Source organism: Reyranella sp., assembly GCF_052439685.1.
GTDB lineage: Bacteria > Pseudomonadota > Alphaproteobacteria > Reyranellales > Reyranellaceae > Reyranella.
The window spans coordinates 110,099-287,061 of sequence record NZ_JBQVQG010000003.1; the positions used below are offsets into that span (position 1 = coordinate 110,099).

Consider the following 176,963-nt stretch of genomic DNA (forward strand, 5'->3'; position numbering starts at 1 on the left):
GCCGTCCTTGTGGTTGACCGGATAAGAGCCGACCTTGTCGGCGATGCCGGTGGCCTTGGGCTTGTAGGGGCTGAGCAGCTTCTTGCCCTTCAGCACCTCGAACGCGTCGGGCGCGGAGGCCCAGAAGAGATCGACCTGGTTGTTGCCCTTGGTCTCCTCGATGAACTTAACGCCGGCATTGGTGTTGCGGTTCTGCACTTCCAGCGTGGCGCCCGGCACGGCCTTCTCGAAGGCCTTCTTGATCGGGTCGGTGACATCCTTGGAGAACGAGGTGACGATCGTTACCTTGCCGGTCTGCGCGAAGCCGGCGCCGGAGGCGAGCACGACGGAAAGGGCGGAGCCGAGGGCAAGGGCGGAGCGGCGGAACATGGTGTTTCTCTCCTGTAGCTTCTGATCAGGCGGCTTCGATGAAACTGTCGAGCACCTTCTTGGGGCCGGCCTTCTCGAATTCGATGTCGAGCTTGTTGCCGTCGACGGCGACGATGAGACCGTAGCCGAACTTCTGGTGGAAGACGCGCTGGCCGATGCTGAGATCGACCCGGTCGCCCTCGGTCGCGCGCCGGTCGTCGATTGTCTCGTCGCGATAGCGGCCGCGGCGGCCGGGAACGCCCAGGCTCTCGTATTCGAAACCGCTGGCCTGATCGCGCAGCCCGCCATGATGGCCGGCGGAGTAGGTGGCGTAGAGGCCGGCATCGCTGCTTTGTGCCAGTTGGGCGGGTGGCAGTTCGCGCAGGAAACGCGACGGGATGGCCGCCTGCCACTGGTTGAACACGCGACGGTTGGCGGCGAAGGAAACATAGCCCCGCTTGCGCGCCCGCGTCAGCCCGACATAGGCCAGCCGCCGTTCTTCCTCGAGACCGGACTGGCCCTTGTCGTCGAGGGCGCGCTGGTTGGGGAACAGGCCTTCCTCCCAGCCCGGCAGGAACACCGTGTCGAACTCAAGCCCCTTGGCAGCGTGCAGGGTCATCACGCTCACCATGTCGGTGTCGTCGCGCGATGCCATGTCGGTGAGCAGGGCCACGTGCTCCATGAATGCCGGCAGCGAATCGAATTCCTGCAGGGCGTTGACGAGCTCTTTCAGGTTCTCGAGCCGGCCTTCCGCCTCGGGCGACCGGTCCAGCCGCAGCATGTCGGTATAGCCGGACTCGTCGAGCATGGTTTCGACCACTTCGACATGACTCATGCCGTCGAGCATGGTGCGCCAGCGCTCGAAGTTCCGGATCAGGTCGCCCAGCGACTTGCGCGGGCGGGCCTTCAGCTCGTCGGTCTCGAGCGCCCGCCGCGTCGCCTCGAACAGCGAGATCTTTTGCGTGCGCTGGATCAGCCGCAGCGTGCGCAGGGCCGATTCGCCCAGGCCGCGGCGCGGCGTGTTGTAGATGCGCTCGAAGGCGAGGTCGTCGTCGTGCTGGATGGTGACTCGGCAATAGGCCAGCGCGTCGCGGATCTCCTGGCGTTCGTAGAAGCGCGGCCCGCCGATCACGCGGTAGGGCAGGCCCATCGTGATGAACCGTTCCTCGAACTCGCGGGTCTGGAAGCCGGCGCGCACCAGGATCGCGATCTGCGCGAGTTTGTGCTTGTCGCGCTGCAGCGCCTCGATCTCCTCACCGATGGTCCGCGCTTCCTCGTCGCCGTCCCAGACGCCGCGCAGCGAGATGCGCTCGCCCTCCTTGGTGTCGGTCCACAGCGTCTTCCCGAGCCGTCCCTCGTTGTGGGAGATCAGGTGCGAGGCGGCGGCCAGGATGTGCGGCGTCGAACGGTAGTTGCGTTCCAGCCGGACGATGGTGGCGCCGGGGAAATCCTTCTCGAAGCGCAGGATGTTGCCCACCTCGGCGCCGCGCCAGCCATAGATCGACTGATCGTCGTCGCCGACGCAGCAGACGTTCTCCGTGCCCTGCGCCAGCAGTCGCAGCCAGAGATACTGGGCGACGTTGGTGTCCTGGTATTCGTCGACGAGGATGTGCCGGAAGCGGTTGTGATAGATCGCCAGGATGTCGGGATGCTTCTGCCAAAGCGTGACGCAATGCATCACCAGGTCGCCGAAATCGACGGCGTTCACCTCGGCGAGACGCTCCTGGTACTGGCGGTAGATGTCGGCGGCCTTGCCGTTGGCGAAGTCGCCGGCTTCGGCACCCGATACCTTGTCGGGCGTCAGCGCGCGATCCTTCCAGCGCTGGATGATCCCTGACAGGATCCGCGCCGGCCATTTCTTGTCGTCGATGCCCTCGGCCTGCAGCAGCTGCTTGATCAGTCGCGTCTGGTCGTCGGTGTCGAGGATGGTGAAATTGCTCTTGAGCCCGATCAGCTCGGCGTGACGGCGCAGCACCCGCACGCCGATCGCGTGGAAGGTCCCCAGCCACATTCCATCCGCCGCGCCGCCGATCAGCTTCGCCACGCGATCCAGCATTTCGCGCGCGGCCTTGTTGGTGAAGGTGACCGCCAGAATCTGCGATGTCCGGGTCTGGCCGGTAAGCAGCAGATGGGCGATCCGGGTGGTGAGCACGCGGGTCTTGCCGGTGCCGGCGCCGGCCAGGACCAGCAAAGGGCCGCCGGCATGGGTGACGGCCTGGCGCTGCTCGTCGTTCAGCCCTTCGAGATGGGCCGTGGGCGCGAGGGCACGCCTCGCCGGGACCGGATCGGCCGGAGCGGGGTCATCGGTGATTTCGAACGGATCGGCGGGGGGCGCCATGCACCGTCATATAGCAATCGCGACGGCGGACGCCTATCTTTGAGACTGTGGACGCGCATGGTGCGCGGCGGAGGTGTGCGGATGGCCCGAGGGTTGAACGGTTCCGCAAACGGGTCGGGCCATTGGCCTCCTCCCGGCGACGAGGGCGTGGTCGCCCGCACCCCCGGCGGCGGCTCTAGCCTGCCGCCTCCGGTCGCGGCGGCGCTGCCCGCTGTGGTCGGCGTCAAGACCACCATTCCGGAGAGCCGTCGCTCGGCCCAGACTTTGGGCACGGAGCGTGAAGGTCACGGCATCCTGGTCGACGACGACGGCTTGGTTCTCACCATCGGCTATCTCATCATGGAAGCCGACACGGTCACGATCACCGACATCGAGGGCAACGAGACGGCCGCCCGCATCGTCGGCTACGATTATGAGAGCGGTTTCGGACTCGTGCGGACGGAGTCTCCGCTCCCGCTGAAGCCGATGCCGTTCGGCGATTCCGATTCCCTCACCCTGCGCGGCGAGGCCTTTGTCGCGGGCCTGGGCGGCGAGAAGGCCGCCCTCAAGGTCAAGGTCGCGGGTCGGCGGGAGTTCGCCGGCTACTGGGAGTACCTGCTCGACAGCGCCATCTTCACGGTTCCGGCCTATCCGCTATGGGGTGGCTCGGCGCTGATCGGCCAGGACGGTGCGCTGCTCGGTGTCGGCTCGCTGCTGGTGCAGGAGGCGCTGGGCCCGGGATCGCCGGCCTTCCCGGGCAACATGTATGTGCCGATCAACCGGTTGAAGCCGATCTTCGAGGAGCTGGTCGCCACCGGACGCCTGTCGACGCCGTCGCGCCCCTGGCTCGGCATCTATACGGTCGAGCATCTGGGCCAGCTCGTGGTCGGCGGCATCTCGGATGGCGGGCCTGCCGACCGCGCCGGCCTGCAACGGGGCGACATCCTGCATGCGCTGAATGGCGAGGTGCTGGACGATGTCGGCGACTTCTATCGCAAGCTCTGGGCGGTCGGACCAGCCGGCTCCGTCGTCAAGCTGCGGATGGAGCGCGACGGCGACGCGTTCGATGTCAGCGTCCGCACCGGCGATCGCTCGACCTATCACAGGTACGGCAGCGAGTGACCCGCCTGTGAATAGCCACGCTTTGACTCCGGCCCCGCGCGCTGCATAGGTTCCCGTTCAAGCGATAACGGGGGAGACATCGATGGCCAAGGCGTTCGCCTCTCAGGCGGATATGACGGACAAGAAGATCACCTTCAGCCGCCTGTCCGAACACGCCTACGCCTTCACCGCGGAGGGTGATCCCAATACCGGCATCGTGATCGGCGACGACGCGGTCATGGTGATCGATGCCCAGGCGACGCCGAAAATGGCGGAGCAGGTGATCGAACGCATCCGCACCGTCACCGACAAGCCGATCAAGTACGTGGTGCTGTCGCACTACCATGCCGTGCGCGTCCTGGGCGCCAGCGGCTATGCGCCAGAGCACATCATCTGCAGCGAAGCCACGCGCGATATGATCGTCGAGCGCGGCGCGCAGGACTACAAGTCCGAGCTGCAGCGCTTCCCGCGCCTGTTCCAGGCGGCCGAGACGATTCCGGGGCTCACCTGGCCCACCATCACCTTCAAGGATCGCATGACCCTGTGGCTGGGCAAGCTGCAGGTCGACATCATCCATGCCGGCCGTGGGCATACCAAGGGCGACACGATCGTCTGGCTGCCCGAGGAACGCACCCTGTTCAGCGGCGATCTCGTCGAATACGGCGCCACGCCCTATTGCGGCGACGCGCACTACAAGGATTGGCCGGAGACCCTGCAGAAGCTGCGCGACCTCAGGGCCGAGGCGCTGGTGCCGGGCCGCGGCGACGCGCTGATCGGCGAGGGGCCGGTCGAGGAAGGCATCGCCGGAACGCAGGCCTTCCTGAGCGATCTCTACAAGGTCGTGGAGAAGAGCGCCGAGGCTGGCGACTCGCTGAAGGCGGCCTACGACAAGGCGATGGCGGCGCTGCAGCCGCGCTACGGCAACTGGGTCATCTTCGAGCATTGCATGCCGTTCGACGTCAGCCGCGCCTACGACGAGGCCAAGGGGCTCGACCATCCGCGCATCTGGACCGCCGAGCGCGACATCGAGATGTGGGCGGCGCTCGAAAAGGCCGAGTGACGATGCCGGCTTTGGAGCGCGCCACTCCAGTGGTGCATCATGAGCGCCACTGGAGTGGCGCGCTCCGATGAGTTCCTACACCTATCGCCGCTACGAGTACCGGAAGCCGGCAGAGCTGGACGGCAAAGGCGGGCGCCGGCCGGTCGTGATCGTGGGGGCCGGCCTGGCCGGTCCGACCCTGGCGCTGGCGCTCGCCCGGCGCGGTGTGCCGTCGGTCGTGCTCGACGAGGACGATACGGTGAGCCTCGGCAGCCGCTCGATCTGCCAGGCCAAGCACAGTCTCGAAACCTGGGACCGGTTCGGCGTCGCCGGCCGCATGGTGGAGAAGGGAATCACCTGGGAGCAGGGCGAGCTCTATCTCCACGACAAGCCGGTCTTCCGCTTCAACCTGCAGCCCGAGCCCGGCCACAAGTTCCCGGCTTTCGTGAACCTGCAGCAATATTACGTCGAGGAGTATCTCTTCGAGCGCTGCCTCGCCGAGCCGCTGATCGAGATGCGGTTCCGCAACAAGGTCGTGGGAGTCACGCCAGGCCCTGACGGCGTCACGGTCGAGATCGAGACGCCGGACGGGCGCTACACGCTCGACGCCGACTGGCTGGTCGCCTGCGACGGCGTGCGCAGCACCGTGCGGCACCTCCTGGACCTGCCCTATCCCGGCGAGGTCTTCCACGACCGGTTCCTGATCTCCGACATCCGCCTCCTGAGCGAGTTGCCCAAGGAACGGCGCTTCTGGTTCTACCCACCGTTCCATCCGACCAACTCCGTCCTGCTGCACCGCCAGGCCGACAACGTGCTGCGGGTCGATTTCCAGCTCGGTCCCGATGCCGATCCGGAGGAGGAGAAGAAGCCGGAGAACATCGACCGGCGCCTGCGCCAGATGTTCGGCCCGGAGGCGCGCTGGGAGCATGAGTGGACCAGCGTCTACACCTTCACTTGCCGCATGATGGAGCGCTTCGTCCACGACCGTGTGGTCTTCGCCGGCGATGCCGCGCATGTCGTTTCGCCCTTCGGCGCGCGCGGCGGCAACGCAGCCATCGCCGATGTCGACAACCTCGCCTGGAAGCTGGCGATGGTCCTGGCGAGGACCGCGCCGGTGTCGCTGCTCGACAGCTATTGCAGCGAGCGGCGTGCCGCGGCGCAGGAAAACATCCTGAACTCGACGCGCAGCACCGACTTCATCACGCCGAAGTTCGCCGCGTCGCGCGTCTTTCGCGATGCCACGCTGTCGCTGGCACGCGACTTTCCCTTCGCCCGGGCGCTGATCAACAGCGGCCGGTTGTCGGTGCCGACGGCGCAGCCGGGCTCGCCGCTCGATACGCCGGACGGCGACGCCGACTGGCTGCGTGGGCCGGGCCCCGGCCGGGCGATGCTCGATGCACCGGTCGGACGGGACGGCAGCGGATGGCTGATCGACCGGCTGGGGCCGGGCTTCACCCTGCTGACCTTCGGCGACACGGATGTGCCGATCGGCGACCTGCCGTCCGGGGTGATCTGCGTCCGCATTGCGGGCGACGGGCTTGCCCGCCAGCGCTACGATGGGCGGCCGGGCACGACTTACCTGGTCCGGCCGGACCGATACGTCGCCGCCCGCTGGCGTCGCTTTGATGCAGCCGCGATTGCTGCGGCGATCAGACGGGCGACTGGAAACGGCTGAGGAGACCGCGATGGCCGACATCACGACCGGCGCGCTGCGCCGCACGTTGAATCTTGCGCGCCCCGACGATGTCTACAACGCGATCGTCGACGCGCATCGGGATCTGAGCGACGAGCAGTGTCGCGCCTTCGACGCGCGGCTGATCCTCCTGCTGGCCAATCATGTGGGCGACGAGGCGGTGCTGCGCGAGGCGCTGAGGGCCGCGCGCGAGACGATGGAGGAAGCATGAAGGACACGCTCAAGGGCCGGCTGGCGCTGGTCACCGGTGCGGGCCGCGGCAACGGCGCCGCCATCGCGCGCGGTCTTGCGGCGGCGGGTGCGCGCGTCATCGTCACCGACATCGACCTCGAGGCGGCACGCGCGATCGCCGACAGCATCGTCAAGGCGGGCGGCGAGGCGCGCGGCCATGCGCTCGACGTCACCGACGAGGAGAGCTGTACCAAGCTGGCACAGGACGTCTCGCTGCTGGTCGGCCCGATCAGCATCCTGGTCAACAATGCCGGCATCTTCCTGCGCGGCGGCCTGACGGAGCCGGACGGCCGGGCGCGCTGGGAGCGCACAATGGAGGTGAACGTCCAGGGACCGTTCAACGTCACCATGGCCTTCATCGAGCAGCTCAAGCACACCAAGGGCAGCATCGTGAACATCGCCTCGATCAACTCCTTCGTCGCGCCCGCCGGCAGCGGTGTTTATCCCGTCTCGAAGGGCGCCCTGGCCCAGTTCACGCGGGCGCTCGCGACCGAGTTGGCGCCCGACGGCGTGCGGGTGAACGCGCTGGCGCCGGGCATCATCGCCACCGCGATGACCGAGGTAACGCGCGCCGACTCGAAGAAGCTGGACGGCTTCCTCGCCCACGTGCCGATGAAGCGCGTCGGGCAGCCGGAGGAACTGGCCGGGCCTGTGGTGTTCCTGTGCTCGGAGGCGGCGAGCTACATCACCGGCGCCATCCTCCCGGTCGATGGAGGCTATCTTGCCGTCTGATCTCGAAAAGCTCGTCGTGCGGGCGGCCACGGTCGCGGACGTCGACACGCTGCATCGTTTCTCGGTCGATCTCGCGACTTTCGAGGACGAGCCCGACGCCGTCCGCTCGACGCCCGAGACCCTGGCGCGCGACGGGTTCGGCGACAACCCGCAATTCGCCGCCCTGATCGGCGAGCGCGGCGCGACGCCGGTGGGCTTCGTCCTCTACACGTTCAATTATTCGGTCTGGACCGCGGCCCGCGGCATCTTCATCGAGGACATCTGGGTCGTGCCCGATGAGCGCCGCGGCGGCGTGGCCCGCGCGCTGATGCAGGGCCTCGCCCGCGAATGCGCCGACAAGGGCTACAAGCGCATCGACCTCAACGTGCTCGACTGGAACCCGGCGCGCGGCTTCTACGAGCGCCTGGGCTATCGCTGGATCCGCAACTGGCTGCCCTATCGCCTGAGCGGCGAGGCGCTGGCGAAGCTTGCGGGCGACTAGCGGGTTGCTGAAATAGGCCTTTGTGAAGCGCCGGTGCGCAACATTGTTGCGGCGACGGTCTGCCCCGACACGTGTACAGGGGTGCGACACTGGTTTCGTTTGTTTCGGATATTTCGTCTATTTCGTTTGTGAACCCGCTTCGGAGGGCCAGGCGAGGCGTGGTCAGGATCGCCTCGCCAACCATCATCGCTTGGCGAGACCCATGACCCGGCCGGCCTTGGCCGGCTTGGGCAGAGGCTTGTGGGTCTCCCAGATCGCGTCGAGGCGCTCTGTCACCGGCACCGGCCACGGTGCGGAGCGGCGCGAGGTGTAGTCGATGTTCATCAGGATCGTCTCGTTGGTCGCCGCCAGATAATCCTGCTCGGCATGATACATCTCGTGGAAAAGATGGACCTTCTTGGCGTCGCGCGCGAGGAGCTGGGTGGTGAAGCGCAGCGGCGCACCTTCCCGGAGCTCGCGATCGTAGGTGACATGGGTTTCCAGCACGAAGGTCATGCCGAGCTTGCCGTCGACGTAGCGGCGGCCCAGCCCCATGTTGCGCATGAACGCGCCTGACGCCTGGTCGAAGGCGGTGACGTAGAAGGCCACGTTCATGTGGCCGTTCCAGTCGACCCATTCGGGAACGACCGTGGAACGGTGGGTGTCGAGCGGGGCGCGGGTGATCAGTTCGGGAAGTTCGTACGGCAGGGACTGAAGCATGGACGCTGTTACTTCTTCTTGATTCCGATGAGGCGGCCGGCCTGGGCCGGGCGGGGGAGGACGGCATGCGCCGCGGCGAGCTTCTCGATACGCTCCATGGCGAAGTCGGGCCACGGCGCCGAGCGGCGGGTCTTGTAGTCGATGTTCATCAGCATGAGTTCGTTGGTGGCGGCGAGATAGCCTTCCGTCGCATGATACATCATGTGGATGTAGTGGATGCGTTTGGCGTCGTGGTCGAGGATCTGCGTGGTGATGCGAAGGGGATCGCCTTCCTTGACCTCGCGGTCGTAAGTCACGTGCGCCTCGAGCACGAAGGTCATACCGATTTCATCGCGCGTATATTCGAAGCCGCAGGCGAATTGCTGGCACAGCGTGTCGGTCGCCTTGTCGAAGGCCACGACGTAGTAGCCCACGTTCATGTGGCCGTTCCAGTCGATCCAGTCGGGCAGCACGGTGGCAGGATGGCGATCGAGCGGCGCCGCGAGGTCGAGATCGATCATGGGGTACGGAGCTAATTTCATGCGATCGACCGTAGCGAAGGGGCCTGAGGCACCGCAAGTTCTGCGCAACAGCGTTGCGAGGAGCGAACATGGCGAAGAAGACGAAGGCGGTGGTGCTGGGCGTGGGCGCCGAGCGCGGCCTGGGCGCGGCGGCGAGCGGCCGCTTTGCGAAAGAAGGCTATCACGTGCTGGTCGCCGGTCGCACCGAACGGAAGATCGACAAGGTGGTGCAGGGAATCCGCGAGGCCGGCGGCTCGGCGACGGCGGTCGTGGTCGACGGCACGAAGGAGGACGAGGTCGTCGCGCTGTTCGACAAGGCGATGGAAGATGATGCGGACGGCGCGCCGGCCGACCTGCTGGTGTTCAACATGGGCAACAACGCCGCCGTCGATTTCCGCGAGATGACGGCGCAGCATTTCGAGGAGTCGTGGCGGGTCGGCTGCTTTGCCGGCTTCCTGTTCGGCCGGGAAGCCATGCGCCGGCTGGCGCCGCTCGGGCGCGGCACCGTGATCTTCACCGGCGCCTCGGGCTCGCTGCGCGGCCGGCCGCGCTTCGCCGCCTTCAACGCGACCAAGGGCGGACTTAGGCTGCTGGTGCAGTCGATGGCGCGCGAGTTCGGTCCTCAGGGCATCCATGTCGCGCATGCCATCATCGACGGCGGCATCGAGGGCGAACGTCTGCTCTCGCGCATGCCCGACCGCGTCGAGAAGGCCGGGCCGGACGGGCTGCTGAACATCGACGCGATTGCCGACAGCTACTGGCATCTCCACCGCCAGCACCGCAGCGCCTGGACCCACGAGATCGACCTGCGCCCGTACAAGGAGCCGTTTTAGCGGCCCCTGCTAACGCGGAATCGCCAGCAACTCGGCGGCCACCAGGTCCGGGGCCGAGAGGATGCAGTTGTGGCCGGCCTCGATGGACCGATAGCGGACATGCGGCATCGCCTGGACCTTCTCGTGCATGCCGGCCGACACGGGATAGCGCGGCTTGGTGCAGGCGACGTAGGTCATCGGGCGGCCGTTGCCGGCGGGATGATGCAGCGTGATCGGCTTGGTGTAGCAGGCGAGCGGATGCGGCGTGAGATGGCTGTGGGTCCAGGCCGCCAGTTCCGGATCGTCGATGATCAGGCTGCCGACCGGCGCGAAGGGCAGCACCTCGGTGCCGTTCACGATCTTTATCAGCTTCTTCCGCTTGGCCACGATCTCGGGCGGGATGCGTCCGAAGATCGACTGGCCGTCGGTCGCGATGCCGCCGTCGATGATGACGAGATGGCCGATCCGGTCGGGAATACGATCGGTGACCATCGTGGCGATCAGGCTGCCGAAACTGTGGCCGACCAGCACGATGTCGCGCAGGTCTTCCTGCTCCAGGGTGGCGATCGTGTCGGCGAGGAACACGTCGTTGTCGAGTTCGGGCGACAGTTCCGCCGCGCGCTCGCCGACGCCGCGAAAGGGCAGCGCGCGGGCGTCATGGCCCGCCGCAGTCAGGCGTTCGATCACGAACTTCCAGGTCCAGGCGCCCATCCAGGCGCCGGGGAGGCAGACATAGGTACGCATCGCTAGGGCCTTGTTGGTTGGGCAATGTTCGCGGACGAAGGAAGATAAACCTCGGCTTTCATGAAGGTCGTCACCTTGCCGGTGATGAGCACCCGGTCGTCCTTCAACTCGCAAAGCAGGCGCCCGCCACGAGCGGATGCCTGGAACGCCGACATCTTGTTCTTGCCGAGCTTGTTTGCCCAGAACGGAACGAGAGTGGCATGGATCGAACCTGTCACCGGATCCTCGGAAATCCCCGCACCGGGAGCGAAGTAGCGCGACACGAAGTCATCGGTGTTGCCTCGCGCCGTGACGACTAGTCCGACGGGTCCCAGCTTTGCGATCCGATGAAGGTCCGGAACAAAGGAGCGGACCGCGGCTTCGTCCGCGAGCTCCACATACAGGTTTTCGAAGTTCCGGAACCGTTGCCCGCGCACATCCGAAAAAAGCGCTTCCACTGCCTCTGGCAGTTCGGCGAGAAATTCGGGGGCAAGGCACGGAATGTCGAGACGATAGCCGTCGGCCAGGGGCAGAACGCGCAGCTCGCCGACGCGCGTGAAAAACACCATCTCGCCGCGCACATCATGCTCGGATGCGAGGATATGGGCCGTCGCAAGAGTCGCGTGACCGCAGAAATCGACCTCGACGGTGGGGGTGAACCACCTCAAGTCCCATCCGGCGCAATGCGGCTGGGCGAACGCCGTTTCCGCCAGATTATTTTCCGCGGCGATGGCCTGCATGAGATCGTCGGATAGAAAACGATCGAGGAGAAGAACGGCCGCCGGATTTCCGCCAAACACTCGATCGGAAAACGCATCCGCCTGATACATCGTCAGAGTGTTCCTGTCGGTCATTCAGCGCCCGCCGGCGGCCTCCAGGATCGAGGCGATCTCGCGCTGGCCGCGCTGTCTTGCGTGACCGAGCGGTGTGACGCCCTGGTTGTCGGGAAGATTGACGTCGGCGCCGTGCGCGAGCAGCAGGCGCGTGATTTCGACATAGGCCGGTCCGCCGTCGCCCAGGATCACCACCTCGAGCAGGGCAGTCCAGCCGAGCCGGTTCACGTGGTTCACGTCGATCGCGGTCTTCAGCAATTCCCGCACCGTCTCGACATGGCCGTGATGGCAGGCCGGGATCAGCGCCGTGCCGCCATAGCGGTTGGTGCTCGCGAGGTCGGCGCCGGCCTGCAGGGTGAGCTTCAGGATTTCGAGGCGTCCCTCGGCGCCGGCCAGCAGGAAGGCGCTGTCGCGCTTCTCGTCCTGGGCGTTGACGCTGGTGCCGGCGGCGATCAATCGGCGCGCCCTCTCGACGTCGTTGCGCTCGGTCGCCTCGATCAGGGCGCGTTCGTCTTCGGTGAGGGTGTGGGCTGTCACGGCGCCACTCCATAGCAGAAGGAGCACGGCCAGGACGAGGCGCAGCGTTTCGCGGGCTTTCATCGGCATGATAGCGTGCCGCAAACCAACGGAGGATTCCATGGCCACCAATCGTCGCGTGCTGCTGAAGTCGCGTCCGCAGGGCGAACCGACGCCCGCCAATTTCGACGTCGTCGACCAGCCGATCCCCGAGCCGAAGGACGGCGAGTATCTGTCGCGCACGATCTGGCTGTCGCTCGATCCTTACATGCGCGGCCGCATGGCGGAGACGAAAGGCTACGCGTCGAACGTCAATCTCGGCGACGCGATGGTCGGTGGCACGGTGGGCCAGGTCGTGAAGTCGAAGAACCCGCGCTTCAAGGAAGGCGACTATGTCGTCGAGTATGCCGGCTGGCAGAGCTACGCCGTGTCGACGGGCGACATGTCGATGAAGCTCGATCCCGATGCCGCGCCGCTCTCGACCGCGCTGTCGGTGCTGGGCATGCCCGGCATGACGGCCTGGTGGGGGCTGATGGAGATCGGCAAGCCCAAGGCGGGCGAGACCGTCGTGGTGTCGGCAGCGTCCGGCGCCGTCGGCTCGGTGGTCGGCCAGCTTGCCAAGCTTCGGGGCTGTCGCGCGGTCGGCATCGCCGGCGGCAAGGAGAAGTGCGACTACGTCGTGAACGAGCTGGGCTTCGATGCCTGCGTCGACTATCGCGCGGCCGGGGGCAACCTGTTCAAGGAGCTGCGGGCCGCGGCGCCCAAGGGCATCGACGTCTATTTCGAGAATGTCGGCGGGGCAGTGCAGGCGGCCGTGGTGCCACAACTCAACGACTTCGCGCGGGTGCCGCTCTGTGGCCTGATCTCGCAATACAACGAGATGCAGATGAACCCCGGTCCCGACTGGCGCCTGCTGCTGATCAAGCGCGCCACCGTGACTGGGTTCATCGTCTCCGATCACTTCGGCCAGATGGCCGACTTCTGGAAGGAAGTGCCGGCCGCAGTGAAGGCCGGCACGATCAAGTATCGCGAGGATATCGTGAAGGGCATCGAGAACGCGCCCGAGGCCTTCATCGGCCTCCTGAAGGGCCGGAACTTCGGCAAGCTGCTGGTGCAGGTGGCCGAGGATCCGACCCGGAAGTAGGCCTCAGGCGGCGGGGCGGTTCTTCAGCGCCAGGCCCATCGTCACCCAGCCCGACCCGATGAAGATCAGGTCGATGCCGAGGAAGATGCCGAGCACGAAGAAGCTGGAGGCCGGCCACTGGGCGATGATCATAGCGCCCAGCAGGAGGGTCACGAGACCGGACACGACGACCCAGCCCCACGGCTTGCCGGCAGACTTCATGCTGAAGGCGAGGAAGATGCGCAGCACGCCGCCGGCCACGAGAGCCGCGCCCAGCATGAGCGTCAGGATGGTGGCCGCGGCGAAGGGGTTGCCGATGGCGATGATGCCGGCGCCGACATAGAGCGCGCCCAGCAGCATCCAGACGATGAACTTGCCCCAGCCCTTGACGCTGAAGGCGGCGAAGATTTCCGCGACGCCGCCCATGATCATCATGATGCCGACGATCATCACGGCCGAGGCGGTTGCGGCGACGGCACTGCCCAGCGCGATGAAGCCGGCGATCAGGAATACGACGCCCAGGGCCACGATCCATCCCCACTTGGCGCGCAGGACCTTGAGGCCCTCTGCGAGATTGGGAGGAAGCTGAGTGTTGGTGGACATTGTCATGGCGATGCTCCTTCAGAGCGGAATGGACAATGTCAGGATACACCCGCGCAATGGCACTGTCGCCGGTTGTATGGGACATTGAAGTGTCACAGGAATGCAGGAAGAGATGACCGAACCCAAGAAAGAGGGCGCCGCGCCGCGGCCCGCCACCACCGTGTTGCTGCTGCGGCCGTCCCAGCCGGGCGACGCCGGATCGCCGCTCGAAGTGTTCATGGTGGTCCGTCATCACCAGATCGATTCGTTCTCCGGTGCACTCGTTTTTCCCGGCGGCAAGCTGGAGGAGGCCGACGGCGCCCCGTCTCTTCGGGCGCGCTGCGGCGGGGCCGACAAGATCGACGATGGCGAGCTCAAGTTCCGGGTCGCCGGCGTGCGCGAGGCCTTCGAGGAATGCGGCGTCCTGCTGGCCCGCAAGCGCGGCCAGCGCGCGCTGATCGGGGCCGCTGACCTCAAGGGCATCGAGGAGCGCTGGCGCGCCAAGCTCGCCAAGGACGAGGCGAGCATTGTCGACATGGTCGAGGCCGAGGATCTCGAGATCGCGACCGAGCTGATGACGCCCTACGCGCACTGGATCACGCCGACCTTCGTGCCGAAGCGCTTCGACACCTGGTTCTTCCTTGCCGAGGCGCCGGAGGATCAGATCGCCCTGCACGACGGGTCGGAATCGACGGACTCTGTCTGGATCGGCCCTCAGGAAGCGATCGAGGAGGCGAAGGCCGGCAAGCGGACGCTGGTCCACGCCACGACGAAGAATCTCGAGCTGCTGGCCGAGGGCAAGACGGTCGCTGGCGCGATCGCGGCGGCTGGGGCGCGCAAGATCGTCACCGTCCAGCCCTGGGTCGAAGAGAAGGACGGCAAGAAGTTCCTGCATATCCCGGAGGGCGCCGGGTACCGTAATCTCATCCGCGAAATGCCGGCTGGCGGCGGAGTTCCGCAGACCGGAAGATAATTCCGCAGAATACGCCACGATTTGGAAAAGCGGCTCGCCCGGCCGGGGCGAGCGCGCTAAGAGCGACGGCATAAACGCTCGTTCATGAACCGACTTCGGTCGGACCAGGTGGAGGAAGAAGAACGATGGTCGGAATCGTGGCCTATGGCGCCTATGTGCCGCGCCTTCGTCTCAACCGTCAGGCCGTCTATGACGCCAACAAGTGGTTCGCCGCCGGCCTGCGCGGCCTCGCCAAGGGCGAGCGCTCGATGGCCAACTGGGACGAGGATTCGATCACCATGGCGGTCGAGGCGTCGCGCGACTGCCTGACCAGCCACAAGGCCGAAGACGTCCGCAACATCTACTTCGCCTCGACCACGCATCCCTTCAAGGATCGCCAGAATGCCGGCGTGATCAGCACGGCGCTGAACGTCGAGCAGAACCTCTCGGCCACCGACATCGGCGGCTCGCTGAAGGCCGGCACCTCGGCCCTCATCGCCGGCCTCAACGCCTCCAAGGACGGTGCGCCGTCTCTGGTGGCCGCCGCCGACAAGCGGATGGCCCGCGTCGCTTCGGCCAACGAACTCAACTACGGCGATGGCGCGGCGGCGCTGCTCTGCGGCACCGAGAACGTGATCGCCAAGCTGGTCGGCCACCATTCCGTGTCGATGGACTTCGTCGATCACTTCCGCGGTGAGGACGCCGAGTTCGATTACGGTTGGGAAGAGCGCTGGATCCGCGACGAGGGCTACTCGAAGATCGTGCCGCCCGCGATCAAGGCGGCACTTGTGGCCTGCAAGCTCACCGGCGGCGACATCACCCACTTCATCATGCCCAGCCTGATGCCGGCGGTGCCCAAGCTGATGGCCAAGATGGCGGGTATCGGCGAGAGCACGGTGCGTGACCTGATGGGCGCTTCGCTGGGCGATACCGGCGCGGCGCATGCGCTCGTCATGCTGGTCGATGCGCTGGAAAGCGCCAAGGCGGGCGACAAGATCATGGTCGTGGCCTTCGGCCAGGGCGTCGATACGCTGGTCTTCGAGGTCACGGCCGAGAACGACAAGCTGCCCAAGCGCAAGGGCCTGTCCGGCTGGATGGCGCGCCGGAAGGAAGAGAAGAACTACATGAAGTTCCTCGCCTTCAACGACATGCTGCCGATCGACAAGGGCATGCGCGCGGAGTTCGACAAGAAAACCGCGCTGTCGGTCCTGTGGCGCAAGCGCGACATGATCTACGGTCTGGTCGGCGGCAAATGCAGGGTGTGCGGCACCGTGCAGTTCCCGCGCAGTCAGGTCTGCGTCAATCCGAACTGCCATGCGATGGACAGCCAGGATCCCTATGGGATGGCCGGACTGGAATGTTCGGTGATGTCGTTCACTGCCGACTCGCTCACCTATTCGCCGGACCCGCCGGCGTACTACGGCATGATCACCTTCCCCGAGGGCGGGCGGTTCATGGCCGACTTTACGGACAGCGACAAGGATCAGGTGAAGGTCGGCGCCAAGATGCGCATGACCTTCCGCATCCGCGACAACGACCAGATGCGCGGTGGCTTCAAGCGTTACTTCTGGAAGGCGACTCCGGTTTGAGCCTGTCGGCTCGGATCGCTTTCCCGGTTCAAGAGTTTCGTTAGTTTCAAGAGTTCAACTTCACCACCAAGGAGACCTGCAATGGCTCGTGGTATCAAGGACAAGGTCGCAATTCTCGGCATGGGCTGCTCGAAGTTCGGCGAACGCTGGGACAGCGGCGCCGAAGAGCTGATGCTCGAAGCCTACAAGGAATGCCTGAAGGACGCCGGCATCGACCAGAACCAGCTGCAGGCGGCGTGGTTCTCGACCGCCATCGACGAGGTCCATGTCGGCAAGTCGGGCATCCCGCTCAGCATGACGCTGCGCCTGCCCAACATCCCGGTGACGCATGTCGAAAACATGTGCGCCTCCGGCACCGAGGCCTTCCGCGGTGCCTGTTATGCGGTGGCCTCCGGCGCCGCCGACTTCGCCCTGGCGCTCGGCGTCGAGAAGCTGAAGGACACCGGCTACGGCGGCCTCCCCGGCGGTCGCGGCGGTCCGCTGCAGGCCCTGTGGAACGCCAACGGCACCGCGCCCGGCAACTTCGCCCAGCTCGCCACCGCCTACATGACGGCGCATGGCGTGAGCGGCGAGGACCTCAAGAAGGCGATCGGCCACGTCTCGTGGAAGAGCCACCAGAACGGCGCGAAGAATGCGAAGGCCCATCTCCAGAAGGCCGTCGAGATGGACACCATCCTCAACGCGCCGATGATCGCCTCGCCGCTCGGCCTGTTCGACTGCTGCGGCGTGTCGGACGGCGCGGCCGCGGCCATCGTGACCACGCCGGAGATCGCCAAGGCGCTCGGCAAGCACGACATCGTCAGCGTCAAGGCGCTGCAGCTCTCGGTCTCGAACGGCTCCGAGTCGGGCCACAATTCGTGGGACGGCAGCTACTTCCACACGACCCGCATCGCTTCCAAGAAGGCCTACGAAGAGGCCGGCATCAAGAACCCGCGCGACGAAGTGTCGATGTTCGAGGTCCATGACTGCTTCTCGGTCACGGAGCTGGTGACCATGGAAGACCTGCACATTTCCGAAACGGGCAAGGGCTGGAAGGACGTGCTCGACGGCTTCTACGACGCCGACGGCAAGATCCCCTGCCAGATCGACGGCGGTCTCAAGTGCTTCGGCCATCCGATCGGCGCCTCGGGCCTGCGCATGCTCTACGAGATGTACCTGCAGATTCAGGGCAAGGCTGGCCCCCGCCAGCTCAAGGACCCGCGCATCGGCATGACGCACAATCTTGGCGGTGCACCGCGCGAGAACATCGCGAGCGTGGCCATCGTCGGCCGCTACGAGTAGTCGCGAATCGCGAAGCCCTCTCTCTGACTCGCATTAGCAGTCGGGGAGAGGGCTTTTCTTTGCATCGGATCAGGAGGAGACATCCATGGAGCTCGACAAGAAGCTCATCGGCCACGAGTTCGAGCCGTTCACCGCCACCGTCGAGGCGGGCAAGATCAAGCTGTTCTGCAAGGCCATCGGCGAGGAAGACCCGATCTATTCCGACGAGGCCGCGGCCAAGGCGGCGGGCTATCGCGGCATCACCGCGCCGCTCACCTTCCTGCGCGCCCTGCAAGCCGACGATCCCAACAAGGGCGGGCTCCTGCGCCTGCTCAACGTCGATATCGGCCTGATCCTCCACGGCGAGCAGCACTTCGAATACTACGCACCGGTCGTGGTGGGCGACGTCGTCACCTGCCAGGAGAAGGTCGTCGACATCTACGACAAGAAGGGCGGCGCCTTGTGGTTCGTCGTCCAGGAGATGGAGATGAAGGACCAGGCGGGCAAGCAGCTGGCCAAGGGCCGCGGCGTCACCGTCGTTCGCAACCCCGACGCGGCGAAGAAGTAAGGGAGGCACTCATGGCAACTGCGACCGCTCCGAAATTTGCCGACGTCAAGGTCGGCGACGCACTCAAGCCGCTGGTGCTGCCGCCGATCAGCCGCCACCAGCTCGCCCTCTACTGCGGTGGCTCCGGCGACCACAATCCGATCCATGTCGATCTCGACTTCGCCAAGAAGTTCGGTTTCAAGGACGTGTTCGCCCACGGCATGCTGTCGATGGCCTTCCTCGGCCGCCTCGTCACCTCCTGGGTCCCGCAGAAGCAGGTCCGAGGCCTCGGCACCCGTTTCACCTCGATCACCTGGGTGGGCGACGTCATCACCGTTTCCGGCAAGGTCACGGGCAAGCGCGAGAAGGACGGCGAGACGCTGGTCGATCTCGAGATCAAGTGCACCAACCAGAACGGCCAGGACACGCTTCAGGGCAACGCAACGGTCGCGCTGAATTAGCGTAGGGCAGCGGGAGAACGACATGGGTCAGATGGATGGCAAGGTGGCGATCGTCACCGGTTCGGGGCGCGGCATCGGCAAGGAGATCGCGCTGCGCCTGGTGCGCGACGGCGCGAGCGTGGTGATCAACGACATCGACGACGCGCCGGCGGAGGAGACCGTCGCCGAGATCATCAAGATGGGCGGCAAGGCGGTCGCGTGCAACGGCGACGTTGCCAAGCCGGACTTCGGCGACCGCATCGTCAAGACCGCCGTCGATGCTTTCGGCGATTGTCACGTCGTCGTGAACAATGCCGGCTACACTTGGGACTCGGTCATCCAGAAGATGAGCGACGAGCAGTGGTATGCCATCCTCGACGTCCACCTGACCGCGCCGTTCCGCATCCTGCGGGCCTTCCAGCTGCACTTCAAGGATGCGGTCGAGAAGGAGCGGGCCGAGGGCAAGCGCATCGTGCGCAAGGTCGTGAACATCTCCTCGACCTCGGGCGTCAACGGCAATGCCGGCCAGTCGAACTACTCGGCGGGCAAGGCGGGCATCGTCGGCCTGACCAAGACCCTGGCCAAGGAGTTCGGCCGCTACGACGTCACGGTGAACGCCGTGGCCTTCGGCTACATCCAGACCCGTCTCACCAAGCCGCTGGCCCAGGGCGAGTCCGGCGAGATCGAGGTCCAGGGCCGCACGGTCAAGATCGGCGTCCAGGGCGGCCGTCTCGCCGCGCTGAACCAGATGATCCCGCTCGGTCGCGGCGGCCTGCCGGAGGAAGCGGCTGGTTCGGTTTATCTTTTCTGCAGCCCCGATAGCGATTATGTCAGCGGACAGTGCCTCGTGGTGAACGGCGGCCTCTGAGCGCCGCTCGACGACAAACGGATCGAAGGGTGGCCCACCCTTTTTCGTTGTATGGGGTACCCGGACTATGAGGGTGGATGGCGTTGGGGTCTCTTGAGATCGGTATCGTGGGCTGCGGCATCGCCGGGCAGGCCGCGGCAGGCTTTCTTGCCGATGCCGGACATGTCGTCACTCTGCTGGAACGCTTCGAGCAGCCGCAAGCGGTCGGCGCCGGGCTTTTGCTGCAGCCCACCGGCCTTTCGGTCCTGCGCGCGCTGGGGCTCGAGCAGGAGGCGGTCGCCGCCGGCGCGCGGATCGACGGAATCCTGGGTGAGAACCAGTGGGGTGTCCGGGTCATCGACCTCGCCTATGGCGACCTGCACCCGGCGGCCTTCGCGCTGGGCATCGGACGGTCGCCGCTGTTCGACCTGCTTCACCGCCGGGCGCTCGCCGCGGGGGCGCGGCTGGTCACCGGCGTCGAGATCGTGGACGTCGAGCGCGACGGTGCCCGGGCGGTCGCCCTTGACCGCAAGGCCCGCCGGCATGGTCCCTTCGACCTCCTGGTGGTCGCGGATGGGACGAACTCCGCGCTGAGGCCACGCGTTTTCCCGCGTGCCAAGGCGCCCGTTTATCCGTGGGGCTGCATCTGGGCGACCGTGCCCGACGCCCATGCTTTCGGCGCCACCGGCCTGCTGCGCCAGCGCTTCTTCGGCACGTCGGCGATGCTGGGCCTTCTTCCAATCGCGTCCGACCGGCTCACCCTGTTCTGGAGCCTGCCCACGTCCGATCTGGAGGCCGACCGGCCGCTCGATCTCGCGGCGCTGCGGCGCGACGCCCTGGCGCTCTGGCCGGACGCAGCCCCCATCGTCGAGCGTGCGGTGGATGCTGGCGCCTTCGCGCGCGCGACCTACCGGCATGTCTCGCTGCCGCGCTGCAACGAGGGGCCGGTCCTGTTCATCGGCGATGCCGCGCACGGGACCAGCCCGCAGCTCGGCCAGGGCGCCAATCTCGGCCTGCTCGACGCCCATGCGCTGGGCCGCAGCCTCGCCGAGGCGGGCGACGTGCCCCAGGCGCTGGAGCGTTTCGCCGCGCGGCGGGAACCGTCCAATCGGTTCTATGGAAGCGCCAGCCACCTGCTAACGCCGTTCTTCCAGTCGCATCACGATCTGCTCGCGATCCCGCGCGACCTTATTCTGCATCGTGCCTGCTTAATTCCGCCGGTCCGGCGTATGTTGGCGGGCGCGTTGGCGGGCCTGCGCCGCGGCTGGTGGTCGTCCGACAGTCTCGACGCCGACGGCCGGTATCCTCTCTAACGTCGTCGCGACAGCGCGGCCCAACGGCCCGGCGTGACGCCGAAGCGGGCGGAGAAATGTCGCGTGAGATGGCTCTGATCGGCGAAGCCCGCGGCGGCCGCGGCGTCGGACAGGGGACTGCCCTCGGCGATCAGGGCCTGGGCGCGCATCAGGCGCCGGCCGACCTGGTAACGATGCGGCGAAGTGCCGAGCACGGATCGGAAATGGCGGGCGAGGGTGAAGCGGTCGAGCCCGCTCACCCTCTCCAACTCGTCGGAGCCCACGACCCGATGGGACTCGGCCACCAGGAAGTCGCGCGCCAGCCGAACGGCGCGAAGCGCAAGGCTGCTGCGTCCGCGGCGCGGGCCGCCATCGCCGCGCCGTGCGAGCAGGTCGGCGAGGCGGCCGATCGTGGCATCGATCGCCAGCGGCTCGAGCGGCTGCGGGAAATCGACGAAGGCTTCCTCGATGACCCTCGCCGTCGCCGGATCGTGCGCGACGGCTTCCGCGACATGGGGCGGGCTGGCGCCGTCCAGTGCCTGAGAGACGGAGGCGGGGTCGAGGTACAGCATGCGATAGGCGAAGGCGCCGCCCTCGCCGGCATGGCCGTCATGGGCCTCGTCGGGATGGAGCACCAGCACCTGCCGCGCCCGGCTGGCCCGCAGGCTGCCACGATAATGGAACTGCTGCACGCCGTAGAGCGTGAGGCCGACCCCGTAGGTCTCGTGCCGGTGCAGGTCATAGGCATGGCCGCCGAAGCGCCCTTCGAGGCGCTGCAGGCCGGCGGCCGGTCGGTCGAGGCGGATCTGGTCGAGGGTCATGCACGAACGTTCAAGACGGTGGCGGCACCATGCCCCATATCGGAGGCATGATCTACGAAACCAAGACGGCTCTCGTGCTGCGCAAGGATCTCGCTGCCTGGCAGGTGGCCAATGTCGCGGCCTTTCTGGCGGGCGGCCTCGCCGGCACCCACGCCCATATGATGGGCGAGGCCTATCGCGACGGCAGCGGGCAGGCCTACACGGCCCTGATTCGCGAGCCGGTCTTCGTCTATGGCGCGACCCTGGAGGAGCTGCGGCGGACGCACCAGCGGGCGCTGTCGCGCGAGCTGGTGCCCGCCATCTACATCGAGCCGATGTTCACCACGACCAACGACGCCGACAATCGCGCCGCCGTGGCCGCGGCGCCGGTCGATGCGCTGGACTTCGTCGGCATCGGCGTGCATGGGCCGCGCAAGGCCATCGACAAGGTGGTGAACGGGCTGAAGTTCCTGGCCTAGGCCGGGCGCCGCGCGCGCATCAGGATCAGGGCGGAGGCCGCGAGGTTGAGGCCCATGCAGACCGCCAGTGGTATGCCGTACCCGCCCGAGGCGTCGCGCAGGAGGCCCAGCAGGCCGGGCCCGAAGGCGTAGAGGGTCTGCATGACCGCCGTGGAAAGGGCGACGATCGCGGGGAACCGATCGGCTGTGAATTCACGCTGCACGATCATCGGCGACAGGGTGATGATATTGCCCACCGCGAGCCCATAGGCGGCGCAGGCGCCGTAGACCGCAAGCGGTGTTTCGACGAATTCCAGTACCGCGATGGCGCCGGCCTGCACCAGGAAGCAGATCGCCGAGGCGCGGCGTGGTTCGAGGCGGTCGATGACCAGACCCAGCACGATCCGACCAACCAGCGCCGTCACGGCGTTGATGCCGACGGCGAGGGCCGGATCGATCACGGCGCCGCTGGCGGCCGAGCGGGACGTCACGAGCGGCACGAGATGGGTGAGGAAGCCGACCTGGGACGTCAGCACGATGGCGAACGGCGCGGCGATGCTCCAGAAATGCCACTCCCGCAGGGGCGCCAGCCGATTAAGCCGCACCGTCGTCGGCCTGGCGGACAGAGGTCCCCTGCGAACGAACAAGGCGACGGTACCCGCGGCTAGGATAATGCCGGCGGCTACCAGCAGTCGTTCGGCCGTCGCGAAACCCAGCGCCGGAATCGCCGCCAACAGAACAGGCGTGACCACCAGGCCCGCCAGGGTGGCGCCGCTCAGCGCAAGATTGAGCGCGAGGCCGCGCTTGCGGTCGAACCATTGCCCGACGGTGGCGGCGATCGGCGCCACGCTGGTCGCGTTCCAGCCGGGTGCCATCACGATGTAGAGTACGATCAGCTGCCAAGGTTCGGTCACAGACGGGAGCAGCATCAAGGCCGCGGCACTGGTCGACAGGCCCACCAGGAATACAGTGCGCGGCCCGAATCGGCCGATCGCTTCGGCAATGCGCGGGAGCAGCAGGGCGCCCAGCAGATAGTGCGCGGTCACGACCGATGAGATGAAACCCGTCGACCAGCCGCGGGCGCGCTGCAGTTCGACGAGATAGATGCCGTGGGCATAGAAGCCGAAGCCCCAGGCGAATACGGCCGTCACGAAGCAGGCGAAGACGACGCGCCAGGCGGCCGGCGATGTGTCCGCAGCCGTGTTCAACGACATGACGGCCGCACGTTCAGGAACGGCTGACGTGGGCCGAAACGCAGCGCCAGCCCTCCGGCCGCAGCTGCCAGTCGTCGGTGTACCAGCCGGCGCCCGGGCTGCCGTCGGGCTTCGTGTAACTGGTCCGCGCATGGATGATGGCGAAGCCGCCCAGCAGGCGGATCTTCGCGTCGTGCTGGCGCAGGTCCTTCACCGCCGAGCCGCGGCCGATCTGCGCCAGGAAGGCGGCGCGCTCGATCAGGGTGCCGTCGGGATTGGTGTTGTGGAAATCGTCCGACAGGTGCCGGTCGAACCATTCGACATCGGCTTCGGCGACGGAGCGCACGTAGTCATGGTTGAGTTGCTTCAGGGTCTTGAGATGCCGTGCCGTCGCCTCGTCCGCCATGACGTGTCCTTCCCCTGTCCGTTGGGTCCTCACGATACGAAGAGACGCACGCCGACCGGCAGCGTGCGCGCCTTCTCGAGCCCCTCCATCGTGGTGCGGTAGCCGAGTTCGATCGCCGCGTCGAAACTGGTCCAGTCGAGCAGGTCGATATGGGTCATCGGCGGCACGATCAGCAGCTCGGCGGCCGCGCGATCCTCGGCCGCGCGCGACGTACTGGCGACCAGCGCGGAGCGCAGCAGGATGCGCACGATCGACGGGATGGGCAGCGTTTCGTTGCGCTTCCAGACGAGGCGCCGGAAGAACTGCCAGGCCGACCAGGGTTCCATGACGCCCTCGCCGGCGGACAGCGCGCCGCCGGTGTCGATGTCGACGCCGATGGTCACGCCGCGCCCCAACCTCTGCATGGCGCGCACGGGAAAATTGTCGATGACGCCGCCATCGACATGAACTTCGCCCGCCTCGTTGAAGGGCGGCATGACGCCGGGAATCGACACCGACGCGCGCAACCACCGCCACAGACGCCCGACCGTATGGATGTCGGCCTTGGACGCCGTGAGGTTCGCGGTCATGCAGTAGTAGGGGAGGATCAGGTCCTCGATGTCCTTCTCGCCGAAAGCCATGCGCAGGAGGCGCGTGACCCGGCGTCCGGCAAACAGCGAGATCAGCGGGACCGTGTAGTCACTGAGCGGATTGTTGTCGACGAAGGCGCGGCGGAAACGCGCGTCGAGCTCCTGGTCGCTCCAGCGCGAGGCGACGCCCGCCGCGACGATGGCGCCCATGCTGGTGCCGCCCACCAGGTCGATCGGCACGCCGCACTCGCGCAACGCCTTGACCACGCCGATATGGGTGAAGGCGCGCGCGCCGCCGCCGGCCATGACGACGCCCACCGCATGACCGGTCAGGGTGCGCGCCAGGCGGTCGATGTCGGCATGGATGTCGAGGCGCACGTGATGGTGGTTGCCGTAGAGACCGCCCGCCAGCAGCGGCGCGGTGGAACCGGCCTTGGGGTCGTGACCCTCGTGCAGCAGCACCAGCTCGCGGCGCCGATGGAACACCGCGCCGCTCTGCGCCGTCTCGATCTCGAAGGGTACCTTGGTGGGTGCGTCGTTGTCGGCATTGCGGATCACGACCAGGCAATCGGCCTGGCGCAGGCAGAGCTCGGTCCACGGCGTCAGGGTCGGATCGGCGCGGTAGAGGACGAACGACGATTCCATCTCGCAGCGCGCGAACCATTCCGGTTCCTGGTCGAGCGATTCCGATCCCAACATCTGCACCTGGGTGCCGATGCGGCCGAGCGCGTTGGCCAGCATCACGGCGAAGCGCGCCGAGGGAACGTCGGGGCCGCTCGGCAGCAGCGCGAAGGTGCGCGGCTGGCGGCGCGCGCCTGCCGCGTCCTGCGCATTGCGCGCCACGACGCTGCGCATCAGCGCCGGCAGGACCTCGGGATGGTTCGAGGTGAGGGCGTGGAAGCTGGTCTGGGGCAGCCGCCAGACCTCGCTGTCGCGGAGCGCCGCGACGCTGCGCGTGCGCTTGCCCTGCGACAGCAGCGACATCTCGCCGACGAGATTGCCCGGCGGGATTTCGGCGATCAGCACGGGCTCGCGGGAATCGCCGGCCTCGTAATGACGAAAGACGCCGAGCGAGCCGCTCGTCACGACATAGACGGCGTCGGCCGGCTCGCCCTGGCGGAACAGCGGCGCGCCGCCGGGCAGCACCAGCAAGGTCAACTGATGCTCGACGGCTGCCAGGGCTTCGGGGGCGAGGTCGGCGAACAGAGGGGTCTGCTGCAACACCTTCTGCAGCCGCAGCCGGGCGGTATCCTCGCTCGGCACGGCGAGACTCATCCCCCGGTCATCCCCTTGAGGGCCCAGCCGATCGTCTGGTCGGCGCGCGCCCAGACCATCTCCCGCCATTTGTCGCCGGCCGGGAAGAAACGCTCCTTCATGTCGGCCTTGAGGGCGCGGCCCTGCGGCGAGCCGAGGTCGCCGCGATGATGTAGCCAGTTGTCGGCGCGTACCGCGTTCAGCACTTCCGGGACCGTATAGGTGCCGTATTCCAGCGCGACCGGCGTCACCTCGGCATCGGGCAGCTCCTGCGGGAAGGCGTCGGTCATGACACCCACGACGACTGCCGAGGTCGAGGTGCCGCTTTCCGGCGAAGTCATCTCGTCGCCATACCAGGCCTTGGCGCGGGTGAACGACTTGGCGGCAGGTGACACCGCGCAGATCAGTTCGCCATGGCCGAACGGGCCGAGGCCGGTATGGAAATCGATGATGCCGACGCGCTTCGCCTGCGACAGCTCCTCGCGCGCGACGGCGCGGATCGTGCGGTTGCTCCAGCCGGGCATGGTGCCGCCGAAGAAGATCCCGTCAGGGTGCGTGTACTGGCCGCCGCTGATCGCGCTCTGCAGCCCGAAGGCGCCGTGCTTCTGGGCAAAGGCTTCGAACACGCGTCCGGTTTCGGCCGCACTCGCGTCGTTCCACTCGAGCGGCAGGACCGCGTCGGCGATCTCGAGATAGCCGTCGTTCTTCGGATAGCCCTTGTCGTGATCGACGAAGTTGCGGTTGAGATCGACATTGTCCTCGGTGACGCGGCGCGTCCACGCGAATCCGTAGGGATTGAGCGCATGGATCAGCAGCGCTCCCGTGTCGGGCGGCAATTTCGAAGGCCCGCCCGAACGCAGCCACGCGATCTCGGCGCCCGAACCGCAATGGCCCTCGACACCGTGCGTGCCGGCAATCAGCACCAGCATGTTCTTGGCATCGGCCGCCCCGAAGCGCGCCGTATCGAGGAACAGCCTTTCGCCGTTCGGCCCGCGCGCCTTCGGATTCAGCCAGGAGCGGAGGGAACCGCCGGCTTCGGCGGCGGCGCCACAGAACTTCGCGCGCGCCTCGGCATAGGTTTCAGAGAAGCACTCGGACACTGAGAACATGCATTTCCTCCGACCGTCATCGTAGCCGGTTTGGCGACGAGGCGGAAAGCATGTCGGACAACAATGCCTCACCCTGAGGAGCGGTCCGCAGGACCGCGTCTCGAAGGATGAGGACTCTAGCTGTCGTACTGCAGCAGCGTTTCGACCGGCGGTGTCAGCCTCTTGCGGCCTTCGAGGAAGGTGAGTTCGATGATGACCGCCGTTGCCGGCACCACGGCGCCGACGGTTTCGAGCAGGTTCACGGCGGCGGCCATGGTGCCGCCGGTCGCCAGCAGGTCGTCGACCAGCACGACGCGCGCGCCCTTGTGCACGGCGTCCTGCTGGATCTCGATCGTGTCGGTTCCATATTCCAGCGCGTAGGTGTGACGCACCGTCGTGCCGGGCAGCTTGCCCTGCTTGCGCATCATCACGAAGCCGGTGCCGAGCGCCAGCGCGAGCGGCGCGGCCAGCAGGAAGCCGCGCGATTCGATGCCCGCCAGCATGTCGGGCTTGTGCGGTCGGATCAGGTCGGCCAGCCGCTCGATGGCCGTATGCCAAGCCTTGGCATGCGCCAGCAGCGTCGAGATGTCGTAGAAGAGGATACCCGGCTTGGGAAAGTCGGGGATCGAGCGAATGTGCTTCTTGAGGTCTATATCCTTGGACATTCTGGCTCCTGAGCTCAGCTGTAGGCCGGCGGCGGCACGAAGCCGCGATATTCCTTCTCGAGCAGCTTGGCGAACTGGATGCACTCGTAGTCGCCATACTGCCGGCCGATGATCTGCACGCCGATCGGCAGGCCTTCCTTGCTCTGGCCGATCGGGGCTGCCGTCGAGGGCAGCCAGGTGACACCCGAGTAGCCGGCCCAGAAGATCTGGTCGACCACCGGCACCTGCTTGTTGTTCACGACGATCGTGCGCTTGTGGCGCAGGCCCGCCTGGTCGTGCGGGAAGGCCGCCGTCACCGCGACCGGGCACAGCATCAGGTCATAGTCCTGGAAGAAGGCGTCCCAGGCGAGCCGCATCCTGTGGCGCTTCTCGTTCAGCCCCAGCCAGGCACGATGCGACAGCGAGTTGCCCCGCTGCATCTGCGCGAAGTAGCTCATGTCGTCGGCCGGCAGGCTGGCCGCGTCCTTGACGGCCTGCTCGTGCACCGCGTCGCTCATGCGGCCCGAGGTCGCCGCGCGCAGCAGGCGGATGTAGACGTCGTTCAGCTCGACCGTGTCGATTTCCGGTCGCGCCTTGTCGCTCACCTTGACCTTGTTCTTGGCGAGGAACGAGGCGAGCTTGGAAATCTGCTCCTGCACAGAATCGTCGACTTCGGCGTTCGGGTCGGTCAGCAGCACCGCCACCTTGAAGTCGCGCAGCGTGGTCTTCTTCGAGCGCGGCAAAGTGAGCGTCCAGCCGCGGCCGTCGATCGCATCGGGACCCGCCATCGCCGTCAGCGCAATCTCCAGATCCTCCGCACCGCGGGCCAGCGGACCCACGACGCCGATATCGCCGTAGGCAACCGCCCCCGCCAGGGCATGGCCCTTCGGCGAGACGACGCCCCAGCTCGGCTTGTGGCCCCACACGCCGCAATAGTGGGCGGGATTGCGGATCGAGGCGCCGATGTCGCTGCCGGCCTCGATACCGGTGAGACCGGCGGCCAGCGCCGCGCCCGACCCGCCCGAGGAGCCGCCCGGCGTCCGGCCGAGATCCCACGGATTGTTGGTCGAGCCGTAGACCTCATTGTAGCTCTGCCAGTCGGCGAGGTTCAGCGGCACGTTGGTCTTGCCGAACAGGGTGACGCCGGCGTCCATCATGCGCTGGGTGACCAGCGAATTCTGCGTCGCGACCGTGTCCTTGAAGGCGGGATCGCCCCAGGTCGTGGGCAAGCCCGCGACGTCGAAGGACTCCTTGATGGTCATCGGCACGCCGTGCAGCGGCCCGAGCTTCTTGCCGGCCTTGATCGCGCGGTCGGCCGCCTTGGCGCGCTTGCGGGCGCCTTCGATATCGGTCGCGATGATGGCGTTGAGCTCGGGGTTATAGGCCTCGACCCGCTTCAGGTAGAGGTCGAGCAGTTCGAGGCAGCCGATCTTCTTCTTCCGGACCGCAGCGGCGAGCTGCTTGGCGGTCTGGAACGGGAGGGCGAGGGACATGGGGGAGGGTTCCGCAACGGGGATGGACGAGGCCCAAGCCCGTACCATATTGTCCGGCCCGCCGTGAAGAAACTCCCCGCCCGAACGATGCATCTCGCCATGCCGCTGGCGCTGACCTTCGTCATGACCTTCATCGTCTCCGGCATCGCCACCTTCCGGGCGATCGGCCTGGAACCGGGCATGACCGCGCGCTGGATGGAATCGTGGATGGCGTCCTGGATGGTCGCCTTCCCGACCATGCTGTTCCTGATGCCGCTGATGCGGCGTCTGCTGTCGTCCCTGATCGAGACCCGCTAACGCTCAGCGCGGTCTGGGACGCGCCCTTGCCGTCGGTTCGGCGATGAGCGGATCGTCGGGCCAGTAGTGGCGCGGGTAGCGGCCCTTCAGTTCGGATTTCACGGCCTTGTAACCATTGGCCCAGAAGCTCGCGAGATCGCGCGTCACCTGGACCGGCCGGCGCGCGGGCGAGAGCAGGTGAATGGTGAGCGGCACCTTGCCGCCGGCGATGCGCGGCGTCTCGGTGAGGCCGAACATCTCCTGCAGGCGCACCGACAGCGTCGGCTCGTCGGGATTGGCATAGTCGATCGCCACCCGCGATCCGCTCGGCACCTCGACATGGGTCGGCACCAGCCGTTCGACCTCGCGCTGCTTCTCCCAGGGCACCAGGGCCTTCAGTGCCGCCGTTAGGTCGATGCGCGCGAGATGGTCCCGGCGCGAGACGCCTTCGAGATAGGGGCCGAGCCAGTCGGCGAGCGAGGCGAGCAAGGCTGCATCCGAAAGATCGGGCCAGTCCTCGCCGGCATGGCGGCGCAGGAAGCCGATGCGCTCGCGCCAGCGCACGAGATCGTCGGTCCAGGGCAGGGCGCCGAGCCCGAGTTGCCGCACGCCGTCGAGCATTGCGGCCAGCACCTTGTCGGGATCGGGTCGGCCGAGCGGCTTGTCCTCCAGCGCGAGCGCGCCCAGCCGGCGGCGACGTCGCGCCAGCACCGCGCCGTCGCGCGCGCTCCACTGCACGAGCTGCTCGTCGACGATGCGATCGGCGTAAAGCTCCTCGATCTCCGCGACCGTGATCGGGGCGGCGAGGAAGATGCGCGATTCCTGTGCCGAGCCGTCGAGATCGGCGACCACCAGGAATTCCTCGTTGGCCATCGGATCGCCTTCGGGCAGCGCGGCACCGCGGCCGCCCGACAGGAGGTAGCGCCCGGCCGTGCCGGGGCGGCGTCGGCCGATCCGGTCGGGATAGGCCAGCGCCAGCAGGGGACCCGTCATGGCGATATCGGCGCGTTCCTCGTCGCCGCCGCGTGGCATCAGGCGCCGCGCCGCTTCCTGGATCAGCCGCAAGGTGCCGTCGCGTCGACCGCTCAGCGCGATATCGACCCGGTGTCGCAGATCGGCGTCGCGCTGGCCCGGCGGCAGGCGCAGGAAATCGCGTTCGCCAAGGATCGCGGCGAGCAGCGCGGCGATCTTGCCCTGTCCCAACGCTCGGCCCTTGAGCACGAGATGGGCGATGCGGGGATGCTGGCCGAGGCGCGCCATCGCGCGGCCATGGGCCGTGATCGCGCCCTGGGCATCGATGGCGCCGAGATCGGCCAGCAGCACGCGCGCCGTGGCGAGCGAAGCGGCGGGCGGCGGCGTCAGCCAGGGCAGGCTCGCGGCATCGCTGGTGCCCCAGGCGGCGAGTTCGAGCGCCAGCGGCGCCAGGTCGGCATCGAGGATCTCGGGCGGCGTGAAGGGCAGCAGCCCGCGCTGTGCCTGTTCCGGCCACAGGCGATAGCAGATGCCGGGTTCGAGGCGTCCGGCGCGGCCGCGCCGCTGGTCTGCGGAGGCCTGGCTGACACGCACGGTTTCGAGCCGCGTCATGCCCGAGCGGGGCGAGAACTTCGGCACGCGCATCTGGCCGCTGTCGATCACGATGCGCACGCCTTCGATGGTGAGGCTGGTCTCGGCGATCGAGGTCGCCAGCACGATTTTACGCCGGCCCGGCGGCGACGGCGCGATGGCGCGGTCCTGGTCGGCAGGCGACAGGTCGCCATAGAGCGGCGCCACGTCGACGTTGGCGCCGATGCCGTGCAGCCGTTCCTCGACGCGGCGGATCTCGCCGACGCCCGGCAGGAACACGAGCGCACTGCCGCTTTCCTCGGTGAGTGCGCGGCGGACGGCAGCGGCGACATTGTCTTCGACGCGGCCCGCGGCTTCCCGGTCGAGATAGCGCGTGTCGACGGGGAACATGCGGCCGGCGCTCTCGATCACGGACGCCCCGCCCAGCCGCGCCGATACCGGGCCGGGATCGAGCGTCGCCGACATGGCCACCACCCGCAGATCCTCGCGCAGCGCGGCCTGCGCCTCGCATACAAGGGCAAAGGACAGGTCGGTTTCGAGGCCGCGTTCGTGCAACTCGTCGAAGATCACGCAGCCAATCGACTCGAGCGATGGATCGTCCTGCAGCAGGCGCAGGAACAATCCATCGGTGACGACCTCGATGCGGGTGCGAGGCCCGACCTTGGTGTCGAAGCGCACGCGATATCCCACGGTCTCGCCGACCGCTTCGCCCAGGCTCGCGGCCATGCGGCGCGCGGCGGCGCGCGCGGCCAGTCGTCGCGGCTCCTGCATGACGATCTTGCGCGCGCCGAGCCAGGATGCGTCGAGCAGCGCCAGCGGCACGCGCGTCGTCTTGCCGGCGCCCGGTGGTGCCACAAGCACCGCAGCGTTGCGCTCTTCCAGGGTGGCGCGCAACCGCGGCAATGCCTCGTCGACGGGAAGCGGCTCCATTGATCTGGTCACGGCGCGGGTGGATGGACGGAGGGAAGAGGCGGGTTCACTCTGGGTTCTTACGCTTGAGGTCGTGCCATGTCTGTCGTCGTCGAAGCCTTGGATCATATCGTCATCAACGTGCGCGACGTAGAGGTCGCGGCCGCCTGGTATGAGCGCCTGCTGGGCATGACGCGCAGGGACACCGAGCCCCGGCCCGGCCATCGCGTCACGTCGATGCATTTCGGCCGCCAGAAGATCAATCTTCGGCCCGAGGCCGCCACACAGAAGCAATGGTTCACGGGCAGGACGGTGGCGCCGGGCAGTGACGATCTGTGTTTCCTGACGCAGTCGACGCCGCAGGCGGTGGCCGACCATTTCAGGAGCTGCGGCGTGGAGATCGAACAGGGACCGGGTGAGAAGAGCGGGGCGATGGGCACGATCGTCTCGGTCTATTGCCGAGATCCCGACGGCAACCTGATCGAGGTGTCTTCCTACAAATAGGCGGAAAATGACCGCGCCGTTCGAAACCTTCGCCCGCTCGCTGCGATCGCCGCCGCCGTTGCGCGCCGCGATCACCGCAGCCTATCGCCGGCCCGAGCCCGCCTGCGTGCCGCCGCTGCTCGATCTCGCAACCCTGAGCCCGGCCGCGACCGCGAAGGCGCGCGCGCTGGCGCGGCGTCTGGTCGAGGCGCTGCGGGCCAAAGTGCCCTCTGGCGGCGTCGAGGGGCTGATCCACGAATATGCACTCTCCAGCCAGGAGGGCGTGGCACTGATGTGTCTCGCGGAGGCGCTGCTGCGCATTCCCGACGACGAGACGCGCGACGCGCTGATCCGCGACAAGATCGGCGGCGGCGACTGGCGCGCCCATCTCGGACGCAGCCCGTCGCTGTTCGTGAACGCCGCGACCTGGGGCCTGATGCTGACTGGCCGATTGACAGCGACCAGCAGCGAGACCGGCCTGTCGGCCGCGCTGACGCGGCTGATCGCGAAGGGCGGCGAGCCGCTGATCCGCGGCGGCGTGAACATTGCCATGCGCCTGATGGGCGAGCAGTTCGTCGCCGGCCAGACGATCGGCGAGGCGCTGGCCAATGGCCGCCGCTTCGAGGCAGAGGGCTTCCGCTATTCCTATGACATGCTGGGCGAGGCGGCGATCACCGCGGCCCAGGCCGAGCATTACCGCCTGGCCTACGAGCGGGCGATCCACGCCATCGGCCGCGCCTCGGCAGGGCGGGGCATCTACGAGGGCCCCGGCATCTCGCTGAAACTCTCGGCGCTGCATCCGCGCTACAGCCGCTCGCAGGTCGAGCGCGTCCACGCCGAACTCTATCCGCGCCTGCGCGACCTCGCCGTGCTCGCGCGCCGCTACGACATCGGCGTGAACATCGATGCGGAGGAGGCGGACCGGCTGGAAATCTCGCTCGACCTGCTGGAGCGGCTCTGCTTCGAGCCCGCGCTCGAAGGCTGGAACGGCATCGGCTTCGTCGTGCAGGCCTACAAGAAGCGCGCCGCCTTCGTGATCGACCATCTCATCGACCTCGGTCGCCGCAGCCGCCATCGGCTGATGATCCGGCTGGTCAAGGGCGCCTACTGGGACAGCGAGATCAAGCGCGCGCAGGTCGACGGGCTGGAGGATTTCCCGGTCTTCACGCGCAAGATCCACACCGACGTTTCCTATCTCGCCTGCGCCCGCAAGCTGCTGGCGGCGCCCGATGCGGCCTTCCCACAATTCGCCACGCACAATGCGCTGACCCTGGCCTCCATTCACGCCATGGCCGGCGAGAATTTCTACGCCGGCCAGTACGAATTCCAGTGTCTGCATGGCATGGGAGAACCGCTCTATGAGGAGGTGGTCGGACGGGAGAAGCTCAACCGCCCGTGCCGCATCTACGCCCCGGTCGGCACGCACGAGACGTTGCTGGCGTATCTCGTCCGCCGCCTGCTGGAGAACGGCGCCAACACCTCCTTCGTGAACCAGGTCGCTGATCCCGAGGTGGCGATCGACAGCCTGCTCGCCGATCCGGTCGAACGCGCCCGCAGGCTCTCGCCGATCGGCGCGCCGCATCCGCTCATCAAGTTGCCGCGCGACCTGTTCGGGCCGACCCGGGCCAATTCCCGCGGCCTAGATCTGGTCAACGAAAGTGTGCTCGCTGCGCTGGCGCGCGAGCTGGTGGCCGGCGCGCCGACTCCTTTGTCGACGACGCCGGTGCTGGTCGATGGTCCGTGCGACGGCATCGAACGAGAGGTGTGCAATCCCGCGGACAAGAACGATCTGGTCGGCACCGTCATCGAAGCGACGCCGGACCTCGTCGACGAAGCCTGTGCCAAGGCCGAGCCGTGGTCGGCGGCGCCCGCCGGTCGCGCCGCGACCCTGCGCCGGGCGGCCGATCTGATGGAAGCCCGTACGGAGAAGCTGCTGGGCCCCATCGTGCGTGAGGCCGGCAAGACGCTGGGCAATGCCGTCGGCGAGGTGAGGGAAGCCGTCGATTTCCTGCGCTACTACGCGGTTTGCATCGAGGGCTTCGACAACGAGGCCCACCGGCCACTGGGCGTCGTCGCCTGTATCAGCCCGTGGAACTTCCCACTCTCGATCTTCACCGGACAGGTTGCGGGCGCGCTGGCGGCGGGCAATGGGGTGATCGCCAAGCCCGCGGAAGAGACGCCGCTGATCGCTGCCCTCGCGGTCGAGCTGCTGCACGAGGCGGGTGTCCCGCGTGCCGTGCTGCAGTTCCTGCCGGGCGATGGCGAGATCGGCAAGCGGCTGGTCGCCAACGCCGCCGTGGCAGGCGTGGTCTTCACCGGCTCGACCGAGGCGGCGCAATCGATCAATCGCAGCCTAGCGCGACGTCTCGGCGCCGATGGCCGGCCCGTGCCGCTGATCGCCGAGACCGGCGGCCAGAACGCGCTGGTGGCGGATTCCTCGGCGCTGCCCGAGCAACTCGTGATCGACGCGCTCACGTCGGCTTTCGACTCGGCCGGCCAGCGCTGCTCGGCGCTGCGCGTGCTGTGCCTGCAGGACGACATCGCGGACAAGGTCGTGCCGATGCTCGAGGGGGCGATGGCGGAGCTGGGGATCGGCAATCCGGACCGGCTTTCGGTCGATGTCGGTCCCGTCATCTCGACCGAGGCGCAGAAGCGCCTGCTCGACCATGTAGAGCGCATGCGCGCGGCCGGCCATCGCGTCCACCAGGTGGCGCTTCCCGACGAAGCGGCGCGCGGGACGTTCGTGCCGCCAACCCTGATCGAGATCGGCTCGATCGTGGACCTGCCGGGCGAAGTCTTCGGGCCGGTGCTCCACGTCCTGCGCTATCCCCGCGAGGCAGTGGAGGAGGTGATCCGCGCGGTGAACGCGACCGGCTTTGGCCTGACTTTCGGCGTGCACAGCCGCATCGACGAGACGATCGAGCGGGCGACGGCGGCCAGCGCTGCCGGCAACCAGTACGTCAACCGCAACATGATCGGCGCCGTCGTCGGCGTGCAGCCCTTCGGCGGGCATGGCCTGTCGGGCACGGGACCGAAGGCGGGCGGGCCGCTCTATGTCGGTCGCCTGCTGGCGAGCGGACCGGCAGCCGAGGTGGCGACGGGCGAACTTGTCGGCCCGGTCGGCGAGCGCAACGGTTACGCCCTTCGGTCCAAGGGCGCGATCCTGTGCGTTGCGTCGGATCCGGCCGAACTCACGGCACAGCGCGAGCTGGTGCGGGCGACCGGCAACCGCGTTGCGTCGGGCGAGGCGGATGACATCGCCGCCGTCCTGTTCTCCGGCAGCGAAAGTGACCTGATCGATCTCGCCCATCGCCTGGCCGACCGGCCGGGCCGCATCGTCCCGGTCCATGTCGCGCCCTATTCGCGCGCGCTCCTGTTCGATGAGGTGTCGCTCAGCGTCAACACCGCCGCGGCGGGCGGCAACGCCAGCCTGATGGCGATCGGTTAGCGGTGCGCTGCAGCTCAGTACAGGCCGTATTTCTTCGGCGGGCCGGGATGGTTCACGCAGAGCATCTCGGGCGAGGTGATCGGCCCCATCTTGATGCGCTCTTCCTCGCACTTCTCGTAGGTGAAGGGCCCGCCGAACACCCTGGGGCCACCGCCGACGATGATGTAGGACTTTTCGATGTACCAGCCGGGGCCGGTATAGGCCTGACTCGCGCCGGGCCCGGTGCAGGCACCGAGGGAGGCAGCCAGCGCGGGAGCCGCGAGCAGGGTCGTCCAGCGACCGATCGAACGTTCCGACATCAGCTCAGTCTCTCCCCCGGGCAATGAACGCTGCCCACGTACGGCGGGCAAATTAGGCCATGGGCGCGATGTCTTCAATGCATGGAGAACGACGGCTAGGATGCGGCACATGCGCCTCTTCCCGTCCTTGCCAATCTTCATGGCCATCGCTTCGTGGCCGGGAAGCCTGTTCGCACTCGATTGCGCGGCCCTCACCGACACCGACATTCCCTTCGCCCTTGCCTCCGAGGTCACTACTCGGCGGACGGGTGAGGCGCCCACGACGCGACTCCAGCAGATGCAGGTGTTCCGAAAGGGCGGGGAGGTCACCACCTTCACTGTTGAGTCGCCGGCGATCTATCTCAGGACCCGCGGCGCCAACTCTCTGTTCCCGGTGGATGCGTTCTATTCGACCGAGCCCACCGACCCGCGCAAATGGAGCTATTCGATCGGTCCCACGGTCTATCTCGCGCGCGGCAGGCCCGTGAGCTACAGCGCCGACATGAAGCGCGCCGATGGAAAGCTCCAGCTGGCGGCCAGGATGACCCTGGAATTACTCGAAGCCGGGACCCTCGAGCTGAGTGGGTGCCGCTTCAAGGTCTTGAAGTACCGGCGAACGCTCGACGGCCTGGCGGACCGCCATCCGGTTTCCAACAGCGAGGAACTCACGTTCGCGCCCGCCCTGCGCACCACGCTCGCCTCCATCCTGCGGACCGGCGACATCGAGGTTGTCAGCAATCCGACGGAAATATCGTTGAATTTCAAACGCATGCAGTAACTTCCTCGCGTCTGCATTTGTGGCGTAACGAGGGCTTTCGTTTGCAGGGGCGACCGGGCTAATAATGCCCGGATTAAGCAAACGCATCCGGGGGGATGCTGGGCCAGCTCGCGCGCCAGCAGGATTGATCATGGGATTGCCTGAGAAGCAGGGACTGTACGACCCACGCAACGAACACGATTCGTGCGGCGTGGGCTTCGTGGCCGACATCAAGGGCCGGAGAACGCACGCCATCGTGCGCCAGGGTCTGCAGATTCTGGTCAACCTCGACCATCGCGGCGCCGTCGGGGCCGATCCGCTGATGGGCGACGGCGCGGGCGCGATGATCCAGATCCCGGACGCGTTGCTGCGCGACTGGGCGCGTAAGGAGGGCGTCGACCTGCCGGAGCCCGGCCACTACGCCGTGGCGATGTGCTTCCTGCCACGGGACGAAAAGGCAAGAGCGTTTTCAATCAAGCGCTTCGAGCATTTTATTAAGGTGGAAAATCAGAAGCTGGTAGGCTGGCGCGACGTGCCGACCGACCTGACGGGACTCGGCAAGGCCGTCATCGAATCGATGCCGGTCATCCGCATGGCGATCGTCGGCCGGGGCGCCAAAGTCGCCGACCAGGACGCGTTCGAGCGCAAGGTCCTGGCGATCCGCAAGCAGACGCAGAACCCGCTGTCGGACCTCGAGAAGAAGCACAAGCTGCCGGGCCTGTCGCAGCTCTACATGCCGTCCTTCTCGTCACGCACCGTGGTCTACAAAGGCCTGTTGCTCGCGCACCAGGTTGAGAGCTTCTATGAGGATCTGAGAAATCCTCTTTGCGAATCAGCGCTTTGCCTCGTTCATCAGAGATTCTCCACGAACACGTTCCCGTCGTGGAAGCTGGCGCACCCTTACCGCTTCATCGCCCATAACGGCGAGATCAACACGGTCCGCGGCAACGTCAACTGGATGTACGCCCGCCGGCGCACGATGGAATCCGACCTGATCGGCGCCGACCTCGACAAGATGTGGCCGATCATCCCGCACGGCCAGTCGGACACGGCTTGCCTCGACAATGCGCTCGAACTGCTGGTCGCCGGCGGCTATTCGCTGAGTCACGCCATGATGATGCTGATTCCGGAGGCCTGGGCCGGCAATCCGCTGATGGATGGCAGCCGCAAGGCGTTCTACGAATATCACGCGGCGCTGATGGAGCCGTGGGACGGCCCGGCCTCGATCGCCTTCACCGACGGCCGCCAGATCGGCGCCACGCTCGACCGCAACGGCCTGCGGCCGGCGCGCTTCCTCATCACCGAGGACGATCTCGTGGTGATGTCGTCGGAGTCGGGCGTGCTGCCGATCCCCGACGAGAAGATCGTGCGCAAGTGGCGCCTGCAGCCCGGCAAGATGCTGCTGATCGACCTCGAACAGGGCCGCATCGTCGAGGACGAGGAGCTGAAGCGCACCCTGGCCGAGGCCGAGCCCTACGAGGAGTGGCTGCGCGAGACGCAGCACAAGCTCGAAGAGCTGTCGGAGATCCCCGATGCGCCGTCGCCGGTCGCGTCGAACGATCCCTCGACCCTGCTCGATCGCCAGCAGGCCTTCGGCTACACGCAGGAGGACATCCAGTTCTTCCTCGAGCCGATGGCCAGCGTGGCCGACGACCCGATCGGTTCGATGGGCACCGACACGCCCATCGCCGTGCTCTCGAAGAAGCCGAAGCTGCTCTACAACTACTTCAAGCAGAACTTCGCGCAGGTCACCAACCCGCCGATCGATCCGATCCGCGAAGAGCTGGTGATGTCGCTGGTCTCGATGATCGGCCCGCGTCCGAACCTGCTCGGCCGCCATGCCGGCATGCACAAGCGACTCGAAGTGGCCCAGCCGGTGCTGACCAATGCCGAACTGGAGAAGATCCGCTCGATCGAGGACCTGCTCGACGGCTCGTTCCGCACCGCCACCATCGACACGACCTGGCTCGCCTCCGAAGGTGCGGCCGGACTCGAGAAGGCGCTGGACCGGGTCTGTGCCGAGGCGACCGACCTTGTGCTGGCCGACCGCAACATCCTGATCCTGTCGGATCGCGCGATGTCGGCCGAGCGCGTGCCGATCCCGGCGCTGCTGGCCACCGCCGCCGTGCACCACAGCCTGATCCGTCGCGGCCTGCGCACCCAGACCGGCCTCGTGGTCGAGACCGGCGAGGCGCGCGAGGTTCATCACTTCTGCTGCTTGGCCGGCTACGGCGCCGAGGCGGTGAATCCCTATCTCGCCTTCGAGACGCTGGAGACGCTGCGCGTCCAGAACGGCCTGCCGTTGAAGCCCTATGAGGTTCAGAAGAACTTCATCAAGGCGATCGGCAAGGGCCTGCTCAAGGTCATGTCCAAGATGGGCATCTCGACCTACCAGTCCTATTGCGGCGCGCAGATATTCGACGCGGTTGGTCTCCACTCGGGCTTCGTCGAGAAGTACTTCACCGGCACCGCCACCACGATCGAGGGCGCGGGCTGGCAGGAGATCGCCGAGGAGACGGTGCGCCGTCATCGCAACGCCTATGGCGACAATCCGGTCTATCGCACCATGCTCGATGTCGGCGGCGACTATGCCTTCCGGCTGCGTGGCGAGGACCATGCCTGGACGCCCGAGAGCGTGTCACGCCTGCAGCATGCAGTGCGGGGCAACTCGTCGGACGACTACAAGGCCTTTGCGACCTCGATCAACGAGCAGAACGAGCGGCTGCTGACGATCCGCGGCCTGATGCAGTTCAAGTGGGCGGACAAGCCCATTCCGGTCGATGAGGTCGAGCCGGCCGCCAACATCGTGAAGCGCTTTGCCACCGGCGCGATGAGCTTCGGCTCGATCAGCCGCGAGGCGCACACCACGCTCGCCATCGCCATGAACCGGATCGGCGGCAAGTCGAACACCGGCGAGGGCGGCGAGGAGGCCGATCGCTTCAAGCGGATGGCCAATGGCGATTCGATGCGCTCGGCCATCAAGCAGGTCGCGTCCGGACGCTTCGGGGTCACGGCCGAGTATCTGGTCAATGCCGACGACATCCAGATCAAGATGGCGCAGGGCGCCAAGCCCGGCGAGGGCGGCCAGCTGCCCGGCCACAAGGTCGACGAGAACATCGCCCGCGTGCGCCGCTCGACGGCCGGCGTCGGCCTGATCTCGCCGCCGCCGCATCACGACATCTATTCAATCGAGGATCTGGCGCAGCTCATCCACGACCTCAAGAACGTGAACACCGCGGCCCGAGTCTCGGTGAAGCTCGTCTCCGAGGTCGGCGTCGGCACGGTCGCCGCGGGCGTCAGCAAGGCGCGCGCCGACCATGTGACGATCTCCGGCTACGAGGGCGGTACCGGCGCGTCGCCGCTCACCTCGCTCACCCATGCCGGCTCGCCGTGGGAAATCGGCCTCGCCGAGACGCAGCAGACGCTGGTGCTGAACGGATTGCGCGGCCGCATCGCCGTGCAGGTCGACGGCGGCTTGCGCACCGGCCGCGACGTCGCCATCGGCGCGCTGCTGGGCGCCGACGAGTTCGGCTTCGCCACCGCACCGCTGATCGCGGCCGGCTGCATCATGATGCGCAAATGCCACCTCAACACCTGTCCGGTGGGCGTGGCGACGCAGGATCCGGTGCTGCGCAAGCGCTTCACCGGCCAGCCCGAGCACGTCATCAATTACTTCTTCTTCGTGGCCGAGGAATTGCGCGAGATCATGGCGCGGCTGGGCTTCCGCACGCTGAACGAGATGATCGGCCACGTCGACCGGCTCGACATGCGCAAGGCCATCGACCACTGGAAGGCGGGCGGCGTCGACCTGTCGAAGCTGCTCTACCAGGCGCCGGCGCGCCTCGGTGTCGCGATCTGGAACGCCGAGCGGCAGGACCATGGTCTCGACAAGGCGCTGGACCACAAGCTCATGGAGGCGGCGCGGCCGGCGCTCGAGAGGGGCGAGCCGGTACAGATCGAGCTTCCGGTCACCAACGTGAACCGCACCGTCGGGGCCATGCTGTCGGGCGAGGTCGCCAAGCGTACCGGCCATGCCGGACTGCCCGAGGACACGATCTCCGTGCGGCTCACCGGCACGGCCGGCCAGAGCTTCGGCGCCTTCCTGGCTCGCGGCGTGTCGCTCGAACTGTCGGGCGACGGCAACGACTATGTCGGCAAGGGCCTGTCGGGTGGCAGGGTCGTCGTGCGCCAGCCGAAGGATTGCGCGCGTGATCCCCTGAAGAACATCATCGTCGGCAACACCGTTCTCTACGGCGCCATTGGCGGCGAGGCTTACTTCGAAGGCGTGGCGGGCGAGCGCTTCGCCGTCCGCAACTCGGGCGCGGTCTGCGTCGTCGAGGGCACGGGCGACCATGGTTGCGAGTACATGACCGGCGGCGTGGTGGTCGTGCTGGGCGATACGGGCCGCAACTTTGCGGCCGGCATGTCCGGCGGCATCGCCTACGTCTACGATCCGAGGGCCCGCTTCAAGGATCTGTGCAATCCCGCGATGGTCGACCTGGAGAAGGTCGGGCCGGCGTCGGACGAGGGTGACGAGGCCGGGCGGCCGCGCCAGCGCGCGACCGACGTCGAGGACAACGGCATGGGCGACGTGCTGCGCTTCGACGCCGAACGGCTGCGCATCCTCGTCGAACGCCATCATCTCCATACCGGCAGCGCGCAGGCGCGTGCGCTTCTGGAGGATTGGGACAATGCGCTGCAGAGCTTCGTGAAGGTGACGCCGCGCGACTACAAGCAGGTCCTCCTGCGCGCGCGCGAGCGGGCGGCGGCGAAAGCGGTCGCGGCGGAGTGACGGCCATCGGCCGTCATCCCTGGCCCTCGCGGGCATCTGCAAAGATTTGAGCGGGAGTTACTGATATGGGCCTAGCCACGGGCTTCCTCGAGATCGAGCGCAAGGACCGCTCTTACGAACCGGTCGAGCAGCGCCTGAAGAACTACAAGGAATTCGTCCTGCCGATGCCGCCGGCCGAGGTTTCTCGGCAGGGAGCGCGCTGCATGGATTGCGGCATCCCGTATTGTCACAACGGATGCCCGGTCAATAACATCATCCCGCAGTTCAACGAGCTGGTGCGGCGCGACCGATGGAAGGATGCGCTCGAGGTCCTGCACTCGACCAACAACTTCCCGGAATTCACCGGCCGCATCTGCCCCGCCCCCTGCGAGGCCTCGTGCACGCTGAACATCGACGACAACCCGGTGACCATCAAGTCGATCGAATGCTCGATCGTCGATCGTGGCTGGCAGGAGGGCTGGATCCAGCCGCTCGTGCCCGTCCAGAAGACCGGCAAGCGCGTCGCCGTCATCGGTTCCGGACCAGCGGGTCTTTCGTGCGCCCAGCAGCTCGCGCGCGCCGGTCATTCGGTGACCCTGTTCGAGAAGGCCGACCGGGTCGGCGGCCTGCTGCGCTACGGGATTCCCGACTTCAAGATGGAGAAGCACCATATCGACCGGCGCATGCGGCAGATGGAGGCCGAGGGCGTCGAGTTCCGGACCGGCGTCGAGGTCGGTGCCACCCTGTCGATCAAGTCGCTGCTCGAAGGCTATGACGCCGTCGCCCTGACCGGCGGCGCCGAGCTGCCGCGCGATCTCGAAGTGCCGGGGCGCGAGCTGAACGGCATCCATTTCGCGATGGATTTCCTGACGCAACAGAACAAGCGCAATGCCGGCGACGACGAGGCGCGTGCCGCGCCGCGCGGCACGCTCACCGCCAAGGGCAAGCATGTCATCGTGATCGGCGGCGGCGACACCGGGTCCGATTGCGTGGGCACGTCGAACCGCCATGGTGCGGCTTCGGTGACGCAGCTTGAAGTCATGCCGCAGCCGCCGGTGCGTGAGAACAAGGCGCTGACCTGGCCCGACTGGCCGCTCAAGCTGCGCAGCTCGTCGAGCCACGAGGAAGGCGCCGCCCGCGATTTCGCGGTGCTGACCAAGCGGGCGGTGGGCAGCAACGGCAAGGTCGAGGCGCTGGAGTGCGTGCGCGTCGAATGGATGAAGGGCGCCGACGGCCGCATGGGCATGCAGGAGGTCGCGGGCAGCAACTTCGAACTCCGGGCCGATCTGGTGTTGCTGGCCATGGGGTTCCTCGGTCCGCGCCGGCCGGGCCTCGTGGAGCAGGCGGGCGTCGCGCTCGATCCGCGCGGCAATGTCGCGGCCAACGTGAAGGACTACCAGACGTCGGTGGCGAGACTGTTCGCCGCCGGCGACATGCGTCGCGGCCAGTCGCTGGTCGTCTGGGCGATCCGCGAGGGTCGTCAGTGCGCGCGCGCCATCGACGAAAGCTTGATGGGGACCTCGACGCTGCCGCGTTGACTTGCGGAACGGGTTTCGTTCGCTCATGGACGAAATTGCAGTAAGGTTCGCCTGATGAACCTGCTGCTGATTCAGGGCGCGAACATGGAGTATCTGGGCCGCCGACAGCCCGAGCTCTATGGGACGACCACCGCCAAGGAACTCGACGCCGCGATCAGGCGCCGGGCCAAGGATCTCGGCGTCTCGGTCGAGATCGTCTACACCAACGCCGAGGGCGAGGCGGTGTCGGCCATCTACAAGGCCGATCGCGCCAAGTTCGACGGGTTGCTGTTCAATCCCGCCGGCTTTCTCCATGGCGGCCACGCGCTGCGCGACTGCCTGCGCTCGATTTCGATGCCGGCGATCGAGATCCATATGACCAACATCGAGAAGCGCGGCTTCGGGTCGATCACCTCGGAGGCGGCGGTCGGCATGATCGCAGGCTTTGGGGTTGATTCCTATCTGCTGGCGCTCGAGGCCATGGTGGCGCGGCTGCGGTCCGCCGCAGCCTGAGACGAGCTCCCTACCAGACGCCGGTGTGCAATGTGCTCGGCGCGTAGCTGCCGAACGTCGAGCGATAGGGAAAGGCGGAGGGCGTGCGCCCCGCGCGCTCGACCTCGACGCGCCACAGCCGCTCGGCGCCGTCCGGACGCGCCTCGCCGGGGTGCCAGTCGACGGTGACCTTGCCCTGGAGCTGCAGCAACTCGCCGGTGTCAAAGTTCACGAACAGCAGCCCGGCCCGTGGGTCGCCCAGCAGGTTACCCAGCGTGTTGAAGAATCGGTTGCCACGGAAGTCGGGGATGACGAGCGTGTCGCGCCGCGCGCCGACGAAGCCCGGGCGGCCGCCGCGATGGGACATGTCGAATCCACCCTCCTCGCCGAGTTCGGCGCGCGCCCGGCTGGCGACGAAGAACGTGTCGGCCGATTCGATGAGATCGCGCGCCGCCTCGTCGAGCGCTGACAGGGTCTCGACCGGCCCTGCCTCTTTCGCGGTGGGAGCAACACTGCGCGTCTGGATGTACTGCGGACAATTGCCGAAGCTCTGGGCGACATGGACCGTGAGCCCGCGGTCGCGCTCGACGATGCGGCCGTTGGCGCGGTTGCGCCGTCGCGTCGCCAGATCGATTCCCAGCAGCCCGATCCCGGCCCCGGCCACAAAGCCCGGGCCCGCGGGATCGCCGTCGCGCGGCAGGGCATCGATCGCCAGGGTGAAGGGATCGGGTGACCCGACGAAGCCCGGCGGACCGGTCAGCACCGACGCCATCGGCCAGCCCGTGGCGTCGGGCGTCGCCGTGAACAGGTAGGGCAGCTGCGAGAAGAAGGCGCGATGCTGCTCCGGCAGGAAGGGGCGGATCGGCGCGAGACCGGTTCGCTGCCCAGCGAGCCTCTGCGCCGCCTGCTCGTCGGCGTGGAACGGCAGGAAGTCCATCGTGTCGGGGGGCATCAAAAACCCTCCTGCTTCTCGGGCAAGCCGATCTTGGGGTCGTACCAGGCGGCCGCATCGGATCGCCAGATATGGAGCTGCGGCACGTTCTGAACCTCTGTGTCGAGGCAGCCCAAACGCAACAGAACGACCGGCTGCGCCACGCGTTCGGCCATCACGTGCGAACCGCACTTGCTGCAGAAGCGGCGGAACTTGCCGGGAGACGATTCGATGGCACCGAGCATTTCCGTGCCGCGCAGCCAACGGAATTTGTCGCGCGGGACCGCGGTGACCGACGAGAAGGCGGTGCCATGTGTCTTGCGGCAGGTGTGGCAATGGCAGTGTACGATCCGCTCCACGGGAGCATCGGCTTCGTAGGCGACGGCGCCGCAGAGACAACTTCCGTTCAACATTCGCGCGTCCTCCTTGGTCGACCCCAACATAAGACTTGCCGTTTTCTGCGATAACGGCACGAATGATAAAATCATAATTCCAAATTCTGGAAGAATGCATGGACCGGCTGGACGAGTTCGCGATCTTCGTGCGCATCGTGGAGGAGGGGAGCCTGGTGCGTGCAGCCCAGCGGCTGCGCCGTTCGGCGCCGGCGGTGACGCGGGCCCTGGCGGCGCTCGAGGACCGGATCGGCGTGCGCCTGATCGATCGCACGACGCGGCGCCTCGCGCCGACCGAGGCCGGCCGCGCGCTCTATGAGCGGGCGCGAAGTGTGATCGAGGCGTACGAAGCCGCCACGACGGGCGCCCTCGACGCGCCGGTACGCGGGTTGTTGCGCATCGCCGCGCCGGTGCAGTTCGGCCGGCGGCATGTCGCCCCGCTGGCGGCGCGCTTCCTCGACAGCCATGACGGTGTCGAGATCGAACTGCTGCTGAACGATCGCAACGTCGATCTCATCGAGGAAGGGATCGACGTGGCGGTGCGCATCGGCGCCCTCACCGATTCGGGCCTCGTGGCGCGACCGGCTGGGCATGTGCGGCGGCAGTGGGTGGCGAGCCCTACCTATCTCGCCCGGCACGGCACTCCGAAAGCACCGGCCGACTTTGCAATGCACGAGGCGCTGCTGGGCACGTCCCGCGGGGCGATGGAATGGACTTTCGGCCGCCGCCGCCGCGGTGCACCCGCCCATCTCGCGGGGCGCCTGCGTGTCGACGACATCGAAACCCGCCTACGCCTGGCACGCGAGGGCCGCGGAATCGCTCAGTTTCTCTCTTATCAGGTCGCCGAGGATCTCGCGGCCGGACGTCTGGTGCGCCTGTTGCGGGCCTTCGAACCTCCGCCGCTGCCCGTGCAACTGGTTACCAAGGGCCGCGCCCATCGTGCGCCGAAGATCGATGCCTTCCTCGACTTCGCGGCCAGGAAATTGTCGGCCTTGCCCATACTCCGGCTCGATTGACACACGTTGTGCAATTCCCGTAGCCCATGTGCACAAGCAAATAGAGGAGCGCTCGATGTCATATGTCGATGGATTCGTCCTCGTCGTGCCCAAGAAGAAGATGGCCGCCTACGCAAAGATCGCCCGTCTGGCCGGCAAGGTCTGGCGAGAACACGGAGCGCTCGACTATCGCGAGTGCGTCGGTGACGACCTCAAAGTGAAGTTCGGCATGCCGTTCACGACGCTCGTCAAGACCAAGCCCGGCGAGACCATCGTCTTCTCCTACATTCTCTACAGATCCAGGGCTCATCGCGACAGGGTCAATGCGAAGGTGATGGCCGATCCGCGCATGCAGAAGCAACCGCCCGGCATGCCGTTCGATCCCAAGCGCATGGCCTGGGGCGGCTTCAAGACCATCGTCGCGGCATAGGGGCTGCAGGCAGCGCAGCCTCTGCACAATTTGCGAATCGTTCGCAATTGGGATAAAGTAGCCGGGATGGCCGAGGTTTGTCGTTACGTCCTCCTGCAGAGCTTCGCCGAGCACCGTCAGGCGCTGATGCGCTTCCTGACGCGTCGTCTCGGAAATCCGTCGTTGGCGGCGGATCTTGCGCAGGAGACCTGGCTTCGCATAGCCCACAAGCGAGGCTGTGCGGTGCGGGGTAGTCCCCGCAGCCATCTGTTCGACATTGCTGCCAGCGTCGCGATCGATCATCAGCGCCAGACCGAGTCGGACGATCCTTCCCGAGCCACACCGCAACCCGCTTCCGGGAACGTCGTGTTTTACCGGAGCGAGTTCGCACGAATGGCCCGCGCCATCGATGGGCTGCCGTCGCGTTGCCGGGAGATCTTTCTGCTTTGCCGCTTCAAAGGCGTGTCGCACGCCGACATCGCGTTACGGCTGGGCATCAGCCGTAACGCCGTCGTAAGCCACATGGTGAATGCTCTGGCCGCGATAGAGCGCGAGATGGCCGCCCCCCCGCTAGAGCGGGCGTGGAAGACATCGCCGCACGGAGCGTCATGCGGGAAGAAATCCAGGATCCATTGCTCGAGGAGGCGTTGCACTGGCTCGTGGTCCTGAAGGACCGAGATGCGAGCGCGGCCGATCGCGAAGCTTTTCATGACTGGCTGAATCTCGATCCCAGCCATGGCGCCGCCTGGCGTCGTGCGCAGCAGGTTTGGATGCGCTTGCGGAGAGTGGCGCCAGCCTTCGGAGACCGGCCACCGCAGCGACCCCGATCCTTCGGGCCGCCACGTCTCGTCGAGGATCTGCCGGTCCGTCCCGCGCGTTCAACGCCGGCACCGATGCGCGCGGGTCGCCGACGGTTCTTCCACGCAGCGGGCGCCGTTGCCGTCCTTGCGATACCGACGGCCCTGCTGCCCATGCGGGCGAGTCTGTTCGCCACACACGCCACCGCCGTCGGTGAACGCCGTAGGATCGTTCTGGAGGACGGATCGGGAATCGAGCTGGCCGGCGCGTCGTCTCTATCGGTCGATTTTGCCGGTGACCTGCGTCGGATCGTGCTGCACGAGGGCGAAGCCGCTTTCGACGTCGTGCAGGATCTAGCTCGTCCCCTGGTGGTGCATGCCGCTTCGGGTCAGACCCGGGCGCTGGGCATGGGATTCGACATAAAGATGAGCGATGGGCTCGTGGCGGTCGCGGTGACGGAGCATTCCGTTCTGGTGTCGGCCAACGGCGTCGAGCCGGTGACCGTGAACGAAGGCCAGCTGGTGCGTTATGGTCCCAACAGGACGGGCACGGTGCGGGATGCCGATCTTGATCAGGTGGAGGCGTGGCGGCGCGACCGGTTGGTTTTCCGAAACACGCCGCTCGGAGAAGTCATCGACGATCTGGAGCGCTATCGCGGTGGCCGTATTGTCCTGACCGATGCGCGCCTCCGCACATTTCCGGTGACGGGTTCTTTCGATGCGCGCGGGGCCGATGCGGCGCTCGACGCTATTGCGAAAGCGCTTCCGCTTCGTGTGACCCGCCTCGGCAGCCTGCTGGTCGTGCTTTCGTCGCGGGGCTGACGCGCCCGACAGAGAATGTTGCTCGTGGTGCGATGAAACATCGTCGGCCGCTCGATGGGGATGGGGACGGCCGCACCCGCGTAGCCAGTCCATGCAGATCAAGCGCGGCGCGCTCCTCGTGGGTGCAACAATCCTGGCTTTGCCGCTGGTGGCGGGTGCGTCCCGTTCGGCGATCGCCCAAAGGATCGGGATCACGTCGGCGGTCACGGGTGATCCGACCGGGAAGCCTCCGGACGAGATCGAGCGCATTCTCCATGTCGGGATCGACGTGCAGGCCGGCGAGGTCGTGACCACGGGCGATGCGGATCGCGCCCATCTCCTGTTCCTCGACGGAACCGCCCTGACGATCAGCAACCAGGCGCAGGTCACCCTCGACAGGTTCGTCTACGATGCCGACCAGAAGCTGGGCGAACTCGCGCTCACCGCGACGAAAGGCGTGTTTCGCCTCGTCGGCGGCAGGATCAGCAAGAAAACGCCGGTCGTCGTCGTGACGCCCTCGGCCACACTCACCATTCGCGGCGGCATCGCGATGTTCAGCGTCGAGCCGACGAAGACCACCGCTACCTTCATGTTCGGATACGAAATGACGATGACAGGGCAGGGACGGACGCAGAGTGTGACGGTGCCCGGCTTTCAGGTCAGCACGCTCCTTGGCCAGGCGCCAGGGCCGGCAATGCGGCCTCCGTCGGGGAGCCTCGCCAACAACATGAGCAGGCTCGAAGCGGCCGGCGGCAGGCCCGATGCGGGTCCCGACAGAGCGGCGAAGGCAACCGGCTTCTCCGACGCCAATTCCGGCAAGGGCCCGAACGCCTCCGGACCGATCCAGGGCGGACCGGCGCCGCGCGGTCCAGGGGGAGCGACGGGCCCGGGCGGACCGCCGCGGATGGGCGGACCGAGAATCGGCGGCGGTGGCTTCGATCCCGGCCTCGGCCCGGCGCAGCTCAATCCTCTTGGCGGAGGAAGCGCCCCGCACCCCGGGCCCTAGTCCGGTTTCAGCGCGATCAGCCGGATGCCGCCGAGGTCGCGCCGCAGGATCAGTTCGACGAAGCGGATGTAGGAGTCGTGGAAGGCGTCGTGGCCCATCGGCGTTCCGGCCAGGCGCGCTTCCTCGCGCAGCTGCTGGTACATCGCAAGCCGCTGCTGGAGAATCGGCCCCCATTCGTCAGTGAGGTCTGTGGCCGACTGCACGTGAAAGCCGGCTTCCCTTGCGATGTCGCCGTACGACGACATCGTCTCCAGGGGCTGGATGGCCATGCCGTCCCACATCAGCTTCGCGTCCTGTGGCGAAAGCGGCGCGTTGGCGATCCAGTCGGTCATTGCGAGCCGTCCGCCCGGCCGCAGCACCCGGAAGGCTTCCGCCAGAGTCTTCCGCCGGTCCGGCACGTGGCAGAGCGCCTCCTGGCTCACGATGACGTCCACGGCGCCGTTCGACAGCGGCGCCTCCATCACGTTGCCCTGCCGGACCCGCGCGCTACCCTTGAGGCCGACCAGCGCGATGAGTTCCTGAGCGGCGGCGACCCGTGACGGTGTCAGTTCGATGCCGGTGACGTCCGCGCCGTAGCGATGGGCGAGGTAGCGCACGGTGCCACCCAGGCCGGCGCAGAAATCGGCGACCACCGTGCCGGGGCCGATCGACGCCGCCTGCGCGATCGCATCGGTGGCGGCGAGGCCGCCATAGTGATCCTGGTCGTGTGGCCAGAGTTCCTCCGGCGTCACGCCATCCAGATGGCCGCGCGCGGCCCGCAGCTTCGCCTTGATGATGTCGCCCGACATCGGATGGCGGTCGTAGAAATAGACCGCCTGGGCGGTAGCGTCGGTCACGGGCTCCCCTCGGTCGGAATGCCCCGACCCTTGTTGCTTCGTTGGGGACATCATCCGGATCGAGCCCGAATCGGTCAAACCGCCTCAGTCGGGCGTGACGCCGAACCGCCGTTGCCAAAAATCGCGCGAGCGGCGCTCGCCGACGTCGCAGCCCAGCTCGTACTCCGGCCGGACGAACCGCGTGTAGTCGTCGTCGGCCTTGACCGGACGGCGTGCGCCGCTGCCCGATTGCGCGAGCTGCAGGCCGTCACGCGCCGCGCCGAGCTCACCGATGTCGAAGTCGTTCAGAGGGCCGATGTCGGCCACCTCCTGCAGCAGCTTCTTGCGGATGGCGCGGGGGAAATCCTCGAAGCTGCGCGCCACTTCGACGAAGGAACGCGGCCCGCCGGTGACGCAGTGCAGGTAGTACTTGTCGAGGTCGTCCTCGGCCGGGAAGCCGAACGGGTTGGGGCGGCCGTTCATGATCGGCAGGCCGTTGATGATGATGCGCTCCTTCAGCGCGTCGTGGCGGATCTCGGTGACCAGGCCGCCATCGTTGTTCGATCCGTCGCCCGAAATGTCGAGCACCTTGCGGTCGGCGTCGTAGGGGCTGCGACCGTACATGGGAATGGCGTAGCGGATGGCGCCGCTGATCGAGGTGCGGCGCGAGATCGAGATCGGGGCGTCGGACAGGCGCTGGCGGAAGTCCGCGATGGCGGCTTCCGAATCAAGCAGGGTCCAGTCGATCAGCAGTTTCTGGATCCACGAGTCGGACCATTCGAAGTAGGCGACGGCGATACGGCCGTGATTGCCGCCGAGGATTGCCCTGACGATGACCGGGTCGCCGAAGGCCTCGACATAGCCCTCGCGCTGCAACCTGGCCTCGTCCGGATCGATGCTGCCCGAGATGTCGATCGCCAGCACCAGGGCGAGGTCGACTTCCTTGCGCTCCTGGGCCGTCGCCGGCAGCGCGAGGAAGAGAAGGGCGATCAGACCAACCAGTCGGGCCACGGCGACCTCCGCGTTCGATACGCTCCTGAGGCAAGAACCATACCGCCCGTCCTGCGCCCGTGTCAGCCCGCCACTGGACGAACGGTGCCAGGGGTCGCTAGCCTTCACGGAAAGATGAACCGGAGGAAAGCATGGATCTGGCGCTCAGCAGGGAAGACGAGAACTTCCGCACCGAAGTCCGGCATTTTCTCGACGAGAATCTGACCGAAGACCTGCGCGAGGCCGGGCGCAAGACGGCCGGTGTGTTCGCGGATTATGCGGCCGGGATGCGGTGGCACAGGATCCTGGCCCGCCGCGGCTGGTCGGCGCCGAGCTGGCCGAAGGAATATGGCGGCACCGGCTGGAGCGCGACCCAACGCTACATCTTCAGCCGCGAATGCATTGCGGCCGACGCACCGCGCATCTTCTCCATGGGGCTGCGCATGGTCGGGCCGGTGATCATGAAGTTCGGCACGCCGGAGCAGAAGGAGAAGTACCTGCCGCGCATCGTGTCGGGCGACATAACCTTCTGCCAGGGCTATTCCGAGCCGGGCTCCGGCTCCGACCTTGCGAGCCTCAAGACGCGGGCCGAGCGGGACGGCGACGACTATGTCATCAACGGCACCAAGATCTGGACGACCGGCGCGCACGTCGCCGATCACATGTTCTGCCTGGTTCGGACCTCCGCCGAGGGCAAGCCGCAGGACGGCATCTCCTTCGTTCTGATCGATTCGATGACGGCGCCGGGCCTCAGCGTTGCCCCGATCCTGACCCTGGCCGGCGATCACGAGGTCAACCAGGTATTCTTAGACAATGTCCGCACACCCATAGCCAACCGCATCGGGCCCGAGAATGCCGGCTGGACGGTCGCCAAGTATCTGCTCGAATTCGAGCGCGGTGGCGATGCCTACACGCCCAATCTCTACGCTCGTCTCGACGACGTGAAGCGCATCGCGAGGGAGGAGGCGGCCGACGGGACGGGCCGTCTGATCGCCGAGCGTGGCTTCATCGAGCGGCTGGCGGAGGCCGAGATGGACATCCAGGCGCTGGAGATGATCGAGATGCAGGTCCTGTCGGACCTCAGCCGCGGCCGCAATCCCGGTGCCGTCTCCTCGTCGATGAAGATCAGGGGCAGCGAGACGCTGCAGAAGCTCGACCATCTCGGTGTCGAGGCGCTGGCCTGGTATGCCGCGCCGTTCGAGCCGGAGGCGCGCGAGCTCGGCCACAACGAGCCGACCGTGACGCCCGAGTGGGGCGTGAGCGCGATGCCGCTCTACCTCAACAACCGGGCCTCGACGATCTATGCCGGCTCCAACGAGATCCAGCGCAACATCATCGCCAAGGCGGTGCTGGGACTGTGAGCGCCTGTCACAAAGCTCTTGTAAGCTCGCAATACACGTCACATCTGTAGGGCTATGACAGATCCTTATTCCGTCTTGGGTGTGCCGAGGACCGCCTCCGAGGACGACATCCGCAAGGCGTTCCGCAAGCTCGCCAAGAAGCACCATCCCGACCTGAATCCTGGCGACAAGGCGGCAGAAGCCAAGTTCAAGGAGATCGGCCAGGCCAACGACATTCTCTCCGACCCGGAGAAGCGCCGGCGCTTCGACGCGGGCGAGATCGATGGCACCGGCCAGGAAATGCCGCCGCGCGGCTTCTACCGCGATCAGGCGGGTGGCCGCGGCGGCAAGTACGAACATGCCGCCGGCCACGAATCGTTCGTCGATATGGGCGGCATCTTCTCCGAGATGTTCGGCCAGCGCCGTGGCGGTGGTGGTGGCTTCGGTGGCGAGGGCTTCGACATGGGCGGCATGCCCGTCACCTACAGTCTGCGCGTGCCTTTCCTCGTCGCCGCGCGCGGCGGTAAACAGCGCGTGACGCTGCCCGACGGCAAGACGCTTGACATCGACGTGCCCGAGGGCACGACCGACGGGCAGACCCTGCGTCTCAAGGGCCAGGGCATGCCGGGATCGCAGGGCCGTCCGGCCGGCGATGCCTATGTCGAGATCCATGTCGACCCGCACGCCTTCTTCCAGCCGAGGGACAACGACATCCATGTCGATCTGCCGGTGACGCTCACTGAGGCCACCTTGGGCGGCAAGGTGAAGGTGCCGACGGTGGGCGGCGCGGTGATGCTCAACGTGCCGGCCGGTTCCAACACCGGCACGTCGCTTCGGCTCAAAGGCCGCGGCCTGCTCGACCGCAAGTCGGGCCAGCGCGGCGACCAGTATGTAAAGCTGAAGGTCGTCCTTCCCGAGACGCCGGACGCCAAGCTCAAGGAATTCCTCGAGGGCTGGGAAGCCGGGCGTGCCTACGATCCACGCAAGGAGATGGAGCAGTTCACATGACGACGTTGGACGAACTGCTGCGCCAGCACGGTCAGCTGACGGAAGTCCATGTCGAGCGCTGGGTGTCGCGTGGCCTGCTGCGACCGGCCGGCAGCGGCGACGCTTGGCACTTCGAGCAGATCGACGTCGCGCGTGCGCGCCTGTTGGGCGAGCTGGTCGACGAGCTGGGCTTCGACGACGAGTCGGTGGAGACGGTGGTCGACCTGGTCGACCAGGTGCACACGCTGCGCCGCCAGCTCGACCTCCTGGGCCATGCCATCGCCGAGCAGCCCGCTTCGACACGCGAGGCGATCGCGGTGGCGCTCGACCGCCTGTCGCGGCGCTAGCTCAGCGCGCGGCCCGGCCGAGGGCGCGCATGGTCTCGAAATGACGGGCCATGGCGGCTGGCTTCGCGGTAGCGACGCCGCCTACGATCGTGTCGCGCACCGGCCCGTAACCCACGAAGCCCAGGATGTTGCGCTTCAGGTTCTTGACCGCGTGTGCACGGAAGTACCAGCGGTACAGGATCTCCGGCATGCCCATGGTGACGACGATCCGCGCGCTGCGCCCGGCGAGATGCTTCTCCGGGAAGCCGTTGGGGCGATAGGCGAAGGCGAAACCCGGCCGCAGCGCCTGTTCGAAGAAGCCCTTGAGCAAGGCCGGCATGTCACCCAGCCACAGGGGGAAGAGGACCACCAGGTGTTCGGCGCGCCGGATCGCCTCCTGGGCCGCCGCGATGTCGGGCGGCGCGGTGCCGTTCTCGAATTCGCTCTGGGAGCGCAGCAGGTCGAACTGCAACGCTCCGATGTCGAGCCGTTCGACCGTGTGGCCGCCCGAGGTGGCGCCCTCCGCATAGGCATCGGCGAGGGCCCCGCACAGGCCCTTGCGGGTCGTGTCGGGATGGCCGTTCAGGATCAGGATGCGCTTCCCCATGCGCGCAACGCTCGCATGGGGAGGTCTTCCGGTCCTTGATGTGGATCAGGCCCCATCGCTCATTCGGGCTCAACGCCGGCACGCTTCACGGCGTCGCCCCAGGCGGCGCAACCGGTCTTCATGATCTCGGTCATGTCCGCGGGCGTCGTACCGGTGGCAATCAGGCCCATGTCGAGCAGTTTTTCCTTGCCCTCGGGAGTCTGCACCAGCTTGCGGATCTCCGCGCTCACCCGTTCGACGATTTCCTTGGGCGTGCCGGCCGGTGCCATGACGCCGTTCCAGCCGGTCAGGTTGATCTTGTAGCCGGCCTCCTCGAAGGTCGGCACGTTGGGCAGGCGCGGCCAGCGCTGGGCAGACGTGACCGCGAGCGGCGTCAGCTTGCCACCGTTGATCGCGCCGCCGCTGGCGGCGAGGTCCTGGATGGTCATCGGGATATGGCCGGCGATGACGTCCTGGACGGCCGGCCCGGCGCCCTTGTAGGGCACGTGCGTCATGTCGAGCTTCTCGGCCTGGTTCAGCATCTCGCCCCAGATGTGCGAAGAGGAGCCGTTGCCGAACGAGGCGAAGTTCACCTTGCCCTTGCGCTCTTTGGCCCAGGCGACGAATTCCTTTACCGATTTGATGCCCAGCGAGGGCGGCACGACCATGGCGAGCGGCGCGAGCCCGTGCTGCGTCACCGGCATGAAGTCCTTGAACCCGTCATAGGGGATCTTCTTGTAGACGTAGGGATTGATGCACATCATCGACGAGTTCACGTAGACGAACGTGTAACCGTCGCCGGGCGCATTCTTGACGATCTCCATGCCGACCATGCCGTTTGCGCCGGGCTTGTTGTCGACGATCACCTGCTGGCCCAGCACGCCGGAGAGCTTCTCGGCGAAGTAGCGTGACACGACATCGGTCTGGCCGCCCGGCGGATAGGGCGCGACCAGCCTGATGGGTTTGTTGGGCCATGCCGCCTGGGCGAAAGCCGACGAGGCGAACAGGACCAGCGCGCCCGCGAGCGCGAGGACGGTTTTCTTGGACATGATGCGTTTCTTCTCCCTTGGGCGCGAGCCTAACGGGAGCGAAGCGCGCTGCCAATCGTCATGCCGCGACGAGCGTCACCGGAATCTTGAGGTAGCTCTGGCCGTTCTCGTCCGGCGGCGGAAGATGACCCGCCCGGATGTTCACCTGCACCGAGGGCAGGAGCAGTACGGGCGCCGCCAGCGTGGCGTCGCGCTTGGTGCGCATCGCGACGAAATCGGACTCGGGCACGCCGTCATGCACATGGACGTTGCGCGCCCGCTCCTCGGCAACGGTCGTCTCCCAGGCATACTGGTCGCGGCCGGGCGCCTTGTAGTCGTGGCACATGAACAGGCGCGTCTCCGGCGGCAGGGCGAGCAAGCGCCGGATCGAGCGGTAGAGCGTGGGCGCGTCGCCACCGGGGAAGTCGGCGCGGGCGGTGCCGTAGTCGGGCATGAAGATCGTGTCGCCCACGAACACGGCGTCGCCGATCCGGTAGGCGACGTCCGCCGGCGTGTGGCCGGGCAGGTGCAGCACCTCGATGCGGAGCTTGCCGAGCGTCAGAACCTCGCCGTCCTTGACCAGCCGGTCGAACTCGCTTCCGTCTTCGCTCACGTCCGCCGCGTTGAAGACCTTCTTGAAGATCTTCTGCACGTCGCGGATGTGCTCGCCGATGACGACCTTCGCACCGATGCGCGCCTTCAACAGCGGCGCGGCCGTCAGATGATCAGCGTGGGCATGGGTTTCCAGAATCCATTCGACCGAGGCTTGCCGTTCCGCCGCTTTGGCGAGGACGCGTTCGGCGGATCTGGTCGAGGCCTTTCCCGACTTGTGGTCGTAGTCGAGCACCGGGTCGACGATTGCCGCGCGGCGGGTCTCCGGATCGGTCACCAGATAGGTCACCGTGTAAGTCGCCTCGTCGAAGAAGGCGTCGATGATGGGATGGCTCATGAATTCCTCCGTTCTCTCATTGACATATATATTAGTGATATCTAAATTAGCAATACCTAAAATGAAAACGAAACAGAACATCGACCCCAGGGCGCTTCAGGCGAAAGCCGGCGAAGTGGCCGGCATCCTCTCGGCGCTCGCGAACGACCGCCGCCTGCTCATCCTCTGCAAGCTCGTGGAGGTGGGGGAGGCGACCGTCGGCACGCTCGCGGCCGAGGTCGGCCTGTCGCAGTCGGCGCTGTCCCAGCATCTCGCACGCATGCGGGAGGAGGGGATCGTCGCCTTCCGGCGCGAGGCGCAGACCGTCTGGTACCGGATCGGCGACGCCCGGATCGAGACGCTGCTGTCGACGCTTCATCGACTCTATTGCGCGGACTGAACGGCCGCGCGGAAAGGATCCATCATGTCCCTGCCAGTCATCGATGCCGCCAAGGCGCGGCAGCTCATCGCCGAAGGCGCCGTCCTGGTCGACGTGCGCGAGGCCGACGAAAGGGCGCGCGAGCACATCCCGGGCACGCAGCATGCGCCGCTCTCCACGCTGCGGAGCGTGGAAGCGCCCGGCGCGAAGGCGGTCATCTTTCATTGCCGCTCGGGCGCCCGCACCGGCGCCAACGCTGCCCGCCTCGGCGAGGCGGCGGGATGCGAGGCCTATCTGCTCGAAGGCGGGCTCGAAGCCTGGAAGCGCGCCGGTCTGCCGGTCTCGGCCGACCGGAGCCAGCCGATCGAGATCATGCGGCAGGTCCAGATCGTCGCCGGCAGCCTCGTCGTGCTGGGTGTCGTCCTCAGCCTGTGGGTGGCGCCCGCGTTCCTCGCCGTCTCGGCCTTCGTCGGCGCCGGGCTGGTGTTCGCCGGCAGCACGGGATGGTGCGGCATGGCCAAGCTGCTGGCGCTGATGCCGTGGAACCGGACGGTGCGGAAGGCGCTGGCCTGATGTTCGCCCCGGTCGCCGCGCTTGCCTCGGGCGGAGTGGTCGGCCTCGTCCTCGGACTCATCGGGGGCGGGGGCTCGATCCTCGCCGTGCCGCTGCTGCTCTACGCCGTTGGCCTGCCGTCGGCCCATGTCGCGATCGGCACCGCCGCCTTCGCCGTTGCCATCAATGCCGCGGCGGGGCTGGCGATGCATGCGCGCAAGGCGCCGATCCGCTGGCCCTGCGCCATCGTGTTCAGCCTCGCGGGTGTCGGTGGCGCCTTCGCCGGCGCGGCGCTCGGCAAGGCGATGGACGGGCAGAAGCTCGTGGCGCTGTTCGGCGTCCTGATGATCGTCGTCGGCCTGATGATGCTGCGCCCGAAGGATCGAGGCGGCGCCCGGTCTGCCTGGCTGACGCGCGAGAACGCCCGGCAGCTCCTGCCGCGTCTCATTGTGCTGGGTGCGGGCGTCGGCCTGCTGTCGGGCTTCTTCGGCATCGGCGGCGGCTTCCTGATCGTGCCGGGCCTGATCCTCGCCGCCGACATGAAGCTGGAGGAGGCGACCAGCGCCTCGCTCGTCGCGGTGACCGCCTTCGGCATCACGGCAGCCGGCAGCTATGCCTGGTCCGGGCTGGTGGACTGGCAGGTGGCAGCCCTGCTGATCGCGGGCGGTGTCGCCGGTGCGCTGGCCGGCACCAAGGCCAATGCCGTGCTGGCCAGGCGCAAGGGCGCCCTGACGAGGATCTTCGCGCTCTTCGTGATCGCGGCCGGCCTCTATGTCGGCGGCCGCGGCCTCTTCGACCTGCTGTCGGCCTGATCAGCCCTTCTGCAGGGCCGCCCAGACCTTGGCGGCGGTCAACGGCATGTCGATGTGACGGATGCCGAGCGGCCGCAGTGCGTCGAGGACGGCATTGGCCAGCGCCGCCGGCGCGCCGTTGGTCGGCAGTTCGCCGACGCCCTTGAAGCCCAGCATGTTGTTGGGCGAAGGCGTCGCGATCGTCTCGATCCCGAACGAGGGCACGTCGTCGGCCCGCGGCAAGGCATAGTCCATCAGGGTGCCCGTGAGCAGCTGCCCGCTGTCCTCGTCGTACAGGGCCTCTTCCATCAGCGCGTTGCCGAGACCGTGCACGATGCCGCCATGCATCTGGCCCGCGAGCAGGCGCGGGTTCACGACCTGGCCGCAATCGGCGACGGCCAGGAAGCGGTCGATGCGCGTCTCGCCGGTCTCGGGATCGACTTCGACCTCGCAGACCATGACGCCGGTCGGGAAGGACTCGATCTTGTCGGCGAACACCGCATCGCCGTCGAACGGCTTCCAGGCCGCCAGTTCGAACAGGCCGACCCGCCGGTCCGTGCCCACGATTTCGAAGGCGCCGTCGCGATAGGCGATGTCGGCGGGCGATGTCTCGAGCCGTTCGGCGGCGAGATCGCGACCGCGCTCGATCAGCACGTCGGCCGCGCGCTTCAGCGTCGTGCCGCTGATGATGGTCGAGGAGGAGCCCCCGGTGCCGCCGCCGTGCGGGATGCTGCGCGTGTCCCCTTGCTGGATTTCGATTCGCTCGACGGGGACGCCGAGCGTGGCCGCCAGGATCTGCGCGAACACCGTCTCGTGGCCCTGGCCCTGGCTCTGCGAGCCGACCCGCGCGACCAGCCTGCCGGCCTCGGCATTCACCACGACATGCTCGTCGGCGATGCCGCCGGTGCCGTGCAGGTGGCAGGACAGGCCAAGCCCGCGCCGCTTGCCCGCGGCTTCGCTGGCCGCGCGCCGGGAGTTGAAGCCCGCTTCGTCGGCGGCCGACAGCGCCGTCTCGAACAGCCGGGTGCAATCGGCGGCGTCGTAGGTGTAGCCGCTCGCCGCCGCGTAGGGCATCTCGTCGGCACGCAGCAGGTTGAGACGCCGCAGCTCGACCGGCGTGCGGCCGGTCTCGTACGCCGCCAGATCGACCAGGCGCTCCAGCAGGAACAGCGCCTCGGGCTTGCCCGCGCCACGGATGGCATCGACCGGCACGGTGTTGCTGAAGACGCAGTCGAAATCGACCCGGATCGCGGGAATGCGGTAGAGGCCCGAAATGACTTTGGCGAGGCCGGTGGTCGGGATGGTCGGCGCGAACATCGAGACATAGGCGCCATAGTTGGCCTCTGCCTTCACGCGCAGGCCGATGAAGCGGCCGTCGGCGTCGAGGGCGAGATCCGCCGTGGCAACGAGGTCGCGGGCATGGCTGTCGGCCAGCGCGAGCTCACCGCGCTCGCAGGTCCAGCGCAGGCCGCGGGCGATCTTGCGAGTCGCCCAGGCGATCAGCGTCGATTCGGCATAGATGGGATATTTCGGCCCGAAGCCGCCGCCGACATCCTGGGTGACGAGACGCAGTTTTTCCTTCGGGACGTGAAGGACGCGCTCGCACATCAGCCGGTGCGGGATCTGCACGCCCTGAGAGGAGAAGGTGACGGTGACGAGATCCTCGCCGGCCTCGTAGCGCGACCAGGCGGACCGCGTCTCCATGTAATGCACGATCTGGCGCGGCGAGCGGATCGAGAGCGTCGTGACATGGGCGGCACGCGCAAACGCGGCCTCGGTTGCCGCTCCATCGCCCTTACCCCACCGGCACATCAGGTTGCCGGGCACGTCGTCATGCACGAGCGGCGCATCCGCGGCCAGCGCCTGCGCCGCCGTCACGACGGCGGGCAATTCCTCGTAGTCGACCTGGAGCAGTTCGGCGGCGTCGCGCGCCTGGTCGATCGTGCCCGCCACGATCATCGCCACGATGTCGCCGACATGGCGCACCTTGCCGACCGGCATGGGGAGATGCTCCGGTTCGCGATGGCGATTTCCCGCCGCATCCTTGATCTCGCTGATGGCCGGCAGGTGACCGACCTTGTCGGCCACCAGATCCTGCGCCGTATAGACGGCCTCGACCCCGGGAGAGGCGAGTGCGGCCGCCGTGTCGATGCCCAGGATACGCGCATGCGCATGCGGCGAACGTACGAACAGCACGGCGAGTGCATCGGCCGGCGCCGTATTATCGGCATAGCGGCCGCGGCCGGTCAGGAATCGCTGGTCCTCGCGACGGGCGATCGAACGACCGAGCTGGAGTGGCGCGTTCATCGAGTTCCGTCGCTCCGACCCGGAGTGCGATGCCGACGCGCGCAGGTTGTCGTAGTCTTTGCCACCGAATACTCTCAGTCGTTCGTTAGCGATCTTTATACACTGGTTAACGCGCCCGGCATCGACGATGAAATCTAGGCTTTGGATCAAATCTGCCTTGGCGATGACCCTGTCGCTGTTCTTCGCCGCTCCCGTGGCGCATGCGCAATCGTCGACTGGTCGGACGACGCTCAGCCGGGCGATCGAGCTGATCGACGCGCATCTCGAGAAGGCGCAGCGCGAGACGGATGCCGACCTGAAACGGCGGATGCAGATCGAAGCCTATGTCGCGCTGCTGTCGCTCCCGTCGACGCACCGGCAGTACGAGGCGGCGGACAGGTTGCGGGTGATACATGAGCCGCTCAAACCGCTGTCTGGCGACAATCACGTGCTGGAAACGGGCATCGACGAGGCGATAGTCCTGGCGGGGGAGCGGGGCCACCTGCAGCGGGTCTACCTCATCGATCGGCAGTATTACGGATCGTCGTCCGGCAAGGGCGTAGACCGCCAGTATTTCTGGCAGGTCATGCGCGCGAACGATCCGGACGCGATGACCTGGCTTTTTCAGTCGATGCAGCCAGCCCTTGGCGAGCGTGGGAGTGCAACCAATCGCGGCATTGTCCTCAACTGGCTGTGCCAGCGAGGCTACAGGTCGCTTGCCCGGGAAGTCGCGATCCGGCTCACGGAGCCTGAAGTCGACGGCGTGATGGGCCTCGCGCTAGCTGACCTTGGCGCGACGGCCGAGGCCGAGCAGCGGGCGGACCGGGTCATGATGCAGACGGCGCAACATGCGCCGGCGGGACCCGAGATCCTGGCGCGTCTTGCCATCGTGGCGAGCCGCCGCGGCGACGGTGCCGAGGTCGAACGCCTCGTCCGAAAGTTCGTCAGCGTGGTCGCGCCGGGCCAAATCTTGCCGGATCGCAGAGTTTCGACCGACTACGGCGATTGTGACTGGACCCTCGACCGCGGATACTGGTTCCGTTGGGGAGCGCGCAGCATCTATTGGTCGACCGCCTTCAAGGTGCACGGCGAGTCTCGCCCTTACTCGTCACCATGGCCGTCGCAACTCGTCGCCTTGGCAGAGTCGATCGCCGGCACGAGTACAGGCGCCCGGTCGATTGATCTGATAGACCAACTGATCGTCGTCTTCGACAAAAGCGCACGCGAGAACGGCATCGACATGATCAATGCCGCGATTCTGGCGGCTGCCCCGCAAACCGAACTCGCGATGCTCAATGGGCCCATGATCTCCTGGTATGTGGCAAGGCAATCGTTGGTCCTTGCCCGCGTGATGGCAGTTGGCGCGATCGATGACCAGGCCGCCAGGCTTCTGAGCTTGGATCGGATCATGGAATTTCTGATTTCCTATCCGCATTCGGGCCTGGTCCCGCGACTGGCCGATCTTCCCGAGCCCGAACGCAAGATCCTCGGTCAGGCAGCTCCGAGATTGCCGGCGACGCTCCGGTTCATCGCGTTGATTCTCGAGGGCAGGGGAGCGGATGCTCAGGCGCTCAGGGCGTCGGATCCATCTGCGATCTGGCTTGATAACTGGCGCCTCACGTACCTCATCGACATTCTGGAAAATGCCGGCTTGCGCGCTCGGGCCGTCGCGGCGCTCGATGCCTATCTCCTGGTTTTTCCCGAGAAGCAATTCGCGGTCGTCTGGCTATTGATACTGCAAGGACAGGTCGACAAGGCCAGGACGATGCTGCGCGATTTCGCCGCCAGTAGCGTGAGCGGCGGCGGAGGGTTCTTGGACGTCTTCACGAGTGTCATGCTGTTGCAAGAGATGGGCGACGACACCGACATTTCGTCCTTCATGCGCCTTCGCAAGAGCGACGACGTGGAAGAGGCATCGAGACGCCTGATCGAGATCGTGGATGCGTTTGCATGGGCTGCCAGGGCGGATCAGATCGAAGCTGCATTGCGTGATCTTCCATCGGAGGTGGCACAATTGCCGCCGAGGGACGCTTCCTGCCTGCGTGACACGCTTGAGGGGCTTCTGGCGGTCGCGCTGTCGCGGCGCGGCGATCTTGAGGCGGGCATTCGCTTGGTCGCCGACCGTAACCTGGAGCAGCGAAAGCTCTGCTGGCCGGGCGAGGGACGCTCTAAGGGCTATCACAGCGAGCCGGTTTTCGACATCCGGTTCCTGGTGCAGGAATGGGCTCGACGCGGACATGACGGCCCTTAGCGGTTAAGCCGAACTGCCCGGATTGCCGCCGTTCTTGCCATCAAATGCGCTCAGTCGTTCGTTAAAGATCTCCAGGGACGGTTCCGGCGACCAGCATTGACGATGAAAATTCGGGTTTGGATCAAGTCTGTCTTGGCTGCGGCCTTGGGAGTGTGCTGCCTTGCTTCGCTTGGCCAGGCGCAATCCCCTGCCGATCGCACGACGCTCGCCCGGGCAACTGAGCTGGTCGATGCGCATCTCGACAAGGCGCAGCGCGAGACGAATGTCGATCTGAAGCGGCGGATGCAGGTCGAGGCCTATCTGGCATTGCTCTCCCTGCCGTCGACCCACCGTCCGTATGAGGCCGCCGACCGGCTGAGGGTGATCGACGAGGCGCTGGCGGAGAAAGCCGCGTCGACCGATCGCGAAGTCATCGAAGTGGGCCTCGGCGCGGCCAGGACGCTGGCCGAGGAGCGCGACGACCTGCAGCGCATCTTCCTGCTCGACCGGCAGTATTCCGGCCTGTCGTCCGGTGAGGGCGTCAACAAGCAGTATTTCCTGCAGCTCATGCGCGCGAACGACGCTGAGGCCATGAGCTGGTTCTTCCAGTCGATGCAGCCCGGCGTCGGCGAGGTGGCGGGGATCGTCAATCGCAGCGTCGCGATCGACTGGCTGTGCCAGCGCGGCCACCGGTCGCTGGCGCGGCAGGTGGCAATACGGCTGACCGCGCCCGAACTCGACGCCGCCATGGGGCTGAGGCTGGCCGATCTCGGGGCTGCAGCCGAGGCCGAGCAGCGCGCGTCGGGCAGCATGACACAGACCACGCGCCGCGCCCCGCCCGGTCCGGAGATCCTGGCACGGCTCGCCGTCATGGCCAGCCGGCGCGGGGACAGTGCAGAAGTCGAGCGCCTGGTCCGCAAGGTCGTCGAGGCGGTCGAGCCGCGGCAACTGTCGCCCGACCGCCGCGTGTCGGTCGACTATGGCGACTGCGACTGGACTCTGGATCGCGGCTTCGCGCGACGCTGGCAGGCGCGCAGCGTTTACTGGCAATCGGCTTTCAAGCTGTCGGCGCAACCCGGCGGCACGCCGCTCGGGCAGCCCTATCTCGTTGCGCTCGCGGACTCGGTGGCCGGGGCGACCGAGGGGCCTGCTTCGGTCGAACTGATCGAACAGCTTATCGCCATCTTTGACAAGAGCGCGCGCGAGAACAGCATCGATCTCACCAATGCCGCGATCCTGGCGGCCGATGCCCAGACCGATCTCGCGCGCCGCAACAATGCGCCGGCGCTCGCCTGGTACGGGGCGCGGCAGTCGCTGATCCTCGCGCGCGTGGCGGCGGGCGCTCCGATCGACGAGGCGGCGGCCAAGGCGCTGGGCGTGGACTGGGCGGCTTCCTTCCTGGCGATCTATCCGCGATCTCCGCTCGCGCGGAGACTGGCCGGGCTCACCGGGCCCGACCGGGAGATCCTGGATCGCATCAATCCCAAGCTGCGGGCGCAACTCCAGTTGATCGGCCTGGCGCTCGAAGGCAATGCGGTCGACGCCCGGGCACTGATGGACTCGGAACCGGCCGCGGCCGACCTCGACGCCGGCCCCGTCCTCCGCATCATCGAGGCGCAGCAGAATGCCGGTCTGACGGACCGGGCCGCGGCTGCACTCGATGCTTATCTGCACGTCTTCCCGGGCAAGGACCTTCCGGCGCTGCGGCTCCTGTTGCTGCAGGGGCGGGTCGACAGGGCGAAGATGCTGCTGCGGGAATTCGTGGCCGGCAGCGCGGGCGCCTTCGGCGTCTCGGACATCTTCGTGGGCGTCATGCTGCTGCGCGAGCTGGGTGATCGGAGCGATGTCTCGACGCTCGTGGGCCTGCGGCAGGGCGCCGACGCGCAGGAAGCGAGCCGCCGACTGGTCGAGGTGGCCGATGCGCTGGCCTGGGACGGCGCTGCGGGCGAAATCGAAGCCGCGGCCCGCCAGCTTCCGCGCGAGCTGGCGCAGCTTCCGGCTAAAGACGCCGCCTGCCTGCGCGATACATTGCAGGGATTGCAGGCTGTTGCCCTCGCGCGGCGCGGCGAGCTGGAGGCAGGCGTTCGCCTGGTCGAAGGTCGCAGCCTCGAGCAGCGCCAGTTCTGCTGGGTCGGCAAGGGCTACGACAGCAAGCCGATTTTCGACGTCCGTTTCCTGGTTCAGGAGTGGGTCCGCCGTGGCTACGCCGCGCCGTAGCTTCTGCCGCAGACTTACGCCGCCAGCGCGTCGCTGATCACCTTCAGCGCGCTGTCGATGTCGACCTTGTTGACGTCGAGATGGGTGACGGCGCGGATGCGGTTGCCGGCGGCGGTGCCCATGCCGACGCCGCGCTCCTTACAGGCCTCGACCAGTCGCAGCGGCGTCCAGCCGGGCTTGGTGACCTCGAAGAAGACCAGGTTGGTCTCCATGCGCGGCACATCGATCTTCAGGCCCTTGATGTTGGCGATGCCCTCCGAGAGATGGCGGGCATTGTCGTGGTCCTCGGCGAGGCGGTCCCAGTTGTGTTCGAGGGCGTAGAGCGCGGCGGCGGCGATGATGCCGGACTGCCGCATCGAGCCGCCCAGCATCTGCTTCTGGCGCCACGCCTCGTGGATGAATTCCTTCGAGCCCGCGAGACTCGCGCCGACCGGCGCGCCCAGGCCCTTGGTGTAGTCGAGCCACAGCGAGTCGACGCAGGCGGCGTAGTCGCTGGCCTTCGTTCCCGATTTGACGACCGCGTTGCAGAGGCGGGCGCCGTCCATGTGCAGGCTGAGGCCGGCCTCGCGCGCCACCTTGGTCACGCCCTGCATGGTGGCGAGCGGCCACACGGTGCCGCAGCCGCCGTTCGAGGTGTTCTCGATCGACACGAGGCGCGAGCGCGGCGCGTTGCGGCTGTTGGGGTCGCGGATGGCTTCCTTGACCTGCTCGCCGGTGAAGACGCCCTGGGGGCCGTCGAGCATGCGGATCATGACGCCGGCATTCGCGGCGGTGCCGCCCGTTTCGGCGTTGATGATGTGCGCCGTGCGGTCGGCGATCACCTCGTCGCCCAGCCGGCAATGGACGCGGATGGCGATCTGGTTGCCCATGGTGCCGCTGGGCAGGAACACGGCGTCTTCCTTGCCCAGCAGCTCGCAGACGCGGTCACGCAGGCGGTTGACGGTGGGATCTTCCATCTTCTGCTCGTCGCCGACCTCGGCGTCGGCCATGGCCTTCCGCATGCCGGGGGAGGGCTTGGTCTTGGTGTCGCTGTAAAGGTCGATGAAACGGTTTTGCATGGCGTGTCCTGATCTCCTGCGCCACCATACCGGCAATAGACAGGAGGAGGAAACATGAGCCAGTTTGCGGCCGCATCCACAGATTCGGTCATGCCAGAGGAGCTGCTCTCCGCCGTCGACGGCGCCATCGCGACGATCACGCTCAATGCGCCGCAGCGCATGAACACCATCTCCGGACCGATGCTCAGGCAGCTCACAGACGCCTTGGTCAAGGCGAACGAGGACCGGGCCGTGCGCGTGGTGATCCTGACGGGAACGGGCCGCGCCTTCTGCGCCGGGTTGAACCTCGAGGCGCAGAACAAGGGTACCGACAATCTGAGTGTCGGTTCGGGCGCGACGCCGACCAACATCGATCTGCGCAACACGCCGCCGCCCGTCATGCACGCGATGGACAAGCCGGTGATCTGCGCCCTCAACGGATCCGCGGCCGGCTACGGGCTCGACTTGGCACTTGGCGCCGACATTAGGGTGATGGCCCAATCGGCCAAGCTCGCCGCCTCCTATGCCAAGCGTGGCGTCCTGCCGGAATCCGGTGGCACCTGGTACCTGCCACGCATGCTGGGCTGGGCGAAGGCCGCGGAGCTGATCTTCACCGGCCGGACGCTGAGCGCCGCGCAATCTCTGGAGATCGGCCTGGTGAACAAGGTCGTGCCGGATGGCGACGTCATGCGTGCCGCCCGCGAGCTGGCGCTGGAGATCGCCGCGAACGCGCCGCTCGCCATCCAGGCGGCCAAGCGCATGATGCGCATGGCGTGGAACGAGCCGTTCAACGAGCACGTCCATCACGTCTTCCTGCAGCTCCTGCCGCTGATGCAGACCGACGACATGAAAGAGGGCATCAGGGCCTTTCTCGAGAAGCGCGAGCCCAACTTCACCGGCCGGTGACGGATGCAGCGTCGCTGAAATCGCCCGGGATGCGCGTTACGCGATGCCGAGATCAACATGCACGCTTAAGTCGTTGACAGCACATGGGGCGATAGTCTCCACTGGTTGAGAGATCGGGGGAGAGACTATCGATGGTAGCTGTGCGTATTCTCGCAGTGGCGAGTCTTGTCTGCGTTTTGGTTTCGGCCTGTGCCGAACCACCTGTCAAACCGATACCTGAAGCCACGCTGCGGACGATTACGTCGGTATCGGGCGATGTGTCCGGGATAAAGAGTTCAGACACTTCGAAGATCGGTGCGCGCGGCAGCGACGAAGGTGCCAGGCGTGGGGCCAATCAAGGTGCTGCGGCGACCATTGGTAGCGGCACGCTTCTGGGCCTGCTGATCGCGCCTGTGGGCGCAGCCATAGGCGGCGCCAAAGGCGCCGCGGAAGCGCAGTCGGAGACCGTAGTGGACGACACGCGCACCGAACTGCGGCTCGCCATGCAGGATACCGACTTCGCGGAAGATCTGAGGACGCGTCTCGCGGCTTCCAACGTCGCCGGCAACATCGTTGTTTCGAGCGTCACGGCAGGCGCTTCGACGGCAGCTCAACAAAGCGCGACCAATGTTTCGGCGGGTGGTGCGCCGTCGCACATCATCGCCGTCGAATACAGGCTCGCCATCTTTCATCAGGCGCACGTCAACCCGAAGATCGCGCTCATCGCCCAGGTCACGGCTCAGGTCCAGTCGCCCGATCGCAAGCAGATGCTCCACAAGGCGACCTGGACCTATTGCGGTCTGCCCACCGACTTCGTGCAGATGGGCGCCAACAACGCCGCTCTCCTGCGCGGACAGATCAATACGGCGGCGGCGGTGCTCGCGGAGGCCATTCCCTATGACCTCTTCGTCAGCAAGGTGCCGCGACCGCTGAAGGGCTATTGCATGGACTTCAGCGACCTGCCGAGTGGAATCGGCACCAAGGCGCCAGGCCTGCTCTAGGCGGCAGACCCGTCCATCACGATCGCGACGCGGCCGGTGACGCTGCGCTCGAGGAGCGCGCGCATCGCCTGCGCAGCGTCGGGCAGGGCGAAAGTCCGGTCGACATGCGGACGGCAGAGCCCTTGTTCGCACCAGTCGCGAATCCGCTCCGCCAGGGCGAAGGTGCGCGGCGCTTCCTCGAAGCGCGCATCGTGCGGGCTCCAGCCGACATAGTAGCCGTAGTTGAAGCCCATCACGGCCAGCGTCTTGACCAGCAGAATGTTGGCCGGGATCTGGGGAATCGTGCCGCTGGCGAAGCCGATGGGACAGATGCGGCCGCCCACGGCCATGCAGCGCAGGGACTGGGTGAAGACGTCGCCGCCGACAGGATCGTAGACCCGGTCGACACCGCGCCCGCCGGTGACCTTCAGCACCTCTTCGCGGAAATCCGTCGCGCTGTAGTCGATCACATGGTCCGCGCCATGCGCTTTGGCGAAGTCTGTCTTGCGCGGGCCGCCGGCGGTCGCGATCACCGTCGCGCCGAGGACCTTGCCGATCTCGACCGCTGCCATGCCCACGCCGCCCGCCGCCGCATGGACCAGCAAGGTGTGGCCCGGCTGCACGTCGAGCGCCTCGGGCCACGTGAGCGCGCCGGCCGAGGTCGGATAGGAGATGGCGAGCTGGATCGCCTCGACAAAGCCCACGTTGCGAGGCTTCGGGAAGACGTTGACCTCATGGGCCACGACTTCCTCCGCAAGCCCGCCCCAGTCGAGCACGGCCACGACCTCGTCGCCGACCTTGACCCGCGTGCAGGCGGGATCGACCTCCGTGACCACACCCGCCGCCTCGGTGCCGGGCGCAAAGGGGAAGGGCGGGCGCCGCTGATATTTGCCCGCGATGACGAGCGTCGTGGCGAAGCTGACTCCCGCTGCGCGGATCCGTATGCGCACCTGGCCGGCCTTGAGCGGCGGCGATTCGACCTCTTCCAGTCGCAAGTCCTCAGGCCCGCCCCATTGGCGGCAGATCATCGCGCGCATGTCTCTCCCCGGCTCCACTCGACGGGCGGGACCATACGATCTGCAATCGCCATTCGCAAAAGGGCGGACGAGGGCCATGTCTCTTGAAATCGCAGGGCGACCGGTCATATCGATTCCCATGGCTCAGAAGACCAACGTCCGGGAACGGTTGCTCGCGGCAGCCTTGGAGACCCTGCACAAGAACGGCTTCAATGCGACCGGCGTGCAGGACATCACCGAGGCCGCGATGGTCCCTAAGGGATCGTTCTACAATCACTTCGAGAGCAAGGACGCGCTCGGCGTCGAGGTGGTCGAGCAATATGCCGCCAAGGGGGCTGAGCGGCGGCAGACGCTCATCGCCGGGGCGGGCGCGCCGCTCGCGCGGTTGAAGGCCTACTTCAAGTCCCTCAACCAACTCGGGCCGGCGAGCGGCTTCAGTCGCGGATGCCTGCTCGGCAATTTCAGCGCCGAACTCTCGAGCCAAAGCCCCGACATCAAAGGGGCGGTTGCCGACGCACTGGCGGACTGGACGAAGGACATTGCGCAGGTCGTGGCCGAAGCCCAGCAGGCGGGCGAGGTCGGCCGGGACATCCCTGCCGCCACGCTGGCGGCCTTCCTGCTCAATGCCTGGGAGGGTGCCGTCCTGCGCACCCGGGTCGACCGGAGCGCGGCGCCGCTCGACGCCTTCATGAAGGTCGCCTTCAACAAAATTCTGACCTGACGCAGGAAAACTCGCTCGAAGAGTGGACCCGGTACGCCCAGTTTAAGACGACCGGTCATCTTGACCTATCGGAGACGTGTCGTGAAAATCCAGAACTCAGTTGCCCTTGTGACCGGCGCCAATCGCGGCCTCGGCCTCGCATTCACCCAGGCGCTGCTCGCCGGGGGCGCCCGCAAGGTCTATGCGGCCGCCCGCGACCCGGCCTCGGTGAAGCAGCCGGGCGTCCAGCCGGTGCGCCTCGACGTAACGAACGCCGAACAAGTCGCGGCTGTAGCCGCCGAGCTGGGCGACGTCACTCTTGTGATCAACAATGCCGGCGTCATCCGCGGTTCGGGCTTTCTCGGCGAAAAGGGAGTCGAATCGGCGCGGGCGGAGCTCGAAACCAACTTCTTTGGACCGGTGAACGTCAGCCGCGCCTTCGCGCCCATCCTCGCACGAAACGGTGGCGGCGCGATCGTGAACGTGCTCTCGGCGCTGAGCTGGGTCGCCTTTCCGGCTTCGTCGACCTACTCCGCCTCCAAGGCGGCGGCCTGGTCGTTCAGCAACGGGTTGCGCAACGAGCTGCGCGGGCAGGGCACGCAGGTCCTGGCTCTGCATGTCGGATACATGGACACCGACATGGTGCGCGAGGTCGCGGCGCCGAAGTCGAAGCCCGAGGATGTGGCGCGGCAGGTGCTCGAGGCGCTGGAGGCCGGCAAGTCCGAGATCCTGGCCGACGAGGTCAGCCGGCGCATCAAGCAGAATCTGTCGGCCGAGCCCGGCGTCTACCTGCTGCCGCCCGCGGGCTGAGCCCACGGCCCGAAGGGCGGCATGTCCTTCGAGGGCTTCAACGGGAAGACGGGCGCGCGCTTGTCGAAGAACGACTTGATGCCTTCCTGCGCATCGGCGCCGGCCGCGAGATGGCCGACGCATTGCAGGTCAAGCGTCACGGCGTCGAGCGGATCCTGCGCGCCCCACATGCTCCACATCAGCCGACGGTTGACCGCCGCTGCCACCGCGGAGGAGGTCGAGGCGGCGAACTTCACGGCCAGCGCCTGCGCCGCCGGCAGCAGCTCCTCCGGCGCATGAACGGACCGGACGAGGCCGCCCCTCAGCGCCTCGTCCGCGCCGAACAACTCGGCGGTCATCACCCATTCCTGCGCCTGCTGCATGCCGACGAGGCGGGGCAGGAACCAGCAGCTCCCCGCCTCCATTGCCATGCCGCGCTTGTTGAAGACGAAGCCGATCCGCGCGCTGCTCGACATCATGCGGATGTCCATCGGCAGGCACATGGTGATGCCGACCCCGACGGCGGGGCCGTTGATCGCCGCCACGATGGGCTTCAGGCAATTGAAGATGGCGAGCGTGATCGAATCGCTCGCCTCGCGCTTCTCGGGTTTGCTGCCGTCGTTCCACACCTGGAAGGCGGCGGTGCCGCCCGAAATGTCGGCGCCGGCGCAGAAGGCGCGGCCGGCCCCGGTGACGACGATCGCGCGGACCTCGTCCATCGCGTTTACGCGCTGGAAGAAGTCGATCAGCTCGCGGCTCATCGTGGTCGAGAAGGCGTTGAGCTTGTCGGGCCGGTTGAGCGTCACGGTCATCACGCCGCCGTTCAGCTCGCTCAGCAGGGTCTCGTAGTTCATGGTCGCAATCCCCTCCCGGTTTGGTTCCGCCCAGCAAGACGGAATGTCGTTGCGTGGCTCATTGGTTTGGGAAACATTCGCCGCAACACCTGCCAACCGCAATCCCGGAGGAAGTCGAATGTCCCATCTGATCAAGACCGTCGAAGACGGCGTCATGAAGATCGTGCTCAACCGTCCCGACGCCATGAACGCGCTGAGCCGCGACATGATGCAGGCGCTTTCCGATTCGCTCGAGGAAGCGGCGGGCAGCCGCGCCATCGGCTGCGTCGTGGTGCGTGGCGCCGGCGACAAGGCCTTCTGCGCCGGCGGCGACGTGAAGTCGATGGCTGCGGGCCGCGACCAGGACAAGACCTACGAGGACAAGGTCCACGACATCCGCGAACGCATGAAGGTCTCCGAGCTGCTGCACGAAATGGGCAAGCCGACGATCGCCATGGTGAACGGCGTCGCGGCCGGCGCCGGCCTGTCGCTGGCGCTCGCCGCCGACATGCGCTTCGCCGGCAAGAGCGCGCGCATGACGACGGCGTTTGCCAAGGTCGGCTTCTCGGGCGACTTCGGCTCGCACTATTTCCTGCACAAGCTGGTCGGCACGTCGAAGGCGCGTGAGCTGTACTTCACGGCCGAGATCCTGAATGCCGAGCAGATCGAGAAGCTCGGCCTCGCGACCCGCATCGTCGACGATGCCAATCTCGATGCCGAGACGATGGCCTTTGCGAAGAAGCTGGCGGCCGGTCCGCGCGTCGCCTGGTGGCACGCCAAGAAGAACATGAAGGTCGCGGAAGAGGGCACGCTCTCCGAGGCACTCGACAGCGAGGCCGCGCGCATGATCCGCACCGGCGAGACGGAAGACCACAAGGAAGCGGCGCGCGCCTTCGTCGAGAAGCGTGCCCCGAACTTCAAGGGCCTCTGAGCTTGAGCCGCGCGGCGAGGCGGGCCAGCGCGCCCGCCACGCCTTGGGGCATCGCCACCATGGCGGCGATCAGCAACACGCCGTAGAGCAGGGCCGAGTAGCCCTTGCCCAGCCCCGCCGTCACGTCGGGGAAGAACTGCAGGAAGAGCCCGCCCAGGATCGCGCCGCCGGCCGAGTGCATGCCGCCGATCACCAGGCCGAACAGCATCTGGACCGACAGCGCGAAATTGTAGCTGCCCGGTCCTACGAATCCGAACTGCCAGGCCGACAGGCAACCGGCGACGGCGAGATAGGCCCCGGCGATCCCGGAGGCCGCGGCACGCGCCTGCGGCACGCGGATGCCTTGAGCCGTGGCCGCGAAGTCCTGATCGCGCGCCGCCTTCAGGGCGCGGCCGGCGCGGCTGTGGATCAGATTGTGCGCGAGCCACATGCCGACGGCCAGGAGCGTCAGCGCCATCAGGAAGGCCCAGCGATCGTTGCTGAGCAGGTGGGTGGGGGGTGCCGGGAAGTCGAGATAGAGTCCTTGGACACCGCCTGTCCAATGCTCGATCAACCGCCAGCGCAGGAGCTGCGGGAAGGCGATGACGACGGCGTAGGTGACGAGGGCCTGCGTCCACAGCGTCTGGGAACCGGCCACTCGGCCGATGCCATAGCCTGCGGCGAAGCCCAGCAGCGGGGCGAGGGCGACGCCGGCATAAAGCGAGAGCGACGTCTGTGCTGCCAGCATCGCCGCACCGTAGCCGCCCAGGCCGAACAGAGCCGCCTGGGCCAGCGAGAACTGCCCGCTGACGCCGCACAGGATCACCAGGCCCGTCAACGCGATCGACCAGATCGCCGCCTGGGTGAAGCGGAAGACGACGAAATCCGGGAAGCAGAATGAGAGCGCGGCCGCCGCCACGAAGCCCATGGTCCATACGGTCCGCATGGCGTTACGATAGACCCTGCAACAAAGGAATGGGAGCGAAGCGATGAGACTGAGGCAATGCGTCTTCGTCTGCAAAGACCTTGAGAGCTCCGCCGAGGAGCTGTGCGACATTCTCGGCATCGAGGTCGCCTATCGCGATCCCGGCGTCGCCAAGTGGGGCCTGGCCAACGTCGTCTGCCCGACCGGCAACGACTTCCTCGAGATCGTGTCGCCCATGAAGGACGGTACGTCGGCCGGCCGCTACATCGAGCGTCGCCACGGCGATGGCGGCTACATGGTGATCCTGCAGGTGCCTGACGCGGTGGCCGAGCGCCAGCGGGTCACCTCGCTCGGCGTGCGCGCCGTGGCCGAGAAGGACCTGCCCGAGTATCAGTACACCCACTTCCATCCCTCGGACACGAGCGGGGTACTGTTGTCGATCGACACGACCTTTGCGCCTCCCGGCATCGATCCCGCTTTGTGGTGGCCGCCGGCCGAGAAGGACTGGACGAAGCACGCGCGCTCGGACGTCACGAACGGCCTCGCAGGCGTGGAGATCCAGCATGACGATCCCGACGGCGCCGCCGCCTCCTGGTCGCGAATCCTGAACCGGCCCGCCGTCGACAACATCATCCGGCTCGACGGATCGCAGATCCGTTTCGTGCCGGTCGTCGACGGGCGCGGCCCTGGCGTATCGGCCTACGACGTGACCGTCGTGGATCGCGAGCGCGTGCTGGCCGCCGCCGAGAAGCGCGGCCGCCGGCACGGAGTCGGTCAGGTCGAGGTCTGCGGCTGTCGCATCAACCTGGTGTGACAGCGCGCTCTCAGACACAGGCAACAGGATCGTGCTCCGCATCCGTCCCTTCGTCATGGGCCACTTGGTCGCCGCCCTTCTCGTCGGGGCGGGGGCGGGCGCCTTCCTGGCGGCCGAGGCCATGCTGATCGGCGGCCTCGGCATGCTGGCCGGCGCGGTCGTGAGTTCGCTGGTGTGCCAATGGAAACCCGGCGTGGAGGCCCCGGCCTGGCAGCTCTGGCCGGTCGCCACCCTCGTCAATCCGGTCTTTCCGGCCGCGCTCTTCTTCATGTCCCTCGACTGGGACTGCGTCGTGGGCCTTCGGTGGGGCTGGGGTTGCCTCGTCGCGGTGATGGCCATCATCGTCGCCGGTCTGTGTTTCGTGCCGCCGCTCGGCGGCCTCTTGTGGCGAAGCTGGAAGCGCCACCGCGCGCGACCGCGTTAGAGCCTTCGTCTCAGGTCAACCACACCAGCTCATCCTGAGCGGCTGGCCGGAAATGTTTGAATCGATTCACGCACTTAACTCATCCTGAGGAGCGCCGCGCAGCGGCGCGCCTCGAAGGATGGGCAACAGGCAAGGTGCGTGTTCCCATCCTTCGAGACGGCTGCTGCGCAGCCTCCGCAGGATGAGGTTATTGGGAAATCGACGCAGATTCTATTTCTGCTCGAAATGGCCTCAAGCCGCGAGCGACTTCGCGAGGCGGCCGCGGATCATCTCCTCGGCTTCGCTGACGATACGCTCGACCAGCTCCTTGCAGGACGGGATGTCATTGATCAGGCCCATGCAGGTGCCGGCCGACCAGATGCCGTGTTCCATGTCGCCGGTTTCGTAGACGACCTTGCCCTTGGCGCCGGCGACGATCGGGCCGATCTCCTGGATGGTCTTGCCCTCGCCTTCCATCTCGATCGCCTTCTTGGCGATGCTGTTGCCGTAGACGCGGCTGGTGTTGCGCAGGGTGCGCAGGATGAGCGAGGTGCTGCGCTCGTCGGAGGAGACGATCTTCTCCTTCACGTTCTGGTGGATCGGCGCTTCCTTGGTCGCCATGAAGCGGGTGCCCATGTTGATGCCCTCGCAGCCCAGCGCCAGCGCCGCCACCAGACCGCGCGCGTCGGCGAAGCCGCCCGAGGCGATCATCGGGATCTTGATGACGTTGGCGGCTGCCGGCAGCAGCACGAGGTTCGGCACGTCGTCCTCGCCGGGATGACCGGCGCACTCGAAGCCGTCCATCGAGATGGCATCGACGCCGGCCTTTTCGGCCGAGAGACCGTGGCGGACCGCGGTGCACTTGTGGATGACCTTGACGCCTGCTTCCTTGAGCTTGGGCAGGAAGGGCTTGGGATTGTTGCCGGCCGTCTCGACGATCTTGACGCCCGAATCGATGATGGCGTCGATGTACTCGCCGTAGGGGCGCGGCACGAGCGTCGGCAGGATGGTGAGGTTCACGCCGAACGGCTGGTCCGTCATCTCGCGGCAGCGCTTGATCTCCTTGCGCAGATCCTCGGGCGTCGGCTGCGTGAGGCCGGTGAGGATGCCCAGCGCGCCGGCGTTGGAAACGGCCGAGGCGAGCTCGGCGCGGCCGACCCACTGCATGCCACCCTGCACGATCGGGTGCTTGATGCCGAACATCTCGGTGAAGCGCGTCTTGATCATATGGACTTTTCCCCCTGGGTAAGTTCCCCAAGCATTAGCGAACCGGAACGCCGGGGGCCAGCCCACGGGTCGCACCGTGGACTTTCCGTCCGCGATGCGGATCAAGTCCGGTCGATGAAGGAGATGGTGTCGTCGAGCGTCGGCGCGCGCTTGCGCAGCAGCGCGGAGAAGGAGCCGACGATGTCGATATGGTCGACCTCGGGATAGAGCTTCAGTTCGGCTGTGCCGCCGGCCTTGCGCCACGCCGCCGCCAGGCGTTCGCTGTTGAAGGGCTTCACCGTCGTGTCGGCGGTGCCGTGCAGCAGAAGGAGCGGCGGCAGGGGCGCACGGGCATATTCGATCGGCTGCGTCTCGCGCCGATCGCCGCCGAAGATCTCCCTCAGCCGTCGCGAGGTGAGCGGCAGGAAATCATAAGGTCCCGCGATGCCTATACCGCCCGGCAGCTTCATGCGGTCGACGCCTGCGGCCGCGAGATAGGGCGTGTTGGCGACCATCATGATCGCGATGTAGGCCCCCGCCGAATGCCCGGCGACGAAGAGCTTGTCGGTGTCAACCTTGTTGACCGCCCAGGCCGTCGCCGCCGCGCCGTCGTCGAGGAAGGCGGGATAGCGCACTTCGGGATAGACGCGGTAGTCGGGAATGATCGTCGTGATGCCCAGCGCTGCCAGCGCCTGCCCGACGAAGAGATAATCGCCCTTGGCGCCCGAATCCCACGAGCCTCCATAGAAGAAGATCACCGACTTGCCGTCGGCGCGCGGCTGCTCGGGCGTGTAGACGTCGAGCTTCTGGCGCGGAAGGCTGCCGTAGGGAATGTCGGCGTCGAGCCTGTAGCCCGAGCGCGAGACGGTCGTGTTCAGGAGGGCCGCGGGAGAGCAGCCGCCGAGCAGGCCGAGAACGCTGGCAAGGAGGCCTCGGCGAGCCAAAATCATGCAGATCGCGCGAGGTCGCGCACCTGCTCGGCCAGCGCCAGCGACGCGGTAAGGCCGGGCGATTCGATGCCGAACAGGTTGATGAGGCCGGTCACGCCATGGTCGGACGGCCCCGTGATGGTGAAATCCTGCGCCGGCGCGCCTTGCGGCACGATCTTCGGCCGGATGCCGGCATAGCCGGCCTGCAGCGCGCCGTCCTTGAGGCCGGGCCAGTAGCGACGGACCGCGTTATAGAATTTGTCGGCGCGGTGCGGGTCGACCGTGTACTCGATGCCGTCGATCCATTCGACGTCGGGACCGAACTTCGCCTGGCCGCCCATGTCGACGGTGATGTGCACGCCCAGCCCGCCCGGCACCGGAACCGGGTAGATGAGGCGGGAGAAGGGGGAACGGCCGATCAAAGTGAAATAGTTTCCTTTGGCGTAATACGCGGTCGGGATGTGCCCGGATGGCATCCCGACGATTTTTCTCGCGAGCGTCGGTGCATGCAGGCCGGCCGAATTGATCAGCAGCCTGCAACGCAGGTTCATCGGCTCGGTTCCGCCGACTTCGATCTCGACACCGCCCTCGACCACGCGGCCGCCTTTCACCGGACTGTTGAAGGCGAACATCGCGCCGTGCGCCTCGGCGTCGCCCTGCAGCGCCAGCATGTAGGAATGGCTGTCGACGATGCCGGTGCTCGGCGAGAACAGGGCCGCCGTGCACTGGAGATTGGGCTCCATCACCATCGCCTCGGCGGCGCTCAGGAAGCGCATGCCTTCGACACCGTTCGCTTCCGCACGACCCTTGATCTCCGCGAGCTTCTCGCTCTCGGCCTCGTTGGTCGCCACGATCAGCTTGCCGCAATTGAGATGCGGCACACCGTGGTCCTTGCAATAGGCATAGAGCATGCGACGGCCGGCGACGCAGGAGCGCGCCATCAGGCTGCCCTTGGGGTAGTAGATGCCGGCGTGGATGACCTCGGAGTTGCGCGAGCTGGTCTCGGTGCCGATGGCATCGGCCGCCTCCACGACGATGACCTCACGGCCGGCAAGGGCCAGGGCACGGGCGACGGCAAGGCCGACAACACCTGCGCCAATGACAACGCAGTCGACGGTTTCGAACGGGGACGAATTCATGGTCGCATGCTAGAACCGCCGCCTCTTTCAGTCACCAAGGGCGGGTGTCGCATCATGAAAGGCGCGTTGGTCACGGGGGCGGGATTGCGAATCGGCCGCGCCCTGGCGCTCGCGCTGGCGGCCGATGGCTTCTTCGTCTTCGTGCACTACAAGGAATCGGTGGCCGGGGCGAAAGAGACCGTGGCGACGATCCGCGAGGCGGGCGGCAAGGCAATGGCGGTTCGCGCCGATCTCGCGTCCGCGCGGCAGGCCGAGGGGCTGGTGGCCAAGTGCCGGGCGCGCGACGTTCACCTCACCTGCCTGGTGAACAGCGCTTCCTTGTTCAAGCTCGACCGGGCGCCGACCGCGACGGCCGCCGACTTCGACCTGCACATGGCCATCAACCTGCGGGCACCGCTGCTGCTTGCCCAGGCTCTGGCGCGGCAGCTGCCGGCGGACGAGACGGGCCTCGTCGTCAACGTGCTCGACCAGAAGCTCTACAACCTCAATCCCGACTTTCTCACCTACACGCTCTCCAAGATCGGGCTGCAGGGGCTGACGACCCTGCTGGCGCAATCCTTCGCGCCGCGGCTGCGGGTGGCTGGCATCGCGCCGGGCCTGACCCTGCGCAGCGGCAGCCAGACGGATGCGCGCTTCGCCGAGCAGCATGCCGCCAATCCGTTGGAGGTGGGCGTGACGGTCGACGATCTCGTCCGCGCGCTGCGCTTCATCGTGGCGACGCCGAGCTTCACGGGCGACACGATCGTCGTCGATGGCGGAGAGCACCTGATCGGCCGGCCGCGCGACATCGCCTTCGACATGAAGAAGAAGAAATGATCATGGTCACCTCCCAGCGCCGCATCTTCATCCGTGACATGCGGCTGCCGGTGTCGATCGGCATCTACGACTTCGAACTGGCCAAGCCGCAGGCGGTGGTCATCAACGTCGAGCTGCTCCTGGCGGATCCCGACCGCGCCCACGGCGACAGCATCGTCAACGTTCTGAACTACGACCTGATCCACGATGGCATCGCCGAACTCGCGGCAAGCCGTCACTTCAATCTGCAGGAGACGCTGGTCGAGGGCATTCTCGATCTGTGCCTTGCGCAGTCGCAGGTCGTCGAGGCGCGCGTCTCGACCGAGAAGCCCGACGTCTACGACGATTGTCGCGTCGGCTACGAGGCGGTCCGCCGTCGCGCGACGGGTTGAGCGGCAGGCTCGATGTCTCCCTCCGTCGGTGCGCTGCGGCGCGCCAGTCTGGTCTTGCTGCTCGCCGCCATGATCTGGGGATCGATGATTCCCGTGCTCGCGGCGCTGGCCGAGCATTACGACAACTGGCTGCTGTCCTGGTCGCGCTACATCCTGGGCCTGCCCGTGCTCTGGCTCGCCGTGCTGCTGAGCACCAGGCCGGCAGCGGCGCCGCGGCCGCTCGACTGGACGAAGCTGCTGAAGCTGGGGACGGCCATGACGGCCTTCTCTGTGCTCTATACGTTCGGCGTGGCCCATGCCCATCCCGCAACGTCGGCGATCGTGCTGATGTGCGGTCCGATCTGGGCGACGTTGCTCGCACGCGCGATGCTGGGGGCCACCACGCCTCCCGGCTTCGGTCTCACCTTGGTGCTGGTCGTTGCCGGCGGCATCGTCGTGGTGCTGGGCACGCCCGGCCGCGCGGCGGGCTCCTTCGGCCTGGAAGGCGGCGAGGGGTTGCTGGTGATCGCCCAGCTCTGCTGGAGCTGGTACTCGATCCGCGCCCAGCAATGGCTGGCCGACCGCGGCCAGATCGCCCTGTCGGCCTTGACCTCGACGGTGGCCAGTGTGTTGCTGGGCCTGGTCTGCGCGGTGGTCTGGGCGCTGGGCGGCATCGCCTGGCCGACACGACCGCCGACGCCGGTGGAGTGGGGCATGGTCGCCTGGATTGGCATCCTGGGCGTCGCGGTGGCGGTCCTTCTCTGGAATACCGGCGTTTCCCTGGTGGGCGTTCCCGTCGCTTCCCTGTTCGCCAACTCGGCCCCGGTCTTCGCGATCGGTCTTGCCGCCCTGATGGGGCGCGAGCCGAGCTGGCTGCAGGTTGCCGGGGGCGTCGTCGTGCTGGCGGGCATTGCCCAGCTGCAGATCCGCCAGACGCGGGCGGCGCGGCGATGATCGGAGGTCCGGCGCCAGGACGCGGCCGGCATCACATGCTGGGCGCCTTCGCGGCCATGGTCTTCGTGGGCGTGAGCTGGGGCGCCAACGTGCCCGTCTCCAAGGTCATGCTGGAGCACTTCGACGTGGTGCCCATGCTTGCCATCCGCACCCTGGCGGCGGTGGCGACCCTCGGTGTGCTGCTGGTGTTGGCGGAGGGTGTCCGCAATCTGCGGATCGAGATCGGCCTCAAGCGCTTCCTGCTGATCGGACTGATGATGAGCGGCTTCTTCACGATCTTCATCGTGGGCATCCGGTTCAGCAATCCGATCTCGGCGGCCGCCGTCCAGGTGGCGGGACCGTTGGTCTCCGCGGCGACCGTGCGGCTGGTGACCGGCGCGCGCTTCGATCCCGGCTTCGGGGCCGCGCTGGCGTTGACCCTGACGGGAGGTGCCATCCTGGCCGCCGGCAGCCTGCTCGGCCGGGGCGCACTGACCCTGGGCGGTGGGGAGATAATCGTGCTGCTCTCCAACGCGCTCTGGACGCTCTACAGCCTGAAGGCGCAGGCCTGGTTCGACCGGGCGAGCCAGCTCCACCGGGCCTATGTCGCGTCGCTGTCGGCCCTCGGCTGGATGGCGGTCCTGAGCCTGGTGCTGATCGGCGTCGGCTGGGCGAATTCGCCGTTCGCGGTCACCGACGGCTGGGTGTGGAGCCAGCTCCTGCTCGTCGCCGTCTTCTCCAGCGGCATGGGCGCCTATCTCTGGAATGTCGGCGCGAGCAGACTAGGGGTTGCAATTGCGTCGCTCTGGGTCAATCTCGTGCCGTTTTTCGCCGTATTATGGTCAATGACCTATGGATTCATCCCCAACGCCTACCAGATCGCCGGTGGGCTCGTCGCCTTAAGTGGCGTCGTCTACATGCAATGGCGAAGGCTACAAACGACTAAACGATAAGACAGGCTCTGCCATGCCCGACATGTCTCTTCCCCAGCTCAACGTCTCCAACTGCCGCTGGCTCTCCGTCCCCGGACGCGGCGACGTCCGCGGCAAGATCAACTTCCTCGAGTTCGACCAGCAGCTGGGCTTCACGGTCCGGCGCCTGTTCTGGCTCCACGACATCGCCTCCGACCAATGGCGCGGCCGACACGGGCATCGCGAGTCGCACCTCGTGACGCTGGTGATGAACGGCTCGTGCCAGCTGCATCTCGACGACGGCAAGGTGAAGGAGACGGTCGTCCTCAACGATCCGGGGCGGGCGCTTCATATCGGGCCGATGGTCTGGCACGAGCTCGACAACTTCGCGCCGCAGACCGTCATCCTGGTCATCGCCTCGACCCTGTACGACGAGAGCGAGTATCTTCGGGACTACGCGGCGTTCAAGCGCGAAGCCGAGGCGGCGAGCCGCGCATGATCCCCTTCCTCGACATGAAGTCCGTCTACACCGAGCTCAAGCCGGAGCTCGATGCCGCCTACGCGCGCGTGATGGAGTCCGGCTGGTTCGTTCTGGGTAAGGAGGTCGAAGCCTTCGAGGCCGAGTACGCCGCCTTCTGCGGGACGAAGCATTGCGTCGGGTTGGGCAACGGTCTCGAGGCGCTCGAACTGGCGCTGCGCGGCTGGGACATTGGCGCCGGCGACGAGGTGATCGTGCCGTCCAATACCTATATCGCGACCTGGCTCGCTGTGACGGCGGTCGGCGCCAAGGTGGTTCCCGTGGAGCCGACTCCGGGCGGCCCCAACATCGATCCCGATCGCATCGCATCGGCCATCACGCCGCGTACACGCGCGATCATGCCCGTCCATCTTTACGGCCAGCCGGCCGACATGGACGCCCTCATGGCGCTTGCCGCCAAGCACGGCTTGAAGGTCGTGGAGGACGTGGCCCAGGCGCAGGGCGCGAAGGTGCGGGGCCGCCGCACCGGATCGCTCGGTGACGCTGGCGCCCACAGTTTCTTCCCGAGCAAGAACATCGGCGCCTTCGGCGATGGCGGGGCGGTCACCACGGACGACCCAAAGCTCGCCGAGCGCCTGCGGACACTGCGCAACTACGGCAGCCGGGTGAAGTACGTGAACCTGGAGAAGGGCTTGAACTCACGCCTCGACGAGCTTCAGGCGGCCTTCCTGCGCGTGAAGCTCGCCAAGCTCGACGAATGGAACGATCGCCGACGGAAAGTCGCGGCGCGCTACGACGACCGGCTGTCCGACATCACGAGTCTCGCCGTGCCGAACGTGCCGCAATGGGCCGACCCGGTATGGCATCTGTACGTCGTGCGGACCAACCGTCGCGCCGACATCGTGAAAGCACTTGAGCAGGCCGGAATCGGATCGCTGATCCATTATCCGATCCCGCCGCACCTTCAGGAGGCCTACGCGGAACTGGGCCAGGGGAAGGGGACTTATCCCCTCGCCGAGAAGCTTGCCGAGACAGTCCTCAGTCTGCCGATGGGGCCGCACATGCCGCTCGAGTCCGTCGACCAGGTTTGCGACGTGATCCGCAAGGCTCTCGCCTAGAGTTCCGGCGCGGAATGGATGCCGCGGTAGTTGCGCTGGTAGTCCCAGTAACCGTCGTAGCCACCGCGCCGCGGCGAATAGGCGGGTTGGGCGTAACTGTACTGAGTGGTCGTCGTCCGATAGGCCGGGGCCGAATAATAGCCCGGCGACGGCGTGTAGGCTGGCGCATAGGCCTGTGAACGATACGGGTAGCTGCTGCTGGGTCCGTAATAGGATTCCGAGGCGCAGCCCGCCACGGTCGCGGCCATCAGGGCCGCCGCGATGATGCCTGTTGCTCGCATGGCGCTCTCCTTTGTGCCGTACTCAACTCGGCAGAGCGCATGCGGTTGCGGCTGCAATCCCTTGATCGAGCACAATGGTCGAGGCGGCGGCCAGGCGCCTGCGGCTAGTGGTTATGCAGGATCTGGCCGAGGAACAGCTTGGTGCGCTCGTTCCGGGGATTGGCGAAGAACTCCTCCGGCTCGTTCTGTTCGACGATCTCGCCGCGATCCATGAAGATGACGCGGTCGGCGACGGCCCGGGCGAATCCCATTTCGTGGGTCACGCAGAGCATGGTCATGCCTTCGCGCGCCAGCTCGATCATGACGTCGAGTACTTCCTTCACCATCTCGGGGTCGAGGGCCGATGTCGGTTCGTCGAACAGCATGATCTTGGGCCGCATGCACAGCGCCCGGGCGATCGCCACGCGCTGCTGCTGGCCGCCGGAGAGCTGGCCGGGATATTTCAGCGCCTGCTCGGGAATTCGCACCCGGGTCAGCAGGCTCATGGCGATCTCCTCGGCTTCCTTCTTCGGCGTCTTCTTCACCCAGATCGGCGCCAGGGTGAGATTGTCGAGGATGGTGAGGTGCGGGAACAGGTTGAACGACTGGAAGACCATGCCGACTTCGCGGCGGATCGCCTCGATATTCTTGACGTCGTTGGACAGCGTGACGCCGTGCACCACGATGTCGCCGCGTTGATGCTCTTCCAGGCGGTTGATGCAGCGGATCAGCGTCGACTTGCCCGATCCCGACGGTCCGCAGATGACGATCTTCTCGCCTTCCTTGACGTCGAGATTGATGTCGGACAGCACGTGGAACTGTCCGTACCACTTGTTGACGCCTTTGAGCTGGATCACCGATTCGACCTTCGAAAGGTCGCGAGCGGATGCGGCCATGACTTGCTCCCCTGACGGCACCTAGCGGTGCGTGCCTTTGTTGAGCTCGAACTCGAGATACTTGCTGTACCGCGACATCGAGAAACAGAAGATGAAGTAGATAAAGGCGGCGAACAGGTAGACCTCGCCCGGGAAGCCCGCCCAGTTGGGATCGACCAGCGCCTGGTTGGCGGTGTTGAGGAAGTCGAAGATACCGATGATCAGCACCAGCGACGTGTCCTTGAAGAAGCCGATGAAGGTGTTGATCAGCGGCGGGATCACGACGCGCAGGGCCTGCGGCAGGATGATCAGCAGCGTCTTCTGCGGATAGTTGAGGCCCATCGCGTCGGCGGCCTCGAACTGGCCCTTGGGCAGCGACTGAAGGCCGCCGCGGATCACCTCGGCGATGTAGGCGCCGGCGAACAGGATGACGGCGACCTGGGCCCGCAGGAACTTGTCGATCGTCGTGCCCGAGGGCAGGAACAGCGGCAGCATGACCGAGGCCATGATCAGCAGGCTGATCAGCGGCACGCCGCGGATCAGCTCGATGAAGCCGACGCACAGGCCCTTGATGAGCGGCAGGTTGGACCGCCGCCCCAGCGCCAGCAGGACGCCATAGGGAAAGGCGAAGACCAGCCCATAGGTCGCCAGGATCAAGGTCACCGGCAGGCCGCCCCACAGGCTCGTCTCGACGTAGCTGAGCGGCGCGATGGCGATGCTCCAGGCGGGTAACACGCCCACGATGCGCAGGACGAGGCCCACCGCCCCGATCGCCACCAGGGCGTAGTAGGCCATCCGCTCCGACGGCGTCGCCAGTACGCTGCGGAGGCTGAGGCCGATGCCGCCGCCGACCAGGGCGACGAACAGGATGAGGCTGAGCGGAATGTGGATCTGGCCGAACATCAGCAGGAAGGTGATGAACGAGCCGAGACCCCAGATGACGAGCAGGCGCCAGTTCCACATCCGGCGGTCGGCGCTCAGCACCAGCATGGCCAGCATGGTGATGACGGCGAACAGCGGCCGCCAGTGCTGTTCGTAGGGGAAGGAGCCGAAGAAGATGTAGCGGAACTTCTCGCGGATCAGCGCCCAGCAGGCGCCGCCGCCGCGGCACTCCGCGCCGGTCGAGGCCGTGAAGTTGGCGGTGAACAGCGCCCATTCGAGGAACCAGGAGAGCACCCAGACGACGAACGCGATCAGCACGATCGTCGTGATGCCGTTGCCCCAGCTGGAGAACAGGTTCTTGCGGGCCCAGCCGAGGGCGCCGGTCTCGTCGACGGGAGGGGCGAGCGGCTTGCGGTCGCCGACAGGCATGGCGTCGGTCATGCTCAGCGCTCCCTCAGGGCGATGCGTTTGTTGTACCAGTTCATGAACGCCGAGATCGACAGGCTGACCGACAGATAGGCCGCCATGATGATCAGGATGTTCTCGATCGCCTGGCCGGTCTGGTTGATGGTCACGTTGATCGAGGCGACGAGGTCGGGGTAGCCGATTGCGATCGCGAGCGAGCTGTTCTTGGTGATGTTGAGATACTGGCTGGTCATCGGCGGGACGATGACCCGCAGCGCCTGCGGCAGCAGCACGAGGCGCATTGATTGGGCGCGCGACAGGCCGAGTGCCGCCGCCGCCTCGCTCTGGCCCTTGTGCAGGGCCAGGATGCCGGATCGCACGATCTCGGCCACGAACGCCGAGGTGTAGAGCACGAGGCCGATCAGGAGGGCGGTGAACTCGGGCTGGATGACGGTGCCGCCGGCGAAGTTGAAGCCCTTGAGTTCGGGCCAGCTCATATTGTGCGGCGCGCCGCCGGCCAGCCAGACGAGGGCCGGGAGGCCGATGATGATGGCGAGGCCCACGGAAATACCGGGGAACGGCTGGCCCGTCGCCTCCTGGCGCTTCTTGCCCCAGCGGTTGGCGAACCAGGCGCCGGCGATGCCGACCAGGAAGGCAACGCCCATCCATGTGTGGATCGGGTCAGCCATGGGCACCGGGAAGTAGACGCCGCGGTTGCTCAGGAACACGCTGTTCCACAGCGAGATCGCCTGCCGCGGACCGGGAAAGGCTTCGCTGATCAGCTTGTAGAAGAGGAAGAGCCACAGCAGCAGCGGCACGTTGCGGAAAGCCTCGACATACCAGGCGCAGATCCGGCTGAGCAGCCAGTTGGGTGACAGCCGTCCCACGCCGACCATTGTGCCGAGAAGGGTGCTGAGCAGGATGCCGAGGACGGCGACGCGCAGCGTGTTCAGGATGCCGACCCAGATGGCGCGGGCGTAGGTGCTGGCCGGCGAATACTCGATCATCGTGTCGCCGATTTCGAAGCCGGCTTCGCGTTCGAGATAGTGGAAGCCGCTGGCGATCTTCTGGCGTTGCAGATTGTCGATCGTGTTGCTGACCAGGTACCAGGCCAGGAAACCGACGAGACTGACGACGACGATCTGGAAGACCCAGCCTCGAATGATCGGATCGTTCCACGGTGCGACTTTCACACGTGGCGTAGAGCCGAGAGCCTCGACCGCCATACGCTATTCCCCCTGCCTGGTGCGGTTTTTCCGCTCGGGCGTTATATGCCCGGTATTGCCCTCAGTGTATGTGGGAATTGCCCCCGCGCAACGGGGCAATTCCCACCATCTCCGGCCTCGCCGTCTCCGCATCAGCGGATCGGCGGGGAGTATTGAAGGCCGCCCTGGGTCCAGAGCGCGTTCTGGCCGCGGGCGATCTTGAGGGGCGAGCCCATGCCGACGTTGCGGTCGAAGCTCTCGCCGTAGTTACCGACCTGCTTCACGATGTTGTAGACCCACTTCTCGTCGACCCCGAGCGCCTTGCCCATGCCCGGCGTGACGCCGAGGATGCGCTTGATCGACGGGTTGTCGCTCTTCAGCATCTCATCGACGTTCTTCGAGGTGATGCCGGCCTCCTCGGCCTCGACCATCGCGTAGAAGGCCCAGCGCACGATGTCCGCGAACTGGTTGTCGCCCTGGCGCACCGCCGGTCCCAGCGGCTCCTTGGAGATGATCTCCGGCAGGATGATGAAGTCGTCCGGCTTGGCCGGCGCCGGGGTGTTGGCGGCGCGGGTCGAGTAGAGGCCAGAGGCGTCGGTCGTGTAGACGTCGCAGCGGCCGGCGTAGAAGGCGGCGCGGATTTCCTCGACCTTTTCGATGACGACCGGCTTGAAGGTCATCTTGTTGGCGCGGAAATAGTCGGCGAGGTTGAGTTCGGTGGTCGTGCCCGGCTGGACGCAGACGGTGGCGCCGTTCAGCTCCTTGGCGCTCTTCACGCCGAGCTTCTTCGGCACCATGAAGCCCTGGCCGTCATAGTAATTGATGCCGGTGAACTCGAGGCCGAGCGCGGTATCGCGGGTCAGCGTGTAGGTCGTGTTGCGCGAGAGCACGTCGACCTCGCCCGACTGCAGGGCCGTGAAGCGCTGCTGGGCCGTGGTCGGGACGTACTTGACCTTTTCGGAGTCGCCGAAGATCGCGGCCGAGACCGCGCGGCAGACATCGACGTCGAGGCCCATCCACTTGCCCTTGTCGTCCTGCTGCGCGAAGCCCGCGACGCCCGTGTTGATGCCGCAGACCAGCTGACCGCGCGCCTTAACCGCATCGAGATCCTTGCCGGCATGCGCCGTGCCGGCGACACCGACCAGACCGGTGGCGACGACGCCGGCCATCATTTTCTTGAACATTTTTGTCATCCCTCGTGGTTGCCTCGGACGTTCCCGTCGGTCGCCTGTCGCGATCGTTCAGGATCGATGACGCAATTCGTAGGCGAACCGCCGGATCGGCGCAACGGCAGTGCGCCTGCTATCGCCGGAGGTCAGAGGCGGTCGGCGGTGCGCGACGAGAACGGGTTGGACGACCACGGATCCGCGCCCTGCAGGCCCTGGAAACGGCTGTCGCTGCTGCCGCGGCTGCGCTCGGAGGCGCGCTTGATCTCCTGCTGCCACTGCCGATAGGAGACGAGCTGCTCGCCCGCCAGGTTGCCGTTGCCGCCCTTGTCCGAGATGTAGGGCTGCGGGTCGACGAACTGGCCGTTCACGATCACCGAGAAGTGCAGGTGTGCGCCGGTGGAGCGGCCGGTCGAGCCGACATAGCCGATCAGGTCGCCCTTGCGGACGCGCGTACCGGGGCCCATGCCCTCCGCGAAGCGCGACATATGGGCATAGAGTGTCTCGAAACTGTCGGCGTGGCTCAACTTCACCGTGCGTCCGTAGTTGAAGTACCAGCCCTGGTGATTGATGACGCCGTCGGCGGCCGCGTAGATGGGGTCGCCGGTCTTGCCCTCGAAATCGATGCCATTGTGGAAGCCGCTGCCGCTCTTGCGGCCGTAGTAGCGCCGCGTGCCGAACGGCGAGGACTGCCGCGCTTCCGGCCGCGGATTGGTGAGGGCGGTGCCGCCGAGCCGTCGGCCCTGGTCGTCGAACCAGCCTTCCGGCTGGTTCTGGGGAGCGAACCACCAGAAAGACTGTCTCGCCGCGCCGTCGCCCAGGCTGGCCACGAGAACGCGCGGCGTACCGTCGACCGTCCGGCCCTGGACGACGTCGATGCGAGCGGCAGCCGGTGCGAAGCCGGCAAGCGCCTGGGTCAGTTCCTTGAGCGCGGCCGGATTGGCGCCGGTCGGAGCCAGGGCGGTGGCCAGGGTGGCGCTGCTGGTCTTCACCGTCTTGACCGAATCGGCCACGACCGAGCGCGCGCTCGGTCCGACGGTCGCCGGGGCCGAGCCCGGCAAGCTCGAGACGCGCTCATCATCATCTTCGGTGGCGCCGGGAGCGAGCTTGAAGCCAAACGTGCCGTCGGCGCCCCGCGAGAGGTCGACGGCCAGTGATTTGTTTGAATAGAGCTGGAGCGAGACAAGGCGCTTGGGCTGGCCGCCGCCCTGCGGGGCAAGCACGGCGCGGCCGGAGCTGGCGGCCTTGACCTCGGGCTGGCTCAAGGCCTTGCCGACGGCGTCGGCGGCAGCCTGCGCATCGTTGGGATCGACCTGCAGGAGGATGAGCTGCTGCGCGACCGAGCTTTCGGTCGCGATGGAGAAGGCCTGGACGTCTTCGCTGGGGACGGGCGCCGGGGCCGAACGGGCCACAGGCTTCTTGAGGTGGCTCTTGGAGGGGGCCTTTACCTGGGCCATGGCGCCCGCGGCGCAAAAGAGAGAGGAGACTGCAAGGGTCGCTGCCGTGAGGCTGCGGATGTTTCGCCAGCTATAGGCGCGTTGGAGACGCGTCATGTTGGACGTCATCGTGAGGCCGCTCCCGTTCCATTGAACGCTACTAATTGACGGTTGGGGCTACTGAACGATCCACCGACTCCCCCAGTCGATGCTCCTGCGTGCCCCGCTTGAACGGCACTTTGGCCACGGAGCATCCACAAGTCCATAAAAAGTTGCAAAAATGCAACACCCGTGAAAACTGCCTAACACCTTGGAAATGTTAGGATTTTAGACTCGGCTTCCTCAAGGTCTGCAAAGGTCACAGGGGAAGGGGGCCGGTTTTTGCTGCGTTGCGAATAAGCCTGGACCACGCAAGGAATCCTGCGGCGGTGCCAGAGTTCTTTACGTCGGCCCCGCAGGGATTGACCGGCACGATCCTTCCGCATAACCGGCATGACTGAGCATCCGGATCACCGCGCCACCAGAAGAGGTGGCCAGCATACGCGTAGGAGGAGAACGAAATGACCGATCCGATCGAGCTTCTGATCCAGGGACGGGCGCATGATCTGGGAGGTGGTTTCGCGGTCCGCCGTGTCCTGCCGAGCGTGAAGCGGCGCACCGTCGGGCCCTTCATCTTCCTCGACCATTTCGGGCCGATGGACGTGCCGCCGGGCGGCGGCATGGAAGTCCGGCCGCATCCACATATCGGCCTGGCCACCGTCACCTACCTGTTCGACGGCGGCATCTACCATCGCGACAGCCTGGGTTATTCGCAGGCGATCCGGCCGGGCGACGTGAATTGGATGACCGCCGGCAGCGGTATCGTGCACAGCGAGCGCACCGAGCCCGAAATGCGGGCTACCGGCTTCCGTATGCACGGCGTCCAGACCTGGGTGGCGCTGCCCAAGACGCATGAGGAGACGGCACCGGCCTTCGAGCATGTCGAGGCGGCCCGGCTGCCGGCCTGGACCGAGGGCGGCGCCTCGCTGCGGCTCATCGTCGGCACCTATGCTGGCCGTACCGCACCGACGACCCATTTCTCGCCGATCTTCTATGTCGGCGTCGAGATGGCGGCCGGCGCCTCGCTGGCAGTCACGCCCGATCACGAGGAGCGCGCGATCTATGTCGCCGAAGGCATGATCGTGGTGGGCGAAAGTCAGTTCGGCGTCGGCGACCTCGCGGTGCTGGCGCCCGGCCAGACCGTCGAGATGCTGGCCGGGCCGGAGGGCGCCAAGGCGATGCTGCTGGGCGGCGCCGCCATCGACGGCCCGCGTCACATCTGGTGGAACTTCGTCTCCTCGAGCAAGGAGCGGATCGAGAAGGCCAAGGAAGACTGGCGCGAGAAGCGCTTCGCCATGGTGGCAGGGGACCCCGAGTTCATCCCGCTGCCCGACCGGTAGGAGGAACGGTAGGCGAAACGACGGCAGCCAACTTTGTCATCGCGGGCGTAGGTCTTTCGCTTCGCTCAAGACGACAACCGCCTACTTCTTTTCGACGTTCCAGAACACCGTGACGGGCGATTCGATGTTGCCCGTCACGCCCTTGCGCCGGGCCATGGGCTGCAGGAACTGGCCGAGCGGGACGGTGACGCCGCCGTCCAGGATGCGCTTCTGGACCTGCTCGGCGATCTCGAACTGTTTCTTCGGGTCGCCTTCGCCGACGAAGGCCAGGCGAAGCCGCTCGATCTCCTCGTCGAGTGGCCAGCCGAACTGGGCGCGGTCGCCGCTCGCCTCGGCATAGTGGTTGTTGACCGGATCTATCAGCAGAACGGCAGCGGCCGCCGTCATCGCGATGTTCCATCCGCCCTCGGCCACCGGCACCTTCTTGGCCCGCCGGGCAACCAGCGTCTGCCAGTCCATCGACTGCATGTCGACCTTGAAGCCGCCGCGCTCGAGCAGCGTCTTGGCGACCGGCGCGAGGTTGGTCAGGACGGCGAGGTCGGTCGACTGCAGCAGCACGATGGGCGTGCCGTCATAGCCGGCCTCCTTCAGGATCTTCTTCGATTCGTCGAAGCGCGATTCCAGGATGCCTTCGGTGCCGGCCGCATTCTCGAGCGGGGTGCCGCAGCCGAACATGGCCTTGCAGACCTTGTAGTAGCGCGGATCGCCGATGACGGCCTGCAGGAAGTCCTTCTGGTTGAAGGCCATCATCGCGGCGCGCCGGTAGCGCACGTCGTTGAACGGCGGCTGCTTCCAGTTGAAGCGCAGGATGTAGGTCGAGCCGAGCTGGTCGGGAATGACGATCTCGACGTTCTTGTCCTTCTCGATGACCGGGAGCAGGTCGTGCGACGGCTGCTCGATCATGTCGATTTCGCCCTGCTGCAGGGCGTTGATCGCCGTCTGCGCGTCGGGGATCGAGACCCATTCGACCCGGTCGACCTTGGCCACCTTGCCACCGGCGAGGCCTGACGGCGGCTCGGCGCGCGGCTTGTAGTCGGGATTGCGCAGATAGACGACCTTCTCGCCGGGCTTCCATTCGTCCTTCTTGAAGATGAACGGCCCCGAGCCCGTCGTGTCGGAGATCTGCTGGGTGACCGGCGTCTCGGCGACCCGCTTGGGCATGATGAAGGGCGGAATCGAGGAGGGCTTGGCCAGCGTCTTCAGCATCATGCCGTAGGGCTTCTTCAGCACGATCTGGAAGGTGCGGTCGTCGAGCGCCTTCATCTCCTGGGTCTGCTTGCCCAGCAGGCCGCCCAGCGTATCCTTGTCGGTGAAGCGCTTGATCGACGGCAGGACGTCCGCCGTCGTCACCGGCTGGCCGTCATGCCACTTCAGCCCCTCGCGCAGCTTGAAGGTCCAGGTGAGCTTGTCGTCGCTCACCGTCCAGCTCTCGACCATCTGCGGTCGCGGTTCGAGCTTGGCGTCGAGCGCGAACAGCGTGTCGTAGATGAGATAGCCGTGATTGCGGACGATGTAGGCCGTCGTCCAGACCGGATCGATGATCTTGAGATCCGACTGCATGACGACCTTGAGCGTCTTGCTCGGCTGGGCATAAGCAGGCGCTGCGGCGAGCAGCGCGACGGCGGCGAACAGGGCACGACGCAACATGAAGGACTCCCTTAATTGGACGCCGGAGGAGTCCAACTCGTTTCTTCGTCGAGCGGATAGACGGGCCTCGGCAGTTTGGTCCAAGTGAAGTTCGCCAGTACCGGCGAGGTCAGGCCCGGACAATCGACTTCGTAAATCTGTTCCGGCTGGAAGAACTCGTCGAAGCCGCCACGGAAGTGGCCGCGACTCTTCACGACCACGGTGCGGGCCTGAGCAATGTCCAGGCCAAACATCTCGAACTGGCGCGGGTCCATGCACTGGCAGCGGATGCTGATGACCACGATGAGGATGCCGCCGAGATCGAGCAGCGCAGAGGGGCCCATGTCGGCCGAGACGTTCCTGAGCACGCCGCGGCGGCCGACGAACTGGCCGTCAGACAGCTTCACCACCTTGGCTTCGCAGTCGAAGGGCAGGGAGAATTCCTGGTGCTCCTGTGTGTTGAACGAGGCGTTGAAGATCGCGCCTTCGCCGAGCGCGTGCGCCTGGGCGGCAAGCGCGGCATCGTTGAACACGCCGAAATAGACGCCCTGCGCCCGCGCGCCCTTGAGCGCCCGCAGCAGATAGGTGGTGTTGCCGCGCCCGCCGCCGCCGGGATTGTCGGCGACGTCGGCCAGGATGATCGGCTTGCGGCGCTTGTCGCGGCCGATGGCGGTGGAGAGCTGCACCGCATCCGCCAGGGTCATCATCTCCCGCTTGAACCGCTCCCTCGTTCCCCAGGCGCGCTGGGCGATGTCGAGCGCAAGGTCGGCCGCCGCCTTGGCGTTGCCGTTGCGCGCCGTGACGACGGCGGTGAGGCCGTTCTTGGGACTGTCGCTGTAGGCGAAGCCCGCCATCACCGAGACATTGAGGATGTCGCCGCCTACCTTGGTCTGGCCGTAGTTGATCAGGTCGGCATAGGGGCCGCGTGCCGTCAGCAGCGCGATCTGCGGCGGCACCAGCGGGATCTTGACCATCTCGACGGCGGTGCGCGTGCCGGAGAGCAGTTCGCGCATGTGCTTGGCCGCCTCGACGCCGCGCTCGTAGATGTCGACATGCGGGTTCTCGAGATAGCCGACGAAGACGCTGAGATTGTCGGTCATGCGGCGCGAGACGTTGGCGTGCAGGTCGAACACCGAGACGATGGGCACGTCGGGGCCGGCGACGCGCCGCAGCATTTCGAACAGGTCGCCGTCGGGATCGTCGGTGCCCTGTGCCAGCGCGGCACCGTGGCAAGAGACGAAGATCGCATCGACCGGCAGGATCGACTTCAGGCCGGACTCGATCTCGGCGAGATAGGCCTTGAAGAACTGTTCCTCGACCGGACCACCTGGCTGCGCCAGCGACACGCGCAGCGGCACCGGCGTCCAGTTGCCGGTGCGATCCATCTCGTCGAAGAAGCCCGGCAGGTCGGGCATGGTGATCGACTTGCCGGAGCGCGCCTCGCTCACGATGCGGTTCCCGCGGATGTCGACGTCGTGTTCGAAATCCTCCGCCGTCGTCACCGGCGCGAATCGGTTGCACTCGATGGCGAAGCCGAGAACGGCGATACGCGGATTGTCCTGGGACACGAAAACCTCCTAGCGCTGTCGCGCGAGGAACGCGTCGACCAGCGCGTTGAATTTAGCGGCCTGCTCGAAATAGGGCGAGTGCCCGGCATCGGCAATCGTCTGGGCTTCGCCGCAGGGCAGGCTTGCCGCGATGGCGCTTGCCAGGAACGGCGGGAAGACGACGTCCTCTGCGCCGGCGATCAGCAGCGTCGGCACGCGAAACGTCGCGAACTCGGCCAACGTACGCGTCGCGGTGCGGCGCAGGCCGGCGCGCAGCTTGTCCTTGTCGAGGGCGCCCGCCATCTCGTCGATGCTGCGATAGAGGAGATGCAGCGCGGGAAAGCGCTCCGCGGCGCGTTCTCCCATCGCCGGATGGATGCCGTGCGCCATGCCGGCCGCGATCGTGGCTTCGGCCGCCGCGAACCAGGCGTCGTATGCGGCGCCGCCGGAAGGATCGCTGCCCCGCCGGTCGAGGGTACCGGAGGTCGAGCTCAGCACCAGCGCCTTTACGCGGTCCGGGTGGGCGAGCGCGTATTCCAGCATCGTCCAGCCGCCCATCGACTGTGCGACGAGGCGCACGTCGGAAAGGGCGAGGTCATCGATCAGTGCGGCGATATCACCGGCATAGTCGGCGGGATCGACTCCCTCCGCGACCGGATCCGACGGCGCGAAGCCACGATGCGCAAAGGCCACGCAGGTATAGTTGGGCGCGAAGTGCGCCACCTGCTGCCACCAGCTCAGGTGATTTCCGCCCAGCCCGTGCGCGAACAGCAGCGCGGGTCCGCTGCCCGAGACCTCGTAGTAGAGATTGCCGAACGGGCGCTTCAGCCGACCGACGGTGCGGGATGGCGCGGCGTAGGAACTCATGCGGAGCGTCTCCTCTCAGAAGAAGATCAACCTAGGGCCCACGATGCCGAGCGGCCAGCGTCCCGCCGCGAAGACGAAACGCGCTTCCGAGGGGCGAGCGGCGAGGCGATGGCCGTTCCCCGTGGACTGCTCTCCTCAGACGAGGGGCTCGGTATTGAAGGCTTCGAGATCGGTCGAGAGATCGGCGAACTGGCCGCCGAACTGGCCGACGATGTCGTGGGCGAGCGCGTCCGGCGCACCGGCTTCGAGGTGTGCGACCGGCCGCGGCTGGCCGAACAGGAAGACCTCGCGCCCGCGCACGCCCAGCAGCTGGCCAGTGATGGCCTTGCCCGCCGGGGAGCAGAGCGCCGTCACTAGGTTGGCGACGTGGTGTGCGCTGATCTTGAGCGCGCGTTCCCTGTCGGCCGTCTGCGCGTCGTACGCTGGCTGAAGGCTGTCGGTGACGCGCGCGTGGGCAAACGGTGCCACGGCATTCGCGGTGATCTGCGCCGGCGCGAGATCCATAGCCGTGACCCGCGTCAGGCCGAACAGGCCGGCCTTGGCGCTGGCATAGGCGGCCTGGCCCAGGTTGCCGTAGAGGCCGGCCGAGGAGACGATGTTGACGATGCGCCCCCAGTCGTAGCCCTCCTTGCCGCCGCGGCCCGACTTGCCCTGATCGCGCATGACGATGGAAGCCGCGTTGATGAGATAGAAGGCCGCGGAGAGGTTAGTCCGGATCACGGCATCCCAGTCGGCCGGAGCGGCGCGGAAGACGGGGGCGTCGCGCAGGATGGCGGCATTGTTCACGACGATGTCGATGCCGCCGAACGTCCTGACCGCGAGGTCGACGAGCTGTTTGCCGACGCCGGGCGAGGCGACGCTTTCGGTGAAGGCGAGAGCCCTCTTGGCGCCTGCCTTGTCGTTCAGTTCCGTGACGGCGGCGCGCGCCACTTCGGGATCTCCGCCGTCACCCGTGATCGAGGTGCCATTGTCGGCCACGACAACCTGTGCGCCCTCGGCAATAAGCGATTCCGCGATGGCACGGCCGATGCCGCGGCCGCCGCCGGTGACGATGGCGACGCGTCCTTGCAGGAGAGCGCTCACTGTTCCGCCCCGGTTTTCTTTCCCGCGCTCGCCATCTCGGCGGCCGTGTAGAAGGCATCGGCATGGATATCGACGCGCCGCATGCCGCGCTGTTCCAGCAGCAGGGTGGCGGCCTCGACCATCACCGGCGGGCCGGCGAGATAGGCCTTGCAGCCATCGACCTCGTCGAAGTCCTGCGCCACGGCCTCGTGCACGAGCCCCTGGCGCAAGCTCGAACCGCCGCCTTCGCTCAGTACTGGAATGAAGTGCAGGTTCGCGTGCTTCCCGGCCAGCGCGGCGAAATGGTCGTGCAGGTAGAGGTCGCGTTCACCGCGGACGCCGAAGTAGAGATAGATGTGCTGCGGCAGTTGCTTCTGCAGCGCGCGCTCGACGATGGATTTGATCGGAGCCATGCCCGACCCGCCCGCGACCGCGATGATCGGGCCACGGTGGCTCTCGCGCAGGTAGGACGGGCCGAACGGCCCCTCGACCCTGACGCTGTCGCCGACCTTCAGCTTTTCCCACACATGGGCGCTGGTGGCGCCACCGGCCGTGCGGCGGATATGGAATTCGAGGATCGGATCGCCGGGGACGTTGGCCATCGAATAGTCGCGCGGTGGACAACCCTCGAAGGTCACCGACGCGAACTGGCCAGCGGAGAAGTCGAAAGGACCGCCCGAGGCGATTTCCAGCCGCACCCGCTTGATGTCGTGCGTGGCGTCGTCGAGCGCCACGACCTTGCAGGCGAGGAGGCGGCGCGGATGGACGATCAGGTCGTCCTCCTCCAGCCAGGCGACTTCGCACGCGTCGCGCGGCACGGCGCGGCAGGCGAGGATCAGGCCGCGCGCCTTCTCCTCGTCGGACAGCGCGAACTCGGAATAGCCCCCCATCGTCACCTCGCCCTTCACGAGCTGCGACTTGCAGGCGCCGCAGTTTCCGGACTGGCAGCCGAATGGATAGGAAATGCCGGCGTCGAGCGCGGCATCCAGGATGGTGGCGCCGGCCGGCACGTCGATCGTGCGGTCGGCGGAGGTGATGCGAACCTTGAAGCTCATCTGGTACGGCGGCGAATGGGTCTGCTCCCGAAACAATCCGCGTCTAGCGCTCCGGCGGAGAGCCGTCCACCTGCCATGCTCCGCCGGCCGTCCTTTCGACCGCCGAAACCCGGAGCCTGATCGATCTTCCGGAAAAGGTGCGGGCTTCCGCCCGTCCGCTATAGTCCCCGCCCCATGAGCTCAGCCCATCCAGACTTCCAGAACTTTCCCAAGGATCTCATGCACGATTCGGAGATGCTCGAGATCCTGCGTGCCAACCCGCCCGAGGCGTTGAAGACGCTGAACGGCGAACTGCTCGATATCGATTCGACGCGCGGCTATGCGCGGTTCCGCTTCGAAGTCGTGCCGGCCTTCTGCCATTCGCAAGGTCGCATCTGCCAGGGCGGCTTCCTGACCGGCATGGTCGACACCGCCATGGCCAATGCCGCCATCGTCAAGGGCAAGCTCGGCGTCGCCGTGCCGACCCTCGAACTCAAGATCAGCTTCTTCGAGGCGATGGGGCCGGGTATCGTCTATGCCGAAGGCCGCGTGATGCGCTGGGGCGGTTCGGTCGGCTTCCTTGACGGCGACCTCAAGGACGAGAAGGGCCGCCTGATCGTCCACTCGACCTCGACGATCAAGATCGTACGGCCGAAGGTGAAGGCATGAGTTAATATCCGGTCGAGACGACGGTTTTTTGAATTACCCGAAGCGAGCCTGCCAGTGCTCGGCGATCTGGCGGCGCGTCGCGAACCAAGCGCCGCCTTTCTGCTTCATGTGCGACACGATCCGGTCGAGCGCGGCGATGCGGCCGGGGCGGCCGATCATCCGCAGGTGCAGGCCGATCGACATCATCTTCGGGAACCGCTCGCCCTCGGTCCATAGCGTGTCGAAAGCGTCGGTCGTGTAGTCGGCGAAGTCGCGCGCCGACACGAAGCGATGAAAGCCCTGGTGATAGTGCATGTCGTTGGTGTCGAAGCTGTAGGGCAGGACCAGGTGCCGCTTGCCGGCGACCTCGACATGGAACGGCAGGTCGTCGGAATAATCGTCGCTGTCGTAGAGGAAGCCGCCTTCCTCGACGAGCAGCCGGCGCGTGTTGGGCGAGGGCGTGGAGCGGGTGTGCCAGCCGACGGGCCGGGTGCCGGCGATCTCGGTCAGCGCCTTGACGGTGCGGGCGATGATCTCGCGCTCGGTCGCCTCCTCCATATGGGCGTGCTTTTCCCAGCGCCAGCCATGGCAGGAGATTTCATGGCCGCGCGCCACGGCGTCGTGAATCAGCCAAGGCGAGAGTTCGGCGGCGAGGCCGCAGGTGCTCACCGTGGCCGGCACGCCCAGCCGCTCCAGCGAATCGGCGATGCGCCACCACGCGGCCTTGGTGCCATACTCGAAATGCGATTCCATGCACCGGTCGGGGACGCCCAAGACCTCGTCGGTGACCTCGTAGACCTTCTCGTTGTGGGCGTCGCCCGCCGACAACGACATCTCCGCGCCTTCCTCGAAGTTGATGACGAAGGAGACGGCGACCCGCGCGCTGCCGGGCCATTGCGGATCGGGCGGCGTGCGGCCATAGCCCTTGAGGTCGCGCAGCACGGTCACGATTCCCGATGGCCGATCACGTCGGCCAGGGGACCGGCGAGGCCCTTGGAGTCCTTGGCGGCGGGGCGGCGATAGGTGCCGAGCGTCGCCTTGCGCGGATTGAGCCGCACCAGGCCCTCGGCCATCGTCACCGCGGCCTGGATGCCGTCGACCAGCGGCACGGGCACGCGGTCACGGATCGTGTTGGCGAGGCCGGCGAGCGGCGCGCCGGCCAGGATCACGACGTCGGCGCCGTCGTTCTTCACGGTGCTGAGGGCAAGGTCGATCAGCACTTGCTCCTTCTCGTGTTGTACGTCGTCGATCGAGCGGAAGCCTTCGTCGGGCGTGCGGATGGCGGCGCAGCGGCCGGACATGCCGTGCCACTCGACGATCTCGGCGAACCACGGTTCGAGCGCCTTGGCAAAGCTCACGATCGCGAATTTACGGCCCAGCGTGCAGGCGACCAGCATCGCCGCTTCCGCCATGCCGACCAAGGGGAAGTCGAACAGTTCGCGTGCGCCGCCGAGGCCGGGATCGCCGAAGGCCGCGACGATGGCTGCATCGAAGGTGCCGCGCCGCTCGGCCAGCATCTCAAGCATCATGGCGCTGCCGATCGCGGCTTCGGCGCGGGTGGCGATGTAAGGCACGCCGCGCGGCGCGGTCATGGGCAGCAATTCGGTGCCGGGGCTCACGACGAGGCGGCCCGCGGTCACGAGACGATCGGTGACGCCCGTGGACGTGTTGGGATTGGCGACGAGGATTTTCATGGCAGGACCTTATCCGATGGGGGCGCGACCCGCGCGCTGCCACAGCCGGTCGGCGACGGCCTGGGCCCGGGTGACGATCTCGGCGCCGTCGACGCGCACCGGCTGGCCGCCAGCCAGGACAATGCGGCCGTCGACGATCACCGTGTCGACGTCGCGGCCCGAGGCGCTGTGGACCAGCACGCCGTAGCCGTCGACCAGCGGTGCCAGGGACGGCGAGCGGTTGTCGAGCAGTACGATGTCGGCGCGCTTGCCGATCTCCAGCGAGCCGATCTCGCTGCCCATCCCGAGGGCGGCCGCGCCTTCGCGAGTCCCCCAGTCGAGCACGGTGCGGGCGTCGAGCACGTTGCCCTGTCGATCGATGCGCTGCATGGCGATCGACCAGCGCATCGCCTCGATCAGGTCGCCGGAGAAGGTGTCGGTGCACAGCGCGATGCGGGCGCCGGCGTCGCGCAGCTCGACGATCGGCGCGATGCGGCCGCCCTTGGCGTTGCCGATCGGAGCGTGCGCCACCGTGATCCCGGCCTTGCCGCACAGCTCGATGTCGGCGCGCTCCATGTGGATGCAGTGGGCGGCGATCAGCCGCTCGTTCAGCAGGCCGAGCTTGTCGAGCAGGCGCGCCGGGGTCAGTCCGCTGCGCGCCTGCACGGCCTCGACCTCGATCGGCAGCTGCGCCAGGTGGGTGTGCAGGTTGCCGCCATGGGCCTCGGCCAGCCGGCCGACTTCGCGCAGCAGGTCGTCGGAGCAGGTGTCCGGCGCGTGCGGGGCCCAATCGCAGCGGATGCGGCCGCCGTCGTGGCCGTTCCAGCGCTCGATCAGCTCGGCGTTCTCCCGCAGGCTGGCCTGGCCGACCTCGGTCTTGTGCTCGTAGCGGCCGACCGCAAGGGCCGCCGGGTCGGCGTCGTGCACGCGCCCCGCGATCACGGCGCGCAGGCCGAGCTCGGCGGCGGCGCGAGCGCACGACGACGGATAGCGATAGTAGTCGACCACGGTGGTACAGCCGGCACGCAGCAGCTCGTACATGCCGAGGCACGACAGGGCATAAGCGTCGTCGGCGTCGAGCCAGTGGCCCTGCGGGATGCCCGGCGTGTACATCGGCGCGAAGCCGATGTCCTCGATCATGCCGCGCGTGATCATCAGCGGCGTGTGGTTGTGCACGTTGACGAGGCCCGGAATCACCAGCCGGCCCTTGCCGTCGAGATGCTTCGTCGCCGACCAGCGTGCCTCGAGCGCTGCGGCCGGGCCGATGTCGACAATCCTCCCGCCGCTCACCGCCAGGGCGCCGTTGCGGAGGACGCGGCCCTGCTCGTCGAGGGTCAGCACGAGGTCGCCGCCGACGAGCAGGTCGCAGGGTTGGAGATCGATATCGTTCATCTAGAAATCCGCCATCTTGCGCAGGCCGACCAGCCGGTCGCCGATGATCAGGGCGAGGATCGCCAGCAACACGAGGCCGGCGGAGATGGCGGCGATGGTCGGGTCCGGCCGCTCCTCGACATATTGCAGCATCTGGATAGGCAGCGTCTTGGTCCAGGCATCGGTGAAGAACATCGAGATCGGATAATTGTCCATCGAGGCCAGGAACGCGAACATGCCCGAGGTCAGGAAGGCCGGCGCGAGGGACGGCACCAGCACCCGCGTGAGCGCCGCCGGGTAGGAGCAGCCCAAGGTGCGGGCGGCGTCGATCAGCGAGAAGTCGAACAGCGAGAGGGCGCCGACCACGGTGCGCACGATGTAGGGCAGGGTGATGACGACGTGCGCGACCAGCAGGCTGGCATAGACGTCGCGCAGCCCCATCGCCTTGAAGCCCTGCAGCATGGCGATGCCGATCACCAGGCCCGGCAGCATCAGCGGCGAGACGAGGAAGGTCGAGATCGTCTCGCGGCCGGGAAAGCGACCGCGCACCAGGGCGATGGCGCACAGGGTGCCCAGCACCATCGCGACGGCCGTGGAGACGGCGGCGATCTGCAGTGAAACCACGAGGGCGGGCAGCAGGCCGCGCATGCCGGCCAGGCGCTCGTACCAGCGCAGCGACCAGTCGGGTGGCGGCAGGGTGAAGACCGTCGAGGAGCCGAACGAGACGGCGATGGTGACCACGAGCGGCGTCATCAGGAAGACGACGGTGAAGCCCGCGATGGCACAGACGAAATACCGCGTGGCGCGTTCGAGGGTGGTCATGTGGGGGCGGTCATGTCTGGCTGCCTCCGATGCGGCGCGCCAGCCAGGTCGAACCGACGACGATCGACACCGCCAGCACCAGCAGGACGACGGCGGTGGTCGAGCCGAGCTGCTCGTTGCGCATCAGCAGGAAGGAGCGGCCGGTCAAGGTGGCGAGCGTCTGGAAGCGGTCGCCGATCAGCAGCGAGGGGATGACGAACATCGAGACGCTCATCGAGAAGACGAAGGCGACGCCCGAGACGATGCCCGGCAGGGTGAGCGGCAGGGTCACGTGCGTGAAGCGGTAGAGCGGCGTGGCGCCCAGCGTCGCCCCGGCCTCGCTGAGGCGCGGATCGATCAGCTTCACCACGGAATAGATCGGCAGGATCATGAAGGGCAGGAAGATGTTGGCGGCGCCCAGCACCAGCCCGGTCTCGGTGAAGAGCAGGCGCTGCGGCTCGTCCCAGAGACCGAGACCGACCAGTATCTGAGAGACGATGCCGTCGCGGCGCAGCACGATCTGCCAGGCGAAGGCCTTGACGACTGCGCCAACCGAGAGCGGCAGGATGATCGAGACAAGCATCACGATCTGGACGACGGCGCCGGCCCGCGCCAGCGCGAAGGCAGCGGGATATCCGATCGCGAAGCAGACGAGCGTGACCCAGGCGGCGACGCGCAGCGTGTTGCCGACGACCCGCCAGTTGAAGGGATCGCTCAGGAAGGCGACGTAGGGCTGGATCGTCAGCCCGCCCGGTCCCATCAGGCTCTTCATGAAGAGCCAGAGCAGGGGGAAGGCGTAAACGACCAGCAGATAGAGAACCGCCGGCGCCGCGAGGAGGGCGACGGGATCCCGCCACGGCGAGGGCGCGCTCCTGGTCGTCATGGCGCCGGGTAGATCAGCGTGTCGGCGACGGCCCAACCCAGTCGCATCTCGGTGCCCGGCGCGGGCAGTCCGTCGGAAAGGTCCGCCGTCTCGACCATGAGATGGTCGCCATCACGCGCCTCGAAATGGAGCTGGACCTTCGATCCCTGGAACACCGCGTCGCGCAGGCGAGCGACCAGCGCGTAGTCGCCGGGCGCGTTCACCGTGATCCGTTCGGGCCGCACCGCGAGCACGACGGAGGCGCCGACCACGAAGCTGCCGGGCGCGCGCAGCGGGCCGAAAGCGGTGTCGACGATGACCTGGCCGTAATCCTGGCCGACGACCGTACCGGCGAGGCGAGAGGAGAGGCCCACGAATTCAAGCACGAAGGCGGTGGCAGGCGTGCAGTAGATCATGGCCGGCGCGGCAAGCTGCTCGATGGCGCCCTTGTTCATCACCGCGATGCGGTCGGACATGGTGAGCGCTTCGTCCTGATCGTGCGTCACGAATACGGCGGTGATGCCCAGTTCGCGCAGCAGCCTGCGCAGCTCGATCTGCATGTTTTCGCGCAGTTTGCGGTCCAGCGCGGAGAAGGGCTCGTCGAGCAGCAGCAGCTTGGGCTGCACGGCCAGCGCGCGGGCCACCGCGACCCGCTGCTGCTGGCCGCCCGACAAAGCGCGCACCGAACGGTCGGCGAAGTCGGTCAGGTGCACCAGCGACAGGAAGCGTCGCACCGTCGGGCCGATTTCGCCGGCGGGATGCTTCCGCGCCTTGAGGCCGAAGGCGATGTTCTCGGCGACGGTCAGGTGCGGGAAGAGCGCATAATTCTGGAAGACGACGCCGACGTCGCGTCGGTGCGGCGGCCGCGACCCGATCTCCTCGCCGTCGAGCCGGATGGCGCCACGGTCGGCCGCCAGCAGGCCGGCGACGATGCGCAGCAAGGTGGTCTTGCCGCACCCCGAGGGGCCCAGCAGCGAGATGAACTCGCCGGCGGCGACCTTCAGGTCGACGCCACCGAGCACGGTGACGCCGCCGAAGGCCTTTTCGGCGCCGGCGACATCGAGGAACGAATCGGAAGTCACGACGCGGCTGCGACTACATCGCCATGTCGCGGTCCCAGCGTTTCACCCAGTCGGCGCGATTGTCGGCGACGAACTTCCAGTCGATGCCGAAGATGGTCGCGTTGGTCGGTGCCCCGGCCGGCACCGGCGTATCCTTGTTGGTCGGCAGCGAGTAGGTCGCGGCCGAGAGCTTGGCCTGGACCTCCGGCCCGATCATCTCGTTGATGTAGCCCGCGGCCAGTTCCGGTTGCGGCCCGCCCTTCACCAGCGCGACGCCCGACGGCATGGCGAAGATACCTTCCTTCGGCACGGCGATCTCGACCGGCGCGCCGGCGGCCTTGCGCTCCAGCGCGACCTGCGAGATTGCGCTCGAGATCATGAAGCCCTCGCCCTGTTCCAGCAGATTGTAGGCCTGCGGCATCTGGGTGTAGGCGGTCAGCAGGTTGGGCTTGATCGTCACCAGCTTCTTGAATCCGGCATCGATGTCCTTCTGCGCCTCGGCCATCGGCTTCCCGGTGGCGAGGAAGGCCGCCATGAAGAGGTTGGCGAGGCCTTCCGTGTTCTGCAGCGACGGCAGGATCACGCGGCCCTTGTACTTGGGATCGTAGGCGTCGGCCCACGACGTCGGCGCCGTCTTCATGGCCTTGGGGTTGTAGGCGATGCCCAGCCAGGGCTGCAGGTAGTTGCACCACATCCCGTCCATGTGGATCGTGCCCGGCTTCAGCATGGCGAGGTTGGGGACCTTGGCGGCGGTCAGCGGATCGAGCAGGCCCTCGGCGACGGCCGGGATCATGACGGGATCGTCCATCATGACGACCGACAGATACTGCCTGTCCTTGTTCTTCTGCATCTTCTCGAGGTTGACCAGGGAGCGCGAGCCCTCGAACACGACCTTGCAGGAGAATTTCTTCTCGACGACAGGCGCGATGATGGTCTCGACGAAGCCCTTGTGGCTGGCGGCGCCGCCCACCACGAGTTCCTTGCCCTGCGCGCGCAGGATGCGCGGAGCGGCGAGTGCCGCCGTGGCGGCACCGGCAGCTGCAAGAACGGTGCGGCGGTTGAGGACGGCGATCTTTGACTTGTTCATAGGCAATTCCCCCTGCTCGAAGCGGGGGAAGCAAGGACCGTGCCTAATGCAAGACACCGTCATCTCGACCGGAGCCGAGCATAGCGAGGCGGAGTGACGGCGGTGACGCCGTCGGCCACCGCCCGGCTTTCAAGCCAGTCCGGCTCGGCGAGATTGAGCATTGCCAATGAAGGGACCGCCGCGATAATCGCGGCGTGCAGGGGCAAGGGGACAGGTTCGCGACACCGAATTTCGGATTCCTCGCAGAGGAGGAGCCGAGGCTGGTGCAACTGGGCGCGTTGGCGGAGCAATATTTCCGCGACGATCCCTCGACGTGCCTCGTCAAGATGCGCCAGTTCGCGGAACTGCTGGCCAAGCTGATCGCGGCGCGGCACCGGCTCTACGAAGGTGAGGAGACCTTCGAGCGGACGCTCGGGCGCCTGCGCGCCGAGCGTATCCTGCCGCGCGAAGTCTCCGACGTGTTCCACCGGCTGCGGCTGGTCGGCAATGCTGCCGTCCACGAGGCCGCCGGCACGCATGCCGAGGCGCTGGCCGCGCTCAAACTGTCGCGCCAGCTCGCCGTCTGGTTCCACCGGACCTTCGGCGGGGTGCCCGACTTCAGGCCTGGCCCCTTCGTGCCGCCGCGCGAGCCGGTCGATGCCACGGTGGCGCTGCAGGCCGAGATCGAGGCGCTGCGGCAGAAGATGGCGGAGAGCACCCGCGAGGCCGAGGAATTCGCCTCGGCGCGCGCGGAGAGCGAACGCCGCGTGCTGCAGCTCAGCGAGGAGCGCGCCGTCTGGGAGCATCTCGCGCTGGAGACCGAGGCCGAGAAGCTCTCGTTGTCGGCGCGGCTGGCCGAGCTGCAGGCGATGGCGGTCAAGGCGCCGAAGGAAGAGGCCGCCGCGCTGCTGGAGGCGGGCCTCGAAGCGGCCGCCCATATCGACCTCGACGAGGCGGGCACGCGCGAGCGGATCGACCAGCAACTGCGTGACCGCGGCTGGGAGGCCGACAGCGTGACGCTGCGCTTCTCCGAAGGCACCCGGCCCGCCAAGGGCCGCAACCGGGCCATCGCCGAATGGCCGACCGCCAGCGGGCCCGCCGACTACGCGCTGTTCGCCGGTCTCGACCTCGTCGGGCTGGTCGAGGCCAAGCGCCGGCGCAAGAACGTCTCGGCGGCGATCGACCAGTCGGAACGCTATGCGCGGAGCATCGCCCCGCCCGACGGCGGCGCCTTCTGCGGCGGGCCGTGGGGCGACCACCGCGTGCCCTTCGTGTTCGCCAGCAACGGCCGCGCCTACCTCAAGCAGATCGAGACCGAGAGCGGCATCTGGTTCCGCGACACGCGCCGCGACGCCAACCACCGCCGCGCGCTGGTCGACTGGCCGACGCCGCAGGGCCTGGTCGAACAGTTGCAGGTCGACCGCGACGCCGCGACCAAGGCGCTCGACGAACTACCCTTCGATTTCGGCTTTGCCCTGCGCGACTACCAGCAGGAGGCGATCCGGCGGGTCGAGGCGGCGCTGGCCGACGACCGGCGCACGATGCTGCTGGCCATGGCGACCGGTACGGGCAAGACCCGGCTGGCCATCGCCATGCTCTATCGCCTGCTGACGACCAGGCGGTTCCGGCGCATCTGCTTCGTGGTCGACCGCTCGGCGCTGGGCGAGCAGGCGGCGGGCGAGTTCACGACCACCAAGGTCGTGTCGGGCAAGGCCTTCGCCGACATCTTCGGCCTCAAGAAGCTGCAGGACGTCGAGCCGGAGGCCGACACCAGGGTCCATATCTGCACCATCCAGGGGCTGGTGAAGCGCGTGCTCTATGCCGCCGATCCCGCGCAGGCGCCGCCGGTCGACCAGTACGATCTGGTGGTGGTCGACGAATGCCATCGCGGCTACCTGCTCGACCGCGAGCTGAGCGATTCCGAACTCGGTTTCCGCGGCCAGGACGACTACATCTCGAAGTATCGCCGCGTGCTCGACTATTTCGATGCGGTGAAGATCGGCCTCACCGCGACGCCGGCGCTGCATACGACCGAGATCTTCGGCGACCCGATCTACAAATATTCCTACCGCGACGCCGTGATCGACGGCTTCCTGATCGACCACGAGCCGCCGTTCCGCATCACCACGGCGCTGGCCCAGGCCGGCATCACCTTCGCCCGCGACGCGCAGCTCGAGCTGCTCAATACGAAGACGGGCGAGATCGACCTCGCCCATGCGCCGGACGATCTCACCTTCGACGTCGAGTCGTTCAACCGCAAGGTCGTCACCACCGAGTTCAACCGCGTGGTGGCCGAGGAGCTGGCGCGCCACATCGATCCGGCGCTGCCCGACAAGACGCTGATCTTCGCCGCGACCGACGCCCATGCCGACATCGTCGTGGCCGAGGTCAAGAAGGCCTTTGCTGCCGCCTATGGCGGGATCGACGATGCGGCGGTGAAGAAGATCACCGGCAGCGTCGACAGGGTGCAGACGCTGATCCGCTCGTTCCGCAACGACGCCCATCCGCGGATCGCCGTCACGGTCGACCTGCTGACCACCGGCATCGACGTGCCGAAGATCACGAACCTCGTGTTCCTGCGGCGGGTCAACAGCCGCATACTCTACGAGCAGATGATCGGCCGGGCGACGCGGCTCTGCCCCGAGATCGGCAAGGAGGTGTTCCGCATCTTCGACGCGGTCGATCTCTATCCGCACCTGCAGAACCTGACCGAGATGCGGCCCGTCGTCGTCAATCCCTCGATCCCGTTCGCGCAGCTCGTCGACGAACTCACCAAGGCCGGCGACGACGCGGGCCGCGAGACCGTCCGCGAGCAGATCGCCGTCAAGCTGCGGCGCCGGGCGAACAAGCTCGCGCCCGAGGCGCGCGCCCGCTTCGAGGCGGTGGCCGGCGAGACGCCAGAGGAAACGCTGCAGCGGCTGCTGGAGACGCCGCCGGCCGAGCTGGCCGCATGGTTCGCCGACCGAAAGGAACTGGGTCCGATCCTCGACTGGCAGGCGGACGGCGATGCGCCCCGCTACATGCCGATCTCGCAGCATCCCGACCGGCTGGTCGATGTGTCGCGCGGCTACGGCACGGCGACCCGGCCGGAGGATTTCCTCGACGGCTTCACCGCCTTCGTCCGCGACAATCTCAACACCATCGCCGCGCTCAAGCTCGTGGTACAGCGCCCGCGCGACCTGACGCGGGCCGACCTGCAGGCGCTGCGGCGGGCCTTCGACCTGAAAGGCTATTCCGAGGCGAACCTGCGCACCGCCTGGTCGCAGGCGCGCAACGAGGACATTGTGGCGCCGCTCATCGCCTACATCCGGCAGGCGGCGCTGGGCGATCCGCTGGTGCCCTATGCGCGGCGGGTGCAGGACGCGATGGACCGCATCCGGCGCAGCACGGCCTGGAGCGAGCCGCAGAAGCGCTGGCTGCAGCGCATCGGCGAGCAGGTGGCGAAGGAGATCGTGGTCGACCGCGAGGCGCTCGACCGGGAGCCGTTCCGCAAGGATGGCGGCTTCGCACGACTGAACAAGGTGTTCGACGGCGAGCTCGCCCTCGTGCTCGCGAACATCAATGAGGAACTGTGGAGAGAGGCAGGCTGATGGCCACCACCACCGACATCGTCGCCAAGCTGTGGGCGCTGTGCAACGTGCTGCGCGACGACGGCGTCACCTACAACGAATACGTCACCGAACTCACCTACCTGCTGTTCCTCAAGATGCTGCAGGAAACCGGCCGTGAGGAGCGGCTGGCGAAGGAGTATCGCTGGGCCGAGTTGGCGCGGCGCGAGGGGCTGGACCAGCTCGACCATTACAAGCGCCTGCTGCTCGACCTCGGCAGCACCGGAACGAAGGACGCGCTGGTGCGCACCATCTTCACCGATGCCCAGACCAGGCTGCGCAAGCCGACCAACCTTAAGGCGCTGACCGCCAGCATCGACCAGCTCGACTGGTATTCGGCGCGCGAGGAGGGGCTGGGCAATCTCTACGAGGGGCTGCTGGAGAAGAACGCCGCCGACAAGAAATCCGGCGCCGGCCAGTATTTCACGCCGCGCCCGCTGATCGACTGCATCGTGCGGCTGGTCCAGCCGCGGCCGGGCGAGACGGTGCAGGATCCGGCCGCCGGCACGGCCGGCTTCCTCGTCGCCGCCGACCGCTACATCAAGGACCGCACCGACGATCTCTATACGCTGGGCGAGAAGAGCGACTTCCAGGTCCACCACGCCTTCGGCGGCGCCGAGCTGGTGCCCGATACGCACCGGCTCTGCCTGATGAACCTGCTGCTGCACGGCATCGAGGGCGGCGTCCAGCTCGCCGACACGCTGTCGCCCGACGGCGAGGGCCTGCCGCCGGCCGACCTCGTCCTGACCAACCCGCCCTTCGGCACCAAGAAGGGCGGCGGCCGGCCGACCCGGTCGGACTTCTCGGTGACCGCCGGCTCCTCGAACAAGCAGCTCGCCTTCGTCGAGCACATCGTGCGGACGCTGAAGCCCGGCGGCCGCTGCGCCGTGGTGCTGCCCGACAACGTGCTGTTCGAGGACAATACCGGCCGCGCCCTGCGAACTTGGCTGATGGAGCTGTGCGACCTGCACACCATCCTGCGCCTGCCGACCGGCATCTTCTATGCGCAGGGCGTCAAGACCAACGTGCTGTTCTTCCGGCGCGGCACGACCGACACGGGGAACACGAAGGCCGTGTGGATCTACGACCTGCGCTCCAACATGCCGGCCTTCGGCAAGACCCGGCCGCTGACGCTCGCCGACTTCGCCCCCTTCGAGGCGGCCTACGGCGCCGATCCCAAGGGCGCCGCCCGGCGCAGCGACGAGGGCGAGACGGGCCGCTGGCGCCGCTTCACGCGCGAGCAGATCAAGACGCGCAATGACAATCTCGACATCGCCTGGCTGCGCGACACCGAGGTCGAAGCCGAGGAACAACTCTCGGACCCCGATGACATCGCCGCCGCGATCATCGGCCATCTCAAGGCGGCGCTGGAGGACATCGAGACGCTGGCGGAAGAGCTGGAGCCGGAAGAAGTGCCTGCGCCTGTCGCGGAGGCGGCGGAGTGAGTGACGTGCCGCTAGGTTGGGCGGAAACTTCAATTGGCGATATTTGCCATCTAGTGAATGGAAGGGCCTTCAAGCCATCGGATTGGGAAGAAGTCGGACTTCCGATTATCCGGATTCAGAATCTCAATCGACCTGATGCCAAATTCAACTTCTACTCCAAAGAGGTCGATGCGCGATTCCTCGTGGAAAGTGGCGACCTACTGTTCGCTTGGTCCGGAACGCCCGGCACGTCTTTTGGCGCTCACGTCTGGCAGGGCTCAAAGGCGATTCTGAATCAGCACATCTTTAACGTGCATTTTGATCGGGCGTATTTTGATCGCGACTTTCTAAGACACGCGATCAACCAGACCCTGGACGAACAGATTGCAAAGGCGCATGGCGGGGTCGGATTGCGTCACGTAACCAAGGGGAAGTTCGAAGAAACTGTCATCTCGATACCTCCGCTCGCCGAACAACGCCGCATCGTGGCGAAGATCAACAGCCTGTCGAGCAAGTCGAAGCGCGCGCGCGAGCACCTCGATCACATTCCTCGCCTCGTCGAGAAATACAAGCAGGCGGTGCTGGCGGCGGTGTTCAATGCACCTGACAATCGCCCAACGCCTCTTTCAAATCTCGTATCCGATGGCCCTACGAACGGTTACTCGCCACAGACTTCGGCAGATGATACCGGAACGCTCAGCCTGCGATTGAGCGCGACCACTCGTGGTGTTCTCGATCTTTCCGCAAAAGCCGTAAAGCGCCTTAGCGAAACGATCCCGGTTGGCTCTCGGTATTGGTTGCAGCCGGGCGATTTGCTGATCCAACGGGCGAACTCTCTGGAACATTTGGGCGCCGCAGCCATCTTCGACGGTCCTCCTGCGACGTACATCTATCTTGATCTCATGATGAGGGTGAGGATTGCGGATCCCGAAGTTCGACGCCTGGTTTGGCGCTTTCTCAACAGTCGCCAAGGACGCTCCTACTTCGTCTCGAAGGCTACGGGGACTGCGGGAAATATGCCGAAGATCAATGGCGCCGTTGTCCGCGGCATGCTCATACCCATGCCATCCGCAGCACGAGTCTCTGACATCAACAGGTCCGTCGACCACGCCTTCGCCTGGATCAACCGCCTCGCCGCGGAGGCGACGAGCGCGCGGACGCTGATCGACCGGCTCGACCAAGCGGTGCTGGCCAAGGCGTTTCGCGGCGAGCTGGTGCCCCAGGATCCGAACGACGAGCCGGCGAGCGTGCTGCTGGAGCGGATCCGGGCGGAGCGGGAGACGGCGCCGGCGGCGAAGCCGCGACGCGGTCGGGTCAGGCGATCATAGAGGTCGGCAGACGGTTCCGAAACATGCCTCTGCAGAACCGGGTGACGCCGAACGGTGACATCGTCTTCTCCTCGGAGCGCGGCCGATCTCGACCGCTCCCTGCGTGGCGCGCGGGTCGACCGGCGGCGCGGCACGGTCACCTACCCGACCTGCTTCGGCGATCTTCCCGACGGCGCCCTGTTCGTGGCCGACGAAGGGACGTTCCTGAAGTGGCAGGGGACGGCGCGGCCGTGGTCGCTCGACGGCACGGGCCGGCGGTCGTCCGGGCGCCGGGGAGCGAGGTCACGGTGCTGACGCCGCGTCCGAACGCCGAGGAATCTCGCGTGTGATATGCGTCAAGATTGCACGCGACGGCCGGCGTGCGCCCAAGTCCTTGAAAAGGCTTGAGAAGTTCTGCAAACAAACGAAACAAACGAAATAAACGAAACATTCGAAAGGAAGGTCGCACCTCCCCGATCAGGTATCATGATACCGCAGGGACATCCCCGCGACCTTGAAACCGGCACGCCGCGTCTCCTGCGGCCGGTCCGGCGCGTCTACTCGCCCTTCAGCCGCGCCACTTCTTCTTCCAGTTCCTTGATCCGCCGGGCGAGGCTGTCGACGGCGGGAGCGATGTCAGCCTCGGTGTAGCGGGGGACGATGTGTTGCCGGCAGTTGACGTCCCAGGCCTCGATCGTGAAGGCGATCGCCCTTTGGGGCCGTGCGCGGTAGGCCGGGTCGACCAGCCGTTCCATCAGCTCGAGATCGCCTTCGACGATCCGCGCCCGGCCCCAGAGCTTCAGCCGCTGCTGGGTGGCGAAATGCAGGACGAAGATGTGGGCGCGGTCGTTCTCTCGCAGATGACCGAGCGTGATGTACTGGTGGTTGCCCGCGAAGTCGGCGAAGGCCAGCGTGTGGGTGCCGATGGGCTTCAGGAGCCCCGGCGGCCCGCCGCGGTGCTGTATATAAGGTCTGCCGTCGGCGCTGGCTGTCGCGAAGAAGAACGTGTCGATGATGCCGAGGAACTGGCGGAGATCGTCGGTGATCTCCGTGTTCCAGGTTCGGCCCGCGAACTGAGGTCGCGATCCGAGACGTGTCTGCTCCGCCTTCACCCCGGCTGAGAACATGACGTCTTCGGGATCGCTCATCCCAGCCGCTCCATCGTTACCCCAGCTTCTTGCCGAGCTCGCCGGCGATTTCCTGGATGAACTGCCAGGCGACGCGGCCTGACCGCGATCCGCGCGTGATCGACCACTCGACCGCCCGCTTGCGCAGCTCGTCCTTCGGGATGTCGAGTCCGTAGAACTCGCAATAGCCCTCGATCATCGTGAAGAACGTGTCCTGGTCTGCATTGTGGAAGCCGAGCCACAGGCCGAAACGGTCCGACAGCGAGACCTTCTCCTCGACCGCCTCGGACGGGTTGATGGCCGTCGAGCGCTCGTTCTCGATCATGTCGCGCGGCATCAGGTGGCGCCGGTTCGACGTCGCGTAGAAGACGACGTTCTCCGGCCGGCCCTCGATGCCGCCGTCGAGCACCGCCTTCAGCGACTTGTAGGCGGCATCCTGCCCGTCGAAGGAGAGGTCGTCGCAGAACACGATGAAGCGACGGCTCGAGTCGCGGATCATGGTGAGCAGTGCGGGCAGGGACGGGATGTCCTCGCGATGGATCTCGATCAGGGCGAGCGGGCCCGGCGGGCCGCCCATCTCGCGGTTCACGTGGGCATGCACGGCCTTGACGATCGAGCTCTTGCCGGCGCCGCGCGAGCCCCAGAGCAGCGCGTTGTTGGCCGGCAGGCCCTTGGCAAAGCGGCGCGTGTTCTCGACCAGGGTCTCCTTCTGGCGGTCGATGCCGACCAGCAGGTCGAGGTTTACGCGATTGACCTTGGGGACCGCTTCGAGGCGGTGACCGGCGGCGTGCCAGACATAGGCCTCCGCCCCGTTGATGTCCGCGCCGGCAGGCGTGGGAGGCGCCAGACGGTCGAGGGCTGCCGCAATGCGTGAGATAGTGGCTTTAAGGTCTTGATCCATTGTCGCCAGCCGCTGAAAAGGGGGGCGACCATATCGCCCCCGGCCTGCGTTGCAAAGCGGGGGGAGACCGCTATAGTCCGCGCGCTTTTTCGACGGCCGGAAGACTCGGGAGCAGAAGATGTTCATTTCACAGGCGTGGGCGCAGGGTGCAGGCGGTGGCGGCGGGGATTTCCTCGTTCAGCTCTTTCCGCTGGTCCTCATCTTCGTCGTCTTCTACTTCCTGTTGATCCGTCCGCAGCAGGCAAAGGCGCGCGCCCAGCGCGAGATGCTGGCCGGGGTGAAGCGCGGCGACCGGGTCGTTACCGGCGGCGGCATCATCGGCCTTGTGACCAAGGTGATCTCCGACAACGAGGTCCAGGTGGAACTTGCCGAAGGCGTGCGGGTTCGCATCATCAAGCAGACCATCACCGACATCCTGACGCGCGGCGAATCGGTGCGCGGTCCAAAGGACAGCAGCGAAGAGGACGACAAGCCCATGCTGCCGCCGCCGGCCCCCGCACCGGAGCGCAAGAGCCTGCTGGGCAGCCTGTTCGGCGGCGGCAAGAAGTAACGGCCGCAGAAGGGCTTAGGTCGGGATGCTCAACCTTCCGCGCTGGCAGACGATCGTCATTGCCGGCATCACGCTCCTGTCGGTGCTGTTCGCCCTGCCGAACCTGCTGCCGGCCAGCGTGCTCCAGCACCTGCCACAATGGTATGCGACCAGCCGGATCAATCTCGGCCTCGACCTGCGCGGCGGCGCCCATTTCCTGCTGGAAGCCGACCTTCGCTCGGTACTGACCGAGCGCCTGACCAACCTGTCGGACGCCGTGCGCGCGGAGCTGCGCAAGCAGCAGGTGCCTTTCAAGGACGTGACGGTCGAGGCCGGCAAGAACCTGGTGGTTACCCTGCGTGACGAGGCGAACCGCTCCAAGGCCCTGGACGCGATCCGCGCGGTCGATCCTGCGCTGGCCCTGTCGGGCAGTGGCGATACGATCCGGGTGGCCTATTCCGAGCAGGAGCTCGCGAAGCGCAAGAAGGAAGTGATCGACCAGTCGATCGAGATCCTCCGGCGCCGCGTTGACGAGACCGGCACGCTCGAGCCCACCATCACCCGCCAGGGCGACGAACGTATCCTCTTGCAGGTCCCAGGCATCAAGGACACCAGCGACCTCAAGCGCAAGATCAACCAGACCGCGAAGCTGACCTTCCATCTGGTCAACGAGGACCTCGCGGCGACCGGCCAGAACATCCCGCAGACCGTGCCGCCCACCACCTTCCTGGTGCCGACGCGCGAGGGCATGCTCGAGCTGCGCCGCACCAATCCCAAGGCCTGGGAGGATATCCAGGCCGCCAACCCGCGTCTGTCGCCTGAGCAGATCTGCCGGCGCTACCAGCCGCAGTGCCTGCCGGTTCTGAAGCGCGTGGTCGTCGGCGGCGAGGATCTCGACGATTCGAAGGCCACCTTCGAACAGCAGCAGGGCGGCCGACCGATCATCAGCTTCACCTTCAACTCGGCCGGCGGCCGCGCCTTCTGCAACGCCACCCGCACCAACATCGGCAAGCGGCTGGCGATCCAGCTCGACGGCGAGATCATCAGCGCCCCGGTCGTGCAGAGCGCAATCTGCGGCGGCAGCGGCATCATCACCGGCAGCTTCACGACCCAGCAGACGCAGGAGCAGTCGCTGCTGCTGCGCTCCGGCGCGCTGCCGGCAACGCTCAGCATCATCCAGGAGAGCACCGTCGGTGCCGACCTTGGCGCGGACGCCATCCAGGCAGGAACCGTCGCGGCGCTGGCCGGCACCCTGCTGGTGGCGATCTTCATGTTCGTGGCCTACGGGCCGGTGTTCGGCGGCTTCGCCAATCTTGCCATGCTGGTGAATCTCCTGATGGTGTTCGCCGGCATGTCGATCCTGGGCGCCTCGCTGACCCTGCCCGGCATTGCAGGCCTCGTCCTCACGGCAGGCCTCGCGGTCGACGCCAACGTGCTGATCTACGAGCGTGTACGCGAGGAGAAGGCGCTCGGCCGGTCTCCGTTCAGCGCGCTCGCCACCGGCTACGAGAAGGCAATGTCGGCCATCATCGACGCCAACCTCACGACCCTGATCGCCGGCGTTCTGCTGTTCGGTTTCGGCTCGGGGCCAATCCGCGGCTTCGCGACGACGCTGACGCTCGGCATCATCACCTCGATGTTCAGCTCGACGATCTTCACGCGCATGCTCCTCGCGGTCTGGGTGCGCTGGCGCCGCCCCGCCGAACTCGTGATCTGAGGCGAAGCCATGTGGAAGCCTGTCCGCCTTTTCGCCTTCAAGAAGAAGTTCGACTTTCTCGGTCAGCGCCGCGCCGCACTGATCATCTCGACCCTGATCAACGTCGTGTCGATCGTCGGCGTCCTGACGATCGGCCTGAACTTCGGCATCGACTTCAAGGGTGGCATCGCCATCCAGGCCAAGGCCAAGGACGGCAAGGCCGAGCTCGACCAATTGCGCAACACGGTGGGGGCACTTGGCGTCGGCGAGGTTTCGCTGCAGGAATTCGGCGATCCGAGCACCGTCCTGATCCGCGTCCAGCGGCAGGAGGGCGACAACCAGTGCGTCGCAGGTGCCCAGCGCGTGATGCAGAAGACCGCCGGCCAGGGTTGGCTGGTCAAACCCGGCCCGGTCGGAACAGGCGATGTCCAGTTCACCTCGCCGTCCGCGCTCGACTCCGCCAACTGGCGGGATGCGGTGAGCCGCGCCGGCCTCACGCTGCAGGAGCGCCAGCTTCCGCGCGGCTCGACCAACACGGCCAATATCGACATGTCGATCGAGCAGCGCGCCGAATGGTGCCAGCAGGTCGCGATCAAGCTGGTCGAGGATGCGATCGGCAGCAACTACGAGCTGCGCGGCACCGAATCGGTCGGTCCGAAGATCGGCGATGAGCTGATGCGGAGCGGCATCTACGCCGTGATCGCCACCATGTTCGCGATCGCGATCTATGTCTGGGTACGCTTCGAATGGCAGTTCGCTGTCGGCGCACTGATCGCGATGCTGCACGACGTCATCTCGACGATCGGTGTCTTCGTGCTATTCCAGCTCGACTTCAGCCTGACGGCCCTGGCGGCGGTGCTGACGATCGCCGGCTACTCGATCAACGACACGGTCGTGATCTTCGACCGCGTGCGCGAGAACATGCGTCGCTACAAGAAGATGCCGCTTCTGGATCTGCTGAACCACAGCATCAACGAGACCCTGTCGCGTACCTTGATGACCTCGGCAACGGTGTTCGTGGCCGTCGGCGCGCTGGTGCTGTTCGGCGGGCCTGTCCTGCACAGCTTCTCGGTCGCCATGCTGTGGGGCGTCATCGTCGGCACCTATTCCTCGGTCTGGGTCGCCTGCGCCGGCCTCGTCTATCTCGGCCTGCGCGCCGACCAGCTCCGCCCGGCCGACGACAAGGCTGACAAAGGCGGCGATACGGAGAAGGCGGGGGCGTGAAGCCGCCGTCCCCGGGACCCGCCGACAAGACCCTGCCGACCCCGGACCCGGCCCAGGTCCAGTACATCCGCAGCTACGGTCCCGGTCGCTTCATGATCAGTGACAGGGAATGGCGGTCGCCGGTCCTGGTGACGCCGACGGTCACCCATCCGTGGATGGTCGACCGCGTCGAGGATCTTTCCCTCGACAGCCTGGCACCGCTGCGCGAGGCCGCCGTGCCGACGGAGATCCTGGTGCTGGGCTGCGGCCCGCGCGCCGTATTCGTTCCGCCGGACCTGCGGGCGGCCCTGAAAGCCGCCGGCATGGGCCTCGAGGTGGTCGATACGGGATCCGCCTGCCGCATTTACAACGTGCTGCTGGCCGAGAGCCGGAGGGTGGCGGCAGCGCTCATTCCGCTGTAGCGAAAGCGGGACGATCCGATGAAAACGCGGCCCGTGGGTTCCCGTTTCTCCTGTTCGTCCCGACGTCCGTCAAATCGGGGCGTTCTGCTGGGCCAGCATGCAATAGAGCATACCGATGGAGAACATTGTGTTGAAGCGGCTGGCATGGAGCGCCCTCGGAGCCGCTGCAGCCTTCTCTTCCGCCGTGGCTTCGACCAGGCCCAGGATCTTCTGCTGGTTCGGCCAGATGATGAACCAGACGTTGAAAGCCATCACCAGCGCCATCCACATGCCGACGCCGATCATGATGAACCCGGGACGCAGCGTCAGTGCCTCGACGATGTACCTGTTCATGGCGGCGACCAGAAGGCCGGTGACGACCGTCGCGAGAGCGGCGTAGCGGAACCACCACAACACCGTCGGTGTGATGAACTTGGTGAGGGCGGTCCGGCTTTCCACCGGCTGGATCTTCGGCATGGTGGGCACCTGCACGAAGTTCAGGTACCAGAGGAGGCCGATCCACATGACGCCGCAAACCACGTGCACCCAGCGCATGATGACCGTCGCATAGGCATGGTCGATCCGGATCGACTGTCCGGTCGCCGCGCCGGCGATCACGACGATCAGGATCAGGAGCACGACACCGGCGGAAACGGTTCGTCCAAGCGAGGCAAACAAGGCACCCATGTTGAACTTCCCCCTTTATCTTATTGAAGGGATTGATGAATCCCCGATCGGTACACTCTAATCCGGAGCCATTCTGCGTACAAGTGTCGCACCCCAGCTTTGATCCCCTCATGACCGGCTTTCAGCCCGACAGCTCCCGCGCTGCCGAAGCTTCGCACCGCTACGTGCTCGACCTGGTGCGCGCTGCCGACCGGGAGCGCTTCCTCGGCGCCCTGTTCGCGCCGGAGCCCCGGCGCAGCGGTTTGCTGGCGCTACTCGCTTTCGATCACGAGCTGGCGCGCACCCGCAGCGTCACCAGGGAACCGATGCTGGCGCGCATCCGGCTGGAATGGTGGCGTCAGGCGATGGCGGAAGCCGCCGGGAGCGGCAAACCACGCGCGCAGCCCATCGTCGAGGCGCTGGCGGAGACGATCCGCCGGCACGGGCTTGTGCTCGAAAGCCTGGTCGAGCTGATCGACGCGCGCGAGGAGGAGATCGAGGGGCCGCTCGACGTCATGCGCGCCGGCCATGCGCTGGCCGACCTCGAACTCGGCGTCCTGGGGGTCGAGGATGCGGCGTCGCGGCAGGCGGCCCATGCGGTCGGCGCGGCCTGGCTGATGGGCGAAGGCCCGGAGCGCGACCAGCTCGTGGGTGATGCGCGGGCGCTGCGCCGGAAGGTCGATCCCGCCGCCCTGCCGATCCTGTTGCCGGCGCTTTCCCTCGGCCGCCCCCTGGGGCCGCTGCGGCGGCCGCTGGCCTATTGGTGGGCGGCGAGACGCGGGCGATACTGAGGGACAACCCGGGAGGAAGCGTGGCACGCGCGAAGGCAAACGGTATCGAGATCGAGTACGAGACGTTCGGCAACCGGAAGGATCCGGCGCTGCTGCTGATCATGGGCCTGGGCGCGCAGCTCACGCTCTGGCCGGAGACAATTTGCGAGGGGCTGGCCGCCCAAGGTTTCTTCGTCGTGCGCTACGACAACCGCGACGTCGGCCTCTCGACCGACTTCGATGAATGGGGCGTGCCCGACGTGATGGGCGCCTTCGCCAAACTCATGAAGGGCGAGAAGGTCGAGACTCCGTATTTGCTTTCCGACATGGCGGCCGATGCGGCCGGCCTGCTCGACGCGCTGGAGCTCGATCGCGCGCACATGGTCGGTGGCTCGATGGGCGGCATGATCGCCCAGGTGATCGCCGCCACCTATCCGCAGCGCACGCGCTCCCTCGTCTCCATCATGTCGACCAGTGGCCGTCCGGGCCTGCCGATGGGCAAGCCCGAGGCCGTGGCGATGCTTTCGGCGCAGCCCGAGGGAACGGAGCGCGAGCAGCTGATCGCCCATGGTATCAAGTTGCGCACGGTCATCAGTGGCCCCGGCTATCCGACGGAGCCTGCTGCAATGCGCGCCCTGGTCGAACGCAACATCGACCGGCGCTACTATCCGCCGGGCGCGGCGCGCCAGTATCTGGCGATCATGGCCTCGGGTCCGCGCGTCGATCTCCTGAAGACGGTGAAGGTGCCGACGCTGGTCTTGCACGGCGAGGACGATCCGCTGCTGCCGGTCGAGTGCGGGCGGGACGTGGCCGCCCTCGTGCCGGGCGCGAAGATCGAGACGTTTCCCGGCTGGGGACACGACGTGCCCGAGCAGATGGTGCCCAAGCTGGTCTCGAGCATCTCGAGCTTCTGCAAGACAGTCTGAGGAATCACGTCCATGAAGTTCGGCATCTTCTACGAGCATCAGCTGCCCCGGCCGTGGGGCGAGAAGAGCGAGTATCAGCTCCTGCAGGACTCGCTCACCCAGATCGAGCTCGCCGACCGGCTGGGCTACGACTATGCGTGGGAAGTCGAGCATCACTTTCTCGAGGAGTATTCGCACTCCTCGGCGCCGGAAGTGTTCCTCGGCGCCGCCAGCCAGCGCACCAAACGCATCCGGCTGGGCCATGGCGTGATCCAGCTCACGACCAACAACCCGCATCGCGTCGCCGAGAAGGTGTCGACGCTCGACCTGCTCTCGGGCGGCCGGGTCGAGCTCGGCATGGGCGAGGCCGCGGGGCCGGCCGAGCTGCACCCGTTCAACATCCGGGTGCGCGACAAGCGCGAGCGCTGGGAGGAGGCCGTGAAGGCCATCGTCCCGATGTTCACCAAGGAGAGCTGGGAGTTCCACGGCGAGTATTACGACTTCCCGGCACGCAACGTGATTCCCAAGCCGTTCCAGAAGCCGCATCCGCCGCTGTGGGTCGCCTGCTCGAACATCGCCACCATCGGCAAGGCGGGCGAATGGGGCATGGGGGCGCTGGGCTTCACCTTCGTCACGCCCGAAGCGGCACGCGCCTGGGTGCATAAATACTACAACAACCTTCTCAACAACTCGAAGAAGCTCGCCGACTATCCCAGCAATCCCAACGTGGCGATGGTCTCGGGCTTCATGTGCGCGGCCACCGACGAGGAGGCCGAGGCCAAGGCCGCCGGCTGGACTTTCTTCATCTTCGCGCTCTCCTACTATGGCCGCAAAGGCGTCGATGCGCCGGGGACCTCCAACCTGTGGGACGAGTACCAGGCCTGGCGTGGCGGACCGGAGGAGAAGAAGGCCCTCGAATCGGGGCTGATCGGCTCGCCGGAAACGATCCGCAGGAAGTTGCGCCAGTTCCAGGCCAGCAGGGTGGATCAGGTGATCCTGCTCAACCAGGCCGGCAAGACCAGCCACCAGGACATCTGCGACTCGCTCGACCTCTTCGCCCGCGAGGTGATGCCGGAATTCCATGCCGCCGAAGCCGAGCATGCGATCTGGAAGCAGAAGGTGCTCGACCGCGAGATCGTGCTCGAGGACCTCGACGTCGCGAAGTACGACATCTTCAGCCACCAGAACGAACACATCGTCCGCCTGACGCCCGAGCAGCTGAAGCAGAAGATGGCCGAGAAGGAAGCCGCCGCGAAGCGCGCCTGAGCGCTCTTCGAGCAGCGACGTCAGCGACGAACGGGCGGCCCCGCGTCGTCCAGACGGGTGCAGTTGGTCGCTTTGGTCATCAGGCAATCCTGGAGCTGGGATGTCCTGCGCAGTTCGTGCGTCAGGACCACGCCCCCGATCAGGAGCAAGACCATGACGACGAGCGCGATCAGGCTCTTGCGACGTCCAACTGCTTCGCGTTCCTCTGCTTCCCGTTCGGAAGGTTCCCGGTCGTCGGACATTCGCGACCTACTCGGCCGGATGCAGGCCGGCGGTTGTCGGCGGTGTTTCGACGGCCGGCCGCCGCTTGCGCGCATTCAGTCTCTGCTGGAGGCGGTCGAGATAGAGGTAGATGACGGGCGTCGTGTAGAGCGTCAGCCATTGCGAGACGAGGAGACCCCCCACGATCGCGATACCGAGCGGGCGGCGCAGTTCGGAGCCGGCGCCCTGGCCGATGGCGAGCGGCAGGCCTCCGCCGATCGCCGCGAAGGTCGTCATCATGATTGGCCGGAAGCGCAGCAGGCAGGCCTCGTGGATCGCCTCCAACGGCGTCTTGCCCCGCTCGCGTTCGGCCTCCAGCGCGAAGTCGATCATCATGATGGCGTTCTTCTTCACGATGCCAATGAGCAGGATGATGCCGATCAACGCGATGACGCTGAGGTCGTAGTGGAAGAGCATCAGCATCGCCAGCGCGCCGACGCCGGCAGATGGCAGTGCCGAGAGAATGGTGATGGGGTGCACATAGCTCTCGTAGAGCATGCCCAGCACGATATAGACGGCCAGGATCGCCGCGGCGATCAGGAGTGGCGTCGAGGCGAGTGACGACTGGAAGGCCTGCGCCGTTCCCTGGAACGCGCCGTCCAGGGTGATCGGCGTATGCAGGTCGGCCTGCATCTGCTTGATCTTCTCGACCGCGTCGCCCAGCGCCACTCCGGGTGCAAGGTTGAACGACACGGTGACGGCGGGAAACTGGCCCTGGTGACTGACGGTGAGGGGCGCGACCCGGTTGGTGAAGCGCGCCAGCGTGCCCAGCGGTACCTGCGTACCGGTATTGCTCGCCACATAGATGCGCGACAGCGCGGTCGGGTCGGACCGGAATGACGGCAGGACTTCGAGCACGACCTTGTACTGCGTGCTGGACGTGTAGATCGTCGCCACCTGGCGCTGGCCGAAGGCGTCGTAGAGCGTCTGGTCGATGAGAGCGAGGCTGACGCCCAGTCGCGAGGCGATGTCGCGATCGATGTCGATCGAGATATGGGGCGCCGCGATCTGCTGATCGGATGTGACGTCCTGCAGTTCCGGCAGCTTGGCCATGTTCTGCTCGATGATCGGCGCCCAGTGGTTCAGCTCCGCGACGTCGGTCGAGGTGAGCGTGTACTGGAATTCGGTCTTGCTGAGGCGGCCGCCGACATTGATGTCCTGGCCGGCCTGCATGAAGAATTTAACCCCTTGGACGGCCGCCACCTTGGGCCTCAGGCGCTGGATGATCTCCTGTGCAGAGGCGTCGCGCTCGCTGAAGGGTTTCAGCTGAATGAACATGCGGGCGGTATTTTCCGACGAGTTGCCGCCGGTCGATCCCACGAAGCCGACGACGCCCGAAACCGCGGGATCCTGCTGGATGATGGCGGAAAGCTGGGTCTCCAGATCGGCCATGGCGGCGAAGGAGATGTCCTGTCGCGCCTCACCCTGGGCGAAGATGAAGCCGGTGTCCTGCTCGGGGAAGAAGCCCTTGGGAATGATCACGTACAGGTAGCCCGTGACGGCGATCAGGACGAGGGTGGAGAGCAGCATCAGCGGCTGGTGGCGGAACACCCATTGCAGGCCGCGGTCGTAGCCGCGCATGACGGACTCGAATACGTCCTCGCACATCTGGTCGAGCCGGCCGCGCTTGTGCCCGGCCTTCTCGCGCTTGAGGAATCGCGCGCACATGACCGGCGTGAGCGTGAGCGACACGAAGGCCGACATGATGACCGCCACCGTGACGGTGACGGCGAACTCGCGGAACAGGCGGCCGACGATGCCGCCCATGAACAGCAGGGGAATGAACACAGCGATCAGGGAGAAGGTGATCGAGATGATCGTGAAGCCGATCTGGCCCGCGCCCTTGAGCGCGGCGTTGAACGGTGTCTCGCCCTCCTCGATGTAGCGCACGATGTTCTCGATCATGACGATCGCGTCATCGACGACGAAGCCCACGGCGATCGTGAGGCCCATCAGCGAGAGATTGTCGATGCTGTAGCCGAGCACGTACATGACGCCGAAGGTACCCACCAGCGACAGGGGCACGGTGATGCTGGGGATGATCGTAGCCCACAGGTGGCGCAGGAAGATGAAGATCACCATCACCACCAGGCCGATGGTCAGCACCAGGGTGAACTGCACGTCCGCCACCGAATCGCGGATCGATTGCGAGCGGTCGGAGACCAGGTCGACTTTCACGCCCTTGGGTGCGGAAGCGAGAAGGCGAGGCAGCTGCGCCTTGATCGTGTCGACGATTTCCACGGTGTTGGCGCCGGGCTGGCGGAACACCAGGAGAAGCTCGGAACGCTTGCCGTTGAACCAGGCGCCGCTGCGCGGAGCCTTGGTGGCGTCGATCACTTCGCCGATGTCGGTGAGCTTGACCGGGGCGCCGTTGCGGTAGGCGACGATGATCTGCTTGTAGGTCGAGGCCTGGAAGAGCTGGTCGTTCGTGTCGATGGTGAACGACTGGTGTTCGTTCTCGAAATTGCCCTTGGCCTGGTTCAGCGTGGCATTGTTGATGGCCAGCCGCACGTCCTCGAGGCCGATCCCATGCGCGGCGAGGGCAGAGGGATTGGCCTGGATGCGGACCGCGAAGTCCTGCTGGCCGCCCACCAGCACCTGCGACACGCCGGGGATCGCCGAGATTTTCTGGGCGAGGATCGTGAAAGCATAGTCGTCGACCTTGTAGATCGGCATGTCGTCGGACCGAACGGCATAGATGAGGACGGCGCGGTCGGCGGGATTGACCTTTCTATAGGTCGGCGGATTCGGCAGGTCTTTCGGCAGGAGACCGCTGGCCGCGTTGATGGCGGTCTGGACGTCGGTCGCGGCGCCGTCAATGTTGCGGCCGAGATTGAACTGCAGGGCGATCGACGTGGTGCCGAGGCCGCTCGTCGAATTCATCGAGGCGAGGCCGGGGATTGCGGCGAACTGCTGTTCGAGCGGCGTCGCGACCGACGACGCCATGGTTTCCGGACTGGCGCCAGGCAGGGTCGCCGAGACGGTGATGGTCGGGAAATCGACATTGGGAAGCGCCGCCACGGGCAGCAGGCTGTAGGTTGCCGCGCCGAACACGAGCAGGCCGAGCATCAGCAGGGACGTGGCGATCGGCCGGCGGATGTAGGTTTCCGAAATATTCATGGCGTCAGCCCGCCTGGGGCGTCGGCGCCGCGACCGCGGCCGGCGGCTTTGCCGAAGGCTCCGCTGCGGGCGTTGCCGGGTCGACTTTGATGCGTGTGCCGTTGGACAGCCGGTACTGGCCGTCGACCACGATCTTCTCGCCGGCCGTTAGGCCCTTTTCGATGATCGCGATGTCATCCTGCATGCCGGAGGTCTCGACGTCGCGCCGCTCCACGGTGCTGTCGGGGCGGATGACATAGGCATAGTAGCCCGACGGGCCCTGCATGATGGCGCGTTGCGGCACGGTCACCGCGCCATTCTTCATGGACAGGACCAGCCGCACGTTCACGAACTCACCCGGCCAAAGGGCCTCGTCGCCGTTGCGAAAGGTGGCCTTCATGCGCAGCGTACCGGTCGCGACATCGATCTGGTTGTCGATCAGCGAGACCTCGCCTTTGGCCAGCACCTTCCTGTCGTCGCTGGCATAGGCATAGACGGCCAGTGGGGCAGCGGCCTGGTTGTGGCGGATCGCCTCCGCATAATCCTGTGGGACGGTGAAGTTCACGAAGATGGGTTTGATCTGGGTGATGCTGACCAGGCTCGTGCTCTGGGAGGACTGGACGAGATTGCCGAGGTCGACGAGAAGCTGGCCGGTGCGGCCGTCGATCGGCGCGCGAATGTCGGCATAGGAGAGGTTCAGCCTGGCAGTGTCGATCGCCGCCTGATCGACGGCGATCGATCCCTTCAATCCGTCGACGGTGGCCTGTTGCTGGTCGACGCTCTGGCGCGACTGGAAGCCCGAGCCTGTCAGCTTGCTGTAGCGCTCGAGGTCGAGCTGTGCGCCGAGAAGCAGCGCTTCGTTGCGCGCCTTGGCGGCGGTCGCCGAATCGAGCGTCGCCTGGTAGGGGCGGGGATCGATCTGGAAGAGGGGGGTGCCGGCGGTGACGTCCTGGCCTTCCTTGAACAGGACCTTGACGATCTGGCCGTCAACGCGCGCTTTGATGGTGACCGTCTTGAAGGCCTGCACGGTGCCCAATCCGCGTACGAGAACCGGAACGTCCTTCGTCTCGGCGACGCCTGCCGACACCGGGACGAGAGGAGGCGAGGCAGATGCCCTTGCGCTGGTATTGCCGGACTGATGGAGGAACAGATAACCCGAAACGGCCAAGATGATCGCGAAGCCTGTGCCCGCGAGCTTGGTCAGTGTCGATTTCTTCATCTCTGAACGGCCTTCCCTCGTCACTCACAGGAGAGAGCGAGATTGGGAGTCGGCGCCGCAAAGAGGGCTACAGCACGACGTTTCGCTTACAGGAAGCTGACGCGCCTGTGCTCATTGACGCAGGGACGAGCGTCGATGCCTTGTTCGCGGTCGATCTGATAAGCGCAGCCTATCTGCCGGCCGGCACCTGGGTGCGATACCAGTCGAGGATTTCCGCGCCGGTCCACAGGACGACGCCTTCGTGGCCGAGGATGTAGTCGTAGAGCATCTCGAGATACTTGATCCGGTGCGGCACGCCGGTGAGATAGGGGTGGATCGAGATGGCCATCACGCGCGGCGCGGTCTTGCCGTCGAGGTAGAGCCGGTCGAACTGGTCGCGGCCGCGGCGGAAGATCTCGTCGGAAGGCTGCTGTTGCACGGCGCTCATGACGACGTCGTTGATCTCGACCGTGTAGGGTACCGAGACGATCTCGCCGTGCGCGGTCTTCAGGGACAGCGGCTGCTCGTCCATGACCCAGTCGGCGACATATTCGATGCCGGCCTCGGCGAGCAGGTCGAGCGTTTCGTCGGTCTCGGTGAGGCCGGGACTCTCCCAGCCGCGCGGCGGCTTTCCGGTGAGGTCCTTGATCGCGCGGATCGTGTCGGCGATGGCGCTCTTCTGGTCCTCGACCTTGTGCATCGGCTTTTGCACCCAGCCGTGACCCATGAAGTCCCAGCCGGCCTCGTGCGCCGCCTCGCAGGCCTCGGGATAGAGTTCGCAGGCCGTGCCGTTCACCGCGAAGCTCGCCTTGAGCTTGCGCGTGCTGAGCGTCTCGAGGAAGCGCCAGAAGCCGACCCGCATGCCGTACTCGTGCCATGCCCAATTGGGCACGTCGGGCAGCAGGGGCACGCCCATCGGCGGCGGCAGGACGGTGCGAGGCATCGCACCGGCCGGACTCCAGTTCTCGACATTCACGATCGTCCAGACGGCGACTCTTGCATCGCCCGGCAGGACCAGCTTCGGCCGCTTGTGGATCGGCAGGTACGGCGTGCGACCGCGGACGCTACTGCCAGTTTCTGAAGTCATCGCTTTGAGCTTTCCGGTGAACGAGCCCGTATTTCACGCAAGGCCGCAGCAAAATCCGCGCCGTTACCCGTTCGTCGTGGCTATTTCTGCGCCGGTATGAACTTCGTCTGCTGCCCCGGCTTCATGGGTACCCCTGCCGTGGGCGGAGGCATGTACCAGTTTTCAACCCAAAGCCCCGCGACGTTGCCCTCCATCCTGAACGTCAGGGTACAACCGTCGTGGTTGTTGTCGGTCCTGAGTTGGTCTCCTGGCGTCGCCTCGACACTTTTAGCGCGAGGAATCTGTCTGTCCGACAGCCCTCCCTCCGGTTTGCTCTGATCCACGTCGAAGGCGCCGGATCTGGCCGCCCCTCGGATGAAAACCACACGAGGTTCGCTGAAGAAGACCCTCACACCGGCGGTCGTTCGTTCGACACGATCGATCCAGCAGATGTCGCGCGCTTCGGCGGAGGCTGCTGCGGCCAGAAGGCTTGCCAGAGCCACAGCAGCATGACGAAGCGACCTCATCGTAATGTCATTCGAGACGGCGAGTGCATCACTTGTTGGGGTTGATCAGGAACTTCTCGCCCGTCGCGCGCTTGGCGTAGGCGGTGAGGTTCTGGAGATCGAGCGCTTCCTGCAGCGAGATGGTCTTCGTGTAGTGGCTCACGAAGGTCGTCTTGAGCGAGTTCACGACCCGCTCGCGCAGGCGCAGCTGGTCGGGCCGGCCGATCTTCTGCAGGAACGGCGTGAGCAGCCAGCCGCCGACGCCCCAGGCCATGCCGTAGTTGCGCGTCAGCTCGACCGGGGCGGTGTTGAGGCTGCCATAGACATAGACCTGCTTGTGCACCGAGGAGCCGTAGCGGTTGTAGGTCGTCGCGGTCTTGTTGATGGCGATTTCCATGGCCGTGAGGATCTGGCTGGCGAGCTTGCCGCCGCCGATCGCATCGAAGGCGATGGTGGCGCCGGTCTCGACCAGCGCCTGCACGAGATCGTCCTGGAAGCTCGCGGTGCTGGAATCGACCACGTGCTTGGCGCCGATGCCCTTGAGCAGCTTCGCCTGCTCTGTGCTGCGCACGATGTTGACGAGACCAATCCCGTCCTCGTTGCAGATCTTGACCAGCATCTGGCCGAGATTGGAGGCCGCCGCCGTGTGCACCAGTGCCTTGTGGCCCTCGCGCTTCATGGTCTCGGTCATGCCGAGCGCCGTCAGCGGATTGACGAACCACGAGGCGCCCTCGGCCGCCGTGGTGCCGGCGGGCAGCGGCTGGCAGTCGCGCGCGTTCAGCACCCGGTACTGGGCGTACATCGAGCCGCCGACCATGGAGACGAGCTTGCCCTTGAGTGCCTGCGCGGCGTCGGACGAGCCGGCCTTGATCACGGTACCGGCGCCTTCGTTGCCGACCGGGAGCGACTCGCCCAGGCGCGTCGCCAGGAACGGCAGGGCGGCTGCGGACACCGGTGCCGTCACCTTGACGTCATCGCCGCTGCCGGTCGACGTGGCCTTCGAGAGATCGGCGGGACCGGTCAGCAGGCCGAGATCGGACGGGTTGATCGGCGTCGCCTCGACCTTGACCACGACCTGGTCGGGGCCGGGCTCCGGCACGTCGACCCGCGCCAGCGACAGTTCGAGCTGACCCTCGGTGGAGATCAGGGAGCGAAGCTGCAGTCCCGATAGTTTGTTGGCGTCGCTCATTTCGATCTCCTGATTTTTTGAAGGCGCGCACGATGCCAAGCGTCGCGGGGGTGAACAAGCGTCAATCGCGTCGCAAAGGGCGTCAGCCGGTCCAGGCCCGCCGGGTCGTCGAGAAGGCCAGCACGGCGGAGAAGGCCACGATGCCCAGCGCCACGCAGGTATAGAGGCCCGAGACGCCCCAGCCGAAATGGTCGAGGGCCAGCAGGCTGCCGCCGCCCGCGATGGTGATGCGAGTGAGGTTGGCGGCGACCGGCCAGACCATCTCGCCGGTGCCCTGCGAGGCGAAGTAGAGCGCCATGGCCAGGCCGAAGAAGCCGTAGGCCGGGCCGACGATGCTGAGATAGTGGCGGCCCGAGGCCAGTGCGGCCGGATTGGTGGTGAAGAGGCCGAGCCACAGGTCGGGCCAGAGTGCGACGATGATGCCGATGGTGGCGGCAACGGCACCCGCCATGAAGGCGCCCGTCCAGGCCATGCGCTGGGCGCGGGCATATTGTTTGGCGCCGATGTTGGTGCCGACCAGCGCGGTGAGCGTCGCGCCGATGCCGAAACTGATCGGTATCAGCATGTATTCCAGCCGCGAGCCGATTCCATAGCCCGCAATGGCGGCGTCGCCTTCGCGACCGATCAGGCCGGTGACGACCAGCACGGTGCCATTGGTCAGGATGACCACGAGGCAGGCGATCAGGCCGACCTTCAGGATGTCGCGGAAAGCGCGCCAGCGGAATCCGTCGACCGGCCAGCGCAGCCTGAGCGGCGCCTTCGCGCCGGTGAGCTTCGAGAGCATCCAGAGGGCAGCGAGGGCGAAGGCGACCACCGCGGCGATCGCAGGACCGCGGATCCCGAAGGCGGGCAGGCCGAACCAGCCGAGGGTCAGGGCGCCGGTGAGCGGGATCTGGATGCCGGCGGTCACGACCAGCGCCAGGCCGGGCGTCTTCATGTCGCCGGTGCCGCGCAGGACGGAAGCCATCGAGTTGGCGACCCAGTGGGCGACGCAGCCCGAGAACAGGATGGTGGCGAAGGCCTCTGCGCGGTCGAGCGCCGCGCCGCTGCCGCCCAGCGCGCCGTAGATCTGGCGGCCGAAGCCGACGAACAGGATTCCGAACAGCGCCGCCATGCCAATGGCGATGGCCAGCGCGTGAGCTGCCGCAGCCTCCGCAGCCGCCTTGTTGCCCGAGCCGAGGGCGCGCGCCACCGAGGAGGAGATGCCGCCGCCCATGGCGCCCGCCGACATCATGCCGAGCGTCATCTGGGTCGGGAACACCAGCGCGAGCGCGGCGAGGTCGACGACGCCGAGCTGGCCGATGAAATAGCCGTCGGTGATGCTGACGAGGCTCTGCATCGCCACGTTCAGCACGTTCGGGGTGGCGAGGGTGAGGATGGTGGGCACGATCGGCCCGGCCAGCATCATCTGCCGGCGTTCTGCGGGAGTCATTGCAGGCGATGTAGCACGCGCCGCGCCACCGGCTCGCGAGCTTATCTCATGGGGTGGGGAGTTTTGTCAGCGCCGCGCGCGCTGCGAAACGACGGCCTCGGCGAGCTGGTCGATGGTCACGATGTCGGCAACGACGTTCATCGGGATGGTGACGTCGAAGCGATCCTCGAGCTCCATGATCACGTCCATGATCGTGAGCGAATCGACGGTCAGTCCCTTGGAGATCACGGTCTGCGGCGTGATCGGCTTGCCGCCGGCATTGTACGGTCCGAGAAGGGCGAAAATCTCGCGCATCACGTCGTACTGCAGCGAGATCGTGTTCGGGGCGACCAGTTCCTGGATGGCCTGCATGACTCACTCCGTCGAAGGGGGTGAGCCCATTTCATCCCGATGCGGGTCGGAAGTGAAATAACGTTTGGTTACCCACTGTTGCGGGACGTTACGGAATGTTTCCGCCGTTCAGACGGTGTGAACGATTTGTCGGCCTCACTCCGCCGCGAGAGGCGTCGGGTTCAGCCAGTCGTCAAAATCGCGCAGTGCCCGCACCGCCATCGCCTGCTTGCGTTCCTTGCCCTTGAAGCTGCCGGCGATCGGCGGGAACAGGCCGAAATTGATGTTCATCGGCTGGAAGGTCATGGCATCGGCGCCGCCGGTGATGTGGCCGAGCAGGGCGCCCATCGCCGTGGTCGGCGGCGGCGGAGTCTGCACTCGGCCCAGCCGCTCGGCCGCCGCGAACCTTCCGGTCATCAGGCCGACGGCGGCGCTCTCGACATAGCCTTCGCAACCGGTGATCTGGCCAGCGAAGCGCAGCCGCGGCATCGCCTTGAGCCGTAACGTGCCGTCGAGCAGGCGCGGACTGTTGAGGAAGGTGTTGCGGTGCAGGCCGCCCAGCCGGGCGAACTCGGCATTCTGCAGGCCGGGGATGGTGCGGAAGATGCGCGTCTGCTCGCCGTGTTTCAGCTTGGTCTGGAAACCCACGATGTTCCAAAGCGTGCCCAGCGCGTTGTCCTGGCGCAGCTGCACCACGGCCCAGGGACGATGGCCAGTGCGCGGATCGCGCAGGCCGACTGGCTTCATCGGGCCGAAGCGCAGGCTCTGCGGCCCGGTCGAGGCGATGACCTCGATCGGCTGGCAGCCCTGGAAGTAGGGTGTGTTGTGCTCCCACTGCTTGAACTCGGTCTTCTCGCCGGCCAGCAGCGCCGCGACGAACGCCTCGTACTGCGGCTTGTCCATCGGGCAGTTGAAGTAGTCGGCGCCGTCGCTGCCTTCGACATTGCCGGGGCCGACCTTGTCGTAGCGCGATTGCTTCCAGGCGATCGACTGGTCGATGCTCTCGTGATGGACGATCGGCGCGATGGCGTCGAAGAAGGCGAGCGAGTCCTCGCCGGTGAGCTTGGCGATGGCCTCGGCGAGCGACGGCGAGGTGAGGGGACCGGTCGCTACGATCACGCTGTCCCAGTTCTCGGGCGGCAGGCCGGCCACCTCTTCGCGCGCGAGGGTCACCAGTGGATGGGCGAGCAAGGTTTCCTGCACGGCGGCGGAGAAGCCATGCCGGTCGACCGCGAGCGCACCACCGGCGGGCAGCTTGTGCGCGTCGGCCGAACGCATGATCAGCGAGCCGGCGCGGCGCATCTCCTCATGAATCACGCCGACGGCGTTATTGGCCGCATCGTCGGAACGGAAGGAATTCGAGCAGACGAGTTCCGCAAGCGTTTCGGTGAGATGCGCCTCGGTGCCGCGCAGCGGACGCATCTCGTGCAGCACCACCGGCACGCCCGCCTGAGCAAGCTGCCAGGCCGCCTCGCTGCCTGCGAGACCGCCGCCGACGACGTGTACGGGCTTGGTGCTTGACGTCATGCTCTCCGACCTGAAACCTGCGCCTCCTTACAATGGAGGGTCTGACATGGCCATCAAGTTCCACAATCCCAAGTCCGTCTCCGTGGCCGGCAAATACAGTCTCGGCGTTGAGGTCCCGCCTGAGGCGCGTGTGCTCTACGTTTCGGGGCAGGTCGGCGTGGATTCTGCGGGCAAGCTGCAGGACGGAATCGAAGCGCAGAGCGAACAGGTCTGGAAGAACATCGGCGAGGTGCTGAAGGCCGGCGGCATGGACTTCCGCGACATCGTCAAGCTCACCGTCTTCCTGACCGACAGCCGCTTCATTCCGGCGTTCCGCGAGGTGCGCGGCCAGTATGTCGGGCAGGAGCCCTATCCCGCATCCACCCTGCTGGTCGTGGCCGGCCTCGCGGATCCCTCGATGCTGGTCGAGGTCGAAGTGGTCGCCGCGAAGGCCTAGCCAAAGGGAGGCGGGGTTGCTGCGCCTCGAAGCCGTCGCGCGGGATGCCTTTCATGTCAGCGTGAACGCGGCGTCGCAGGCGATCACGCGGGCGGGTGGCTGGGTCTCCGGCCACTCGCTGCTCTCGGACGCAATGGCGGTCCTGCAGTTCGAAATCCCCGGCGACCGCCTGCATGAGCTGGTGAGCGAGCTTGGCGCCTGCGGGCTGAAAGTGGAGCTTCCTCTCGAAGCGTCGAATCGTGCGAAGGACGTCGTCGGACGTCTGACGCTCTACTTCACTCAGGGAAGCGGCGACCTGCGACGTGACGTGCCGCCGTTTCAGTGAAAGCGATCGCCTTGACAGCGTGGAAAAAGTGATTGGTCGTTGGGAAGGGAACGCCGGGAGCGGCCTGGTCGGGGTCTTGCCCAACTGATGCGACCCGCAGGGGCCGCTCCCGCCGTGCCGTTCGCGTCCGCCGCTATGCCGATGCCCGAACGATTGCCTCGACAATCACCGCGGCACGTTGCTTGGGTGGATTCATCAAAACCTCCCGGCTGCACGTGACGTTTGAATTCACGCACCGGCGGGCGCGGCTGTCAATGGCGTTTCACGATGGCGGACTCGCCCGGCGCGGGATGCGGTGCCATTATTGCCGCTTCGAAGTCGAGGCAGGCGCGCGTTGGTTCCCAGTATCAAGAAACCCGTGGTCGGAGTGATCGGCAACTCCGGCGTGATCAATGACCGGCACAACGTCCAACTCGTGGGACAGCGCAACATGCGGGCGGTGGCCGACGTCGCCGGAGCGCTGCCCCTGATGTTTGCCGGCACCCCCGACATCACCGACATCGAGGCGCTGCTGGACGCGGTTGACGGCATCCTGCTCACCGGGGCCCGCGCCAACGTCCATCCCACGCGCTTCGGGGCCGAACCGCATCCGGCCCACGAACCCTACGATCAGGAGCGCGACGCGATGGCTCTGTCGCTGATCGACGCCTGTGTCGAGCGCGGCGTGCCGATCTTCGGCATCTGCCGCGGCTTCCAGGAGATGAACGTGGCTTTCGGCGGCTCGCTACATCCCGAGATCCGCGAGATTCCGGGCCGTATGAATCATCGCATGCCGCGGCTCGAGAACGGCGAAGTCCATCCCGATCCCACCGTGGTATTCGCCGACCGGCACGAGGTGCAGCTCGTGAAGGATGGCTATTTCGCGAGGCTGCTCGGCTGCGAGTGCATTCGCGTGAACTCGCTTCATGGCCAGGGCATTCTCGATCCCGGCAAGCGCGTCGCCATCGAGGGCGTGGCGGAGGACGGCACGATCGAGGCGATCTGCATCTCGGAGGCCCCGGCCTTTGCGGTCGGCGTCCAGTGGCACGCGGAATACGATCCGCACAGCAACCCGATCAACCGCGCCCTGTTCCAGGCCTTCGGCCAAGCTCTCCGCGAGCGCATGCACTCCTCCTGAGGCTTTACGATGACGGACAAACTCAGAGTGGGATTGGCGCAGCTCAATCCCAAGGTCGGCGACGTGGCGGGCAATCTCGCCAAGGTGCGGGCCGCCCGCGCGGAGGCGGCCCGGCAAGGTGCCGACCTCGTGCTCACCACGGAACTGGTGCTGGCGGGGTACTCGCCTGAAGACCTGGTGCTGAAGCCCTCGTTCCAGCAGGCCTGTCACGACGCCGTCGAGACCCTGCGCGCCGACACCACCGACGGCGGGCCGGCGCTGTTCGTCACGACGCCGTGGCGGGAGGGCGAGAAGCTTCACAATGCGATCATCGCGCTCGACAAGGGCGAGATCATCGGCAAGCGCTTCAAGGTCGATCTCCCGAACTACGGCGTGTTCGACGACAAGCGCATATTCGCACCGGGTCCGATGCCCGGACCGCTGGTCTTTCGGGGTGTCCGCATCGGCGTGCCGATCTGCGAGGATGTCTGGACACCCGATGTCGTCGAATGCATCGCCGAGACCGGCGGCGAAATCCTGCTCGTGCCGAACGGTTCCCCCTACGAAGCCGGCAAGGCCGACGTTCGCGTGCAGCTCGGCGTCAAGCGCGTGGTCGAGAGCGGGCTGCCCTTCGTCTATCTCAATCAGGTCGGCGGGCAGGACGAGGTCGTCTATGACGGCGCGTCCTTCGCGCTGGGTGCCGACCGCTCGCTCAAGGCCAAGCTTGCCTCCTTCGCCGAGGAGGTCGCCACGATCGAGTTTCGGCGCGGCGCCGGCGGCTGGGAGTGCGAGCCCGGTCCGATCGCGGCCGAGCTGGACCAACTCGAGTCCATCTATCAGGCGATGGTGCTCGGCTTGCGCGATTACGTGAACAAGACGGGCTTCCCCTCCGTCGTCATCGGCCTCTCGGGCGGCGTGGATTCGGCGATCACGGCCGCGGTGGCGGCCGACGCGCTGGGCCCCGAACGCGTGCACGCGATCATGATGCCGTCCCCTTATACCAGCCGGGATTCGCTGGAGGACGCCGAGGCCTGCGCGCGGGCGATCGGCGTACGCTACGACACCGTCGACATCGGCCCGGCGATGGAGGCGTTCCGCGGCATGTTGGCGCCGCTGTTCGGCAACCGGCCCGAAGACGTCACAGAGGAGAACATCCAGAGCCGCGCCCGCGGCGTCACCCTGATGGCGGTGTCGAACAAGCTCGGCAGCATGGTGGTGACGACGGGCAACAAGTCGGAGATGGCGGTCGGCTACGCCACGCTGTACGGCGATATGTGCGGCGGCTTCAACGTGCTGAAGGACGTCTACAAGACCACGGTCTTCGAACTCTGCCGCTGGCGCAACGCGCATCTGCCGGTGGGTGCACTGGGCCGTCCGGGCGTGGTGATTCCGCCGCGCATCGTCGACAAGCCGCCCTCCGCCGAATTGCGCCCCGACCAGAAGGATTCCGACTCGCTGCCGCCCTATCCCACGCTCGACGCCATCCTGAAGGGCCTGATCGAGCGCGACCTCGATACGTCGGCACTGGCGAAGGAAGGCCATGATCCGGGCACTGTCGACCGCGTGTGGCGCCTGCTCGAAGGCGCCGAATACAAGCGACGCCAGGCACCGCCCGGCGTGAAGATCACCTCCCGCAGCATCAGCCGCGAGCGCCGCTATCCGATCGTGAATGGCTTCCGGGGGCCGAGCCCGGGAGTCGCGACATGAGCGACGAACTCGGGCGTCTGGCGACCCGCGAATACGACGTGACTCTGCCGGACGGCACGCGGGGAAGGCTGGCCTTCGCGCTGTGCGACCTGACCCGGGACAATGCGCTCGCCCAGCATGCCCGTCGGCGGAAGGCCGTCGCCTTCGGCCTGCTGAGTTTCGCGGAGCTGCCCGATGCCCCGCGCAGCGCGCTGCTCTGGGTGCGGACGCGGGACGGTATGGAGATGACGACGGCGGATGGCGACGACCAGCCCGCCGGCGACCTGCAGCGCCTCGTCGCGCGCCACTTCATCGTGTTCTTCGACGAGATCAAGGACCTGGTGCCCGAGCTCGCGACGCTGCCCTTCCATCTCAAGGATGCGTCGTGATGCTGATCGTCCAGATCTCGGACCCGCATGTGAAGGGCGAGGGCGATCTGCTCTACGGTCGCATCGATACGCAGGGCTTTCTCGAACGCGCGGTGGCGCACGTCAACGGACTCGATCCGAGACCCGATATCGCCCTTCTGACGGGTGATCTGGTCGACAAGGGCGCGCCTGAGGAATACGCGAACCTGAAGCGCCTTCTCTCGAAGCTCGATATTCCAAGCTACCTGATACCCGGCAATCACGATGCCCGGGACGCGTTGCGCGAGGCGTTTCCGGATCATGCCTATCTGCCGAAGACCGGCTTCCTGCAGTATGTCGTGGACGACCAGCCGCTTCGACTGATCGCGCTGGACACGCTGGTGCCTGGAAAAGGACATGGCGTGCTGTGCAGCGAACGCCTCGACTGGCTCGAAGCCCGGTTGGGCGAGAGCGACCGTACGACGCTGCTCTTCATGCATCATCCGCCGTTCGACGTCGGCATCGTGCCGTTCGATGCGGCGCGGCTGCTGGAAGGGGGCGACCGTCTGGAGGCGCTGGTCCGCGCACATGGCAACGTCGAGCGCGTGCTCTGTGGCCACGTGCACCGGCCGATCCAGGTCCGCTGGGCGGGCACGATGGCTTCCATCGCGCCCAGCACGGCGCATCAGGCGTCACTCGACCTGCGCGAGGGCGCCAAGCTCACCATGACCATGGACCCGCCGGGCGTGGCGCTGCATCTGTGGCGGCCCGTCATGGGCCTCATCACCCATGTGAGTTATGTCGGTTCCTACGAGGGGCCGCGTCCGTTCCGCTGACGATCTGCGGGAGCGAACCCTTCGCAGCCGGAACTCGCGCAGGGCATATCCGTTTCGGGGACAAGATGGTCGAATCCAATACACAGGGACTGATCAAGAGACTCGGTCCCGGCGTGATCACGGGCGCCGCTGACGACGATCCCAGCGGCATCGCGACCTATTCCCAGGCGGGCGCCCATGCGGGCTTCGGACTTCTCTGGACGGTCGTTCTGACCTGGCCGCTGATGGTTGCGGTCCAGTCGGTCAGCGCCCGCATCGGTCGCGTCACCGGCCGCGGTTTGGCCGCCAACATGTGCCGGGCCTTCCCGCGGCCGGTGGTTCTGGGGTTGGTCCTGCTCCTGTTCGTGGCGAACACGATCAATATCGGCGCCGATCTCGCCGCCATGGGCGCTGCATTGGCGATGGTCTTGGGAGGAGGGCAGATCGTCATCACCTTCGCCTTTGCGATCGCCTCGGTGCTGGCCATCGTGTTCATTCCCTACAGTCGCTATGTCGGCTTCCTGAAGTATCTGACCTTCTCGCTGTTCGCCTATGTCGGCGTCGTTTTCACGGCCCATATCGACTGGCGCGCCGTCGGCATGGGCGCGCTGGTGCCGACGTTCGCCTTCGACAAGGATACTTTGATGCTGATCGTCGCGATCCTTGGCACGACGATCAGCCCCTATCTCTTCTTCTGGCAGAGTTCGCAGGAAGTAGAGGACGAGGAGGGCGATGACGAGGCGGGGCCGCTTGCCGACAAGCCGGAGCAGGCGCCGCGCGAGCTGACGCGCATCGGCTGGGAGACGGCCATCGGCATGGGGATGTCGAACCTCGTCGCCTTCTTCATCATCCTGACGACGGCAGCCACGCTCAACGCCAATGGAAAGACCGACATCGAAAGCACTCAGCAGGCCGCCGAGGCGTTGAAGCCGATCGCAGGCGACGCGGCCTTCCTACTGTTCAGCCTGGGTGTGATTGGTACGGGCCTGCTCGCGGTACCCGTGCTTGCAGGATCGGCTGCCTACGCGCTGGGCGAGGTCCGGGGGTGGCGGATTGGACTGGAGCACGAATTCGGTGAGGCGCGGCCCTTCTACATCACCATCGCGGTGGCGATCCTGGCGGGTCTCGGCGTGGTGCTGCTGCCGATCGCCCCGTTCAAGGCGCTGATCTGGAGTGCGGTCCTGAACGGCGTGATCGTGGTCCCGATAATCGGTGCCATGATGATCGTGGCCGCCCGTCGCGAGATCATGGGCGATTTCACGGCGAACGGCTGGCAGCGGGTGCTGGGCTGGCTCACCCTGGTTCTGATGGCGGCGGCCGCTATCGGCATGTTCGTGTTGATGTAGAATGGCGCCAGCGTAAGCTCGTCGCCATGAAACTCTATTCCGGGCCGCTGAGCATGTTCGGCGCCAAGGCCGAGATCGCCTTGCACGAGAAGGGGATCGACTTCGATCTCGAGATGGTGCCTTTCGAGATGAAGGTGCTTTATGAGCCGAAGCATCCCGAGGTCGTGCGCATCAATCCCAAGCGCCAGGTCCCGATCTTGATCGACGGCGACCTCGAGCTGTTCGATTCGACCCAGATCTTCGAGTACCTCGAAACCCTGAAGCGTGATCCCGCACTGTGGCCCGCGGAGCCTAGGGCCCGCGCACGGGCGCGCCTGCTCGAACACAAGTCCGACGAGGTCTATTTCCCGCACATTGTCCGTCTGATGAGCGATTCCGCGGCGCCGGGCGCGCACGATGCGGCGGCGCTCTTCTACCAGGAGATGGAACGCACGATCGGCGGGCAGGAGTGGATCGCCGGCGCCTACAGCTATGTCGACATCGCCTTTTACATGGCGCAGCTTTTCGGTGAGCGAATGGGGGCGCCTGTCCCGCCCACGCTGCCGCGGCTGCACGCCTGGCGTGACCGGATGAGCGATCGTCCGGCGGTCCGGCAGGTGGCGGGCGCCATGGGCCGCTATCTCCTGTCGATCGGCCGCACCCTGCCGCCGTTCATGGGCAAACTCGGGCTGACTGCATGACCAGACCGCGTATCCTCTTCCTGCCAGGCGCGGGCGGCTCGCCCCAATTCTGGAAGCCCGTCGCCGAGGCTCTGCCTGCGACCTGGCCCAAGGAGCATTTCGGCTGGCCGGGTCTCGGCGCTCAGCCGCACGATCCGGCAATCCGCAGCGTCGACGACCTGAAGCGCCTGGTTACGGAAAGGATGGACGAGCCGGTCGATCTGGTGGCGCAGTCGATGGGCGGCGTCATCGCGGCGCGGATCGCGTTGGAGCATCCGGAACGGGTGCGCCGCCTCGTTCTCTGCGTCACCTCGGGCGGCGTCGACATGGCAGGCCTCGGCGCCTCGGAGTGGCGCGCCGACTACCGTCGCTCCTTCCCCAAGGCCGTTTCGTGGATCACGGATGGCACGCCGCCGCCGCCGCTACCGGTGGAGAAGATCGCGGTACCCACGCTGTTGATCTGGGGCGACGCGGACCCGATCAGCCCCGTCGCCGTCGGGCGCCATCTCGCAGAACGTCTGCCGCAGGCCCGGCTCGAGATCGTGCCGGGCGGCGATCACGACGTGGCCAGCACCCATGCCGACCTCGTCGCGCGCCTGATCGCCAAGCACCTGTCTTAGGGTTTGACGGTCTTCTTCAGCACCGACTCGTAGACCTGCAGGATCGCCGAGCTGTCGTCGTTGCCGAGACCCATGCGGCGGGCCATGCGTTGCAGGTTGTGGGTGGCCGATCCCTGCGGCAGCGGCACGTCGAGTTCGTCGGCCAGTTCCAGGGCAAGGTGCAGGTCTTTGTGCGCGAGGTTGAGCGCGAAAGACGGCGGCGAGAACCGGCCCGCAAGGGCGCGTTCCGAGAACGATTTGAATGCCGAGGAATTGCCGCTGGAGGAGGCGATCACCTGCACGAGCTTCTGCGGGTCGAGGCCGGCGGTGACGCCCAGCATCAGCCCCTCCGCGGCGGCGGCCATGTTGCAGAAGGCCATCATGTTGTTGACCAGCTTCGCCACCGTGCCGGAGCCGAGCTCGCCCATGTGGATCACGTTGGCGCTGAACGACTGCAGCACCGGCAGCGCGTCGTCGAACACCTTCTTGTCGCCGCCGACCATGATGGCGATGGTCGCGGCCTCGGCGCCGACCGTGCCACCGCTCACCGGCGCGTCGAGCATGGCGATGCCCTTGGCGGCCATGGCGGCGCCGATCTTCTTCACCATCGACGGCGCATTGGTGCTGAGGTCGATATAGGTCTGGCCCTTGCCGAGATTGGCCAGGATGCCGTTGTCGCCCAAGGTCACGGCCTCGACGTCGCGCGGCATCGGGAGCGAGGTCATGACGATGTCGGCGCCCTTGGTCACCTCGGCCACGGACTTCGCGGCGCTGGCACCGAGATCGGTGCAGGTCTTCACGGCCTCCGGGTTCAGGTCGAACACCGTGACCGAATGGTTGCTGCGCTTGATGAGGTTGCGGCACATGGGGCCGCCCATGTTTCCGACACCGATATAACCGACCTTCATGGCTTCTTCCTCCCGGGACAACGGTGGCGGGAGTATAGGGCAGAAACATCACCCTCTTGCCACAGCGACCGGGCCGCAGGCAGGAGTGACGCCTCATGCCGCGAAACTGCATCCTGCGGGTCGCGTTCGTGTGGCGGACATGTTGAGGGAGGGCCTGTGAGCGAGCCATTGAACCGCGATGCCGATCGCGCGCGGTCCCTGCGACGGGTCAAGCTCGCGGCGACGTTGCTGCTGGTGGCGACGGCTGCGCTGTTCGTGGTCGCCCGGCATTATGAGCCGGTGCACTGGGCCTGGGGGTATGTCGCGGCGTTTGCCGCGGCGGCGACGGTGGGCGGGCTGGCCGACTGGTACGCCGTCGTGGCCCTGTTCCGCCGGCCGCTCGGCCTGCCGTTCCCGCACACCGAGATCGTGCCGCGCAATCACCATCGCATCGCCGAGAATCTCGGCGAGTTCATCGAAACGAACTTCCTCGCGCCCGAGCCGGTGGAGGCGCGCCTGCGCGAGGTCGACTTCGCCGCCCTCGTGGCCGAGTGGCTGAGCGATCGCGCGCGCAGCGCTGCCCTCGCGGGCTTCATGGTGCGACTGGCGCCGCAGGCGCTGGCTGCGGTCGAACAATCGGGACTGAAGGGGTTTCTCGGCAAGCGCGCCATGGCCGAGCTGGAGAGGATCGAGCTCGCGCCGCTGGCCGCGGGTCTGCTGAGCGCCGTCACCGAGAAGGGGCGGCACCAGCGCGTGCTCGACGAGCTGCTGGTGGCGCTGGAAAAGGTGCTGGCCGACGAGGAGACGCTGGCGGCATTGCGCGAGAAGATCCGCCAGGAGCTGCCGGCGCTGTTCAATCTCTACCGCGCCGATGCCTATCTGCTGCGCAAGATCGTGGCCTCGACCACGGCCTTCATCAAGGAGGCGCGCGGAGACGCCGACCATCCGCTGCGCAAGGAGTTCAACGGCTTCGTCGCGAACTTCGTCGAGAGGTTGCGCACTTCCGAGGACTTCGCCCGCCGCGCCGAGCGCCTGAAGCGGGACCTGCTGGCCCGCCCGGAAATCGCGACCCTGGCGGAGGGGGCCTGGGAAAGCGTGCGGTCCTTTCTGGAACAGGACGCGCGCGCCGAGGACAGCCAGGTTCGCCGGCAGATGGAGGCGATGCTGGTCGATGTCGGTGGCCAGCTGGCGCGCGATCCCGCGATCCGGGCCGAGATCAACCGCGGCATGGTGCGGCTGCTTGCGGATTTCGTGCAGGGCCAGAAGAGCGGTGTCGGCCGGTTCATCGCCGATCAGGTGAAGTCCTGGGACATCGATGTGCTGATCGGCCGCATCGAGCTGACGGTCGGGCGCGACCTGCAATTCATCCGGTTCAACGGCGCGATGGTCGGTGGACTGGCCGGATTGGCCTTGCACGCGCTGGAGCAGGGGTTGAAGCTGTACCTGTAACCACAGGAGGTCCTGATGGCCGATCAAGCGCAAGCCTTCACCGACATGTTCAAGAAGTTCGGCGAGCAGCTCAAGGTGACGCCCTTCGACATGACGAAGATCATGGAGCACCACCAGAAGAACCTCGATGCCATGGGCAAGTCGTGGCAGGCGATGGCCGAAGGCGCGAGCGGGATCGCGCACAAGCAGAAGGAAATCTTCGAGGCCGCGATGAAGGACATGGCCGAGATGGCGCAGTCCTACAAGCCGGGCGGCAATCCCCAGGACGTCATGGCAAAGCAGGCCGAGTTCGCGAAGAAGGCGATGGAGGCGGCGATCGCCAACACCCGCGACATCGCCGAGCTGGTCCAGAAGTCGAGCACCGAAGCCTTCAAGATCGTCCAGGACCGGATGAAGGAATCCTACGAAGAAATCCGGACGTCGATCGACAAGAAGCCCTAAGACCAGCGAACGCAGACTGAGGTGGTGCAACGCGTACGGGACCGCGCCGCCTCACGGGTGACGGAGAGGTTCTGGAGAGGCGACGTGGAACGGTTTTGGCTCAAGAGTTATCCGCCGGGTATGCCGGCAGACATCGATCCGTCGGCCTATCCGAGCCTCGTGGCGCTCTTCGAGGAAAGCTTCTCCAAATATCGCGACAAGCCGGCCTATGTCTGCATGGACAAGGCCCTGACTTTCGGTGAGATCGACGCACTGTCGATGGCGCTCGGGGCGTGGTTGCAGGGACGCGGGCTGAAACGTGGCGCGCGCGTGGCGATCATGATGCCGAACGTCCTGCAGTACCCCGTGGCGGTCGCGGCGGTGCTGCGGGCGGGATTCGTCGCCGTCAACGTGAACCCGCTCTATACGGCACGCGAGCTTGAGCATCAGCTCCGGGACTCAGGTGCCGAAGCCATCATCATCCTCGAGAACTTCGCGACGACCCTGCAGCGGGTCGTTGCCCAGACGGGCGTCAAGCATGTCGTGGTCGCCTCCATGGGCGACCTGCTGGGCTTTCCCAAAGGGCTGATCGTGAACTTCGTCGTGCGCACCATGCGCAAGATGGTGCCCGCCTGGTCGCTGCCAGGGCATGTGAAATTCAACGACGCGTTGCGGGCCGGACGCAGCGGGGCGCTGGCAAAACCCCTGCTGGGGCCGGACGATGTCGCGGTTCTGCAGTACACGGGCGGCACGACCGGGGTTTCCAAGGGCGCGACCCTGCTGCACCACACCTTGGTTGCAAATCTGCTGGCGTCGGAGGCCTGGATGCAGCCCGGCCTGAACCGCCGCAGGATCAGCGGCCAACTCACGATCGCCTGCGCCTTGCCGCTGTATCACGTCTTCGCCTTCGTGACCTGCGGCCTGCTGGGGCTGCGCACCGGCGCGCTGAATGTCCTGATTCCGAACCCGCGCGATCTCGCGAGCACCATCAAGGACCTCTCCAAGTACAGGATCAACGTCTTCCCGGCGGTGAACACGCTGTTCAACGGGTTGGCCAACAATCCGGACTTCGCGAAGCTCGATTTCTCGGAGCTGGTGATCTCCAACGGCGGCGGCATGGCGGTGCAGGAAGCCGTTGCGAAGAAGTGGCTGGCCATCACGGGCTGTCCGATCTGCGAAGGGTATGGACTCAGCGAGACTTCCGCCGGCGTCACCTGCAATCCCACGGACTCGGAGACCTACACGGGCACGATCGGGCTGCCCCTGCCGAACGTCGAGATTCGCATCCTCGACGACAGCGGCAAGGAGGTCCCGGTCGGGCAGGCGGGAGAGATCGCGATCCGCGGTCCGCAGGTCATGCGGGACTATTGGCAGCAGCCCGAAGAGACCGCGAAGGTCATGACGCCGGACGGCTTCTTCAAGTCCGGCGACATCGGGATCATGGACACGCGCGGCTACACCCGGATCGTGGATCGCAAGAAGGACATGATCCTGGTCTCGGGATTCAACGTCTATCCCAACGAGGTCGAAGAGGTCGTCGCAGCCCATCCCGGCGTGCTCGAATGCGCGGCGATCGGCGTGCCTGATGCCAACTCGGGCGAGGCGGTGATGCTGTTCGTGGTGAAGAAGGACCCGGGCCTCACAAAAGAGGCCCTCGACGCCTATTGCCACCAGGAACTTACCGGCTACAAGCGGCCGAAATACATCGAGTTCCGGGCCGAACTTCCGAAGACCAATGTGGGCAAGATCCTGCGCCGGGAACTGCGGGACGGCGCGACCAAAACTGCGTGAGGCGCGCAGGAGAGCGGCAACCGGCGGCCCGAAGCCACGTTCTCTCCCCAGGATATGTCCTGGAGGAGGAACCCTCGATGAGCGCTCCGAAGATTTTGGCCGTGACCACGCTCGGTCTCCTGGCCGCCGCCTGCAGCAGCAGCACCTATGAAACCCGGACGGCGCGCACTTATGCGGTGACGGGCTCGGAGCAGGCTTGCCTCGACTACGGCTTCCGGGCCGGGACCGACAGCTACAATCGCTGCGTTTCCCGCGAGGCTTCTGCCCGTGCCCAGGGGCGGATGCCGGTGAGCTATACCGTCGCGAACCTCGACGCCGACGCCCGCAATGCCTGCTATTCCTACGGCCTGACGCCCGGCACCAGCATGTACGACCGATGCGTGGGCCGGGAAGTCGACGCCCGTCGCTATCGGGATCAGGCCACTGTCACCCCGGTTCCGGCGCCGGCTGGGCCCTATTCGACGACCACCTACTACACGACCCCGCCGGCCGCTCCGACCTATTACGGGCCCACGACGACGGTCTCGACCACCACCTACAGCACCCCGATGGTCGCTCCCCAGCCGACGCCGCCGGCCGGCGTTGAGGCCTTCCGCGACGAGTATGGTTTCCGCTATGATGGCCAGGGAAACCGGCTCGACCGCAACGGCAACATCATCAGCCCGCAGTCGACCACACGATGAGGGGGCTAGATGGCTGCGAGACGTTTTATGGCCGCGACGTTCGGCGTGTCGCTGCTCGCGGCCTGCGATCCGCTGCCCCAGCCGCTCTATAGCGAAACGACGCCGCCGCCGGCCTATCGCGTTCAGCCCGGCGGCCTGCGTGTCGACAACGAAGGCTTCCAGATGGATCCGGAAGGCTACCGGATCGACAAGAGCGGCGCCCGCGTCGGCATCATCGACGTGCCTGCCAAGACGGCGGGCGACAATTCCAATGCCGTCGCCGGCTACTACATCAGCAACATCGGCTCGGATGCCCCCGGTCGCGTGGCTTCCCCCAGCGAGGGTGCGGGGGCGGGCGTAGGAACGGGCCCTGGCGCGGCGAACGTCCCGACGCCTGCCCAGATGCCGCAGCAGGCGCCGATCACGCCGGCGCCCGGCAACGTGCCGCCGCCGGCGGGCTACCGGTAAGGGGTCTCCCTACTCGATCCTGATGCCGGCCTCGCGGATCACCGGGGCCCATTTCGCGATCTCGTCCTTGATGAATTTCGCCGTGACTTCGGGCGAGGTTTCGGTCGTCGGCACCGCGGCGATATCCTCCAGGAACTTGATGGTGGCGGGGTCCTTCATCATCTGCCGCGCGGCCTGGTCGAGAACGTCGACCACCGGTTTCGGCACGTTGGCCGGGCCCAGAATCAGGTTGAACGTGTAGGCCTCGTAGCCCTTCACACCGGCTTCGATCATCGTCGGGATCTCGGGCGCGATCGGCGCACGCTTGGAGTAGGCGTAGGCGAGAATACGGACCTTGCCGGCCTTGTGGAGCTGGAGCGTCGTGCTGAAGGTCTCGAACATCCAGGCGGTCTGGCCGCCCATCATGTCCTGCAGCGCCGGCATCGATCCCTTGTAGGGAATATGCTCGACGTCCATGCCGCCGACCTCGCGCTTGAAGTATTCGCCGGCCAGATTGATGATCGAGCCCGCGCCCGAGGAACCGTACGAGTATTTGCCGGGATTCTTCTTCATCAGCTCGACCAGACCCATCACCGTGTCGGGCATGTCGGGTCGGGCCACCAGCACCAGCGGGTTGACGCAGATCGAGGCGATCGGCGTGAAATCCTTCACCGCATCGTAGGCCGGCTTCGCGAAGGCCGTCGGGTTGATGGCATGGGTGGAGGAGGGCGCGCAGAGCAGCGTGTAGCCGTCGGGCTTGGCGTTCTTCACGTCCACCGCGCCGATCGAGCCGGCTGCGCCTGCTTTGTTGTCGACGATGACCTGCTGGCCGAGGATCGCGGTGAGCTTCTCCGCGGCCATGCGGCCGATGATGTCGGTGGGCCCCGCCGGCGCGAAGGGGATGACGAAGCGGATCGTCTTGTCGGGATACTTGCCCTGGGCACGGGCGATGGAGGGGGCGGCAAGCGCCGCCGCCCCGACGACGATCAGTTGGCGGCGTTTCATATTCTTTCCTCTCTGGTCGTTCTCGTTTTTAGTTCAGCGTCTCGTCGAACAGCTCGATCATGGCGTTCCATGAGCGGCGGTCGGTGGCGTCATGATAGAAGAAGCCCTTCATGCCCCGCGAGTCGGCGGCCGGGTTGGTGAAGCTGTGACCGGCGCCGCCATAGAGCTGGAGCCGCCAGTCGATCGCGCCCGACTTCATTTCCTTCTCGAAGGCCAGACGCTGCTCGGGCGGGATGATCGGATCGTCGGCGCCGATGCAGACCAGGATCCTGGCCTTGATGTTCGCCGCGTCCTGCGGCCGGGCGGTCGCGAGGCCGGAATGGAAGCCGACCACGGCCTTCACGTCGGCGCCGCTGCGCGCGATCTCGAGCGCGGTGGTGCCGCCGAAGCAGTAGCCGATGGCCGCGAGGCGCGCCGGATCGACTTCCTTCTGCCCCCTGAGCACGTCGAGCGCCGCCAGGGCGCGGGTGCGGATGCCGGCCGGGTCGGCCATCCAGGGCTGCAGCCGCGCCATCGTCTGGCTGGGATCGGCGAGCGGCTTGCCGTCGCCGTGATAGTCCATTGCAAAGGCGGCGTAGCCCAGGCCGGCGAGGCGGGCGGCAATCTTTTTCGTGTGGTCTGTGAGGCCGGGCCCCTCGTGGCAGACCAGCACCCCGGCGCGACGGCCGGGCTTGCCGTCGTCGACCACGTATTGTCCGACCATGCGGACGCCGTCGGCGCGGTACTCGATATCCTCGGTGCGCATGTTGTTTGGTTTCCTCCGATGGGAACGGAGACTAGCGGGTCCGGCTTGACCCGCCAACGACCCGCCGCCACAAGTCGCGGCCACGCCCGCTTTCCTGCCTGTCGTCCGTTTCGCGCCGAGCCCGACAGGGCTGCTGCATGTCGGCAACATCCGGGCGGCCTTGTTCAACTGGCTCCATGCGCGGCAACAGGGTGGAACCTTCATCCTGCGTCTCGGCGATACCGCGTGACGCGCAGCCGGCCCGAGTTCGAGGCGGCGATCGAACGCGACCGCGCGTGGCTCGGCCTCGACTGGGCGCTGAAGGAGAAGCAGTCGGAGCGGCTCGCGCACTATGCCGCGCGTGACCGGCTGATTGCCTCCTGGCGGAAGCGGCCGCGAAGCTGCCGGCCGAGCCGTGGGAGGAGACGATAGGGAAGGGTTGGACCTCGGGCCTCGGGCGTAAGAGCCGCGCCCTGTTCCACCCGCTGCGACTGGCGCTCACCGGCCAGGAGAAGGGACTGGAGATGGCGAAGCTGCTGCCGCTGATCGGCCGAAGCCGGGCGATGGAGAGGCTGTTGGGACGCAAGGCCTGAAAAGGCCTGTCCCGGGCGTTCAATTGCGCGGCAGGAACCGGTCGTATAGATTACCCCCATGACGCAGTTCTTTCTTCCCGGCGCGCCCTTGGCGCGATGTATCGAGGCCTGAGGCCCAGCGGGCCGCGTCAGGTTTCGTTCGTTTTTGGATCGGGAGAAGGGGCGATGTCCCTCGTCGTTTACAACACGCTGTCGCGCGAAAAAGAGCCGTTCGTGCCGCTCGATCCGTCGCATGTCCGCCTCTATGTCTGCGGTCCGACGGTCTACGACTATGTCCATATCGGCAATGCGCGTCCGGTCGTCGTCTTCGACGTTCTCTACCGGCTCCTGAAACGGCGCTATCCGCGCGTCACCTATGTCCGCAACATCACGGACATCGACGACAAGATCATGGTGCGCGCCGCCGAGAACAAGGAGTCGATCGATGCGCTGACGGAGCGCACGGCGGCGGCCTACCAGAGCGACATGAGCCGGCTCGGGGCGCTGCCGCCCGACATCGAGCCGCGCGCCACCAAGTATGTGGGCGAGATGATCGGCCTGATCGAGCGACTGGTGGCACGCGGCCATGCCTATGAAGCGGAAGGCCATGTGCTGTTCGACGTGCCCAGCATGGCGGACTATGGCCGGCTGTCGCGTCGCTCTCATGACGAGCTGATCGCGGGCGCCCGCGTCGAGGTCGCACCCTACAAGAAGGACGCCGCCGACTTCGTGCTTTGGAAGCCCTCGACCGACGCGCAGGCGGGCTGGCCGAGCCCGTGGGGCCGTGGCCGTCCCGGCTGGCATATCGAGTGCTCGGCCATGAGCGGTGCGCTGCTCGGCGAGACGTTCGATATCCATGCCGGCGGTCTCGACCTGATCTTCCCGCACCACGAGAATGAGATCGCGCAGAGCCGCAGCGCCTTCGGTCACGCCATCATGGCGAAGTACTGGATGCACAACGGCTTCCTGAACATCTCCGGCGAGAAGATGAGCAAGTCGCTCGGCAACTTCTTCACCGTGCACGAGCTGCTCGACCAGTATCCCGGCGAGGTTATCCGCCTGCTGCTCCTGTCGGCGCAGTACCGCCAGCCGCTCGACTTCACGCCCGAGGGGCTGGCCCAGGCCAAGGGCACGCTCGATCGCTGGTACGGTCTGTTGCGCGGCAAGGCGCTGGAGGAGAGGCCCATACCGGCTTCGGTCGAGGAGGCGCTGACGGACGATCTCAACACGCCGCTCGCGATCAGCGCGCTGCACCAGTTGCGCGATCCTTCGGAACTCAAGGCGGGAGCCTCCGCGCTCGGCCTGCTACAGCAGGATCCCGAAGCCTGGTTCCGCTGGGCGCCGGCCGGCGCGGCCGACGCAGGCCCGTCCGACGCCGAGATCGAGGCCGCAATTGCGGCGCGTCAAGCCGCGCGCAAGGCCAAGGACTTCAAGGAGTCCGACCGCATTCGCGACGACCTGAAGGCCAAGGGCGTTATCCTCGAGGACGGCCCGAAGGGCACGACCTGGAAACGAGGGTAGTCGTCAGCGCTTCTCGAAGATGATGCTCTGCACGGCGCGGCCGAAATAACCCTGCCGGTCGGCGAGCCGCGCGGCGGCGATGCCGACCGAGTCCGGGCCGATCCAGGTCTCGGCGTCGAGCAGCACCCATTCGCCGACCGGCTCGCGGCCAAGGCTGACGGTCAGGTCGGCGTTGATGAACGTCCAGTCGTTCATGTCGAAGACCGAAGACGTCCCGTTGCAGAAATCCGCGGCGATGACCGCCCGCATCAGCGGCGAGATGTCGGCACCCTCCACGATGGGCCGCGTCGCGCGATACCAGACGGCGGCGGGTCCGGGGATGCGGAAGCCGCCCTTGGCCGTGCGCATCTCGATGCCCTTGAGGAACGGTGTCTCGGTCGCGAAGAAGTCGGGCGGGCTGCATTGTTCAGGCATCGGCAACTCGACCGGCGGCCCGTTGGCGATTGCCGGCATCTCCTTCGGATCGACGCGGATGCGCAGTGCGCTCGCACGCACGACCTCGGCGCCATCGGCCAGCAGCCGCACCGATACGAGCTGGATCTTGCGGCCCTCGCGGACGATCTCGGTCGCGATCGTGAGCGGCGCCACCGGCACCGGTCGCATCAGGTCGACGGTGAGGCGTGCGACGCGCATCGGCACCGGTGACGGCATGTGCTCGACGGCCCAGCAGATCAGTGAGGAGGGGGCTGCCCCGTGCTGGAGTTTCGGGCTCCACGGCCCGCCGGCGAACGCGCTGGTTTCGGCAATGGCACCTTCGACGCGATAGATAGACTCCATTTGCTTCAACTCCGTGTGGGGGGCGCTTTCATATGTGCCGCCGCCACGGCCTGCAATCTCGGGCCGCAGTCGGTTGACGATCCATCGTATTTAACATATATGTTAAATATGGATGCTCTCTCCCAGACCTTCTCGGCCCTCGCGGATCCAACACGCCGCGCCATCCTCGCGCGGCTCGCGAGCGGAGGCGCAACGGTCGGCGAACTGGCCGAACCGTTCGACATGTCGCTGCCGGCGGTGTCGCGTCATCTCAAGGTGCTGACTGAGGCCGGGCTCATCGAACGCCACACCGAGGCGCAGTGGCGCCGCTGCGAACTGCGCGGCGAGGGGTTGCGCGCGGCGGCGGACTGGATCGACCACTACCGCAAGTTCTGGGAGGCGAGCTTCGACCGGCTCGACGCGTTCCTGAAGAGTACCGAAACCGATCCCAAGCCGACGAAAGGAAAGTCAGATGCACGACGCAAGGCTCGATAACAACACGCTGCACCTCAGCCGGATCTTCGACGCCCCGCGCGAAAGGGTGTTCGACGCCTGGGTGAATCGCGACCAGTTCGTGCGCTGGATGTGCCCGCCGGGCGTGGAGATCACGCTGTGCGAAGTCGATGCGAGGCGTGGCGGCGCCTGGCGCATCGATGGACGCAACGAGCAGGGGGTCTTCGCCTCGTCGGGCGTCTATCTCGAGGTCGCGCGGCCCGAGCGGTTGGTCTTCACCTGGGCCCATCATGCCGATGGAGATTACAGCCGCACGCGCGGGCACGAGACGACGGTAAGGGTCGAACTGCGCGCCCTCGGCGAGCGCACCGAACTCACCCTGATCCACGGTCCGTTCACGGATGCCGAAGACTTCGCCTGCCACGATGAGGGCTGGGTCGGCAGCTTCGACAAGCTAATCGCTTTTCTCGGGAGGGCGGCATGACTGCTCGTCCCGTCGTCTCACATCAGGAATGGCTCGCTGCCAGCCGCGACTTCCTGGCGAAGGAGAAGGAGTTCACCCGGCTGCGGGACGTGCTCGCGCGCGAGCGACGGGCGCTGCCCTGGGAGCGGGTCGAGAAGGAGTATTCCTTCGAGGCGCCTGAAGGCCGCGTGGCTCTGGCCGACCTGTTCGACGGTCGCGGCCAACTCCTCGTCTATCACCTCATGTTTGGTGCCGACTGGAACGAGGCCTGCAAGAACTGTTCTTTCTGGGCCGACAACTTCAACGGCGTCGACGTGCATCTCGCCCATCGCGACACGGCGCTGGTCGCCGTCTCGCGGGCGCCCGTCGGCAGGCTCGATGCGTACGCCAAGCGGATGGGATGGACCTTCCGATGGGTGTCGTCCGGAGAAGGCGACTTCAATTTCGACTACGGGGTGAGTTCACGGCCCGGCGAAGTTGGGATGGACTACAATTTCGGGACGATGAAGGTCGGCCCGGGCGAGATGCCGGGCTTCAGCGCCTTCCGCCGCGGCGATGACGGCGCCGTCTATCACACCTATTCGACCTACGCGCGCGGCGTTGACATGCTGAACGGCGTTTACCACTTGCTGGATCTGACCTCGAAGGGCCGGGACGAGTCGGATCTTCCCTTCACGATGAGCTGGGTGAAGCGGCACGATCAGTATTGAGAAAGGAAAGGTAGCCATGAAGGCCGTGTGGCAGGACAAGGTGATCGCCGAGAGCGACCGCACGCTCGAAGTCGACGGTTATCGCTATTTTCCGCGCGACTCGGTGCGGATGGACCTGCTCGAGAGCGCGCCGAAGACGGACGGCGACCTGAAATGTCCGCACGGCGTCCAATTCTACGACGTCGTGGAAGGGACGGCGCGCAGTCCGAGGGCTGCCTGGTCCTATGAAGCGCCGCAGGAGAAAATGGCACCGGTCGATCACTGGATCGGCTTCTGGAAAGACGTCGGCGTCAGCTGACACCCAAAAGAAAACGGCCGGCGGATGCCGGCCGTTTGAATTTCAGTCCGGAAGCGTTTCAGCGCGCCGGCGAGATGGAGGTGATCATCAGCGGGGTGGTCATGCCAATCACGACGTCGCCCACCTTGATCTTCTTCAGCATGTCCTGCTTGGCGATCGAGTTGGCCTTATAGGTGCGGACCGGGCCGCCGCGGCCGTCGATCACGGAGACCATGTTCTTGGTGAGGTCGACGCCGACCACCGTCAGAGTAAAGCGGCCGGCCTCGACATCGGTCTGGTTCGGGGTCTGGCCCATCTGGTCCTTGCGGGCGAGCTGGGAGCCCGGGCCCTTCTGGCGCAGGTTCAGCATGGTCACCACCTCGGAATAGGTGACGGTGGCCATCGACCCATCATCGATCGCATCCAGGTTCTTGACGCTGTCGGCGACCGGCAGGATCAGCAGCTGGCCGTTCGGCAGGGTGAAAGCCACAGTCCGGCTCTCGGTGTCGGCCGACTCGATCTTGACCCGCTGGGTGACCACGTCGTTGAAGGCCACTCCCTCGCGCGGCACAGGCCTCACCTGGGCCGATGCCTGCCGCTCGGGCAGGCTCGCGCCGATCGCCAGAACCGCCGCGAACAGGGAAGCGCCTGCGGTCATCTTCATCGAACGGATCGTCATTGCCGTTTACCTCGCAAAACCCCTAACGCGCCGGACAATAGCGATCCGAACTGGCGAAGCAACCACCAAGGGCGTGAGACTCTCAGGCAAAATGGGCCAATACCGCCCTCGCCACGGCATCCGGCTGGTCGAGATAGGCCAGATGACCGGCATCGGCCACGGTTTCGACCCGGGGCGCGCCGTTGGTACCCTTGTTGATTCCCTCGGCGAATTTCCCGGCGTAGCGGGACGGCAGGATCGAATCGCGCTCCCCCCACAGGATCAGGGTCGGCGCAGAGATCAGTCCCAGGCGCTTTTCCAGGCGCGTGTTGCCGAGCGGCCAGAAGGCCCGGGCGGCGGCCTCGGACGCCCGGGTCATCTCGATCGGCCATTCCACGGAGTTCGCCCCCTCCGGTGCCGCCACCAGGTCCGTCCAGTTGGCGGGATCGGCACACATCAGGCCGGGCAGCACGTCCTTGCGCTGCGCCCAGGGGTCCGCCGCCGGGTCCTTGTCGTCGAACAGGCCGAACGGAGCGATCAGGGCGAGCCTGCCGACATGACCGGGAAAGATCGCCGCTAGTTCGGCGGCAAAGGCGCCACCGACCGACGCGCCCACGAGATCGGCGCCGGCGAGGCCCGCCTTTTCGACGATCTGACGCACGGCCAGGACCCAGTCGAGATGCGTGTCGAGTTCGGTGTGACCCGTCGCGCCGGGGTAGCCAGGCAGCGAGGGAGCGACGACCGTCCGGCTCTCGGCGAGCCGGTCGAGAAAGGGCAGCCAACGCGGCAGGCCACCCAGACCCGCGAGGAAGCCGAGCTTCGGGCCTTTGCCCTTGGTCCAGACGCGGCAGGGATGGCCGTTGACGTCGACCGTCGTGGTCATGGGTTCGGACAAGGCTCTACTCCGCGGCGACGGTCTGCGGGCGGAAGGCGGGAACCGCGGCGCGCTGACCCCTGGCCATGGGCTTCGGCCACCACTTGTCCTCCCATTCGCCGAACAGGTCCTTGACCTTGGGCATCACCTTCTCGGCGAACAGGCGCGTGTTGTACTTGGTCGTATCCTTGCTCATGTTGCCGTACTGCAGCAGCAGCATGAGATGGCCGACGTTCAGGCTTTTGGCGACGTGGCGGATCTGCTCCACCACTTCGTCCGGCGAGCCGACGATGACGTAGCCGCCATCCACGATGTCCTTCATGTTGGTGGCCTTCATGCTGAGCTTGCTCGAATAGCTCGCGGTGTTGGCCGCCTTGCTCACCATGCTCTGGATGCCGGCGCGCTGCGTCGCCTCGGTCGTATAGCCGGGCGGCGTCGCGAACCGCGCATCGACATGCAGGCAGCGGCCGTAGAAATACTCGGCCGGCTCGGTGTAGAGATCGAGCGCCTGCTGGCGGCTCTCGGCCACGCCGACGAACTGCAGGAAGCCCGCACGGTAGGGATTGCGGTCCTTGCCGAGCTTCTCCATTTCGTTCCAGAAGCCCTGCATCGTTGTGAGGCCGGCCTTGTAGCCGTAGTACGAGAGGTAGCAGTAGACGTAGTCCATCTCGGCGCACCAGCGCCACGTTTCGACCGAGCCGCCGCCGGGAATCCAGATCGGTGGATGCGGCTCGTTCTGGATCGGGCGCGGCCAGATGTTGACGTAGCGCTGCTGGTTGTAGCGGCCGTTGAAGGCGAAGGTGTCCTTCTCGGTCCACGCCCTTTTCACGAGGTCATGCGCCTCGAGATAGCGCTCGCGCAGCAGGCTCGGATTCTGGCCATAGGCGTAACAGGTGTCCATCGGCGAGCCGACCGGGAAGCCTGCGATCAGCCGGCCGCCCGAGATGCAGTCGATCATCGCGAACTCTTCGGCGACGCGGGTCGGCGGATTGTAGAGGGCCAGGGAGTTGCCCATCACGCAGAGCGCCGTGTCGGTGGTGCGGCGCGCCAGCGACGAGGCGATCAGGTTGGGCGAGGGCATCAGCCCGTAGCCATTGGAATGGTGCTCGTTGACGCAGACCGCGTCGTAGCCGAGCTCGGCAGCGTATTCGAGCTCGTCCATGAAGTCGTTGTACATGTGATGCGCGCGCTTGGGGTCGAACAGCGAGGAATGAATGTCGACCCACACCGAAGGGTGCTTCCGGTTGAAGTCTTCCGGAAGCTCCGTGTACGGCATCAGATGGAACCACATGAGTTTCATGGTGCGCTCTCCCTAAACTCGAGCTGCTTGGTAAACGACCGTTTACCTTGCAACCGTGCCGCGACTTCAGGTTGCCGGCAATGCGGAATTTCCGCAGGGCGTGGGTAATTTTGTTGTTTTTCCCCTGTGCCAACCGTTCCGAATCGTATTTGTGCATTGCACTCTCGCGAATGCAGCAATAGTTTCGCTGCAACGCAGGAGGATTTGCCATGTCCGTCGTCGCTTTCGCGGCTCGCCCTCATCCCACGGCCAACCAGCCGAAGAAGGATCTTTACGAAGTCGGGGAGATTCCGCCGCTCGGACATGTGCCGAAGAACATGTACGCCTGGGTCATCCGGCGCGACCGTCACGGCCCGCCGGAACAGTCCATGCAGCTGGAGGTCGTGCCGACCCACACGATCGGCGAGGACGAGGTACTGGTCCTCGTGATGGCCGCCGGCGTGAACTACAATGGCGTGTGGGCGGGTCTCGGCCTGCCGATCTCGCCGTTCGACGTGCACAAGCAACCCTTCCACATCGCCGGCTCCGATGCCTCGGGCATCGTCTGGGCGGTCGGCGCCAAGGTGAAGCGCTGGAAGGTCGGTGACGAGGTCGTCATCCACTGTAACCAGGACGATGGCGACGACGAGGAGTGCAACGGCGGCGACCCGATGTTCTCCACCAGCCAGCGGATCTGGGGCTACGAGACGCCCGACGGCTCGTTCGCCCAGTTCTGCAAGGTGCAGGCGCGGCAGCTCATGAAGCGCCCGGCGCATCTCACCTGGGAGGAGAGCGCCTCCTACACGCTCACCCTCGCGACCGCCTATCGCATGCTGTTCGGCCATCGCCCGCACATCCTGCGGCCCGGCCACAACGTGCTGGTGTGGGGCGCGGCCGGCGGCCTCGGCTCGATGGCGATCCAGCTGATCGCAACGGCCGGCGCCAACGCCATCGGCGTGATCTCCGATCCGTCGAAGAAGGATTTCGTGATGTCGCTCGGCGCGCGCGGCGTCATCAACCGCAACGACTTCGACTGCTGGGGCCAGCTACCCGACGTCGACGACCAGAAGACCTATGCCGAGTACATGAAGAAGGTGCGGAAGTTCGGCGCCGCGATCTGGGAACATACCGGCAAGGGCAACGACGTCGACTTCGTGTTCGAGCATCCCGGCGAGCAGACCTTCCCGGTGTCGTGCAACATCGTGAAGCGCGGCGGCATGGTGGTGTTCTGCGCCGGCACGACCGGATTCAACCTGACCATGGACGCGCGTTTCGTGTGGATGCGCCAGAAGCGCATCCAGGGCAGCCACTTCGCCAACCTGCTGCAGGCCAGCCAGGCCAACCAGCTGGTGATCGAGCGCCGCATCGATCCGTGCATGAGCGAAGTCTTCGAATGGGCCGACATTCCCAAGGCCCACACCAAGATGTGGAAGAACCAGCACAAGCCCGGAAACATGGCGGTGCTGGTCTCCGCCAAGCGCCCCGGCCTGCGCACCCTCGAGGACGCGCTCGACGAGTAGTCGGACTTACTCCCCCGTCCTACGGGGGAGGTGGCCGAAGGCCGGAGGGGGAGAGCCCCACTCCGGCTTGTTGCTTTCCCCCTCCGCCCCTCCGGGGCACCTCCCCCGTAGGACGGGGGAGGAGATGATTTCGAGTCCGCCATGTCTCTGATTCTTCCTGACCTTCTTTCCCTCTGCGCCGAAGCCGAGGGTGCCGCCGGCCGCCATGAGACCGCCGCGCGCGAAGCGGTGCGGGCGCTGGTGGCGCCGCAGGGCAAGGTCGATCCGAAGCTGCTCGAGCGCGAGCAGTTCGCGGCGCACGGCTTCGCCTGGATCGCGACCTACGTGGCGGCGCTGCGCCAGATGCGGCGCTGGGCCGAGGCGGGCGCGGGCGGCGAACTCGAAAGCCTGATCCTGCAGTCGGCCTATGGCGAATATCTGGCGCAGCTCAAGGGCGGCATCGCCATCAGCCAGGTCGAGATCGTGCGGCCGGGCGACTTCGGCCTCGATGGTTCGGCGCTCGAGACGCCGGCCGTCGCGAAGCTGATCGCCGGCAACACGCCGGCAGTGCGCGGCCGCATCGCCGAGCTGATTGCGGACGGTCTCGACACCGGCGGCTTCGGGTCGCTCGAACTGGGCGACGAGGCGCTCGAAGAGGTGCGCCGTCAGTTCCGCCGCTTCGTCGACACCGAGGTGGCGCCGCACGCCCATGGCTGGCATCTGCGCGACGAGTTGATCCCGCTGCCCGTGGTGCAGCAGATGGCCGATCTCGGCGTCTTCGGCCTCACCGTCCCGGAGGAGTGGGGCGGGCTGGGCATGGGCAAGCTCGCCATGTGTGTCGTCACCGAGGAGCTGTCGCGCGGCTATATCGGCGTCGGCTCGCTGGGCACCCGCTCGGAGATCGCGGCCGAGCTGATCCGTTCCGGCGGCACCGAGGCGCAGAAGAAGAAGTACCTGTCGCGCATCGCCTCGGGCGAGCTGCTGCCGACCGCGGTCTTCACCGAGCCCAACACCGGCTCCGACCTGGCCAGCCTGCGCACGCGCGCCGTGCTCGATGGCGAGACGTACAAAATCAACGGCAACAAGACCTGGATCACCCACGCCGCGCGCGCCGACATCATGACCCTGCTGGCGCGCAGCGATGCCTCCAAGCCCGGTTATCAGGGCCTGTCGATGTTCCTCGCGGAGAAGCCGCGTGGCACCGACGCCGATCCATTCCCGGCCAAGGGTATGAGCGGCGGCGAGATCAGGGTGCTCGGCTATCGCGGCATGAAGGAATACGAGATCGGCTTCGACGGGTTCGAGGTGCCGGCCGCCAACCTGCTGGGCGAGAAGGAAGGGCAGGGCTTCAAGCAGCTGATGGCGACCTTCGAAAGCGCCCGTATCCAGACGGCGGCCCGCGCCGTCGGCGTGGCCCAGAACGCGCTCGAACTCGGCCTGCGTTATGCGAAGGACCGCATCCAGTTCGCCAAGCCGCTCTACGCCTTCCCCCGCGTTGCGGGAAAGATCGCCTGGATGGCGGTAGAGACCATGATCGCCCGCCAGCTCACCTACTTCGCCGCGCGCGAGAAGGATTCCGACCGGCGTTGTGACATCGAGGCCGGCATGGCCAAGCTGCTGGCCGCCCGCGTCGCCTGGAGCAATGCCGACAATGCGCTGCAGATCCACGGCGGCAACGGCTACGCGATGGAATACCCCGTCAGCCGGGTCCTCTGCGACGCCCGCATCCTCAACATCTTCGAGGGTGCAGCTGAGATCCAGGCCCAGGTCGTCTGCCGCGGCCTGATCGAGGGCCGCAACTAGGATTTTGACTATCCCACCTCATTCCGAGGAGCATTCCTGGGAATGAGGTGGGATTGGTGATTCCATCTCGCCGGACAAGGACTCTGGAGCCGCCGTCCAGCGTGGCTGGTTCAGGCCAGGTTCTCTGTCCGGAGTGCGGATTTGATGCCGAGACGATCGAGCAGCTCGGCGTCACGATTGCGCTGCGGATTCCTCGTTGTCAGCAACACGTCGCCGATGAAGATCGAGTTGGCGCCGGCCAGGAAGCACAGCGCTTGCATCTCGTCCGTCATGTACTGACGGCCCGCCGACAGGCGCACGACGCTCCTGGGCATCATGATCCGTGCGACCGCAATCAGGCGGACCAGGGCGATCGGATCGGGGCGGTCGGCCGTCTCGTTCACCGGCACGCCCTTCACCTCGTTCCAGAGGTTGATCGGCACGCTTTCGGGATGGCTCGGCAGGTTCGCGAGCAGCAGGAGCATGCCCAGCCGGTCCTCGACCTGTTCGCCCATGCCGACGATCCCGCCGCAACACACTTTGAGGCCAGCATCGCGCGCGCGGGCGAGAGTATCGATGCGGTCCTGCATCGTGCGCGTGGTGATGATCTGGCCGTAGAACTCCGGTGAGGTGTCGACGTTGTGATTGTAGAAGTCGAGGCCGGCCTGCCGTAGCCGGGCCGCCTGCTCGGGCTTCAGCATGCCGAGCGTCGCGCAGGTCTCCAGGCCGAGTTCCTTGACTGCGCTCACGATGTTGCACACCCGATCGAGATCGCGATCCTTCGGATTGCGCCAGGCGGCGGCCATGCAGAAGCGGCTGGCACCGGCCTCCTTCGCGCGGCGCGCTGTCTCGACGACGCTGTCATGCTCCATGAGGCGCGTCGCCTTCACGTCGGTGTCGTAGTGGGCGCTCTGCGAACAGTAGCCGCAATCCTCCGGGCAGCCCCCCGTCTTGATACTGAGCAGGCTGGCCGTCTCGACGTGATTGGGATCGAAATTCCGGCGATGGATCGTTTGCGCCTCGAACATCAGGTCGGCGAAGGGTAGCGCATAGAGACGCTCGGCCTCGCTGCGGGACCAATCGTGCCGGATGCCCGTCGTACGGTCGTCGCCGGCGGCCGGGTGGCGGGCGAACATGTCCATGACCAATCCTCTCACTCACGCGGAACTCTTGTCGGGCACTTTAATAACGATGACCGGTTCGGCGGGATACCGCTCGAAGATGCCGCAAAAAAGACTCCGATCCTTGTTGCGTTATGGGCGAGAAACTATTTGCGGGCGAAATCATGAAGTGGTTCGTTGTCGTAGTCGTGTTCGGCGTTGCGCCTGCTTGGGCGCAAACCATGACGCAGAGCGTTTGCCAGCAGAACTTCGTCGTCGAGGGAACGGCTCGGGTCACGGCGATGAACTTCCGCTCCTGGCGCGAATTCCCCAACCTGCCGCAACCAACGGCGCTGAAGAACTTGCGTGCGGCCATGCTGGCGGAGGGTTTTAGCAATATCGGGGTCGATGCCGAGGCGGGCGCGCTGACGACCGTGCGGGAGACCAGTGGCTCCGGCCGTCCGCAGGCCCTGCGTGTCACGGCCCGGAAATCCGGCAACGGCACGCGTGTCGATGCCGTATTCATGATCCAGGCCGGCCAGACTGCGGACTCGAACTATGTTCGCAGTGCCCTCTGCCGGGTGATCGACGCCGCCAACCTCTGAATACAAGAGATTGCCCGGCCGTCAGTCGCGCTTGTCCGCCACCTTGATGCCCATGATCTTCTTGGCGGGGTACTTCTTGAAGGTGCCCAGGTGGTTGCGCATGCCGAGCTGGAAGGCCTCGATGTAGGCCAGCTTGCGCGTCAGGTAATTGTGCTGCTCCTTCGGGTCGAGATAGAGGTTGAACAGCTTCGGATAGGTGTAGCGCTCCAGCACGCCGGTGAAGCCGCCGGTGCCGAAGGCGTCGGTCGCGTTGTCGCTCGTGGCCGACAGCACCATCTTGTATTCGCCGCAGCGCATGCCCGAGAAGGTCTGGCTCAGCCAATAGTAGTGGTACTTGCGGTTGGAGAGTCCGTCCGGCGCCAGCAGGAACGAGCTCTGGTCGACGCCGTCGATGTAGCGGTCGGATGGCAGGAGCTCCGAGGCGCCGGCCAGGCCGAGCGCGGTCGGCACGATGTCGTTGAAGTCGAACAGCCCGTCGCTCTGGCGGCCGGCCTCGATCGTGCCTGGCCAGTACATCAGGCCGGGGACGCGCACGCCGCCTTCCCAGGTCGAGCCCTTGGCGCAGCGGAACGGCGTGAAGGCGGCGTCCGGCCAGGTCTCCATGTGCGGTCCGTTGTCGGACGAGATGAAGATCAGCGTGTCCTCGAGCTGGCCCGACTTGCGCAGCGCCTCGACCAGGCGGCCCATGATCTCGTCGAGTTCGAGCAGCGTGTCCTTGTAGGGATGCTTGGCCGGCGACTTGCCGAGGAACTTCTCGCCCGGATAATTGTCGAAGTGGGCGCCGCGTGTGCAGTGGTAGAGCAGCCACGGCTTGTCCGACTTGGCCTGCTTCTCGATGAACGCCTCGGAATACTTGCACCACTTCTCGTCGAGCTCGGAGAGGACGGGGATTGTCACCTCCTCGACGTTGGTCAGTTCCTTGCCCTTGGTCGCGTGCACGAAGCAGCGGTTGAAGGGCATGTTCTTGATCCACTCGGTGCGCGCGTCCGAGTAGACGATCTCGGGGAAGAAGTGCGGGTCGCGCCATTCCGTGTACATGTCGGAGACGGAGAGAAAGCCGTAGAAATCGTCATAGCCAACATGCTGCGGCTGGCTTTCGACATTCTCGCCGAGATGCCACTTGCCGACCGCCTGTGTCGTGTAGCCGGCCTGGCCGAGCAGCATCGGCAAGGTGATCTCGCCCTGCAGGCCGCCGGGTTCGCCGTACATCGGCGGGCGATGCAGCCCGTGGCGGTTGGGGACGCGGCCGGTGTGAAGCGTGGCGCGCGACGGCGAACAGGAAGGCTCGGAGTAACACGAGGTGAGTTGCAGGCCGCCGCGCGCGATCCTGTCGAAATTGGGCGTCGGCGCGCCGACGGCCACGCCACCGCCGTAGCAACCGAAATCGCCCCAGCCGACATCGTCCATCAGGTAGATCAGGATGTTGGGCTTCTTGTTCCGGGCGGCGAGTTTCCGCGCTGCGGCTTCGACGTTTTCCTTATGCACGAACGCGGGTTCGAGATGGTTTGCCTTGCGCACGGTCTGCGTTGCGATGGCGTCGAATGCCGACATGTTTCCTCCGTTGAATTGCGCGCAAACTACCCGCTTGCGGCGTCGATGGCGATGGCCTGTGCGAGCGCGGTCAACGGTGCGCCATAGCGTATGCCGGCCTCGGATTCGTTCATTGCCGAGCGCGTGAAGCGCATCGAAATGCACCCAAGAACACGATCGTTGCTTTGAATGGCGACGGCGATGCCCTGCAGCCGGGCGGTGCGCGTCACGGCCGAGAAGGCATGGCCCTGACGGCGGATTCGCGCAAAGGCCGCTGCCAGTTTCGCATCGTAGCGGACGCCGAGGTCGCGCAGGATCGCGCGCCGTTCCTCGTCCGTCGAGAAGGCGAGCCACGCACGACCGAGCGCGCCCGAGAGGATCGGGCTGCGGCGCTGCAGCGCCGTCCGCTCGAACGACATCGGGCTCTCGGCCGCGGTCGAATAGCGGATGGTGATGGCGTGGTGGCTGATCGAGCCGAGATAGAGCGGCCAGCCATGATCCTGCGTGAAGCGCTGCATGTGCGGCGCGGCGATGTCGACCAGATGATCGATGAAACGGATGCCCTGCGCGAGCGCGAGAACGCGATCGGTGAGGCGATAGCCCAGCGTCCGGGAGACCTGGGTCGCATATCCCAGTTCGACCAGCGTCCCGAGCAGGCGCACGATCGTGGGGCGGGGCAGGCTCGTTTCGCCCGCCAGGGCCGCGATGGTTGCATGCGGCCGCCGGCTCAGCGCCTCGAGGATTGCGAAACTGCGGCGAACGGGCTCGATGGCCATGGCGCGAGGCTATTCCGTAATACGGACTCTGTCGACTTGATCGAGGCGGCACCCGTCAAACGCGTTTAACTTCGTCGTAACAAGAAAAGACGAGGAAGCATGATCGGTAGACGACAGTTCGGGATGGGGCTGGGCGCGGCGACCTTTGCGGCGCCGGCGATCGTACAGGCGCAGAAGTATCCCGCGGGACGCGTGACGATGGTCGTGCCGTTTCCGGCCGGCGCGGCGACCGACATCAGCGCCCGCGTTTATGCCGAGCGCCTCTCGGCGCTGTGGGGCCAGCCCGTCGTGATCGACAACAAGGGCGGCGGCAATGGCATTCCGGCGGCCGAGTCGGTCGCGCGAGCGAAGCCCGACGGGCTGACGCTCTTCGCCACCTCGGCGATGACGCAGGTCGTCAATCCCGCGATCTACGACAAGCTGCCCTATGACCCCATCGCCGACTTTGCGCCGATCTCGCGCATGGGCACGTCGCCCTTCGTGCTGCTGGTGGACAGGAACAGCCCGATCAACAGTGCGGCGGAGCTGACGGCGAAGCTGAAGGCCGAGCCCGGCAAGCACAACTATGGGGCGGGGGCGCTGCCGGCGCGTGTCGCCTCGGAACTCTACAAGATGGGGGCGGGAGTCGATGCGGTCTATGTCGGCTACAAGAGCAATCCGCAGGCGATACCCGACGTGCAGAGCGGCCTGCTCACCTTCATGATGATCGACACGGTCAACGCCAAGATCGCGATGGACCGCGGCGCGCTGAAGGGACTGTTCGTCACCGACAGCGAACGCTATGCGGCCGTGCCCACCATGCCGACGGCGGCGGAGGCGGGTCTTCCCGAAGTCCTGCTGACGACCTGGACGGGCTTCTATGCGCCGAAGGGAACGCCGGCCGAGATCGTCGACCGCATCAATGCCGGCCTCTACACCGTGTCGGCGATGCCGGAAGTCGTGGAGCGCCTGGCAGCCCTGGGCGGCACGCCGAAGCTCATGCGTCCGGCCGAGTTCGCAGCCTTCGCCAGCGCCGAGAAGGAGCGCTGGGGCCAGATCATCCGTCGAGCCAACATCAAGGTTGAATAGGAGAGACCCATGGCAGGATCGCTGAACGCCAATGCCGGCCCGCGCTACCGGCACACCACCGACGAAAGTGCACCGTACGAGACGATCACCCTCGATAAGCTGACGCCGATCCTCGGCGCCGAGATCGGCGGCATCGACCTCAGCCAGCCGCTGTCCAACCGGCAGCAGGATGAGATCCATCGCGCTCTGGCAGAAAATCTGGTCATCTTCTTTCGCGACCAGCATATCAGCCAGGACCAGCATCTGGCCTTCGGCCGCCTGTTCGGCGATCTGCACACCCATCCCGCGGCGCCGAGCGAACCCGGCAAGCCGGAGCTGATGATCATCCATGCCGACAAGGATTCGCCGCGTGCCAACGGCGAGGGCTGGCACACCGACGTGAGCTGCGATCTCGAGCCGCCGATGGGCAGCATCCTCTACATCAAGAAGTGCCCGCCTAAGGGCGGCGACACGCTGTTTGCCAGCATGTACGCGGCCTACGAGGCGCTGTCGGACCGCATGAAGACCTATCTCGACGGCCTGACCGCCGTGCATGACGGCGAGTCGGTCTATCGCGGCCTCTACAAGAACTACAATGTCGTCGACAAGCCGGAGTATCCGCGGGCCATCCACCCTGTGGTGCGCACCCACCCCGTGACCGGCAAGAAGGGCCTCTACGTCAATCGCGGTTTCACCCGCTCGCTGGTCGGCCTGCCGCGAGACGAGAGCGACGCGATCCTGCGCTATCTCTACGAACACATGGAAAACCCGCTCTTCCAGTGCCGCTTCCGCTGGCAGGAGAATTCCATCGCCTTCTGGGACAATCGCTGCGTCCAGCATCGCGCGATGTGGGACTACTGGCCGCACACCCGCAGCGGCAACCGGGTCACGGTGGCAGGCGACAAGCCTTACTGATACTCCTGGGGCGTGCTGGTCATATTCGATTGCGACGGGGTGCTGGTCGACAGCGAGCCCCTCGCCAACACCTGCTTTGCCCGCGCGCTCCGGCGCGAGGGCCTCGACTGGAACGTCGAGGAGACGATGCGGCGCCTGATGGGCCGCTCGATGAAGTCCTGCGTGGAGATCGTCGAGGGCGAACTCGGCCGCGCCTTGCCTGACGATTTCGTCGACCGCCTGCAGGCGGACACCTTGCAGGCCTTTCGCGACGCCCCTTTGACGACCGTGCCGGGCGTCGTCGAGGCGATCGATGCGATCGAGGCGGCGGGCATCGCGACCTGTGTCGCGAGCTCGGGCGGTCTCGACAAGATGCGGGTCACGCTCGGCATCACCGGCCTGTGGTCGCGCTTCGAGGGCCGCATCTTCAGTTCGAGCCAGGTGCCGCGCGGAAAGCCGTTTCCGGATCTTTTCCTCCACGCGGCGATACAGATGAACGAGCAGCCCTTCGACTGCACGGTCGTCGAGGACTCGTTGCCGGGCATCCAGGCGGCGCGGGCCGCTGGTATGCGCGCACTGGCCTATGTCGGGGCGACCCACAGCGACGCCGCAGCGTTGCAGGCGGCGGGCGGCCGGACCTTCGGGTCGATGTCGTCGCTGCCGATGCTGGCATGGGCCGGACGGTGAGCCGCACCGGCTCCTGGTCGATGGGGGCGGCTAACGGTGAGCGCGTCATCGTCGTCGGGGCCGGCATGGCGGGGCTGGTTGCCGCCAGACTGCTTCACGATTCGGGCTTCACCGTCACCGTGCTCGAAGCGCGTGGGCGTATCGGCGGCCGGACCTGGACGGACGATCGCGTCGGCGCGCCGGTCGATCTCGGCGGCTCCTGGGTTCACGGTGTCGACGGCAATCCGCTCACCCTCTGGTGCGAAAAGCTCGGCATCGACCTGGTCGAATCGCAGGGAGAGCGTCTGCTGATCGACAAGCGGGCGACCTCGCCGACGCGCGAGGGCCAGCGCCGGCGTGCCGTGATGGGGCGGATGGCCTTCAAGGCCGCCATCGAATGGGCCAGCTGGAAAAGCAAGGCGCTGACCCGTGTTCGCGGTCCGCGCTCGATCTCCGTGCGCGAAGCCGTCGAGCCGCTGCTCTCGGCGTCATGGTTGCCGGAGATCGACCGGCTGGTGGTCGCGACCTTCGTCGAGATGAGCGAGGGCGTGCAGAGCGCGCCCTGGGAAGCGGTGGCGGCCGAGGAGTGGTTTCCGACCGAAGGTCTCGAGCGCAACGCCCAGCCGAAGGGCGGCTACCGGTCTCTCGTCGAGGACGTCGCGCAGGGACTGACCATCCGCCAGGGTGCGGCGGTCGAACGGGTCGTCTGGACGGGTGGCGGAGTGACCGCGATCCTGCAGGGCGGCGAGCGAGTCGAGGCGGACCGTGCGGTCATTGCCGTGCCCGTCGGACTACTCCGTGCCGGACTGCCGGTGCTCGATCCTGCTCCTCCGGAAGCGCAGCGCACAGCGATCGGTCGCATCGGTTACGGGGCGGGCGTCCTCGGCAAGATCTACCTGCGCTTCCCGCGCCGCTTCTGGCCGGAGTCGCCGAAGTGGTTCGGGCGGCTTCCCGACTCGCCGGAGCGGCGCGGTGGTTTCAACACCTTCGTCAGCCACCAGCAGGAGACCGGCCTGCCGATCCTCCTCAGTTTCTGCAACGGTCATACCGCGATTCATCTCGACCGCGAGGCGAGCGACGCGGAGGTGACGGGCGTGGCCATGCGATCCCTGCGCGCGATGTTCGGCGAGAACGTTCCCGAGCCGGAGGCGATGGTCTTCCCGCGCTGGCTGAGCGATCCCTGGTCGCGCGGCGGCTATTCCTATCCTGGTGTCGGCAGCGATCCCGACGACTGTACTGCCCACGCCCGCCCGTTGGGAAATCGCGTGTTCTTCGCCGGCGAGGCGACGGAGCCGGTCGAGTACGGCACGGTCCATGCGGCGCTGTGGTCGGCCGAGCAGACCGCGGAGACGATCTTTCGCCTCGCCACCGGCACGCCCGCGTCGCGCGATGCACGGCCTTGGGCTGGCGCCCGTACTGGCGCGGGCCGGCACAATGCGGGATAAGCCCTCATGACCCTCGCCAATGTTCTTTTCGTTCTCGTGCTGGTGTCTGCGTTTGCGACGCTCGGAACGCTGTTCGCCGGCCTGATCAACATGAGCCGCAACCAGGACGGCAACATCGAGGGCAGTCGCCGCAGCAACCGCATGATGTGGTGGCGCGTGCGCCTGCAGCTCCTCACCGTGGTGCTGATCCTCCTTTGGTATTTCGCGAGCAGGAGCTAGGCGATGGCCGTCACCCTCAACCGCATCTATACGCGCGGCGGCGACACCGGCATGACGTCGCTCGGCCGCGGCGAACGCGTGGCCAAGCACGATATCCGCGTCGACGCCTATGGCACGACCGACGAGGCCAATTCGGTGATCGGACTGGCGCGTAGCGCCATCACGCGCGCCGGCGGCAGCGATCCACGGCTCGCCGAGGCCGATGCGATGCTGGCCCGGATCCAGAACGACCTTTTCGATCTCGGCGCCGATCTCTGCACACCCGAGGGCAAGACCAAGCGCGACGAGCAGGCCCTGCGTATCGTGGCCTCCCAGGTCGAACGTCTCGAGCACGAAATCGATGCGATGAACGCCGAGTTGCAGCCGCTCAAGTCTTTCATTCTGCCGGGCGGCAGCGAGACCGCGTCGTGGCTGCATCTCGCCCGGACGGTGGCGCGGCGGGCCGAGCGCTGCATGACGCATCTGGCGGCCGAGCAGGAGATCAACCCGGAGGCGATCAAGTACATCAACCGGCTGTCGGATCACCTGTTCGTGCTGGCCCGCCGGCTCAACGACAATGGCGCAGCAGATGTGTTGTGGGTGCCGGGCGGGGCGCGCTAGCCGGCAACCTGTTGAAAAGCCGGGAAAAAAGCTTCCACCCTGCGGTCTTGTGCAGTGCGCCATAGCCTTGACATGATCGGCTCAACACCCCTACACGAAAACCCCTTCGCCGGACGGGTCGGTCCGGCCTCAACTCACCGATAGGCGCAACGCGATGAAAGTGCTGGTCGCGGTCAAGCGGGTCATCGACTACAACGTCAAGATCCGCGTCAAGGCCGATAACACGGGTGTCGAGACGGCTAACGTCAAGATGTCGATGAACCCCTTCGATGAGATCGCCGTTGAAGAGGCGATCCGCATGAAAGAGAAGGGCGCCGCGACCGAAGTCATCGCCTTTTCCGCCGGCCCGGCACAGTGCCAGGAGACGATCCGCACGGCGCTCGCCATGGGCGCGGACCGCGGCGTGCTGGTGCAGACCGATACCGAACTGCAGCCGCTGGCCGTCGCCAAGCTGCTGAAGGCCGTGGTCGACAAGGAACAGCCCGGCCTCGTCATCGTCGGCAAGCAGGCGATCGACGACGACTCCAACCAGACCGGCCAGATGCTGGCCGCGCTGCTGGGGTGGTCGCAGGGCACCTTCGCCAACAAGCTGAACGTCGCCGACGGCTCGGTCGAGGTGAAGCGCGAGGTCGATGGCGGCCTCGAGAACATCAAGATCAAGATGCCGGCCGTGATCACGACCGACCTGCGCCTCAACGAGCCGCGCTACGCGTCGCTGCCGAACATCATGAAGGCGAAGAAGAAGCCGATCGAGACGCTGGCGCCGGACGCGCTGGGCGTCGATGTCGCGCCGCGCCTCAAGACCCTGAAGGTCGAGGAGCCGCCGAAGCGCAAGTCCGGCATCAAGGTGAAGACCGTCGCCGAACTCGTCGACAAGCTGAAGAACGAAGCGGGAGTGATCTGATCATGGGCGTTCTCGTCGTCGCCGCGCATGACGGCAAAGCTGTCCGGGCCAACGTCGCCAACGCCGTCACCGCGGCGGGCCAGATGGATCCGGACGTCACGGTCCTCGTGGCCGGCAGCAACTGCGACGAGGCGGCCAAGTCGGCTGCGTCGATCGCCGGCGTCACCAAGGTGCTGCAGGCCGACGATGCGGCCTATGCCAACTGGCTGGCCGAGGACATCGCGCCGCTGGTCGTGAAGCTCGCGCCGAACTACAGCCACGTCGTGATGGCCGCCGATTCGGTCGGCAAGAACATCGCGCCGCGCGTTGCCGCGCTGCTCGACGTCGCGCAGGTCTCCGAGGCGATCCAGGTCGTGTCGCCCGACACGTTCGTGCGGCCGATCTACGCTGGCAACGCGATGGCCACTGTCCAGACGGCCGACAAGATCAAGATCGTCACCGTGCGCCCGACCAACTTCAAGGCGGCAGCGGGCGGCGGTTCGGCGGCGATCGAGAAGATCGGCGGCGAGGGCGCCAAGGGCCTGTCTTCCTACGTCGGTGCCGAACTCTCCAAGAGCGAGCGCCCCGAACTGACCAGCGCCAAGATCGTTGTCAGCGGCGGTCGCGGCCTGCAGAGCGGCGAGAACTTCAAGATGCTCGAGACCCTGGCCGACAAGCTCGGCGCCGGCCTCGGCGCCAGCCGCGCGGCGGTCGATGCGGGCTACGTGCCGAACGATTATCAGGTCGGCCAGACCGGCAAGGTGGTCGCGCCCGACCTCTACATCGCCATCGGCATCTCCGGCGCCATCCAGCATCTCGCCGGCATGAAGGACAGCAAGACGATCGTGGCGATCAACAAGGACGAGGAAGCCCCGATCTTCCAGGTGGCCGACTACGGTCTCGTGGGCGATCTCTTCCAGATCGTTCCCGAGCTCACCGCCGCGATCGAGAAAAAGTAAAGTAACCCGAGGGTACCCATCATGATCAAGCGCATCGGAGTCATCGGTGCCGGCCAGATGGGCAGCGGCATCGCCCATGTCTGCGCGTTGAAGGGCTTCGACATCCGTCTCGCGGATGTCGACCAGGCCCATCTCGACAAGGGCCTCGATGCAATCGGACGCAACATGGACCGGCAGATCGGCCGTGGCATGATCCGTCCGGAAGACAAGGATTCGGCGCTCAACCGCATCTCGACCGCCACCGACTACAAGGCGTTCGCCGATTGCGACCTGATCGTCGAGGCGGCGACCGAAAACGAGGCGGTGAAGCGGGAGATCTTCAAGAAGGTCTGCGAGGGCCTGCCGGCCAACGTCCTGCTCGCCACCAACACCTCGTCGATCTCGGTGACGAGGCTCGCCGCCGTCACCGACCGGCCCGGCAAGTTCATGGGCATGCACTTCATGAACCCGGTCCCCCTGATGGGGCTGGTCGAGTTGATCCGCGGCATCGCCACGGAGGAGGAGACCTTCCGCACGGTGCGCGAGGTCGTGGTCAAGCTCGACAAGAAGCCGGTCAATGCCGAGGATTTCCCGGCCTTCATCGTGAACCGCATCCTGCTGCCGATGATCAACGAGGCGGTCTATGCGCTCTACGAGGGCGTCGGCAACGTCGAGGCGATCGACACCGGCATGAAGCTGGGTGCCAACCATCCGATGGGCCCGCTCGAGCTGGCCGACTTCATCGGCCTCGATACCTGCCTCTCGGTCATGCAGGTGCTGCACGAGGGTCTGGCCGATTCCAAGTACCGGCCGTGCCCGCTGCTCGTGAAGTATGTCGAGGCTGGCTGGATCGGCCGCAAGGTCAAGCGCGGCTTTTACGACTATTCCGGCGAGCGCCCGGTCCCGACGCGCTGACGGGGCGGGCGGCGCGATGCGTATCGCCGTCCTGCAGTTCGCCCACGAGACGGTGACGTTCCTCCCGAACGACACCACGCTCGCCGATTTCACCTATCCCGGCTCGCCGGCCAGCGGCGAAGCGCTGCTGGCGCACGATCCCAGGTCCTACATGGGCGGGTTCGTGAAGGTGGCGCGCGAGTATGACGGTGTCGAACTGGTCGGCATCGAATCGCCGCTGTGGCCGCGCACCGGCACCGGCTCGGGCTGGATCACGGAAGAAGCCTACGAGACCTTTGTCGGCCGGATGGTCGCCGGCCTGAAGGAGCAGGGGCCGTTCGACGGCGTCTATCTCAGCCTGCACGGGGCGATGGGCGTGCGCGGCGTCGCGCGACCGGAGGCCGACATCGCGCGGCGCGTGCGCGAGGTGGTCGGGCGCAAGGCCTTCATCGTCGGCACCTTCGATCCGCACGGCAACGAGGATGCGGCGTTCCTGGCCGAGGCCGACATGGCCTTCACGGTCAAATACTTCCCGCACTACGACAGCCACCTGCAGGGCGAGCGCGCGGCGCGCATGCTGGTGCGCGCGATCCGCGGCGACTACGTGCCCGCCACGGTAACGGTGAAGGTGCCGATCATCACGCCGACCGTGCTGCAATGGACCGGCGCCTCGCCGTGGATGGACCTGGTGCAGCGCGCCCTCGTCTGGGAAGCCCGCGAGCCCGACGTTTACGTGAATGTCTTCTTCGGCTTCCCCTTCGCCGACGTGCCGGACGTCGGCCTTTGCTTCCAGGTCATGACCAACGGCAATGCGGCGCTGGCCCAGAGGGTGGCCGACGACATGTCGTCCTGGGCCTGGCGCCGTCGTGACGCGCTGCTGAACACCGCGAAGGTCCATCCGATTCCCGAGGGCGTCCGGCTCGCCAAGGAAGCCATGGCGCGTGGCGAGACGCCGGTGGTGCTGGCGGACCATAGCGACCGGTCGGGCTACGCGACCTGGATCCTGAAGGAAGTGATCGATCAGGATCTGTCGGACGTGCTGATCGCCACGATCGCGGATGCGAAGGTCATCGATGCGCTGAAGGTCGAGGGCGTGAAGGTGGGCGACCCCTTTGATCGTGAGATCGGCGGCCTTGTCGACGAATCGGCCGGCCAGCCGGTGCGCGTCACCGGCAAGGTCGTAGGCGCGGTGGAAGCGTATGGCTCACTCTGGGTGAGCGTCGGCTTCGGCCGCGGCAATGTCGTGCTGATCAGCCGCTATCTCACGCAGATCATGGAACCGTCGGATCTCGTCTGGTTCGATCTCGCGCAGTTCAAGGCGATCGCCATCAAGTCGCGGGTGCACTTCCGGCGTGGCTTCGACGATAGCGGCTTCGCCCGGACCATCCTTCTCGTCGAGCCTGTGGAGCCCTTCCTCGGCACCGTGCGGCTCGACGGATTGCCCTATCGCAACGTCGACCTGAAGAAATTCTATCCCTACGGCGACGTAGATTTCCTGCAAGCGAGACATCCATGACCAGCCCGCTCTTCCGACCCTTCGCGACCAAGTCGCTGTCGCTGCCCAACCGTCTGGTGATGGCGCCGATGACGCGCTCCAAGAGTCCCGACAGTATCCCTGGCGCCGACGTCGCGGCCTATTATCGCCGCCGCGCCGAAGGCGGCGTCGGTCTCATCATTACCGAAGGCACCACGGTCGACCGGCCGGCTGCCTCCAACGACACCAACGTGCCGGACTTTCATTCCCCGGCAAGCCTTGCCGGCTGGCGGCGGGTGGTCGAGGAAGTGCATGCCGCCGGCGGCAAGATCGCGCCGCAGCTCTGGCACCAGGGCATGATGCGCAAGACCGGCACCGGCCATCATCCCGAGGCACCGTCGGACGGTCCGTCCGGCCTGTCCGCGTCCGGCAAGCCGGTCGGTCCGGCAATGAGCGAGGCCGACATCGCCGACACGATCGATGCCTTCGCGCGGGCCGCCGGTGCCGCCCAGGAGATCGGTTTCGATGCCGTCGAGATCCACGGCGCGCATGGCTACCTGATCGACCAGTTCTTCTGGGAGGGCGCGAACAAGCGCGACGACGTCTGGGGCGGGGACTTCGTCCAGCGCACGCGCTTCGCCGCCGAGATCGTGAGGGCGATCCGGGCGCGGGTCGGTGCCGACTATCCGATCATCTTCCGCTTCTCGCAGTGGAAGCAGCAGGACTTCACGGCGCGGCTGGCGCTGACGCCCGACGAGCTGGCGCGTTTCCTCGAGCCGCTGACCGAGGCGGGCACCGACATCTATCACTGCTCGACGCGCCGCTTCTGGGAGCCCGAGTTCGAGGGATCGACCCTCAACCTTGCGGGCTGGACCAAGAAGCTCACCGGCAAGCCCACGATCACCGTGGGCTCGGTCGGCCTCAAGGGCGCGGATTTCGTGCAGACGTTCCGGACGCGCGAGGATTCCGAGATTGGCGATCTCGGCGAACTGGAGGCCCGGCTGGAGCAGGGCGAGTTCGATCTCGTGGCGGTCGGCCGCGCCTTGCTGGCCGATCCGCAGTGGGCGGCCAAGGTGCGTGCGGGCCGCTTCTCCGAACTGGCGCCGTTCTCGGCGTCGTCGCTGGCGACGCTCGCTTAAGATACCGCGCCAATCAGGGAGACGTCGCATGCCTCCGTTTTTCAAGCCTCTCCTCGCGACCGCCATGCTCGCCAGCCTGGCGCTGCCGTTTGCGCCGGCCGAGGCGCAATGGGTGTTCGTGGCCCGCAAGGCGCTGGGCCGCATCCACCAGATGACCGAAGGTGGCCAGCCGGACGGCCGGCCCGGCTACGATTTCGCGACGGTCCTGCTCGATGCCCACGCCGACAAGATCTTCTCGACCGCGCTCGACCTCGCGCGGAAGAATCCCTCGGTTCGCATCCTGATGCAGGACCCGGGGGCACGCCGCCTCCAGATCGCCGAGGGCGACCGCACCGCCACGCTGAACGTCGTCCCGTTCAACGACGACGTCTCCCAGCTCATGATCGCGGGCCATGCCGCCGCGGGCGAAGGCTCGACCGCGTCGCTGGTCGTCCAGGCGGTACTGCGGGTCTGCAAGGAAATGGGCAAGCACTGCGAAGTGAGTAACTGACGTCACGCGGCCCAGTCGAGGCCGATGTCGAGGACGCTGGCGCTGTGGGTGAGCCAGCCGGCTGATATCAGGTCGACGCCGCTGGCCGCGATGGCGGGTGCGGTCTGCGGCGTGATGCGGCCGGACGCCTCGGCGATGGCGCGGCCGTCGATCATCTGGACCGCTGTGGCGAGCTGGTCGGGGGTCATGTTGTCGAGCAGGACGGCGTCGACGCCGGTCGCCAGCGCTTCTTCGAGCTGACCCAGCGTATCGACCTCTACCTCGATCTTCACGAGATGACCGACGCCACGGCGGGCCGCGAGGATCGCCGGCCGGATGCCGCCGGCCACGGCGACATGGTTGTCCTTGATGAGGACGCCATCGTCGAGGCCGAAGCGGTGGTTCATGCCGCCGCCCACGCGAACGGCGTACTTCTGCAGGGCGCGCAGTCCCGGCATCGTCTTGCGGGTGCAGCAGATGCGTGCCTTGTGACCGCTCACCGCCTCGACCAGCGTGGCGGCGCCACTGGCCACGCCGCTCAGATGTCCGAGGAAGTTCAGGGCGACCCGCTCGGCGGTCAGCATGCCGCGCGCCGGACCGGCAATGGTGGCGATGCGGTCGCCCGGCGCGAGCGGCGTGCCGTCGGGCCGTTCGATGGCGATCTCGATCGACGGGTCGACCAGCCGGAAGGCCGTGACCGCTGCGCCGAGCCCTGCCACGACGCCCCGCTGGCGCGCGACCAGGGCCGTCTTCGCCCGTGCCGTCGCCGGCACGATCGCGTCGGTGGTGAGGTCGCCGGCGCGGCCGAGATCCTCGAGGAGGGCAGCGCGCACCACCGGTTCGACCATGAGATGCGGAAGGGAGGGGATCATGGTCATGGCCTCAGATTTCCAGCATGCGTTCGACGGCCCGCCGCGCCGGCGCGGCGACGCTGGGGTCGATCGTTACTTCGTGTTGCATCGTTTCGAGCGTCCGGCGGATTTTCGGCAGGGTGATCTGCTTCATGTGCGGGCAGAGATTGCACGGTCGGATGAACTCGACCTTGGGATGCTGCACGGCGACGTTGTCGCTCATCGAGCATTCGGTCACGAGGACGACCCGCGCCGGTTGCTTCGCATCGACATATTCGATCATCGCCGCGGTCGAGCCGGTGAAGTCCGATTCGCCCACCACCTCGGGCGGGCACTCCGGATGGGCGAGCACGACGATGCCGGGGTGGCCAGCGCGCAGCTGACGGATATCCTGCGCCGTGAACCGTTCGTGCACCTCGCAGTGGCCGGCCCAGGTGACGATCTCGACGCCGGTTTCGGCGGCGATGTTCTGCGCCAGATACTCGTCGGGCAGCATTATGACCTTCGGGACGCCGAGGCTCTCGACGATCTTGCGGGCATTGCCAGAGGTGCAGCAGACGTCGCTCTCGGCCTTCACCGCGGCCGACGTATTCACATAGGTCACGACGGGCACGCCGGGATAGCGCTGGCGCAGCAGCCGGACGTCGGCGGCGGTGATCGAGGCGGCGAGCGAGCAGCCGGCGTCGAGGTCGGGGATCAGCACCCGCTTGGCCGGATTGAGGAGCTTGGCGGTCTCGGCCATGAAATGGACGCCGGCCAGGACGATCGTCCCGGCATCCACCTTCATGGCCTCGCGGGCCAGCGCCAGGCTGTCGCCCACGATGTCGGCCACGCAGTGGAAGATCTCGGGCGTCTGGTAGTTGTGCGCGAGGATCACGGCGTCCCGTTCCCGTTTCAGGGCCAGAATGGCATCGATGTCCTCGGCGAAGGCCGGCCATTCGATCGAGGGGATCACCGATTTCACGCGGTCATAGAGCGGTGCGGTGCGGGCCATCAGGTCCGGCGAAAAGGCTAACGACATCTGACACCTCATTATGCTCAATGGGAGCATTAATTATTTATACTAAGAATGAGCATTAATGGCGTCAAGTTTTCAGATCGGGCGGGAGAGGGGGAGCTTGCTGCCGAGGACAGCGCGTTCGAGGACGACCTCGCCGCGGAAGCGGAACAGCTTGGCCGGGCGGCCACGCGCCTCCGCGGTCGACGCGCCCGTCGGTTCGACCAGCCCCTGCGCGTCGATGAGCCGGCGGAAATTCTGCTTGTGCATCGGCCGTCCCGCCAGCGCCTCGACGGCACGCTGGAGCTGCAGCAGGGTGAATTCGGGCGGCATCAGCTCGAAGAAGACCGGCCGGTATTTGATCTTGGCCCGCAGCCGCGCGATACCGGTGGCGAGGATCCGGCGATGGTCGTGGCGCATCGGCATGCCCGGCACGGGATCGGTTTCGGAGTGTCTCGCTTCCGGCACCAGACCGGCCTCGTAGAGCAGCTCGTAGCGCTGCAGGACCATGTCCTCGTTCCAGGTCTCGGCGCTGTCGCCAAAGCTCACGTCGACCCGCTGCTGCCGCTCCCGTCGGCTCGCCGCGACGCCCCCGGCCTCAACCCACGTCGCGAGCTTCGGCAGGATGGTTTCCGCGATCAGCGGCGAGGGGCCCGCTCGCCAATCCTCCCAGGGAAAATAGCGATACCAGCTGCGCCATTCCGGATCGCGCGCGCCGGCCGACAGGCGCTCGCGGGTGAGGCCGAGATAGCTGATCGACACGACGCGCCGGCGCCCGTCCGAGGCCGGCCGGTCGCGGTCGGCGAAGGTGTAGAGCTGCTCGACATAGCCCAGCGGATGGTTGGTCTGCCGTTCGACCCAGGCGCGCACGCCGCTCTGCAAGGTAGGATGCTCGGTCGCAAAGGGGCCGGACGGCAGGAGCGTGCCGTCCTCCAGGGTGAGCACCAGCGGCTGGTTCGCCGTCAGGGCGACCAGCACGGCATTGAGTTCGATGGCAACGGCGTCGGAAGGCGCGGGAGGCGGCGTCATGTCCGCCGCATTATGCACGAACCCGGCGCGACCGGGCGTTCCGTCAGCCCTTGTCCTTGGCCTTGCCCATCGCCGCCTTCATCAGGGCGATCGATTCGGGCATGTCCCAGTCGGCGTCGCCCTCGATGCGGCCGAGTTCGCGGCCCTGGGCATCGACCAGGATCGAGGTCGGCAGCAGGGTGACGTCGAGACCCTGCATGGTCTTGCGGCCCTTGTCGAAATAGATGCCGAGATTGGCGAGCTTCTGGTCCTTGTAGAAAGGCGCGACCTTGGGCTTGGTCGGGCCGTCGATCGACAGCGGCACGATCAGGAACTTGTCCTTCGGGAAAGCCGCCTGCAGGCGGTCGAGGCTGGGCATTTCCTTCACGCAGGGCGCGCACCAGGTCGCCCAGAAGTTCAGAAGCACGACCTTGCCTTTGAAGTCGCCGAGCTTCATCGGCTTGTCGTCGGCGTTCTGGATCTCGAGGTCGGGCAGGGGCTTCGGCGTCCTGGCGATCTTGAAGCGCTCCATGGCGCCCTTGGCCATGTCCGGCTTGACGCCGGCGAATGCTTGTCCCGCGAAGACGGGCAAAGCGAGGGCGGCCAGGCCGCCTGCCAGGACCGACCGTCTGCCGGGGAGGAAATCTCGCTGGGGATGTGCCATAAGCCGCGTTCCTAAAAGGATATATGGCTGAATTCATGGCACGGAAGAACACGACTGCGCGAGCGGCCAAGGGTGGCTCCAATCGTCGCTCCAACACGATGTGGGGCGGCCGCTACAAGCTCGGGCCCGCGGAAATCATGGAGAAGATCAACGCCTCCATCGGTTTCGACCGGCGGCTCTACGCGCAGGATATCGCGGGCTCCGTGGCGCACTGTGACATGCTGGTGGCCCAGGGGATCCTGACGGCCAAGGACGGCCGCGACATCAAGCGCGGCCTCGCCCAGGTCAAGGCCGAGATCGAGAGCGGCAAGTTCAAGTTCTCGACCAAGCTCGAGGACATTCATTTCAACGTCGAGCAGCGGCTGACCGACATCATCGGGCCGACCGGCGGGCGGTTGCATACCGCCCGCTCGCGCAACGACCAGATCGCGCTCGACGTGCGCCTCTGGGTGCGCGACACGATCGACAAGTTCGAGGAGATGCTGCGCGACCTGCAGTCCGCCCTGATCGACCGTGCCGACGAGTATTCGGCCACCATCATGCCGGGCTTCACCCACCTGCAGACGGCCCAGCCGATCACCTTCGGCCATCACCTGATGGCCTATGTCGAGATGATCGGCCGCGACCGCAGCCGGTTCGCCGATTGCCGCGCGCGTCTCAACGAATCGCCGCTGGGCGCCGCAGCCCTGGCGGGCTCGCCGCATCCGATCGATCCGCGCAAGACCGCGAAGGCGCTGGGCTTCGACCGGCCGATGGCCAACTCGCTCGATGCGGTGTCCGACCGCGACTATGTCGTCGAGTTCATCGCCGCCGCCTCGACGACCGCCGTGCACCTGTCGCGCCTCTCCGAGGAGATCGTGATCTGGTGCTCGGCGCCGTTCCGCTTCATCTCCCTGTCGGATGCCTTCACCACCGGCAGCTCGATCATGCCGCAGAAGCGCAATCCCGACGCCGCCGAGCTGACGCGCGCCAAGGTCGGCCGCATCGTCGGCAGCTTCGTCGCTCTCTGCACCATCCTGAAGGGCCTGCCGCTGACCTACGGCAAGGACATGCAGGAGGACAAGGAACCGCTGTTCGACGCCGCCGATTCGCTGGAACTGGGCATCGCGGCGATGACCGGCATGATCCGCGACCTCAAGGCCAATCCGGAGCGCATGCGCGCCGTGGCGTCCGCCGACTATTCCGTGGCCACCGATCTCGCCGACTGGCTGGTGCGCAAGGTTGGCCTGCCGTTCCGTCAGGCCCATCACGTGACCGGCCGTCTGGTCGGCATCGCCGCCGACAAGGGCATCGACCTCGACAAGCTGTCGCTCGAGGAGATGCAGGCGGTCGAGCCCAAGATCGACCGCAGCGTCTATCGCGTGCTGACCGTCGAGGCCTCGGTCAACGCCCGCAAGAGCCTGGGCGGTACCGCGCCGGCCAATGTCGAGCGCGCCGTCGCCGACGCGCGGCGTCGCTTCCTGGGCAAGGCCGGGGGACGCGCACGATGAGCTTCTTCGCTTACAAGGAGGGCGAGATGCACGCCGAGGGCGTCGCGCTCGCCGCCATCGCGGCCCAGGTCGGCACGCCCTTCTACTGCTATTCCGCCAGCGCCCTGCGCGCCGCGTGGAAGGAGTTCGCCGACGGCATCAAGGGCATGAACGCAAGCGTCGCCTACGCGATGAAGGCCAACAGCAACCTGGCCGTCATCCGCCTGTTCGGCGAGATGGGCGCCGGCGCCGACATCGTCTCCGTGGGCGAGATGAAGCGGGCGTTGGCGGCCGGCATTCCTGCGCATCGCATCATCTATTCCGGCGTCGGCAAGAAGGCGTCGGAACTGATGGCGGCACTCGAAGCCGGCGTTGGCCAGATCAATGTCGAGAGTTCGGCCGAACTGGAGACGCTGAATGCGGTGGCGGGCCAGCTCGGGCTCAAGGCCGACATCACCATCCGCGTGAATCCCGACGTCGACGCCAAGACGCACGCCAAGATCACGACGGGCCGCAAGGAGAACAAGTTCGGCATCGACATCGACCTGGCGCGCGAGGCTTTCGCGCTGGCCGGCCGGCTGCCGAACCTCAATGTCGTGGGCGTGGCCATGCATATCGGCTCGCAGCTCACGTCGCTCACGCCCTACCGGGATGCCATCGTGCGGGTGCGCGAGCTGATCGGGCAACTGCGCGCGGACGGCCACACGATCGACCGTTTCGACATCGGCGGCGGGCTGGGGATCGTCTATGCCGACGAGAAGCCGCCCTCGATTGCCGAGCTCATGGCCGTCGTGGCGCGCGAGACCGAGGGGCTGGGCTGCGAACTGGCCTTCGAGCCAGGTCGCCGGCTGGTCGGCGAGGCGGGCGTGCTGGTGGGGGAGGTCATCCTCGTGAAGCCCGGCTCCGCCAAGACTTTCGTCATCGTGGATGCGGCGATGAACGACCTCATCCGTCCGACCCTGTACGAAGCGTGGCACGATATTCTGCCGGTGCGCGAGCCGCGCCGCGATGCCGCCACGATCCGTTGCGACATTGTCGGTCCCATCTGTGAATCCGGTGACTTCCTGGCGCAGAATCGTGATCTGCCGCCGCTGGCGGCGGGCGACCTCGTGATGGTACGGTCAGCGGGCGCATATGGGGCGGTCATGGCTTCCAGCTACAACAGCCGTCCGCTGGCGCCCGAGGTGATGGTGGATGGCACGAGGTTTGCGGTTACGCGACCGAGGCCCACCGTCGAAGAGATGATCTCCGCCGAGCGGTTCCCGCCCTGGATGGAGCCGAAAAAGGCTTAACGAAAGGACGTCGATGGACGCCAGCCAGACCACCCCGACGATCCAGGCCCCCGGGCTGGGACGCAAGATCGGTTTGGCGCGGGCGGCTCTGGCATGGGAAGGCCTGTGGCCCCGGTTCGTGCCGCTGCTTTCGTTCGTGGCGCTCTTCGTTGCCGCCGCCCATCTCGACCTTTTCGCCGGTCTGGATCCCTGGGTGCATACCGGCATCCTCGCCGCCCTCGCGATCGCCTTCGCCGGCCTCGCCTGGTGGCACCTGCGTGATTTTGCCTGGCCGACGCGGGAAGCCTCGATCCGGCGGCTCGAGCGCGACAGCAACATTCCGCACCGCCCGCTGGTGGCTGTGCAGGACCATCTGGCCGCGGGCACGGCCGACCCGATGGCCAAGGCCCTGTGGGAGGCTCATCGCCGCCGCGAGGCTGAGCGCCTCGCCAGCCTGAGCAACCGGCCAGCCCATCCCGGCCTCGCCAGCCTCGACAAGTGGGCCCTGCGCTTCGTGCCGCTGCTGGCGCTCGTCGTCGCGATCGCCGTCGCGGGCGGCTGGCGCAGCGATCGCATGGCGGCCGCGGTGACGCCTGCCTTTCCGCCGCCGCCGCCGGTCGTCGCCAATCTGTGGATCGCACCGCCAGCCTACACCGGTAAGCCGCCCGTCTATCTGGACATGGCCGATCCCGACAAGGTGCTGCGCGTGCCTGTCGGGAGCAAGATCGCGGGCTTCGTCGACGATGTGCGCGGCCGCAAGCCGCCCCAGCTCCTGATCGACGGCAAGGCCACCGAATTCTCGACCGTCAGCAAGGGCAAGTACCAGGTCGAGGAGGTCATCACCGAGGGCAAGCAGATTACCCTGCAGGCGCGCGGCGACGAGCAGGCGCGCTGGAAGCTCCACGTCATTCCCGACCTCGCCCCGACCATCGAATTCACGCGGCCGATCGGCGTCGACAAATGGTCGACCAAGATCGAGTACCTGGCCGGCGACGATTTCGGCATCACGGGCGTCCAGCTTCAGATGCGCCTGCACGGCAGCGTGCTGGGCGACGACGCGCTGAGCAGCGACGAGGAGCCCGAGGTGTTGCGCGTCGACCTGCCGGTCGCCGGCAATGCCAAGAAGATTTCTGACACCTTCGTGCGCGATCTCACCAGCCATCCCTGGGCCGGCCTCAAGGTCACGGTGATGCTGTTCGCGACCGATGCGCTGGGCCAGAAGGGCCGCAGCTCGGTCGAGACCTTCCTTCTGCCCGAGCGGGTGTTCAACGACCCGACGGCGCGCGCCCTGATCGTGCTGCGCAAGGCGCTGACCCGCGATCCCAAGGGCTACCGTATCGACGTCGCCGACGGTATGCGCATGATCCATGGCAACCCGTCGAGCTACCGGGAGGATCCGGTCGTCCAGCTCGGCCTGCGCATCGGCTCGGTGCGGCTCGCGCAGAACGACAACAAGGAGACGATCACCGACACGCAGAAGCTGCTCTGGGACCTCGCGATGCGCCTCGAAGGCGGCGCCACGTCCGACGCCGAGCGCGCCGTCGAGCAGGCGCGGCAGCAGCTGCAGGATGCCATGCAGCGCCAGGCCGGCGACGAGGAGATCGAGAAGCTGATCCAGCAGCTTTACGACGCCATGGCACGCTGGCAGCGCGAGCTCGCTGAAAAGATGAAGGATCCCGACGAGCGCCGCCGCATGGAAGAGCAGGCGGAAAAGATGGATCCCAACAACACCATCACCGGCGACGATCTTCAGAAGATGCTCGACAAGATTCGCG

General features: G+C 66.5%; 178 protein-coding genes (1 of these 178 cut by a window edge). 102 read left to right on the plus strand and 76 right to left on the minus strand.

Annotated features, from left to right (window positions below; all coding sequences use genetic code 11):
- Together ACT6UX_RS06090 and ACT6UX_RS06095 are read right to left on the minus strand one after the other, a co-directional pair.
- Window positions 1-369: the 5' portion of an ABC transporter substrate-binding protein gene (locus tag ACT6UX_RS06090; RefSeq protein WP_444774250.1), read on the minus strand. The gene continues 957 nt to the left of window position 1, outside the view; the window shows 369 of its 1,326 coding nt (coding positions 1-369); the start codon lies at window positions 367-369; its stop codon lies beyond the left edge, outside the window.
- Between the two features lie 25 nt (window positions 370-394).
- Window positions 395-2,686 carry an ATP-dependent helicase gene (locus tag ACT6UX_RS06095; RefSeq protein ID WP_444774251.1) on the minus strand — a complete coding sequence of 764 codons (2,292 nt, stop codon included), beginning with the start codon at window positions 2,684-2,686 and terminating at the stop codon, window positions 395-397.
- A gap of 147 nt (window positions 2,687-2,833) precedes the next feature.
- On the opposite strand from ACT6UX_RS06095, the gene ACT6UX_RS06100 reads away from it, so the two are divergent.
- The 6 genes from ACT6UX_RS06100 to ACT6UX_RS06125 all read left to right on the plus strand — a co-directional run bounded on the left by ACT6UX_RS06100 (window position 2,834) and on the right by ACT6UX_RS06125 (window position 7,942).
- The gene (locus ACT6UX_RS06100; RefSeq protein ID WP_444774252.1) at window positions 2,834-3,787 is read left to right on the plus strand and encodes a S1C family serine protease; all 954 of its coding nucleotides are present in this window, start codon (window positions 2,834-2,836) and stop codon (window positions 3,785-3,787) included.
- Between the two features lie 82 nt (window positions 3,788-3,869).
- On the plus strand, window positions 3,870-4,826 hold the full coding sequence (locus ACT6UX_RS06105; protein WP_444774253.1) for an MBL fold metallo-hydrolase: 957 nt from the start codon (window positions 3,870-3,872) through the stop codon (window positions 4,824-4,826).
- Between the two features lie 67 nt (window positions 4,827-4,893).
- Entirely contained in the window at window positions 4,894-6,480 is a 1,587-nt protein-coding gene (locus ACT6UX_RS06110) for an FAD-dependent oxidoreductase (protein ID WP_444774254.1), read from the plus strand.
- A gap of 10 nt (window positions 6,481-6,490) precedes the next feature.
- Window positions 6,491-6,709 carry a DUF2783 domain-containing protein gene (locus ACT6UX_RS06115; RefSeq protein ID WP_444774255.1) on the plus strand — a complete coding sequence of 73 codons (219 nt, stop codon included), beginning with the start codon at window positions 6,491-6,493 and terminating at the stop codon, window positions 6,707-6,709.
- A complete protein-coding gene (locus ACT6UX_RS06120) occupies window positions 6,706-7,461 on the plus strand; it encodes an SDR family NAD(P)-dependent oxidoreductase (RefSeq protein ID WP_444774256.1) in 756 nt (251 codons plus the stop codon). Before ACT6UX_RS06115 ends, ACT6UX_RS06120 begins: the two co-directional genes overlap by 4 nt.
- Window positions 7,451-7,942: a GNAT family N-acetyltransferase gene (locus ACT6UX_RS06125; protein ID WP_444774257.1), complete on the plus strand. Its 492-nt coding sequence runs from the start codon at window positions 7,451-7,453 to the stop codon at window positions 7,940-7,942. Before ACT6UX_RS06120 ends, ACT6UX_RS06125 begins: the two co-directional genes overlap by 11 nt.
- Window positions 7,943-8,125: 183 nt before the next feature.
- Here the strand turns inward: ACT6UX_RS06125 and ACT6UX_RS06130 are convergent, their stop codons facing one another.
- Both ACT6UX_RS06130 and ACT6UX_RS06135 read right to left on the minus strand, forming a co-directional pair.
- Entirely contained in the window at window positions 8,126-8,641 is a 516-nt protein-coding gene (locus ACT6UX_RS06130; protein WP_444774258.1) for a thioesterase family protein, read from the minus strand.
- An 8-nt stretch (window positions 8,642-8,649) separates the two neighbouring features.
- Entirely contained in the window at window positions 8,650-9,162 is a 513-nt protein-coding gene (locus ACT6UX_RS06135) for a thioesterase family protein (protein ID WP_444774259.1), read from the minus strand.
- Window positions 9,163-9,230: 68 nt separating this feature from the next.
- Here ACT6UX_RS06135 and ACT6UX_RS06140 point away from each other — a divergent pair, with 68 nt between their 5' ends.
- Window positions 9,231-9,974 (plus strand): SDR family NAD(P)-dependent oxidoreductase, encoded by a 744-nt coding sequence (locus ACT6UX_RS06140; protein WP_444774260.1) that lies wholly within the window; start codon window positions 9,231-9,233, stop codon window positions 9,972-9,974.
- 9 nt (window positions 9,975-9,983) lie between these two features.
- Here ACT6UX_RS06140 and ACT6UX_RS06145 read toward each other — a convergent pair whose 3' ends face one another.
- The 3 genes from ACT6UX_RS06145 to ACT6UX_RS06155 are packed head-to-tail and all read right to left on the minus strand — an operon-like array spanning window position 9,984 to window position 12,115.
- Window positions 9,984-10,697, minus strand: a complete 714-nt coding sequence (locus ACT6UX_RS06145; protein WP_444774261.1) for an alpha/beta fold hydrolase — start codon at window positions 10,695-10,697, stop codon at window positions 9,984-9,986.
- A 2-nt stretch (window positions 10,698-10,699) separates the two neighbouring features.
- Window positions 10,700-11,530 carry a PhzF family phenazine biosynthesis protein gene (locus ACT6UX_RS06150; RefSeq protein WP_444774262.1) on the minus strand — a complete coding sequence of 277 codons (831 nt, stop codon included), beginning with the start codon at window positions 11,528-11,530 and terminating at the stop codon, window positions 10,700-10,702.
- Window positions 11,531-12,115, minus strand: a complete 585-nt coding sequence (locus tag ACT6UX_RS06155; protein WP_444774263.1) for an ankyrin repeat domain-containing protein — start codon at window positions 12,113-12,115, stop codon at window positions 11,531-11,533. It abuts the gene before it with no gap.
- A 31-nt stretch (window positions 12,116-12,146) separates the two neighbouring features.
- Here ACT6UX_RS06155 and ACT6UX_RS06160 point away from each other — a divergent pair, with 31 nt between their 5' ends.
- On the plus strand, window positions 12,147-13,169 hold the full coding sequence (locus ACT6UX_RS06160) for an NADP-dependent oxidoreductase (protein ID WP_444774264.1): 1,023 nt from the start codon (window positions 12,147-12,149) through the stop codon (window positions 13,167-13,169).
- A gap of 3 nt (window positions 13,170-13,172) precedes the next feature.
- Here ACT6UX_RS06160 and ACT6UX_RS06165 read toward each other — a convergent pair whose 3' ends face one another.
- Entirely contained in the window at window positions 13,173-13,757 is a 585-nt protein-coding gene (locus ACT6UX_RS06165) for an HdeD family acid-resistance protein (protein WP_444774265.1), read from the minus strand.
- 106 nt (window positions 13,758-13,863) lie between these two features.
- On the opposite strand from ACT6UX_RS06165, the gene ACT6UX_RS06170 reads away from it, so the two are divergent.
- From ACT6UX_RS06170 to ACT6UX_RS06200, 7 genes are all read left to right on the plus strand, one after another.
- Window positions 13,864-14,703 (plus strand): NUDIX hydrolase, encoded by an 840-nt coding sequence (locus ACT6UX_RS06170; protein WP_444774266.1) that lies wholly within the window; start codon window positions 13,864-13,866, stop codon window positions 14,701-14,703.
- A 125-nt stretch (window positions 14,704-14,828) separates the two neighbouring features.
- Window positions 14,829-16,271, plus strand: coding sequence for an OB-fold domain-containing protein (locus ACT6UX_RS06175; protein WP_444774267.1), 1,443 nt, complete (start codon window positions 14,829-14,831; stop codon window positions 16,269-16,271).
- 81 nt (window positions 16,272-16,352) lie between these two features.
- Window positions 16,353-17,552: an acetyl-CoA acetyltransferase gene (locus ACT6UX_RS06180; RefSeq protein ID WP_444774268.1), complete on the plus strand. Its 1,200-nt coding sequence runs from the start codon at window positions 16,353-16,355 to the stop codon at window positions 17,550-17,552.
- Window positions 17,553-17,637: 85 nt separating this feature from the next.
- Window positions 17,638-18,099 carry a MaoC family dehydratase N-terminal domain-containing protein gene (locus ACT6UX_RS06185; protein ID WP_444774269.1) on the plus strand — a complete coding sequence of 154 codons (462 nt, stop codon included), beginning with the start codon at window positions 17,638-17,640 and terminating at the stop codon, window positions 18,097-18,099.
- Between the two features lie 11 nt (window positions 18,100-18,110).
- Entirely contained in the window at window positions 18,111-18,539 is a 429-nt protein-coding gene (locus tag ACT6UX_RS06190; RefSeq protein ID WP_444774270.1) for a MaoC family dehydratase, read from the plus strand.
- Between the two features lie 22 nt (window positions 18,540-18,561).
- Window positions 18,562-19,386 carry an SDR family NAD(P)-dependent oxidoreductase gene (locus ACT6UX_RS06195; RefSeq protein WP_444774271.1) on the plus strand — a complete coding sequence of 275 codons (825 nt, stop codon included), beginning with the start codon at window positions 18,562-18,564 and terminating at the stop codon, window positions 19,384-19,386.
- A gap of 77 nt (window positions 19,387-19,463) precedes the next feature.
- Window positions 19,464-20,678 (plus strand): FAD-dependent oxidoreductase, encoded by a 1,215-nt coding sequence (locus ACT6UX_RS06200; protein ID WP_444774272.1) that lies wholly within the window; start codon window positions 19,464-19,466, stop codon window positions 20,676-20,678.
- On the opposite strand, the gene ACT6UX_RS06205 is transcribed toward ACT6UX_RS06200, so the two are convergent.
- The gene (locus tag ACT6UX_RS06205) at window positions 20,675-21,478 is read right to left on the minus strand and encodes a helix-turn-helix domain-containing protein (protein ID WP_444774273.1); all 804 of its coding nucleotides are present in this window, start codon (window positions 21,476-21,478) and stop codon (window positions 20,675-20,677) included. The two genes, ACT6UX_RS06200 and ACT6UX_RS06205, sit on opposite strands and share 4 nt — an antisense overlap.
- 29 nt (window positions 21,479-21,507) lie before the next feature.
- On the opposite strand from ACT6UX_RS06205, the gene ACT6UX_RS06210 reads away from it, so the two are divergent.
- Entirely contained in the window at window positions 21,508-21,936 is a 429-nt protein-coding gene (locus ACT6UX_RS06210; protein WP_444774274.1) for a DUF2000 family protein, read from the plus strand.
- Here the strand turns inward: ACT6UX_RS06210 and ACT6UX_RS06215 are convergent.
- The 6 genes from ACT6UX_RS06215 to ACT6UX_RS06240 all read right to left on the minus strand — a co-directional run bounded on the left by ACT6UX_RS06215 (window position 21,933) and on the right by ACT6UX_RS06240 (window position 28,562).
- Window positions 21,933-23,129: an MFS transporter gene (locus tag ACT6UX_RS06215; RefSeq protein WP_444774275.1), complete on the minus strand. Its 1,197-nt coding sequence runs from the start codon at window positions 23,127-23,129 to the stop codon at window positions 21,933-21,935. The two genes, ACT6UX_RS06210 and ACT6UX_RS06215, sit on opposite strands and share 4 nt — an antisense overlap.
- Before the next feature lie 13 nt (window positions 23,130-23,142).
- Complete coding sequence (locus tag ACT6UX_RS06220) at window positions 23,143-23,514, minus strand: nuclear transport factor 2 family protein (protein WP_444774276.1); 372 nt, start codon at window positions 23,512-23,514, stop codon at window positions 23,143-23,145.
- A 29-nt stretch (window positions 23,515-23,543) separates the two neighbouring features.
- Window positions 23,544-25,358: a patatin-like phospholipase family protein gene (locus ACT6UX_RS06225; RefSeq protein WP_444774277.1), complete on the minus strand. Its 1,815-nt coding sequence runs from the start codon at window positions 25,356-25,358 to the stop codon at window positions 23,544-23,546.
- Window positions 25,355-26,446 (minus strand): M14 family metallopeptidase, encoded by a 1,092-nt coding sequence (locus ACT6UX_RS06230; RefSeq protein ID WP_444774278.1) that lies wholly within the window; start codon window positions 26,444-26,446, stop codon window positions 25,355-25,357. The genes ACT6UX_RS06225 and ACT6UX_RS06230 overlap by 4 nt, the downstream gene beginning before the upstream one ends.
- Before the next feature lie 116 nt (window positions 26,447-26,562).
- Window positions 26,563-27,090 (minus strand): adenine phosphoribosyltransferase, encoded by a 528-nt coding sequence (locus tag ACT6UX_RS06235; RefSeq protein WP_444774279.1) that lies wholly within the window; start codon window positions 27,088-27,090, stop codon window positions 26,563-26,565.
- 14 nt (window positions 27,091-27,104) lie between these two features.
- Window positions 27,105-28,562 (minus strand): amidase, encoded by a 1,458-nt coding sequence (locus ACT6UX_RS06240; RefSeq protein WP_444774280.1) that lies wholly within the window; start codon window positions 28,560-28,562, stop codon window positions 27,105-27,107.
- A 63-nt stretch (window positions 28,563-28,625) separates the two neighbouring features.
- On the opposite strand from ACT6UX_RS06240, the gene ACT6UX_RS06245 reads away from it, so the two are divergent.
- Window positions 28,626-28,859 (plus strand): DUF2798 domain-containing protein, encoded by a 234-nt coding sequence (locus ACT6UX_RS06245; RefSeq protein WP_444774281.1) that lies wholly within the window; start codon window positions 28,626-28,628, stop codon window positions 28,857-28,859.
- Between the two features lie 3 nt (window positions 28,860-28,862).
- Here the strand turns inward: ACT6UX_RS06245 and hrpB are convergent, their stop codons facing one another.
- Window positions 28,863-31,331, minus strand: coding sequence for an ATP-dependent helicase HrpB (gene hrpB / locus ACT6UX_RS06250; protein WP_444774282.1), 2,469 nt, complete (start codon window positions 31,329-31,331; stop codon window positions 28,863-28,865).
- A gap of 78 nt (window positions 31,332-31,409) precedes the next feature.
- Here hrpB and ACT6UX_RS06255 point away from each other — a divergent pair, with 78 nt between their 5' ends.
- Complete coding sequence (locus tag ACT6UX_RS06255) at window positions 31,410-31,814, plus strand: VOC family protein (protein WP_444774283.1); 405 nt, start codon at window positions 31,410-31,412, stop codon at window positions 31,812-31,814.
- Window positions 31,815-31,821: 7 nt separating this feature from the next.
- Window positions 31,822-35,241: a bifunctional proline dehydrogenase/L-glutamate gamma-semialdehyde dehydrogenase PutA gene (putA, locus tag ACT6UX_RS06260; protein ID WP_444774284.1), complete on the plus strand. Its 3,420-nt coding sequence runs from the start codon at window positions 31,822-31,824 to the stop codon at window positions 35,239-35,241.
- Window positions 35,242-35,255: 14 nt separating this feature from the next.
- Here the strand turns inward: putA and ACT6UX_RS06265 are convergent, their stop codons facing one another.
- Window positions 35,256-35,540 carry a hypothetical protein gene (locus tag ACT6UX_RS06265; RefSeq protein ID WP_444774285.1) on the minus strand — a complete coding sequence of 95 codons (285 nt, stop codon included), beginning with the start codon at window positions 35,538-35,540 and terminating at the stop codon, window positions 35,256-35,258.
- 109 nt (window positions 35,541-35,649) lie between these two features.
- Here ACT6UX_RS06265 and ACT6UX_RS06270 point away from each other — a divergent pair, with 109 nt between their 5' ends.
- The 4 genes from ACT6UX_RS06270 (at window position 35,650) to ACT6UX_RS06285 (ending at window position 43,077) form a co-directional block, all read left to right on the plus strand.
- The gene (locus ACT6UX_RS06270; RefSeq protein WP_444774286.1) at window positions 35,650-36,297 is read left to right on the plus strand and encodes a hypothetical protein; all 648 of its coding nucleotides are present in this window, start codon (window positions 35,650-35,652) and stop codon (window positions 36,295-36,297) included.
- A 64-nt stretch (window positions 36,298-36,361) separates the two neighbouring features.
- Window positions 36,362-41,068 carry a glutamate synthase large subunit gene (gltB, locus tag ACT6UX_RS06275; protein ID WP_444774287.1) on the plus strand — a complete coding sequence of 1,569 codons (4,707 nt, stop codon included), beginning with the start codon at window positions 36,362-36,364 and terminating at the stop codon, window positions 41,066-41,068.
- A gap of 65 nt (window positions 41,069-41,133) precedes the next feature.
- Window positions 41,134-42,585 (plus strand): glutamate synthase subunit beta, encoded by a 1,452-nt coding sequence (locus ACT6UX_RS06280; RefSeq protein WP_444774288.1) that lies wholly within the window; start codon window positions 41,134-41,136, stop codon window positions 42,583-42,585.
- A gap of 54 nt (window positions 42,586-42,639) precedes the next feature.
- Window positions 42,640-43,077, plus strand: coding sequence for a type II 3-dehydroquinate dehydratase (locus ACT6UX_RS06285; RefSeq protein WP_444774289.1), 438 nt, complete (start codon window positions 42,640-42,642; stop codon window positions 43,075-43,077).
- Between the two features lie 10 nt (window positions 43,078-43,087).
- On the opposite strand, the gene ACT6UX_RS06290 is transcribed toward ACT6UX_RS06285, so the two are convergent.
- Window positions 43,088-44,008, minus strand: coding sequence for a pyridoxamine 5'-phosphate oxidase family protein (locus ACT6UX_RS06290; protein ID WP_444774290.1), 921 nt, complete (start codon window positions 44,006-44,008; stop codon window positions 43,088-43,090).
- Window positions 44,008-44,400, minus strand: coding sequence for a GFA family protein (locus ACT6UX_RS06295; RefSeq protein ID WP_444774291.1), 393 nt, complete (start codon window positions 44,398-44,400; stop codon window positions 44,008-44,010). Before ACT6UX_RS06295 ends, ACT6UX_RS06290 begins: the two co-directional genes overlap by 1 nt.
- Window positions 44,401-44,498: 98 nt before the next feature.
- Here ACT6UX_RS06295 and ACT6UX_RS06300 point away from each other — a divergent pair, with 98 nt between their 5' ends.
- The 5 genes from ACT6UX_RS06300 (at window position 44,499) to ACT6UX_RS06320 (ending at window position 48,387) form a co-directional block, all read left to right on the plus strand.
- Entirely contained in the window at window positions 44,499-45,395 is an 897-nt protein-coding gene (locus tag ACT6UX_RS06300; RefSeq protein WP_444774292.1) for a LysR family transcriptional regulator, read from the plus strand.
- 55 nt (window positions 45,396-45,450) lie between these two features.
- Window positions 45,451-45,804: a DUF1428 domain-containing protein gene (locus tag ACT6UX_RS06305; protein WP_444774293.1), complete on the plus strand. Its 354-nt coding sequence runs from the start codon at window positions 45,451-45,453 to the stop codon at window positions 45,802-45,804.
- A 66-nt stretch (window positions 45,805-45,870) separates the two neighbouring features.
- Window positions 45,871-46,452: an RNA polymerase sigma factor gene (locus tag ACT6UX_RS06310; RefSeq protein WP_444774294.1), complete on the plus strand. Its 582-nt coding sequence runs from the start codon at window positions 45,871-45,873 to the stop codon at window positions 46,450-46,452.
- Entirely contained in the window at window positions 46,365-47,402 is a 1,038-nt protein-coding gene (locus ACT6UX_RS06315) for a FecR family protein (protein WP_444774295.1), read from the plus strand. The genes ACT6UX_RS06310 and ACT6UX_RS06315 overlap by 88 nt, the downstream gene beginning before the upstream one ends.
- 91 nt (window positions 47,403-47,493) lie before the next feature.
- Window positions 47,494-48,387: a FecR family protein gene (locus ACT6UX_RS06320; RefSeq protein ID WP_444774296.1), complete on the plus strand. Its 894-nt coding sequence runs from the start codon at window positions 47,494-47,496 to the stop codon at window positions 48,385-48,387.
- Here the strand turns inward: ACT6UX_RS06320 and ACT6UX_RS06325 are convergent.
- Together ACT6UX_RS06325 and ACT6UX_RS06330 are read right to left on the minus strand one after the other, a co-directional pair.
- Complete coding sequence (locus ACT6UX_RS06325) at window positions 48,384-49,223, minus strand: class I SAM-dependent methyltransferase (RefSeq protein ID WP_444774297.1); 840 nt, start codon at window positions 49,221-49,223, stop codon at window positions 48,384-48,386. The genes ACT6UX_RS06320 and ACT6UX_RS06325 overlap by 4 nt on opposite strands.
- An 84-nt stretch (window positions 49,224-49,307) precedes the next feature.
- The gene (locus ACT6UX_RS06330; protein ID WP_444774298.1) at window positions 49,308-50,213 is read right to left on the minus strand and encodes a DUF1194 domain-containing protein; all 906 of its coding nucleotides are present in this window, start codon (window positions 50,211-50,213) and stop codon (window positions 49,308-49,310) included.
- 131 nt (window positions 50,214-50,344) lie between these two features.
- Between ACT6UX_RS06330 and ACT6UX_RS06335 the strand changes: the two genes are divergently transcribed.
- The 3 genes from ACT6UX_RS06335 to ACT6UX_RS06345 are packed head-to-tail and all read left to right on the plus strand — an operon-like array spanning window position 50,345 to window position 52,866.
- On the plus strand, window positions 50,345-51,553 hold the full coding sequence (locus ACT6UX_RS06335) for an acyl-CoA dehydrogenase family protein (RefSeq protein ID WP_444774299.1): 1,209 nt from the start codon (window positions 50,345-50,347) through the stop codon (window positions 51,551-51,553).
- A gap of 54 nt (window positions 51,554-51,607) precedes the next feature.
- Entirely contained in the window at window positions 51,608-52,540 is a 933-nt protein-coding gene (locus ACT6UX_RS06340; protein WP_444774300.1) for a DnaJ C-terminal domain-containing protein, read from the plus strand.
- Window positions 52,537-52,866 (plus strand): chaperone modulator CbpM, encoded by a 330-nt coding sequence (locus ACT6UX_RS06345; RefSeq protein WP_444774301.1) that lies wholly within the window; start codon window positions 52,537-52,539, stop codon window positions 52,864-52,866. The genes ACT6UX_RS06340 and ACT6UX_RS06345 overlap by 4 nt, the downstream gene beginning before the upstream one ends.
- A gap of 1 nt (window position 52,867) precedes the next feature.
- On the opposite strand, the gene ACT6UX_RS06350 is transcribed toward ACT6UX_RS06345, so the two are convergent.
- From ACT6UX_RS06350 to ACT6UX_RS06360, 3 genes are read right to left on the minus strand one after another with little or no spacing between them, the layout of a single operon-like run.
- On the minus strand, window positions 52,868-53,452 hold the full coding sequence (locus ACT6UX_RS06350; RefSeq protein WP_444774302.1) for an NAD(P)H-dependent oxidoreductase: 585 nt from the start codon (window positions 53,450-53,452) through the stop codon (window positions 52,868-52,870).
- A gap of 59 nt (window positions 53,453-53,511) precedes the next feature.
- Entirely contained in the window at window positions 53,512-54,480 is a 969-nt protein-coding gene (locus tag ACT6UX_RS06355; protein WP_444774303.1) for a Bug family tripartite tricarboxylate transporter substrate binding protein, read from the minus strand.
- A gap of 58 nt (window positions 54,481-54,538) precedes the next feature.
- On the minus strand, window positions 54,539-55,408 hold the full coding sequence (locus tag ACT6UX_RS06360; RefSeq protein ID WP_444774304.1) for an MBL fold metallo-hydrolase: 870 nt from the start codon (window positions 55,406-55,408) through the stop codon (window positions 54,539-54,541).
- 61 nt (window positions 55,409-55,469) lie between these two features.
- On the opposite strand from ACT6UX_RS06360, the gene ACT6UX_RS06365 reads away from it, so the two are divergent.
- From ACT6UX_RS06365 to ACT6UX_RS06375, 3 genes are read left to right on the plus strand one after another with little or no spacing between them, the layout of a single operon-like run.
- Entirely contained in the window at window positions 55,470-55,787 is a 318-nt protein-coding gene (locus tag ACT6UX_RS06365; RefSeq protein WP_444774305.1) for an ArsR/SmtB family transcription factor, read from the plus strand.
- A gap of 24 nt (window positions 55,788-55,811) precedes the next feature.
- Window positions 55,812-56,339 carry a rhodanese-like domain-containing protein gene (locus ACT6UX_RS06370; RefSeq protein ID WP_444774306.1) on the plus strand — a complete coding sequence of 176 codons (528 nt, stop codon included), beginning with the start codon at window positions 55,812-55,814 and terminating at the stop codon, window positions 56,337-56,339.
- Entirely contained in the window at window positions 56,339-57,130 is a 792-nt protein-coding gene (locus ACT6UX_RS06375) for a sulfite exporter TauE/SafE family protein (RefSeq protein WP_444774307.1), read from the plus strand. Before ACT6UX_RS06370 ends, ACT6UX_RS06375 begins: the two co-directional genes overlap by 1 nt.
- On the opposite strand, the gene ACT6UX_RS06380 is transcribed toward ACT6UX_RS06375, so the two are convergent.
- Window positions 57,131-59,416, minus strand: a complete 2,286-nt coding sequence (locus tag ACT6UX_RS06380; protein ID WP_444774308.1) for a xanthine dehydrogenase family protein molybdopterin-binding subunit — start codon at window positions 59,414-59,416, stop codon at window positions 57,131-57,133. It lies immediately after the preceding gene.
- A gap of 157 nt (window positions 59,417-59,573) precedes the next feature.
- Between ACT6UX_RS06380 and ACT6UX_RS06385 the strand changes: the two genes are divergently transcribed.
- Window positions 59,574-61,646: a hypothetical protein gene (locus ACT6UX_RS06385; protein ID WP_444774309.1), complete on the plus strand. Its 2,073-nt coding sequence runs from the start codon at window positions 59,574-59,576 to the stop codon at window positions 61,644-61,646.
- A 102-nt stretch (window positions 61,647-61,748) separates the two neighbouring features.
- On the plus strand, window positions 61,749-63,842 hold the full coding sequence (locus ACT6UX_RS06390) for a hypothetical protein (protein ID WP_444774310.1): 2,094 nt from the start codon (window positions 61,749-61,751) through the stop codon (window positions 63,840-63,842).
- A 14-nt stretch (window positions 63,843-63,856) separates the two neighbouring features.
- On the opposite strand, the gene ACT6UX_RS06395 is transcribed toward ACT6UX_RS06390, so the two are convergent.
- The gene (locus tag ACT6UX_RS06395) at window positions 63,857-64,900 is read right to left on the minus strand and encodes a threonine aldolase family protein (RefSeq protein ID WP_444774311.1); all 1,044 of its coding nucleotides are present in this window, start codon (window positions 64,898-64,900) and stop codon (window positions 63,857-63,859) included.
- 54 nt (window positions 64,901-64,954) lie between these two features.
- Between ACT6UX_RS06395 and ACT6UX_RS06400 the strand changes: the two genes are divergently transcribed.
- Both ACT6UX_RS06400 and ACT6UX_RS06405 read left to right on the plus strand, forming a co-directional pair.
- Window positions 64,955-65,785, plus strand: coding sequence for an enoyl-CoA hydratase/isomerase family protein (locus ACT6UX_RS06400; protein WP_444774312.1), 831 nt, complete (start codon window positions 64,955-64,957; stop codon window positions 65,783-65,785).
- A 131-nt stretch (window positions 65,786-65,916) separates the two neighbouring features.
- On the plus strand, window positions 65,917-66,765 hold the full coding sequence (locus ACT6UX_RS06405) for a hypothetical protein (protein ID WP_444774313.1): 849 nt from the start codon (window positions 65,917-65,919) through the stop codon (window positions 66,763-66,765).
- On the opposite strand, the gene ACT6UX_RS06410 is transcribed toward ACT6UX_RS06405, so the two are convergent.
- Complete coding sequence (locus tag ACT6UX_RS06410; RefSeq protein WP_444774314.1) at window positions 66,762-67,781, minus strand: NADPH:quinone oxidoreductase family protein; 1,020 nt, start codon at window positions 67,779-67,781, stop codon at window positions 66,762-66,764. The two genes, ACT6UX_RS06405 and ACT6UX_RS06410, sit on opposite strands and share 4 nt — an antisense overlap.
- A gap of 118 nt (window positions 67,782-67,899) precedes the next feature.
- On the opposite strand from ACT6UX_RS06410, the gene ACT6UX_RS06415 reads away from it, so the two are divergent.
- Together ACT6UX_RS06415 and ACT6UX_RS06420 are read left to right on the plus strand one after the other, a co-directional pair.
- The gene (locus tag ACT6UX_RS06415) at window positions 67,900-68,481 is read left to right on the plus strand and encodes a TetR family transcriptional regulator C-terminal domain-containing protein (RefSeq protein ID WP_444774315.1); all 582 of its coding nucleotides are present in this window, start codon (window positions 67,900-67,902) and stop codon (window positions 68,479-68,481) included.
- Between the two features lie 81 nt (window positions 68,482-68,562).
- A complete protein-coding gene (locus tag ACT6UX_RS06420; protein WP_444774316.1) occupies window positions 68,563-69,270 on the plus strand; it encodes an SDR family oxidoreductase in 708 nt (235 codons plus the stop codon).
- On the opposite strand, the gene ACT6UX_RS06425 is transcribed toward ACT6UX_RS06420, so the two are convergent.
- Window positions 69,246-70,103 (minus strand): enoyl-CoA hydratase-related protein, encoded by an 858-nt coding sequence (locus ACT6UX_RS06425; protein ID WP_444774317.1) that lies wholly within the window; start codon window positions 70,101-70,103, stop codon window positions 69,246-69,248. The genes ACT6UX_RS06420 and ACT6UX_RS06425 overlap by 25 nt on opposite strands.
- 118 nt (window positions 70,104-70,221) lie before the next feature.
- On the opposite strand from ACT6UX_RS06425, the gene ACT6UX_RS06430 reads away from it, so the two are divergent.
- Window positions 70,222-71,013, plus strand: a complete 792-nt coding sequence (locus tag ACT6UX_RS06430) for an enoyl-CoA hydratase (protein ID WP_444774318.1) — start codon at window positions 70,222-70,224, stop codon at window positions 71,011-71,013.
- Here ACT6UX_RS06430 and ACT6UX_RS06435 read toward each other — a convergent pair.
- The gene (locus ACT6UX_RS06435) at window positions 71,000-71,938 is read right to left on the minus strand and encodes a branched-chain amino acid ABC transporter permease (protein ID WP_444774319.1); all 939 of its coding nucleotides are present in this window, start codon (window positions 71,936-71,938) and stop codon (window positions 71,000-71,002) included. The two genes, ACT6UX_RS06430 and ACT6UX_RS06435, sit on opposite strands and share 14 nt — an antisense overlap.
- A 43-nt stretch (window positions 71,939-71,981) precedes the next feature.
- Between ACT6UX_RS06435 and ACT6UX_RS06440 the strand changes: the two genes are divergently transcribed.
- Both ACT6UX_RS06440 and ACT6UX_RS06445 read left to right on the plus strand, forming a co-directional pair.
- Window positions 71,982-72,731, plus strand: a complete 750-nt coding sequence (locus ACT6UX_RS06440; protein WP_444774320.1) for a VOC family protein — start codon at window positions 71,982-71,984, stop codon at window positions 72,729-72,731.
- 31 nt (window positions 72,732-72,762) lie between these two features.
- Window positions 72,763-73,155, plus strand: a complete 393-nt coding sequence (locus ACT6UX_RS06445; RefSeq protein WP_444774321.1) for a hypothetical protein — start codon at window positions 72,763-72,765, stop codon at window positions 73,153-73,155.
- A 231-nt stretch (window positions 73,156-73,386) separates the two neighbouring features.
- On the opposite strand, the gene ACT6UX_RS06450 is transcribed toward ACT6UX_RS06445, so the two are convergent.
- The 3 genes from ACT6UX_RS06450 to ACT6UX_RS06460 form a co-directional block, all read right to left on the minus strand.
- The gene (locus tag ACT6UX_RS06450; protein WP_444774322.1) at window positions 73,387-74,361 is read right to left on the minus strand and encodes an NAD(P)H-dependent flavin oxidoreductase; all 975 of its coding nucleotides are present in this window, start codon (window positions 74,359-74,361) and stop codon (window positions 73,387-73,389) included.
- Between the two features lie 101 nt (window positions 74,362-74,462).
- Entirely contained in the window at window positions 74,463-75,290 is an 828-nt protein-coding gene (locus ACT6UX_RS06455; protein WP_444774323.1) for an alpha/beta hydrolase, read from the minus strand.
- Window positions 75,287-76,408 (minus strand): NAD(P)/FAD-dependent oxidoreductase, encoded by a 1,122-nt coding sequence (locus ACT6UX_RS06460; RefSeq protein WP_444774324.1) that lies wholly within the window; start codon window positions 76,406-76,408, stop codon window positions 75,287-75,289. Before ACT6UX_RS06460 ends, ACT6UX_RS06455 begins: the two co-directional genes overlap by 4 nt.
- 54 nt (window positions 76,409-76,462) lie before the next feature.
- Here ACT6UX_RS06460 and ACT6UX_RS06465 point away from each other — a divergent pair, with 54 nt between their 5' ends.
- Genes ACT6UX_RS06465 through ACT6UX_RS06490 form a run of 6 tightly spaced genes read left to right on the plus strand, consistent with a single transcriptional unit; the run spans window position 76,463 to window position 81,014 of the window.
- Window positions 76,463-77,224 carry an SDR family oxidoreductase gene (locus tag ACT6UX_RS06465; RefSeq protein ID WP_444774325.1) on the plus strand — a complete coding sequence of 254 codons (762 nt, stop codon included), beginning with the start codon at window positions 76,463-76,465 and terminating at the stop codon, window positions 77,222-77,224.
- Window positions 77,221-77,595: a dihydroneopterin aldolase gene (locus ACT6UX_RS06470; protein ID WP_444774326.1), complete on the plus strand. Its 375-nt coding sequence runs from the start codon at window positions 77,221-77,223 to the stop codon at window positions 77,593-77,595. Before ACT6UX_RS06465 ends, ACT6UX_RS06470 begins: the two co-directional genes overlap by 4 nt.
- Before the next feature lie 12 nt (window positions 77,596-77,607).
- The gene (locus ACT6UX_RS06475; RefSeq protein ID WP_444774327.1) at window positions 77,608-78,528 is read left to right on the plus strand and encodes a DMT family transporter; all 921 of its coding nucleotides are present in this window, start codon (window positions 77,608-77,610) and stop codon (window positions 78,526-78,528) included.
- Window positions 78,525-79,460, plus strand: coding sequence for a DMT family transporter (locus ACT6UX_RS06480; RefSeq protein WP_444774328.1), 936 nt, complete (start codon window positions 78,525-78,527; stop codon window positions 79,458-79,460). The genes ACT6UX_RS06475 and ACT6UX_RS06480 overlap by 4 nt, the downstream gene beginning before the upstream one ends.
- Before the next feature lie 13 nt (window positions 79,461-79,473).
- Window positions 79,474-79,917 (plus strand): sugar 3,4-ketoisomerase, encoded by a 444-nt coding sequence (locus ACT6UX_RS06485; RefSeq protein WP_444774329.1) that lies wholly within the window; start codon window positions 79,474-79,476, stop codon window positions 79,915-79,917.
- Window positions 79,914-81,014: a DegT/DnrJ/EryC1/StrS family aminotransferase gene (locus ACT6UX_RS06490; protein WP_444774330.1), complete on the plus strand. Its 1,101-nt coding sequence runs from the start codon at window positions 79,914-79,916 to the stop codon at window positions 81,012-81,014. Before ACT6UX_RS06485 ends, ACT6UX_RS06490 begins: the two co-directional genes overlap by 4 nt.
- On the opposite strand, the gene ACT6UX_RS06495 is transcribed toward ACT6UX_RS06490, so the two are convergent.
- The 6 genes from ACT6UX_RS06495 to ACT6UX_RS06520 all read right to left on the minus strand — a co-directional run bounded on the left by ACT6UX_RS06495 (window position 81,011) and on the right by ACT6UX_RS06520 (window position 87,360).
- Window positions 81,011-81,295, minus strand: coding sequence for a hypothetical protein (locus tag ACT6UX_RS06495; protein ID WP_444774331.1), 285 nt, complete (start codon window positions 81,293-81,295; stop codon window positions 81,011-81,013). The two genes, ACT6UX_RS06490 and ACT6UX_RS06495, sit on opposite strands and share 4 nt — an antisense overlap.
- A gap of 104 nt (window positions 81,296-81,399) precedes the next feature.
- Window positions 81,400-82,170: an amino acid ABC transporter ATP-binding protein gene (locus ACT6UX_RS06500; RefSeq protein ID WP_444774332.1), complete on the minus strand. Its 771-nt coding sequence runs from the start codon at window positions 82,168-82,170 to the stop codon at window positions 81,400-81,402.
- A 21-nt stretch (window positions 82,171-82,191) separates the two neighbouring features.
- Complete coding sequence (locus ACT6UX_RS06505) at window positions 82,192-83,472, minus strand: amino acid ABC transporter permease (RefSeq protein ID WP_444774333.1); 1,281 nt, start codon at window positions 83,470-83,472, stop codon at window positions 82,192-82,194.
- 2 nt (window positions 83,473-83,474) lie between these two features.
- Window positions 83,475-84,662: an amino acid ABC transporter permease gene (locus tag ACT6UX_RS06510; protein WP_444774334.1), complete on the minus strand. Its 1,188-nt coding sequence runs from the start codon at window positions 84,660-84,662 to the stop codon at window positions 83,475-83,477.
- A gap of 131 nt (window positions 84,663-84,793) precedes the next feature.
- Window positions 84,794-85,825 carry an amino acid ABC transporter substrate-binding protein gene (locus tag ACT6UX_RS06515; RefSeq protein WP_444774335.1) on the minus strand — a complete coding sequence of 344 codons (1,032 nt, stop codon included), beginning with the start codon at window positions 85,823-85,825 and terminating at the stop codon, window positions 84,794-84,796.
- Between the two features lie 131 nt (window positions 85,826-85,956).
- On the minus strand, window positions 85,957-87,360 hold the full coding sequence (locus ACT6UX_RS06520) for a M23 family metallopeptidase (protein WP_444774336.1): 1,404 nt from the start codon (window positions 87,358-87,360) through the stop codon (window positions 85,957-85,959).
- Window positions 87,361-87,803: 443 nt separating this feature from the next.
- Between ACT6UX_RS06520 and ACT6UX_RS06525 the strand changes: the two genes are divergently transcribed.
- Complete coding sequence (locus ACT6UX_RS06525; protein ID WP_444774337.1) at window positions 87,804-88,682, plus strand: pirin family protein; 879 nt, start codon at window positions 87,804-87,806, stop codon at window positions 88,680-88,682.
- Window positions 88,683-88,763: 81 nt separating this feature from the next.
- Here the strand turns inward: ACT6UX_RS06525 and ACT6UX_RS06530 are convergent, their stop codons facing one another.
- The 5 genes from ACT6UX_RS06530 to ACT6UX_RS06550 all read right to left on the minus strand — a co-directional run bounded on the left by ACT6UX_RS06530 (window position 88,764) and on the right by ACT6UX_RS06550 (window position 94,839).
- The gene (locus ACT6UX_RS06530) at window positions 88,764-90,329 is read right to left on the minus strand and encodes an ABC transporter substrate-binding protein (RefSeq protein WP_444774338.1); all 1,566 of its coding nucleotides are present in this window, start codon (window positions 90,327-90,329) and stop codon (window positions 88,764-88,766) included.
- Window positions 90,330-90,340: 11 nt separating this feature from the next.
- The gene (locus ACT6UX_RS06535) at window positions 90,341-91,876 is read right to left on the minus strand and encodes a M81 family metallopeptidase (RefSeq protein ID WP_444774339.1); all 1,536 of its coding nucleotides are present in this window, start codon (window positions 91,874-91,876) and stop codon (window positions 90,341-90,343) included.
- Window positions 91,877-91,885: 9 nt separating this feature from the next.
- Window positions 91,886-92,722, minus strand: a complete 837-nt coding sequence (locus tag ACT6UX_RS06540) for an alpha/beta fold hydrolase (RefSeq protein WP_444774340.1) — start codon at window positions 92,720-92,722, stop codon at window positions 91,886-91,888.
- 135 nt (window positions 92,723-92,857) lie between these two features.
- Complete coding sequence (locus ACT6UX_RS06545) at window positions 92,858-93,805, minus strand: SDR family NAD(P)-dependent oxidoreductase (protein WP_444774341.1); 948 nt, start codon at window positions 93,803-93,805, stop codon at window positions 92,858-92,860.
- Complete coding sequence (locus tag ACT6UX_RS06550) at window positions 93,802-94,839, minus strand: 2Fe-2S iron-sulfur cluster-binding protein (RefSeq protein ID WP_444774342.1); 1,038 nt, start codon at window positions 94,837-94,839, stop codon at window positions 93,802-93,804. Before ACT6UX_RS06550 ends, ACT6UX_RS06545 begins: the two co-directional genes overlap by 4 nt.
- A 174-nt stretch (window positions 94,840-95,013) precedes the next feature.
- Between ACT6UX_RS06550 and ACT6UX_RS06555 the strand changes: the two genes are divergently transcribed.
- Window positions 95,014-95,487 carry a PaaI family thioesterase gene (locus ACT6UX_RS06555; RefSeq protein WP_444774343.1) on the plus strand — a complete coding sequence of 158 codons (474 nt, stop codon included), beginning with the start codon at window positions 95,014-95,016 and terminating at the stop codon, window positions 95,485-95,487.
- A gap of 33 nt (window positions 95,488-95,520) precedes the next feature.
- Here the strand turns inward: ACT6UX_RS06555 and ACT6UX_RS06560 are convergent, their stop codons facing one another.
- From ACT6UX_RS06560 to ACT6UX_RS06590, 7 genes are read right to left on the minus strand one after another with little or no spacing between them, the layout of a single operon-like run.
- Window positions 95,521-96,408, minus strand: a complete 888-nt coding sequence (locus ACT6UX_RS06560) for a polysaccharide deacetylase family protein (RefSeq protein ID WP_444774344.1) — start codon at window positions 96,406-96,408, stop codon at window positions 95,521-95,523.
- A 2-nt stretch (window positions 96,409-96,410) separates the two neighbouring features.
- Entirely contained in the window at window positions 96,411-97,160 is a 750-nt protein-coding gene (locus ACT6UX_RS06565) for an aspartate/glutamate racemase family protein (RefSeq protein ID WP_444774345.1), read from the minus strand.
- Window positions 97,161-97,169: 9 nt separating this feature from the next.
- Window positions 97,170-98,531 (minus strand): amidohydrolase family protein, encoded by a 1,362-nt coding sequence (locus ACT6UX_RS06570; protein WP_444774346.1) that lies wholly within the window; start codon window positions 98,529-98,531, stop codon window positions 97,170-97,172.
- A complete protein-coding gene (locus ACT6UX_RS06575) occupies window positions 98,532-99,332 on the minus strand; it encodes an ABC transporter permease (protein WP_444774347.1) in 801 nt (266 codons plus the stop codon).
- 10 nt (window positions 99,333-99,342) lie between these two features.
- The gene (locus ACT6UX_RS06580; protein WP_444774348.1) at window positions 99,343-100,194 is read right to left on the minus strand and encodes an ABC transporter permease; all 852 of its coding nucleotides are present in this window, start codon (window positions 100,192-100,194) and stop codon (window positions 99,343-99,345) included.
- Entirely contained in the window at window positions 100,191-101,255 is a 1,065-nt protein-coding gene (locus ACT6UX_RS06585) for an ABC transporter ATP-binding protein (RefSeq protein WP_444774349.1), read from the minus strand. The genes ACT6UX_RS06580 and ACT6UX_RS06585 overlap by 4 nt, the downstream gene beginning before the upstream one ends.
- Before the next feature lie 13 nt (window positions 101,256-101,268).
- The gene (locus ACT6UX_RS06590) at window positions 101,269-102,321 is read right to left on the minus strand and encodes an ABC transporter substrate-binding protein (RefSeq protein WP_444774350.1); all 1,053 of its coding nucleotides are present in this window, start codon (window positions 102,319-102,321) and stop codon (window positions 101,269-101,271) included.
- A gap of 263 nt (window positions 102,322-102,584) precedes the next feature.
- On the opposite strand from ACT6UX_RS06590, the gene hsdR reads away from it, so the two are divergent.
- Genes hsdR through ACT6UX_RS06610 form a run of 4 tightly spaced genes read left to right on the plus strand, consistent with a single transcriptional unit; the run spans window position 102,585 to window position 108,954 of the window.
- Window positions 102,585-105,890 carry a type I restriction-modification system endonuclease gene (gene hsdR, locus ACT6UX_RS06595; RefSeq protein WP_444774351.1) on the plus strand — a complete coding sequence of 1,102 codons (3,306 nt, stop codon included), beginning with the start codon at window positions 102,585-102,587 and terminating at the stop codon, window positions 105,888-105,890.
- Complete coding sequence (locus ACT6UX_RS06600; protein ID WP_444774352.1) at window positions 105,890-107,353, plus strand: N-6 DNA methylase; 1,464 nt, start codon at window positions 105,890-105,892, stop codon at window positions 107,351-107,353. Before hsdR ends, ACT6UX_RS06600 begins: the two co-directional genes overlap by 1 nt.
- Window positions 107,350-108,660: a restriction endonuclease subunit S gene (locus ACT6UX_RS06605; protein WP_444774353.1), complete on the plus strand. Its 1,311-nt coding sequence runs from the start codon at window positions 107,350-107,352 to the stop codon at window positions 108,658-108,660. Before ACT6UX_RS06600 ends, ACT6UX_RS06605 begins: the two co-directional genes overlap by 4 nt.
- A 54-nt stretch (window positions 108,661-108,714) precedes the next feature.
- The gene (locus ACT6UX_RS06610; protein ID WP_444774354.1) at window positions 108,715-108,954 is read left to right on the plus strand and encodes a hypothetical protein; all 240 of its coding nucleotides are present in this window, start codon (window positions 108,715-108,717) and stop codon (window positions 108,952-108,954) included.
- Between the two features lie 242 nt (window positions 108,955-109,196).
- Here the strand turns inward: ACT6UX_RS06610 and ACT6UX_RS06615 are convergent, their stop codons facing one another.
- The gene (locus tag ACT6UX_RS06615; protein WP_444774355.1) at window positions 109,197-109,787 is read right to left on the minus strand and encodes a pyridoxamine 5'-phosphate oxidase family protein; all 591 of its coding nucleotides are present in this window, start codon (window positions 109,785-109,787) and stop codon (window positions 109,197-109,199) included.
- 16 nt (window positions 109,788-109,803) lie between these two features.
- Window positions 109,804-110,667: an ATP-binding protein gene (locus ACT6UX_RS06620; protein WP_444774356.1), complete on the minus strand. Its 864-nt coding sequence runs from the start codon at window positions 110,665-110,667 to the stop codon at window positions 109,804-109,806.
- A 118-nt stretch (window positions 110,668-110,785) separates the two neighbouring features.
- Here ACT6UX_RS06620 and yajC point away from each other — a divergent pair, with 118 nt between their 5' ends.
- From yajC to ACT6UX_RS06640, 4 genes are read left to right on the plus strand one after another with little or no spacing between them, the layout of a single operon-like run.
- Window positions 110,786-111,217, plus strand: coding sequence for a preprotein translocase subunit YajC (gene yajC / locus ACT6UX_RS06625; RefSeq protein WP_444774357.1), 432 nt, complete (start codon window positions 110,786-110,788; stop codon window positions 111,215-111,217).
- Between the two features lie 25 nt (window positions 111,218-111,242).
- Complete coding sequence (gene secD, locus ACT6UX_RS06630; protein ID WP_444774358.1) at window positions 111,243-112,913, plus strand: protein translocase subunit SecD; 1,671 nt, start codon at window positions 111,243-111,245, stop codon at window positions 112,911-112,913.
- 9 nt (window positions 112,914-112,922) lie between these two features.
- Window positions 112,923-114,116: a protein translocase subunit SecF gene (gene secF, locus ACT6UX_RS06635; RefSeq protein WP_444774359.1), complete on the plus strand. Its 1,194-nt coding sequence runs from the start codon at window positions 112,923-112,925 to the stop codon at window positions 114,114-114,116.
- Window positions 114,113-114,517 carry an Mth938-like domain-containing protein gene (locus ACT6UX_RS06640; RefSeq protein WP_444774360.1) on the plus strand — a complete coding sequence of 135 codons (405 nt, stop codon included), beginning with the start codon at window positions 114,113-114,115 and terminating at the stop codon, window positions 114,515-114,517. The genes secF and ACT6UX_RS06640 overlap by 4 nt, the downstream gene beginning before the upstream one ends.
- A 69-nt stretch (window positions 114,518-114,586) precedes the next feature.
- Here ACT6UX_RS06640 and ACT6UX_RS06645 read toward each other — a convergent pair whose 3' ends face one another.
- Entirely contained in the window at window positions 114,587-115,183 is a 597-nt protein-coding gene (locus ACT6UX_RS06645) for a urate hydroxylase PuuD (protein WP_444774361.1), read from the minus strand.
- 110 nt (window positions 115,184-115,293) lie between these two features.
- On the opposite strand from ACT6UX_RS06645, the gene ACT6UX_RS06650 reads away from it, so the two are divergent.
- The 3 genes from ACT6UX_RS06650 to ACT6UX_RS06660 are packed head-to-tail and all read left to right on the plus strand — an operon-like array spanning window position 115,294 to window position 118,103.
- Window positions 115,294-115,953 (plus strand): squalene/phytoene synthase family protein, encoded by a 660-nt coding sequence (locus ACT6UX_RS06650; protein ID WP_444774362.1) that lies wholly within the window; start codon window positions 115,294-115,296, stop codon window positions 115,951-115,953.
- Window positions 115,954-115,973: 20 nt separating this feature from the next.
- Window positions 115,974-116,858, plus strand: coding sequence for an alpha/beta fold hydrolase (locus tag ACT6UX_RS06655; protein WP_444774363.1), 885 nt, complete (start codon window positions 115,974-115,976; stop codon window positions 116,856-116,858).
- 12 nt (window positions 116,859-116,870) lie between these two features.
- Window positions 116,871-118,103: an LLM class flavin-dependent oxidoreductase gene (locus tag ACT6UX_RS06660; protein ID WP_444774364.1), complete on the plus strand. Its 1,233-nt coding sequence runs from the start codon at window positions 116,871-116,873 to the stop codon at window positions 118,101-118,103.
- 20 nt (window positions 118,104-118,123) lie between these two features.
- Here ACT6UX_RS06660 and ACT6UX_RS06665 read toward each other — a convergent pair whose 3' ends face one another.
- From ACT6UX_RS06665 to trmFO, 9 genes are all read right to left on the minus strand, one after another.
- Window positions 118,124-118,345 (minus strand): hypothetical protein, encoded by a 222-nt coding sequence (locus tag ACT6UX_RS06665; RefSeq protein ID WP_444774365.1) that lies wholly within the window; start codon window positions 118,343-118,345, stop codon window positions 118,124-118,126.
- Between the two features lie 7 nt (window positions 118,346-118,352).
- Complete coding sequence (locus ACT6UX_RS06670; protein ID WP_444774366.1) at window positions 118,353-121,484, minus strand: multidrug efflux RND transporter permease subunit; 3,132 nt, start codon at window positions 121,482-121,484, stop codon at window positions 118,353-118,355.
- Window positions 121,485-121,488: 4 nt separating this feature from the next.
- Window positions 121,489-122,682, minus strand: coding sequence for an efflux RND transporter periplasmic adaptor subunit (locus tag ACT6UX_RS06675; RefSeq protein ID WP_444774367.1), 1,194 nt, complete (start codon window positions 122,680-122,682; stop codon window positions 121,489-121,491).
- A gap of 169 nt (window positions 122,683-122,851) precedes the next feature.
- A complete protein-coding gene (locus tag ACT6UX_RS06680; RefSeq protein ID WP_444774368.1) occupies window positions 122,852-123,748 on the minus strand; it encodes a polysaccharide deacetylase family protein in 897 nt (298 codons plus the stop codon).
- Between the two features lie 80 nt (window positions 123,749-123,828).
- Window positions 123,829-124,254, minus strand: a complete 426-nt coding sequence (locus tag ACT6UX_RS06685) for a hypothetical protein (RefSeq protein ID WP_444774369.1) — start codon at window positions 124,252-124,254, stop codon at window positions 123,829-123,831.
- A 28-nt stretch (window positions 124,255-124,282) separates the two neighbouring features.
- The gene (locus tag ACT6UX_RS06690; RefSeq protein ID WP_444774370.1) at window positions 124,283-125,422 is read right to left on the minus strand and encodes a zinc-binding dehydrogenase; all 1,140 of its coding nucleotides are present in this window, start codon (window positions 125,420-125,422) and stop codon (window positions 124,283-124,285) included.
- Window positions 125,423-125,504: 82 nt separating this feature from the next.
- On the minus strand, window positions 125,505-126,854 hold the full coding sequence (locus ACT6UX_RS06695) for an MATE family efflux transporter (protein WP_444774371.1): 1,350 nt from the start codon (window positions 126,852-126,854) through the stop codon (window positions 125,505-125,507).
- A gap of 66 nt (window positions 126,855-126,920) precedes the next feature.
- Window positions 126,921-127,205: an acyl carrier protein gene (locus ACT6UX_RS06700; protein ID WP_444774372.1), complete on the minus strand. Its 285-nt coding sequence runs from the start codon at window positions 127,203-127,205 to the stop codon at window positions 126,921-126,923.
- Window positions 127,206-127,340: 135 nt separating this feature from the next.
- Window positions 127,341-128,711 (minus strand): methylenetetrahydrofolate--tRNA-(uracil(54)-C(5))-methyltransferase (FADH(2)-oxidizing) TrmFO, encoded by a 1,371-nt coding sequence (trmFO, locus tag ACT6UX_RS06705; protein ID WP_444774373.1) that lies wholly within the window; start codon window positions 128,709-128,711, stop codon window positions 127,341-127,343.
- 46 nt (window positions 128,712-128,757) lie between these two features.
- On the opposite strand from trmFO, the gene ACT6UX_RS06710 reads away from it, so the two are divergent.
- From ACT6UX_RS06710 to ACT6UX_RS06750, 9 genes are all read left to right on the plus strand, one after another.
- A complete protein-coding gene (locus ACT6UX_RS06710; RefSeq protein ID WP_444774374.1) occupies window positions 128,758-129,147 on the plus strand; it encodes a RidA family protein in 390 nt (129 codons plus the stop codon).
- Window positions 129,148-129,163: 16 nt separating this feature from the next.
- Window positions 129,164-129,472: a hypothetical protein gene (locus tag ACT6UX_RS06715; RefSeq protein WP_444774375.1), complete on the plus strand. Its 309-nt coding sequence runs from the start codon at window positions 129,164-129,166 to the stop codon at window positions 129,470-129,472.
- Between the two features lie 346 nt (window positions 129,473-129,818).
- Complete coding sequence (locus tag ACT6UX_RS06720; protein WP_444774421.1) at window positions 129,819-130,589, plus strand: gamma-glutamyl-gamma-aminobutyrate hydrolase family protein; 771 nt, start codon at window positions 129,819-129,821, stop codon at window positions 130,587-130,589.
- Between the two features lie 9 nt (window positions 130,590-130,598).
- Window positions 130,599-132,275: an NAD+ synthase gene (locus ACT6UX_RS06725; protein WP_444774376.1), complete on the plus strand. Its 1,677-nt coding sequence runs from the start codon at window positions 130,599-130,601 to the stop codon at window positions 132,273-132,275.
- Complete coding sequence (locus ACT6UX_RS06730) at window positions 132,272-132,643, plus strand: hypothetical protein (protein WP_444774377.1); 372 nt, start codon at window positions 132,272-132,274, stop codon at window positions 132,641-132,643. Before ACT6UX_RS06725 ends, ACT6UX_RS06730 begins: the two co-directional genes overlap by 4 nt.
- Window positions 132,643-133,437 carry a phosphodiesterase gene (locus tag ACT6UX_RS06735; RefSeq protein ID WP_444774422.1) on the plus strand — a complete coding sequence of 265 codons (795 nt, stop codon included), beginning with the start codon at window positions 132,643-132,645 and terminating at the stop codon, window positions 133,435-133,437. Before ACT6UX_RS06730 ends, ACT6UX_RS06735 begins: the two co-directional genes overlap by 1 nt.
- 65 nt (window positions 133,438-133,502) lie before the next feature.
- The gene (locus ACT6UX_RS06740) at window positions 133,503-134,762 is read left to right on the plus strand and encodes an Nramp family divalent metal transporter (protein ID WP_444774378.1); all 1,260 of its coding nucleotides are present in this window, start codon (window positions 133,503-133,505) and stop codon (window positions 134,760-134,762) included.
- Window positions 134,763-134,788: 26 nt separating this feature from the next.
- Window positions 134,789-135,442: a glutathione S-transferase family protein gene (locus tag ACT6UX_RS06745; RefSeq protein WP_444774379.1), complete on the plus strand. Its 654-nt coding sequence runs from the start codon at window positions 134,789-134,791 to the stop codon at window positions 135,440-135,442.
- Window positions 135,439-136,041, plus strand: coding sequence for an alpha/beta fold hydrolase (locus ACT6UX_RS06750; RefSeq protein ID WP_444774380.1), 603 nt, complete (start codon window positions 135,439-135,441; stop codon window positions 136,039-136,041). The genes ACT6UX_RS06745 and ACT6UX_RS06750 overlap by 4 nt, the downstream gene beginning before the upstream one ends.
- On the opposite strand, the gene ACT6UX_RS06755 is transcribed toward ACT6UX_RS06750, so the two are convergent.
- Window positions 136,038-136,928, minus strand: coding sequence for an NAD(P)-dependent oxidoreductase (locus ACT6UX_RS06755; RefSeq protein ID WP_444774381.1), 891 nt, complete (start codon window positions 136,926-136,928; stop codon window positions 136,038-136,040). The genes ACT6UX_RS06750 and ACT6UX_RS06755 overlap by 4 nt on opposite strands.
- A gap of 156 nt (window positions 136,929-137,084) precedes the next feature.
- On the opposite strand from ACT6UX_RS06755, the gene ACT6UX_RS06760 reads away from it, so the two are divergent.
- From ACT6UX_RS06760 to ACT6UX_RS06780, 5 genes are all read left to right on the plus strand, one after another.
- Window positions 137,085-138,356: a DUF445 domain-containing protein gene (locus ACT6UX_RS06760; protein ID WP_444774382.1), complete on the plus strand. Its 1,272-nt coding sequence runs from the start codon at window positions 137,085-137,087 to the stop codon at window positions 138,354-138,356.
- Between the two features lie 15 nt (window positions 138,357-138,371).
- The gene (locus ACT6UX_RS06765; RefSeq protein ID WP_444774383.1) at window positions 138,372-138,797 is read left to right on the plus strand and encodes a phasin family protein; all 426 of its coding nucleotides are present in this window, start codon (window positions 138,372-138,374) and stop codon (window positions 138,795-138,797) included.
- An 84-nt stretch (window positions 138,798-138,881) separates the two neighbouring features.
- The gene (locus tag ACT6UX_RS06770) at window positions 138,882-140,567 is read left to right on the plus strand and encodes a long-chain-fatty-acid--CoA ligase (RefSeq protein WP_444774384.1); all 1,686 of its coding nucleotides are present in this window, start codon (window positions 138,882-138,884) and stop codon (window positions 140,565-140,567) included.
- Window positions 140,568-140,644: 77 nt separating this feature from the next.
- Complete coding sequence (locus ACT6UX_RS06775) at window positions 140,645-141,250, plus strand: hypothetical protein (protein WP_444774385.1); 606 nt, start codon at window positions 140,645-140,647, stop codon at window positions 141,248-141,250.
- A 27-nt stretch (window positions 141,251-141,277) separates the two neighbouring features.
- Window positions 141,278-141,697 carry a hypothetical protein gene (locus ACT6UX_RS06780; protein ID WP_444774386.1) on the plus strand — a complete coding sequence of 140 codons (420 nt, stop codon included), beginning with the start codon at window positions 141,278-141,280 and terminating at the stop codon, window positions 141,695-141,697.
- Between the two features lie 9 nt (window positions 141,698-141,706).
- Here ACT6UX_RS06780 and ACT6UX_RS06785 read toward each other — a convergent pair whose 3' ends face one another.
- Together ACT6UX_RS06785 and ACT6UX_RS06790 are read right to left on the minus strand one after the other, a co-directional pair.
- A complete protein-coding gene (locus ACT6UX_RS06785; RefSeq protein WP_444774387.1) occupies window positions 141,707-142,681 on the minus strand; it encodes a Bug family tripartite tricarboxylate transporter substrate binding protein in 975 nt (324 codons plus the stop codon).
- Window positions 142,682-142,709: 28 nt separating this feature from the next.
- Entirely contained in the window at window positions 142,710-143,426 is a 717-nt protein-coding gene (locus ACT6UX_RS06790; RefSeq protein ID WP_444774388.1) for a dienelactone hydrolase family protein, read from the minus strand.
- A gap of 148 nt (window positions 143,427-143,574) precedes the next feature.
- Here ACT6UX_RS06790 and ACT6UX_RS06795 point away from each other — a divergent pair, with 148 nt between their 5' ends.
- From ACT6UX_RS06795 to cysS, 4 genes are all read left to right on the plus strand, one after another.
- Window positions 143,575-143,655: a glutamate--tRNA ligase family protein gene (locus ACT6UX_RS06795; RefSeq protein WP_444774423.1), complete on the plus strand. Its 81-nt coding sequence runs from the start codon at window positions 143,575-143,577 to the stop codon at window positions 143,653-143,655.
- Window positions 143,652-143,837 carry a hypothetical protein gene (locus tag ACT6UX_RS06800; protein ID WP_444774389.1) on the plus strand — a complete coding sequence of 62 codons (186 nt, stop codon included), beginning with the start codon at window positions 143,652-143,654 and terminating at the stop codon, window positions 143,835-143,837. The genes ACT6UX_RS06795 and ACT6UX_RS06800 overlap by 4 nt, the downstream gene beginning before the upstream one ends.
- A gap of 53 nt (window positions 143,838-143,890) precedes the next feature.
- The gene (locus tag ACT6UX_RS06805; RefSeq protein ID WP_444774424.1) at window positions 143,891-143,998 is read left to right on the plus strand and encodes a hypothetical protein; all 108 of its coding nucleotides are present in this window, start codon (window positions 143,891-143,893) and stop codon (window positions 143,996-143,998) included.
- Window positions 143,999-144,163: 165 nt separating this feature from the next.
- Window positions 144,164-145,498 (plus strand): cysteine--tRNA ligase, encoded by a 1,335-nt coding sequence (gene cysS / locus ACT6UX_RS06810; RefSeq protein WP_444774390.1) that lies wholly within the window; start codon window positions 144,164-144,166, stop codon window positions 145,496-145,498.
- Window positions 145,499-145,501: 3 nt separating this feature from the next.
- Here the strand turns inward: cysS and ACT6UX_RS06815 are convergent, their stop codons facing one another.
- Window positions 145,502-146,275: a thioesterase family protein gene (locus ACT6UX_RS06815; RefSeq protein ID WP_444774391.1), complete on the minus strand. Its 774-nt coding sequence runs from the start codon at window positions 146,273-146,275 to the stop codon at window positions 145,502-145,504.
- Window positions 146,276-146,383: 108 nt separating this feature from the next.
- On the opposite strand from ACT6UX_RS06815, the gene ACT6UX_RS06820 reads away from it, so the two are divergent.
- From ACT6UX_RS06820 to ACT6UX_RS06835, 4 genes are read left to right on the plus strand one after another with little or no spacing between them, the layout of a single operon-like run.
- The gene (locus ACT6UX_RS06820; RefSeq protein WP_444774392.1) at window positions 146,384-146,749 is read left to right on the plus strand and encodes an ArsR/SmtB family transcription factor; all 366 of its coding nucleotides are present in this window, start codon (window positions 146,384-146,386) and stop codon (window positions 146,747-146,749) included.
- A complete protein-coding gene (locus ACT6UX_RS06825) occupies window positions 146,727-147,191 on the plus strand; it encodes an SRPBCC family protein (protein WP_444774393.1) in 465 nt (154 codons plus the stop codon). The genes ACT6UX_RS06820 and ACT6UX_RS06825 overlap by 23 nt, the downstream gene beginning before the upstream one ends.
- Window positions 147,188-147,880: a DUF899 domain-containing protein gene (locus tag ACT6UX_RS06830; RefSeq protein WP_444774394.1), complete on the plus strand. Its 693-nt coding sequence runs from the start codon at window positions 147,188-147,190 to the stop codon at window positions 147,878-147,880. Before ACT6UX_RS06825 ends, ACT6UX_RS06830 begins: the two co-directional genes overlap by 4 nt.
- Before the next feature lie 16 nt (window positions 147,881-147,896).
- Window positions 147,897-148,178, plus strand: coding sequence for a DUF427 domain-containing protein (locus tag ACT6UX_RS06835; RefSeq protein ID WP_444774395.1), 282 nt, complete (start codon window positions 147,897-147,899; stop codon window positions 148,176-148,178).
- Between the two features lie 58 nt (window positions 148,179-148,236).
- Here the strand turns inward: ACT6UX_RS06835 and ACT6UX_RS06840 are convergent, their stop codons facing one another.
- The 3 genes from ACT6UX_RS06840 to ACT6UX_RS06850 form a co-directional block, all read right to left on the minus strand.
- A complete protein-coding gene (locus tag ACT6UX_RS06840) occupies window positions 148,237-148,836 on the minus strand; it encodes a hypothetical protein (protein ID WP_444774396.1) in 600 nt (199 codons plus the stop codon).
- Window positions 148,837-148,918: 82 nt separating this feature from the next.
- Window positions 148,919-149,710: an alpha/beta fold hydrolase gene (locus ACT6UX_RS06845; RefSeq protein WP_444774397.1), complete on the minus strand. Its 792-nt coding sequence runs from the start codon at window positions 149,708-149,710 to the stop codon at window positions 148,919-148,921.
- 4 nt (window positions 149,711-149,714) lie between these two features.
- Entirely contained in the window at window positions 149,715-150,989 is a 1,275-nt protein-coding gene (locus tag ACT6UX_RS06850) for an LLM class flavin-dependent oxidoreductase (protein WP_444774398.1), read from the minus strand.
- Between the two features lie 209 nt (window positions 150,990-151,198).
- On the opposite strand from ACT6UX_RS06850, the gene ccrA reads away from it, so the two are divergent.
- The gene (gene ccrA, locus ACT6UX_RS06855) at window positions 151,199-152,488 is read left to right on the plus strand and encodes a crotonyl-CoA carboxylase/reductase (protein WP_428680428.1); all 1,290 of its coding nucleotides are present in this window, start codon (window positions 151,199-151,201) and stop codon (window positions 152,486-152,488) included.
- 141 nt (window positions 152,489-152,629) lie between these two features.
- The gene (locus ACT6UX_RS06860) at window positions 152,630-154,270 is read left to right on the plus strand and encodes an acyl-CoA dehydrogenase family protein (protein ID WP_444774399.1); all 1,641 of its coding nucleotides are present in this window, start codon (window positions 152,630-152,632) and stop codon (window positions 154,268-154,270) included.
- 110 nt (window positions 154,271-154,380) lie between these two features.
- Here the strand turns inward: ACT6UX_RS06860 and bioB are convergent, their stop codons facing one another.
- The gene (gene bioB, locus ACT6UX_RS06865; RefSeq protein WP_444774400.1) at window positions 154,381-155,391 is read right to left on the minus strand and encodes a biotin synthase BioB; all 1,011 of its coding nucleotides are present in this window, start codon (window positions 155,389-155,391) and stop codon (window positions 154,381-154,383) included.
- A 113-nt stretch (window positions 155,392-155,504) separates the two neighbouring features.
- Here bioB and ACT6UX_RS06870 point away from each other — a divergent pair, with 113 nt between their 5' ends.
- The gene (locus ACT6UX_RS06870) at window positions 155,505-155,954 is read left to right on the plus strand and encodes a hypothetical protein (RefSeq protein WP_444774401.1); all 450 of its coding nucleotides are present in this window, start codon (window positions 155,505-155,507) and stop codon (window positions 155,952-155,954) included.
- 21 nt (window positions 155,955-155,975) lie between these two features.
- Here ACT6UX_RS06870 and ACT6UX_RS06875 read toward each other — a convergent pair whose 3' ends face one another.
- Both ACT6UX_RS06875 and ACT6UX_RS06880 read right to left on the minus strand, forming a co-directional pair.
- The gene (locus ACT6UX_RS06875) at window positions 155,976-157,505 is read right to left on the minus strand and encodes an arylsulfatase (protein WP_444774402.1); all 1,530 of its coding nucleotides are present in this window, start codon (window positions 157,503-157,505) and stop codon (window positions 155,976-155,978) included.
- A 26-nt stretch (window positions 157,506-157,531) separates the two neighbouring features.
- The gene (locus ACT6UX_RS06880) at window positions 157,532-158,260 is read right to left on the minus strand and encodes a helix-turn-helix domain-containing protein (RefSeq protein ID WP_444774403.1); all 729 of its coding nucleotides are present in this window, start codon (window positions 158,258-158,260) and stop codon (window positions 157,532-157,534) included.
- Window positions 158,261-158,359: 99 nt separating this feature from the next.
- On the opposite strand from ACT6UX_RS06880, the gene ACT6UX_RS06885 reads away from it, so the two are divergent.
- The 12 genes from ACT6UX_RS06885 (at window position 158,360) to ACT6UX_RS06940 (ending at window position 168,949) form a co-directional block, all read left to right on the plus strand.
- On the plus strand, window positions 158,360-159,328 hold the full coding sequence (locus ACT6UX_RS06885) for a Bug family tripartite tricarboxylate transporter substrate binding protein (RefSeq protein WP_444774404.1): 969 nt from the start codon (window positions 158,360-158,362) through the stop codon (window positions 159,326-159,328).
- Between the two features lie 9 nt (window positions 159,329-159,337).
- Entirely contained in the window at window positions 159,338-160,222 is an 885-nt protein-coding gene (locus ACT6UX_RS06890) for a TauD/TfdA dioxygenase family protein (protein WP_444774405.1), read from the plus strand.
- Window positions 160,223-160,234: 12 nt separating this feature from the next.
- Window positions 160,235-160,888 carry an HAD family hydrolase gene (locus ACT6UX_RS06895; protein WP_444774406.1) on the plus strand — a complete coding sequence of 218 codons (654 nt, stop codon included), beginning with the start codon at window positions 160,235-160,237 and terminating at the stop codon, window positions 160,886-160,888.
- Window positions 160,873-162,312, plus strand: a complete 1,440-nt coding sequence (locus ACT6UX_RS06900; RefSeq protein WP_444774407.1) for a flavin monoamine oxidase family protein — start codon at window positions 160,873-160,875, stop codon at window positions 162,310-162,312. Before ACT6UX_RS06895 ends, ACT6UX_RS06900 begins: the two co-directional genes overlap by 16 nt.
- A 6-nt stretch (window positions 162,313-162,318) precedes the next feature.
- Entirely contained in the window at window positions 162,319-162,531 is a 213-nt protein-coding gene (locus tag ACT6UX_RS06905; protein ID WP_295139987.1) for a twin transmembrane helix small protein, read from the plus strand.
- Between the two features lie 3 nt (window positions 162,532-162,534).
- Window positions 162,535-163,131: a cob(I)yrinic acid a,c-diamide adenosyltransferase gene (locus ACT6UX_RS06910; protein ID WP_444774408.1), complete on the plus strand. Its 597-nt coding sequence runs from the start codon at window positions 162,535-162,537 to the stop codon at window positions 163,129-163,131.
- Between the two features lie 154 nt (window positions 163,132-163,285).
- Complete coding sequence (locus ACT6UX_RS06915; protein WP_444774409.1) at window positions 163,286-164,035, plus strand: electron transfer flavoprotein subunit beta/FixA family protein; 750 nt, start codon at window positions 163,286-163,288, stop codon at window positions 164,033-164,035.
- Window positions 164,036-164,037: 2 nt separating this feature from the next.
- The gene (locus ACT6UX_RS06920; protein ID WP_444774410.1) at window positions 164,038-164,973 is read left to right on the plus strand and encodes an electron transfer flavoprotein subunit alpha/FixB family protein; all 936 of its coding nucleotides are present in this window, start codon (window positions 164,038-164,040) and stop codon (window positions 164,971-164,973) included.
- A gap of 21 nt (window positions 164,974-164,994) precedes the next feature.
- Window positions 164,995-165,867: a 3-hydroxybutyryl-CoA dehydrogenase gene (locus ACT6UX_RS06925; protein ID WP_422015764.1), complete on the plus strand. Its 873-nt coding sequence runs from the start codon at window positions 164,995-164,997 to the stop codon at window positions 165,865-165,867.
- Between the two features lie 16 nt (window positions 165,868-165,883).
- Window positions 165,884-167,362 (plus strand): M81 family metallopeptidase, encoded by a 1,479-nt coding sequence (locus ACT6UX_RS06930; RefSeq protein ID WP_444774411.1) that lies wholly within the window; start codon window positions 165,884-165,886, stop codon window positions 167,360-167,362.
- Complete coding sequence (locus tag ACT6UX_RS06935) at window positions 167,359-168,459, plus strand: NADH:flavin oxidoreductase (protein ID WP_444774412.1); 1,101 nt, start codon at window positions 167,359-167,361, stop codon at window positions 168,457-168,459. Before ACT6UX_RS06930 ends, ACT6UX_RS06935 begins: the two co-directional genes overlap by 4 nt.
- Before the next feature lie 28 nt (window positions 168,460-168,487).
- Complete coding sequence (locus tag ACT6UX_RS06940) at window positions 168,488-168,949, plus strand: hypothetical protein (protein ID WP_444774413.1); 462 nt, start codon at window positions 168,488-168,490, stop codon at window positions 168,947-168,949.
- 2 nt (window positions 168,950-168,951) lie between these two features.
- Here the strand turns inward: ACT6UX_RS06940 and nadC are convergent, their stop codons facing one another.
- The 4 genes from nadC to ACT6UX_RS06960 form a co-directional block, all read right to left on the minus strand.
- Window positions 168,952-169,806 (minus strand): carboxylating nicotinate-nucleotide diphosphorylase, encoded by an 855-nt coding sequence (gene nadC / locus ACT6UX_RS06945; RefSeq protein ID WP_444774414.1) that lies wholly within the window; start codon window positions 169,804-169,806, stop codon window positions 168,952-168,954.
- A 4-nt stretch (window positions 169,807-169,810) separates the two neighbouring features.
- Complete coding sequence (gene nadA, locus ACT6UX_RS06950; protein ID WP_444774415.1) at window positions 169,811-170,800, minus strand: quinolinate synthase NadA; 990 nt, start codon at window positions 170,798-170,800, stop codon at window positions 169,811-169,813.
- A 72-nt stretch (window positions 170,801-170,872) separates the two neighbouring features.
- Complete coding sequence (locus ACT6UX_RS06955; protein ID WP_444774416.1) at window positions 170,873-171,805, minus strand: NUDIX hydrolase; 933 nt, start codon at window positions 171,803-171,805, stop codon at window positions 170,873-170,875.
- Window positions 171,806-171,848: 43 nt separating this feature from the next.
- Window positions 171,849-172,448, minus strand: a complete 600-nt coding sequence (locus ACT6UX_RS06960) for a TlpA disulfide reductase family protein (RefSeq protein WP_444774417.1) — start codon at window positions 172,446-172,448, stop codon at window positions 171,849-171,851.
- 35 nt (window positions 172,449-172,483) lie between these two features.
- Between ACT6UX_RS06960 and argH the strand changes: the two genes are divergently transcribed.
- The 3 genes from argH to ACT6UX_RS06975 form a co-directional block, all read left to right on the plus strand.
- Window positions 172,484-173,938 (plus strand): argininosuccinate lyase, encoded by a 1,455-nt coding sequence (gene argH / locus ACT6UX_RS06965; RefSeq protein WP_444774418.1) that lies wholly within the window; start codon window positions 172,484-172,486, stop codon window positions 173,936-173,938.
- On the plus strand, window positions 173,935-175,209 hold the full coding sequence (gene lysA, locus ACT6UX_RS06970) for a diaminopimelate decarboxylase (RefSeq protein WP_444774419.1): 1,275 nt from the start codon (window positions 173,935-173,937) through the stop codon (window positions 175,207-175,209). The genes argH and lysA overlap by 4 nt, the downstream gene beginning before the upstream one ends.
- Before the next feature lie 13 nt (window positions 175,210-175,222).
- On the plus strand, window positions 175,223-176,963 hold a 1,741-nt coding region (locus ACT6UX_RS06975; protein WP_444774420.1), incomplete at its 3' end, for a DUF4175 domain-containing protein.

What these genes read in the sequence shown, in the direction of transcription:
- nadC (WP_444774414.1), bottom strand. Translation starts at nt 169,806, where the DNA reads ATGACCATGATCCCCTCCCTTCCGCATCTCATGGTCGAACCGGTGGTG.
- ACT6UX_RS06155 (WP_444774263.1), bottom strand. Translation starts at nt 12,115, where the DNA reads ATGCCGATGAAAGCCCGCGAAACGCTGCGCCTCGTCCTGGCCGTGCTC.
- ACT6UX_RS06440 (WP_444774320.1), top strand. Translation starts at nt 71,982, where the DNA reads ATGAGACTGAGGCAATGCGTCTTCGTCTGCAAAGACCTTGAGAGCTCC.
- ACT6UX_RS06725 (WP_444774376.1), top strand. Translation starts at nt 130,599, where the DNA reads ATGACGGACAAACTCAGAGTGGGATTGGCGCAGCTCAATCCCAAGGTC.
- ACT6UX_RS06280 (WP_444774288.1), top strand. Translation starts at nt 41,134, where the DNA reads ATGGGCCTAGCCACGGGCTTCCTCGAGATCGAGCGCAAGGACCGCTCT.
- gltB (WP_444774287.1), top strand. Translation starts at nt 36,362, where the DNA reads ATGCCCGGATTAAGCAAACGCATCCGGGGGGATGCTGGGCCAGCTCGC.
- ACT6UX_RS06130 (WP_444774258.1), bottom strand. Translation starts at nt 8,641, where the DNA reads ATGCTTCAGTCCCTGCCGTACGAACTTCCCGAACTGATCACCCGCGCC.
- ACT6UX_RS06955 (WP_444774416.1), bottom strand. Translation starts at nt 171,805, where the DNA reads ATGACGCCGCCTCCCGCGCCTTCCGACGCCGTTGCCATCGAACTCAAT.
- ACT6UX_RS06580 (WP_444774348.1), bottom strand. Translation starts at nt 100,194, where the DNA reads ATGACGACCAGGAGCGCGCCCTCGCCGTGGCGGGATCCCGTCGCCCTC.
- ACT6UX_RS06490 (WP_444774330.1), top strand. Translation starts at nt 79,914, where the DNA reads ATGATCCCCTTCCTCGACATGAAGTCCGTCTACACCGAGCTCAAGCCG.
- ACT6UX_RS06840 (WP_444774396.1), bottom strand. Translation starts at nt 148,836, where the DNA reads ATGACGATCCGTTCGATGAAGATGACCGCAGGCGCTTCCCTGTTCGCG.
- ACT6UX_RS06285 (WP_444774289.1), top strand. Translation starts at nt 42,640, where the DNA reads ATGAACCTGCTGCTGATTCAGGGCGCGAACATGGAGTATCTGGGCCGC.
- ACT6UX_RS06475 (WP_444774327.1), top strand. Translation starts at nt 77,608, where the DNA reads ATGTCTCCCTCCGTCGGTGCGCTGCGGCGCGCCAGTCTGGTCTTGCTG.
- ACT6UX_RS06345 (WP_444774301.1), top strand. Translation starts at nt 52,537, where the DNA reads ATGACGACGTTGGACGAACTGCTGCGCCAGCACGGTCAGCTGACGGAA.
- ACT6UX_RS06495 (WP_444774331.1), bottom strand. Translation starts at nt 81,295, where the DNA reads ATGCGAGCAACAGGCATCATCGCGGCGGCCCTGATGGCCGCGACCGTG.
- ACT6UX_RS06690 (WP_444774370.1), bottom strand. Translation starts at nt 125,422, where the DNA reads ATGAGCGACGCCAACAAACTATCGGGACTGCAGCTTCGCTCCCTGATC.
- argH (WP_444774418.1), top strand. Translation starts at nt 172,484, where the DNA reads ATGGCACGGAAGAACACGACTGCGCGAGCGGCCAAGGGTGGCTCCAAT.
- ACT6UX_RS06200 (WP_444774272.1), top strand. Translation starts at nt 19,464, where the DNA reads ATGGCGTTGGGGTCTCTTGAGATCGGTATCGTGGGCTGCGGCATCGCC.
- ACT6UX_RS06340 (WP_444774300.1), top strand. Translation starts at nt 51,608, where the DNA reads ATGACAGATCCTTATTCCGTCTTGGGTGTGCCGAGGACCGCCTCCGAG.
- ACT6UX_RS06745 (WP_444774379.1), top strand. Translation starts at nt 134,789, where the DNA reads ATGAAACTCTATTCCGGGCCGCTGAGCATGTTCGGCGCCAAGGCCGAG.
- ACT6UX_RS06135 (WP_444774259.1), bottom strand. Translation starts at nt 9,162, where the DNA reads ATGAAATTAGCTCCGTACCCCATGATCGATCTCGACCTCGCGGCGCCG.
- ACT6UX_RS06540 (WP_444774340.1), bottom strand. Translation starts at nt 92,722, where the DNA reads ATGAGTTCCTACGCCGCGCCATCCCGCACCGTCGGTCGGCTGAAGCGC.
- ACT6UX_RS06520 (WP_444774336.1), bottom strand. Translation starts at nt 87,360, where the DNA reads ATGACGCGTCTCCAACGCGCCTATAGCTGGCGAAACATCCGCAGCCTC.
- ACT6UX_RS06295 (WP_444774291.1), bottom strand. Translation starts at nt 44,400, where the DNA reads ATGTTGAACGGAAGTTGTCTCTGCGGCGCCGTCGCCTACGAAGCCGAT.
- ACT6UX_RS06825 (WP_444774393.1), top strand. Translation starts at nt 146,727, where the DNA reads ATGCACGACGCAAGGCTCGATAACAACACGCTGCACCTCAGCCGGATC.
- ACT6UX_RS06920 (WP_444774410.1), top strand. Translation starts at nt 164,038, where the DNA reads ATGGGCGTTCTCGTCGTCGCCGCGCATGACGGCAAAGCTGTCCGGGCC.
- ACT6UX_RS06645 (WP_444774361.1), bottom strand. Translation starts at nt 115,183, where the DNA reads ATGGGTGCCTTGTTTGCCTCGCTTGGACGAACCGTTTCCGCCGGTGTC.
- ACT6UX_RS06105 (WP_444774253.1), top strand. Translation starts at nt 3,870, where the DNA reads ATGGCCAAGGCGTTCGCCTCTCAGGCGGATATGACGGACAAGAAGATC.
- ACT6UX_RS06435 (WP_444774319.1), bottom strand. Translation starts at nt 71,938, where the DNA reads ATGCGGACCGTATGGACCATGGGCTTCGTGGCGGCGGCCGCGCTCTCA.
- cysS (WP_444774390.1), top strand. Translation starts at nt 144,164, where the DNA reads ATGTCCCTCGTCGTTTACAACACGCTGTCGCGCGAAAAAGAGCCGTTC.
- ACT6UX_RS06470 (WP_444774326.1), top strand. Translation starts at nt 77,221, where the DNA reads ATGATCATGGTCACCTCCCAGCGCCGCATCTTCATCCGTGACATGCGG.
- ACT6UX_RS06485 (WP_444774329.1), top strand. Translation starts at nt 79,474, where the DNA reads ATGCCCGACATGTCTCTTCCCCAGCTCAACGTCTCCAACTGCCGCTGG.
- ACT6UX_RS06480 (WP_444774328.1), top strand. Translation starts at nt 78,525, where the DNA reads ATGATCGGAGGTCCGGCGCCAGGACGCGGCCGGCATCACATGCTGGGC.
- secD (WP_444774358.1), top strand. Translation starts at nt 111,243, where the DNA reads ATGCTCAACCTTCCGCGCTGGCAGACGATCGTCATTGCCGGCATCACG.
- lysA (WP_444774419.1), top strand. Translation starts at nt 173,935, where the DNA reads ATGAGCTTCTTCGCTTACAAGGAGGGCGAGATGCACGCCGAGGGCGTC.
- ACT6UX_RS06900 (WP_444774407.1), top strand. Translation starts at nt 160,873, where the DNA reads ATGGGCCGGACGGTGAGCCGCACCGGCTCCTGGTCGATGGGGGCGGCT.
- ACT6UX_RS06675 (WP_444774367.1), bottom strand. Translation starts at nt 122,682, where the DNA reads ATGAAGAAATCGACACTGACCAAGCTCGCGGGCACAGGCTTCGCGATC.
- ACT6UX_RS06425 (WP_444774317.1), bottom strand. Translation starts at nt 70,103, where the DNA reads ATGAACTACGAGACCCTGCTGAGCGAGCTGAACGGCGGCGTGATGACC.
- ACT6UX_RS06175 (WP_444774267.1), top strand. Translation starts at nt 14,829, where the DNA reads ATGGTCGGAATCGTGGCCTATGGCGCCTATGTGCCGCGCCTTCGTCTC.
- ACT6UX_RS06140 (WP_444774260.1), top strand. Translation starts at nt 9,231, where the DNA reads ATGGCGAAGAAGACGAAGGCGGTGGTGCTGGGCGTGGGCGCCGAGCGC.
- ACT6UX_RS06830 (WP_444774394.1), top strand. Translation starts at nt 147,188, where the DNA reads ATGACTGCTCGTCCCGTCGTCTCACATCAGGAATGGCTCGCTGCCAGC.
- ACT6UX_RS06925 (WP_422015764.1), top strand. Translation starts at nt 164,995, where the DNA reads ATGATCAAGCGCATCGGAGTCATCGGTGCCGGCCAGATGGGCAGCGGC.
- ACT6UX_RS06875 (WP_444774402.1), bottom strand. Translation starts at nt 157,505, where the DNA reads ATGTCGGCATTCGACGCCATCGCAACGCAGACCGTGCGCAAGGCAAAC.
- ACT6UX_RS06775 (WP_444774385.1), top strand. Translation starts at nt 140,645, where the DNA reads ATGAGCGCTCCGAAGATTTTGGCCGTGACCACGCTCGGTCTCCTGGCC.
- ACT6UX_RS06785 (WP_444774387.1), bottom strand. Translation starts at nt 142,681, where the DNA reads ATGAAACGCCGCCAACTGATCGTCGTCGGGGCGGCGGCGCTTGCCGCC.
- ACT6UX_RS06885 (WP_444774404.1), top strand. Translation starts at nt 158,360, where the DNA reads ATGATCGGTAGACGACAGTTCGGGATGGGGCTGGGCGCGGCGACCTTT.
- ACT6UX_RS06460 (WP_444774324.1), bottom strand. Translation starts at nt 76,408, where the DNA reads ATGAATTCGTCCCCGTTCGAAACCGTCGACTGCGTTGTCATTGGCGCA.
- ACT6UX_RS06505 (WP_444774333.1), bottom strand. Translation starts at nt 83,472, where the DNA reads ATGACCGACGCCATGCCTGTCGGCGACCGCAAGCCGCTCGCCCCTCCC.
- ACT6UX_RS06430 (WP_444774318.1), top strand. Translation starts at nt 70,222, where the DNA reads ATGTCCCATCTGATCAAGACCGTCGAAGACGGCGTCATGAAGATCGTG.
- ACT6UX_RS06375 (WP_444774307.1), top strand. Translation starts at nt 56,339, where the DNA reads ATGTTCGCCCCGGTCGCCGCGCTTGCCTCGGGCGGAGTGGTCGGCCTC.
- ACT6UX_RS06115 (WP_444774255.1), top strand. Translation starts at nt 6,491, where the DNA reads ATGGCCGACATCACGACCGGCGCGCTGCGCCGCACGTTGAATCTTGCG.
- ACT6UX_RS06910 (WP_444774408.1), top strand. Translation starts at nt 162,535, where the DNA reads ATGGCCGTCACCCTCAACCGCATCTATACGCGCGGCGGCGACACCGGC.
- ACT6UX_RS06790 (WP_444774388.1), bottom strand. Translation starts at nt 143,426, where the DNA reads ATGCGCACCGAGGATATCGAGTACCGCGCCGACGGCGTCCGCATGGTC.
- secF (WP_444774359.1), top strand. Translation starts at nt 112,923, where the DNA reads ATGTGGAAGCCTGTCCGCCTTTTCGCCTTCAAGAAGAAGTTCGACTTT.
- ACT6UX_RS06815 (WP_444774391.1), bottom strand. Translation starts at nt 146,275, where the DNA reads ATGGAGTCTATCTATCGCGTCGAAGGTGCCATTGCCGAAACCAGCGCG.
- ACT6UX_RS06670 (WP_444774366.1), bottom strand. Translation starts at nt 121,484, where the DNA reads ATGAATATTTCGGAAACCTACATCCGCCGGCCGATCGCCACGTCCCTG.
- ACT6UX_RS06350 (WP_444774302.1), bottom strand. Translation starts at nt 53,452, where the DNA reads ATGGGGAAGCGCATCCTGATCCTGAACGGCCATCCCGACACGACCCGC.
- ACT6UX_RS06780 (WP_444774386.1), top strand. Translation starts at nt 141,278, where the DNA reads ATGGCCGCGACGTTCGGCGTGTCGCTGCTCGCGGCCTGCGATCCGCTG.
- ACT6UX_RS06235 (WP_444774279.1), bottom strand. Translation starts at nt 27,090, where the DNA reads ATGTCCAAGGATATAGACCTCAAGAAGCACATTCGCTCGATCCCCGAC.
- ACT6UX_RS06665 (WP_444774365.1), bottom strand. Translation starts at nt 118,345, where the DNA reads ATGTCCGACGACCGGGAACCTTCCGAACGGGAAGCAGAGGAACGCGAA.
- ACT6UX_RS06820 (WP_444774392.1), top strand. Translation starts at nt 146,384, where the DNA reads ATGGATGCTCTCTCCCAGACCTTCTCGGCCCTCGCGGATCCAACACGC.
- ACT6UX_RS06395 (WP_444774311.1), bottom strand. Translation starts at nt 64,900, where the DNA reads ATGCAAAACCGTTTCATCGACCTTTACAGCGACACCAAGACCAAGCCC.
- ACT6UX_RS06455 (WP_444774323.1), bottom strand. Translation starts at nt 75,290, where the DNA reads ATGATTTTGGCTCGCCGAGGCCTCCTTGCCAGCGTTCTCGGCCTGCTC.
- ACT6UX_RS06930 (WP_444774411.1), top strand. Translation starts at nt 165,884, where the DNA reads ATGCGTATCGCCGTCCTGCAGTTCGCCCACGAGACGGTGACGTTCCTC.
- ACT6UX_RS06565 (WP_444774345.1), bottom strand. Translation starts at nt 97,160, where the DNA reads ATGAAAATCCTCGTCGCCAATCCCAACACGTCCACGGGCGTCACCGAT.
- yajC (WP_444774357.1), top strand. Translation starts at nt 110,786, where the DNA reads ATGTTCATTTCACAGGCGTGGGCGCAGGGTGCAGGCGGTGGCGGCGGG.
- ACT6UX_RS06165 (WP_444774265.1), bottom strand. Translation starts at nt 13,757, where the DNA reads ATGACAATGTCCACCAACACTCAGCTTCCTCCCAATCTCGCAGAGGGC.
- ACT6UX_RS06620 (WP_444774356.1), bottom strand. Translation starts at nt 110,667, where the DNA reads ATGGATCAAGACCTTAAAGCCACTATCTCACGCATTGCGGCAGCCCTC.
- ACT6UX_RS06120 (WP_444774256.1), top strand. Translation starts at nt 6,706, where the DNA reads ATGAAGGACACGCTCAAGGGCCGGCTGGCGCTGGTCACCGGTGCGGGC.
- ACT6UX_RS06500 (WP_444774332.1), bottom strand. Translation starts at nt 82,170, where the DNA reads ATGGCCGCATCCGCTCGCGACCTTTCGAAGGTCGAATCGGTGATCCAG.
- ACT6UX_RS06465 (WP_444774325.1), top strand. Translation starts at nt 76,463, where the DNA reads ATGAAAGGCGCGTTGGTCACGGGGGCGGGATTGCGAATCGGCCGCGCC.
- ACT6UX_RS06190 (WP_444774270.1), top strand. Translation starts at nt 18,111, where the DNA reads ATGGCAACTGCGACCGCTCCGAAATTTGCCGACGTCAAGGTCGGCGAC.
- ACT6UX_RS06905 (WP_295139987.1), top strand. Translation starts at nt 162,319, where the DNA reads ATGACCCTCGCCAATGTTCTTTTCGTTCTCGTGCTGGTGTCTGCGTTT.
- ACT6UX_RS06380 (WP_444774308.1), bottom strand. Translation starts at nt 59,416, where the DNA reads ATGAACGCGCCACTCCAGCTCGGTCGTTCGATCGCCCGTCGCGAGGAC.
- ACT6UX_RS06400 (WP_444774312.1), top strand. Translation starts at nt 64,955, where the DNA reads ATGAGCCAGTTTGCGGCCGCATCCACAGATTCGGTCATGCCAGAGGAG.
- ACT6UX_RS06310 (WP_444774294.1), top strand. Translation starts at nt 45,871, where the DNA reads ATGGCCGAGGTTTGTCGTTACGTCCTCCTGCAGAGCTTCGCCGAGCAC.
- ACT6UX_RS06740 (WP_444774378.1), top strand. Translation starts at nt 133,503, where the DNA reads ATGGTCGAATCCAATACACAGGGACTGATCAAGAGACTCGGTCCCGGC.
- ACT6UX_RS06940 (WP_444774413.1), top strand. Translation starts at nt 168,488, where the DNA reads ATGCCTCCGTTTTTCAAGCCTCTCCTCGCGACCGCCATGCTCGCCAGC.
- ACT6UX_RS06730 (WP_444774377.1), top strand. Translation starts at nt 132,272, where the DNA reads ATGAGCGACGAACTCGGGCGTCTGGCGACCCGCGAATACGACGTGACT.
- ACT6UX_RS06410 (WP_444774314.1), bottom strand. Translation starts at nt 67,781, where the DNA reads ATGCGCGCGATGATCTGCCGCCAATGGGGCGGGCCTGAGGACTTGCGA.
- ACT6UX_RS06210 (WP_444774274.1), top strand. Translation starts at nt 21,508, where the DNA reads ATGCCCCATATCGGAGGCATGATCTACGAAACCAAGACGGCTCTCGTG.
- ACT6UX_RS06195 (WP_444774271.1), top strand. Translation starts at nt 18,562, where the DNA reads ATGGGTCAGATGGATGGCAAGGTGGCGATCGTCACCGGTTCGGGGCGC.
- ACT6UX_RS06660 (WP_444774364.1), top strand. Translation starts at nt 116,871, where the DNA reads ATGAAGTTCGGCATCTTCTACGAGCATCAGCTGCCCCGGCCGTGGGGC.
- hrpB (WP_444774282.1), bottom strand. Translation starts at nt 31,331, where the DNA reads ATGGAGCCGCTTCCCGTCGACGAGGCATTGCCGCGGTTGCGCGCCACC.
- ACT6UX_RS06185 (WP_444774269.1), top strand. Translation starts at nt 17,638, where the DNA reads ATGGAGCTCGACAAGAAGCTCATCGGCCACGAGTTCGAGCCGTTCACC.
- ACT6UX_RS06915 (WP_444774409.1), top strand. Translation starts at nt 163,286, where the DNA reads ATGAAAGTGCTGGTCGCGGTCAAGCGGGTCATCGACTACAACGTCAAG.
- ACT6UX_RS06215 (WP_444774275.1), bottom strand. Translation starts at nt 23,129, where the DNA reads ATGTCGTTGAACACGGCTGCGGACACATCGCCGGCCGCCTGGCGCGTC.
- ACT6UX_RS06255 (WP_444774283.1), top strand. Translation starts at nt 31,410, where the DNA reads ATGTCTGTCGTCGTCGAAGCCTTGGATCATATCGTCATCAACGTGCGC.
- ACT6UX_RS06710 (WP_444774374.1), top strand. Translation starts at nt 128,758, where the DNA reads ATGGCCATCAAGTTCCACAATCCCAAGTCCGTCTCCGTGGCCGGCAAA.
- ACT6UX_RS06650 (WP_444774362.1), top strand. Translation starts at nt 115,294, where the DNA reads ATGACCGGCTTTCAGCCCGACAGCTCCCGCGCTGCCGAAGCTTCGCAC.
- ACT6UX_RS06750 (WP_444774380.1), top strand. Translation starts at nt 135,439, where the DNA reads ATGACCAGACCGCGTATCCTCTTCCTGCCAGGCGCGGGCGGCTCGCCC.
- ACT6UX_RS06890 (WP_444774405.1), top strand. Translation starts at nt 159,338, where the DNA reads ATGGCAGGATCGCTGAACGCCAATGCCGGCCCGCGCTACCGGCACACC.
- ACT6UX_RS06765 (WP_444774383.1), top strand. Translation starts at nt 138,372, where the DNA reads ATGGCCGATCAAGCGCAAGCCTTCACCGACATGTTCAAGAAGTTCGGC.
- ACT6UX_RS06360 (WP_444774304.1), bottom strand. Translation starts at nt 55,408, where the DNA reads ATGAGCCATCCCATCATCGACGCCTTCTTCGACGAGGCGACTTACACG.
- ACT6UX_RS06300 (WP_444774292.1), top strand. Translation starts at nt 44,499, where the DNA reads ATGGACCGGCTGGACGAGTTCGCGATCTTCGTGCGCATCGTGGAGGAG.
- ccrA (WP_428680428.1), top strand. Translation starts at nt 151,199, where the DNA reads ATGTCCGTCGTCGCTTTCGCGGCTCGCCCTCATCCCACGGCCAACCAG.
- ACT6UX_RS06180 (WP_444774268.1), top strand. Translation starts at nt 16,353, where the DNA reads ATGGCTCGTGGTATCAAGGACAAGGTCGCAATTCTCGGCATGGGCTGC.
- ACT6UX_RS06220 (WP_444774276.1), bottom strand. Translation starts at nt 23,514, where the DNA reads ATGGCGGACGAGGCGACGGCACGGCATCTCAAGACCCTGAAGCAACTC.
- ACT6UX_RS06575 (WP_444774347.1), bottom strand. Translation starts at nt 99,332, where the DNA reads ATGACCACCCTCGAACGCGCCACGCGGTATTTCGTCTGTGCCATCGCG.
- ACT6UX_RS06150 (WP_444774262.1), bottom strand. Translation starts at nt 11,530, where the DNA reads ATGACCGACAGGAACACTCTGACGATGTATCAGGCGGATGCGTTTTCC.
- ACT6UX_RS06960 (WP_444774417.1), bottom strand. Translation starts at nt 172,448, where the DNA reads ATGGCACATCCCCAGCGAGATTTCCTCCCCGGCAGACGGTCGGTCCTG.
- ACT6UX_RS06600 (WP_444774352.1), top strand. Translation starts at nt 105,890, where the DNA reads ATGGCCACCACCACCGACATCGTCGCCAAGCTGTGGGCGCTGTGCAAC.
- ACT6UX_RS06225 (WP_444774277.1), bottom strand. Translation starts at nt 25,358, where the DNA reads ATGAGTCTCGCCGTGCCGAGCGAGGATACCGCCCGGCTGCGGCTGCAG.
- ACT6UX_RS06305 (WP_444774293.1), top strand. Translation starts at nt 45,451, where the DNA reads ATGTCATATGTCGATGGATTCGTCCTCGTCGTGCCCAAGAAGAAGATG.
- ACT6UX_RS06510 (WP_444774334.1), bottom strand. Translation starts at nt 84,662, where the DNA reads ATGGCGGTCGAGGCTCTCGGCTCTACGCCACGTGTGAAAGTCGCACCG.
- ACT6UX_RS06405 (WP_444774313.1), top strand. Translation starts at nt 65,917, where the DNA reads ATGGTAGCTGTGCGTATTCTCGCAGTGGCGAGTCTTGTCTGCGTTTTG.
- ACT6UX_RS06145 (WP_444774261.1), bottom strand. Translation starts at nt 10,697, where the DNA reads ATGCGTACCTATGTCTGCCTCCCCGGCGCCTGGATGGGCGCCTGGACC.
- ACT6UX_RS06170 (WP_444774266.1), top strand. Translation starts at nt 13,864, where the DNA reads ATGACCGAACCCAAGAAAGAGGGCGCCGCGCCGCGGCCCGCCACCACC.
- ACT6UX_RS06695 (WP_444774371.1), bottom strand. Translation starts at nt 126,854, where the DNA reads ATGACTCCCGCAGAACGCCGGCAGATGATGCTGGCCGGGCCGATCGTG.
- ACT6UX_RS06755 (WP_444774381.1), bottom strand. Translation starts at nt 136,928, where the DNA reads ATGAAGGTCGGTTATATCGGTGTCGGAAACATGGGCGGCCCCATGTGC.
- ACT6UX_RS06370 (WP_444774306.1), top strand. Translation starts at nt 55,812, where the DNA reads ATGTCCCTGCCAGTCATCGATGCCGCCAAGGCGCGGCAGCTCATCGCC.
- ACT6UX_RS06550 (WP_444774342.1), bottom strand. Translation starts at nt 94,839, where the DNA reads ATGAGCTTCAAGGTTCGCATCACCTCCGCCGACCGCACGATCGACGTG.
- ACT6UX_RS06095 (WP_444774251.1), bottom strand. Translation starts at nt 2,686, where the DNA reads ATGGCGCCCCCCGCCGATCCGTTCGAAATCACCGATGACCCCGCTCCG.
- ACT6UX_RS06415 (WP_444774315.1), top strand. Translation starts at nt 67,900, where the DNA reads ATGGCTCAGAAGACCAACGTCCGGGAACGGTTGCTCGCGGCAGCCTTG.
- ACT6UX_RS06265 (WP_444774285.1), bottom strand. Translation starts at nt 35,540, where the DNA reads ATGTCGGAACGTTCGATCGGTCGCTGGACGACCCTGCTCGCGGCTCCC.
- ACT6UX_RS06450 (WP_444774322.1), bottom strand. Translation starts at nt 74,361, where the DNA reads ATGATCAAGACGCGCTTCACCGAGATGTTCGGCATCAAGCACCCGATC.
- ACT6UX_RS06680 (WP_444774368.1), bottom strand. Translation starts at nt 123,748, where the DNA reads ATGACTTCAGAAACTGGCAGTAGCGTCCGCGGTCGCACGCCGTACCTG.
- ACT6UX_RS06365 (WP_444774305.1), top strand. Translation starts at nt 55,470, where the DNA reads ATGAAAACGAAACAGAACATCGACCCCAGGGCGCTTCAGGCGAAAGCC.
- ACT6UX_RS06860 (WP_444774399.1), top strand. Translation starts at nt 152,630, where the DNA reads ATGTCTCTGATTCTTCCTGACCTTCTTTCCCTCTGCGCCGAAGCCGAG.
- ACT6UX_RS06835 (WP_444774395.1), top strand. Translation starts at nt 147,897, where the DNA reads ATGAAGGCCGTGTGGCAGGACAAGGTGATCGCCGAGAGCGACCGCACG.
- ACT6UX_RS06320 (WP_444774296.1), top strand. Translation starts at nt 47,494, where the DNA reads ATGCAGATCAAGCGCGGCGCGCTCCTCGTGGGTGCAACAATCCTGGCT.
- ACT6UX_RS06230 (WP_444774278.1), bottom strand. Translation starts at nt 26,446, where the DNA reads ATGTTCTCAGTGTCCGAGTGCTTCTCTGAAACCTATGCCGAGGCGCGC.
- ACT6UX_RS06530 (WP_444774338.1), bottom strand. Translation starts at nt 90,329, where the DNA reads ATGTTGCGTCGTGCCCTGTTCGCCGCCGTCGCGCTGCTCGCCGCAGCG.
- trmFO (WP_444774373.1), bottom strand. Translation starts at nt 128,711, where the DNA reads ATGACGTCAAGCACCAAGCCCGTACACGTCGTCGGCGGCGGTCTCGCA.
- ACT6UX_RS06870 (WP_444774401.1), top strand. Translation starts at nt 155,505, where the DNA reads ATGGGCGAGAAACTATTTGCGGGCGAAATCATGAAGTGGTTCGTTGTC.
- ACT6UX_RS06850 (WP_444774398.1), bottom strand. Translation starts at nt 150,989, where the DNA reads ATGAAACTCATGTGGTTCCATCTGATGCCGTACACGGAGCTTCCGGAA.
- ACT6UX_RS06700 (WP_444774372.1), bottom strand. Translation starts at nt 127,205, where the DNA reads ATGCAGGCCATCCAGGAACTGGTCGCCCCGAACACGATCTCGCTGCAG.
- ACT6UX_RS06570 (WP_444774346.1), bottom strand. Translation starts at nt 98,531, where the DNA reads ATGAACGATATCGATCTCCAACCCTGCGACCTGCTCGTCGGCGGCGAC.
- ACT6UX_RS06355 (WP_444774303.1), bottom strand. Translation starts at nt 54,480, where the DNA reads ATGTCCAAGAAAACCGTCCTCGCGCTCGCGGGCGCGCTGGTCCTGTTC.
- ACT6UX_RS06270 (WP_444774286.1), top strand. Translation starts at nt 35,650, where the DNA reads ATGCGCCTCTTCCCGTCCTTGCCAATCTTCATGGCCATCGCTTCGTGG.
- ACT6UX_RS06335 (WP_444774299.1), top strand. Translation starts at nt 50,345, where the DNA reads ATGGATCTGGCGCTCAGCAGGGAAGACGAGAACTTCCGCACCGAAGTC.
- ACT6UX_RS06935 (WP_444774412.1), top strand. Translation starts at nt 167,359, where the DNA reads ATGACCAGCCCGCTCTTCCGACCCTTCGCGACCAAGTCGCTGTCGCTG.
- bioB (WP_444774400.1), bottom strand. Translation starts at nt 155,391, where the DNA reads ATGGACATGTTCGCCCGCCACCCGGCCGCCGGCGACGACCGTACGACG.
- ACT6UX_RS06515 (WP_444774335.1), bottom strand. Translation starts at nt 85,825, where the DNA reads ATGTTCAAGAAAATGATGGCCGGCGTCGTCGCCACCGGTCTGGTCGGT.
- ACT6UX_RS06880 (WP_444774403.1), bottom strand. Translation starts at nt 158,260, where the DNA reads ATGGCCATCGAGCCCGTTCGCCGCAGTTTCGCAATCCTCGAGGCGCTG.
- ACT6UX_RS06525 (WP_444774337.1), top strand. Translation starts at nt 87,804, where the DNA reads ATGACCGATCCGATCGAGCTTCTGATCCAGGGACGGGCGCATGATCTG.
- ACT6UX_RS06205 (WP_444774273.1), bottom strand. Translation starts at nt 21,478, where the DNA reads ATGACCCTCGACCAGATCCGCCTCGACCGACCGGCCGCCGGCCTGCAG.
- ACT6UX_RS06390 (WP_444774310.1), top strand. Translation starts at nt 61,749, where the DNA reads ATGAAAATTCGGGTTTGGATCAAGTCTGTCTTGGCTGCGGCCTTGGGA.
- ACT6UX_RS06615 (WP_444774355.1), bottom strand. Translation starts at nt 109,787, where the DNA reads ATGAGCGATCCCGAAGACGTCATGTTCTCAGCCGGGGTGAAGGCGGAG.
- ACT6UX_RS06160 (WP_444774264.1), top strand. Translation starts at nt 12,147, where the DNA reads ATGGCCACCAATCGTCGCGTGCTGCTGAAGTCGCGTCCGCAGGGCGAA.
- ACT6UX_RS06735 (WP_444774422.1), top strand. Translation starts at nt 132,643, where the DNA reads ATGCTGATCGTCCAGATCTCGGACCCGCATGTGAAGGGCGAGGGCGAT.
- ACT6UX_RS06555 (WP_444774343.1), top strand. Translation starts at nt 95,014, where the DNA reads ATGAGCTCAGCCCATCCAGACTTCCAGAACTTTCCCAAGGATCTCATG.
- ACT6UX_RS06590 (WP_444774350.1), bottom strand. Translation starts at nt 102,321, where the DNA reads ATGAACAAGTCAAAGATCGCCGTCCTCAACCGCCGCACCGTTCTTGCA.
- nadA (WP_444774415.1), bottom strand. Translation starts at nt 170,800, where the DNA reads ATGTCGTTAGCCTTTTCGCCGGACCTGATGGCCCGCACCGCACCGCTC.
- ACT6UX_RS06110 (WP_444774254.1), top strand. Translation starts at nt 4,894, where the DNA reads ATGAGTTCCTACACCTATCGCCGCTACGAGTACCGGAAGCCGGCAGAG.
- ACT6UX_RS06240 (WP_444774280.1), bottom strand. Translation starts at nt 28,562, where the DNA reads ATGTCCCTCGCCCTCCCGTTCCAGACCGCCAAGCAGCTCGCCGCTGCG.
- ACT6UX_RS06685 (WP_444774369.1), bottom strand. Translation starts at nt 124,254, where the DNA reads ATGAGGTCGCTTCGTCATGCTGCTGTGGCTCTGGCAAGCCTTCTGGCC.
- putA (WP_444774284.1), top strand. Translation starts at nt 31,822, where the DNA reads ATGACCGCGCCGTTCGAAACCTTCGCCCGCTCGCTGCGATCGCCGCCG.
- ACT6UX_RS06290 (WP_444774290.1), bottom strand. Translation starts at nt 44,008, where the DNA reads ATGCCCCCCGACACGATGGACTTCCTGCCGTTCCACGCCGACGAGCAG.